Origin of the sequence: Martelella mediterranea DSM 17316 (assembly GCF_002043005.1) — a bacterium.
Taxonomy (GTDB): domain Bacteria; phylum Pseudomonadota; class Alphaproteobacteria; order Rhizobiales; family Rhizobiaceae; genus Martelella; species Martelella mediterranea.
Genome location: NZ_CP020331.1, coordinates 113,064 through 342,932 on the forward strand (window position 1 = coordinate 113,064; position 229,869 = coordinate 342,932).

Here is a 229,869-nt window from a genome sequence, read left to right on the forward strand (position 1 = left end):
AAATCATGTTCAAGAACGGTCTCTCCCCGCTTACTCTGGCTCTCGTGGTGGTGGTTCTGATGCTGCTGGCGGTGGTCGGTGTCTATCGGTTCAACGCGGCGCCGGTCGAAGCACCGACCCGGCATCCGCCCATCGAAGACGTGCCGCCGAGCGCCACGGGCGACGCCGACACCCCTTGAGCGGGGGTCGGCGCCGATATTTCTCAGGCTACGCTCAGTACCACCTTGCCCTGCGTATGCTGGTTTTCCAGAACCGCCTGAGCCTTCGCCGCGTCGGAAAGCTGAAACGTGTTCTGCACGGAAATCCGCAGCTTGCGCCGCTCGACGAGTTCGGCGATCTCGGCGAGCTGGCCGCCGTTGGGCTTGGCCATGTAGCCGGCGGTGCGGACCTTGAACTTCGAGGCGGTTTCCCGGTCGGGCTCGCCGAGCGTGGAGACCATGATGCCGCCTTCCTTCAGCACCTCAAACGAACGCATGCGCGTTTCGCCGCCGATCAGGTCGAACACGAGATCGACGGGGTCGAGGACGTCCTCGAAGATTTCCGATTTGTAGTCGATGACCTGATCGGCGCCGAGCTTGCGCGCGAATTCCATGTCTTCGGGCGAGACCGTCGTCGCCACCCAGGCGCCCTTCGCCTTTGCGATCTGAACGGCAAGATGGCCGACGCCACCGCCGCCGCCATGGACGAGGACGCGCTGGCCCTCCTGAAGCCCGCCGTGATCGATGAGACCCTGCCAAGCGGTGAGGCCTGCAAGCGGCACGGCCGCGGCCTCCTCGGCGCTCAGGGATTGCGGCACGGCGGCTAGATGTTCTGCCGGAACCGCCACATACTCGGCATAGCCGCCGCGGCTCATGTCGAGGAAGGCGAACATGCGGTCGCCGACTGCGATGTGCCCGACCCCTTCGCCGAGCGCCTCGGCCTCTCCGCAGATATCGCGGCCAAGGATCATCGGCAGCCTGTCCTCGTCAACGGCGCCGTAATCGCCGGATCGAATTTTCCAGTCTACCGGATTGACGCTCGCGGCAAGCACCTTGATCAAAACTTCACCTGTGGCCGGCTCAGGCCGCTCGACCTGCTCGAGTGACAGAACATCGGGCGTTCCGAAATCATGGATGCGGATCGCTTTCATCATTACCGTCTCCTTTGTGGTGCGGCGGTGGCACCGCCATCATTTGTGCCCAAACGATTGAAACGGCAGATTGTTCGCACCGCCGCCCAAACGGCCAGGAGATTCCGGAACCTAACGGGATGACTTCTGTTAGACGCCCAACCACGGATCGACCGGGGAAGCCGCGCGGCGAGCGCGCGGCAACCGGGGCCCAAACAGGAGGAACTGAAGGACACGGGCGTGACCGTCACCTGCCTGATGCCCGGCGCCACCGACACCGCGATTGGCCAGGGCGAGAAGGATGATCCGAAAAAGGTTGCCAGGGCCGGCTATGAAGCGATGAGGGCAGGGGAGGGCGATGTCGTCGGGGGCTGGAAAAACAAGGCCATGGCCGCTGCTTCCGGCATGGTGTCGAGTGAAAGGCTGGCGGCCCAGCACCGCAAGATGGCCGAACCGGGCTCCGGCAAAAGCTGAGCGCAAGGGGTAGCGGCGCGGTGGCTCTTGACCCCCTGAATGGATTAAGGAAACCTCCGGCCCCAGAGGCCGGAGGCGACGTCCTCAGATTTTGCTGACGGCGTCCTTGCCCTTCATGCCATCGCGGCTGTGCTCAAGATCGAGATCCGTCTCGGCTCGGCTTTCAGTTCGTCCGGAACCATCTGGCCGGGGCCGCCCTTGGCGATCGTCGTGCCGCCGTCAACATACCACAGCGCGCCGGTGACGTTCGACGCCTCGTCGGAAGCGATGAAGGCGTAGACATTGGCGATTTCCTCCGGCGTGCCCCGGCGTCCGAGCACGGTGCCCGCGAGCGTCATCTTCTCCATCTGATCGTTCATCGGGCCAGTATCGGTGTGGGTCCAGGCTGTATCCACCGGTCCCGGGCAGACACAGTTCGCCCGCACGCCGTATTTGCCCTGTTCGAACGCGACGCCGCGCATGAAGGCGTGCACGAAGCCCTTGGTCCCGCCGTAGGGCGTGTTGTTTGCTTCGCCGACCTCCCCGGCTTCCGAGCCGGCGGAAATCACGACGCCGTGCGTCTCCTGCAGATGCGGAAGCGCGTATTTGGTCATCAGGAATACCGAGCGGACGTTATCGGTTATGGTACGGTCGAAATTCTCGACGGAATAGTCCTGGCACTCAGCGGCCTCGAGAAACACCCCCGCATTGTTGATCAGGATGTCGAGACGATCATAACGCTTGATGGCTTCCGCGACGCAGGTCTCGGCAACGCCATGGTCGCCGAGATCACCGGGGAAGGTCTCCGCCTCGCCGCCCTTGTCGCGGATGGCGGCGGCGACGTCATCGATAGGGTCGCCGGGTAGGCCGGCAAGCAGCAGCCTCGCGCCCTCCCTGGCGAATTTGTGCGCGATGGCCTCTCCGATCCCTGTTCCGGCTCCGGTAATGAGGGCGATCTTTCCGTCCAATCGTCCAGCCATGATTTTGTCCTTTCCTGATTGATGGTTCGCCCGCCCAACTTCACGGGATGGACGATGTTCCGAGAAATGACGGGAAGGCGATCAGGACAGGACCAGCCAGATTGGGTAACCGAGGGCAAGCATCGCCGCCACGCCGATCAGCCAGTAGCAGACGAACCAGCACAGACGCTTCAGCCACTTCCGTTGGGGCATCAGTGATAGCCTTTGGAGAGGTCAACGTGGCCTCTGAAAACCCAGTAAGCATAGGCGGTATAGGCGAGGATAATCGGGATCAGGGCCAGCGCGCCCACCAGCAGGAAACGCAGGGAACTCTCCGTCGCGGCACCAGCGCCGAAAAGAAGACCGTCGGCCAGCCGAACCAGCGATCGAAATCGACCCGGTTGGCGCTGCCACGCCATCGCTGTTGCCGCCGGATTATTTCCTTGCGAATTGCGGCTTGGCATCCTTTTCGATGCGCTTCTTGGACTTCGAATGATCGGACATGCTCCCTCCACGGGTTTTTGTACCGGCTTTGCTGTTGATCCACTGTCGACAGTGCCCGCCGCTTCCGCGCGGCGGGCTGTCTCCAACCGGTGAGGTGGAGAAAGGTTCCGGAGGTGCCGCAAACCGCGCCTTTCGGATGAGCCGCAGCAGCCTATCGCGGAACGATGCTTACACCGCCGTCCGATTCGAGAACCGCCGATTTGATCTGGTCAAGGCGTTCCAGCCCGTGGAGCTGTCGCGCTGTCGCCAGGACATCCTCCAGGCTCACCCGGGACCGTTTCAACGCTCTCAGGTCAGGTCTACCGTCGGATATCAGCACGGTCGGGGTACCATCGAGGAACAATGCAAGCCTTGGCGTCCACCGTTTGACGTAGGAAAGACCGACATCAATCGTGAACAGAACGATGATGAGAATGACAGCATTGGTAATCGAGAAGTCGTCACCGAGAAGCGCCTGCTGTGTAGTCTCCGCCACGATCAGCAGAAGGACAAAGTCAAAGGGCGTCATCTGGGCCACGGCGCGCCGGCCGGAAAAACGCAGGATCGCCAGCAAGGCGATATAGATGGCGAAGCCGCGGATAACGGTTTCCATGGTGACCTCACGGCAAAACCAATGTTGAGAATTGTACGGGCGCTTCTCCGTCAACGGAGATGGCAAAACGCTTCCGGCCTGGCGATTGGGCGCGAATGTCGATGACGAGGGAGCCCCGCTGATCGCCATTAGTGGCGATTGCCAGCTTATGACCGCCTTCGGCGAGCTCCGTATGCATCGGAGTCGGCTGGATGCTCTCGATCTGAAAGGCCTCGCGGAACGCGGCGCTGAGCAGGACGGTATGTCCAGCAAGGGCTTGATCAAAATCGATCCTCATCCTGTCGGAAGTCTGCCAGCGCGTCACGGCGGGGAGCTGAATGGTCGCCGTGTCGCTGCTCTTTGTGGTGGCAGAGAAAGGGCCGCCGGCCCCGGTGAAGCCGAGCACTGCCAACAGAACGAAACCGATAAATCCGAGCCAGGCGCACCTTTCCGCAAACCAGAACCGCTCCTGAAAGGTCCGGTTCTCGTTAAGCTGCAGGCCATCGGGCCGGATCGGCGGGGTGTGGCGATCGGTGGGCGAACGGGCCTCCGTGAGGCTGGATATGCCGGTCTGTCGCTTTCCCATGCATTTTCTCTGTATGGCTCAAAGTCTGATAGAGCGTGAGCGGGCAATTGCGCCTGTACACACAAAAAACGATCATATCGGTTCGAATGTTCCTCGCTCGCAGGCCGATGCCGGTTGACGCCCCGCAACGACGCCGCCCGGATATCGGCCACGCCTTGTCCCTGCTTGGCTGGAGTCCCGTGACGGAGCTTTCAGACTGAAACAGACGACCGATTGGTTCCGTGGAAGCATCTCCGTACTTCCGGTGCATGCAGGCGGCGCAGGCCGGACTCCCGCGCCCGCCCTGTCGACAAATGCCGAGCGGCGCTGACGAAAGAGGGCGGACCGTTTTGGAAAACGATTCGCCTCTCCCCGAATGACAGCAATCCTCCTATTTCCGGTCCTTGACCCGGTGAGGCTTTCCATCTCTGGCGGTTTGCGCCCCCACCTTGTCCGCCTGCTTCTCGACGCCGTAGGGCGATGGGCTGGCGGCGCCAAGATCGGCGGAATCGCCGACGCGCTGGGAAAGCGGCTGGTCGGCGTCGTCTGCGGTCGGCGACGTCTCGCCTTTTTTCCAGACCTCTTTCGGTTTCTTGAGGTCGCTGGCCTTAGCAGAGGCTTTTGGCCTTTCGTGCTCCGTCTGCGGTGCGGGAAGCGGGCCCCTCGCAGGGCTCGCTTTCGGATCAACCATTTCTGTTCTCCTCTCGGTTCGTGTTCGCCGCGACATGCGGCCGAATCGAGACAGGGTTCGGCCACTGTCTCGGTCTCACTCCACCGGCTCGAGTACGGCGCAGGCGAGGCGGTCGCCCGCGTCGCCCGAGGGCTGGGTGCTGTAGTCGTCGGAACCGGCGTGAATGATCACCGCCGAGCCGTCATCATCGAGGATGCGCATATTGCCCGTACGTCCAAGCGTGAAGCCGCGGACGAAAACATCGGCCTTGGCGATGCCGTCGGATCCAACATGGAGGTTCGGCATGTCGCCGGGGTGGGGACCATTTTGGCTCTTGATGCCGTGCTCGAGCCCGCGCGCGAGATGACCTCCCGCGCTCTTGAAGCCGTTTTCGCCATCACACTGGCCAACCTCATGCACGTGAAAGCCATGCTCGCCTTCTGGCAGGCCTTCTGCATTGATTTCAACCAGAACGACGCCGGAAGCGGTCTCCAGCATGGTCACGGTTCCGGTGATGTTGTCTCCGGCAAGGCTGCCCTGAACGCGGTCTCCATCTGCGGCCGCTGCAAAGTTGGCGGCCAGTGCCGCCATTGCGACGGTCAGGGTAAAGATCTTCGTTCTCATTAAACGATCTCCTCTTGCTGCGGGCCTCGGCCCGGTCCGCGCCTAACAGCGAAGGAGCGGAATTGTTCGCAAACCCGTCGCCGGGGTTCCGCTGGAACATTCCGCGCGGCCTGCAGTTGGACGAGCGACGGCGGCATGCCGGAAAACTTCAAGGAGAAAATGATGCGAATTTCAGAAATCATGACACGCGACGTCGCCCTTGCAAAACCCGATGACATCATCATCGAAGTCGCCAGGCGAATGACGAACGAAGATATCGGTTTCCTTCCCGTCGGCGAAAACGACCGGCTGGTCGGAATGGTGACGGACCGCGACATCGTCACGCGGCGTCGCCACGGGTCTCGACGGACGCAGCAAGGTGAGCGAGGTGATGAGCACCGACGTCAAATATTGCCGCGACACGGACGCGGTGGATGACGTTCTCGCCAATATGGGCGATATTCAGGTGCGCCGCCTCGTCGTGCTGGACGACAACAAGCGCATGTGCGGTATCGTCTCGCTCGCGGATGCCGCCCGCGGCAGCCTTAACGACACCGGAGATAGCCTGAAAGGGGTCGTTCGCGCCGGCGGCAGCCATAACCAGTCCGGTGCCTAACGGCGATTTTCGGATGGTCCTCGGATGTGGCCTGATTGGGAAACCCGGCAATGCTCGGCATTGCGCGCTCGGCTCCGCCGGAGATAATCTCAGCTACGCCCTGGCTTCGCTTCCACATGGCGTTTGAAGTTGTTCAGAATCGCCTGCCAGCCATCGCGCTGCATGTCGATCGCGTTCTGGTCTTCGGCGTCGAACGTGGTGGTGACGTGCGTCTTCCCGCCAGCGGATTCGAATGTCGTGCGCGCCCTGCGCCCATCGCTCATGACCATCGTCAGCGCATTATGCGGCTCGACCTCCTCATAGACGGCCTCGAGATCGAAGCCAAAACTGCCGTCCCTGGCTTCCATCCGCGCCCTGTAGCCGCCGCCCACCCTCAGATCAACCTCGGCGCTCGGGCAACACCAATCATCGGAAGCGAAGTTCCATTGCGTGATGTCGGCCGGCGTCGTGTAGTCTTTCCACACACTTTCGACGGGCGCGTCGATCAAGGCGTCGATCGTGATCTTCCGGGTGCTCATGCTCTTCTCCTTAGTCCTCGGTAACAGATGCGGATAAGCTTATTCATGTGGCGGTTCCTCATGGTTGGAGGCTGCGTTGTTCCACCGCCTTTTCTAAGGCGAGGATGTCGATCTTGCCCATTGCCATCATCGCCTCGAAGGCGCGTTTGGCCTTGTCGGATCTCGTCGTCAGATCGAGCAGTGGCTACGACGGGCCCGGCACAAGGCGCAACGCGCTATTCGAAGAACCCTACCGCAAGCATTGCGGTCAGAATGACCATCCGGAACATGATTGTCTCTCCCTGCTTGAGTTGAGGTCTGCTCAGGCGGAGCCCTTGTCGCCCTCGAAATTGAGCATCCACGGTGTGCCGTACCTGTCGGTGAACATGGCGAAGCGCTCGGCCCAGAAGGTTTCGCCGGGCGCCATCTCGACGCTCTGCGCATCCTCTGCCAGCGCGTCGTGGATGCGGTCGAAATCCTCGCGCGAACTCGGCGCGATCGATACGCGGAAGCCGGCGGGCTTGCTGTACATTTCGGCCGGGACGTCCGAGGCCATGATCATGGCACGGCCCAAAGTCATGGCCATGTTCATCACCAGATCGTCGCCGCCAGGCATCCGGCTTTCCGGGTCGGGCGCATCACCGTTGCGGAAAACGCCGCCGATCTCGCCGCCGAGCACCTCGGCATAACGGGTCATCGCCTCGAAGCAGTTGCCCTTGAAGAAAAGATAGATAGTCGGTTCCATGTCGGTCTCTCCCTTGTGGTTGAAATACCGCCCTCAACGGCGGCCATTGGTTACGGCTCCACCGCAGCTTTGAAGAAATCCCTCTGCGCAACGAAGGCGCGCATGAAGGCCGGTCGCGCTTCGGCGCGGGCTACGAAGGCCGCAAGGTTCGGAAACTCTTCGAGCAGCCCTGATCCGCCCAGCCTGCGCAGAACATCGGCCGTCATCAGGTCGCCGGCGCTGAAACGGCCATCGAGCCAGTCGGCATCGCCGAGACGGTGGGACAGGTCGGTCAGCCTGGCGCGAATACGGGCCTCCACAAGCGCCAGGCGTTGCCCAAACCAGTTTTCGTCCCGTTCGAGATAGAGGGCCACCTCCCGGTCGATGATCGTGGGTTCGATGGTGCTGAGCGCGGCAAACATCCAGTTGATCGCCCGTGCCCGCGCGTTCGCATCCCGCGGAAGCAGGCCCTCATGGCGATCGGCGATGTGAAAGACGATTGCGCCGGTCTCGAACAGCGTGAGGCCGCCGTCCTCATAAGTCGGGATCTGTCCGAACGGTTGCAGGGTCCTGTGCGCGGGCTCCTTCATCACGGCGAAAGACACGGGCCGGACAGCGCAGGGCCGGCCAACTTCCTCGAGCGCCCAGCGCACCCGCATGTCGCGTGATAGTCCCTTCCCGCCATCGGGTGAACGTTCAAAGACGGTGATGGTGGGCCTGGAGTCGGCGGTCATCGATTGGGGACCTGTCTCAGTCATACGCGTCGTGCCTCCGCCACCACTGGTACGGCCTGGTCTGCGGCGTGCCGTCGGGGGCGTCCTCCCAGTCTTCCTGCCGGCCGAGGGGCGTCAGGTCGAGCAGTGTCCAGATCGTACCGAGCGTCTCGACCCCGCGACCGGTGGTGTAGTAGGTCCGGTAGATGTCCGCGCCGTCGCGATAGAAAACGTTGAGGCCGAAGCCTGAGGTCACGTCGAAGTCGGCGTTGAAATTATCCCGTGTCTCGTACCAGGGCATCGACCAACCCATGCGCTTGCGGAACGCCTCGATCTCTGAAATCGGCGCTTTCGACACGAAGACGAGCGTGGTGTTGCGGGCATGAAGATGGGAGAGATGCGGCATCTGGTCGGCCACCATGCAGCAGCCTTCGCACGGGCTCGGATCCGCGGCTTTCAGCATGTGGTGATAGACGATGAGTTGCGCACGGCCGTCGAACAGATCGGCCAGCGTGCCGGTTCCTTCGGGCCCGGCGAAGGCATAGTCGCCATCTACCTTCGTCCACGGCATGCGCCGCCGCCTTGCGGCCAGCCGGTCCTGAGCTCGGGTCAGGTCCTTTTCCGCATCGCGCAGGTCGGCGAGTTCGTCGCGCCAGGCATCCGGTGATGTTGTTCGGCGGGCAATTCCAGAGATCGTCTTCGTTTCAGGGTTTGGATTTTCAGTCATATGATGATCCTCCTCGGGAATGCGACGCGCCGATCTTCGGCGCCGTTTCGAACAGGAGCAGCAGATATCGCTTTAGGTGATCGACGCTGTCGCGCGCGATGGCGCGGTCGCCCGTCGCCTTGGCCAGTATGAACGCGCCCTGCAGCACGGCCTGGGTGTGCGCGGCCAGGCTGGCGGGCGTCCAGTCCGCCACGATCCCGCGCGCTTTCATCGCCGCCTCGATATCGGGCTCAAGCGTGGCCGCATGCCCGAAAATGCTTGCCGCGCAGGCATCGCGGATCGCCGGATTCGACCCATAGACCTCCTGCGTCATGGTGCCGACGAGACAGGTGAACTCGGCGAGGTCGCCCTCGATGATTGCCTTGCGGAACTCGATGTAGCCGATCAGCCGCTCGAACGGATCATCATGGTTGTGATATGGGGCGCTGGCGAAGAATGCGCCGGTGGTGGCCGACCAGTGTTCCGCCGCCGCGATACCGAGCGCGTCCTTGCTTTTGAAGTGATGGAAGAAGGCCCCCTTGGTCACGCCCGCCGCCGAACAGAGTTCATCGACGGTGGTGGCCGTATAGCCCTTGGCGCGGATCAGCGACAGCGCCGCAGCAAGCAACTTCGATCTCGCATCCGGTTTTGGGGTCGTGTTGGGCATGCGTCGCCTCCTGTTCCGACTTACATACCAACTAGTCGGTTTCTTGTCAAATTCAGCGATGATCACGCTTGGCAAGCGAATGCGATCGCGAGCCGGAATAGGTCATTGCCGCAATGACGGTCGATCCTGGGGCGCCGCTACCAAATGTTCGGGCGAAGACAAGACCGGCGACCCCGGCGTCCTTTGGCGTCCGGGCCGCACTGTACGGTCTCAAAGGCAAGATCGTTTGTAGCGCATGCGTTTGCGTCAGCTCGGCTTGCCCAGGCGCTTCTAGGGGCCGGGCTATCTCTCAGCCGGAGACAGTCCTCGAAAGGGGTTTTCTGCAATACCTGCCTTACCCTTTGTGCGCTACTCCGACAGAAGAGGTTCGAGTTATTCACTTGTGCAGAAGCTCATGTTTCTACATAGTTTTAATTACATGGCAGGTTTTGGAAATGCGCAATAAAAAACAGTCTTTAAAATTCTCAGGCTTCCTGCTGACGCGCGCACTGCCGATATTAGCGTTGACCGGTTGTATCGGCCTTGGTGTTTTGGGGCTCTTGATTTGGGCGGGTCACGAGGCCGATCGCGTCTCTTACAATCGGCAGGCAAGCCTGGTTCAGCTCGTCGTTTCTCAACTGCGTTCCGAAGTCGCGCACGATCAGGAAAGTGTCACTGTCTGGGACGATGCCGTCGAGCAGGTGCGCGCGCGTGATAGCGCCTGGATGGATAGTAATCTCGGGACCTGGATGCATGAGTACTTCGGCCTCGATCAGGCTTATGTTCTCGATCCCTCAAACCAGGCAGTTTACGCTTTTGCAGATGGCGGAACGGCCGCTCCGAATGCGTTCAATGTAGTCAGCGACCAAGCTCTGCCTTTGGTCTTTGCTCTTCGCGACAAGCTTCGGGCTGGAGGAGATAGTCAAATCAGCGAAACCGTGCTCACGCCGGGCGTATCCGATTTGGCAGTCATCCAGGGGCGTCCCGCCATCGTCAGCGTCAAGCCAATTGTTTCCGACACCGGTGATATCCAGCAAACGCCCGGTGAGGAAGCCGTTCACGTCGCTGTACGCTTTCTTGACGGAAGCCTGATCGAAGAATTGAAGACCGACTATCTGTTCGAAGACCCGCGTTTTTCATGGTCGGCGATCGATGAGCCGCACTATTCCAGCCTGCCGTTTCACAAGGCTGACGGATCCGTATTGGGTTACATGGTCTGGCATCCCCATCACCCGGGGGAAACGATGCTATCAAGGCTTATTCCGGTTTTGTCCGCCTTTATTGGCGTGGCGCTTTGCGCGATCGCGTTCTCTTTGTTTCTGTATCACAACCGCTCGAAAGAGCTTGAGGCGAGTGAGGAGCAGATCCGTTACATGGCGCTCCACGATCCGTTGACCGAACTACCCAACAGAAATTACTTCAACGAGTATGTCGATGTTGAGTTGGCCAAGGGAGAGGGCAGCGCTCTTCTGTTTCTCGATCTGGATCGGTTCAAGCAGGTCAACGATACGCTCGGTCATCCCTCGGGCGACGCTTTGATTCGCGAGTTTGGCCAACGTTTGAAGGCCATCGTACGCCAGGGTGATGTCGTTGCCCGCGTCGGCGGAGACGAATTTACCGTGATGCTCAGGGGAAAGGCCAGTGTGAGGGACGTCGACGTTATCTGTCAGCGCATCGTTGATTCTGCTCGTCGTCCTTTTGTGCTCGGTGGCCAAGAGGTCTTTGTCGGAGTCAGTGTTGGAGTAGCGCTGGCGCCGCGCGATGGCAGTGACCGTGTGAGCTTGCTTCGAAGGGCTGATGTTGCCTTGTACTTTTCCAAGAACTCCGGGCGTAGTCGGTATACGTACTTTTCAGAGAGCATGGACCAGTTGCTTAGCAGACGTCAGGAGATGGAAGGGGATATGCGTGCGGCCCTGAAGACTGGCAACGAGTTTCAGGTTCACTACCAACCCATTATTTCCGCGCTTGACCATCGGGTCAAAGGGTACGAGGCACTCCTTCGCTGGGAGCATCCTAAATTCGGCTCGATCTCGCCCGAGCTGTTTATTCCGATAGCTGAAGAAACCGGAATGATTGAAGCCGTCGGTGAGTTTGTTTTGCGGGAAGCCTGCAAGGCGGCGGCTAAATGGTCAGGCAAGAGCGTTGCGGTCAACGTGTCCGGCGTCGAGCTCCGCGACGAAGGTTACGCCGCCAAAGTCAGAAAAATACTGTTGTCCACCGGGCTGTCACCGCAGGCTCTTGAGCTGGAGGTGACTGAAACAGTCGCCACCGATGAGGCTTCGGCAGTTGTCGCTAATCTCGACGCTCTGCGTGCAATAGGTGTGCAGATTGCGATTGATGATTTCGGGACTGGCTTCTCGTCGCTTGGTCGACTGCGAACCCTGAATGTCGATCGCATCAAGATCGACAGAAGTTTCGTTCAGGGGTTCGGTGAGAAGGCGGGTGATGAAGCCATAATCCGGGCTATTGTCGAACTGGCCCACGCGAGAGGCCTCAAGACGACCGCGGAAGGCGTTGAAACCTCGCTGCAGGACGCAGGCCTTGTCAAGATTGGCTGTGACAGCCTGCAGGGCTTTCTCTACTCGAAGCCGGTTCCTCTACGTGACATCGAGCACATTTCCACTCCTGCCGGCTCGCCAAGCTGAGAGCAAGCGTGGAACTGTGGCTCGGCCCGCGAACCAGAAGCCACCGCGTAGTCGGAGCTGGTCAAGAAACTCGCTCCGCCTAGCTGCTGTCGCACACCGGCTAGGAGGGATGCCGCGTGGGCTCCACCTGCCCATTCTCGTCGGCGCTTTTGCCGTCATTGGCCTCGAAGAGCTCTCGGGTTGCCTCGTCACTTTGTTTTTGCTCGACATTGGTGAGTTTTCGCTGGTGGGCAATGCCGTAAGCGATGGCGAGGCCAAGGAGCACCGGGCCGGCGGCCACCGTAAACAGCCACAGAAGATTGGATAGGGTCATTTCGCCGCCTTTCTTTCTGGAAACAGGCTCTCTGGAACGGGTTTGCATCCGAACCGGTCAGCCCGGCCTTTGTTCCGAACCGAAAAAAAGCCGTTTCGCCGATCTGTCCCATGCTTTTTCGGGAACCAGTACCGCGACGCGTCGGTTAGAGCGGCGGGCGATGCCCGCGAGATCCCGGCGTTCCAGGGCCGGACAAAGCAATAGGAGAACGACCCATGGCAAATTCAGTAGCGTTAGTCACCGGAGCCGGTTCCGGCATTGGCAGGGCGGCGGCACTGGCGCTGGCGGCCGACGGCTATGTCGTCGGCGTCCTTGGTCACACGCCGGAGGAAAACCGAAGAACGGTCGAGGAAATTGAAGCCAATGGCGGCACGGCGATCGAGCTCTCCGCCGACGTGGCCCATGAGGAGGAGATGGCCACAGCCGTGGACAAACTGGTTTCGAAACACGGCCGACTCGATGCCGTCGTCGCCAATGCAGGCGTCAACGGCGTCTGGGCGCCGATCGATGAACTCGAGCCGAAGGCGTTCGACCACACCATCGCCATCAACCTGCGCGGGACGTTCTTGACGATCCGCGCGAGCGTGCCGCACCTGAGGGCGGCTGGCGGCGGATCGATCGTGGTGGTCTCCTCCATCAACGGCACGCGCACCTTCTCCTCGCCCGGCGCCACGGCATACACCGCCACCAAGGCCGCGCAGCTTGCCATGGTCCAGCAGCTGGCGCCGGAGCTGGGAAAGTCATCGATCCGCATCAACGCCGTCTGCCCCGGCGCCATCGACACCGAGATCGACGACAACACCGATATCCGCCATGCCGACAAGAGCGGCATCGAGAGCGAATGGCCCGAAGGGCAAATTCCGCTGACGGGCGGCGTGCCCGGCCGCAGCGAAGATGTCGCAGCCGTCATCGCTTTCCTGATCTCGGAAAAGGCCAGGCACGTCACCGGGACCCCGGTCTGGGTGGATGGCGGTCAGGGGCTGCTGCGCTAACGTTTTTGCTGCTCGTTTTTAAAGGGAGCTCAGCATGAGCAATCGAAAACCAGCGAGGGATGACGACGGGATCCGTCGCCGGTTTGACTGCGCTGCGCCAAGCGTCAGAACCCACAGGAAGATGATGCCCGATGCGCCGCGGTGCATCGAGCAGGCGGTCGCCGCGCCCACTTTATGTGAACCGGTAATATGAGTTCAAGGTTTCTTAGGTGTGTTGTCATCTCCTTGCAGAGGCATGTCTAAAACACATACCAGAACTGTCGCAGTGGCTGGTTGCCACCAAGTAAAATAACCTTTAATTGGTATTTAAAATACCAATTAAAGGTTATGACGGATCATGCGTCTGACGAGTTTCACGGATTACGGGCTTCGGGCCCTCATGCGGATGGCGAGCGACCCCGAGCGGGTGTTCTCGACGGCGGAGATCGCCGAGGAGTTCAAGGTCTCCCGCAATCACCTCAACAAGATCATACAGCGGCTTGCCCATCACGGCATTGTCGATACCCGCAGAGGGGCGGGCGGCGGAGCGATCCTTGCGCGCCCTGCTGCCGAGATCGGGCTTGGCGAGATCATTCGGCTTCTCGAAGAGGGGCAGTCTCTCGTTGAGTGCTTTTCGCCGATCGGCGATTGCAGCGTCACGCCGGTCTGTCGCCTCAAACATACACTTGCTGCTGCTGAAGCAGCCTTTCTGGCCGAGTGTGATCGCAAGACACTCGCCGACATTGCCCTGCCGGCAGAAAAGCCGGCAATTGCCTGACCAAAGGAGGCACCTCATGTTTTCCCTCAACCAACGAACGAACCGTGCCCTCGCCGGGTTCCTCGGCTTAGGGGCCGCCCTGGCCCCGATCTCGGCCTCCGCCCATGTGAAGTGGTTCGCGCCCTATATCGTCGATGCCGCGCCTGCGCCGCTCACGCGCACGTTGAGCGATCCGTATTTCTGGACCGGCATCGTCCTGGTTCTGGTCTTCTTCGTCGCCGCACGACTGATCGAGCGCAGCGCAGCCGGTACCGCCACGCTGGATGCGATGGACCGGGTGACCGATCCGCTATGGCGACATCTTGACACCTTTATGCGCATCGTCGTTGCCGGCTTCTTCGTTGCGATCTTCGCGGTCGGCGGCGTTTACCTGACGCCCGATCTGCAGACGCCCGCCGAGTGGGTCAGTTGGCTGCAGCTGCTGATCGCCGCCGGCATCGTGTCCCGCAAGACCATGCCGCTTTCGGCGGCCGGCATCATCTTCCTGTGGGTTCTGGCGCTGCGCGATTACGAGTTTTTCCATCTGCTCGACTATCTGGCGCTCGGCGTCGCGGTCGCGGGCTATCTGGTGCTTGAAAGCTCCAACCGCCCGGACTGGCGCAAGCATCGCTTCGAGCTCTTGCGTTGGGGCGTGGCGATCGCGCTGATGTGGTCAAGTCTCGAAAAATTCGCCTATCCGGAATGGTTCTATCCGCTGGTGGTCGAAAAGCCGTTCCTGACTTTCGGCATACCGCGCGATATGTTCATCCCGATGGCCGGCATTGCCGAATTCACCATGGGCTTCGGCCTGCTGGCGACGCCGCTCATCCGCAGGCTTTCGGCAATCGCGCTTTTCGTGATCTTCAATGCCGCCGTTTACCCCTTCGGGCGGATCGACCTGATCGGCCATGCGCTGATCATGGCCATCATCGTCGCCATCGCGGTCGACCACACCCGGGAGCTGCATTTCTGGGGCTGGATCCGGCGCTCGCTTGTCGGCGTCCCGCTCGGTCTTGCCTCGGCGCTGGTGATTTTCGCAACCGCCTATTGGGGCCTTCATGCCGCCTTCTTCGGCCCGGATGCGCAGACGATGGCGGAGTTGCGCACCGAACAGACCGAGATGGCGACCCACACCTTCTCGCTTGAGTACCCGCACGGGCCGATCGCTTCCCCGGATATGAGCGGGGCCGATAGCGAACAGGGGGCAGAAGCCCCGGATGCCGGCACGCTGACGGCGACCGAAGCCTATGAACGGTCGATGATGGGCATGCATGAAGAGATGATGGAAGGTCTGCGCCACGACGATCCCGACGTTGCCTTCGTGCTCGGCATGATACCGCACCACCAGGGCGCAATCGACATGGCCCGCATCCAGCTTGCCGCCGGGTCGGATCGCACCAATATGGCGCTGGCGCAGCATATCATTGCCGAGCAGCAGAAGGAGATCGAGGCCATGCGCGCTTGGCTGCGTCAGCGTGGCATCGAGACCGAGTAATGGGCGAGGAAGCGGGCTTGCCCCGCTCTCTCCAACTGCAAGGCGTCAAGACAATTGTGCAGGGCGCCTTGCCTCATGAGATGAGGACCATTCCGGTGAAGCAAACACAAAGCCTCAGGCGCCGGGTTTTTGTGTTTGGTGTTATTGCTGAAGCTGTCCATTTGCAAAGATGGACCAGCTAGCGACTGACAGGAGACCAGTGGTTTCGCCATACCAGCGGCTGCCGGCTTGGACCCGTTCTTGCTGGAACCGGCTTAGCGAATGCGCGTTGATTTTCTTACACACAACTGAAGGGAGCGAGCACAATGAACAGCCCTATTCGCACGCTGGTCAGGGAATATGGATGGATCCACCTTTCCCTCGGCCTTCTCGGCAATATCGGCTTCTTCGTCGGAAGCATCTTCTTCCTGCCTTCTTTGGAGCAATACAAAACGCTGGGCGTCTGGCTCTTTATCGTCGGCTCCTTTTTCATGCTGATTGGCGCGTTGGGGCGCCTGCTCGTGGATGTGACCGACAAAACGTGACGGCCGCCCACTGGCTTTCCTCCGCGCGTCGCGCCTCCATCGCCGCCGGCCCGAAAAAAACGGAACTTCGGCGATCAAAGCCTCAAGGATTTCTCAGCCAGTTGGCGCGACTGAAAAAGGCTCGATAGCCCGCCGCTTCGAGGCCGATTTTGCGCAAACGCAGAGAGGTTGCTCGATCAAATGCGCTTTCAGACGAACTGATACAGTCGCACAGGCAAGCTAGGTGTCGCGCCGCAGCGCGGGGGATCGGCTGGGACAATTGCCACATCACAGCACCCCCAATGCAATGACCGCCAACAGGATGTAGCGACCGGCCTTGGCGATTGTCACGAGAAGCAGGAAGCTCCAGGTCGGTTCGCGCAACACGCCAGCGACCACGGTCAGGGCATCGCCAACAACCGGAGCCCAACTGAGAAGAAGACTCCAGCGACCCCATCGCTGATACCAGCGTGTCGCCCGGTCAAGAGCCTTTTCGCTGACTGGAAACCATCGCCGTTGCCGGTACCGCTCGATCCAGCGTCCGAGCGCCCAGTTGACCGCGGAGCCGAGCACATTGCCAATCGTGGCGACGACAATCAGCAGGACAGGCGGTTGCTTACCAAGAACCAACAGTCCGACCAGTGCGGCTTCCGACTGGGCTGGCAGGATTGTGGCGGCGACGAACGCAACTGCGAAAAGCCCGGCTAGTGAGAACAACCCATCCACATTTCTGGTCGACGCGGGTGTGGCCGTGCACCTGGCGCTACCGTTACTAAGGCATTCAACTTACTGGCAAGCGCTGCCCTGAGCACAGCGCCAGCGTCTTTACCACAGTCACGGTCGCTTTCCGAGCGACCATTCGCACAAGACGCCCGCCGCCTCTGGAGGAAGCGGGCGATCTGATTCATTGGGCGCCGCAGCAAGCTACAGCATCGTCTGAGCGCCCCATCTACCGAGGTGCCCGTTGGAACCTCTGCCCGAACCGTTTCAGATCGGTCCTTCGTAGTCCAGGTAGGCCATCATGCCGCTCGCCATATGATAGAGGTGATGGCAGTGGAAGGGCCAGCGGCCGGGGTTGTCGGCGGTGAACGCGATATCGACCTTTGCCATCGGCGGCACATAGACCGTGTCGCGCAATGCCCCGTCCATCGCCTCGCCGTTGATGGCGACGACCTGGAAGTGATGGCCATGCAGATGCATTGGATGTCCCATCATCGACATGTTGGTCATGGAAAGCCGGATGCGATCGCCGCGGCGCGCGCGCAACCGGTCCGCGCCGCCGATCCTCCAGTCATAGCCGGACATGCTGCCGGAAAGGACGAGGTCATTGCTACGGGTTGTGGAGCCGGTTTCTGAAGCGGAAAGGCCGCGAAGCCGGCTTTCCAGCGTGAGATCCAGCACTGGGCCGTCTTGCGCCCCGAAGCCTGATACCCTGGTAACGGTCGCGCCGCGCGTCGCCAGGATGATGCCGGTCCGTTCGCGCGCGCCTTCGCGCAGCGCCAGAACCGGAAAGGCCCCGCCTTCGGCCGGAACGTCGAGCATGATGTCGAGGCGCTGCCCCATCGAAATCCCGAAGCGGGCGCCGGAAACAGGCTGGACCGGCTGACCGTCGACGGCCACCAGGCGGCCGGGAAGCGTGCCGGCGTCGATGGTGAAGTTGGTGGCGGCGGCGCCGTTGATGACGCGCAGGCGCACCCGGCCGCCCTTGTCGACGGCAAACACCTCCGGATCGTCCAGCGTCCGGTCATTGGCGAGGTAGGCATCGTAGTCGATGTCGTTCAGGTCCATCTGCATTCCGGGCATCGCCATGCCGGACATCGCCGTGCCGGGCATCGCCATGCCGGGCATCGCCATGCCCGACATGTTCTGCCCCTGCATCATCATGGCCTGGCCGCCCGTCATCCCGCCATGGCCGCTTCCGCCTTTCGTCAGGTCGGCGAGCAATTCCTCGGGCGAACGGAACGAGAAGTCGTGGAGCAGGATGACGACGTCCTGGACATCGACCTTTCTGTCTTCCTCCGAAAGGATGATCAGCGGCGCTGCCAGCAGGCTCTGTTCCTGAAGCGTATGGGCGTGCATCCAGTGCGTGCCGCCGGCGGCGAGCGGGAAAGTGTAGCGGCGTTCTTCCCCCGGTGCGATCATCGGCGCCGGATTGTCGGGCACGCCGTCCATCTCCCATGGCGGCGTCAGCCCGTGCCAGTGAACGAGCGTCGCCTCGTTGCTGTTGTTTGCTAGGCGCACATCGAACGGGCGTTCCCCCTCAAGGGTGAGGCCGGGCTTGCCGCCGGGCCCGGTAAGGCCGAAGACGCTGGCAGGCTGACCGTTCACCTCGATCGTGCGGTTGGTGATCTGAAGGTCGATGGGCGTCTGCTGCGCCCGCGCGGGGCTGGCCCAGGCGATAGGCAGGCCGGGTCCGAAGGCTGCCGCGCCAAGCGCGAGCCTCTGCATGAATTGTCTGCGATACATGATCGTTCTCCCGATGGCCGGTCATCGGACCGGCATTGTCACATGAAGGATGGCCGGCATGGCCGGCAGTTCATGCGAGGGTCCGGGGAGGTTCGAAATCGGGAGGGACGGGATGACCTTTGAGGGGGGCGGAGAGATCGAGGAAGGTGACGTCCCTGACAACAGCAGCCGGAGGGCCCGACGGCTGCACGGGCGGGATGCCGGCCTGCAGGCTGCAAACCGCAAGGCAGCAGTCTTTCATGAGGTGTCGATCGCTCCGGTGGTCCATGTCATGCAGGGCGCCGGCGGGCTGCGCCTGGGTGATTGCGGTTTCGGGCGAGGTTGCGCAATGCGTGGCGGCGCTCGCCGCGGAGGGCGAAAGCACGCCGAGAAGCATGGCCGTGACAATGCACAGCACCTTCACCGCCGCTCTCATTGTCCGCATGTATCCCATGTCCAATCCATTCGCCGTGCGCCGGAATGCCTCTGCACGCCGACGATCCGCGGACAGTGCCGGGCGATCATGGCCGATCTTGGGCCGTGTCGCGGCGTGCTGCGGGTCCTGATGCATAAGCCGTCCTAAAGCTTCGTCGCCCGCAACCTCAGCGCATTGCCGATGACCGAGACCGAGGACAGGCTCATCGCCGCGGCCGCGACGATCGGCGACAGCAACAGGCCGAAGAAGGGATAGAGGATCCCGGCGGCAAGCGGCACGCCCGCGGTGTTGTAGACGAACGCGAAGAACAGGTTCTGGCGGATATTGTCCATCGTCGCCTCCGCAAGGTGACGGGCTCGGACGATGCCGGTCAGGTCGCCCTTGACCAGGGTGATGCCGGCGCTTTCGACCGCGACATCCGCGCCGGTGCCCATGGCGATCCCGACATCAGCGGCCGCGAGCGCCGGCGCATCGTTGACCCCGTCGCCGGCCATGGCGACCGCGTGGCCGTCGCGGCGCAGGCGCTCGATCAGGTCGTGCTTGTCCTGCGGGCTCACCCCGGCATGGACCTCGTCGATCCCGAGTGTCCGCGCCACGGCTTTCGCGGTTGCCTCGGCATCCCCTGTTGCCATCACGATACGCATGCCCGCTTCGTGCAGCGCGCGGATCGCATCCGGCGTGGTGTCCTTGATGCGGTCGGCGACGGCAACAATTCCGGCAGCATGGCCATCGATGGCGACGAACATCGCTGTCTTGCCCTCGCCCTGAAGCGTGGCGACCCGTTCCCGCAAGACGCTGACATCGATGCCTTCCGCCTCCATCAGCGCGGCGTTTCCGAGCGCCGCCTTGCGTCCGTCAACCGTCCCGGTCACGCCCTGACCGGTGATGGCGTCGAAATCGCGGCTTTCGCGTTCCGGCGCTTCCACCTCCCGTGCGCCGGCGACGATCGCTTCGGCGAGAGGATGCTCCGAGCCGCGCTCCAGCGCTGCCGCAATCGAAAGCAGGTCCATGCGGTCGCAGCCGTCCTGCGGTTCGGCATCGGTGAGCGCGGGTTTGCCCTCCGTCAGCGTGCCGGTCTTGTCGACCACCAGCACGTCGACCTTCGAAAAGCGTTCCAGCGCCTCTGCGTCGCGGATCAGCACGCCCGCATTCGCGCCGCGCCCGGTGGCGACCATGATCGACATCGGGGTTGCAAGTCCCAGCGCGCAGGGGCAGGCGATGATCAGCACCGAAACCGCCGCGACGAAGGCATAGGAGAGGGCGGGCGAGGGGCCGAATGCCAGCCATGCCAGAAAGGCGATCGCCGCGACGGCCACGACGGCCGGCACGAAATAGGCTGCCACCCGGTCCGCCATCGCCTGGATCGGCGCCCGAGACCGCTGCGCCTTCGAAACCATGTCGACGATCCGGGAGAGCGTCGTCTCCGCGCCGACGCTTTCTGCGCGCATCAGGAAGCTGCCGTTCTTGTTGAGCGTCCCGCCGGTCACCGGCTCGCCCTCGCTCTTTTCCACCGGAACCGGCTCGCCGGTGATCATGCTTTCATCGACTGAGGAGCGGCCCTCGGTGACGACGCCGTCAACCGGCACGCTTTCGCCGGGGCGCACGCGCAGCACGTCGCCCGCCTGCAGCGTTTCGACGGGCACGTCCTCCTCGCCGCCATTGGTGACCTTGCGCGCGGTCTTCGGCGCGAGATCCAGAAGCGCCCGGATCGCATCGCCCGTCCGTTCACGCGCGGCAAGCTCCATCACCTGACCGATCAGCACCAGCACGAGAATGACGGCAGCGGCTTCAAAGTAGACCGGGGCCATGCCCATGGGGTCGCGCATCGCCGCGGGAAACAGCCCGGGCGCGACAAGCGAGACGACGGAGAAAAGATAGGCCGCCCCGGTTCCGAGCGCGATCAGCATCCACATGTTGGGGCTTTTGTTGACGATCGACGACCAGCCGCGCTGGAAGAACGGCCAGCAGATCACCATGACGGGCGTCGCCAGCGCGAATTGCAGCCAGCCGAACAGCGTGTGGCCGAACCAGTCCTCGAAGGGTAGTCCCAGATGGCTGCCCATTTCGAGCACGAAGACGGCAAGCGCCAGCGGCGCGGCAATCATCAGTCTTCGCTTGAAATCGACATATTCGGGATTGGGGCCAGCATCCACGGAAGGCGTCATCGGCTCCAGCGCCATGCCGCATTTCGGGCAATTGCCGGGGTGATCGCGCACGATCTCGGGATGCATCGGGCAGGTATAGAGCGTGCCCTCAGGCTGCGCTTCGGCCTCGACGTGCCCGGCGGCAAAGCGCTCCGGATCCGCCTCGAACTTCGCCTGGCAGCCGCCGGAGCAGAAGTAATAGCTTTCGCCGCCGTGCTTCGCCATGTGGCGCGCGCTGGCGCGGTCGACCGTCATGCCGCAGACCGGATCCTGAGCACTCAGATAGGCCGTCGGGTCTGCCGCGAAGCGATCTCGGCATTTTTCCGAGCAGAAATGAAACAGGCTATGTTCATGCTTGGCAGTCGGCTTCCCGGCGTCCGGTTCGACCGTCATCCCGCAGACCGGATCGCGCGTTACAGTCGCACTCACAGCATGTCCGTCGTTGCCGGATCCTGACCAGTGGTTGGTGTGCGAATGCTGCATTGTGTGGCCTCCTGATGATGTCGGTTTTCCACAATATGATCCTTCCAGCAACTGGAAGGTCAAGGCCGGTGATGCAGGTCTGGTGAACGTAGGGCCTTGTGGACCTCTTCCGGTGACTGCAGGTTTCCAGATTGCCACGGCGACAGCTTAAGGCGTGAAGCCCATCATCGAACATTTCAGAGTGATTTGATCCAACCAGACATTTTCCGTCGGCGAAACGCAACGCTATGGGTGACGATGACGGGGTGGTCTCCCGACCAGGGAATTACGAACCGCCGCGACCCTCTGACCCCGGTGATGTCAGGTTAACGGAGGCGAGTTCGGATTCGACCGGCTCGAAGTGATCATGCGGCGATCCCGGCCATGCCCTTCCAATGTGCGAGCGCCCTGAGACGATGCAGGTGGACGTCGATGGCGGTCTTTTTCAGGTGGGTTGGGACGAAGAGATTTCGGACTGCGGAGAAGACGCTGGTGAAACGTTGCACTGCGCCTGCCGAACGGAACCGCTGCATCACCCGCTCCCGTTTTCGCAGCGGCAGGTGCGAGTTTTCGGCTCGATTGTTCAACCCCTTGTGCGATCAATGCTCGACCGCCGGCATGATCTGGCGCCTCGCAGCACCATAGGAGCCAAGCTTGTCTGTGACGATACACTTGGGTACGCCTCCCTGCTTCGACATCAGCCGGATCAACAGACGTTTGGCAGCCTTGGTGTTCCGGCGTACCTGGACGATCTCGTCGAGCACATAGCCGTACTGGTCGACGGCCCGCCAGAGCCAGTGTTTGCGGCCGCCGATTGTCACCGCGACCTCGTCCAGGTGCCATACATCCGTTGGGTTCGGCGCATTGCGGCGCAAGCGGCGAGCATAGACTGGCCCGAACTTCTTTGCCCAGCAGCGGATCGTCTCATAGGAAACGATGATACCGCGCTCCAACAGCATCTCCTCTACCAGACGCAGGCTCAGTGGAAACCGGAAATACAGCCAGACCGCATGGGCGATCATAGATGATGGGAAACGATGGCGCTTGTAGCTGACAGGACTTTGGCTCATGACCGCTAGATATCTGCAAATCTTTCAGCTTCGGTTAACCTGACATCACCCCGGCGATGGGCCAGGGAATTTCAATCCCCCTCTCGTCCAGCCATGCCGTTTTGTCGTAAACCGCGTGCAGGAGGCAAAGGCCAACAGACGTTCTGGACGGGGCTTCCAATGACAAATGGAAGCCGGCGACCATTCTGGTGCAAACATCGATAGCAATTGTCAGCACTGGCCGTCCGATGGGCTGACGATACTGTTCATCGACAACGATGACATCGACGATTGTGTGGTCGATCTGCCAAAGAGCGTTCGGCTTGGCAACAGATAACTGGCCAGGACTTGGCGTTGATGCAGCTTCGATCTCTCGTTCCCCGCGCTTGCGGGCCGCGGAAATCGGGATCAGTTCCGAAACTCTCCGTTGCACTGTTCTACGGGCCGGAGCAGACAGGCCCTCTGCAAGGCAGACTTCCCGGATTCGTCGTAATAGTGCAGCAAAGCTCGGCCTTTCCTTCTTGAGCCAGAAGTCATCCACTTGTTCGGCAATAACCCGCTCCGTTCTCGGGTACAGACGGGTCACGCCTTCCTTCGTCCCGCGTTTTTTGGGTTTGAGGCTTGAGATGCGCTGCGTTTTTCTAAACCGCGCAACGAGCCGAAATAACGTCGAGTGCGGAATACCATATTCTTCACGTGCCTCTGCGACCACCTCAGCAGTTACCGTTCCACCGCTACGGCGCAAAAGATCTCGAAGGAATTCTTGTGGATCGTCGTCCCCAGTGTCTTGGCCGTTTTCGGGGGCTTCGAGGGATGAAATCATACGCCGACATTACGGTCGATCGACCGGTCGATTGACCTGCCACTGAGTTTTCATCGGGCTGCGATTAGAACCTGGGCGGTTTTGGGATACGCCAAATGGCGCGGTGTAAGCAACCGGCGGAAACGCGAAGCTTCCATATTGCGTAGCGTTGGAGCCGGTTGCGGTGATGGTTTCGGCATAGCCTGCCGGGGTCTGGTATCCGAGCGATGAGTGCGGTCGGAAATGGCTGAAATCATCTACCCATTCAGCAATGACGCTTCGGGCATGGTCGAGGCCGAAGAGCAGGCTTTCATTGAGCAGTTCGTCGCGCATCCGACCATTGACACTCTCGACATAGCCGTTTTGCATCGGCTTTCCAGGTGCGATGTAGTGCCACTCGACATTGTGATCCTTGGACCAGGCGAGGATGGCATTCGAGGTGAATTCCGTGCCGTTGTCTGAGACAATCATGCCGGGCTTGCCGCGCCGCTCGATCAGCGTTGTCAATTCTCGTGCGACACGGCGACCAGAGATCGACGTATCAGGAATTGCTGCCAGGCATTCGCGCGTCACGTCATCGACGATGTTGAGCACGCGGAAGCGTCTGCCGCAGGCGAACTGATCGTGGACGAAATCCAGCGACCAGCGGGCATTTGCCTGTGCTTCGACGAGGATCGGCGCACGCGTTCCGACAGCACGCCTCCTGGCTTTGCGCTTGCGCACGGAAAGACCTTCCTCCCGATACAGTCGGTAGATGTGATTGACGCCGGACGGCTCTCCATCACGCCGAAGCAAAATGAACAGCCGTCGGTATCCGAAACGCTGCCGCTCATTCGCGAGATCGCGCAGCTTCGTTCGCAGTTCGACCTCCGGCGGTCGGCAAGACCGATACCGAACCGTCTTGCGGTCGGCGGAAATGATTTGGCAGGCCCGCCGTTCCGAAAGACCCATGGAGGCCTTCAGATGCGCAACGGCTTCACGCTTGGCGACGGGCCCTACCATTTTTTTGCTAGAAGCTCACGAAGCGCGGCTGTGTCCATCATCTGCTCGGCGAGCAGCTTCTTCAGCTTGGCATTCTCGTCTTCTAGCGCCTTCAATCGCTTGGCCTCGGACACTTCAATGCCGCCAAATTTGGCTTTCCAGTTATAAAACGTCGCTTCTGAGGCTGCGCGTGCCACCCCAGGAGGCGTCGATGGCGAAGATTTCAAGCGCATCCCGGGCCGCGGCGATATGCGGTATGACTGCTGCGCAGAACACCACGCTGAATACGCCGCTCGACCCGAGAAATTCGCGCTTCCATAGCGCGTGGCCGGGAAAGCTCTCAAGGGCGGGATGCAGGACCGCGTCGACCAGACGATGGCGAAGGTGTCAAGCCACTTTTCCCGCGCGGGATGATCGGCGCGCCATTCCAGCGGCTAACGTCAGTCCAGATAGCCCAACGCCGCTGCAAGGGTGATTTGCACCAGCCTCGCGTGGCGGGGATCCGGAATGTCTGGTTCAAAGGCGGCGAGGGCGCGTGTGATTTTGCCGCGCTGATGCGCCAGCCAACGCTCGGAGGTCTGACCGGGCTCGCGGAACCGGTTTTCGTGACTGACCAGCAGTGCGATGTCGGTGATCCGGTCCGCCAGCCGCGTCCGGATCAGCGCCCGAAACCGCTCCAGCCCGGCCCGGGTCAACAGCGATGTCGGTGAACAATTCGATATCGAGGATCGTATCATGATCGAACAGACCGTCGAGCAAATAGACATGCTCCGCGCCCATTCATTGGACCGCCGGATGTTGGATTTTTCCCGCTCTGGCAGTGCACCCTGAAACGTCGGTGATTATCTGCCCACGGATTTGCCGCGGATCCAAACATCCTCGAGCGTAAGGTCGGGAGCTAGAACGACGAAATCGGCCATGGCATTTTTTGCGATTCGGCCTCGTTCTCGCAGTCCAAGATAATCCGCTGCAACGGTCGAGCATCGTCTAGCCGCTTCTGACGGCTCGAGACCGATTTCGATGAAATTCTGAAACGCCTGCAACATGGTGAGGCAGGAACCGGCGAGCGTGCCGTCTGCAAGGCGCAGGCCGTTTCCGCATTTGTGTGCTGTCACTTCGCCGAAGGGGTAAGTCCCGTCCGGTGCTCCCGTGGCGCGCGACGCATCTGTCACAGCATAAAGGCCTGGGATCGCGCGCAAAGCGACGCGCATCGCGCCGGGATGGACATGCATGAGGTCGGGGATGATTTCGGCATTGTCCGCATGTGCGAGCGCCGCGCCGGCGAGACCCGGGGCGCGGTGATGCAGCGCCGACATCGCATTGAAGAGATGCGTGGCGCCGCTTGCTCCGTGACGGAACGCCCGTTCGGCGGTTTCATACTGGCAGGGACTGTGACCGAGCTGCGCGCGAATGCCCCGTTCGCGAGCAATGCTCAGCAGAATCTCAGCCTCGTCGGCCTCCGGCGCAAAGGTAATAACCTTGATTGGGGCGCATGACATAAGGTCATCGAGAAAGGCGCGGTCGACCTTTCGGGTCTGCGGCGGCTGGGCGCCCAGCATCTCGGCGCTGATGAAGGGGCCCTCCAGATGTACCCCGAGAATCGTGGCGCTGTCCAAGCCGGGGTCGGCCATGACCTCGGCAACCGCCAGTAAGGCCTTGCGGAGCGTTTCGGGCTCCGCCGTCATGGTCGTCGCCAGCATCGCCGTTGTGCCGGATTGAGCGTGGAAACCGGCGATTCGCCGGGCCGCAAGGCTGCCATCCATGATGTCGTCGCCGTTGCCGCCGTGACAATGAAGGTCGATGAATCCAGGAACGATCAACGGACCGTCGTTGCCGACGGTCGTGCTGATGTCAGTGATCCGGCCGTTCTCGACCGTGATGCGGCCGAAAATCGGTCCGCTTTCCGTTAGGATTCGGCCTGCAAGAGCGGTCATGAGAATCTCCGAATGACGTATTGATTATTATGATATGTTGTTATAACCTATTTTTCGTTGACCGGAAGCGGTCGCGGATAAAAAGGGGAATTTTTGATGTTGAGAAGAGCCTGTCTCATCCCGGCTGTCGTCGCCATGGCTGCCGCCGGAAGCGCTGCCGCCGCGCCTGTTGAAGTAACATATCTCACCCATTGGTCGCCGGACACCGTTTCATTGCTTGAGGACGCTGCTGCGGCCTACAGCGCGGAAAACCCGGACGTGTCGATCGTTGTCCGCGCAGTGCCGTTCGGCGATCTCCTGACGACAATCCGATCGCAAGGCGGCGGCGCCGGCCCGACGATCTCAGGCATTTATGACCTGTGGCTGCCGGAACTGGTTCGCGACGGTCTTGTTGCGCCCGCGCCGGAGACGGTCTCGCAAGATGTGCGTTCGGCCTGGCCGGCAGGGGTCGCTGCCGCAGCTCAGGTCGACGGCACGGTCTATGGCATCCCCAATGAGATCAACGTCTATGCGCTCAACTACAACAAGGCGCTTTTCGAGGCGGCCGGCATCGACGCGCCGCCAGCGACCTGGGACGAGCTTCTGACAGACGCCGAGGCGCTGACGGACGCGCAGAACGGCCAGCAGGGCTTTGGTCTCATCAACTCGTGGTCCTCCGGCGTGGTTCACCCCTTCGCGTCGCTGCTCGTGTCCAATGGCGGCGCGCTTGTCGTCGACGGCAAGCCAGCGCTTGATACGACCGAAGCCGGCGAGACCTTCGCGCTCTATCAGACCTTGACCGAGAACGGCTGGTCTGTGCCGCAGATGGGGACCGCCGATGCCAATACGACAGGCCCCTATCTCGACAACTTCGTCTCCGGCAAGACCGCCATGATCATCATGGCCAACTGGTGGGAAAGCGCGCTGAAGGGCGGCATGGGCGACGCTTTCCAGAACATCGCCACGGCTGGCATACCGGTTGGCCCTTCGGGCACCGAAACAAGCTCGATCTCCTATTCCTGGCTCACCGTCGTCAACGCCAAGGCGAGTGCTGACGAGCAGGCCGCGGCCTGGGACTTTCTGTCATGGCTCAACGGCGAGGGCACCGGCCAGAACGGCGCATCGGCGATGTCCGATATCCTGATGTCGATGGGCATCCTTCCGTCGCGCGGCTCGGATGTGGCCGCAAACGAGAGCGCGCTCGGGCGGCCGTTCCTCGAAGGCTATCTCGACGTTCTGGGCAATGCGCAGGCCTTTCCCGTCGTGCTCGGCGGCCAGGAGTTCACCGAAGCGCTGCAGCAGGTCATCGAGACGCTGGAATATGGTCAGGTCGATGCTCGGGAGGCTCAGGCCAACGCTCAGGCCGATGCTGCATCCATTCTTGAACGGGCGGCGCGCTGATCGCCTGTTGACATGCCGCGCCGCGAAAAGTCTGCGGCGCGGCAAACTTCTCACCGGCGAGCCGAGACCGGCTCGCCTAAAGGCCGCAAGGCCGGAAACAGATACTGCAGGCGATAATGCGAGCAGCCCGGACCTTCAACCTTTCCATCATGCTTGGGCCAGCTACAGCCCTGATCGGCGTGTTCATTCTTGTGCCCATGGTGCTGACCGTCTGGCTTTCGTTCCATGAATGGTCATCGCAAACGCCGTTCTCCAGCGCCCGGTTCGTTGGCCTTAGAAACTATCAGGATCTGTTTGGACCAATCTCGGTTGGCCGCGATTTTCGCCGGGCCTTCTTCAATACGGCGATTTACACCTGCGTCTCCGTGCTCGCGTTGCTGCCGCTTTCGGTCATGCTCGGCCTTCTTGTTCACCAGAAGCGTGCGGCCGGCGGCCAGATGTTGCGCACTGTGCTGTTCGCGACCTACATGGTTCCGATGATCGCGGTCGCGCTCGTCTGGTCCAAGCTCTACTCGCCCAGCGAGGGGCCGATCAACCAGATCCTCGGCTGGTTTGGCCTTGGCCCGCAGCCGTGGCTTTCCTCGCCTTCCACCGCGCTCTATGCGCTTGTCATACTCAATGTCTGGCAGCAGGTTGGCTACTTCACCGTCCTCGCCATCGCCGGGCTCACGCAGATCCCCAAGACGCTTCATGAGGCTGCCCGCATCGATGGCGCCAATCCGGTCCAGTCCTTCTTCGGAGTGACGCTGCCGCTGTTGCGCCGGACGCTGCTTTTTTCCGCCGTGATCGCCGTCATCAACGCCGTGCAGGTTTTCGAACCCGTTGCGCTGATCACGCAGGGCGGGCCCGCCGGCTCCACCAACGTGCTCACCTACCACATTCGCCGGGTCGGCATCGAGCGGGCACAGGGCGGAATGGGCTCGGCCATGGCGGTCATGCTGATGTTGTCCCTGATCGTCGCGATCTTCGCGATCTTCGCAATGAACCGCAAGGCGGAGGAGCAGTGATGACCAGATCCGGATCCCTGGAACGAGCGCTCTTGACGGCGCTCATCCTGACAATCGCCGTCATCGCCGCCTTTCCCATTGTGTGGATGGTGCTGTCGAGCCTCAAGACGCCGCAGGAAAGCATGCAGGTTCCGCCGGTCTGGCTGCCCCGCACTCCGAATTTCTCCGCCTTTAGCGAGGTTTCCGATGTGATCGGCGCCGGTCGGTCGATGATGAACTCCGCCATCATCGCCACCGTCGCAACGGCGGGCATCCTGATAACCTCGCTGATGGCCGGCTATGCTTTCGCCAAATATCGGTTCCGCGGCCGCAGCATTCTGTTTGCCCTTCTGGTCGGCACCATGTTTCTGCCGCCGATCGTGACCCTCATTCCGCTTTACAGGCTGATTAGCGAAATAGGCTTCAACGGTTCGCTGGTGGGCGTCATTCTGCCGAACCTCGCCAACGCGTTCGGAATATTCCTGATGCGCCAGTTCATCGCCGGCGTTCCCGATGACCTTTTGGATGCCGCGCGCGTTGACGGCGCCTCGGAGATCAGGATCGTCTTCTCCGTCGTCGCTCCGGCCGTTGCGCCGGCGATTGCGGCGCTCACCCTGTTTGCCTTCGTCTATCAGTGGAACACTTATCTCTGGCCGCTGACCGTGCTGCAGGGCAATACCGACAACTATCCGATCGTGCTCAGCCTCGGGCGGCTTTTAAGCTACAATCGCGGCGCCATGAATACAGGCCTCGTCATGGCGGGCGCGACGCTTGCCGTGCTGCCGCCGCTGTTCCTGTTCGTTTTCCTGCAGAAATTCTTCGTCGACAGTATTGTCAGTTCGGGGGTGAAGGGATGAGCCGCGTACTTGCGATCGACCTTGGGGGAACCAATCTGCGAGCTGGCCTGGCGGAGGCCGGCAGGATCAGCCTCGATTGCCTCCCGGAAATCCTGGCGCGCGCGCCGGCGCCCTCTTCTCTTTCGGCGTTCATAGATGTGGTCGCGCCTCTGGCCGCGCGCGATGATGTGGCAGCCGTCGGCATCGCCATTCCGGGTCTCGTTTCGGCAACGCGGTGCCGCTGGGTTCCGAACCTGCCCTGGCTCGACGGCATCGATCTTCAGTCGCTCTTTCCCGCAAAGCCGGTATTTGCGGGAAATGATGCGCAGTTCTCGCTGGTCGCGGAGGCTGCGGCGGGCGCTGCCCGGAGCGCCTCAAACGCCATTCTTCTGGCGATCGGGACCGGTATCGGATCCGCGCTGCTTGCCGACGGCCGCGTGGTGCGCGGCGATGGCGGGGCGGCGGTCTCTTTCGGTTGGGCCTGTGCCGATCTTGAGGCTGCCGGCTACGAACGCCATGGCTGGCTTGAACGGCAGGCTTCGGGCACGGCGCTCGACCAGGCCGCGCGCTCGATCGGTCTGTCCGATGGCAAGGCGCTTGCGGATGCCGCAAGAGACGGAGCGCCACAGGCGCTCAGGGCCATTACCGCCGCTGCTGAAGCCCTTGCGACAGCCCTTTCGGGCGCTGTTGCGCTGACCGGCAGCAGGCGTGTTGTGGTCGCTGGCGGCGTTTCCGCGTCGATGGATGTTCTTGGGCCGGCGCTCGTCAAGCGCCTCCACCTGCTGCTTCCGCCCCACCTTCGCGATACCGTGGTGACCTCCGGAAGCTTTGGCGAGTCGGCGGCGCTTTGCGGCGCGGCGCTCGCTGCACGCAATCACCCAGCATGGGATGACAGAAAATGACCACTGAACTGCCGATCCGCAAACCCAACCGCAATCGACCAGAGCCATTGTGGCACCAGACGGAGCAGGCCCTCAGGGCGCTCATCGTTCAGGGTGACTGGAAGGATGGCGAGCAATTGCCAAACGAAACCAAGCTGACCGATATGCTCGGCGTCAGCCGGATCACCCTGCGCCACGCGCTGCGGCGCCTCGAGGAGGCAGGGCTTTTGCGCAGGGAGCATGGCCGCGGCACCTTCGTGCGGCGTTCGACCATCGTTGCCGGCATTCGCGGGCTTACAAGCTTTACCGATGAAATGGCCAATCTTGGCGAGACCATAGGCACGAGGGCCACGGAAGCCATCGAGATGCCTGCGGACGAGGAAGTGGCCGAGGCGCTGCAGCTGCAGCCCGGCGACCAGGTGATCAGGCTTCGCCGTCTGCGGCTCGGCAACGGCAATCCGATGGGCATACAAACCGCCTATCTCCCCACCGCTCGCGTTCCCGGCCTTCTGCCAATAACGGGCGAACTGCCCTCACTCTACAATCTCCTGCGCGACCGCTACGGCATCGTGCCGACGGAGGCCGAGGAGCTTTACCGGGTCGGAACGATCCTTCCGGAGGATGCCGCGCTTCTGGAACAGCCCGCCGGGAGCCCGGCCTTCATCGTGCGCAGAACTACGTTCGACGCTCATGGCCCCTTCGAACATGTGCAATCCACCATGCGGGCGGACCGATACGAAATCCGCTCGAAACTCTTCTACTGACCAAAGGAAAGGCAGAATTCAATGTCGCTTTATATCTCCCGTCTCACTGCGCTCGCGAACGAGGCCGCTGAAGTCAACGAGGAAAGCCTGGACAAGGCCGCCGCGTTGATGGCCGAGACCGCTGCGGCGGGCGGCCTGATCCATCTCTATGGTTCCGGGCATTCCGTATTGCCGGCCCAGGAGACATTTCCCCGTTACGGCTCCTTCATCGCCTTTCATCCGCTGACCGATCCGCGCGTGATGTGGCACAATGTTCTTGGCGCCGGCGGCGTGCGCGAACTGCTTTGGCTCGAGCGCACCGAAGGTTATGCGGAGAAATTCCTCGATCATCAGCCGATCAACGACGGCGATACGCTGGTTGTGTTCGGCCATAGCGGCACCAACGCCTCTGGAATCGACACCGCGCTCTACTGCAAGAAGCGCGGCGTCAAGGTCATCGCCATCAACTCTTCTTTCAACAGAAACAAGAAGTCCAAGCATTCCTCCGGCAAGCTTCTCGCAGACACCGCCGATGTCGCCATCGACACCCGTTCTCCGGTTGAGGACGCGATCGTGCCGATCGATGGCTGGAGCCGTCCGGTTTCCGGGTCGTCAACTGTTCTGGCCATGATCCTGATGCACGAACTCGTTGCGCGCACGGCTGAAAAGCTCGCCGAGAAGGGGATCGAGCTCCCGGTCTTCGCGTCGCCGACGATCGAGGGCGTGACGCTCAACGACACCGACGAAATCTATGGTCAGTACAAGGAACGACTGATCGAGGCCCAGTCGAAGCACTTGCCGTTCTTCAAAGAGCGGATGAGCGGCAAGGCCTGATCGGCGGGGTTGGAGCGTCGTGCGAAAAAGTGGAATCCGGTTTTTCGTTAACCCGACTCGTCAAAATAAAGGATCTAAAGCATCGGGCGATGCCGATTAATCGCCCGGTGCTTTAGCCGCCAAGGAGCGCGGCGCAATGCCGCGCTCCTTGTTCAAAACAATGTGGAAGTGACAAATGGCCGAAGTGACGCTGCAAAAGGTCGCCAAATCCTATGGCGATGTCGATGTCCTGAGCAATATCGATCTCTCGATCGCCGATGGCGAATTCTGCGTTTTCGTCGGTCCGTCCGGCTGTGGCAAGTCAACGCTTCTGCGCATGATCGCGGGCCTGGAGGATATCAGCAGCGGCACGCTCACCATTGGCGGCAGAGTGGTCAACCGGCTTTCGCCGAAGGAGCGCGGCATCGCCATGGTATTCCAATCCTATGCGCTCTATCCGCATCGCACGGTGAGGGGCAATATGGAGTTCGGCCTGAAGCTTTCGCGGATGTCGGCCGAGGAGCGAGCCGAACGGATCGCGCGCGCTTCCAGGATGCTGCAGATCGAACATCTGCTTGATCGACGGCCCTCCCAGCTTTCCGGCGGGCAGCGACAACGTGTCGCCATCGGTCGGGCGATTGTGCGCGACCCTTCGGTCTTTTTGTTCGACGAGCCTCTTTCCAATCTTGACGCCGCGCTCAGGGTCAGCACCAGACGCGAAATCGCCGACCTTCACCGCAAGCTCGGCACGACCATGATCTATGTAACGCATGACCAGGTCGAAGCCATGACGCTTGCCGACCGTATCGTGGTGCTCAACGAAAAATCGGTGCAGCAGGTCGGCACGCCCATGGAGCTCTACCATCGACCGGGTAACATCTTCGTCGCGAGGTTCATCGGTTCGCCTAAAATGAATATCTTCCAGGCCGTGGTGAAGGGCAGCGACGGCAAGTCCCTGTCACTGGAGATCGAAGGTCTCGGCGCCCTTGTCGTACCCGGGAACCGCCGCGACGTTTCCGAAGGCGCGCCTGTTTTTGTCGGGCTGCGTCCGGAGCATATCACCCTGGAACCGGCCGAAAGCGGGTTCACGGGTCAGGTGGCCGCAGTGGAGCAACTCGGCGACGAAACCCTCGTCGAGCTCAGACCCGCTGTCGGCGAGCCGATCATGGTCAAGGCGGGCGCCAGCGACATGCCGCGCTATGGCGAAGAGGTCGCCTTCAGGGTTGACAGCAGTGCCGTCCACCTGTTCGACAAGGACGGTTTGGCTATTCAGCAACCATTCCGAGATCCGGTTTCCTCGGCATTCTGAGAACGTGCGGCTTTTCGCTGCCGGAAACAGTCGAACCCCTAGAGCGGTTCAAAAGGCAGATGGCCTCAGGCAATCCTGACCTCGTCATTTCCGGTTGAGTGCAACGCGGCATATCGGGCCTCCAGTGTCGCCGTATCGGTGACATCGCCGAAGAACAGGTAGAAATTGACCAGCGCGGCAGCATGTTCGTCGTCGCGCAGGCTTGCGCAGGCATCATGAACCATTGTCGTGCGGTAGTTCAGCATCATCGCGTCACGCGCGGAGGATTCGCAGCAAGCATTGGTCATCGTTCCTGCGATCACGACGGCCTCGATGCCGCGGGCCCGGAGAATGCCGTCAAGATCGGACGCGCCCTGAATGAAGGCGCTGTACCGGGTCTTGCCGACGACGATGTCGTCCTTGCGAACGTCGAGCCCGGGCCAAAGGGCCGACCCCTCGGACTCTTCGGCAAGCGCTGCCGAACGCGCGGCGAAACGCTCTGGCGTCAATAGGGTGCGGTGAAAATGCGGCAGGGTCAGCAGAGCTCCTTCTGAAAACAACGTCCGCACCCAAACGACCAATCCCCCAGCGCCGCGCAGCGACGCGGCAAGCCGATTGATGGCTGGAACGATTTCACGCGCCGGAGGGGTTTCACCGCCAGCCCCCGGGGCCAGAAAATGGTTCTGCATGTCGATTACCACAAGCGCGGTCTTGTCGGCGGGTACCATGTGATGGACAACCGGCGCGGCCTGCCGGGCAAGAACCCGGTCCGTGGCCCATTGCGGCATTTCAAATTTGTGCATGCATGCTCTCCTTTTGTGCAGTTGCACCATCGGGGTGATCAAAATCCTGCCACGATTGGCGGTCGCCCGAGCATGGCATCGCGTCAGTATATTGTATACAGTACACCAAAAACAAAAAAGTCGGAAGTGGCATGTCTCTTGCATTGCCGAAACCGGGCGCCGATTGCGCTGAACTATACCAGAAAGGGAATGGCAATGAGCATCCGTAATATCGTAGCTGGCGCATTTTGCGTTGCAGCAATGGCTGTCGCGCCACACGGCGCTTCCGCTGAACCAGTGGAGAAGATTGCGTTCATGGAGGTCATCCACTCGCTGTTTTATTCACCGCTCTATGCGGCATTGGGGCTCGGCTACTTCGAGGACGAAGGACTTGAGTTCGATCTCGTCGCTGCCCAGGGTAGCGACAAGGCGACCGCCGCCTTGATTTCCGGAAACGCCGATATCGTCCTCGCCGGCCCGGAAACCGCTGTCTATATCGAAGGCGGACAATCGCCGGAGAAAATCCGCATCTTTGCGGGGCTGACGGCCACTGACGGCTCCTTCCTCGTCGGTCGCGAACCCGATGACGCCTTTGACTGGTCGGATCTGAAGGGCAAGACAGTGCTCGGTTGGCGCCAGGGCTCCGCGCCTGCCATCTTCTTCGAAAAGGTGCTGAAGGATCACGGCCTCGACCCCAAGACGGATGTCGAAATCATCACCAACGTCGCCATCCCCGCGCGGCTTGGCGCATTCATGGCCGGAACGGCTGATTACGGTACCTTCTTCGAACCGGACGTCACCAAGATCGAGGCGAGTGGCGACGGCTTCGCGCTTGCCAATGTCGGAGAGGCCGCAGGCCAGATCGACTACACCGTATTCACCGCTACCGAGAGCTATATCGCCGAGCATCCCGAGGTGATTCAGGGCTTCACCAACGCGATTGCCCGAGCCGAGGCCTGGATCGACGAGACGCCGGTCGATGAGGTCGCCGTCGTTCTCGAGCCCTTTTTCCCCGGCGTCGATCCTGCCGAACTGGCCAGTAGCATTGAACGCCAGCGTGCGGCGGGCGTGTGGAAAACGACGCCTCTCGTCACCCCGGAAGCCATCGACAGTCTCCAGGAACTTCTGATCGGTGCGGGCGTGCTCGAAGCCGGCAAGAAGGTTGCCTATGAAAGCATCGTCGACCCGAGCTTTGCGGAAGCCGCGCAATAGGGTCCGGCAAGGAGCAGGATATGACAACACCCAAGATCGAGTTCAGAAACGTCAACCTTCGCTACTTCACCGAAAAGGGCGAAACGCTGGCGTTGAAGGATATCAATTTCAGCGTCCAACAGGGCGAATTCGTCAGCATTGTCGGTCAGTCGGGCTGCGGCAAGAGCACGCTGTTGTCGCTGCTTTCGGGCCTGATGCGCCCGACCGAGGGCGAGGTGCTGATCGACGGCGTTCCGGTTTCCGGCCCCTCGCCGCAGGTCGGTTTCATGCTGCAGCAGGACAGCCTGTTCGAGTGGCGCAGCATTATCGAAAACACCGTGCTCGGCCCTGAGATCCGCAGCGAAGCCAAGGACAAGGCGCACCGGAGGGCAACCGACCTGCTGACACGCTATGGTCTTGGCGAATTTCTGCATAGCAGGCCGTCGGAGCTATCCGGCGGCATGCGCCAGCGCGCCGCGCTGGCCCGCACCATGTGCCTGCAACCGGATATCCTTCTGCTTGATGAGCCGTTCTCGGCGCTTGATTTCCAGACGCGGCTGTCGATCGCCGACGAGATTGACGACATCATTCGCACCGAAAACAAGACGGCCATTCTCGTCACCCACGACATTCCGGAAGCGATTGCGATGGCCGATCGCGTCATCGTGCTCAGCCGCCGGCCCGGCCGCATCCGCTCCATCCACCCGATTTCATTCCCGAGCCATGGCGACAATCGCCCCGGCAGTTTCGATGCGCGCGAAGCCGAGGAATTCCCGGCCTATTTCAACACCGTCTGGGAGGAACTGGATGTCCATGTCGAGTGAAGCAATGGCAAGCGAAGTGAAAAACACAACCCCGCAGTCTTCCGCCAGCCCGCAATATCGCGCCTGGCAGGCCGCGCGCCGTCGCAACAAGGGCCAGATCGTGGCCGCACAAATCGGACTGGTTCTGGTCTTCCTTGGACTGTGGGAGCTCGCACCGCGCATGCATTGGGTCAATCCGATGCTGACCAGCTACCCCAGCGCGATCTGGCTCGCCTTCATGCAGATGATCAGGGACGGCGAACTCGGCCATAACGTGATGGTGACGCTGACGGAGGTCGCCATCAGCTTCGTGATCGCCATGGTTCTTGGCACGATGATCGCTATCGCCCTGTGGATGTCGCCGAAGCTCGAGCGCGTGCTCGATCCGTTTCTGGTGGTGTTGAACGCCCTTCCCAAGATCGCGTTGGTCCCGATCTTCTACATCTGGCTGGGCGCGGAAGGATCGATCTACGCCGTCGCGGTCGCGGTTGCCCTCTTCATCACCATTCTCATGCTCTATACCGGCTTCCGCCAGTCGGATCCCAACAAGGTGAAGCTTGTTCATATTCTCGGCGCCACCCGTCTGCAAATCCTGACCAAGGTCATTCTGCCGGGCAATACCCACACCTTCATCGCCACGCTGAAGGCCAATGCAGGCCTTGCCCTTGTCGGTGTGATCGTCGGCGAGTTTCAGGCGTCCAAGGCCGGACTCGGCTATCTAATCGTCTATGGCAGCCAGATCTTCCGCATGGACATGGTGATGGCGGCAATCGTCATGCTCGGCTTCATGTCGCTTGCGATCTATGCGCTGATCCAGTGGGCGGAGAACCGCTTCACCAGAGGTGGCGGCCACACAGGACACTGACAGTTGCATCGAAAGGCTACCGGGGACTGGCGTAACCGCCCGGAGAGAAACAGACTAGCAATCAGCTGGTCATATTGTATACAGTATGCAAAAATGGACATTCGATATGATTGATACGTTTTTCTCCGTGGGCGGCGAACGTTGGCTTCTTGCAAGTTTTTTTGTGTTCACCGGCGCATGCCTTCAAGGCGTCAGCGGCGTCGGCTTCGGCATGTTCGCGGCGCCGATTCTTGCAATTGTTGACCCAGAACTCGTTCCGGGGCCGATGCTTTTCCTGGGTCTCATCATCGCTGTTCTGGCGGTCATACGCGAACGTCAGAGCCTCGACATGAGGGGTTTGGGATATGCCTTGGTGGGACGCATCCCCGCCTCGCTGGCGGCGGCGGCGATGATGGGTCTGCTGCCGGTTCGCATCGTTTCCATCCTGTTTGCACTGGTAATCCTCGCCGGCGTCGCCATGAGCCTCTCCCGGCTTGACATGAGACCCTCTCCGGCCCGACTGTTCGGGGCAGGCTGCGTCTCTGGTTTCATGGGAACGCTCACCTCGGTCGGCCTGCCGCCGATTGCGCTCATGTACCAGCACGCTCCAAAGGCAACGCTGCGGGCCTCGCTCGGCGGCTTTTTGATCTTCGGGACGTTGATTTCGATTGCAGCGCTTTCGTCCGCTGGACGTTTCAGTTTGGATGACGTCGCGCTTGGCGCCTGGCTGATCGCTCCGCTTTACCTCGGCTTTTGGGTTTCGACACCGATTGCGGCCAAGGTATCGTCCAGGACGGTGCGCTACCTGGTTCTCTGCCTTTCTGCGCTTGCGGCCCTATTGCTGCTATTGCGGCAGTTCACGCTCTGACCCGCTGGAAACGGAGCGCACTCGCCTTAGATGCGCCTCGCCGGCGCCAAGGACATGCGCCATTGCCCGTTCGGCGGCAAGTTCCTCATCGCCGCCGACAATCGCCTCAAGAATGCCCGCATGCTCTTCCCAATTTCTGGCCTGCCGATCCGGATTATCGGGAGAAAACAATAGCGCACTTCGCGCGCGCAAAGCGCCAAGCATCTCCGAAAGCAGCTGATTATTGTTCGCCTCGGCCAGCGCTTCGTGAAATTGGTCATTGAGTTCGCGCAACCTCATGTGACGGCCAGCATTGACAGCGCTTTTGCCGCGCTCAAGAATGGCCGTCGCGTTTTTGAGGGTTTCTGGATTCCCGTGGCGGGCGGCAAGCCGGGCATTGTGCGATTCCAGAAGTGCACGGATCTCGATGATTTCCTGCACCTTTTCCGGGGCAAGTTCGGCCACGTGCGCGCCCTTGCGGCTGGAAACATCGACCAGCCCCTCGGAACTGAGCGCCCGGATAGCCTCGCGTACAGGGTTACGAGAGACGCCATATTCTTCGGCGAAGCGCTCTTCGACGAGCCGCTCGCCCGGCTTCAACCGGCCGCTGATGATCGCCGCGCGTATCTCGCGATGCACGAGATTGTGGAGCGAGTCGTGCCGCTCGCCGAGCCGTTTTCCGGCCATCCTTGTGTCTTTCATCGCGGCAATTCCTCTGCATCGCTGGCACTCCATGGCTAAACCAAAGTGCCGGCCAATAAAAGCGCTTCGTTGATTGTCTATAGTATACCATATGGCGTCGGATGGAATGTCGTGGCGTGGAATGTGAAAGAGGTTGGCGACGGGGTCATGGATGGAGACGAAACGCTGGAGATGTCGGGCATGATGTCGCGTTTTGCGGCACCATAGGATCGCAGCTTGTCGGTGATCATGACGCGTGGTGAATTCCCCTGTCCTTTGAGAAGCTTTCGCATCAGACGTTTGGCAGCCTTGGTGTTGTGGCGGCTCTGTACCAGCACGTCGAGAACGAAGCCATCCTGATCAACAACCCGCCACAGCCAGTGCTTCTTGCCGCCAATGGAGATGACGACCTCATCGAGGTGCCATTTGACGCCGAGCTTCCCGGCTGAGCGTCGCTGGATTTCATAGGCAAAGTACCGACCGAATTTCTCAACCCAAAGGCGCACTGTTTGATGCGAGACGATGATCCCACGCGCCGCCAGCAGATCTTCGACCATTCGAAGGCTGAGCGGAAACCGGGAGTATAGCCAGACGGCGTGGGCAATCACCTCATCTGGAAATCGGTGGCGACGATAAAGGGGTTCACGGACAGAGCTGGTCATACCGCCAGATCCCACATTTCGGTGGACCGCCGGTTAACTTTACAGTGCCCGCAGGCTGATCTACACTACGAATTCCATTGAGGCGCTCAACTCGAAAATCCGCCGTGCCGTCAGAACGCGCGGACACTTCCCGAGCGATGAGGCTGCGGCCAAGTTGATCTATCTGGCGCTCAATGCTACCTCAACCGAATGGAAACGTTCAGTGCGAGAATGGCACGCCGTCAAAAGCGAGCTCGCAATTATGTTCGAAGAACGTTTCCCTATGTCCTGAAACAACGCAAGGGCACAAAATTCTAAACAGTCTCCAACAGCCTGCTTCTGAGGAGGCTCTCAAAGGCACTTGATATCGCCGTGTGTGCGAACTCAGGAACCGCCGAAACCATTGCCTTCGACGAAGCATTCTTCAAACGCTTCGAGCAGGTCGCCATCGCCCGCCGACCCGATCAATGCGGCAATCGCCGCCGAGATCGGCCTGTCGCCGCGCACCGTCGAGGCCAACCGGCTGCGGCTCACCCGTACGCTCGGCCTCGCCAACAGCGCCGAACTCCTCGCCTGGTTTCTCAACAGCGAGCAGTAGTTGCCGGAAGAAGGCTGAAAGGCCTCTTCTTGGACTGTCCGAAATTCATACACTACAGAACGCGCTCAATTGATATTATCGATGCATTCGCTCTAATGGTTTCATGGAGGTCGCGATCAGAGTGTAAGCCTCAATGGTTACAGCTCTCTGGCGGGCTGTCTTTTCGGGAGGAGAAGATGGAGCGCATTGCACGGAAAAAGGAATGGGAAGACTTCATGTCCACGGGACAGGCGCCCGCGGCCATGCGTCATGACGTTCTGGAAAGCTGGAGGCGCTCTCTGCGCCACGCGGTGGGCGAGCGCACGCGCGCGCCGGTGCTCGATGAGGAACGCCTTGAGGGTCGCCGCGCCCGGGCGCGCAGGCTTGAGCTTGCCTCGCAAAAAGCGATAAACCGAGCTGGAAGCCTACTGATCGGCACGCGCGACATTCTTCTGCTCAGCGATGATTCCGGCGTCGTGATCGAAGCGGCCGGCGATCCGCACACGCTTGCCGAGGCGCAGGAAAATCATCTCTATACGGGCGGCCAGTGGGTCGAGGAAGCGATCGGAACCAACGCGATCGGAACCGCGCTTTATCTCGGCGTGCCGACGCTCATTCGCGATGCCGAGCACTTCTGCGAGGCGATCCAACGCTGGAACTGCGCGGCGACGCCGATCATCGAACCGGGAACCGGGCGGGTCATGGGCGTGCTCGACATTTCCTGGCCCGGCGGCATCATGCAGCCCAACGCCGTCGCCCTTTCATCCGCGCTCGCCTTGCAGGTTGAAACCGAACTCACCCAGATGCTTGGACGTGAACGCGAACGGCTGCTGGAATACTCTCATATTCGTCGTCTCAGGCGCGGCAATGATCAAACGCTTGTCATGGATCGCAATGGCTCGAGCGTGTTCTCCACCGAGGACTTCGCCCGGTTCTGCGAGGATGACGACTCCCTTCGACAATTGCCGAAGCTCCTGCCCGCGCTGATAGACCAGCCTGCCGAACAGATTGGCGAGGTTCTGGGCGAATGCCTGAACGGCGCCGATTTCGAGGTGATCGAAAATCAGGGCGAGGCGATCGGCGTCATGGTCTCGCTGCGCCGTTCGCGTCCGCAGGCCCGCAGTTGGACCGGAATGGAGTTGCGGCAGATCGCGCGCGCCGGACAGGTTTCCGCCGAACTTTGCGCCCAGGCCGAGAGACTGGCAGAGACGCCGATCCCGATCCTGATCGAAGGTGAGACCGGAACGGGAAAGAGTTCTCTGGCCAAGGCGATCCATAATGCCAGCAGGCAATCGCAAGACCCCTTCGAGGTGATCGACTGCGCCCAGTTGACCGAGGAAAGCTTGCGCGCATTGATCGCAGCCGCCCGCGACGCCGAGGGCGGCGGCATTCTGTGCCTTTCCAGCCCGGGCGCGGTTTCGCCATCGCTGCAAAAACTGCTGTTCACGCTCGTGGACCTGGTGTCCGAACGCGGGGGCAGGGTCGTCGCGCTGTCGGCCCGCTCGCTTTATGACGAGATGCGCGCCAACAATTTCCGCAGCGACCTCTACTATCGGATCGCGGGCGCGCGTCTCCACATCCCCCCGCTTCGCGAACGCCCGGAAGAAATCGGGCCGCTGCTACGATGGCTCATCCAATGCCATGCGACGGAGACCGGCAGACGCGAGCTGCGTTTTACATCCGGCGCCATGACCGCATTGCAGAACTATGCCTGGCCGGGCAACCTGATCGAGATGCGCAATCTGATCGCCGCACTCGATGCACTCTCGCCAAGCGGGCTGATCTCCGAGCGCATGCTCCCCCGCGAGTTTCATCAGCGCGCTCAGATCAATCGCACGGAAACGCTCCGCGATGTCGAACGCGCCGAAATCCTCGGCGCGGTGAAGGCGGAAGACGGCAATCTCTCCCGCGCGGCAAAACGCCTCGGAATTGCCCGCTCGACGCTCTATCTCAAGCTCGACAGCTACGGCATTTCGCGCGAGCGAAGGGATTGATTACGCGTCCGCAACATGTCCGTCCGGACGGATGAAAACCGGACACTTTCGGCATCCATAAAAGGTGCATCCTCTCCATCGCGGCCGTGCCCTCTCGGGATGGCTGGAACAATGGGAGGAGTTTTTCGTGACAATCATCGAGAAAAACAGCCGTTCCGTGCAGGTGCTTGGCATCGATGCGGGCGGAACGATGACCGATACGTTCTTCGTCGATTCCGACGGGGATTTTGTGGTCGGCAAGGCGCAGTCCACGCCGGACAACGAGGCGCGCGGCCTGCTCGAATCGAGCCGTGAGGGGCTGGAGCACTGGGGCCTGTCGCTTGAGGAGGCGCTCGGCTCGATCCAGACCGGGGTCTATTCCGGCACGGCAATGCTCAACCGCGTGGTCCAGCGCAAGGGTCTGAGGACGGGACTGATCGTCAATGCGGGGATGGAGGACTTCCACCGCATGGGTCGCGCCTGCCAGGCCTATCTGGGCATGGCCTATGAAGACCGGATCCACCTCAACACCCACTATTACGACGAACCGCTGGTGCCGCGCCACCTGACGCGCGGCGTGATGGAGCGGGTCGACATGTTCGGCACGGTTGTCATTCCGCTGCGCGAGGAAACCGCACGCCAGGCGGCAAAGGACCTCATCGCGCAGGATGTCGAAGGCATCGTGATTTCGCTTCTGCACAGCTACAAGAACCCCGGACATGAACGCCGGGTCCGCGACATCGTGGCCGAGGAGATCGAAAAGGCCGGCAAGACCATCCCAGTTTTCGCCTCGACCGACTATTATCCGGTGCGCAAGGAAACCCACCGCACCAATACCACCATCCTTGAAGCCTTCGCCGCCGAACCGTCGCGTCAGACGCTGAAGAAGATATCGACGGAGTTCAAGGAGAACGGTTCCAAGTTCGACTTCCGGGTGATGGCTACCCATGGCGGCACGATTTCCTGGAAAGCCAAGGAACTGGCGCGCACCATCGTTTCCGGCCCGATCGGCGGCGTGATCGGAGCGAAATATCTCGGCGAGGTGCTGGGCTACAGGAACATCGCCTGCTCCGATATCGGCGGAACGTCGTTCGACGTGGCTCTGATCACACAGGGCGAGTTGACCATCCAGAACGACCCGGACATGGCCCGCCTCGTGCTGTCGCTTCCCCTTGTCGGCCTCGACTCGGTCGGCGCCGGCGCGGGCTCGTTCATCCGCCTCGATCCCTATACCAAGGCGATCAAGCTGGGGCCGGATTCGGCGGGCTACCGCGTCGGCGTCTGCTGGGCGGAATCCGGCATCGAGACGGTGACGATCTCCGACTGCCACGTCATTCTCGGCTATCTGAACCCGGACAACTTCCTCGGCGGTCAGGTCAAGCTCGACCGGCAGCGCGCCTATGACGCGATGAAAGAGCAGATCGCCGATCCGCTGGGTCTGACCGTGGAAGAGGCGGCAGCGGGCGTGATCGAACTGCTGGACAGCGAGCTGCGCGACTATCTGCGCTCGATGATTTCCGGCAAGGGCTATTCGCCGTCCTCCTTCACATGCTTCAGCTATGGCGGCGCGGGTCCGGTCCATACTTACGGCTATACCGAAGGACTGGGCTTCGAGGATGTCATCGTGCCGGCCTGGGCCGCGGGCTTTTCCGCCTTCGGTTGCGCGGCGGCGGATTTCGAATATCGCTACGACAAGTCGCTCGACGTCAATATCGAGGAGACGGCGTCCGACGATGCCAAGGTGATCGAGGCGAAAACCTTGAACGACGCCTGGCGCGAACTGGCCGAGCGGGTGCTCGAGGAATTCGAGCTGAACGGCTATTCGCGCGACCAGGTGCGCCTGCAGCCCGGCTACCGGATGCAGTATCGCGGCCAGCTCAACGATCTGGAGATCGACAGCCCGATCGAGACGGCCAAAACCGCCGAGGACTGGGACAGGCTGGTCGACGCCTTCAATGACACCTATGGCCGGGTCTATGCCGCCTCGGCACGCTCGCCCGAGCTCGGCTTTTCCGTAACGGGCGCGATCATGCGTGGAACGGTGCCCATTCCCAAACCCCGCATCCCGAAAGAAGAAGAAGGCAGCCCGACGCCATCTGAAGACGCGAAGATCGGGACCCGCCAATTCTACCGCAAGGGAAAATGGGTCGATGCGCAGCTCTACCACATGGAAAGCCTGAAGCCGGGAAACCGGGTCACCGGACCTGCGATCATCGAATCCGACGCCACCACCTTTGTCGTGCCGGGCGGATTTGAAACCTGGCTCGACGGTCACCGGCTGTTCCACCTGAAAGAAGTGTAACGGCCAAGGGAGGAGAAATACGATGAATATGCAAACCAAAGTCAAAGGGATCGTGCGTGGCGGCCAGACACTCAAGCAGCACCGCGACGAGATCATGACCAAGACAAAACAGACGGGCCATTATGCCGGTCTGACGGAACGGACCCTGCACAAGGAAAGTCCGATCCTCTACAACAAGCTATTCTCGCGCCTGCGGGCCGGCGTTGTGGATGCGCGCGAAACCGCAAAGAAGATCGCGGCGAGCCCGATCGTCGAGCAGGAGGGTGAGCTGTGCTTCACCCTCTACAATGCGGCGGGCGACGCCATCCTGACCTCGACGGGCATCATCATCCATGTCGGCACCATGGGCGCGGCGATCAAATACATGATCGAGAACGACTGGGAGAGTAACCCGGGGATCAATGACAAGGATATCTTCTGCAACAATGATTCCCTGATCGGCAATGTGCATCCCTGCGATATCCATACCATCGTCCCGATCTTCCACGAGGGCTCGCTGATCGGCTGGGTCGGCGGCGTCACCCACGTCATCGATACCGGCTCCGTGGGGCCGGGTTCGATGTCCACGGGACAGATCCAGCGCTTCGGTGACGGCTATTCCATCACCTGCCGCAAGATCGGCGAGAACGACGAACTGAAGCGCGACTGGCTGCATGAAAGCCAGCGCGCGGTGCGCACCACCCGCTACTGGATGCTGGACGAGCGCACCCGCGTCGCCGGCTGCCACATGATCCGCAAGCTGGTCGAGGAGGTGATTGCCGAAGAAGGCATCGACGCCTACTGGAAGTTTGCCTATGAATCGGTCGAGCATGGCCGGGTCGGGCTTCAGAACCGCATCAAGGCGATGACCATTCCGGGCGTTTACCGTCAGGTCGGTTTCGTCGACGTGCCCTACGACCACGAAGATGTGCGCGTGCCGTCGGACTTCGCCAAGGTCGACACCATCATGCACACGCCGTCGGAAATGACGATCCGGCCCGATGGCACATGGCGTCTGGATTTCGAGGGATCGAGCCGCTGGGGCTGGCACACCTACAATGCGCATTCCGTCAGCTTCACCTCGGGCATCTGGGTGATGATGACCCAGACGCTGATCCCGACCGAGATGATCAATGACGGGGCCGCCTACGGCACGGAATTCCGCCTGCCAAAGGGCACCTGGATGAACCCGGACGATCGGCGCGTGGCATTCTCCTATAGCTGGCACTTCCTTGTCAGTTCATGGACGGCGCTGTGGCGCGGCCTTTCACGCTCCTATTTCGGGCGCGGTTATCTGGAAGAGGTCAATGCCGGCAACGCCAACACCTCGAACTGGCTGCAGGGCGGCGGTTTCAACCAGTATGACGAAATCCATGCGGTGAACTCGTTCGAATGCGCGGCCAACGGGGTGGGCGCTTCGGCGATTGCCGACGGCATCAGCCATGCCGCCGCCATCTGGAACCCGGAAGGCGACATGGGCGATATGGAGATCTGGGAACTGGCGGAGCCGCTGGTCTATCTCGGACGCCAGATCAAGGCATCGTCGGGCGGCGCGGGCAAATATCGCGGCGGCTGCGGCTTTGAATCGCTGCGCATGGTCTGGAACGCCAAGGACTGGACGATGTTCTTCATGGGCAATGGCCATATCAGCTCCGACTGGGGCCTGATGGGCGGCTATCCGGCGGCGTCCGGCTATCGCTTCGCGGCCCATGATACCGGGCTGAAGGAAAAGATCGCCAATGGCGACCCGATCCCCTTCGGCGGCGATACCGACCCGGAACACCCGACCTATGACGCACTCGTCAATCCCGACGGCATCAAGCGCGACAAGCAGGCGATCACCACCGAGGAGATGTTCAAGGACTATGACCTCTACCTCAACTACATGCGCGGCGGGCCGGGCTTCGGCGATCCGCTGGATCGCGAGCCGCAATCCGTGGCCACCGATGTCAATGGCGGCTACCTGCTCGAGCGTTTCGCCGAAACGGTCTATGGCGTTGTCCTGAAGAAGGGCGCTGACGGCCTGTTTACCGCCGATGAGGCAGGCTCCGAAGCCTTGCGCGCGAAGATCCGCAAGGATCGCCTCGCCAACGCCCAGCCAACCCGCGAATGGATGGCGAAGGAGCGCAAGCGCATTCTCGCCAAGGATGCCGGCACCCATGTGCAGCAGATGTTCGCGGCGAGCTTCAAGCTCGGTCCGACATGGGAGCAGGGCTTCCGCAAGTTCTGGGATCTTCCCGACGATTGGCAGCTGAAGGAGGCGGATCTCCCGATCCCGTCCTATGGCCGCGAATATTCGATGGATATTTCCGAACTGCCGGATGTGAAGACGGTCCAGTTCGTCGAGGAGTGATCCCGCAGGGCGCCGCGCAACACCCCGCCTTTATCCGCGGCGCCCCTTTTTATTCAGGAGAAAGACAATGGCTTACACCAAGGCAAAGATCAAAGACCTGGTCGATGGCAAGATCGACCGCGATACGCTGCAGACGATGCTCTCGACGCCCAAGGACGCCGACCGCTTCGTCAAATATATCGAAATCCTGCAGGAGCAGGTTCCATGGGACGATAAGATCATCCTGCCGCTGGGCCCGAAGCTCTATATCGTGCAGCGACCCTCGGACAAGAAATGGGTGGTCAAATCCCAGGCCGGTCACGAGTTCTGCGACTGGCGCGAGAACTGGAAGCTGCATGCCGTGATGCGCGTGCGCGAAACGGCCGCCGAGATGGAGGAACTCTATCCGAAGCTGATGGCGCCCACGTCCGACTGGCAGGTCATACGGGAATATTACTGCCCGAAATCCGGCGACCTGCTGGATGTAGAGGCGCCGACGCCCTGGTATCCGGTGATCCATGATTTCGAACCGGATATCGATGCCTTCTACACCGAGTGGCTGGGGCTTGAGGTGCCGGAGCGCGCTGCCTGACCGACGAGGTTGCAAACCAATAAACAAGCACGCCGCGCACCAGCCTCCGCGCGGCGTTTTGTCGCTTGCACTATCCGGAACTGTCCGAAATTCGGACATGTCCAGCCCGCTTTCGGAGAGTAGACTCCCGTTCGAGGGTTGCTTCGCAACCGTTTAGAAAAATAAGGGAGGCATTCCGATGAAAGCACTCGTCTATAACGGACCTGGACAGAAGGACTGGGTCGAAAAGGAAAAACCCGGCATCCAGAAGCCCACCGACGTCATCGTCAAGATCACCAAGACGACCATTTGCGGCACTGATCTTCACATCCTCAAGGGCGATGTGCCGGCGGTGACGCCGGGCCGCACGCTCGGGCATGAGGGCGTCGGCGTTGTCGAGGAAGTCGGCAATGCCGTGGTCAACTTCAAGCCCGGCGATCCGGTGCTGATTTCCTGTGTGACCTCCTGCGGCAAATGCGCCAACTGCAAGCGCCAGCTTTACGCCCACTGCTCCGATGGCGGCTGGATTCTGGGGCACCTGATCGATGGCACCCAGGCCGAGTATGTGCGCATTCCCCATGGCGACAATTCGCTCTATCCAATACCTGAGGATGCTGACGAAGAAGCGCTGGTGATGCTCTCCGACATCATGCCGACCGGCCTTGAGATCGGCGTCCAGTATGGCCGCGTAAAACCGGGTGACACGATCGCGATCGTCGGCGCCGGTCCCGTGGGCATGTCGGTGCTGCTGACATCGCAGTTCTATTCGCCGGGGCGGATCATCATGGTCGACATGGCCCCGGCCCGTCTCGAACTGGCGAAACAGTTCGGCGCGACGGATACCGTTCAGGTCGGCTCCGAGGATGCAGTCGAGAAGATCATGGCGATGACCGACGGAAATGGCGTCGATGTCGCGATCGAGGCGGTCGGTGTGCCCGCGACCTTCGACATCTGCCAGAAGATCGTGTCCGCGGGTGGCAATATCGCCAATGTCGGCGTTCATGGCACGCCGGTGGAGCTGCATATCGAGGAGCTGTGGATCAAGAACATCAATATCTCGATGGGTCTCGTCAGCACCAACACCACCCCGATGCTGCTCAAGACGCTGGGCGCCGGCAAGGTCGATCCGGGCAGGCTGGTGACCCACCGCTTCGCGCTCGACAAGATCATCGATGCCTATGAGGTCTTCGGCAATGCCGCGCGCGAAAAGGCGATGAAGGTCATCCTCAACGCGTGATCGGAACATCAGAAGCCGAGCCGATCTGGGCGGAGTTTCTGCGCAAGCTGACAAGGCGGGGCTGCGCGGCGTCAAACTCGTTGTTTCCTACGCCATGAGGGCATCAAGGCCGCCGTGTCGAAGGTGCTTTGCGCCGCCCGGCAGCGTTGCAGGGTTTATTTCATGCGTAATAGGGGTCAGAACAAGATTTGCGAAGAATCGTACGCTAAGACGGAACGCAGCATGAACACGCTCTTGGAGGCGTAGAAACAACCAAAAATATCAGGGCGCGAGAAGCGGGCGTCAGGCGCCGCGACCTGATAGCAGTGCCTTCAACCCCTTGGGATAAAGGCGCGGCAATCCAGGGCGATCGTGCTCTTCCAAAGTATACCACCGTGCAACACCGGATGTGCCATCACTTTCATTGAACGTGATGGCCTGAAACGGGCAAAATCTGAAGGCAAGACACTCGGTCGCCCATCAACAATCAACGAGCAACAGAAGCAAAGCGTGCGTGACGACCTTGCAAAAGAGATGAGTGTTTCGGCGATCGCCAGGAAATTTGGAACCAGTCGGCAGACCATCATGAGGGTCCGCGATGAAGATTCACGGTCCGTTCGAGCTTAGCGTACGATTTTCTGCAAATCTTGTTCCGACCCCGACAAGGCAATTTCCCGCCAGGTGGAGATGCGCGAAGCTGGCGGTGTTCGGTTGCGGTCAACTCTTTGCGGTGAAGAAGAAACAGATTGGCGATCTGGACGTGAGTTGAGACGAAGCGTTGACATTGTCGCGCCGACTTGAAGCGCATCATTCGCCGCTCTCGGCTCCGTAGTGGCAGATGCGAATTCTCAGCCCGGTTGTTCAATCCCTTGTGCGAGCGATGTTCGACGCCCGGCATCAGCTCTGCCTTCGCGGCCGAATAGGAGCGCAGCTTGTCGGTTACCATTACACGCGGGGCGGTCCCTTGGTCCCTGAGCAGTTTTCTCATCAGACGAAGCGCTGCTGCCTTACTCCTTCGGCTTTGCAACAGGGCATCGAGGAGGTAACCGTTTTCATCGATGGCGCGATATAGGTCAGGCTGTCGGTGGTGACCAGAGCGCCGACCAGACGCTCGCTCTGGTGCCAGACAAGCCTGGTGAAATAGGCAAGGCTGGTGGTCGAGCCCAGCAGCACCGCATCGGCGCCGGCGCCCTGCATGGCCGCGGGCAGGCGTTCAATCCGGCCCTTCCGTTCGTCTTTGCTGATCGGTTCGGGGCGGTTGGTCATCGCAGCGTTCTCTCCGTCTTCACTCGATCAAAGACCGCGATTTTTTCATTCACCAAACCCTCCTACTATATTTGTCGTCAGTTTGTCGACAATATCGTTGACAAGCTTTTCACAATCGCAAAAATTGCATCGGAAACCGACGAGCATGAACGTGACACCAAAAGAAAGGGAACAGTTCCATGACTGCACTCACAGAAAGAAGACTGTTGAAACTCGCCGTCTCAATACTCGCCGCCTCCACCGCCACGGCGGCGCTTGCGGCATCGCCGCAGACGGGCGGAACGCTGAAGATCGTCGGAACCGCCGATATCGACCATTTCGATCCGACATCGGCCGCGCTCGTCACCTCGAACAATTTCCTGCGCGCCGTCAGCCGCCAATTGATCAGCTACGAGGCTTCGACCGATGACGATGCCCGCCTTCAACCGAAGGGCGATCTGGCGACAGAAGTTCCCCAGCCCACCAATGACGGGCTGACCTATACGTTTATCCTGCGCGACGGTGTTGCCTGGGATGCGCCGGACGGATCGCGCCCGATTGTCGCGGCCGACTTCGAGCGCGGCATGAAGCGCATGTGCAACCCCTCTCTCGGCTCGGCGGGTCTGACCTATTTCATCGATCTGATCGAAGGCATGCGCACGTTCTGCGACGGTTTTGCCAAGGTCGAGCCGACGGCTGCCGCGATGAAGGATTACATCGAAAGCAACGATATTTCCGGTATCGAAACGCCGGATGACAAGACCGTCGTCATCAACCTCACCGAAACGGCGGGCGATTTCGTCTATATGCTCTCGCTGCCGACGGCCGCGCCCGCGCCGGCCGAGGTGCTGGATTACATGCCTGACGGCCCGGAATACCGCGAGAACTTCATCGCCTCCGGCCCCTACACCGTCGCAAGCTACGTGCCCGACAGCACCATCAAGCTGACGCGCAACCCGGCGTGGACCGCCGATTCCGATCCGCTGCGCGGCGGCTATGTCGATAATATCGACATTACCTTCGGCATCCAGCCCGATGCGGCTATCCAGCAGCTTCAGGCCGGCGATGCGGACATGACCTATGACATCCTCATTCCGCCGGCGATCCTGCAGATGCTGACGGCAACCGGCGATGACAAGCTGACCACCATGTCGGTCGGCCGTACCTCCTTCCTGTGGTTCAACACGCTGACCGACAATAATGACGGCGCGCTGCGCGACCTGCGCATTCGCCAGGCCGTGCAATATGCCCTCGACAAGGCAGCCATCGTCCAGCAGATGGGCGGACCGATGGTGGCGGCCCCGCAAAACGGCATTTTCGGTCCCGGCGTTCTGGGCTTCCACGAATTCGATCTCTATCCGAGCGAGAATGCCGCCGGCGACCCCGAAAAGGCGAAGGAACTGCTTACAGAGGCCGGCTATCCGGATGGCATCACGCTGAAAATGCCGTTCCGCAACCAGAATGCCGAACCGGCCATTGCCCAGACCATTCAGGCCAGCCTGAAAAAGGCCGGCATCGAGCTGGAACTGACGCCGGTCGCGCCGTCGGACTATTATTCGAAGTTCATGACCAACCAGGAAAACACCAAGGCGGGTCTGTGGGACATCGCGCCGGTTGGCTGGTCGCCGGACTGGGTCGGCGGCGCAGCGCGCTCGGTGTTCCAGCCGCAGTTTACCTATAACGGCACGCACCAGACCTACAACTATGTCGATTACGACAACCCGAAGGCCAACGAGATCGCCACGCAGGCGATCAATGCGACCACGCCCGAAAAGGCGGCCGAGCTCTGGAGCCAGGTCGACGAACTGGTGATGCAGGATTCGCCGGTGGCGCCCTACACCACCGAAAACGTGATCCTCTATCGCGGTCCCGCGGTCGAAAACTTCCAGCCCTACGCGCTTGGCGCCCAAGGCGACTGGACCAATGTCTGGTTGAACCGCTGACATTCGCCGCGGCCGCGCGCTGCGGCCGCCCTATGCAGACCGGCAGGCGGGGTCTCTCCGCCTGTTCCTGTTCCGTATTGGAGGCAGTTTATTGACACCCATTCTCGACGTGCGCGACCTGACCGTCGAAATCCCGACCGAGGACGGCATCGTTCATGCGGTCAACAAGGTTTCCTTCCGCGTCGAGAAGGGCACGCTCTTCGGCATTGCCGGCGAATCCGGCTCGGGCAAAAGCGTGCTGACGCAGGCGATCATGGGCTTTCTGCCCAATGCCGAGATTTCAGGAAAGGCGACTTTCGAGGGCGAGGACCTGCTTAAGCTTTCGCCGCGACGGATGCGCGCCCTACGCGGCGCGCGCATCGGCATGATCTTCCAGGACCCGCTTTCCAGCCTCCATCCCTATTACACAATCGGTGCGCAGATCGCCGAAATGATCCACACCCATGAAAGGGTCAGCCACAAGGCGGCGAGGATTCGAGTTATCGACATGCTGTCGCGCGTCGGCATCCGCGACGCCGAGCACCGTTACGACGATTATCCGCATCAGTTTTCCGGCGGCATGCGCCAGCGGGTGATGATCGCCATGGCATTGATCCTCAACCCGCCGCTGATCATCGCCGACGAGCCGACGACAGCGCTCGATGTCACGGTGCAGGCACAGATCATCGCCCTGCTGGACGAGATGCGCCGCGAGCGCGGCACGACGGTGATCATGATCACCCACGACCTGTCGCTGCTGTCGTCGATCGCCGACAGGGTCATGGTCATGTATGCCGGAAACCGGATGGAGCTCGGGCCGTCCGCGACCCTGTTTTCCGCTCCCGTGCACCCCTATACCGTCGGATTGCTGAACTCATCGCCGGCGCGATACACGCCCGGCTCCATGATCGAGCCAATCACCGGGCGCCCGCCCAGCCTGCTCGCGCCGCCCAAGGGCTGCGTTTTCCGCCCGCGCTGCGCCAAGGCCATGGATATCTGTACGCGGGTGCCGCCGCTGAGATTGTTTGACGACGGCACCGAGGCGCTCTGCTGGAAAGAGAGCGAGGATCGGGCCGCGAGCGGAGCGCCGGCCATTACTGCCGAGACAGCCGAGGCGGCTACAGGCGAACGCACGGCCATGATCGAGGCCGCCAATGTGCATCTGAGCTTTGAAACCGGCGGCGGCATGCGCGGCCTGCCGAAAGAGCTTCATGTGCTCAAGGGCATCGACCTGACGCTCTACAGGGGCGAGACCCTTGGTCTTGTCGGCGAATCCGGTTGCGGAAAATCGACTTTCGCGCGGGTGCTGGCAGGGCTTATCCCCGCCAGTTCCGGCGATGTCGTGGTCGAGGGCCAAAGGCTCGACGAGCTCTCCCATGCCGACTGGCGCGCCATGCGCAAACGCATCCAGCTCGTGTTTCAGGACCCCTTCGGCTCGCTCAATCCGCGCCGGCGGGTGAGTTCGATCATCGGCGACCCGTTCCGTATCCACAACGTCTGTTCCGGCGCGGAACGCAAGCGCCGCGTCCAGGCGCTGATGGAGCGCGTCGGCCTCAACCCGGAACATTACAACCGCTATCCTTCGGAATTTTCCGGCGGCCAGCGTCAGCGCATCGGCATCGCCCGCGCGCTTGCGCTTCATCCCGCCATCATCATCTTCGATGAACCGGTTTCCGCGCTCGACGTCTCGATTCAGGCGCAGATCCTCAACCTGATGCGCCATCTGCAACAGGACATGGGCCTCACCTACCTGTTCATTTCGCATGACCTGTCCGTGGTCCGCCATGTCTGCGACCGGATTGCCGTGATGAACAAGGGGCGCATCGTCGAACTCGGTGCGGCCGAAGACATCTATGCCTCCCCGCGCGATCCCTATACCCGCGAGCTGATGGCCGCCTCCATGCATGAGGTTGCGGCCGGGGCATTGCCCGGGCGCAAGCTCATCGACAGCATCGGAGGAGAAGCCGCATGAGCGCCGTCACGCAGCATGACATCGAGGACGACGACAAGGACACAGTGGTCCAGCGCGGGCCGTTGGAACTGACGCTGAGACGACTTGTCCGCGACCGCGCCAGCCTAGCAGCCGCCTGCTTCATCGTGCTTCTGATCGCCTTTGCGCTTGCGGCACCGCTCGTGGCCGACATCACCGGACACTCGGCGATCGAGCAATATCGCCAGATCGGCATGAGCCCGATGGGTCTTCCCGTCGGCCCGAACCATGACTTCTGGCTGGGCGCCGATCATCTCGGCCGTGACGTTCTGGTGCGCCTTGCCTATGGCGCGCGCATCTCGCTGATTGTCGGCGTCGTCGCCTCGCTCGCCGCCGCCCTGATCGGCATCACCATCGGCACGATTGCCGGTTTCGCCGGCGGCAAGGTCGATATGGTGCTGAGCCGGATCATGGATCTGGTGATGAGCGTCCCGTTTCTTCTGTGCGCGCTGGCCCTCGTCTCGGTTTTCGGGCCGAGCCTGTCGCTCAGCATCGGTGTGATCGTGTTCTTCTCCTGGACCACAATGGGCCGCGTGATCCGCGCCGAAGTCACCTCGCTGCGCCGCCGGGAATTCGTTGCCGCCAGCCGCTCACTCGGGGCCGGACCGGTCTCGATCGTGCTGCGCGATATCCTGCCCAATCTTTCCGTTCCGATCATCGTCTACACGACCATGATGATACCGACCGCCATCGTCTTCGAGGCCACGCTTTCCTTCCTCGGCCTCGGCATCGTGCCGCCAACGCCGAGTTGGGGCGGCATGCTGGCCGATGCCTCGGCCAACTCGATCTATCTGGTCGCCTGGTGGCTGGTGGTGTTTCCGGGGCTGGCGCTGCTTCTGACCACGCTGTCCTTCAACATTCTCGGCGACGGGTTGCGCGATGCGCTTGATCCGAAAGCGCGGCCGGTGCGCCGGTCGTTCCTCAAACGGCTGAAGAAGGAGGCGCGCCCATGACCCGTTATCTGATCCAGCGGATCGGCTTTGCCGTCCTCATCCTGTTTTCGCTGAGCGTCTTCGTCTTCGTGCTGTTTTTCGTGGCGCCCGGCGACCCCGCCCGCATGATCGCCGGCGACAAGGCGACGGAAACCCAGCTTGCGCAGATCCGCTCCAATCTCGGGCTCGATCAGCCAATCTACGTGCAGTACGGTAAATTCATCGCCAAGGCGGCAACCGGCGATCTCGGCTTTTCCTACCGCAACCAGCAGCCGGTAACGGAACTGATCGTGCGCCGCCTGCCCGCCACCATCTCGCTGGTCATCGGCGGCGTTATTTTCTGGCTGGCGCTCGGCATTCCCATCGGCATCATGTCGGCGCGGTTTCCCGGCGGCTTCCGCGACCGTCTGGGGCAAGGCTTCATCCTGCTGGGCCTGTCCTTCCCGACCTTCGTGCTTGGCATGCTGTCGCTCTATGTCTTTTATTTCCTGCCGCGCAAGGCCGGTTTCATGCTGTTTCCGCCCGGCGGCTACAAGCCGTTTCTCGACGATCCGGTCACATGGGCATGGCACCTGTTCCTGCCGTGGACGACGCTGGCGCTGGTCACGGCCGCCATCTATGCCCGCCTGACCCGCGGAAAGCTGATCGAGGTGCTCGGCGAGGACTATATCCGCACCGCTCGCGCCAAGGGACTTTCGGAGGCGAAGGTGGTCTACAAGCACGGCCTGCGCGCCACGTTGACGCCGCTGATCACCCAGCTTGGCGCCGATATCGCGCTGCTTCTGGGCGGCGTCATCGTCATCGAGCAGATCTACGGGCTGCAGGGCGTCGGCGCGCTGGCCGTGCAGTCGGTGCGCAATCTCGACCGGCCCGTGATCATCGGCGTTGTGCTGATGGGCGGTTTCTTCATCGTGATCACCAATATCATTGTCGACCTGCTTTACGCCGTTCTCGACCCGCGCGTGCGCGGGGCCTGACGGCCGGGAAATTCCATGGCTTCAAAATCCGATATCGCCGCGCGCCTGTCGGCACTCAGAACCCTGCTGAAATCCGAAGGGCTGGACGGGCTGATCGTGCCGCGCGCCGATGCCCACCAAAGCGAGGTCGCCGCCCCGCACGACGACCGGCTGGCCTTCATCACTGGCTTCACCGGCTCCGCCGGGCTGGCGCTGGTTCTGGAAGACAAGGCGCTCATCTTCGTCGATGGACGTTATGAAATCCAGGTGCGCCACGAGGTCAGCGCTGCGCTTTACGAGGTTCACCACCTGCACAACGATCCAATCGACAGCTGGCTTGCAGCCCATGGAAGCAAGGAATGGCGGATCGGCTTCGATCCGATGCTGATCGACACCGCGCTTTACGACCGGCTTGCAGCCTCGGCGGAACGGGCCGGCTTCACACTGGTGCCCATTTCGAAAGACCCGTTCGACGCGATCTGGACTGACCGGCCCGAAAAGCCCCTCGGTCGCATTCGCCCGATGTCGCCTACCCTTGCCGGCGAAACCGTTGCGGCGAAGACGGCGCGCCTGGGCAGGAAGATTGCCGATGCCGGGGCCGACATGATGGCGGAGACGCTGCCGGACAATATCGCCTGGCTGCTCAATCTGCGCGGCAGCGATATCGCCATGAACCCGGTGCCCCAGTCATTCATGATCCTGAACGCCGATGGCGCGGTCGACTGGTTCATCGACAACCGCAAACTGCCGGATGACCTTACTGCATTTGAACTTGACGGAGTCCGTCTCAGACCGGCAGAGGAATTTATTCCTTTCGTGGAAAGCGCCGCTGCCGACAGGACGGTGATGATCGATCAATCCTTCGCGCCGGTCGCCCTGCGGCTTGCAGTCGAAGGCGCGGGCGGCGTGGTTCTTCCCGCCGATAATCCGCTGACGCTGGCCAAGGCACGCAAGACGCCTGCCGAACTGGCGGGCTATCGCGCCTGCCATATCGAAGACGGGATCGCACTCACCGAGTTCCTGGCATGGCTGGACCGCGAAGCCCCGGCGCGCGCTTCTGCCGGCAATCCGATCCGCGAGATCGAGGCGGAAGACCGGCTTCTGACCTTTCGGGCTCAGCGCAAGGGATTTCTCGAAGCCAGCTTCCGTTCTATTTCGGCCGCGGGCGCCAACGCGGCGATGTGCCACTACAATGCCGGACCTCAAAGCGACGCCGCGATCACGCCGGACGGCCCCTATCTGATCGATTCCGGCGGCCAGTATGAAAACGGCACCACCGATGTCACCAGGACCCTTTTCCTGGATGTTCCCGAAAGCCATGTGCGCGCGACATACACCGCCGTGCTGAAGGGCTTCATCGCGCTGATGTCGGCCGAATTCCCTGAAGGCACATGCGGCCATCAGCTCGATGCGCTGGCCCGCCTGCCGCTCTGGCGGATGGGCCTCGACTACGATCACGGCACGGGCCACGGCGTCGGCCACAACCTTCTGGTGCACGAATATCCGCACCGCTTCGCCAAGAAGGCCAATAATTACGGCCTCGAGCCCGGCAACATCATGACCATCGAGCCGGGCTATTATGAAGCCGGAGCCTACGGGCTGCGGATCGAAAACCAGGTGGAGGTGGTCGCCGCCCGGCCCGGCTTCTGCCGGTTCCGCTCGCTCACGCTGGCTCCCATCGACCTCAAGCCGGTGGATGTCGCCGCTCTTTCGGCAGAAGATATCGCCTTCATCAACGACTATAACGCGACGGTGCGCGAGGCGCTTGCCGGCCCTATCAGCGCCGATGCCCGCGACTTTCTCAAACGTTCGACGCAGGCCCTGGAAGTCTGAAAACGCTACTGGTCGGAGAACCGGTCGAAGCGCAGGTTTTCAAGGTTCAAGGATGGCTTCTGCTGACCAGCCAGTTCCGCGATCAGCCGACCGATGGCCGCCGACTGGGTCAATCCCAGATGCCCGTGGCTGAAAGCGTAGAGCACGTTCGGCGCGGCCCTCGAGCGGTCGATCACCGGCAGAAACTGTTTAGCGCTTGAAGATGCGGCAATGTCCTCAATCTGTCGCTGTTTTGCGATCGCTGCAAAAATAACGTCTTCCTGTAACTCACGCCGTCCCTGGTCTCGCAGCCTTTTCCTGGCATGTTTCCATTCCCACCATGAGACGGGCGGGTAGGCGAGATTCCGGTACCGCGCCTCTACAAACCGGCCGTCGGACTGGCGAACGAATATCCGGGAAAGGTCTCGTGGATCATATTTGATCTCAAGCTCTGCACCCCGGCCGACATCCCGTGATAGGGCGTCCGACCAGTAGCGAATCTTTTCCAGGTGAATGCCGTCCTTCAACAGGCGCCTCCGGTCGCCTGGCAGGAAGCTGGTCCAGAACGCCATTCGATCCGGCGGCAAGTCGAAATCGACTTCACCTTGCCGTTCGCGCCATAGGGCCAGGGGAGGGCGCAACAGTGAGGCGTGAATACGTTGATGGTATTTGCCAACGATTTCCAGTGCGATCCACTTTTCCAGTTCGCGTAATGTAAAGGTCGCACGGCCCTCGGAATCGTAATCATCCCTGATTTTCACATTGCTGAACGTTGTCCCGGGCAGCAGATGAACAGCTCCCATCATCGTTCCGATCAGCCGCTCGATGTGTCCACCGAAGCGCGGTGTCGCTGGCGGTCTAAACTGCAGTTTGATGCCATATTCCTTACAAGCGTCGGCGAGCGCTCGCGATCTGAATTCGGCGCCATTGTCGCAATGGAGAACCGCAGGTGGTCCTGCGATGGGCCAGGGAATTTCAATCCCCCTCTCGTCCAGCCATGCCGTTTTGTCGTAAACCGCGTGCAGGAGGCAAAGGCCAACAGACGTTCTGGACGGGGCTTCCAATGACAAATGGAAACCGGCGACCATTCTGGTGCAAACATCGATAGCAATTGTCAGCACTGGCCGTCCGATGGGCTGACGATACTGTTCATCGACAACGATGACATCGACGATTGTGTGGTCGATCTGCCAAAGAGCGTTCGGCTTGGCAACAGATAACTGGCCAGGACTTGGCGTTGATGCAGCTTCGATCTCTCGTTCCCCGCGCTTGCGGGCCGCGGAAATCGGGATCAGTTCCGAAACTCTCCGTTGCACTGTTCTACGGGCCGGAGCAGACAGGCCCTCTGCAAGGCAGACTTCCCGGATTCGTCGTAATAGTGCAGCAAAGCTCGGCCTTTCCTTCTTGAGCCAGAAGTCATCCACTTGTTCGGCAATAACCCGCTCCGTTCTCGGGTACAGACGGGTCACGCCTTCCTTCGTCCCGCGTTTTTTGGGTTTGAGGCTTGAGATGCGCTGCGTTTTTCTAAACCGCGCAACGAGCCGAAATAACGTCGAGTGCGGAATACCATATTCTTCACGTGCCTCTGCGACCACCTCAGCAGTTACCGTTCCACCGCTACGGCGCAAAAGATCTCGAAGGAATTCTTGTGGATCGTCGTCCCCAGTGTCTTGGCCGTTTTCGGGGGCTTCGAGGGATGAAATCATACGCCGACATTACGGTCGATCGACCGGTCGATCAATCCCAATTTGAGTGTAACAAAAGCCCTCTGGAGTCTCGTTTGAAGTGTAAGGCGTTACACCTCAGTCTCACGCAAATCCTTGAAAACGCTCAATGCGCGAGTCCCGGTTTCAAAGGCAAATCGACAATGGGCGCGTTCATGATGGAAAACGCGCTCTTCGCGGGCTTTGCCAAGCGAGCGGTTTCGCTCATCCCTTCCCGCCACGTCAAATCTGCGCGCGATCGCCTCGATCTGTGACAGTTCGGCCGGAGGCGGCGCATTCTGCATCGTCGGCGGCACACCGAAGAACAGGGGCGGGGCTTCTGCGAAACCCGGATGCATTTCGGCCGCGCTCGCCGTCTCGAACGACGGGTTCCTGGCAAGCCATCGCGAAACGGCCTCTGCCAGCGCCATCTGAAAATTGAAGCGGGGTTGGTAGCCGCCGATGTAGGGCAGCCCGAATCCGATCAACGCTGCCGATATGTTGCAGTTCTTGAACTCGATCGCTCCTTTGACAGTCAGGCGTTCCGGGCACCCGGCTTCGATCTCGTGGTCGGTTCCATCGTGCGTTGGAACACGGTCTATCTCAGCCGGGCCGTCGCCCATCTGCGTCAACGTGGCCGAAATATCCCTGACGAACTGTTGAAACACATCTCGCCGCTCAGTTGGGAGCACATCAATCTCACCGGTATCTATACCCGGGATACCGAGCAACAGATGCACAACGGCTTCAGACCCCTACGACTTTCCGGAAAATCCACCAAGCCGCGTTATGTTCACATTCTGTTCGGCCTTAACGTGTCTGTGGGAACAAAACTTGTCCTGATCCCCTCCTTCGAGGTCGGGTGGCCGGTGGCGCATTTCTACGAGGATGCTGAAATTTATAAAAGTATATGATACTTGACATTTATAAAGATTGAGATCAATATCTATTCATGGAGGCAGCGAGCGCGGGTGTGCGAACGGCTGCGTGACGGGAGAAAACATGCGATTTCGGGAGGAGAGCCTGATGCGGCTAGCGTCCGGCGCGGGCTTCGACGTGCTTATTCTGGGCGGTGGCGTTAATGGCGTCGCCGTGTTCAGGGAGTTGGCGCTGAACGGCGTGTCCGCCCTACTCGTCGAACGGTCGGATTTTTGCCGGGGTGCGAGTGGCGCCTCGTCGCGCATGGCTCATGGTGGGCTCCGCTATCTCGAGAACCGCGAATTCAAGCTGGTCGCCGAGTCCGCGCGCGAGCGTAACCTGCTGCTACGCCATGCCGCGCACTTCACCCAACCGCTTGAGGTGGTGGTGCCGCTGACCTCCTATTTGCAAGGTTTGCCGGGTTCGATCCTGCGTTTTCTGGGTGTTGGAGTCAAAGGCAGCACGCTCAGCGCGGCGGGCCTAAAGGCAGCGCTTGCGCTCTACGAACATCTGGGTCGGGTCGGCCGGGTGCTGCCTTCGCATCGGACGAACCTGCGTCGCATCGATTTTCCCCGGTACCTTGCCCGGCGCTACAAGGCGGTCATCAGCTATTTCGACGCGCGCATCCGCAACCCCGAAGCCCTTGTATTGGAAATGCTCGAGGAGGCGATGGCGGTCTGCCCGGTGTGCGCTGCGCTCAATCACGTTTCATGGAACCACCAATCCGGCAGCGACACTTTCTCGATTAGTGATGGGGAGACCGGCCAAACTTTCGCCATGCGGCCGAAGCTGGTGGTCAATGCGTCGGGCGCCTGGGTCGACGAGGTGAATGCGCTCCTTGGCCGTAACACCAGCTATGTGCGGCCGGTCAAGGGCGCGCATCTGGTGCTTCGTCACGACGCGTTGTTCGAGCGCATGGCGGGCCGCGCTTTCTATTTCGATGATGGCACCGGGCGCATGGTGATTTCCTATCCGCTGGACCGCACCATTCTGCTTGGCACAACCGAGATCCCAACGCCGGACCCGTCCGACGATACGATCGCCGGCGACGAGATCACCTATTTGACCTCCGCGATCTCCAGTCTATTCGAGGATATCGAGGTCCGGCGCGAGCATATCGTGGCTATGACGACCGGCATGCGCCCCTTGCAGAGGGGGGGTGCCGGCGATGCCAATCGAGCTAACCGGGACCATCGTATCGCCGAGGATCGTCTTGCTGGGGACGTGCCACTGCTCTCCCTGATTGGCGGGAAGTGGACGACGTTCCGCGCCTTCGGAGAGCAGGTGGCGGATCGCATCCTCGCGCATTTGCAGCGGACGCGAAGCGTCGGCACCCGCGAACGGGACTATCCGGGAGCGACGGGTTTTGGAGCCGGAAAGGCCAATGCCGGCGCGCTTGTCAAACAGCTTGAGGCCTGTTTCGCCCTGACGTCGACGCGCGCTGAGGCGTTGGTGCACCGCTACGGGGCCGTCGCTGAGCAGGTCGCGGCCTTCTGCGCCGAAACGATCGACGCGCCGTTGGAACACCTTGCGGAATTCACCCGTAACGAAATCCGCTGGCTCGTCGAGGAACGGGCGGCGCTGGGCCTCGACGACCTCATCCTTCGGCGCACGCAGATCGCCCTCGACGGCGATTGCAGCGAACCGCTGCTGCGCGAACTGGCCGTCCTTCTTGCGCAAGTGCGCGGGAAACCGGCATCGTGGGCGGATTGCGAGATCGAGCGTTGTCTGGCGATGCCCTCGCTTCTTTGCAGCGCTGGCCGACCGGCCTCTCTCAAGGAGAGGCGTCGTGGCTGATCTCTTTCTTTCCATCGATGCCGGCGGTACGGCCGTCAAGGCGGCCGTTTTCGACGCCGAAGGGCGGCTTGTAGCCTCGCGAGCGATCGACATCCTCACGATCCACCGGGACAACGGCTGGGTGGAACGCGAGCCGGAGGCGTTCTGGCGCGGTACAGCGAAGGCGATCCGCGAACTGACCGCCCGAGATATCGATGCCGAGCGCATCGCCGCCGTTGCCTGCACGGGTTTCGGCAACGGCGTGTTCCTCGTCGACGGGAACGGCAGGGCAACGCGCGACGGTATCGTCTCGGTCGATCACCGGGCACAGCCGATTGTTGCCGAGTTCCTGCGCGACGGTACCGCTGGCCGGATCGAGGCGATTACGGGACATCAGATCTGGGGCGGGCAGACGCTGATGCAACTGGTCTGGCTCGCCCGCAACGAGCCTGCTGTTGTTGCGTGCACCCGCTGGGCTTTGGCCTGCAAGGACTATCTGCGCATGCGCCTCACCGGAGTCGCTTCGACCGATCCGACGGATGCGAGCGGCGGTGGCCTCTTCGAACTCGAGCAGGGCGGTTACAGCAACACGCTGTTTGAGGTTGCCGGCATTGGCGTGTTCGCCGACCGAATGCCGCCGGTAATTCAGAATTCCGGTATTGCCGGCCTTGTCAGCCGCGTGGCGGCCGAGGAGACCGGGCTTCGAGAGGGAACGCCCGTCGCTGCGGCCATGATGGATGTGAGCGCCTGCGTGCTCGGCGCTGGTTCGGTCGGCGCGGAGACGCTGACCATGATCGCCGGCACCTGGTCAATCAATGGTCTGGAGACCGACCGGCCGATCAGCCGTCGACCGCCGATTCTGAACATGATCCATCGCGACCGGACCTGTCGATTGCTCGCCGACGGCAGCCCGACATCGGCGGCCAATCTCAACTGGTTCATATCGCGGGCGATGGGCGGCCAGGTCAATCTCTCGCAGGCGAATGGCCTGGTGGAGAACAGCCCGGTCGAGGCGCTGCGCTGCCATTTCATGCCCTTTGTCAGCGGTCCCGCGCCGCGTCGAGGCGCATTTGTCGGCATGACCAATGTCGATGACCAGGGCTCCATGCTGCGGGCAATCTTCGAAGGGGTTGCCTTCCAGCATCGGCGGCACGGCGCCAATGTCGTGGACTATGTCGCGCCGCAGGCTCCGAGCAGGATCCGTCTCGCCGGCGGAGCCTCGAAGAGCGCGGTCTGGACCCGGATCTTCGCCGATGTTTGCGGCCTCCCGGTCGAGGTGCCGGAGGGGGACGAAATCGGCGCGCTGGGGGCTGCCATGTGCGCCGCCGTCGCCACCGGCCATCACCCCGATCTCGCCTTCGCGGCCCGAGCCATGTGCCGCGTGGAACGAACCGCGGAGCCGCGTGGCGGCCTGCGATCCTACTACGACGACAGATACGGCGAATATCTTCGCCTCGATCACCGGCTGGCCCATCTGTTCGATGGGTCGGCCAAAGCGGAAGCCTAACAGTCCTTGGAGGAGGAACAAACATGCGACTGAAACACATGCTTCTCATATCCGCCAGCCTGATCGCCCTGCCGAGCATGGTGCGCGCAGACGACGACGCCTGCGTCGGCAAGGTGGCGCAGATCAATGTCATCGCCCAGGGCATGCCCTCGGTGACTGAGCTCGACAAATACCTCGGCGAGTTCAATGAAAAGTGGAAGACCACCGTGAAGATCAATCTTCTCGGCGAGAACGAGCGCCGCGCCAAGGCCCGTCTCGATGCGTCGACCGGCGCGGGCGCCTACCAGGTCTATTATGTCGACGAAGCCAACACGCCGGAATATGCATCCGCCGGCTGGATCTATCCGCTCGCCGAGGTTCTGCCGACGGAATACGACATGCCGGATTTCCGCGTCGACCTGAGCAATGTCGCGACCTATGACGGCACGCAGTATTTCGCGCCGCTGGTCGGCGGCGGCGATATCCTGATGTACCGCAAGGATGTCCTTGAGAAAGCCGGCCTAGAGCCACCGAAGACCCTGGACGAACTGGTTGCCGGCATCAAGAAGGTCAACGATCCCACTAATAAGCTCTATGGCTGGGCGGCGCGCGGTCAGCGCGGCTCCGGCATGAATGTCTGGCGCTGGACCCCGTTCTTCCGCGGCATGGGCGGCGAGTGGCTGGATGACGCTGGCCAGCCGGCCTTCAATTCCGAAAAGGGTGTGGAAGCGACCGAGCTCTATCTAGACCTGATGCAATATTCTCCGCCGGGTGTGGGTACCTTCAACTGGTCGGACTCCGTCGAAGCTTTCCGGGGAGGCCAGGTCGCCTATCTGATCGAGTCCGACGTCTTCGGTCCGTGGATGGAAGATCCGGAAAAGTCCACGGTGAAGGGTAACGTCGGCTACATGCCGCCGCCGGAACCGCTTGGCTCGGCTGGCTGGGCGCATGGCCTCGCCGTCTCCAAATCGGGTGCGAAGGACGACTGCACGAAGAAGATCGCCGGTGATTTCGTCGGCTGGGCGACTTCCAAGGAAATGGAGGCCCATCGTCTCGCCGACGGCATCGCCTCCGATATCGGCCGTCAGTCGACGTTGAAGAGCGACGCCTTCAAGAAGGCAGTGCCGGCCGAATATATCGAGGCACTGCTGGCGACGGGATCGCGGACCAAACTGCTGATCATGGCCAGCCCCGCCTGGCCGGAAATCGGCGACAATCTCGGTCTGGTACTGGAAGAGATATTCACCGGAACCCGCAAGGATGTCCAGGAAGGTCTCGATGAAGCCGCCTTCCAGGCGGAGGACGCGTTGCGCCGCGTGAAGTGAGCCGACTGGAGCGGCCGGGGCTCGACGCCGCCGGCCGCCCGATCTCGCACGGAAGAACAGCTTATGAACAATCGACGTTTCGTATTCTGGACCCTGACGCCGGGGCTTGCGATCCTCGCGATGCTGGCGCTCGTCTCCATCGCCGGGGCGCTGTATTTCTCGGTCATGGATCGGTCCCTGCGGTACGCGGACTACGACTTCGCGGGGCTTTACAACTATCATCGGCTACTCGCCGACCGGCGGTTCCTCAACGCATTGCGCATCTCCGTGATATGGGAGGTCGTGACCGTCGTCGGAGCGCTCGCGGTCGCGACCTTGCTTTCGGTGATGATCTTCGAGACCGTGAGGTCCTTGTGGGTGCGCAACCTGATCTGCCTGGCCTTTCTGGCGCCGGTGCTGTTGCCGCGCGTCGCTGCGGCTTTCATCTGGCGGTTTCTCTATTCGCCTTCGCTCGGCCTCATCAACTATCTCGCCAGCCTTGTCGGGATCGGGCCGATCGAATTCCTCGCCGATCCTTCGCTGGCGCTGATTTCGGTCGCCGTTGTCGACATCTGGCAATGGGGGCTGTTCTTCACGGTCATCATGTTGAAGCTGCTCGAAACGCTGCCGAAGGATCCGATCGAGGCCGCCCAACTAGACAATGCCCGGACTTGGGAGATCCACGCCTTCGTGACTTTGCCGATGCTCAAGGGGCCGATCATCAGCCTTGCCTTGGTCAAGGCGGTGGAATCGCTGCGCTCGTTCGACCTGATCTATGTCATGACCGGCGGCGGCCCCGGAACGACCACCGAAACCCTTGATCTCTACGCCTATCAGGCCGGCATCAATCTCGGCGGTCGTATTTCCTATGCCTCGGCGATGTCGATCCTGTTGCTGCTGTTGACGACGATCGTCTTCACGCTTGTCTGGAGAGGAATCCGCAAATGGTCAGTTTGATCCGCCGTTGGCTCTCCGGCCTGCTCCTCGCCGCGATGGTCTTCGTCGCCCTGACGCCGATCCTGTGGACGGTGCTCGGCTCATTCAAGCGGCTGCGGGATATCGTTACGCCGGTGCCGAAGCTGTTCTTCTCGCCTACGCTCGAGAATTTCGCGATCATCCTGCAGAATCCCTCGATCCGCGAGGGGCTAGGTCACTCTGTCATCGTCGTCGGTGCCTCTGTGCTGCTCGGCGCCGTGCTCGGGGTCCCGGCCGCCTATTCGCTGGCGCGGCATGTCCAGCGGCTGAAAGGCGACTTTCAGTTCTTCGTGCTCTCGCTGCGCTTCATGCCGCCGGTTGCAATCGCGATCCCTTTTATCGTGATCTATCTCGATCTCGGACTTTATGACACGCTGGCAGGTCTTATACTGGTCTACCTGATGACAACGATCTCGACCGTCATCTGGCTGTCGGTCCCCGCCTTCGAGCGCGTCCCGAAGGAGATCGAGGAGGCGGCCGCGATGGAGGGTTGCGGTCCGGGCGAGATTTTCGTGAAATTCGCCCTGCCGATCGCAGCGCCCTCGCTGTTTGGCGCGCTGGTCTTCACTTTCGTGCTCGTCTGGAACGAACTGCTCCTCGCGCTCACGCTCGCCGCCGACAACGCGACGCTTCCCGTTGTGGCGGCCTCCATTACCTCGCTCGGCAAGGAAGTTCCGTGGGGGGTCATCAATGCCTCCACAGTCATTCTCGTTCTGCCTCCGCTGGTCTTCATCGGTCTGTTGATGAGTTTCATCAACCGCATGATGAAACCCGGACGGCGATAGGAAAGGTTATCATGGCGAACATTAGATGCGTCAATATCTGCAAGTCGTATGGCGGTCTCCGCGTCATCGAGAACCTGAACCTTGACATCAATGATCACGAATTCGTCGTGTTCCTAGGGCCGTCCGGCTGCGGCAAGTCGACCATGCTGCGCATGATTGCGGGCCTGGAGGAGATTTCCGACGGTACGGTCAGCATCGGCGACCGGGACGTGACACACCTGCCGCCGGGCGAGCGCGGCGTGGCGATGGTGTTCCAGTCCTATGCGCTCTATCCGCACATGTCCGTGCGCGATAACATTGCCTTCGGCCTTCGCCGGCAGAAGGTTCCCGAGGCGGAGATCGACCGACGGTTGGCCCAGGTCACGGCACTTCTCGGCCTTGAGCCCTATCTCGACCGCAAGCCCAAGAACCTTTCGGGTGGGCAGCAGCAGCGGGTAGCTATGGCGCGTGCGATGATCAAGACACCGAAGCTGTTCCTGTTCGATGAGCCGCTGTCCAATCTCGACGCCAAGCTGCGCGAGAAGCTCAGGACCGAGATCCGGCGGATACATCTCGACTTGAAGACGACGACGATCTTCGTGACCCATGACCAGCTCGAGGCCATGACGATCGCCGACCGGATCGTGCTGATGCGGGCCGGCGCGATCGAACAGCAGGGTACGCCGTCGGAGATCTTCGATCGGCCGGCAACGCGTTTCGTCGCCGATTTCATCGGTTCTCCGACGATGAACTTCCGCGACTTCGAGGTACGCCGGACGGGCGAGGCCGCCGAACTCGTCTCGGGTTCGATGCGGCTCAAGCTGCCGGCCGGTGATTTCGACGGACTGGACGACGGGCGGCTGGTGGAAGTCGGGTTAAGGCCATCCAAGATGGATATCGCCGGGGATGGCGACGCCAACGTGATCAGCGGAACGGTGATCTTGGTGGAAAACATGGGTAGCGACGGGCAGGTCATCGCCGATGTCGACGGACAGGAAATGTCCTTCGTTACCAAGGCTTTCCGGACGCTGCAGCCCGGCCAACCCGTCCGTTTCTCGATCGAGTCGGCGAGCATCCACGTGTTCTCGAAGGAGAACGGACGCTCGCTGCGCCGCGCCTGATGTGAAGGGAATGACGATGACACGCTACGACGAAAAGATTGCCCGCATCCGGGCCGGGCGCTACGGCAAGGGTGATTTCGTGATCGCCGACGCCAAGGATGCCGACATGTCCGGTGGTATCATGACTACTGGTCTGCGCCGAGATGATGACGGTGTGCCGGCCGGCAGCCGCACCCGGCTGGAATTCATCGCCGAGATCGAGACGCTGATCCGTCAGGATATTGTCGATATCATGCTGACCTCCGCCTCCAACATGGAGCTGCTGCGACAGCGTGGCGCCTTTGCCGGAAGCCCGGTCAAGCCGGCCATCCGAGCCAATGACGCGACCGATGTCTGGGGCGTAATCCGGGGTGGGCGCTATCGCGACACGCCTTCCAGGCCGTTCCGTTCGGTCGATCTTGCTCTCGCCCAGGCGGAACTTTGTCTCTATTCAATCACCTTCAACAATGACGCGGACGCCGATCTCGCAGCGCTTCGCGCCTTCGCGGACTTCCGGCGGGAGGCTCGCGCGGCCGGCAAGAAATACTTCCTCGAAGTGTTCAATCCCAATGCGCAGGCTGGCTTTTCCAGCGCCGAGACCGGTGCCTTCGTTAACGATTGCATCGTGCGCACGCTGGCTGGGCTGACAGCCGGCGAACGACCGGAGTTCCTGAAAGTCGCCTATAACGGTGCGCGCGCGATGGAAGAGCTTGCCACCTATGATCCGTCGATCGTTGTCGGGGTGCTAGGTGGAGGCTCGGGAACTCACCGTGATACCTTCGAGTTGGTTGCCCAAGCGGAGAAATATGGTGCGCGACTCGCGCTTTTCGGCCGCAAGATCAATTCGGCGGAGCACCAGCCCTCGATCATCTCTTGGTTGCGTCGAGTCGCCGATGGTGATGCCTCTTCAAGCGAGGCGGTGCGCGGCTATCATCGCGATCTCCAGGCGCTCGGTCTCAGGCCAGATAGGGCTCTTGACGACGATCTGGTTATCACTGAAGAGGTATTGAACGCGGCAATCGTCAATTGAAGACCGCAGGCAGGTAAACCAATGCAGCGACACCAGCATCCCTCGAACAAGATCATCGCCGAAGTCGCGTGGATGTATTATGTCCGAAACCTCAACCAAGGGGAGATCGCGGAGGCGCTTTCCCTCTCGCGGCCTACGGTGATAAGCTATTTGAAGCTTGCCAAGGAACGTAACATCGTGTGTATCCAGGTGGCGCCCGAGCACTACCGGATGAACCAGACCGCGGATGCGCTCAAGGAAAAATACGGGCTGAAAACCGTGCACGTGGTGCCATCCGACGGATTGAACGGCGAGACGCTGACGCGCGCCGTCTGCGAGGTCGCCGCCTATCATCTGCCGAATTTCCTCACCGAGGGCGATGTTCTCGGCGTTTCTTGGGGGCAGACGGTCCATTTCGTGTCGGAACTCGTGCCGAACTGGCCGATCGCCAACGTGACCGTGCGCCAGCTTCTGGGGTCTCTCGCCAATCCTTTGCTCAGTACATCGGAGAGCTGCAGCACCGAAATCGCCCGCCGGCTGGACGCGGAGTGCATCACCTTCAATGCGCCGGCGGTGGTGTCGAGCGTCGGGCTGGCTGCGGCATTGCGGGAAGAGCCGATCATTCGCGAGCAGCTCGAAGGCTTGCACAAGTGTAACAAGTCCTTGTTTTCCCTCAGCCCGTGCACCCCAGATACCCATGTCGTGCAGTTCAAGATCGCCACCGTCGACGAGGTCGAGGACTATCGGTTGCGCGGCGCCGTCGGCATCATCGCCGGACGTTTCATCGATGCGGACGGTCAAGCCGTGCTGGGCGAACTCGACGAGCGTCTGATAGGCGCCGATCATAGCCTTCTGCGGCACATGGAAGGTCTGCTGGTGGTCAGCGGCAGCTTCAAGCGCGATGCCACCCGGGCCGCACTTTGCGGCGGGTTCGCCGATCATCTTGTGACCGACATGGAGCTCGCCAAACTGCTGCTGGCCGAAGAAACGCCGTAACCCGTTTCCCGCTGGCCGCGTCGTAGGCCGCTATATCGGCGGCATACAACGTAGTTCCTGTTCCGTTCGGCATTAGATCATCGGTCGGTTAATCTGAACCGCCCGATGATCTAGGCCGTAAACCCATTAATGGGGTGTCAATCGGCGTTGTAATGGGGCTCTGACTCAATTTCGATGATATTTGGGATTCTGCTGACATGGTTTTCGTTGGAGGGTCAATGCCATGCGCTCCCAATTTCGTCTTTCCGGTCTGATCCCAGCCGAATTTTTGGTGGAAACAATTCGCGAGGATGCCACGGCAATCGCGATCTCCGCACGTGCTGCTTCGAGCTGTAGCTCATGCCCTCAATGTGGCACGGCGTCTTATCGTGTTCATAGCCGCTACGCGCGGGTGATTGGCGATTTACCGTGTTGCGGACGACGGATCGAATTGCATCTGACCGTTCGACGGTTCATTTGCGGGGATGGCAATTGCAGTCAAAAGATTTTCGCCGAGCGGTTCGGCGATGACGTGGTCCGACCGATGGCCCGCAGGACAGCGCGTCTGGACACCTTGGTTCGCCATCTCGCGCTTGCATTGGGCGGTCGACCGGCAGCCCGACTTGCGGATCGCCTCGGATTTCCGGTGAGCAATGATACGCTGTTGCGCACCGTTCGTGGCCTCCTTCGCCAACGGCGTCATCCGTGATAGGGCTGCGGTCCAAAATGCGATCACCTCAGAGTGGTCGAACGGTCAAACCGAAGGGCAGATTACCAAACTGAAACTTGTCAAACGGCAGATGTACGGACGGGGGAAAACTCGATCTACTCGAGGCGCGTGTCGTCGGAGCGCCCTGATGCCATCGAGATTGCGTCAGAGCCCTTATTCCAGGCCTAATCACATCCAGAGGCCTGGATACTCGATGACCGCGCCAAATTTGTCCGTGACGAGAGTTGCACGATAGTCATGCTGCTGCTCCCGCCACTGCAGATACCAGTCCCAGACGCCGGGGAAGATCAGCAGACCGAATGTCAGCTGGCTGAGCGGGACGCCACGGCCTTTGACATTGCCGGCAGGGGAGGCGCGTCGACGACACCGGATAGCAAGTCGGGATCCTCAAAAGATTCCGCAGCCGTATTGTTAATGTTCTCCGCCAGGGAATGCTCCCGGGGAGAAAGCGATCCGTCTCCATAGGTAACCCCTGGAAAGCGAATGGCATATTGTTCCAATCTTTCGAGGTGATCCTGTCGCGCGGAGAAGCCGCGCGGCCGCGATTTTTTCCGATGGAAGGCCGAGACTGGTTTCGCGGTCCCGTCCCGCCTCTCATTCCGCCGCGACGGCTAGCCGCACCAGAGCACCGTTGGTCAAAGCCAATTGCCCGAGGCCGTGGGGTCGCTTTCGATCAGCCAAGCCGCAGCAACTGATCCAGTAGGTGATCGGTCTTGATTTCCTCGCCGCTCAGCGCCATCGCGACCAATTCTGCCCCGATGACGGGTAATGCGAGTACCGCGTCAGGCTTTACCCGGCGCATCCGATCCATGTTGTGCGCATCATTGACTGCCAGCAAGGTGCGGACCTCCGGATTGACATCCTTGGCTGCAAGCGAGACGAACGCATTGTCGGAATCGCTGTCTTGCAGCGCAAGCACGGCACGCGCCTGGCTCACCCCGGCACTTTCGAGCACCTCGCTGTTGGTCGCGTCGCCGACGATCAGATCATCGGGCGGCTCGATACCGGCCTGTGGGGCCGTGGCCCATATCGCGGTTACCTGTGTTCCGCGCTTTTCCAGTGATTTAACCACGTTGCGGGCCAGTGCATTCTGGCCTGCGACGATAATATGATCGGTGCGTTTCATGTGCTTTTTCCTGGGTTGCAACAGGCTCATCATGCGTCTGTTGATCACCGGGCCGGCGATCGTCGTCAGTGAGGTGGCAAAAACCACCAGTCCGAGAACGATCAGTGACATGGTGAAAAGCCGCGCGTCGTCGGTGTGCGGGGTAATGTCGCCGTAACCGACCGTAGACATGGTGACGACGGTGAAATACAGCGCCGCGCCGAAATTGCCGATTGCTGGCGAGAATCCCTTGCCGAGAACGTAGCTGCCAAGCACGCCGTACCCCACGGTGAGGAGGATGCCCACGAGCGCGAACAGCGTTCCGATGGTAAGGCTGGCCCGGTGAAAACTCTGCCGCGTCAGCAAAAGCGAGATCAGCAGGAACACGCTATAAGCCACCAATGCGGTGTTGGGATCCGAGTGCAAGATAAGCTGCATGACGAGCGATGCCGCCGTCATCAGAAGCGTCAGCACCCAGGCCAGTCGCGATCGCCAGAGCAGCCCGATCGACAACAGCGTCAATAGCCCGCCGACCAATTCCTGCGAGACGCCGCGTATCGCCAGCGCCTTGAAGCCTACAGACAGGCCGCTGAGGTCGCTCACTGGAACGGGCAGAACGGATATCATGCTCTGTAGCGATCCGAACGCCGGCAACAATTGCAGTAACCCGCCAATACCGATGGCAAGTGCCAACGGAACATGGGGAAACCACCATCCCATGTGGATTGAGCGCCAGTGTTTCCCCCTGGCCATTCCAACCCAGAACGGACGATTGCTCTGCTTCATGCAGAAAACTCCATTCTCACATATTCAATTCATGAATCTTGAGTTCCCCCAGCCGCTGGTAGGCTGATGCACCTCGTGGGCCGCTCATCCAGCTTCATAGCAAAGCGTTCAAAAACAGTCACGCAGCCAGTTTGAGGCACACTTGCCCCCCGACGCATGTGCGAGAGACTTCGCGCGTTAGCGGCCGTAAGAGCTGTTGTCAGAACGAAAGCGCCAGCTTAGCCTGTCGTCACAAAAAGACAAAATACCAAGGAGTTAGATTGATATGACCATCCGGCTGTCAAAGTCCTTTATGGTGCTTGCCATTGCTTTTTTCGCGTCGCTCGTGGCGTTCGGCAATATCACCGATTACGGATCCAATTTCGCTTTTGTTCACCACGTCTTTCTGATGGACACGATTTTTCCGGACTCATCGATCAAGTATCGCGCAATTGAATCCGAAGCGCTCCATCATGCGGGATACATCTTCATTATTGCGCTGGAGACGCTCACCGCGCTCCTTTGCTGGGTGGGCGGGTTTAAGTTGCTCGGTGCCAGTGGTGGCTCCGCGAAAGAGTTTAACGCCCGAAAGAAATGGGCGATAGTCGGCCTGACCATAGGTTTTTTGACCTGGCAGGTAGGCTTCATGTCGATTGGCGGCGAATGGTTCGGCATGTGGATGTCCGAACAATGGAACGGCGTGCCAAGCGCCTTCCGTTTTTTCATCACGATCATTGCCGTTTTGATTTATCTTGTTCTTCCCGATGCGGATGATGCCGTTTAGACGTGATCGTTTCGGCTCTGAGGAAACTCGCTCTCGACCATCTCGAACGAGAGCGAGCCCCATAACCATCCAAAGCTACCGACAAGATGAGACAGGTCCATGAAGGCTCTCTTCCAGCTGGGAAGTCGTGCTAGCATAAGATGAAGAGACAACCAGATTTCGTTGTTTTAGCGATGGCTGAGAGGGAATGCTTTGAGAAAATACCTGGTAATGCTCACAACGCTCGCACTTGTCGGCTGTACGTCTGACACTACCATCGACTCATCCGGCAACTTCAAAACAGCGAAGGTGGACCTGGATACAGCTTTGATCGAAACGTACCAGCAATGCGTGAACGCAATGACAATTGGCGTCTATAGTACTGCCGATATCGCTAAAACAGGGCTGAAAAACACAGGTAGAAATAGGTACTCCCTCACAGTACCAATTGACGCAAGTGGAAGTGCCTTAGCAAGCTATGTCAAACTGAATATCTACTTCATGTCAATCTTCGGAAAAAGGCCCATCCGGACCTGCACCGTTACCGCTCCTGAAGGCCGAAAATACCTAGAGGAATTCGACGCTAGCTTTAGACGTTTTGCAAAAGTCAACGGCTATGGAATCACGAAGACCGGATCGACATACTCTTTCTCTACGAAAGGCAAAGAATTCACGGTCTACTTTGAGGAAAGCAAATCTGCTATGGTCCGATCTTTGAGAGTCAGATTTTTTTCACTGGACTGATGCGGTCGATTGGCCGAAGAGAGAAATGTTGGCGACGGCTGATGTCCGATCGTCACCTTCCCTTCAAACCTAAATCAGTCCATCGGACAGCCAGCCACCGAATCCGGTTCCGGCCACGGCTGCGTCGAGGATATATCCCCGGCCGATCTGCTTGATATTCTTGCCGTGCTGCCATACGGCGCTCCGGATTCGCTCCGCTTCCCTGATCGCACTGGTGCGCGCTCGCTTGACCTTGCCCTCACCGGAAAATTCCCGAATGGCGGACACGGACGACGATGCTCTTCATGCATTCGGTGTGATTTAGAACGATGTCCTGCCACTGCTCAAAGGTGAGCCATGGAAATCGTCGGAGAAGGCGATAGAGCAACTTCGAGCGAAGAAATTCCCAAAGCTTCTGCAGTAACCAACAGTTAGCATAAAACGTAAGCGACAAGCTGGCCCCATCTGGCCGAGTGGTTTGGCGTTGGGATAACAGTATCGGACATATTGAACTGCAGTGAGCTTCTATGTCTGCGCCTGGTCCTGAAACTAGAACTTTCCATATGATTGAAGCTGTCGCCGGCCGCTTCGAGGGTGCGCCTCGGCAGCTACGTCGACGCTGGTCTGATGATTTTAAGGCCCGAGCGGTGGCGGAGGCGCTCGAGCCAGGAGCGAATGTTTCGGCAATCTCTCGTCGACTGGACATCCATCCATCCCAGCTCTTTGGCTGGCGTCGTGCAGTCCTGAATGCCCAGGCGGGTCTGACGGAACCGGCACGTCGTGAAGCTGCAGTGACAGAAGCCAGCGACACATTGATCGAAGTTGTCATCGGTGAGGCGATCATACGTGCTCGGGCAGATGTCAGCGAAGCGCACTTGCGTCGGGTTATCCGTGCGGTGCGTTCGGCATGATCCCCGCGGGTGTGAAGGTCTTCCTTGCCAGCCATCCCGTCGACTTCCGCAAGGGACCGGACGGTTTGCTGTCTCTGGTGCGGGATGCCGGCAGCGATCCATTCAACGGCGCGCTGTATGTCTTCCGGGCCAAACGCGCGGACAGGATCAAGATTGTCTGGTGGGACGGGTCCGGCGTGTGCCTTTATGCCAAGCGGCTGGAGAAAGCGCAGTTCTGCTGGCCCCGCATCGGCCATAACCGGATTCATCTCAACCACGCCCAGCTTCTGGCTCTCATTGATGGCATGGACTGGAAGCGGGTTCGATCTCGGCCAGTCAAGCCGCCGGAGATCGTTGGCTAGAGCAATTCCAGGTGAAGTGGACACCGGGTTACCGTCCGGGAATGCGCCGAAACAAAAGGCCCTGCGGCGAAGTGAATCACCAGCCTGAAAAGGCAGGAAAAACGGCGAGAAGTATGCTCTGGTAGCTCCATGACACCGCCCGCCTTCCAGCTTCCTGATGACATTGAATCGCTGAAAGCGTTTGCGCTTTCCATGGCGGAGAAGGCGGCGCGCGCCGACGCTCTGGAAGTCGAGGTTGCCAATCTCAAGGCGCAAACCGCCGATGCCGATGAGCGCATTGGGCGGCTGATGCAGATCCTGAAAGCGTTCGATCGTGCCCGCTTCGGCCGGCGATCGGAAAAGCTGGGCCTGCACGCCGCCGACAACGAACAGCAGGCTTTCGTCTTCGAGGAAATCGAGACCGGCATTGCTGCAATCAAGGCCGGGCTCAAGAAGAGCCACGAGCGTGCTGATGGCAAGCGTCCGCCGCGGCCGCGCAAAGGCTTCGCCCCGCATCTGGAACGGGTCGAAGTGGTGATCGAGCCGGAAGAGCTGCCGGAGCATGCCGGCAGGCAAAAGGTGCTGATCGGGGAGGATGTCAGCGAGCGGCTGGATGTTGTGCCGGCGAAGTTCCGCGTCATCGTCACCCGCCGGCCGAAATATGCCTTCAGAAATGAAGATGGTGTTGTTCAGGCGCCGGCGCCGGCACACATCATCGAGAGCGGCATTCCGACAGAGGCGCTTCTGGCGCAGATTGCCGTCTCAAAATATGCCGATGGCCTGCCGCTCTATCGACAGGAGGCGATCTACGCCCGCGACAAGGTCGAACTCGACCGCAGGCTGATGGCGCAATGGATGGGCAAGCTCGGCTTCGAGCTGGAAATCCTCGCCGATTACATCCTTGTCGAGATAAAGAAGGCCGAACGGGTCTTCGCCGACGAAACGACGTTGCCGACGCTTGCTCCAGGTTCGGGAGCAACGAAAACAGCATGGCTGTGGGCCTATGCCAGGGATGATCGTCCGTTCGGCGGCAGCGGCCCGCCGATGGTCGCCTACCGCTTCGAGGACAGTCGATCCGGCGAATGCGTTGCCCGCCACCTGAATGGCTATCACGGCATTTTGCAGGTCGACGGTTATGCCGCCTACAACAAGCTCGCGAGATCTGACGGTGGCAATGATGGCGTCACATTGGCTGGTTGCTGGTCACACAGTCGGCGCAAGTTCTATGAACTACATGTCGGGAAAAGCTCCGAGGTAGCAACGGCGACGGTCGAACGGATGGCAAAGCTCTGGCAGGTCGAGGAGGCCGCTCGAGGTCAAAGTCCCGACGCCCGCGTCGCGGTGCGTCAGCAAACCTCCGCCGTAATTGTCTCTGAACTCTTCGATCTCTGGCACAAGACCCTGCCACGGATATCCGGAAAATCGAAGCTCGCCGAGGCGATCCGCTATGCGACCACGCGCCGCGCCATCTTTGAGCGCTTCCTGAGCGATGGCCGCATCGAGCTCGACTCCAACATCGTTGAACGGGCAATCCGGCCGCAGGCCATAACGCGGAAGAACGCACTTTTTGCAGGCAGCGACGGCGGCGGAAGAAGCTGGGCAACGATCGCTACGCTGCTGCAGACGGCAAAAATGAACAATGTCGATCCGAATGCCTGGCTTACCCAGACCCTCGAGCGCATCGCCAACGGTTGGCCGAGCAGTGAAATCGACGCGCTTATGCCGTGGAATTACCACGCCTGAACGGCCTCGGCTTGCCGCTTACCATAAAACATTGAAATAGTTATGCTGAGTGCCGTCATCGTGTCGCTTGATAAGCGGGTCTCTGGTTCATATACCTTCAAGACCTGTGGGTAGGCACTGTTCCGCCACCCGCTCACGAGAGTGTTCCAGTACAGATGCAGCGGCCGCCTTGGAAACGAGGTCGTTCATTCCCCGTGTGGTGCCTTGGGCGACCATCTCTGTCTACACGGCCGTGGTATCGTCATATCGGAGATAGCCGATCAGGGGCGATATGGTTTCGATCGTCAATGATCGGCGGCTGATGAGAATGCAGCTTTTGGCTGTATCGGGGTTGACTGCCTCGGCTTCGGAACCGATAGTTGCAATGTAAGAGAAATGCGACGTCGGGGGACGGGGATGGTTGTCGGGGTGCCGTTGAGGTCTGCGCCGGAAAGGCGTGAGGCGGCGCGCGCGGGTCTCCGGTTCTCTCTGCTCGGGCCGGGCGCGGATATCCGGCCTGTGGTGGCGCTGGCGCGAGAGGCGCATGCGGAAAGCCGGTTTTCCTACATTCCCTTCAGTCCCGCAAAGGTTGAGGCGATCATCGCGCGCATTGTCGCGCGGCCGGCGCAATCGGCCTGTATTCTCGCCACGCGCGGCGGCGATGTCGTCGGCATGCTGTGGTGCTCCGTCGGCGAGTATCACATCGGCAGCGACGTGCTTTTGACCACCATCCACAACCTCAACGTCGCAAAGCCCCTGCGCGCCACGCTTGCCGGCGGCCGGGTGACGCTCGGCCTTTTGAAGCGCGCCGAGGCCTGGTCGCGCGCCAAGGGCGCCCGCGAGATGCTTTTTCATGTGACGTCCGGCGTGGAGACGGAGCGGACGGAGAGGATGATGCGGAAGTTGGGGTATGAGGGGATCGGCGGGAATTATGTCAGATTTCGCTTTTCTAGTTTTTAGGTATGTTTAACGAGGCATATATAATGATTTCTTATAAAAAAATATATATATCATTCTGTAAATCTGTCGACAAGAATATTATAGAAATATCAATTTTTCCAATTTTCCTGATATTGAGATTTATATTAATAAGAATGGATCCAGCGGATCAATATTATTATGGAATAAATTTTATTCTTATATTCTATATAATATATTTGATTTTTATTTTATCGAAATCTTTTTTTGAGGAATTTAATTCAAATTGAAGCTATAAATATTCATCAGCTATAGTAAGCAAGAGAGGTTGGGGTTATGGATCCGAGGGCGACACGCAGTACATCAATAAATTCGCATTATCATAGATATGATTTTGGCAAGTACGATAATGCAATCGAGAACAGTATGCCGGCTGCATTCTCTATCGGCGGCGCCATTTTTGAGGGTTCAAGTCATAAGGCAATAGCTGGTGCTGGGAAGGTTTTTGGTCTGGTAGGGGGCGCGGGCGCTGACTCCCTTATCCGGGCGAGTGATGTGGAAGGGTTTACTGTTGCCGATGGCGTAGCAGTTGGTCTGTCGACGACGGGCGGATACGTCGTTGGAAGTTTGGCTTCTGCGGCAGCTATAGGTTCCGTTCCCGGTGCCTTAGTTGCTATTCCGGTTTCGTATATGATAGCGGACACCGTTGATACATACGCTTCTAATATCGGCGCATCGACTGTTACAGTTTCTTCTGCCCGTTTGCTTGGAGAGACCGGGCGAACTGAGTTGGGTTATGAAACAAATGCCCTTGACGCGATTGCTGAGAGCAATCTTTTGCACGGTATTTTTAGCCCGCAATGCTTCCCATCAAATACGCCGATCCTGCTAGCTTCTGGCGAAACGCGAGCGATTTGCGATCTTCGCCCCGGCGACGCTGTTCTTGCGTTTGACGGTTCCGCTGATCTGGGTCGGGGTGGGCTGGTGCCGAAGCGGGTTGTACGGCTTTACCGGAACGAGACGACGGAATGGGTTCGGCTTTCGTGGGGTGAGGACGACGCGGCGCGCGAGCTTGTCGTGACGCCGGGGCACCGTTTTCTGACCGAGCGGGGCACATTCGAAAAGATCGGCGATATGGTGGCCGAAGGCCGGGCGACGGTGGTGCTGGAAGACGGCGCGCTGACCACGGTTTCGGCCGAGCGGATCGTGTTTTCGGCTAAGACCGCCGGTCTTTTCGAACGGGCCCGGACATTTGGCGCGGCAAGCGGGAATGCTGCGCTCGCGCCCGTCGAGGGCGATGCCTGGCAGACCTATAATTTCGAGGTGGAGGACCTGCACACCTACATCGCCGGCGGGGTGAGGGTGCATAATCAGTCCGAGTGGTGGACGCACGAGCTCACCAACGGCTTGATTGACGTCGATATCGCTGCGCGTCTTGCACGGGGCCAATCTCTCAATCACGCTGTCAGCATGATTCTTGGATCAGCGGGCGTCGAGGACATTGGCAATAGTAAGGTTGCCTTCACGTCCAGCGGTCGGGGCTTCTCCATCGATAGGGTCGCTTACGACCAATATATACAGAGTCATGGTGGCGAGGACGGTATCACTCTTGCCGAACGCGGCATGGCGGCCGCGCTTATCGCAGCTGCAAATGGAGCTTCAACATCGCAGGCGCTGGCGCTCTTTCACGGTGAAACCGGTTCCAGATTTCAGGATGACCTTGCGCTTGAGCAACGTGTGTGGCGGGAAGCCAAAGCGTTGCAGGAGGCGTTTGCGCCTGAGGTCGAGTATATTCATCGAGTCGTACTGTCGCCTAACAAGGTCCAGACTGCCCCTAATGTGATCACAACCTACGATCAGAATGGTAGTTATTACCAGTCGAACAGTTCAACCGGCTGGTCTGCCCATACGAGCGCCAACGGCATCACGACCGTCTGGGACGAGAATGGCAACCAGATGGCTTATCACGGCAGCGATCCGTATGATGCCGTGACCGGACAGAAGGGTTCGGGCAAAACCGTGATGGACTATATCGGCGGCAACGACCGTTCCGATGATCGCGACAGTGCGGACAGTGGCGGCGGCTCCGGAAAACCGGTCCTGCTTGATCTTGACGGCGATGGCATAGAGATATCCGAGCTTGGTCGATCGGACTTTTTTCTGGATGCGGATGATGACGGGTTTGAAAACCGGATGGCGTGGGCCGGGGCCGGCGACGGGGTTCTGTTCTATGACCCGGACGATCTGAATGCGATCGTCGAGACGCGGCAGTTCATCTTCACCGAGTGGGACCCTGCTGCGGCCGACGACATGGAGGCGCTGCGTTCGGTATTCGACACCAATGGCGACGGCGTGCTGGATGCCGCCGACGCGGCGTTTTCCGCTTTCAAGGTGATGGTCACGAATGCCGACGGCTCGACCGTGGTGAAGACGCTTTCCGAGCTCGGGATCGTGTCGATCGGCCTGACGGCGAATGCGGCGCGTTATATCTTTGACGACGGCTCCTCGGTGATCGGAGAGAGCGTGTTCACCCGTGCCGACGGTTCCACGGGCGCGGCGGCGAATGCCGTGCTTGCGGCGGAGGCGGAGGGCTACCGGATCGACAAGATGGAGACCACGGATGGGGCCGGCGCGCGCCATGTGGTTTCGACCGGCTATGACCGGGACGGCAACAAGGCGTTCGTGATCGATGCGGTGACATCGGCGGACGGGCTGAGCGAGACGACGCGGTTCGATGATGACGGCGACGGCGTCGTCGATTGGATCCAGACGATTGAAACTGTTATCGCGCCCGATGGCGGCACGGTGACGACGCGCATCGACCGCAGCGGCTCCGACCTTGCGAGCGCCACCGTCGACAGCCGCAAGGTGACGACGACGAGCGCCAATGGCGCGGTGGTGACGATCGAGCGCGACAGCACCGGCGGCGGCTGGTTCGACAGCCGCGAGGTGCGCACCCGCCATGCCGATGGCAGCCTGACGACGGAAAAGACCATGCTTTCGGAAGACGGCAGCGTGATCACGGGTACGACCGAGACGGTTTCAGCCGACGGCCAGACCCGCAGCACCGGTGTCGATCTTGACGGCGACGGGCTTGCCGACACGACCACGGTCTATGAGATCGCCGAGGCGGCGGACGGCAGCCGGAGCGAGACGACGGAGGTGTTCAACCGGGATGGCAGCCTGCGTTCGTCCCAGGCCAAGACGGTCAGCGCGGAAGGCCGCGACCGGGTGAGCGAGAGCGACGTCGATGGCGACGGGGTTTTCGATACCCGCACAAGCGTCAGCGTGGCTGATGGGGCGAGCGGCGGGACGGTTACGACAAAAACGGTGACCAATCAGGACGGCTCGCTGCGTTCCTCCGAAACATCCACGCTTTCGGCCGACGGCAAGACCCGGGAGACGAAACGCGACAGCGATGGCGACGGCGATTTCGATGTCACCGAGACAGATGTGACGGTGACGCTTGCCGATGGCGCGCGCCAGCAGACCGTGACGACACTGAACGACGACGGTTCGATCGCCGCGATGACGCGCGAGACGCTCGGCGCCGACATGGTGACCTATGAGATGCGCGCGGACCTCGACCGCGACGGCGTGCTCGATGATGGCGAGGTTATGCATCTGGTCACGGTCGATGCTGTGACGGGCGAGCGGAGCGAAACCGTCTGGACGCGGGCCGATGACGGCAGCGTGGTGTCGCGCACCGTGGCCGTGACCAGTGCGGACGGGCTTTCCAGCACGCGCAGCACCGATGCCGACGGCGACGGCGATACCGATACTGAAGTCACGCAGGTGACGGTGATCGGCGCGGACGGTTCGGCGACGACGACCCTTGAGACGTTCAACGGCGACGGTTCGCTGCGGTCCGGCGAGGTCCGCACGGCATCCGCCGATGGTCTCAGCCTGCATGTGGAAACCGATATCGACGGTGACGGCATCGCGGATGCGATCACCGATGATGTGACCGAGACCGATGCGGAGGGCGTGACGACCATCGAAAGTGCGTCCTATGCCGGCGATGGAGTTACCTTGACCGCGTTCACGCGGACGGTGAAGAGCGCGGACAGGCTTGCGGTGACGGTGAGCGCCGACGAAAACGGCGACGGCGCCATCGACCGGGTCACCGCCAGCGTGACCGATACCGCCGGCGCGGTGACAGTGACCGAGACCGGCTATTACGCAGACGGCACGGTCGCCGGTGTGATCCGCAGCGAGACCAGCGCCAACGGGCTTGAAACCGTTGTGCGTAAAGATGACGATGGCGATGGTATTGCCGAAAGCGTGCGGACGGATACGACGGGCTATCTGGTGGACGGCAGCACGGTCACCGAGACCCGGATCGAAAACACGGACGGATCGCTGCGGTCGGTGAGCCGCAAAACAGTCGGCGATGACAAGCTGGTTGTCACGACCGAGACCGACAGCGATGGCGACGGCGTATTCGAGAGAACGCAGACTGCGACTACGACGCTCAATGCGGATGGCGGCCGAACGACTGTGACCGAGACGGTTGCCGAAGACGGGACGCTGCTTTCCGCTATCGAGGAAACAGTCAGCGATGACGGTCTCTCGACGACGAGCCGGCAGGACCAAGACGGCGACGGCAGTTTCGATCTTGCTGAAACCCGCGTGACGGTTCTGCAGGACGATGGCGGCACGATAACCACGACAGAGCTGAGCGATGGCGACGGCGTTCTGCGTTCGCGACAGGTCGAGACCGTCTCAGGTGACGGACGCGCAAGCAGCGTGACGCGGGATGTCGATGGCAACGGCACGATCGATCGCATCGATACCACGACCACCGCCGCGGATGGCACGGTCACCACGGCGACGGACTATCTGAAGGACGATGGGGTCTATGCGCGCGAGACGCGCGTGAAGGATGCAGCCGGGCTGACGGTCACGACAGCCGCGGATCGCGACGGCGATGGCGACGACGATATCATCCGGGTTTCCGAAACGGTTCTCAATGCCGATGGCTTGCGAACGCTTGTCGAAGATGCCCGCGCGCGCAATGGCGCAGTCTCGGCCAGAACCGAAACCACGAAGAGCGGCGACGGCTTGCGTTCGACGGAAAGGCGCGATCTGGACGGCGACGGGGTGTTCGACCGCAGTCGGGAGACGGTGAAGACGGTTTCCGCAAATGGCGTGACCTCGGTGACGACGCTGCTGAGCGCGGCGGGCGGGGCGCTTCTGGCCGCCGAGGCGCAGACGGCCAGCGCCGACGGGCGGCTGGTCACGGTGACGCGCGATGTCGATGGCGATGGAGCGACGGACAGCGAGGCGATCACTGCCATCGGCGATATCGGCGCGACCACGACGACCACGACATGGTTCGATGATGCCGGCGACATCGCTGCCACGCGGACGGAGACGGTCAGCGGCGACGGGCTTGAACGCAGCGTGCTTTTCGATCGCGATGGCGACGGCGTTGCCGACCTCAGGCGCCACGCGAGCGCCGGTGTTGCCGCGGACGGGACGGTCAGCGAGACGGATGCCTGGTATGACGGGACGGAGGCGCTTCTGGCGCAAAGGCAGGTCGTATCAGACGCCAACGGGCTCGACAGCGCCGTCTACTTCGATCTCGACGGTGACGATGTCTTCGAATTCGTGACGGAATCCGACACCGTGTTTGAAAGCGACGGAACGGTCGTGGAAAGCACCGAGACCCGGGACGATCTGGGCGGGCTCTTGTCCGCCGTCACGACCACGACGACGGGTGACGGGCTTGTCGGCGTGAGTGAGACCGATCTCGATGGGGACGGGGTGGTCGACCTCGTCAGCGAAAGAGCTGACCATGCCGGCGGCGGCTCCACCGTTTCCAGCCGGGCCTATGATGACGGGCAACTGGTCTGGTCGAAAACCGTGACCACCAGCGCCGACGGGCGCAGCGTGACAAGTCTGCTTGATCTCGATGGTGATGGTGCGGGGGACCGACGGATGTCCTCGCTCATCGATGCCGACCAGTCGACCACGTCGGTGTGGGAGGATCTGGAGACGGCAGGCAATGCCGCAGTTGTGATCCGGCAGGACAGCGATGCAGGCGGGATGCAAACCGGGACCACATTCGATCTTGATGGTGACGGCGCGGCCGATCTGAGCCGGACCGAGACGATCGCTTACGACGACGCCGGCAATGAAGTGACGACCCTCTCGGAATATGCCGGCGGACGTCTGGTCCACCGGGAGCTGCGCACGGTCGCGCAGAACGGCCTGACGAGCGCGACGGAGGTCGACGCGGACGGGGATGGCGTGACCGATATCACCAAGACGGTGTCGACAACCTATCTCGATGACGGCCGGATCGAATCGCTGTCGGAAACACATTATGCCGATGGCCAGTTGAAGACCGCTTACCGCAAGATCGTCAGCGCCGATGGTCTGACGGAAACCGAAACCTTCGATTATGACGGCGATGGCGGTATCGACAAGGAACGGGTGAGCGTCACGCAAGACGACGGGCGGACGGGCGTCACGGAAAAGACCTTCGATGGCGAAGGCGTGGTGACCGAGACCTTCGTCACCACGACAAGCGCCGACGGATTGCAGCAGACCATTCTGCGCGGCGATGTCACGCAGACGATCCACTGGTCTCCGCTGGAAAACGGCTCCTATCGCTGGAACAACGGGATTACGGCCGACGGCGATGACACACACCGGGCCAGCGAACACACGGTCGACGCTGCAGGCATTGAGCGCTGGGTGCTGACCGAGACATGGTACGAGGACGGCGCCGTCCGGACAGAAATCCATGAGATACAGCTGAACGAAGCTGCCCGTACCCGTCTGCTGACCGATGCTGCGCGCCTTTACGACACGATTCTCGACCGCGATGCAGACTTCGCCGAACGTGAAGAACTGGTGCGCTACGTCGCCGGCGGCGCGCTGGATGAAAGCGCCCTGGCGGAAGCGCTGATGGCATCGGAGGAGTTCACCCTTCGCTACGGCGAATTGTCGGATGCCGGCTTCGTGACGCAGCTCTATCTCAATGCCTATGGTCGCGCGCCCGGGCTTTCGGCTTTGAGCGCAGTGCTTTCGACGCTGGCTTCGGGAGGCCTCACCCGTGCCGCCTTCGCAGCTGAACTGGCGCAGTCCTCCGAGCATATCTTTGCCGGCAACGGACACGCGCTCACCAACAACTACGACACGATCATGAACGCGGCGGTGTTTGAGCGCAGCCTCGATGAAGTGCATGTCCGCGAGACGCTGGAAAAGCTGACGGACGTCATCTTCGACCGCGATCCCTCGGTGCGCGAAAAGGTGCTTCTGACCGAGCAGTTGATGTATGGCCGCGATACGCTCGCCGATATCGCAGAATGGCTGATCGACGGCGGATCGGGCGCAACCTCCGCGCTTGCCGGGCTTTCGACCGCGGAGTTCATCCGCCAGGCTTTCCGCAATGCGCTCGGCCGCGAAGCGAGCCAGGCCGAGACCGACACCTGGACCCAGCATATCGATGCCGGCACCATCTCCGCAGCCCAGTTCGTTGCCTCGCTCGCACTCAGTACCGAACACGAAACCACCGGAAACACCCCGGAAAACCCGCCCGCATACGCCGCATACCAGATCGAGGGGACGGCCGGAAACGATACCCTCAACGGAACCGAAAACGATGACGAAATCGCAGGTTATGATGGTGATGACACCATCGACGCCAGAAGCGGCGATGATTTTGTCGCCGGCGGCGCGGGTAACGATGTTCTCAATGGCGGCGTTGGCAGCGACCGCCTTTACGGTGGGGATGGCAATGATGTGCTGCTTGCCGGCGGTGAAACCCCGGACACTGTCAACGATGACTATCTTGATGGCGGCGCCGGCAATGACGACCTTCAGGGCGGTGGCGGCAATGACACGCTGATCGGTGGCGCCGGAGACGACACTTTTGACGGCGGATCAGGCGATGACACTTACATTTTCGACAGAGGGTTCGGCAGGGACTACATCTATGATCCTTCCGGTGGATACGACGCCTTGTATTTTGGCGACTCCATATCCGCTGCAGATCTGGTTGTGACCTTGTCGGGCAATGACCTCCTGATCGGATTGCGGGACGAGAACAACCCGGGCAAGAGTATTTCCGAACTCGATGATGTCATTACGATTGGCAACTGGAAATTCGAAAATAGCCGGATTGAGTTCCTGCGTTTTGCCGACGAGTCGGTTTTCTACATCGGCCAGCCGTCCGATGTGACCTCTGTCGCCTCGGTTGACCATCTCAACAGCATTCTGTGGGGCAGTTCGCATGGTGATCTTCTTTTGGGCAACGAGCTAGATAATTATTTCGTAGCCTATGAGGGCGATGACCTCATAACCGGCGGCGGTGGTAACGATGTGCTCAATGGAGGTGTTGGCAGCGACCGCCTTTATGGTGGAGATGGCAATGACGTCCTGCTTGCCGGCGGTGAAACCCCGGACACTGTCAACGATGACTATCTCGACGGGGGCGCCGGCAATGACGACCTTCAGGGCGGCGGCGGCAATGACACGTTGATCGGTGGCACCGGGAACGACACTTTTGACGGCGGGTCGGGCGATGACACTTACATTTTCGAGAGAGGGTTCGGCAGGGACTACATCTATGATCCTTCCGGTGGATACGACGCCTTGTATTTTGGCGACTCCATATCCGCTGCAGATCTGGTTGTGACCTTGTCGGGCAATGACCTCCTGATCGGATTGCGGGACAAGAACGACCCGGGCAGGAGTATTTCGGAACTCGATGATGTCATTACGATTGGCAACTGGAAATTCGAAAACAGCCGGATTGAGTTCCTGCGTTTTGCCGACGAGACGGTTTTCTACATCGGCCAGCCGTCAGATGTGACCACTGTCGCCTCGGTTGATCACCTCAACAGCATTCTGTGGGGCAGTTCGCATGGTGATCTTCTTTTGGGCAACGAGCTCGATAATTATTTCGTAGCCTATGAGGGCGATGACCTCATAACCGGCGGCGGTGGTAACGATGTGCTCAATGGAGGTGTTGGTAGCGACCGCCTTTATGGTGGAGATGGCAATGACGTCCTGCTTGCCGGCGGTGAAACCCCGGACACTGTCAACGATGACTATCTCGACGGTGGCACCGGCAATGACGACCTTCAGGGTGGCGGCGGCAATGACACGTTGATCGGTGGCGCCGGGAACGATACGCTTGATGGCGGGCATGGTGAGGACCTGCTTTATGGCGGTGACGGGAATGATGTGCTTCGGGGTGGGGGTGACCACGTTTTCCACGATGTCACCACGTCAACTACCATCGCGTCGGAGTGGTGGAGCCATCACTTCCGCAGTGTTGGCGATGTCAACGGGGATGGGCGTGATGATGTTATCGCGCTTTCCGGAAATGATGGCTATCGCGTCCTGCGCTCCTCGTTCGGCAACGGCAACGGCACATTTTCCGATGCGGGCTGGACGGATCAGGGGCCGATCGGTGGCTGGTGGGCCGGCCGTCAGAGATTTGTCGGCGACGTTAACGGGGACGGAAAAGACGATCTCGTGGCCATCACGGCGGATGGCGCGCAGCGCGTCGAGGTCTGGTACGGCAACAGCGGCGGAACATTTTCGTCCCCCACTGTGAGCTACAACGAACTCGCCAACCAGTGGTGGAGCGCCAAGGAGAAGTTCCTCGGCGATGTCGACGGCGATGGTCACGCCGATATCGTCGCGCTTTCCGGCGACCAGTACGGAAACCAGTACACAAATGTGTGGAAGGGAAGGGCCGACGGGACGTTTGGCGCCAATGTCCAAACACGGGTGGTTGCACTTACTCCCTATCATTCGAGACAGTTTCTTGATGATGTTAACGGCGACGGCCGAGCCGACCTTATCGGCTTCAGTCAGGATGGCGCGGCGAATATTCACGTGCTCCTTGGTCAGGCGAACGGAACATTCTCGAATGCCATATATACGCACGATGAACTTGCTTCCGGCTCATTAAGTTCGGTGGAAAAATATGTCGGGGATGTCAACGGAGACGGGCGAGCGGATATCGTCGCGCTCGGAACGGGAAACCAGACAGCCGTGATTTACGCTGGCACGGCCGACGGACATTTCACCTATTCTCATAGCATCTCGACGCAACTGGCCAGTTCCTCCTGGTACGGCAAGTTCAAGGAACTGGCGGATGTGGACGGCGATGGCAAGGACGATTTGATCGGCTTTTCCGAACTGGACAATGACCACGCTCATATTCTGGCCACGTCGCTTGGTGGGGGCAGCAATGACTATCTTGAAGGCGGCGCCGGCAATGATGATCTTCAGGGTGGCGGCGGCAATGACACGCTGATCGGTGGTGCCGGGGACGACACGCTTGACGGCGGGTCTGAAAACGACACTTACGTTTTCGACAGGGGATTCGGCAGGGATTACATCCATGATCATGCTGGGGAGGACGACGTCCTTTATTTTAGCGACTCCATATTCGCATCAGATCTGATCATTACCCTGTCGGGCAACGATCTCCTTATCGGGCTCTGGAAAACAGGTTCTGCCAGCGAAGGTTTTGAGGGTCTCATAACTGTAAAAGACTGGTTGATTGCGAACAAACGGATCGAACATCTTTATTTTGAGGTAGACGACTCGCGTTTCGAAATACGTCAGCCGTCGGATTTGTATCGGGCTATGGATTCATTCGGGAATTCCAGAGCGAGTATCATTCCGGGGTCTGCTGGCAACGATCACCTTATTGGGACGGCGGAACCGAACGCGATCTTTGGCGAAACTGGCGATGACCGTCTTGAGGGCGACAGCGGGAATGACTTCCTTGATGGTGGGGAGGGTTTCGACCAACTCTTTGGTGGAGATGGCGACGATGAACTTCGTGCCGGCGATACCGGTATTGCCGCAGGTCGGTTTGCCCATCAGCGCTGGGCGGACCATCAGGGCGGCTATTTAGACGAGATGAAGTGGCTTTCCGGCGATTTCAACGGCGATGGCAAAGACGACTTCATGAAGGTTTGGAACGATGGCGGTCAGATTATGGCCGATGTGCACGTCTCGAATGGATCCGGCTTCAGTCTTCAGCGCTGGGCGGACTACCAGGGCAGCTATTTAGACGAGATGAAGTGGCTTTCCGGTGACTTCAACGGTGATGGCAAAGACGACTTCATGAAGGTTTGGAACGATGGCGGCCAGATGATGGCCGATGTGCACGTCTCGAATGGATCCGGCTTCAGTCTTCAGCGCTGGGCGGACTACCAGGGCGGCTATTTAGACGAGATGAAGTGGCTTTCCGGTGACTTCAACGGTGATGGCAAAGACGACATCATGAAGGTTTGGAACGATGGCGGCCAGATAATGGCCGATGTGCACGTCTCGAATGGATCCGGCTTCAGTCTTCAGCGCTGGGCGGACTACCAGGGCGGCTATTTAGACGAGATGAAGTGGCTTTCCGGCGATTTCAACGGCGATGGCAAAGACGACATCATGAAGGTTTGGAACGATGGCGGCCAGATGATGGCCGATGTGCACGTCTCGAATGGATCCGGCTTCAGTCTTCAGCGCTGGGCCGACCACCAGGGCGGCTATTTAGACGAGATGAAGTGGCTTTCCGGCGATTTCAACGGCGATGGCAAAGACGACATCATGAAGGTTTGGAACGATGGCGGCCAGATGATGGCCGATGTCCATGTGTCGAATGGTTCAGGCTTCAGTCTTCAGCGCTGGGCGAACTGGCAGGGTGGCTATTCCGACGAGATGAGCTGGCGCAAAGGCGACTTCAATGGAGATGGCCGTGCGGACATCATGAAGGTCTGGGGCGATTTCGACCAGTCCACACAGGTTGTCGCGGCGAACATTGATGTGCATGTCAGCCAGAATATCGTCAACGAGCTTTTCGGTGAGGCAGGAAATGACACGCTCTTGGGAGGTGTGAACGCGGACCAACTCGATGGCGGGACAGGCAATGACCGTCTTGAAGGCGGTGATGGCAACGATCACCTCACCGGAGGCGATGGCGATGACGAGCTTTATGGTGGGGCCGGCAATGACCGTCTTGAGGGCGGGTCCGGCGATGATGTTTTCGTGTTCACGGGAATGTTTGGTAAGGATTCAGTCGTCCAATTCAGTGTTGCCGAAGACCGTCTCGATCTCCGCGGAGTGGCCGCGATTTCCGACTGGGCGGACCTGCTCGCTCATCACTACTACGAGGTGAACAGCAATGCGGTCATCGACGATGGTGCTGGCAACACGATCACATTCGAGGGCCTTAATATGAACGCTCTGAATGAGAGTGATTTCATCTTTGCGTAACTGCGACGGCGGGGGCAGTCATGAGTGTTTTGCGTATTTTTCGTTTTAGGGTGGCCGGACCAATCAGCCGATGACCGGCGCTTTGTCGAAAGGCCGCGTTGAATTGCGCCAGGCGCTGCTCTTCTCACGCGGCGCACTCATTGGCGTGGCTGTTTTCAGCGCGGTGGTGAACCTTTTGATGCTGACGGGCCCGCTGTTCATGCTGCAGGTCTATGACCGTGTGCTGTCCAGTCATTCCTCGGCGACGCTTCTGGTGCTGTTCGCCATCGTGGTGTTTCTGTTTGCGCTGATGGGGTTTCTCGATCATGTGCGCGGGCGTGTGCTTTCGAGGGTCGGTGCGGGCTTTCAGGCCCGGCTCGATGAACGGGTGTTCCGGGCGGTGCTGAAACAGGCGGAACATCCAGGCTTCCGAGAACAGCCGGCGGCCGGGCTGAGGGATCTTGCCAGCATACAGACGTTCTTGTCCTCGCCACTGCCGGGGGCTGCCTTCGATCTGCCCTGGGCGCCGTTCTTTCTGGCAATCCTGTTTGCCTTCAATGTCTGGATGGGTGTTCTCGGTCTTGCAGGCGGCATCATCATTGCGCTTCTGGCCTTCGCCAATCAGCGGCTCACCCGCGATGCCCATGCGGAGGCGGCGCGGCTGATGCGCGATGCGGAAGCCGCGACGGAGCGCACCCGCAAGCAGATCGACACCGTGCGTGCACTCGGCATGCTGCGCCCGCTTTTGACTCAGTGGCAGGCGGTGCGCGGCGCTGCCCTTCGCGCCCAGATTGCCGCTTCCGACAAGGGCGGCGGGCTGACCGCTTCGACAAAGGCCTTCAGGCTTTTGCTGCAATCGACAGTACTGGCGCTTGGCGCGCTTCTGGTTCTTGAAGGGCAACTGACGGCCGGCGCGATGATTGCCGGATCGATCCTGCTCGGCCGCGCGCTCTCTCCCATCGAGCAGGTGATCGGACAGTGGATGACGTTCCAGCGCACCGGCCGGGCCTGGCGTTCGCTTGGCAAGCTCCTCGATGCGGTGCCTCCGCAAGGCGCGCCTATGCCGTTGCCGCGGCCTGAAGGAAGGCTTTCGGTGGAGGCGATCGCCGTTGTGCCGCCCGGCGAGAAGAAGCCGGTTCTCTCCGGCGTCAGCGTAGAGGTCTCACCGGGCTCCGCGCTTGCGGTGATAGGCCCAAGCGCTGCCGGCAAATCCACCTTCGCAAAGGCCATCACCGGGCTGTGGCCAGCGGCAAGCGGCGTGGTCAGGCTGGGCGGCGCTGATATCCGGCATTACGAGCCGGATGTGCTTGGCGGCCTCCTCGGCTATCTGCCGCAGACCGTGATGCTGTTTCCCGGAACGGTGGCACAGAACATCGCCCGATTCGCCGATGACGCCGATCCGGAAGCAATCGTGCTGGCGGCGCAAAAGGCGGGCGCGCATGAACTGGTCCTGTCCCTTCCGGAAGGTTATGATACGGTGTTGACCGAGGGCGAGAGCCGGCTTTCCGGCGGCCAGCGCCAGCGGATCGGACTTGCGCGCGCGCTTTATGGAGATCCCGTTGTGCTGGTGCTCGACGAACCGAACGCCAGTCTCGACGATCCCGGCGTCAAGGCGCTGAACGGCGCGATCGCGACCGCGAAGGCCGATGGCCGCGCTGTGATCATCATGTCCCACCGCCCGTCCGCGCTTGCCGAATGTGATGAGGTGCTGCTGCTCGACGGCGGTCGGGTGCGCGCTGCCGGACCGCGCGACGAGGTGCTGAAGCGCTTCGTCCGTTCGCCTCAGCTTGCCGAGGGGGTGCATTGAGATGAGCGGCGAGTGGTCTGCCCACCATTATCTGCGCAATGGTTTTGTTGCGCTCGCCATCGGCGTCGGCGCCTTTGCGCTTTGGGGCTTTGCGACGGAAATCAACGGCGCGGTGATTGCCAGCGGCGTCGTCGAGGTTCAGGCCCGCCGGCAGGTCATCCAGCATCGCGATGGCGGCACGGTTGTCGAGATCAACGTCCGCGACGGCGAGTCCGTCGTTGCCGGGCAGCCGCTGATCCGGCTGGAGGAGACCGAACTGCTGGCCGAGCGCCAGATGCTGTCGCGCCAAGCCTTCGAGGCAGAAGCAAGGCTTGCGCGGTTGGCGTCGGAAGTGCGCGGCGACGAAAGCCTCGACTTCGGGGAGGAACTCGCGGAAGCCGCCGCCGATGACGACGCCCTGACGCTGGTGCTGAAGGACGAGCGTTCCCTGTTTGACGCGCGGCGCGAGACGCTGGCGCTGACACTGAGTCAGCTCGAGAAGCAGCGGGAACAGACGGACGCGATGATCGCGAGCCGGCTGCGGCAACTCGCCGCGCTCAACAAGCAGCTTGGCGTCGTCGAGGAAGAACTGGAGCGTTATCAAGGTCTCCTCGACCGCGGCCTGTCACAGGCGAGCCCGCTGACGGCAACGAAGCAGCAGGCGGCCGAGCTGGAAGGCGATATCGCCGGACTGGAAGCATCTATTGCCGAGGCCCGCGGCGCGCTTGCCGGCTACGAGGTCGAGATGCTGAAGATTGCGGCCGACCGGCGCGAGGCTGCGCAAACCGAATATCGCGAGCTTCAGCCGCAGGCGGCGGAAATTGCAGAGCGATTGAACGTGGCCGAGCAGAAGTACCGCCGGCTGTCACTGAGCGCGCCAATGGATGGGGTTGTCTACGGATTGAACGTATTTACGATCGGCGGCGTCATCCAGCCAGGCGCGGAGGTTGCTGCGATTCTTCCAGCCAATGTCCCGGTAATCCTGACGGTCAAGGTCGAACCGGGCCAGGTGGACAGGGTTCATGACGGGCAGGCGGCTGTGGTCAAGTTCCCAAACTTCAATGATCGAGAGACCCCGGAATTTGACGGTCATGTACGCACCGTCTCGGCCGATGCGCTTACCGACAAAGAGACCGGCCAGCGCTATTTCCGCGTCGAGGTCGCCCTTGACCCGGCATCGCTTGCCGCCGCGGAAGATCGCGGCATCCTGCCGGGCATGCCGGTCGAGGCCTTCATCCAGACCGGCGCCCGCAGTCCAACCTCGTATCTGCTGAAGCCATTCACCGACTATCTCGATCAGGCCTTCAGGGAGGAGTGAGTTATCTCGCCATCCAGAAGCCCCGAAGGCTTTTTGCCGTCGCAGGTTTCGCCGTTGAAAGAACGGGAGTTGATGACGTTTGCCTATTCAGGCTGTAGAAGTCCTTAGCTTCGTTAGATTTTGGTTTCCGCAAATATAGTATGTACCGAAACCCAGAAGAAATTCGGGTGGTGATAAGTTTTCTTGAGCGATCCGGTTTGGTGCACACAGACAAGGTCGACGAGTATGCGATCGTCGCGATCACAAACGCGGGCTAACGCGCGGCTGAGGGTCAACAAATCGTTGATGGATTGGCCCGCCCCACGCGAAAATAGTGCATTTAATGGACAGGTTTCATCAAGTCTTACTGTGAGAGACGCAAGACGGCTTGTCTCCGACAAAATCATATGGATACATCATTTCAGTGACACCGAGATTATGGGTCGACGGTCCAAATCCCTTCAAGACCTGACGCTGATCGTCGCCACTATCCAATTGACAGTTCCAAAAGTGGTTTAGCGCCCCCATTGCGGCCGTACCGGTTCACTTGACGTTGACCTCAAACCTGTCATTCGAGTCCGGCTTCTGCTCGAACGCTATGTTGAAGTCATCCTTCACCAGCTGCAATCGGGCCGCGTGGGCCTCACTAAAACCCGATTGCGCGCAGCAGCAGGAAACATGCGGCGGACATAAGCGCTGCGGCGGGCACTGTGATCACCCAGGCTGCGATGATCGTCATGAAGTGGGAGCGACGGACGAGTTTGCGACGGGCGCGTTTGCGCGTTTCAGGCTTTCAGGGTTCCCCAGTTTTCCGCCGATCCGGCGTCGCGGATCGGCGTTGTGGCCATGCCCGAACACATGGCCGACGCTCGCCGGGCTGTGCCCGGCTCGCGAAAACCATGACAGAACCATGTACCTGAGCAGCGACAAGTGTTCGGGTTTCCCGAACAACATATCGCGCTATTCCCTCTATTGGCTGACTGATCCGCAGTGGAAACACATGGATCGGGCGTGGTGTCGCACGTCCGCGAGGAGGACACGCCATGACTAGAGCTAATTGGTAGACGCCAGCGGCTCACGGGCATGCAAAGACCTTCGTGCTTCCGGTCTCGCCTGGGAGTATCTTCGTCGCAATGACGAGTCTCAAAGAGATTTTCAGCGTCTGATCCGGACCGGGCGTTCGGATGGGAGTGAGCTCGAAAACTTCGTACGACGGTGGGGATTGCGGTTTCCCGCACGATCCACTGTTCTGGTCCCCCCGATTTCAGCCGCAGGCCGTCAAACTGGTGCCGGCCGGACCGGACGAGGCTACCGGCCAGCCGGCCATCGTTCTCGCCCATCTCGACGGCCTCGCGCCGCCGACGCCTGGCACGGTATTTGACGGACGGATGGCGTCGAACACCAGTTCTGGCTGTCCGAATCCTTGCCTGATGCGACGGCATTCTACATCATCGCTCTTCCGATGGACGAATTCCTCGAATTGCGCGCCCATGCCGCACGCCGCTTCTGGGCGGCAGAAAACCGGGGCAGGACTTCAGGAATATTCCCGATCAACTCCGTCTTCGGGAACCTCTTAGATCCTGCCTTAGCGAGGCTCGGTACGAAAAGAGGCGGCTCGCAGGATTTCATCCGACAGCTCAGGGTTGCCTTCCCGCACTGCACGCGACAGAATGATCGCGCCAACGAGCGTCGACAGGGTGGCAATCGCCGCCTCGCGGCTATGACTCTCGCTCGCGGGGAACACATCCTCGATCAGCTCTATGTAGCGCTCAAGCCCATCTGCGTAGGCCTGCTGTGCTCCAGCAACAGAGCGCCCCACGTCAACGGGCAGACTGCCAGTTGGGCAACCTTCCCCGGGGTTGTCGCGGTGTTCGGCCGAAAGGTAGTTTGCCAGCCGATCTGCCATGGGCATCGTGTCACCCGCAGCATTGTCTCTGGAGATTTCGCTCAAGGCCTTGTCGAACGCGTATCGGACCGTTTCAGCTGCAAGATCGGCTTTTGATCCGAAGTGATTGTAGAAGCCGCCATGCGTGAATCCGGCGACCTTGGTTAGGTCCGCGACGGAGACGTTGTCGAAGCCATGCACTTTGAAGAGTTGCGTCGCGGTCTCGAGGATCTTCCTCCTGTTCTCCGCCGCCACTTCCTTGGTCACCCGCATCACGTACTCCCCTGAGGCTTGACAATGATGTCATGCATCATCATTATTTTTGATGTCATGTGTCATTATTAAAGGCATGGGATTGCACATTGCAAGCGAACAAGGAGTGACCATGAAGGCTGTCGTTCAGAACGACCTGGGGGAGCCGGCTGATGTGCTGAAGCCCATGGATATCGAGGACTACAACGAGCTCGGCCCAGGGGAAGCCCTGGTCGACGTCAAGCTGGCACCTGTTCATCATGGAGATCTGCAGATGATCCGAACGCAGCCAGACATCCCAGAGGATGTCGGCTATGTTCGGCGCGGTTCGGAGGCTGTCGGCATCGTTCGCGCCCTTGGCTCGGAGGCCGAAAGTCAGGGTGATCTCCAGATCGGCGATCGGGTTATCGGGTTTCCGGCCGCCGGATCCTGGGCGAAGAGCGTCGTGATCCCAGCTTGGGCGGCTATCCCTGCCCCCCGCGGAACCTCAGCGATGAAATCGCAGCGCAACTCCTGATCAATTATGTCACCGCGCGCATGATCCTGCGCGGTTTGCGCAAGTCGGCTAGCGAGGAGGTGCTGCGCGATGGTGCGGTGCTCGTCACCGGAGCCGGCTCGGTCGTTGCGCGTCTGCTGCTGCATCTGTTGGCCAAGGAAGGCCTCGCGCCAATCGGTCTCTCACGCAGCAAGGCGAGCGCGACTCGTGGCATGGCAGAGCTGAACGGCGCACAAATCGCCGCGAGCGAGGACGAGGACTGGCAGGCGCAGGTCACGTCCCTGGCCTGCGGAAAGAAGATCGTTGGCGTTCTCGATTGCGTTTCCGGTTCGCTGGTCCGGGAATACGCATCGCTGTTGTCTGATGACGCGGCCATCGTCACCTACGGCGCTCTTGGCGGCACCAGTCTCGGTATCGGTGCGCCGGAAATTGTCGGCCGTCAGCTCATCATCCGCGGAGTGGTGTTCACGAGATGGTTCTCCGAACTCTCTCGCGAGGATCAGGCCGAGGACATTCGATCGGCATTCGACCTCGCCTCCGAAATGCCGTCCCTTTTCAAAACCGGAGGTGTTTTCGGTCTGGCCGAGGTTCAGGAGGCTATTGCGGCCGTGGAGGCACCGAACCGCGACGGCTTCATCTTCTTCAGGCCATAGCCTCAGGCGTTGCATGCCGGCCGGTCGAAAGGACCGGACCTGCAGAAGGGATGAACGCGCCCGCCGGCGCAAAATCCACCCGATCGGCTGACGGTGAGTAAGCACTACAGGAGAAGCATCATGAAAATTGGAATCTTAGGAGCAGGAACGGTCGGCACCACCCTTGGAACGCAGCTTGCGGCGGCGGGCCACCAAATCCTGATCACGAATGGCCGCGGGCCGGAAAGCCTCGCTGAAACTGTGAGAGGGCTTGATCAGCCTCTCGAACCGGTCACGGTCGATGACCTTCTCGATCAGGCCGAGATGATCCTTCTGGCCGTGCCTTGGCGGAACGTCCGAGACGTTCTGCGCAAGGATATCGATTGGAGCGGGCGTATCGTCGTCGATGCCACGAACATCATCCTGAGCCTCATCCCCGATATTCAGATCGATAACCTTGAAGGCGATTCCGGAAGCGAGATCGTTGCACGGTTGGCGCCCTCCGCTCGCGTCGTCAAAGCGTTCAATACGCTTCCTTTTGAAACGATGTTCGCACCGGTGCCGACAGGTTTCAGACGTGTCCTGTTCGTCGCTGGCGACGACCCGGACGCCGTCTCGACCGTGTCAGGGCTGATCGAGCAAATCGGCTTTCAATCCGTAGCGATCGGTCCGCTCGCGACAGCAGGTCGGCAAATGGAAATTGGCGGCACGTTCAGCGCGACGGAATAGACGTCGGCGGCGACGACGTAGGGCTCGACCTTGTAGCGGTCGGCTTCGGCGGCGGTCAGCGCATGGTTGATAGGGTTCAGAAGCGCAAACAGGTCGTGCGCCTTGTCGCCCGCGCCGGATTTGGCAAAGGCCATGATCGCGCACATGGCCGCGTGACTGTACTGGCCACCATTTTCGCGCAGGCCCGGCGGATAGCCCTTGATATAGCCGGGATCGCGTGGCCCATCGTCGAAAGGCGGGGTGAACAGCAGCGCCAGCCCGTGGTCGCGGCGGATGAGATGTTTTTCGAGCGAAGCCATGGCGGTGGCGGCACGTGCCGGATCGCCGGCGCCGGACAGGATGGACCAGGAGTGCGCGATGGAATCGATCCGGCACTCGTGATTGTCGCTGGTGCCGAGCCATGTGCCGTCATCGAAGGTTGCACGGGCATACCGTTCTCCATCCCAGGCATGGGTTTCGATGGCCTCGCGCAGCGTTTCCGCATGGGCGCGCCAGAGATGGCGGCGTTGCGGATCGCGGTTTTCGGCGAGCGGAGCACAGAGATCGATGGCGGCCAGCAGCAGCCAGCCGAGCCAGACGCTCTCGCCCCTGCCGTTCGACCTGTTCCAGAATATCCGTTTCGCTGGTCAGGAGCGTGGGTATGGCGACGAGCGTGCGCAGCGTCGGCGGCATACCCTGCCTGAGGGAGAGGCCGGGCAGTATGGTCGCGCCGAAACACCAGCTCATCGCCCGGTTGACGATGGCCGTCGCCACCTCGGTGGCAGGTAGAAATGCGAGGGCGGCGAACATCACCAGCCAACCGGTCTCAAGGCCCGTCCGCGACAATAGCATCAGCGACAAGGCCATGAGCACCGCGGTGACGATCAGGCTGGATCCGACATAGCCGGCAATTCCGAGCCGGACATTGAGGCGACCGAGCCGGAGGCACACGGGCGGGTGAAAGCCGATCGCGCGTTCAAGCGCGGGTCGGCCTTCGGAAATCAGGTGATAGCCCGGATCGGCGGAGCGCGCCGCCTCGATCGCGTCGGTTTGATCCGAGGACGATTGCCGGGCCGCGTCAAGGGCTTTCTCTGTGACCTCAAGCTCGGTGAGCGACGATCCGCGCGCCAGTTGCTCGATCGCCTTTCTGTAAAGATCGCGGGTCGGGAAGTCCATGCCGCTGTGGCGGCGATATCCCGTTTGCGATGACGCAAACAAGCGAGCGCCGGCAAGCGCAACGAGCAAGGCCGGCGCGGAGGCTTCTCGCGGCGACGCGCGGAAGCGGATTCAGATGGTACAATCTGCAGACTTCATACGATCATTATGCGCCGGATATCCGCTCCGGTGCAAGCATGTGAACTGGCTGCCGCGGGTGCTTCGAGCCTTTTTTACGAACTGCCGGGTGATTTCAGTCCCAGCGCCTGCAACTGCATCACGATCAGCCCGAGAACAATCAGGCCGAGACCGGCAAGGCGCGACCAGGTGACCGGTTTTTGGGGCAGGCCGACAAGGCCCCACTGGTCGATCACGATCGACGCCAGCATCTGCCCGGCAATGACCGCCATGATGAAGCCGGCAGCGCCAAGCTTCGGCGCAAGCATGAGCGCGCCGGTGATATAGACGACTCCGACAATGCCGCCGATCCATATCCAGCGCGGCGCCTGGGCAAGGTTCGCAAGCGTCGGGGCCTGGACCTTCGTCAGCAGCATCACGGGCACGATGCACGCGAAACTGACAGCGAGGGAAACGAGCGTGCCCCACAGCGGATGGCCGAGCGCGCGTCCCAGCGCCGCATTGGCGCCGGCCTGGAACGGAACGACCGCGCCGGTGATGATGGCGGCGATGATGAGGATCAGTGCGTTGGTTTGCATGGTGAACAATCTCCGTTGCGCCCCAGATGCACTATTTGCTTGGTCGATGGAAATTCCGATGTATCATCCTCAATATGCACCACATGGATAACCTTCGCGGCATCGACCTCAATCTTCTCGTGGTTCTCGATGCCCTTTTGGCCGAGCGTCATGTGTCGCGCGCGGCCGCCCGGCTGAACATGAGCCAGCCCGCCGTCAGCCATGCGCTCGCGCGTCTGCGTGTGCTCTTCGATGATCCCTTGCTGATCCGTCGCGGCGGGCAACTCGTCGCGAGCGCCCGGGCGCTCGAGATCGCGCCTGTCCTGGAGGAGGCCCTCAGGCAGATGCGCGTGGTTTTCGGCCCGGGCGACTTCGATCCCGCGAAGGAGAAGCGCACCTTTCGCCTTGCCATGTCGGACTACGGCTCCGCCGTTATTCTTCCCGAGTTGACGAGGCTGTTGCGGCTGGAGGCGCCGGGCATCGATCTGGTGATCAACCAATCGAGCCGGGAAGCCATGGTGCGGCAGGTGCTGGACGGGGAATGCGATCTTGCCCTGGGGGTCTTCCCCGATCTTCCCGAACGGCTGGAAGCCGGGCCGCTGATCAGCGAGAATTTCGCCTGCCTTGCGGATCGGGAGAGCATGCCGGGCAAGGAGCGCCTTGATATGGAAGCCTATCTCTCGCGGCCCCACGTTCTCGTGGCGATGAAGGACGGCGCGAACACCGAAGTCGATACGGCCTTGCGCGCCGCCGGCCATCAGCGCCGCATCGCGGTCACGCTGCCGCATTGGGGAAACGCGCCGCGTCTGATCCAAGGGACGGACCTGGTTCTCACCGTCGCGCGCAACGCTCTTGTTCCTTATGAAAGTGATCCGACCCTAATCATCTTCGAGCCGCCATTCACGATCCCGTCCTTTCCCTTCGTGCAGGTCTGGCATGAACGGCGCGGCGGCGATCCCGCCCATATCTGGCTGCGCGACGCCGTTTCGGGTGTTGCGATATCACTGGGGCGATAAGCGATCCCTGTCCCCTTGATCGTGCGCCATATGGACGGCGCGATCACGATGCCAGACTGGCGGCAATGACCGGCCTTTGCCGCGTCAGCGCCGGACGCCGGTCCTAAAAGCCGGTTGCTGGAGACCTTGCGACGCATTCAGGCGTGAACAGGGTCCGCGAATCGTGTCGGATGATACCAGCTTCTATTGATGGCAGGTGCTGCCGCCGTTGCGATCCAGCACGTTTTCAACGATCCCTGCATGGCATCCTGAAAGCGCACATCCGGGCGCGAAGGTTGCTGCGTTTTGAACCGGCGGCTTGCCCTCCGCTTTGCGCGGGATCGCCGGCATTTGTCGATCTCCGCCAAATCTCCATCATTTCTCGATCGAACATCGAAAGGCGCATGTCAGGTGCGGGGGAATAACACCAGTCCGGACGCCTTTCATGTCGCACCGCCGTTCATTTATCGCCGCTATCGTTGGCGTCGCCGCCCTCGCATTGTTTCTGGTTTGCCGCCACGAGGCGGTTTCGCAGCGGCAAGAACCGTCTGCCGATGCCGGAGGGGCCGCGCAGGTCACCACGCTGACTCTTAAGCCGGAGCGCGTGGTCCTGATCGACGCCTTTCCCGGGCGCGTGGCGGCCTATCGGCGGGTCGAAATACGGCCGCAGGTCACCGGCATCATCAAGAAGCGGCTTGTTGAAGGCGGAACCGAGGTCGAGGCGGGCGAGATCCTCTTCGAAATCGACTCTGCCCTGCTTGAGGCCGATCTCGAAACGGCGCAGGCAGGGGTGATGCGGGCGGAAGGGGCGCTGGCGCATGCCCGCCAGGGGCTGGCGCGGGCAAAGGCGCTGATGGCGGAAAACGTGACCAGCCGCAAGAATTACGAGCAGGTGCAAAACGAATTGACCACGGCAGAGGCGAACCTTGCCGAAGCCCGGGCTGTCGCGCGCCGTCGCAAGCTCGACCTCGATTTCGCCACCATACGCTCGCCGATCAAGGGCTATGTCGGCCGCACGGTCGCCGATGAGGGCGCGCTTGCCTCCAGCCAAACGGAACTTGCCGTGGTGCAGGAACTGGACCGTGTCTATGTCGATCTTCGCCTGCCGGCAACGAAGCTGGATGGCGTGCAGTCTGCCGCCGAGGCGGGATTGGGGCCAGCGGAGATCCTCGACGCGGACGGCAAGCCGCATCCCCGCTTGGGCCGGCTGGCGCTTTCCGATGTCACGGTCGATCCGGGAACCGGGGATGCCGCGGTCCGGGTCGAGGTGGAAAACCCCGGTCTTAGCCTTCTGCCCGGCATGTATGTCCGCGTTCGCCTGCCGCGCGGCGTCCTTCCCGATGCGCTGCTGGTGCCGGAGGAAGCGGTCGTGCGCAATGGCGCCGGCGAGGCACAGCTCGTGGTCGTGACAGCGGATGGCCGGGCCGAGCGGCGCAATGTGGATCTCGGCGAGGCCATCGGCGGACGCCTTGTCGTCACCGCGGGGCTGAAAGCGGGCGAGATGATCGTCATTCGCGGACAGGATCGCGTTCAGGACGGAATGCGCGTGCGCCCGGCGAGCGTACCGCAGGATACCGCAACGGCGGCCGATACGCTCTAATTCTTTGTTTTGCGCGATTCCGGACGGTGAACCGGCATCCACTGCACCTGGAATTGCTTTGAAGGTCAGACATCATGCCACAATTCTTTATCGACCGTCCGGTCTTTGCCTGGGTTATCGCGATCTTCATCGCGCTGGCCGGTCTCGTCGCCATTCCGAAGCTTCCGGTGGCTCGCTTTCCGGACATTGCGCCGCCAAGCATCAGCATCTTCGCGACCTATACCGGCGCGAGCGTCGATACGGTCAATGACAGCGTCGTTCGGCCCATCGAGAAGGAACTCTCGAGCGTCAAGAACGTGCTCTATTACGAATCCACCGCCGACTCGACCGGCGGCGCCAACATCATGGTGACGTTCAAGCCCGGAACCGATGCGGAACTGGCGCAAGTGGATGTTCAAAACCGGTTGAAGAATGCCGAAGCGCAGCTTCCCGAGGCGGTCCGGCGCGGCGGCATCAGCGTCGAGGCCGCCGAATCCGGCTTCCTGATGGTGCTCACGCTCCGGTCGGTCAGCGGCGAAACCGACGAACTCGCCCTTGGCGATTATATGACCCGCAATGTGAGCGAGGAGTTGAAGCGCCTGCCGGGCGTCGGGCGCGTCCAGCAGTTCGGCTCGCCACGGGCCATGCGCGTCTGGGTGGATCCGGCAAAGCTTGCGGCCTACGACCTGACCATGGCCGATGTGACCGAGGCGATCACCCGCGAAAACGCGCAGGTTTCGCCCGGCCGGGTCGGCGACGAACCGACGGTTCCGGGCACGAAGGTCTCGACGCCGCTGACGGTCCATGGCCAGCTGACCACGCCGGAGGCATTCGCGGCGATACCGCTCAGGGCCAAGGCCGATGGCGGGCGGCTTCTGCTTTCGGATGTGGCGCGGGTCGAGCTCGGCGCCCAGACGCTGGCCTTCAGCGTCAGCAGCAATGGCAAGCCGGCCGCTGCTGCCGCGATCCAGATGCGGCCCGGCGCCAACGCCGTCAGCACGGCCGCCGCAATCGAAAAGCGCCTTGCGGAACTGAGGCCCTCAATGCCGCAGGATATGGAGATCGCGATCTCCTACAATACCGCGCCCTTCGTGAAGGTCTCGATCACCAAGGTCGTCCATACGCTGATCGAGGCTATGGTGCTGGTCTTCCTGGTGATCCTGCTGTTCCTGCAGAACATCCGCTACACGCTGATCCCGACCATCGTGGCGCCGATCGCGCTTCTGGGCACATTTGCGGTGATGCAGCTTGCCGGCTATTCAATCAACGTTCTGACCATGTTCGGCATGGTGCTCGCCATCGGCATCATCGTTGATGACGCGATCGTCGTCGTCGAGAATGTCGAACGCATCATGGCGCGGCAGGGCCTGTCGCCGAGGGACGCCACCCGTCAGGCGATGCGCGAGATTTCGGGCGCGATCGTCGGCATCACGCTGGTGCTTGCGGCAGTCTTTATTCCTATGGGCATGGCAGCCGGGTCCGTCGGCGCGATCTATCGCCAGTTCACCCTGTCGATGGCGGTGTCGATCCTGTTTTCCGCCTTCCTGGCGCTGACGCTGACGCCGGCGCTGTGCGCCACGATCCTGAAACCCGCCAAGACCCATGCCAAAGGCGGCTTTTTCGGGTGGTTCAACAGAGGATTCGATGCGCTGGCGAAGCGTTACACCGGCTCTGTCGGCTGGGTCCTGCGGCACGGCGGGCGGATGCTGGTCATCTATGTCGCGCTGCTTGCGGCACTCGGTTACGGCTATTCTAAGATACCGACATCGTTCGTGCCGGAAGAGGATCAGGGCAACTTCATGGCGATGTTCGAGCTTCCTGCAGGCGCCACCGCCGAACGCACGCGCGCGGTGGTCAAGGCCTATGAGGCCCATACCGCGACACGGCCCGATATCGTCGAAAGCCTCGTGATCCTCGGCTTCGGCTTTTCCGGCTCCGGCCCCAATGCCGCTCAGGCCTTTACCAGCCTGAAGGACTGGGGCGACCGCGACACCACTGTGGACCAGGAAATCGCCGCGGCGGAAGCCGCCATGGCCGACATTCCCGAAGGCATGGCGATGATCATGAAACCGCCGGCGATCGAATCGCTCGGCACCACCTCCGGCTTCGCGCTGAGGCTCGAGGATCGGGCCAATGCCGGACCGGCGGCGCTGAAGGCGGCAGAGGACCAGTTGATCGCGTTGGCCGCCGAAAGCAGGCTGGTGAGCGGCGTGATGGCGGACGGGCTGCCCGATGGCCAGAGCATCGCGCTGAAGATCGATCGACAGAAGGCGCTGGCGCTCGGGGTGTCCTTCTCGGCCATCAGCGACATGATCTCGACGGCGATCGGGTCGACCTATGTCAACGACTTCCCCAATAACGGGCAGCTTCAGCAGGTGGTCGTGCAGGCCGATGCGCCCGCAAGGATGCATGTCGAGGATGTGCTGCATCTCAAGGTGCGCAACATCGATGGCGGCATGGTGTCGCTGTCGGAAGTGGTCGAGCCGGTCTGGGAAACGACGCCGCTGCAGGTGCAACGCTATAACGGCTATCCGGCTGCGAACATCTCGGGCTCGGCGGCGCCGGGCGTTTCGAGCGGCGTGGCAATGACGGAGATGGAGCGTCTGGCGCAACAATTGCCGCGTGGCTTCGCGGTGGAGTGGACCGGGCAATCGCTGCAGGAAAGGCAATCCGCCACGCAGACGCCAATGCTGCTGGCCGCCTCGATGCTGATCGTGTTCCTCGTGCTTGCGGCGCTTTATGAAAGCTGGTCGATCCCGCTTTCGGTGATGCTGGTCGTGCCGCTCGGCGTGCTCGGCGCGGTGCTGGCGGTGCTTTTGCGTGGCATGGACAATGACGTCTTCTTCAAGGTGGGCCTGATCACCATTATCGGGCTTTCGGCCAAGAACGCCATTCTTCTGGTCGAATATGCCCGCCACCTGAGAAATGACGGGATGAGCCTCCATCGGGCCGTGCTGCGGGCATCCCGGCTGCGGCTTCGGCCGATCGTGATGACGTCGCTGGCCTTCATCCTCGGCGTCGTCCCATTGATGCTCGCGCATGGCGCCGGCTCCGAAATCCAGAACGCAATCGGAACCGGCGTGTTTGGCGGCATGCTGTCGGCGACGACGCTTGCGGTATTCTTCGTGCCGGTGCTCTACGTTACAGTCAGCCGACTGACGCTCAGCGGATCACGGAGGACGGGTGTTGCCGACAAACCCGAACCCGCCGCGTCGGCGTAATGAGTTCTGGCGTTCTCTGTCATTCGAAAGGATGGACGGGGAACGCTCCGGACCGCGTTTCAAAGATCGAAGACATGGCCATGAACAATGCTCTGATCCTGATTATCGAAGACGAACCCGAGATTGCGGAAATCATCGGCACCTATATGGCGCGCGAGGGCTTCCGGGTCATCACCGCAGGCGACGGGACCGTCGGGCTTGCCCATCATCTGCGCTTGCGCCCCGATCTGGTCGTGCTCGACATCAAGCTTCCCGGACAGGACGGCTACGAGGTGCTGGCGGCAATCCGCCGGCGCGGCGATACGCCGGTGATCATGGTCACAGCACTTGCGGAGGATCTCGACAAGCTGCAGGCGCTGCGCATCGGCGCTGACGATTATGTCGTTAAACCGTTCAACCCGCTCGAGATCGTGGCCCGCGCCAAGGCCGTTTTGCGCCGGACCATGGGGCGCGGGGCCGCCGAGGTGCTGCGCGTCGGCCCGTTGACCGTCGATCCGCAGGCCTATCGCGCGGCGGTCGAAACGCCCGCCGGATCGGTGGCGCTCGACCTGACCCGGACCGAGTTCCGCATTCTCGCCCATATGGCCGCAAGCCCCCGCCGGGCGTTCGAGCGCGCGGAACTGGTCGATGCCTGCATGCCGGAGAGCGAAGCGCTCGACCGCACGGTGGACAGCCATGTCAGCAATCTGCGCCGCAAGCTTTCCGCCGCCGGAGCGGAGGGCTTGCTCACTGCCGTGCGCGGCGTCGGCTACCGGCTGGACAGCATCGATGAGTAGAAACCTGAATTCCCGGATCGTCCGTGCGATGATCGCACTGACCCTGCTTGCCTTCGCCGTCGTCTATTTCGGGCTGATTGCGTATTTCTTCTTCATCTATGAATGGCTCTATCCCGAATTCACCGACGATGACTTTCTGCGCACCGGCGATATCGTCACTTTGGGCCTGCTTCTGGGGATCGGCATATCCACCGCCTCATTGCTCGGCTGGATTCTTGCACGACGGATCGTGGAACCGCTGAAATCGGTTGCGGAAGCCGCGCGCAGGGTCGCGGAGGGCGATTTTTCGGCGCGCGCCTCGTTGCGCAGCGGCAATTTCGGTGAGGCCGGCGATCTTGTCGACGATTTCAACCAGATGGCGGAGCGGCTGCAACGCGCGGAGACCGAGCTGCAATACTCCAACTCGGCGATCGCGCATGAGCTCAGGACCCCGCTCACCATTCTGCGCGGGCGGTTGCAGGGCCTTTCGGATGGCGCTTTCACCCCCAGCCCGGAACTTTATTCCCGGCTGATCGAACATGTGGACGATCTGTCGGCCATCGTGGAGGAATTGCGCACGCTGGCGCTGGGCAATGCCGGCCAGCTCGATCTGCAGGTCGCGCGTCTCGACCTCGCGGAGGAGGCCGAGGCGGCAATGACTTCGCTCGAGGAGGCGCTTGCGAAGGCCGGGATCGCCGCGACCCGGCATCTGGGCCGCGCAGTCACGACAGCCGATCGCGCAAGGTTGCGGCAGGCCTTCGTGGCGCTTCTCGAAAACTGCTGCCGTTATGCACCGGGAAGCACCGTGCTCGTGGAGACGGGCGTTTCCACGAAGCATGTCTTCTTCCGCTGCACCGATACCGGCCCCGGCCTTTCCGCTGAAAACCGGGCGCGCGCTTTCGAGCGGTTCTGGCGCGCGGACGAGTCGCGCGGCCGGGCAAGGGGCGGTTCGGGTCTCGGCCTGCCGATCGTCAAGGCGATCGCCAAGGCGCATGGCGGCGACGCGCTGATCCTGCCTTCCCAAAACGCCGGCCTTGCCGTCGAAATCCGGCTGCCCCGCCGGGATTTGCCTTTTTAGCGAGATTACCGATGTCAGATCATCTCAACGATCCCGATGCCTATGCCGGCCTGACGCGGGGCGCATGATCGGACGCTGGTCAGCCTTGGTCTCTGGCGAGGATCCATTCGGTTACCGTATCGAGCGCGCCGGGCGCAAAGGCATGCCGACCTTCGAGGAAAAACCGGACCATTGCAAACAATGACCATTCTTCGGTCAGTTGCCAGTTGTAGGCCGAGGCTTTCAGAAGGCCGTGCGTGGCCGTAGGCCAGATGATGATTTCGGTCTCCTTGTCCCGCCCGGCCAACAGCGCGCGAAAGATCGCCGCATTGCGGGCGGGATCGACATTCAGGTCGGCCGCGCCCCAGATCGCGAGCAAAGGCAGATCGAGCCGGGCCAGCGCATCGCGCGCATCGGCGTCTCGGTTGATCCTGATGAACTGCCAGCGGTCGGCACTCATCCCGGCGGGCGGGTCGGCCGCTTCCGGCCCGAAGATGCGCTCGTCTTTAAGGCTTTGTGCCGCAATCGCCCGATCGATTGCCTGTAGATCAAGCCCCTCGCGCAAAAGTCTTGTACGCGTATAGTAGTCCCCCTGATCCTGCCAGGACACGGCCGCGCCGATCAGCACAATGAAATCCGCATCGTCCGATGAAAGCTGCGGCAGGACCCAGCCGGCCTGCGAAAAGCCGACAGCGCCGCGCGCAAGACCAACGAAACGCCGGGCCAGGCGTTCGAGCGCACCGCGCGTTTCGTCCGCGCGGTCTTCCATGGTCTGGCGCAGCCAGTTTCCCTGAGACGCACCAACGCCAGGCTTGTCCCACGACGCCACGGCGATGCCCTGATCGAGCATTGTATTGATCAGCGGCGCGTATCCGCCGGCCGAGGTGCGATCCTGAGCGCCGTCACCATGGACGAGCACGACCGCCGCCTTCGGCGCCCCGTCGGGAAGCCAGAGCGTCCCCGACACGGTTTCGCCCGCGGACACGAAATCGAAGCGCTCGCTGTCGCGACGGTCGAGGTCATGATCAGTCAGTCGCCAGAGGATAAATCCCGCGGCGATTGCAAGAACGAAAACGGTTGTCCAAACCGCGCGCCATCTCAATTGATTCGATCTCCATATCTCACGATTTGACGCTATAGGTATGGAAATGGCGGAATGAATGCAAAGCTGAAACAGCCATCAATCCAGATGGAGGCGGTTCTCGATCCTGCGGCGGCATGGGATGCCGGCTGCTATCCCAGGGCACCGCGACGAATGTATATCCCGGCTTCTGCTGCCCGGATTTCTGTCTCATCTTTGCTTCCTTTGCATGAGCTATGATGAGCCAAAATCCTCCCTTATCCGTTAAACCAAATCTGTCTCAAAGGCGTTGAGACGGAACAGTTTCTCAAAGTCAGCCGGAGTTGGCGATACGCTGAGTCGGATTTCAATCTTCGGATAGGTATCATTGAATTGCGTCAGACGAGGAATCAGCCATCGCTGTGAGAAGCTCGTGTAGGACTGCAATACAAGAATGTCCGATCTGCCACGCCGCGAAATTGCGCGTGAAGCAGTGGCAATCTCATGAAATGCCGCCGTTACCCTTTCATACAATTGACGCCCCTCATCGGTCAGCTCAATGCCGCGGTGCAAGCGTGTGATCAGGGCGACACCAAGGTGCTCTTCCAGCGTCTTGACCTGTCGGCTCACCGCAACCTCACATTCATCTCCTCAGCAGCGAGCGTCAGACTTGAAAGACGGGCTGCAACCTGTCCTTCAGGCCCGCAAGGTGCTGGATTGCAACCGATAGGCCAACGGCGATATAGAGTTCCGGCGCTACGACCCCGCCTGTCTGACCGACTTGCCAGTCGATTACGCGTTTATTGGCACCGATATTCTCACGGGTGCTTCCTCCAGTTCGCTATTCGGACGCCAGGCCGCCCTGCCGTCGATGTCTCCACAAGGTCGCGCACGCAGGTTGCGGAGATCGAGCATCGTTCCTTGTGCCGCTCCACTTTCAAAGCGAGCGGCACCTTGCTCATGGAGCGTCGACGGCCATTGCCGGGTCTATTGGACGAGTTCAAAAGAAAACGCGGCCTGATCAGGTGCTTGTCTTGTCCAGGAAGGCCTCAATCGAGGCGCGGTGCTCCTTGGTGGTGTAACACATCGCCTGGGCCTGGCGGCCGAGCGAGAAGACCTCGTCGTCCGAGCTTTCGAAGGTCTTGTCCAGGATCGACTTGGTCAAGGCGATCGCCGCCGGGGAACCCTGGATCAGTTCCCTGGCCCAGGCGCACGCGCTGTCGATCAGGTCGTCAGCGGTGGTGACACGGTCGACCAGGCCGATCGAAAGGCCTTCTTCGGCCAGTACGATACGGCCGGACAGGATCAGCTCCTTGGCGCGGACAAGGCCAACGCGGCGCGGCAGGAAATACATACCGCCGCCGTCGGACACCAGCCCGCGCTTGAGGAAGCTCATCGACATTTTGGCGCCCTCGACGGCGACGATGAAGTCGCAGGCCATTGCCATGTCGAGGCCAAGTCCGACGGCCGCGCCGTTCACCGCCGCAATCACCGGCTTGGTGCAGCCATGAATGACGGCGACGCTCCGGTGCGTCTGCTTCTGACGCGTCCAGCCGTTGAAGGCGACGTCGCCCTGTGGCGCGTTCAGGCGCTCGCGCATACCGCCAATGTCGCCGCCCGAACAGAAGCCCTTGCCGGCTCCCGTCAGGATGACCGCCCGGATCTCGGGCGCGCGGTCGGCCCATTCGAATGCGGCGATCATCTCGGCCCGCATCTGGTCGTTGATCGCGTTACGCACATCGGGGCGATTGAGCCGGATGATCGCCACGGCGTCGCGGATTTCCACCTCGATGAATTCCGCAGACGAAAGGGCGGGTGTGCTGTGATCATTCATGGTGACATTGGTCCTTGAATTGTTCGTTTATGCGATGGAACGCCGCACAGGCGTCACGGCGAGAAGCCCGGGCAGGACGTCGGAGGTCATGATGATCTTGCGCAGGTCGTCGGCGGTTTCGGGCGGCAGAACCTCCCGCGCCAGCTCGTCATATTTCTCGAACAGCTCGGCATCGGTCAGCGGATCGTCCGGGTCGCCCTTGCGCGTCGGCTGGAATTGCTCGAGCGCCTGCCCCGATTTCAGGATGATCTTCAGCCGCGCCTGACGCTTGACCGGATAGGCCGCGGCGATTTCCGCATCCTCGGTGACCGAGACCCTGGACATGAAGGCGCGCAGATCCGCGCGGTTCAGCGCTTCCGGCGTAAAGGCCGCCAGACGCACGCCGCCCAGATGCAGAAGGGCGGCAGTGCAGTACTGCACGCTGAACCGGGCATCCCGAGCGGTGTTGACGTCCATCCGGTCGCAGATCGAAACGGTCGGGCCGTAGCCGCTCACCTCGATCCGCTCGACATCTTCGGGGCCGAACGGCTGTTTGACCTGCATCGCCCGGATGCCGTCGAGGGTCGGAAAGATGTGTCCGCAGCAGCCATGGTTCTTGAAGGTCATGTGCGAAATCGGGGTCCAGTCGCCCAGCCCGGCGAGACCCGCTTCCCAGTTCCCGGTGCCGTCGCTTGTGGCGGCGGCATAGCCATGCGCCGCGTCGAGACTGCCCGGAGAACCGGTCACACCTTCGGCGGCGGCAAGCCCGGCAAGCACGCCCGCGTCGGCGGCATGGCCGCAATGCATGGGCTTGGTCTGACCTTCACCCTGAAGATTTTCCTGATGGCCACCTGCGAAGCTGCTGGAAATCGCGATGGCATGGGCGATCTGCTCGGCATTGCAGCCCTTGAGCATTGCGGTCGAAACGGCTGCTCCCATGGTGCCGACGGTCGCGGTGATGTGCCAATTGCGGTAGTGGCTGGGCTGCAGCGCCATTGCGATCCGGCAACCGACCTCGTAGCCGCCGATCACCGCGCGGTGAAAAGCCTCGGCGCTGGCGCCTTCCGCCTGTGCCACGGCCAGCGCGGCGGCGATTGTCGGACTGCCCGGATGATAGCCCCCGTCGCGGAAAATATCATCGAACTCGACCGTATGGCTGGCGGTGCCGTTCATGAGCGCCGCATGGCGAGCGCAAACCCGCTGCCCCTCCACATAGGACGCCGCTTCGCCGGCGCCTCGCTCGGTGGCGAGCGCGCGCGACAACGCCAGGGCGGGGCCTTCGGCGCAACCGGGCAGCAGAGCCGCGAACCAATCCAGTACGGCGCGGCGTGTGTCGTGTTCGACCGCGTCGGTCAGCGGGCGCGTCTGCCACGCTTCGGCGGCCTGCGCCAGGATCGTCAATGGATTGCCGGACATGCACCTACCCCCTTTTCAGCAACAGGCCGCCATCGACGGGAAGCAGCGCGCCAGTGATGTATTTGGCCTCGTCCGAGGCCAGGAAAACGGCGGCGTTCGCGACATCAAGGGCTTCGCCCATGTGTCCCATCGGCACCATGGCATCGCGCTCGGCGCGAATCTCCTCGCGCGTCCGCCCGGTTTCGGCGGCCCGGCGCTCGATGGCCATGGGCGTGTCGATCAGGCCCGGCACGATAACATTTGCCCGCACGCCAAAGCGCGCATTCTCAGCGGCGATGTGCTGGGTGAAGGTATTGATCGCGCCTTTCGAGGTCTTGTAGGCAACCGTCGGCCGCATCGACAGCGACGACGTCGATGAAATGTTGATGATGGAGCCGGATCTGCGCTCGCGCATCGAGGGCAGGGCCGCCTTGCAGAGCATGAACATGCTCTTCAGGTTAAGCGTCATGATGCGATCCCAAACATCGGCGTCGAGATCCGTGGTCGCGCGATCGCCTTTCGACATGCCGACATTGTTGTGCAGGATGTCGATGCGGCCGAACGTGTCCAGGGTCTCGCCTACGATGTTCCGGCACGCCGCCTCTTCGGTCACGTCCGCGGCAAGGACCAGTGCCTTGTCCTCACCGATCATCTCGCGGGTTTCCTCGGCGAAATCCCGGTTGATATCCACAAGAACGCAGGTTGCGCCCTCCTGGGCGAACCGGATCGCTGTTGCGCGGCCGTTTCCGGGGGTCGACCCGGGCTGCTGCCCGGCGCCGGTTATGATCGCGATTTTGCCGCTCAGTCTTCCACTCATGATGGACCAGATCCTTCCCGAAGTTCAGGTCAGTCTAGCAGTGAGAACTCTAGGGCGGACCTGACTAGATGTTAGGATCGGCAAATCGCGGGTCTGACCGTTTCAGTCGCGGCCGGGTGCGCCTGATTTGAAGAATTCGCGCGGCTGGCCCACCTGATCGAGCAACCAGTCGATAAAGCGCTTGGTTTTCAGGCTGACCGACGCGGTGGTTGGCCAGATCACGTAAAACGCCGCGCCGGTAGGTATCCGCATCTCCAGAGGCCGGACCAACCGACCTGCGGCAATCACATCGTCAAGCAGGCCGAGCTGGCCGATGGCAAGACCAAAGCCTTGCTGAGCGGCGGAGTAGGTCAGGAGCGATGTTTCGAAATCCGTTCCGGAGTTGACGTCCAGATCGACTTCGACGGCGTTTGCCCAAAACTCCCACGCGCGCCGGCGGTAGCGTGAATGCAGAAGTTCACCCTTGCTCACCTCTTCAGGCGCGTGCAGTCCTCCGATCGAATCGAGATAGGACTGGCTGCAGACGACATCGACCTCTTCATCCCAGAGCTTGCGGCTGCGCGTATCCCGCCAATCGCCCTTGCCAAGTTGAAGCGCGACATCAAGATGCGTGCCGCGAAAGTCCAGAGGTTCGACCGTCGTGTCAAAACGAATGCGGATATCGGTATGCCGATGTCTGAAATCCATAAGCTTTGGCATGAGCCAATGGTGGGCAACGGTTGGGTGGACACGCAGGTTGACGGTACCTTCCGTCTCGTGGCTGATCATGCGCTGGGTCGCGCGCTCCAGGTCATCGAAGAGCGCCGCAATTTCAAGACCAAAAGCACGGCCGGCTTCGGTCAGTTTTGCCGATCGAACGCCACGTTCAAACAGGCTGACATTCAAGTAGTCCTCGAGAATCGAAATCTGGCGGCTGATCGCCACCTGACTCACGCCCAGTTCCCTGGCTGCGGCGGTGAAGGTCTTGTGACGCGAGGCGACCGCGAAAGAGCGCAGCGGGTTCAAGGGAAGGCTGATACGGCGGCGTTGCATAAGCTAAGGTTAACCATGGCGTACTAACGGGCAGTTATTGCCCATTTTAGTTAGGTTAAGCTTCAGTGTGATAAGGGGTCAAGTCTGCGGCGGATCTCTGGCCAGAATAAAGTTGTGCTCATGCCTCAAAACTCTCACGCGCCTGCTCCGGCCGCGCGCCCTTCTGACTCCGGCCCGCTACGCTTTTTCAAGGTCGTTCTGCTTCTTCTTGCGTCCGCGCTCGCGGGCTGGGGGTTCCAACGCATCGGCGCCCCTCTGCCGTGGATGATCGGGCCTTTGGTGCTGACCTCGTTGGTTTTCATGGTCCTTGCGCCATCGATGAGTGTGCCCGATCGTCTGCGTCCGGGAGGACAGGTCGTGGTTGCAACTCAGGTCGGACTGGCGTTTTCGCCCGCCGCGCTTGGCATGCTGCTGGATCTTGCTCCGGTGATTATTGGCACGGCGCTCGCAAGCGGAATGTGCATTATGGCCGTCGCGTTTTTATTCGCGCGGCTCACGCGGCAGAGCGTGGCGCAAAGCTTCCTGTCTTCCGCGCCGACCAGTCCGGTGGAAGCGGCGACCATGGCCGCCGCCGCCGGGCTCAATCCGGTGCCGGTGATTTTTTCGCAAACCGTCAGACTTGCGGCCGTCGTTCTGGTGGTGCCCTTCGCCCTTTACGCCATCGAGGGCTGGCCGGATGCGAGCCGTCCTCCGGTGACCTTCGACGTTAGCTTCCAAGCGGATATCGTGCTTCTGGTGGTCCTTGGTATCGCAGGCGCCATGATTTTTCGCCGCCTTGGCGTGCCGAACCCGAATTTCCTGGGGCCGATGACCTTTGCCGCCGTCCTTTCCGTGGCGGGGATCGCGTTGACGCCGTACCCGTTGCTGATGATCGCGGCGGCACAGATCGTGCTGGGCAGCTGGCTTGGCGCGCAATTCCGACGGGAGGTTCTGACCACGGCGCTTGGCATGTCGGTGATGGCCATCGCCTCATCAATGCTTCTGCTGTTGCTTTGCTCGCTTTGCGCGATCGCTATCGCTGCCATCTCCGGCTTGGACTGGAAAGCGGTGGTTCTCGGCGCGGCGCCCGGCGGCGCCGTGGAAATGGCACTGACGGCGAAGTTCCTGGGGGAAAACGTGGTGCTGATCACCACCTTTCACATCGTGCGTATTTTCATCTTCATGCCCAGCATCCCATGGATCGTGAAGGGATTGCTGCGCTACGATCAACGGAACGACCTTGGAGATAAAACCTCATGACACCTCTGAGACAACTGCCCGCCGGACGTATGGCGCGCGTCGCTATTCTGGACGACTATATGGGCGTGGCGCGGGATCTGGCCGATTGGTCGCGGCTGGAAGACCGTGCCGAACTGACTTTTTTCCGTCACGCAATCCCGCCGGAGCGCATCGCCGAAGAGCTGGCGGACTTCGACGCCATTTGTCTGATGCGCGAGCGCACCGATCTGCCAGCCGAACTGCTGCGCGCCCTGCCGAACTTAAAGGCAATAGCCAGGACAGGCCGTCGGACGCGCACGCTCGACGTCGACGCGGCAGCTGAACTCGGCATCGCTGTCATGTCGACTTCGGGCAGCGGCGATGGCATCTACGCGACGGTCGAACTGGCCTGGGGGCTGATCATCGGATTGATGCGCCACATACCCGAGGAGGCGGGCGCAATGCGTGAAGGGGCCTGGCAATCCCGCCTCGGCAACGCGCTTTACGGCAAGACCCTCGGGCTTGTGGGCCTCGGCAAGCTGGGGACGCGCATGGCGCTGGTGGCAAAAGCCTTCGGCATGAACGTGATCGCCTGGAGCCCGAACCTGACAGCGGAACGGGCGCGGGAAGGGGGCGCCGACTATGTCGACAAGGAGACGCTGTTCCGCTCGGCCGACATCGTATCGCTGCACCTTGTCCTCGGCCCGACGACCAGGGGAATCGTCGGCGCCGGAGATCTGGGGCGCATGCGACCCGAGGCGATCCTGATCAACACCGCCCGCGGTCCTCTGGTGGATGGCGAGGCCTTGCTCGAAGCCCTGCGAACCCGACGCATTCGGGGCGCGGGCATCGATGTGTATGATGGCGAACCTCTGGCTTCGTCCCACCCGATCCGCAAGGTACCGAATGCACTGCTCACCCCCCACCTGGGATATTCCGTGCGCGAGACATTCGAGCGTTTCTATGCGGAGACCGTGGACAATCTCGACGCCTGGTTGAGCGAACGTCCTGTCTTCTGACTGCCGGAACGAAAACAGCCGGCCCCCCTGGCGGGACCGGCTGCGAACCAGGTTGGAAGATCGCTTTACTGACCGATGCCGCGCTTTTCGGCCAGATTCTTCCAGGTTTTCAGATCGCGCAGATAGACGTCCTTGAACTCGTCAGGCGTCAGCTTGCCCGCGACTGCAAAGTTCTGTTCGAGCTGCTCCTTCATGGTGTCCGAGGCCATTGCCTTCGCCAGATCAGCATTGATCTTTTCCACCAGAGCCGGATCCATGCCGGCGGGACCGAACATTGCAACCCAACCCTTGATGTCGACACCGGAGATGCCGGCCTCACCGCTCGATGGAACATCGGGCAACAGTTCGAAGCGTTCCGGTGCCAGCACCGCCAGGGCCTTGAGACGCCCGTCATTGACATAGGGCATCACGCTCGCGGTGGTCGAGATGTAAGTGTCCGCATGTCCGCCCATGAGATTGGTTGCCGCTTCCCCGCCGCCATTGAAATGGACGACATCCGCGGGAAGGTTGGCCGCATCGATCACCAGTTCGGACATGAAGTGGCTGGAACTGCCGGGACCGGCGGTTGACATGAACAGAGGACGTTCTTCCGCTTCCTTCAGAAGACCGGCGAAATCGTCGGATTCGACCTTGGCTCCACCCACCATGACATAAGGACTGGTGATCAACAGGGAAATCGGCGTGACATCCGTTTCGGGATCGTATTGGAGGTCCTTTTGAAGAGCCGGGGCCGTGGAGATGGCCGCGGTATTGATCAGCAGGGTTTGGCCATCGGGGGCGGCCTGCGTCATTTCGGTAGTGCCGATCATCGAACCCGCGCCGGGCTTGTTCACGACCACGACCGGCTGTCCCCATATTTTCTCCAGCTCGATGGCCAGCGGGCGCGCGGTCATATCCGTGGATCCGCCGGTGCCATAGGGGACGATAATCGTTACGGGCCCGTTCGGGAAATCTTCTTGTGCGCTGGCGACGGTCGCGCCGAGCGTCAGTGCGATCACTGCTCCTAGAAACGTTTTCATTATACTCTCCTCCTTGATTGAACTGTTTCGATTCCTGCAACTGCGTATTTTCCGGACCGCCGGGCGACCCGCCACGGACCCGGCTGTTGGTCCCATGGCAATTTCAAAACTAGCCTCCGACCGAGGTTTGTTCGGTCTTGTACATCCGATCGCGCTTGCGCTTGCGCACCGCGCTGATCAGGGTCCAGACCAGCAGGGCAAGCGATATGGCCAGAACTGTGCCTGAGATTGGCCGCTCAACCAGAGAGATCACATCGCCACGGGCCAGCACCATGGCGCGGCGGAACTGCATCTCGACCAGCGGGCCAAGCACGAAGCCGAGCAACAGAGGGGCTGCAGGCAGTCTCGCGATGCGCATTGCAAAACCGATGATCCCGAAGCCGAGAACCATGAAGACATCGGCGGGGTTCGAACGCACGCTGTAGGAGCCGATGCACAGGAACACGATGATTGCGGGGTAGAGGTAGTGATACGGGATCAACAGCAGCCGCACCCAGATGCCGATAAGAGGGAGGTTCAGGACCAGCAGCAACAGGTTTCCGATCCAGAAGCTCATGACCAGGCCCCAGAACAGGGACGGTTGTTCGACGATCAGCGTGGGCCCCGGCTGAATGCCGTGGATCATCAACGCCCCGAGCATCAGCGCCATTGTGGCGCTTCCGGGAATGCCGAGCGTCAGCGTCGGAATGAAGGCGGTCTGGTCGGCCGCGTTGTTTGCGGTTTCGGGAGCGACAACGCCCTCGATCACGCCGGTCCCGAATTTTTCCGGATGCTTGGACATGTGCTTTTCGACGGCATACGCCATGAAGGCCGCGATCGAGGGGCCAGTCCCCGGAAGCGCGCCGAAGAACGATCCGATCGACGAGCCGCGCAGGCCCGGCATCCAGGAGCGACGCCAGTCTTCCCTGGTGGGAAGCATGTTCAGCAGTTTGGCGCTGGATTTGTCGATCTTGGCGCTCCGCGTGGCGCCGATGGAAGACAGGATCTCGCCGACCCCGAAGAGGCCCATAGCCATCGCGCTGATCCCGAAGCCTTCAAGAAGGCTCATGGACCCGAAGGTGAAGCGGCCGACGCCGCTTTGGCTGTCGGTGCCGACAGTGGCGATCAGCATGCCGAACACCACCATTGCGAGCCCCTTCGACGGCGAGGCGTTTGCGATCGTGGATGCGGCAACAAGGCCGAGCATCATGAGCGAGAAGTATTCTGCCGGACCAAAGGTAAGCGCATACTCCGCAATCAGGGGCGAGAACAGGCTGAGGATGATGATGCCGATCGACCCGCCCACGAAGGATGCGATGGTCGTCATGAACAGAGCGACGCCAGCGCGCCCCTGCTGTGCCATGGGATAGCCGTCAAGACAGGTGACTGCGGAAGACGTGGCGCCGGGAATATTCAGCAGGATAGAGGCCGTCGAGCCGCCATAGGTGGTGCCGTAATAAATCCCCGCCAGCATGATCAACGCGGCCGTCGGATCGAGATAGAACGTGATCGGGAACAGCATCGAGATCGCGGCGAGCGGCCCAACGCCCGGGATCACCCCGACAAAGGTTCCAAGGAACACGCCGGCGAAACAGTACATCAGGTTTGCCGGCGTGATCGCCGTTTCAAGCCCGAGGGCGAAATTTGCGAGCAGTTCCATCAGAAGGGCCAATCAAAGGAATGGATGGGCAGGCCGAGGCCGAGGATAAAGATCGCCCAGGTCAAGAAGGCCATTGACGCGCCGAGAAGAAGGGCGCTCACCAGCGGGACGCGCTTTTCAGCGAAAGTTGCGATCACGACCGTCAGGAATACGGCGGGGACGAGCCCCAGCGTCTCGATCGTGAATGCAAAAGCCAGGATGCTGCCTGATATCACCAGAAAGGGACGGAAAGGCAGAACGATAGCGTCGCCTTTTTTGAGGAATCCCGGAATGGCGATGGAGAGGCCAAACCCCGCGAGAATAACGCCCAGGGACACCGGCACCATGGCCGGCCCCATCCTGCTGACTGTTCCCAGAGAATAGTGCTGTGCCGCATAAAGGGCAGCGAACCCTCCGATCAGCGCCAACGCCAAACCTGTAAAAATGTCTCTGTAGTCTCGATCAAGCACTTTACCCCTCCCTGTGGTCCAGCGCGTCAGTTTGACGGAGTGTTCAGCCTTCCAAAGAGTTAAGCAATAGGCTAAAGCTGGGGCGAGCCTTACATTTGGTTAGGCTAAGTATTGGATGGATAGCTTGCGCGTCCGGGCCCGGCGTTTAAGAGTTTTCGTATGGAACATGATCTCATAAAAGCAGGATGGAGCCTGGAACCGGACGACGGTTTTATCGGCCACGTTGGCGGTCTCTGGCACCGTACGCTTGACGGCCAGCCACAGTTCGCATTCGTCGCTCTGCCGATTCACGCAAACCGCAACGGGTGGGTGCATGGCGGAATGCTCATGACATTCATGGACAGGGGCCTCGGACAAACGGCGAGACTGTCGGCGGGTGCCGTGCGCGGCGCCACGATCAGTCTGAATCACCAGTTTCTCGCCCCCGTAAAGATCGGCGATTTTGTTGAAATGACGCCATGTGTCACCAAAATGTCCTCGCGGATGGTATTTATGTCCGCCATTGCCTCTGTTGCAGATAACCCGGTCCTATCAGCCCAGGGCGTCTGGCGCGTCTCGCACAGCAAAAGCTGAAGCCTGACTGCGCCGTGGCCAGGGCTGCGCCCGACGGATCGGGCGCACCGAATGTTCAGTCCTTCAACACCACGAGACCATCGGCCGCCGCAACGCCTTGTCCATTCTGCAGCACGAACAGCGGATTGATCTCGGCTTCTTCGAGGCGTTCGCCCAGAGCGTCGCCCATCCGGGCCAGCGCCTCGATTGCGGCAATCAACGCATCAGTGTCGTAGGCCGGCGCTCCGCGATAACCGTCGAGCAGGCGCTTGACCTTCAGATCCTCGATCATTCCGCGCGCATCGCCTTCCCGCAACGGCAGAAGGCGCAGTGTGCTGTCGCCCGACAGCTCGGCCTGCACGCCGCCTGCGCCCAGAAGGATGAGCGGCCCAAGCTGGGGATCGCGGCGCAGGCCCAGAATCATCTCGAGACCGCCCCGCACCATGTCCTGGACGAGATAGCCCTCGGGCTCGGGCAGTCCTTGCTTGGCAAGCGTCCCGGCCATTTCGGTCAGCGCCGGTCCGACGGCCTCGGGCGCTAGACCGACGCGCACGCCGCCGACGTCGGATTTATGCGCGATCTCGCGCGACAGCACCTTGAGCACGACGGGGCCGCCGAGCTCTGTTGCTGCCTTGAGGGCCTCTTCGGCGGTCTGCACCACAAAGCTCTTGGCGCCGGTCAGGCCGAATGCGTCGAACAGGTCCCGCGCCTCGGCCTCGTTCAGCGCGCCGCCGGGCAGCGCCTCGGGCAGCGCCGTTGCGGGCTTCGCCTTGAGCGGAGCGCCGGCTTCGGGCTGCGGCAGCGCCGCCTTGAGCACCGTCGCGCAGGTCTCGGGCGCGGCAAAGGCCGGCACGCCCTCACGGTTCAGCAGATCGACGATATGCGGCGCGTGCGGGCTGACATAGGCGATCAGCGGCTTGTCGCTGGCCCGTGCCCCGGCGCGGATCGCGCCGACGGCGACGTCGGGACGGGCGAGCGCCGAAGACCCGACCACCACCACCACGCCGTCGATCCCGTCAGAGGCTAGCAACGCCTGCGTTGCGGCGGTCATGATCGCCGGCTCGACACCCGCAAGCGTCAGATCCACGGGGTTGGAGGTCATCGGCGCGTCCTTGCCCAGCAGATCCGCCAGTGTCTTGCCTGTGGCCGCGTCGATCTCGGGCACGTCCAGTCCCAGCAGACCGCAATTATCGGCAACCAGGCTGCCTGCCCCGCCGGTGGAGGTCAGGATCGCCACCCGCTCGCCAGCCATCTTGCGGCCGCTCGCCAGCATTGCGGGCAGATCCAGAAGATCGCTGAAGGTCTCGGCCCGGATCGCGCCCACCTGGTGGAACAGCGCGTCATAAGTCCTGTCCTCGCCCGCCATGGCGCCGGTATGCGAGACGGCGGCACGTGCGCCGGACTCCGACCGGCCGACCTTGTAGACCACGAGCGGCTTGCCGGCTGCGCGCGCGGCGATTGCGGCGCGGCGGAACTTCTCGACCGAACGGATGCCTTCGATATAGGCGGCGATCACGGTGGTTGCATTGTCATGGGCGTAGGCTTCGATCAGGTCGGAAATATCGAGGTCCGCTTCGTTGCCGGTCGAGGCCAGCTTGCAGAAGCCGATGCCGCGTGCCGCGCCGCGCGACAGCAGCGCGCCCAGAATGCCGCCGCTCTGCGAAGCGACCGAAATGCCGCCCTTGTGGATATCGTCGCCTTCCAGCGCTCCGCTCGCCGACAGGACGATGCCGCGCGAAAGGTCCATCGCGCCGATCGTGTTGGGGCCGAGCAGCCGCATATCGCCCGCGGCCGCGCGCAGCGCCTGCTGGCGGTTTCGGCCTTCCTCGCCGGCTTCGCTGTAACCGCTGGCGAGTACGATGGCGAGCTTGCAACCCTTCGCGGCCAGATCGCGGACCGCCGCTTCGGCGCGGTCGACGCCCAGCAAAACGATGGCGACATCCGGCGCGCCTGGCAAATCGGCCACGCTGGCAAAGCACGGCAGCCCGGCAATCTCGTCCGCGCGAGGGTTGATCGGCCAGATATTGCCCTCGAACCCGTGTTTCAGCAGGTAGGCGACCGGGCGGCCGCCGGTCTTCTTCGGATCTGCCGAGGCGCCGACGATCGCGACGCTTTCGGGGGCCCAGAGTGCGTCGAGCGGGCTGTTGAAAGTGTTCATTCTTTTCCTTCCCGATCCACGCCGAGCAGGCGCAGATCTCCGAGTTTACGAGACGGACCGGAGATATCCGCAAAGCGGGCGCAGGCGGCTCGCAGCGTTTCCGGATTTTGTTGACGCGCCCAGTGGACCGGCCCGCCGACCCAGCGCGGAAAACCGTAGCCATTGACCAGAACCACGTCGACGTCGCTGGGGCGCAGCGTGCCCCCTTCCTCGACCACCAGCGCCGCTTCATTGACGATGGTAGAAAGCGCGCGCAACTGAATTTCGGGGGCGGACAGGTCTTTGCGGGAAATCCCCTTTTCCGCAGAGGCGGCGAGGATCAGCGCCTCGACCTTGGGGTCGCGCTCGCGCTTGCCGCTGTCGCCGTAACGATAGTAGCCTTCTCCGGTCTTGCGCCCGAAACGCCCGGCTTCGCAGAGCCGGTCGGGGATGTGCACATAGCGCTCGGCCGGATTTCTGTCCGCTGCTTTCTGTCTGCGCATGTTCCAGGCGATGTCCAGTCCAGACAGGTCGGCCACGGCAAACGGTCCCATGGAAAAGCCAAAGGCTTCGAGCGCCGCGTCCACCTCATGCGGGAGCGCTCCATCCTCCAGCATGAATTCGCAGGAGGCGCGATAGGCCGCATAGATCCGGTTGCCGATGAAGCCGAAGGCGTTGGCCGCCTCGACCGGCTGTTTGCGAAGCATTCTTGCCACCGCCAGTCCGGTTGCCATCGCGACGTCGCTGCTTTTTTCAGCACGCACGATTTCGAGCAGCTTCATCATATGGGCGGGGCTGAAGAAGTGCAGACCGATGACATTTTCGGGATGAGCCGTTTCCGCCGCCATCCGGTCGATATCCAGATAGGATGTATTGGTGGCTATGATCGTGTCGGCCGGCAGCACCGCATCCAGCGACCGGAACAGCGCGCGCTTTACCTCCTGGTCTTCGAAGACCGCCTCTATCACCAGCTCGCATGCGACCAGTGCGGCAAGCTCGGTTTGCGGCGTCAGCCGCGTTTTGGCCTCCCGGGCCTCGTCCGCGCTCATGCGACCGCGCGCGACCGCGCCGTCGAGGGCCTGTTCGATGCGTTCGATGCCGCGGGCCAGTGCCTCGACATTGGTGTCGATCAGCACGACCGGCTTGCCGGCCTGCAGGATTGCGGTGGCGATCCCGGCGCCCATCGTGCCGCTGCCGACGACGCCGAAACGCGTCACCGAAAGCGGCTTGGCCTTGCGGTCGGGCTTGCCGCGCAGCGCTTCGCGCTCGGCGAAAAAAATATGGCGCAGGGCCTTCGCCTCAGGCGCCACCCGGAGTTCCTGAAACGTCTGCCGTTCAGCGGCAAGACCGTCCCCCGCCGATACCGCGCCTGCCTTCCTGATATGGCGGATCGCCTCCAGCACATGCGGACGCGCGCGGCGGCTTGCGCGCTGGGCGGCCGCTTCGGCATCGCCGCGCTCGGGCACGGGGCGGTCTATCACCCGCCTTTTGGTTCCGGCAAGGCCGCGTGCCATTTTGACCGCCTCTTCGCGCAGATCGCCCTCAGCGATCGCGTCGACCATACCGAGGGCCAGCGCTTCGCGGGCTTCGACGCGCACAGCCCCGGCGATCAGACGGATCGCCTCTGCCTGGCCCACAAGGCGCGGCAGTTTTTGCGTGCCGCCGGCACCTGGAATGATCCCCAGCGCGGTCTCGGGCAGGCCGACCATGGTTCCGGGCGCCGCGATGCGTGCGTCGCATCCCAGCGCCAGCTCGTATCCGCCGCCGAGGGCCGCGCCGTGCAACGCGGCGACATAGGGTTTCGACGCGCTTTCGATGGCCGCGATGACCTGCGGCATTTGCGGCGGCGCGAGCGGCAGGTCGAATTCACGGATATCCGAGCCGGAGATGAAGCTTCGGCCCGCGCCGATCAGGACGGCGCCGGCCAGTCGCTCTTCCCGCTCGACCTCGTCGATTGCAGCAAGAAGCCCCTTGCGGATGTCGTGGGAACCGGCGTTGACCGGCGGGTTGTCGATAATCACGACGGCGATATCCCCGTCGCGTTGCAGATGAACCTGTCCCGTCATTCCGCCTCCACGCGCATTAGCGCATCCACCGCCGCAACGCCCTCTCCCTTGGGTAGGACCATGAGCGGGTTGACCTCGGCTTCGATGACGTCGCCCGCCAAAGCAAGCCGCGAGACCGCAACGATCGCTTCGGCCAGTGCGTCGAGATCGCCTTTCTGACGGCCACGCGCGCCGTCGAGGATCTGCGTCGCCTTCAGCCCGGCGATCATTTCCTTCGCCCCGGCCATATCGATCGGCGCCAGCCGCATCACCGCATCACGATAGATCTCGGTAAAGATCCCGCCCGCGGCAAGAACGACGACGGGACCGACTTCCGGGTCGCGGCGCATGCCGACCAGCACCTCGCCGACGCCCGCGCGCATCTGCTGGACGAGAACCTGCGCGACCCTGTGGCCGGGCAGATGTGCCTCTACATTGGCGCGGATTGACGCCACCGCCTCGGCCAGGGCGGCGGGACCATCGATGCCGACGACAACGCCGCCGGCATCGCTTTTATGCGGGATTTCCGCGTCAAGCACCTTTGCCACCACCGGATAGGGAAAGGGCAGGGCGGGAACCGGCGCGTCTGCGTCCAGGGCCACCCAGTCGGCCACCGGCAATCCCGCCAGGCGGCCATAGGCCTCGGCCTCGTCGAGGGTGCGTCCTTCGCCGCGCGGTGCCTTTGCGCTGCGCTCCGGCAATGACGGCGTCTGGCGGTGAAGTGCCGCGGCCACGGCATCGGCACAGGTTTCCGGGTCCTCGAAGGCCGGCACGCCCGCGCCCGCAAGCCTGCGGGCGGCATCCGGGGCATCGGGCACCAGGAAGACCGCGAAGGGATGGCCGGGCGCGTCGATCAGATCGATCGCCGGTTGCACGGCAAGGTCCGGGTTGAAGCGGGCCGAAGACCCGACGCTGACCAGAACAAGATCGAACTCCGGCGCCGAACGCAGGATTTCAATCGCCGAACGCATGATATCATAGCGGGTTCCGGCAAGCGTCAGATCGAGGATGCGGTTATTGCCGGGATCGATCCCCGCCGCGCGCAGCCGCGCGCGGGTTTCCTCGCTGGCCGGAACGATCTCGACGCCCCGTCCGGCAAGCTGGTCGACGGCCATCGCCGCGCCGCCGCCGGTGGTGGTGATCACCCCGACGCGCCCGCGCCGGGGCGCTGAAGCCGCCGGCACACGGGCCAGAAGCGGCGCCGCCTCAAGCAGGCCCTCGAAAGAATCGACGCGGGCCATGCCACAGGCGCGGAGAAACACATCCGCCACCTCGTCGGCGCCGGCCAGCGAACCGGTATGCGACTGCGCAAGCTCTGCCGCCTCGTCGGAACGGCCAAGCTTGAAGACGGCGACCGGTTTGCCGCGACGGGCTGCCTCCTTGGCGAAGCGCTCCAGCCGGTCGGCATGTCCCATATGTTCGAGAAACAGCAGAAAGCCGGTTACATCGGGATCGTCGAGCGCGGCCATGCAGACATCGCCGATGGCCAGATCGCCCTCGCCGCCGACGGAGACAAGCCCGGCAAAACCCAGCCCCTTGCGCTTGCCCCGCGACATCAATGCCCCGATAAGGCTGCCGCTGTGCGAGGCGACAAACAGTCCGCCCTTCGGCAGATCGGACTCGGCAAAGGCGGCGTTCGCGGTCAGCGTCATGCCATGATGCAGGTTCGCCAGGCCGATGGAGGAGGGCCCCAGAACCCGCAATTTGCCCCGACCGGTCAGAGCCGAAAGTCGGGCGAGATTCTCCGCCCCTGCAGCGCCTGCCTCGGCAAAGCCGGTGGCCAGAACGGTTGCCACCGGCACGCCGAGCCGTTCGCACTCCTCCAGCGCATCAAGCGCGAATTGTGCGCCGGTGAGGATGAAAGCGTGTTCCGGGACTTCCGGCAGATCGGAAAGCGAGCGATAGGCCGCCTCGCCCTGCACGGTGTCGCGGTTGGGGTTGATCGAATAGACCTTTCCGGCATATCCGGCCGCCCGCAGGAATTTCAGCGGGCGGCCGGAGGTCTTGAGAGGATCATCGGACACGCCGACAAGCGCGATCGTGTCGGGGCGCAGCAGTGCCTTTTGCCATCTTTTCGCAGTCATCAGGACGGCCTTTGGCTGAAACGGCGCTCGAAGACATGTTCGGCGATGCGGTTCTTGAGCATTTCCAAAGAGCCGCCTGCAATCTGCCAGCCCCGGGTCCGCTTGACGCAATACTCCACCAGGCTTTCGGTCGAGTAACCATAGGCTCCCATCGCCTGAAGCGCTTCATTGGCCACGTCGAACCCGGCCTCGTTGCAGGCGAGCTTCGCAACCGCGGTATTGAAAGCCGAGGGCAGGCCGTTGGCATCGCCATCGCGCGCCGCGCGATAGAGCAACATCTGGGCGCTTTCCAGCTTGACGACCATATCGGCGAATTTCCACTGCAATCCCTGGAATTCACAGAGCGGGCGGCCGAACTGGCTACGCTCGGTCACATGCCGTCGCGCCACCTCATAGGCGTGGCGGCCCAGCGCCAGCGCGCGCGAGGCATTGCCGATCCGCTCGACATTGAAACCCGAGATCTGCTTTTTGAAGCCACCCGGTCCGAGCAGCAGGTTTTCCGCTGGAATCCGGCAGTCTTCGAAATAGAGCGGGCACCATTCTTCTCCACTCATGAAGGGTGCCGGCTGACCGATGGTAAAGCCCGGTGTGCCGCGCTCGACGAGCACCGATCCAATGCCATTGGTGCCCGGACCGAAACGGACATAGATCAGGAACAGATCCGCATGGGGGCTGTGGGTCGAGAAGACTTTCGAACCATTGATGATATAGCCGTTCCCGTCCTCGCGCGCCGACGTCTTGAGCTCGGTGACGGCGGATCCGGCATCGGGCTCGCTCATGCCGAGCGAGATCAGTTTTTTCCCCGCCAGCAGATCGGGCATCCACCGCTCCTTCTGCGCGGGGGTTGCGAACTCGGCGAATGTCCGGATCGGACCGAAATTGCCGGCTTGAACGACATCCGCGCTTTTCGGGCAGACCATCGCCAGTTCCTGGATGGTTATGACCGCATCCATAAGGGTTCCGCCGACGCCGCCGTTTTCTTCCGGAAAGGTGATCCCCAGCATCCCCATTTCGGCGAGCTTCCGCGCGACGTCCCAGGGGTAGTCACTGGAATGAGCGCGCTCGAGCGCACCTGCCGCGAGCTCGCCATCGGCAAAACGGCGGACGGCTTGGGCAAGCTCCATCTCTTCAGGCGTGAGTCCGGATGTCACGGGGTAGGCTCCTTCTCGAATAGCACACGCAGGTGCACGATCACCCGCGATGCCTTTATCAAGCCAAAAGGATGGTCATAAAAGTGACCGGATGTGGTGATTGCATAACCTCCGGTCAGTCTAACGCTTTGCCGTGGCAATCGATGGGCACTAAACGCGGATGAACGCCTCGCGCATATCGGTTTCAGGGCAAGCCTCTTGCCCGCACGCCGGACAGAATGTCGGCCTATGCCGGCGCTTTGCTCATCAATGCATCAGTCGCAGCGCGCGCTCATGCCGCCATCAACCACGATCTCGGTTCCGGTGACGAACCTCGCCTCGTCGGAGCAGAGGAACAGAGCGGCATTGGCGGTGTCGCGGCCGTCTCCCATCCATCCCAGCGGAATACGCCTGACGCGTGATTGCAGCAGCGCTTCCACATCGCCGCCCATGCGCTGACCGGCAAGCCGCGACTCGACCATCGGCGTGTGGAGTTGTCCCGGCACCACCGTGTTGACCCGCACGCCCTTAGGCGCGAACTCCACCGCCGTCACCTTGGAGAAGTGGATGATCGCCGCCTTGGCCGAGGCATAAGCGATCTGCGGCGAGCCGGTGAAGCGGGTGCCCGAGGTGGAGGAGGTGTTGACAATGGCTCCAGCGCCCTTTTCGGCCATGTGTGGCAGCACTGCGCGGCAGGTCAGGTAGACGCTTTTGAGATTGAAATCCATCTGCCGGTCCCAGCCGGCCTCGTCCAGGTCGGTCGGGCCGCCTTTGGCCGATCCGCCGACATTGTTTACGAGCAGGTCGATCGTGCCGAACCTGTCGATACAGGCGGCAACCATCGCCTCGACCGAAGCGCGGTCCGTCACGTCGCAGAGATAGGGCTCGATTTCTCCTCCGGCGGCGCGAACCCGTTCCAGCGTCTCCTCCATGGTGTCACTGCGCAGGTCGACAGCAAAGATCCTGGCGCCTTCCTCGGCGAAACGCACGCAGGTGGCGCGGCCGTTCCCCCAGCCAGGACCGACGCAGCCAGCCCCGGTCACGATTGCGATTTTCCCTTCCAGCCGTCCAGCCATCTCAGTTCTCCTCGAAACGATAAAGTCTTGTGGGATTGTCGACCAGCAGCGCCTGCAACGCTGCCGCGTTCGGTGCGATCTGCGGCAGCAGGTCGAACAGATCGCCGTCATCCGGCGGGACGGTGCGGTAGTTGGGGTGTGGCCAATCCGTCCCCCACACCACCCGGTCGCCAAACCGCTCCACGACGGCGCGGGCGAAGGGCACCGCATCGGCGTAGGGCGGCTCCTGGCGCGATGCGCGCTCGCAACCTGACACCTTGCACCACAGGTTCTTGTGGTCGAGCAAACGCAGCAGTGCCTGAAACGCGGGTTGCGCGAGGCCCAGAGAGGCGTCAACCCGGCCGATGTGGTCGACCACGACCGTCACCGGCAGTTCGATCAGCAGCGGCGATAGCGTTTCAATCAGGTCTGGCGCCATATGCACCTGCAAATGCATCTCCCGCTCGGCAAGACGCGGGGCGAGCGCGCGCAACTCCTCCGGCCCGGCGCCGGGCGCGAGATGCGCCATGTAGTTGAAACGCACGCCGCGAAAGCCTTGAAGCGCCAAGGTGTCCAGCGTTGCGTCGCCTGGGTCGGGCGGCGTGAGGGCAATGCCCAGATAGCGCCCCGGACGGGCCTGCATGGCATCGATGACGGCCGCGTTGTCATGCCCGTGCACCGCCGACTGAACAATCATGCAGCGGTCGATCCCCATCTGGTCGTGCAGCGCGAAAAGCGCCTCCTTGGGGGCGTCGGCGGGTTTGTAGCTATTGGTCTTCGAGTAAGGAAACCGGTCTCGGGGACCGAATACGTGGCAATGGCAATCTGCCGCGCCGCTCGGCAGGTGCGCCTGCGTCGTTTGCGGATCGCGTTTCCAGGTCACCGGTCGTTCATTCATCGGACAGCTCCGGCGTCGGGTTGTCTCCCATCGGCGGCACTCTGAAGATATTGATGGTCAGCGATATCAGGGTGTAGTAGCCGAGCATTCCAACGAGATCGACGAGCGCCTGTTCTCCCAGAATATCGATGGCGCGGGCATAAAGTGCATCATCGATGTTGCGCGTCTCATGCGCCGCACGCGACACGTCGTAGACCACCGCTTCCATCGCATCGTTGAAGTCCGGCCGGCGGTTTAACCGGATTTCCTCGATAATCTCCGCCGACAGACCAGCCTTGAGCGCGTGGCCCTTGTGGATCTGCCATTCATATTCCGATCCGAACACCCGGCCCGTCACCAGAATAGCGAGCTCGGAGAGTTTGGGGTCAAGAACCGTGTCGTAGCGGCAGTAACGGCCGAGATCCTGTGCCTTCGCGGCCAGTTCGGGGCGATGAAGCCAAACGGCCAGAGGACCGCGGACGCCCCCGCGGGGGCCGCTGGCGATGGCGTCGTGTATTTCCCGCTGGCGCTCATTGTAAGTGCTGGGATCGGGGGCGGGCAGGCGTTGTTCGGGCCATCGGCTCATTCTCTTGTCCTTTCGGTTTCGCTCCAAAAGCGGTGACTGCGCCCGAAGGTGTCAAGCCAGTTTTCCAGCGCGGGATGATCGGCGCGCCATTCCAGCGGCTGACGCCAGTCCAGATAGCCCAACGCCGCCGCAAGGGTGATTTGCACCAGCTCCGCACGACGGGGATCCGGAAGGTCCGGTTCAAAGGCGGCGAGGGCGCGTGTGATCTTGCCGCGCTGATGCGCCAGCCAGCGCTCGGAGGTCTGGCCGGGCTCGCGGAACCGGTTTTCGTAACTGACCAGCAGTGCGGCGTCGGTGATCCCGTCCGCCAGCCGCGCCCGGGTCAGCGCTCGGAACCGCTCCAGCCCGGCCCGGGGCAACAGGCGACCGCCCCCGGCCACCGCATCGAGCATTTCGAGGATGACGTGGCTGTCGTAGAACGCCTCGCCTCCGATCATCAGGCAGGGTAGCTTTCCCAAGGGGTTCTGTTGCCGCAGACTGTCATCCTCGTCCATTGTGTTGGCGGATTGCAGTTGCACCCGCTCCTCCAGTCCGAGAGCGATCAACGCCATGCGCACCTTGCGTCCGAATGGCGAGGTTTTGGTGCTGCGGAGCACGATCTTATCCGCTGGTCTCCCCCAATATGACGCGATTGCGTTCATTGCATCCGCTCCGGCAAGAACAGGGCGATCTGCGGGAAGATACACAGCAAGACCAGCATCGCCAGACCGGCAATGACAAAGGGCAGGAGACCGCGGAACACTTCTTCAAGCTGCACCCGGCCTTCGGAGGCGGACTGCACCACAAAGCAGTTGATGCCGACCGGAGGCGTGACCGCGCCGATTTCCACCAGCAGCACGACGAAGATGCCGAACCAGACGGGATCAAAACCAAGGTTCATCATCACCGGGTGCGTGATCGGCAGCGTGATTGCCAGCAGCGCGGGCGCATCCATCAACATGCCCAGAGCAAGGTAGATGACAGCGACGAACGCCACGATGATCCAGCGATTGACTTCAAGCCCGGTCAGGAAGCCGCCGACGACGTTGGTGACGCCGGAAAGGGCGAGGAACTTCGAGAACACCAGCGCGCACATCAGAATGGCAAAGATCATGGCCGTGGTGCGCATCGTTTCCATCAGCGTCTCTTTCAGGGCGATGCCCTTGAAACCGCGATGCCTGATCAGCGCCAGAACAAGCGTCAGCATGGCTCCGACGCCACCTGCTTCGGTTGGCGTGAATATCCCCAGATAAAGCCCCGACACGATCGCCACGATAATCAGCACAAGAGGGCCTGCCATGCGCAGCGCCAGAACCTTTTCGCGAAGCGAGTAGGTCTGGGTGTCCATCGGCGCCAGTTCCGGGTTCATTCGCACCTGGAGCCAGATCGACAGGCACAGGATCAGGGCGAAGAGGATGCCGGGGATGAATCCGGCGATTAGAAGCGCGCCGATCGAACTGTCGGTCAGGATGCCGTAAACCACGACCAGCGCCGAAGGCGGAATCATCACCGCCAGAGTGCCGGCGATGGCGATGGATGCGGAGGCCAGTCTCTTGTCGTAGCCGCGGTTGAGCATTTGCGGCAGCGCGAGCTTGGTGAATACTGTCGCGGTACCCACTGACGAACCGGAGGCCGCCCCGAAAGCCGCAGCACCGAGCGTGGTCGAGATGGCGAGACCGCCTCGCAGGCCGCCCAGCCATTTTGACGCGGCTTCGAAAAGGTCTTCGCCCAAGCCTGCCCTCATGGCGAAAAAGCCCATCAGAAGGAATAGCGGAATGACGGAGAAGTGAAAGGAATGCGTGGTGTCGAAGAACACCGTGGACAGGATCGCGGTCGATGCGTTGAACCCCACCAGTGCCGCAAGACCCAGTGCGCCCACAAGCCCCAACACCACCATAACGTTAATTCCGAGAAGAATGCCGGCAAAGAGGCACAGGGTTCCCAGAAGCCCAATCGCTATATTGCTCATTCGATTTCCTCCGGGTCTGTATCGGGAAGCGCGCCGCCGAGCGCGGCCACAGCCGCGTCGATCAGAAATTGTACGGTCAGAAGCGCCATCCCAAAGGCAATCACGCCCTTGACCGGCCACAATGGATAGCGGATCGAGCCGCGCTCGATTTCACCTATGGCAATTGATTTCGCCGTTAGCTTCCAGCCGGCATAGGTTGCCCAGGCAAACAGTGCTGCGCCGGCCAGCATCGCCAGAACGAGAAGAGCTCGCTGCAGGCGTACCGGCAGTTTGCGGGTCAGCAGGACAACCTTGATGTGCCCGCCTTCGTATTGCGTCATCGCAAGGGACAGGAAAATAATGAACGGAAGCGCTCCTTCCGTCAGTTCCAAGGTGCCCCCGACCGGCATGTTGAAGAGATAGCGCAACAGCGCATTTGCCACGACCAGCACCATGACGGCCATCAGTGCAGCGCCGGCAATAAGGCCGCATAGGTTCAGCACGCGTCCGAAGCCGGCGCGTACGCTCGTTATGAATTGCATCGGATCTCTCCTGAGACTTTGGCGCGGGAGGTGCCCGCGCCAACATTCGGTTTTCAGAATGTCAGTTTCTCGACGATGTCATCAACCGGCACGTCCCTGGCCTCGGCCTTTTCGATCCATTCTTCCCGGACGGCCTGAACTCTTTCGTCGGCAACCAAAGCTTCGAGCTCCCCTGCCGGAAATTCCATGACCTCCACGCCGAGATCGCCTTTCCAGAGTTCACGAACACGCGCGGCATCCTCGTCGAGTTGGCGGCTGTATTCCAAAAGGTAGTCATGTCCCAGTTGATCGATCACAGCGCGGGTCTCATCGTCCATCGCGTTGTAGCTATCAAGGTTCATTGCGATGATATGGCCGAAGGAGGCGCCGAACGGCGCTTCGATGTAGTATTTGGCAACTTCGTCATATTTCCATCCCCGGGCCAGTGCCGGGCCGATTGGCGTGCAATCGATCACCGAGCGCTGAAGCGCTTCATATGCGTCGGCGGTCGAAATCGACACCGGAATGGCGCCCATCGCCTCGATCAGCGCAGGATAGGCGAAGCCGTAAGAGCGGATGCGCAACCCTTTCATATCGTCCAGCGAACGAACCGGCTTCGTGCAGAGAAGACCATAGCTTTCCAACGGCCGGAAGCCGACTGCGTGCAGGTTCTGTTCGGCAAGCTCCTCGCTGAATTGCGGATACCGCGCATGCCACTCCTCCATCGCCTCGCCGACGCCCAGAGAATCCATCGGCTGCGGAATGTAGAAACCAATGGCGTTGTTGAGTGGCAGGAGGTCCGGGAAATAAGGCGTCACCACGTCACCGAAGTCACCGACCCCTGCGGCCAGCGTTTCGGGAATTTCGCGCGTCTTGGCGACGGAGCCGCCCCAGAATATCTCGATTTCATGTTTGCCGCCTGTACGTTCGGCGAACTGGTCGGCAAACCATTGCGTTGTGATCGCCTGGGCGTCGCCCGCGCCTTGCGGCTTGTAGGTAACCCACTTGTAGGTGTCGGCAAGCGCATCGCTTGCCATAATGCTGGCAACGGTAGCAATGGAAATGAGTAGCTTCATTTGGTTCCCTCCCAACTCAATGGTTCCTCTAACCACTGTTCAGAAGAAATACTAATGAATCACAAGGCATGCCGAAAATACCAATTCCGCATGCTTTCCATGCTGGGGCGGTATGATTAGTGCCAGATATTACGCTCAACAAGCTCCCGGACGATTTCGGCTATGACGGCCTCGACCGCGCTGACGGCGAGGTTGTGCCGCCGATCCGTTTTGATCGCCGTGCATAACCTCCATTCGATTTCCGGCGCAACAATTGGCACTGCTGACAGCGTCCCGAGATGAAACTCCGTAAGGACGCCGCCGAAAGTCAAAAGCGTGTAGCCGTGCCCGCCCCGCACGAGCGCTTTGAGATGCCATATGCCATCAACACGCTGAACTACATTCAGCGAGGTTCCGATTTTTTCTGCATGCTGATCGGCCAGCAGCCTCAGGTAGTTGGAGCGCGAGGGCATGATCAGGGGTAGCGCCGCCGCCTCAGCCAATGTGTATGAGGGCCTGTCGAGCGATCCCGCGCATCCGATCAGGTGAAGTTTTTCGACAAGCAACTCCTGGCTGGAAATGTCGGCACGTTCGGGCGGGTTGTGCATCACCGCCAGGCTGATCTGGCCATTGAGCAACAGGTCTTCCAGCTCCCGGCTGAAGCCTTCTTGAAAGCGCAGCACGATATCCGGAAACCGTTCCTTTATCCGCTCAAGCAAAGGGGGACAGATGAACTCGCCCGGTGTGGGCGGCATTCCGACAACGACCGTGCCGGCCGGCCTTTCCGAACTTGCCGTCAGATCATGATACGTTTGTGCAAGCTGACCGAACAATGTATAGGCGCGGTCGAGCAGGACCTTTCCTGCGGGCGTGACTTCCACGCCTCTGACAGATCGCTCGAACAGCGTTACCTTCAGGTCATTCTCAAGGCTGGCGATCTTTCGGCTAAGCGCCGGCTGAGCGATGTTGAGGCGACTGGCCGCGCGCGTGATATTCCGCTCCTCGGCGACAGTGACGAAACACCTCAAGGTGCGGATATCCGGCTCCCAATCTGACAAAGCAATCCTCTCCGTTCAATTCCGAACCAGCCCTGGCAAACGACGTCATCCGCGGTCGCGGAAAGAACATATCGGCGTTTGAAGTCGAGAATGCAATCCGGTCGCATGCGCTCCTGCGCGAAGTCGCGGTCTATCCGGTGTCTTCGGAGTTTTCCTGGTGCTCAGCCGTTTCATCGAGGCGATCGCGCATGGCGAGGCGTCAGGCCTCTCCCGAAGTCACCCCAATGGTGATGGCCGGGAAGACGATGTGAAACGAGACAGTGAATCCAAACTGGATGCACGCCAGTTCGAGAGCGGTCAGGCCGAACATGTGTCGTTTCCTTCAGAACCGGCAACCGGAGGCGGTTCAAAGCTGACGGCGTCTTTCTTCCCGGTGTCGACCGACAGCTTGAAAACATCCGGGCGGGCATAGTGACCAACCACATCCAGATCATATTTGCCGCGGGCGATGACGCGCCGATCGATTTCCGCAATCCTGATCATCTCGCCCGAAAAATCCGGCTCGACCAGGATATTGCCGAGCGGGTCGATGATGCACGATCCGCCGCGGATCAGCACGGTGGCTGGGTCATCGCCTTGAATGGGCGCGTAATCCGTCGGCGCATCGCCGCGGGTGAAATACTGGCAGGCCGACAGAACGAAGCAGCGGCCTTCGATGGCGATCGTCCGCATCGTCGGCAGCTAGGTGTCGCGGTCATCGACCGTCGGCGCGCAGTAGAGTTCGACGCCCTGGGCATACATCGCCATGCGCAGAAGCGGCATGTAGTTTTCCCAGCAGATCACGCTGCCGATGCGCCCGAGCGGCGTTTCCGCGACGCCGATGGTCGATCCGTCTCCGAAGCCCCAGACAAGACGCTCCAGCGCCGTCGGCATCAGCTTTCGGTGCTTGGAAAGCAGTGCGCCCGTGGGGGCCATAGGTCAGCGTGCTGCAAAACAGGGTTCCGCCGTCGCGCTCGATGACGCCGGTGACGAGGTGTACGCCATTATCGCGCGCGACCGCGGAGAGGCGCTCTGCCTCCGGTCCCGCCGTCTCGATCGCGCTTGCAAAGTAACGGCGAAAATCCTCGCGTCCTTCCGGGCTGCGCATGCCGAGGCGCGCGCCGAAATCCAGCCCCTTCGGATAGCAGCCGACAAAGGCTTCCGGCAGCACCACGAGCTCAGCCCCCTGATGGGCGGCGTCATGCACGAGGTCTGCCAGTTTCTCTATGGTGCGGGGGGTATCGAACAACACCGGTGCGGCCTGAACCACGGCTGCTTTAAAAGGCTGGGACATGAAAACATTCCTCCGGAAAAATCAGACGATGGCTCTGGTGCCGGGCAGGGGCTGGGGGCTGTGCCTTGGCTCTTCCAGTTCGTCAACTATGGCGATTGCGAAATCCTCATAAGAGATGCGGCTGCCTTTTGGCCCGACGAGCAGCTGATCGGTGGCAAGTCGGAATGTGTCGGCCCGCTCGCCAGCCGCAAAAAGGCCGGACGGGGGGGGAACGTCCAGTCGAGACCTTTCGTCCGGCGAGGCCGCTGGTGATAGGCGATGCCGGCTTCGGATTCTCCACGCGCAGCTTCCGGGAAGTTGGGGATATCGAGGAAGCGAACGCCCGGTGCGACCTGAAGCCCGCCGGCGCCGCCGACCACAAGAGAGCGCGGAACGCCGGACGCGATCACGGTGCCGAGCAACTTTTCCGGATCGAATGTGCGGAACATGACCGCACTGATGACGGCATCATGGCCCGCGAGAATTTTTGCCGGGGCATCAGAGGCCTCGATATCGCCCTGGACCGCTTCGGTCCGCTCGAGCGGCTGGATCCTTCCGACCGTCCGTGCGATTGCGGTGACGTGGTGACCGCAGTTAACGAGTTCGGTGTGCAGACGCTGACCATCTGGTTCGATCCGTCGACTTCACAGAAGAGTGGCACTCCGATTTCCAGGAACCCATCGGCAATGCATTTCAGGCTGACGGCAAAAGCACCATCCGAACGTTGACTGTACCGGCCAGCCGGTATAGTAAACGCAATGAAGGAGACGACCATTGGCACGAAACACCAAGAGAGAACTTCTGGAAGCTGCGGCCCGAGTCGCTACGAACAAGGGGATCCAGTCACTGACACTGGAGGCGGTCGCCAAGGAGGCCGGCATCAGCAAGGGCGGCCTTTTCTACCACTTTAAAACGAAAGAGGATCTGCTCTTGGCGATGGTCGAGGCTTTCGTTGAGGTGACCGAAAATAGGCTACCCCGTCCCGACGATCCGGATGCCGCTCCGGGCGCCTGGCCTCGCGGCTTTCTCGAGGCCTGCCTCACCAAAGAAGATGCCGCTGTCGGCTCCTATAGCCGCTTGTCGGTCGCGGTAATGGCAGCCGTTGCCAACGATAAGGCGCTCCTCAAGCCGCTCAGCGACCGCCAGCCGGACTGGCGCGCCGCGCTAAACGATAGCGGCATCCCACCCGTCACAGCACACATCGTCCGACTTGCCGCCGACGGTCTCTGGATCAACGAAATCCTCTCGATCCCCATCCTCAGCGATGAAGAGCGAGAGGATGTGATCGCGGAGCTTCGACGCATGACCCATTCGAACGAGAAAAGAGAGGACAATTCTCATGTATAACAGAACGACCGGTAGCTTCCGCAGCCTGAAGGCCAATGACGGCGATGTCCTGCCGTCCCACCGTCAAACCTATCCCGCGATCCCTACTTTCTACCGCGGAATCGAGACCCAGTTCGTCGAGATGACGGTCGATCCCGAAGTGGCCGCCGCGCACCTTCCCAAGCCGCTTGTCGCCGATCCCAGTGGGGCCGCAATCGGTATCGCGCTGAAGATCCGGATGTCTTCATACGGCCCGTTCAACGAAGCCGGCATCCATCTCAAGTGCACGCTCGACGGTGAGCCCGTCTGGTACAATTCGCACCTCTTCCTGAACAATGTGACCGCCATCTGCGCCGGCCGCGAGCGCTGGGGCGTCGCGAAGGAGTTCGCCGAGATCAGCTTTTCCGATCATGAGAACGTTCGCGTTTGTGAGGTCGTCAAGGAGGGTGCGACCCTGATGCGGTTGTCCACGACCTGGGATGCGCTGGCCACTCCGGATGAGCTTCCCGACATTACGCCGAACATGAACCTGAAGATCATTCCGCGCGCCGACGGCCCGGGCGCTGCGATCAAGCAACTCGTCGAGTATTGCTCGGAAGAAGTCGGAGAGTCGACCCAGATGTCCGGGCTTGGTCACGTGGAGTTTCGCAGCACCGCCAAAACAGACCTTGCTCCACTGAATCCGGTCGCTCTTGGGCGAGGCTTCTATCACCGCGGCGACCTCGCGGAACTGCACGGCAAGATCCGTCTCGACTATCTCGCCAACGGATGAAGGAGTATACCATGAAGATCAAACTATTAAGCATGTCCGCAGCCGCCCTCCTGGCGCCTCAGATCGCCACCGCACAGGTCCCCGATGTCTGCACGAACATCACGATCGCCGATGGCGGATGGACCGATAACGCGGCCCAGAATGGGTTTGTCACGAATGTTCTGAAGGGTCTTGGCTATGAGCCAGAAATCGACTTTCTGTCGCTCGGTGTGCTTTTGGAGGGCATGCAAGCCGGTAATGTCGAAGTCTTTCTTGCAAGCTGGACGCCGAACTCCGACGCAACCCTGAACCCGTACATCGAGTCCGGCGCGATCATGAATGTCGGGTATAACCTCGTCGGAGCTCAGTACGCTCTCGCCGTTCCGAAATACACCTATGATGCCGGCTTGCAGTCCTTCGCCGACATCGAGGATTTCTACGACGAACTCGACGGAAACATCTACGCACTGGAGCCCGGCAACGATAGCAACAACGTGATCGTCCAGATGCAGGAAGAGGGTGCGTTCGGTTTCGACCGGTTCAATCTGGTGGAATCGAGCGAGAGCGCAATGCTGTCCGCCGTGGAGCGCGCCGTGCAGCGAAACGAGCCCATCGTATTTGTCGGGTGGTCCCCGCATCCGATGAATACACGTTTCGACATGGAATATCTGGGCGGCGGAGATGATTATTTCGGTCCAAATTACGGTAGCGCCAAGGTCTGGACGGGGCTGCGCCCCGGCTATGTCGAGCAATGCCCGAACGCCACCCGCTTCTTCGAGCAGTTGCGATTCACCGTGGAGAGCCTCAGCGTCGTCATGAGTGAAATCCTCGACAATGACGCCAATCCTGAAGATGCCGCACGTACTTGGTTGCAGGAAAACCCGGAAATTCTCGATAGCTGGCTTGATGGCGTCCAGACCGTCGACGGTCAGCCCGGCCTCGAAGCTGTTCGGGCCAGCCTTGCCGAATAACCAGTAATCAGACTTCGGCAAGATGAAACTCGAAGGGCGGCGAAAGCCGCCCTTTTGCCCCCGACTCCGTTAGTTCTAAGGCCTCGGACAAATATTGCCAGGTATGGCTGCCTTGCAGGCGTTCGCTGCGGATGACACGAAGGTCCGCTATGGGCCGAGAGTGCCGCCGCACGCAATGTAGGTCAATGTCCGCTTTGCTGTCTAGCCATTCGAAAATCTGCCTGACGGGTTACGTCCATACCGGCTGTTTTGGAGTCACCTTCTTGCCGAAACTGGAAAACCAATGCCGCTACAGCCGTTAAACGACGGGGCCGCCGGTCCGATTCCCATCAAGACCAGGGTAGCGAACAGAGCGTGGTGGGAGGCTTGGGCTCTTATCTGCGTTGCGTCGGCCGCATAGGTCTCGCTTCGCTCGGCTCTAGCATGCGTATGGAAACCGTTCTCGTCCCGACCGTGTTGCGCCCCGGCTAACCCCTGATTTGCCGCAGTGCCTGCCACACGAGAAGCGCGGCGATGGTGGCGAGCAGCGCGCCGCTGATCGGGCGGGTGAAGAAGGCCGTGATGTCGCCATGATTGGCGAGAAGCCCGTTGCGGAAGTTGACCTCTATGATCGGCCCCAGCACCAGGCCGATAACGATCGGCGGCATCGGGAAGCGGAAGCACGAAAGCACGAAGCCGATAATGCCGAGGGTGACCGCCAGAACGATCTCGAACGGACTGTTGTTGACAGCATAGACCCCGGTGACGCAGAGAATCGCGACGACAGGGGTCAGTACGGCATAGGGGATAGCAAGAATCTTCGGCAGAAGCCGTCGTGCGCCAAGTCCGAGTACGGTGATCAGCACGGCCGAAATCAGCAATACGCCTAAAATGACGAGAAACAGATCGCCGTTCTGGATGATGAAGAACGGTCCGGGATCGATGCCCTGGATCAGAAGCGCGCCCACCAGCACCGCCGTCACCGTGTCGCCGGGGATGCCGAGCGTCAGCAGCGGCACCAGCGCGCCGCCGGTGACCGCATTGTTGGAGACTTCGGAGGCCACCAGCCGCCGGGTATCCTCTTCGGTTTCCCGTGCGGCTTCGTTCAGCTTGTCGTTGCCGCGGCCCCGCCCGGTCATGCCATAGGCGATCCAGGAGGCAATGGTGGGGCCGGTCCCGGGCAATATGCCGATGAAGGTACCGACGGCCGCGCTTTGCAGAACCACCCACCAGTTGCGGACCAGCACCGGCACGAGGCCTGCAATGGGCGCGCTGCGCTGCGCCGGGAGCGCGCCTTCGTTGGCATGCCGCTCGATCTGGGTGGGGATCTCGGCAATCGCGAAGAAGGCGATCAGTGCCGGGATCAGCGGAATGCCACCCTGCAGATCGGGCAGGCCGAACGAAAACCGGGTAACGCCCCCAACCTGATCGATGCCGACCGTGCCGATCAGCATGCCGAATGCGGCCGCGATGATGCCCTTGATGATCGATCCGCCGGAGACGGCGGCCACGCACATCAGTCCGAACAGGCCGAGAGAGAAATATTCGACGGAGGTGAATTTCAGCGCGAAGGTGGAAAGCGTCGGAGCCAGAAACAGCAACACGATCAGCGACAGCAGACCCCCGAGCGAGGAACTGACCGTGGAAATGCCGATGGCATAGTCGGCGAGCCCGCGCCGGGCCAGCCGGTAGCCGGGAAGGGCCGTGGCGGCGTTGCCGGGCGAGCCCGGCGTGTTGATCAGTATCGCCGGGATCGAGCCCGCATAATAGCCGGCGGCATAAATGCCGAGCAGCAGGGCCATGGCCGCATTGAAATCGATGCCGAAGGTGAGCGGTGTTGCGATTGCAACGCCGGTCGTGGCCGTCAGCCCCGGCGAGGCGCCGAAAATGAAGCCGACGATCACTCCGGTCAGGCACCACAACAGGACATCCGGGGCGAGCAGAGCCTCGGCGGCGGCAGCGAACATCGAGGCCGGAATCATATCCATGTCGGCACCAGAACGGTAAAGCCGTAGCGGAAGGTCACAAAGACGGTCAGAGAGACCGCGACGGGCAGGATGGCGAGCACGAGTGGTCTGCGTTCGCCGAGCAACGCCATGCTGGCCAGCATGAAGGCCCAGGCGCCCAGGCGGAAATCGACATGGCGGAAGCTCAGAGCATAGACCACCAGCAGCGCGATAAAGGCCAGCGCATGGCGGTTCAGAATAGGCTGAAGCGTGATCTCAAGCCCGGTCGCAGAGGGACGGATCATCAGCAACAGGCTGCCTGCGCCGATGATGACGCAGAGCGCCATCGGCAGGGTGCGGGCATTGACCGCGCCGCTTCCCGGCAGCACGTCGATGCCGGCGGCGACATAGAGCATGACGAGCGAAAGCAGCAATATGGCGCCGCCGATGGCGCGGTCTGAACGCATGGAAGATCTCCGGATGAAGAGGCCGGCGGGCGTCTTTGCCCGCTGGCGACACGGCAAACCCTACTTGGCAAGGCCAAGTTCGGTGAGAACCTTTCGGTTCTGAGCGCTCGATGCCTCGATTACCGCGGCAAAGCCGGCGGAATCCCTGAAGGCGTCGGTGTAGCTGAATTTGCTGTAGAGTTCGGCAAGTTCGTCGGAGGCGGCGATTTCCTTCAGGGCCGCGTCAAGCTTGGCGATCACGTCATCCGGCGTGCCCTTGCGCGTCACGAGGCCGAACCAGACGCTGGCGGTGAAGTCGAAGCCCTGTGCCTTGAAGGTCTTGGCGCCCGGCAGGTAATCGACCTCTTCATCGGCGGCAAGGCCGATGACCTTGAGCTGACCAGCCTGCGCCAGCGACTTGTAGACCGGCGCGCCGACGAAGGAGAAATCGACCTCGCCCGATAGCGCCTTCGTGACCGCGCCCTTGCCGCCCTGGCCGCTGATATGGGTCAGTTCAATGCCCTGCTGATCGGCAAAATCCGACATGCTGACATGCTGGCTGGAGCCGGGGCCGGGGGTGGAGAAGGTGACGTCTTCGGATTTGGCCTTCTCGACGATGTCCGAGATCGAATTGAGCGGGCTGTCGGCCGCAACCGCAACCGCGATCGGGGTTTCGACCAGTTCTGCGAGCGGAATGAAATCATCGGTTTGATAGCCGGCCTCCGCCATGATCGGGCGGGCCGTCAGGGCGCCGGTGGAAGCGATCAACAGGGTGTAGCCATCTGCAGGCGCCTTGGCGGCTTCCAGCGTGCCGACACTGCCGCCGGCGCCATCGACATTGCGCACGATGAAGGGTTTGCCGAAGTAATTCTGAAGCTGCCTGGCAATGACGCGGGCTGTGCCGTCGATCGCATCACCGGCCCCGAAGGGAACGATGATCTGAACAGGTTTTTCGGGGTATTCCGCACGGGCCGCCGCCGGGGCCAGCATGAGGGCTGCGAGCGCGCAGGCCGCGAACTGTTTTGTCCTGGAAAAATTCATGTCATGTTCCCTTTTATCTGTTTATTGCGGGGCGATTGCTTGTTTTTTGACCACTGCCCCGTATAGTGCAGTATATACAACATCAGGATGGGGTCAACGAACTCACATGCAGAATCCGCCACTGCCGCGTTACGAGGCCCTGAAGGGCTTCATTTGCGGAAAGATCGACAACGGCGAATGGAAGCCGGATGACCGGATCCCCTCCGAAACAGTGCTTGCCGAAGATTTTGGTGTTTCGCGGATGACGGCAAATCGGGCAATAAGGGAGCTGACCGCCGAGGGTCGGTTGATGCGCATCGCCGGCGTCGGGACCTTTGTGCTCGCGCCCAAGGTACGCGGTACCATCCTTGAAATTCGCAGTATTTCCGATGAAATCGCGGCACGCGGCCACACCCACAGCAGCCGGCTGATCTATCTCGGCAAGATCAGGGCGTCGAGCCGTATCGCCGGCGTTCTGGAAGTGGCCGAGGGAGCGTCGGTCTTCAACGTCGTTATCGTTCACATGGAAAACGGGGAGCCAGTGCAGCTTGAAACCCGCTACGTCAATCCGCTGGCGGCACCCGATTTCCTCGAACTCGATTTTTCGGCGAGGACGCCGAGTGATTATCTGCTCGGTCGTTTGCCGGTCGCCGAGATCGAGCAGACCATCGAGGCCCGGCTGCCGACGCCGGACGAAGCCGAGCACCTGCATATGGATCTCTCGGAACCTTGCCTGGTACTAGATCGGCGCTCGCGCTCAGGTCGCCTGGTCGTGACCTATGTAAAGCTGGTGCATCCCGGCCGGCGCGTCACGCTCGGCGGTCTCACGGTGGGCGGCGCGCAGGATAAGCCGATGACAGGCGAGACGACGCTTCGGGAGCGCGCAGTCTAAGAAGCTATCCGCATTCTGATGAATTTGCAGTCAAAGCGATTTTTTGCCTTGCGAATGGGCAATTCGCATGATTGTATATACAAGTACAGACATTCAATGGCGCCGTGGGGCGCTTCGATCAAAGGGTTCTTCCTTGACAGCGCAGACCCCCGTCATTCTCAGTACCGACCCGCCCGGCATTGCCGAGATCGTGCGCATCGCCCGACACCGCGCTCCTGTCAAAATCGCCGGTGATCTGACGGTCCTGCTGGAGAAGAGCCGTGCGGTGATCGAGCGGCGGCTTGGGGAAAACGCGCCGGTGTATGGGCTTACCACCGGACTTGGAGCGGGCGTCGATACGCGGCTCGAACCCTCGGACATTGCGGCCTTCCAGCAGCGTGTTCCGGAAGCGCGCGCCGTCGGGGTTGGTGCCGGTCTTTCCAGTGAGGTCGTGCGTGCGGTGATGGCCGCGCGGCTGGCGGGCTTTGCCTCGGGCGGGGCAGGGGTTTCGCCGGGGGTTGTGGCATCGCTTGCCGCAGCCCTCAATGCCGGTTTCCATCCGGTGATCCACGCTCTCGGCTCGATCGGCGCTGCCGACCTCGCGCCGCTTTCCGACATGGCGCGCGGGCTGTTGGGCCACGGCGAGGTGGAATTCGGCGGCGAGATCATGGATGCAGGCAAGGCGCTGGAAAAGTCCGGCTTGCCGCCGCTGACGCTCGGGCCGCGCGATGGCCATGCGCTGGTGGTCGGCAACAGCCTGTCGATCGGCCAGGCCTGCCTAGCCATCGATGATCTTATCCGCACGCTCGACTGGTCGTTTGCAGCTGTTGCGCTGAGCTTCGAAGCGTTTCGCGCCAACGTCACCGTCATTGACCCACGCGCGCTGTCGCGTCGACCGGCGTTCGGGCAAGAGACTGCCGGCAAAAGGCTTGCGGATATGCTCTCGGGAAGCGGCCTGTTCGAACCGGACGCGGCGCGGCGGCTGCAGGACCCGGTCAGCTACCGCTGTGCGCCGCAGATCTGGGGGGCGCTCATCCATGCGCTGGAAGAAGCGACGGTGGCGACCGAAATAGAGATAGCCGGCGCCGGCGACAATCCGGTTGTGCTTGTCGAGGAGAACGCGCTGATCCACAACGGCAATTTCGATACCACGGCCTTCGCGCTCTCCTTTGAGCGCCTGGGCCTTGCGATCGCGCAGTGCGCCTCGGCAACTGCCCACCGGACCATGAAGATCATGTCGCCCGGGATCTCCGAACTGCCGCGCTTCCTGACGCCGAGAGGCGCAAGCCGCACCGGGTTTGCCACGGTGCAGAAGACGGTTTCGGCGCTGGAGGCGGAAATCCGCCATCTCGCCAATCCGGTGGCGTTTTCGCCGATCCCGGTGGCCGACGGCATTGAGGATCATGCCTCGATGGCGCCCTCCGTCATGGCCAAGACCGTCGCGATCATCGAGCGTTTCCGCTGGCTCGTCGCCATCGAGCTGATTGCGACAAGCCAGGCGGTGGATCTGCGCGGCGTTGAAAGCCTCGGAGCCGGCGCCTCCGCCGCCTATCACGAGGTCCGCTCAGTCGTCGAACCACTCGATGAAGACCGCGCCCAGGCGCCTGATTTCTCCAGAATGTCTGATTTCATCCGGGTGAACGGCCTGATGCATGAAGTCCAATAATAAGGGTCGCAAAGACCTCCCAGAACCTCCAACGCAGATATCAGAGGGAATGACATGAAATTCGCATCCATCCTCACCGCTGCCCTGATCGCCGCAGCGGCGGCAGCACCGGCCAAGGCCGATCCGATCAAGGTTGGCTCCAAAAATTTCACCGAGCAGTATATTCTTGGCGAAATATATGCTGCGCTTCTGGAAAACGCCGGCTATGAGGTAGATCGCAAGATCAATCTCGGCGGCACGCTGATCGCTCACCAGGCGCTGACCACCGGCGAGATCGATCTCTATCCCGAATATACGGGCACGGCACTCAGCGCTGTCGTCAAGGGCGAGATCTCCTCTAATCCCGACGCTGTCTACCATACTGTGCAAGACTATTACGCCGATGAACTCGGCCTTGTCTGGCTTGAGCCGACTGGCATCAACAACGGGTATGCCATCGTCGTGCGCCAGGACACTGCCGATGAGTACACGCTTGCCACGCTTTCCGATCTTGCTGGAGCGGCTGGAGATCTCATCATGGGCGGCGGTCCGGAGTTTCCCGATCGTGCAGACGGCCTGCCGGGCCTGAAGGTCGTCTATGGCATCGAATTCAAGGAATTCAAGCAATTCGCCAAGCTCGGCCTGCGGTACGATGCGCTGCTGCAGGGCGATATCGACGTGGCCAACGGTTATGCGACCGACTGGCAGATCGGCGCCGAGGGACTTGTGCCGCTTGATGACGATAAGGGACTGTTCCCGCCTTATTACGTCGCCCCTGTCGTGCGCGCCGAGGTGCTCGAAGCCAATCCCGGCATGGCGGACGTGCTAAACGCGCTGGCGCCGCATGTCGACAATGCCGTGATGCGCAAGCTCAACGCCGAAGTCGAACAGAACCGCGAAGAACCCGAAGACGTCGCCAAGGCGTATCTCGAGGAAATCGGCCTTATCAACAATTGAGGCCAGCTGACCGGGCCTCGTGCCCGGTCCTTCTCTATCTTGCCGGAGCGATAAAATGCAGGAAATCTGGATCGACTACCTCAACGCGATCGACGCGAAGGCGCTGTCGCTTACCGATGACGAGATCTTGTCAGCCGTCGAACAGGCGCTTGCCGACCAGGGCCGCGGCGAAACCGTGATCGAGCCGCGCGTGCATCTGGTGCCGGAAAGTTCCGACAAGGGGCATTTCAATGTGCTGCGCGGCTATGTGAAGTCGCTTGGCTTTGCCGGCGTCAAGGTGGTGGGCGATTTCGTGGACAACTACAAGCACGGCCTTCCCTCCGAACTCGCCGTGCTCAACCTGTTCGATCCCGAGACCGGCATTCCGAAAGCCGTGATTGATGCGACCGCGATTACCGACATGCGCACCGGCGCCGTTACCGCGCTCGGCGCCAAATATCTGGCGCGAAAGGACAGCAAGATCCTTGGCCATGTCGGCGCGCGCGGCACCTCCTACTGGAATGTCCGACTGCTCAACCATCTCTTCGATTTCGATGAGATCCGCGTCCATTCCCGGCGCCCGGAAAGCCGCAATGCCTTCGCGGAACGGCTGGAACGCGACCTCGGCAAGAAGATCATCGTCACCGACAACTGGCAGGACTGCCTGGAAGGCGCGGATATCATGATCGAGGCGAGCCGCCTGCCGGAGCCGACGCCGCTGTTCAAGACCGAATGGGTCAAGAAAGGAGCGTTCGTGGTGCCTTACGGCACGATGAGCGCGCTCGAATTCGACCTCACCGACATCATGGACAAGGTCGTCGTCGACGATTGGGGGCAGTGCGGGCCGGGTCGGCCTTACGGCGCGCTGCGTCGCCATGTCGATGAAGGCAAGGTGACGGCGGAAACTCTTCATGCCGAGATCGGCGAGATCGTTTGTGGCGCCAAGCCCGGTCGCGAGAGCGGGGAAGAAACCATCCTGTTCTGGCATCGCGGCCTTTCCACCACCGATGTCGCGCTTGGCGCGGCGATGGTGGAAAAGGCAAAGGTGCTCGGCATCGGCCAGCGCCTGCGCTTTGCCTGAGGACGCGTGATGGGCCTGATCGCCAATACACGGATGTATAATCTGACGCCCCCGATCCGCGCGCTGTTCGGCGCGCTGGTCATGGCGGTGTCGGAGGCGTCCGGCGTTGTGCTTGATGTGATCGCCCACGAGGCTCCAAGGCCACTCGGGGATCTCTGGAGCCGCAACGATATGGGCATGGTGTTCATGTGCTCCTACCCTTATGCGCAACGCCTGCCCTCGGCCCGCCCGCAGCCGCTGGCGGCCCCGGTTTCCACCGCCGAATGGGCGGCGGGCCAGCCGGTCTATGCGAGCCGGATCGTGGTGCGTGATGAGAGCATTACACATGTCGAGCAACTGAAGGCAGCGCGCTGGGCCTGGACCGTGCGGGACTCGCAATCGGGCTACAACGCCCCGCGCGAATTCCTCGCCGGCCTCGGCGTTGATGGCGCGGTCGAAACGGTTGGCCCTGTCATCACGCCCGCCGGCGTCATTGACGCGGTGCGCGACGGCAAGGCAGATGCCGGGGCCGTCGATGCCTATGCCTGGCAGCTTCTCGAAATGCATGCGCCGGAGATGATCAAGGACCTCGCGGTTGCCGCGACCACGGCGCCAGCGCCATTTCCGATGCTGGTTGCCTCGGCTTCCGCACCGAAGGAAGGCATCGACAAGCTGCGGACCGCTTTGCTCGCGCTTCATGAAACCGAAAGCGGCAGGACGGCGCTCGCCCCGCTCGGGCTTGCCCGCTTCGCCATGCCCGATCTTGCCGCGGTTGAGGCCTTGCCCGGGCGGGCGCGCGAGACCGACGCCCGTCTTGGCGCGCGATGGTGACACAATCTGTTTGCGCAGCAAGGCCGCGCGCCGCTGCTTCGATCAATAAAGGAGGCCGCCGATGAAATGGCTGCCACGACATCTCGACGACGTGGGGGAGGCGCTATTGCAGCATCTCTATCTCGTGGTCGTTTCGGTTGGCATCGCGCTCGCCATCTCGCTGGTGATCGGCATCTGGACGGCGCACAGGCCGAAGACCTTCAACGCCGCGCTGATGATCACCGGCGTGTTGTTCGCGATTCCGAGTCTTGCGCTGTTCGCGCTGTTCATTCCAGTGCTGGGCATCGGCGCGGCGCCCGCAATTACCGGGCTCTCGCTCTACTCGCTGATGATCCTGATCCGCAATATCGGCCTCGGTTTCCAGTCGATCCCCGCCGATGTCATGGAAGCGGCCCACGGCATGGGTTACGGCTCTTTTCGCAGGCTGTGGGAAGTGGAACTGCCGATCGCGCTTCCTTTCATCGTCGGTGGCATCCGGATCGCGACCGTAACCGTGATCGGCATTGCCACAGTCGCCGCCTACATCAATGCCGGCGGGCTTGGTGCAATCATCTTTCAGGGCATCGACCAGCGCTTTCCCGAAAAGATCATTGTCGGTGGGCTTCTGACGTCGGCGCTGGCGCTTTCGGCGGATTACGCGCTGTCTGCCCTTGAAACCCGGCTGCGGCGCAGAAGCGGGAGGCCCGCATGATCGTTATCGAAGCCTTTCAGTGGATCGCTGAAAACCAGTCAGCCTTCTTTTCCGCCTTCGACCGGCATCTTCTTCTGTGTTTCGTTTCGCTCACTATCGCGCTCGTGATCGCGCTGCCGCTCGGCTTCAAGGTGGCGCATTCGCCAGCGGCGGCCTTCGCCGCGATCAATGTTGCGGGTTCGCTGCGCTCGATCCCGAGCCTTGCCATCCTCGCCGCCGCCATGCCGCTGCTCGGCATAGGTCTTTGGCCCTCGGTGGTGGCGCTTGTGGTGCTGGCCGTGCCGCCGCTGCTGCTCAACACCGTAATCGGCATTCGAGAGATCGATGGCGCCATCCTCGATGCCGCGACCGGCATGGGCATGGGCCGGCGCGAAATCCTGTGGCAGATCGAAATGCCGCTCGCCGTGCCTTCGATCATCGCCGGGGTGCGCACGAGCGCGATCCAGGTGATTGGCGGCGCGGCGCTTGCCTCCTTCATCGGCGGCGGCGGACTTGGCGATTTCATCAATGCCGGCATCGCGCTGATGAACATGCCGCGCCTGCTCGTCGGCGCGCTTCCGATCGCAGCTCTAGCCATCTTTGCTGAACTGTTCTTCGGCTGGCTCGAACGCCGCCTCACCAACAGACGCTGACCGCAAAGGCCGGACCATGATTACCATCGAACACGTTTCCAAGAACTACGACGACGGCGGCCATCTGGCGGTCGACAATCTCGACCTCACAATCGAAACCGGTACCACCGTGGCGCTGATCGGACCCTCGGGCTGCGGCAAGACCACGACGATGCGGATGATCAACCGGCTGGAGACCCCGACCACCGGTCGCATCCTGATCAATGGCGAGGACGTCGCCAAGGTCGACCAGAAGAAGCTTCGGCGCAGCATCGGCTACGTCATTCAGCAGGTTGGACTGTTTCCGCACATGACGATCGAGCGAAATATCGCGACGGTTCCGCGGCTTCTTGGCTGGGAGAAGAAGAAGACCGATGCCCGGATCGACGAACTTCTGGACCTCGTCGGTCTTGATCCGGCCGTCATGCGCAGACGTTTCCCGCATGAACTATCAGGTGGCCAACGCCAGCGCGTTGGTTTTGCGCGCGCGCTGGCGGCAGCTCCGCGCATCATGCTGATGGATGAGCCCTTCGGCGCGATCGATCCGATCACGCGTGTCCGCCTGCAGGATGAGTTCCGCGAAATCCTCAAGAAGGTCAGCAAGACCGTCGTCATGGTTACGCATGACCTCGATGAGGCGATCAAGATGGGCGATAGGATCGCGATCATGCGTGACGGTAAGCTTTTGCAGTATGACACGCCAGCCGATATCCTTGCCCGGCCCGCCAATGATTTCGTTCGAGACTTCCTCGGCCAGGACCGCCACATAAAGCGGCTTAGTCTGATCGAGGTCCATACCGTAATGTCGCCGCCCTCCGCGGCCGGCTGCGGCACGGAAATCGGCGGCGATGAAAGCCTGCACACCGCGCTCGCGCTGATTCTTGGTTCGGACCTGCCGGGCATCGATGTCGTTGACGGAACCGGCCGGCGCATCGGCTATCTTGCCCGCGATACGGTGTTCGCCGCTCAGGCGTAGGGCCTTGCACGATCCAGCACGGCTGCTGTCGACTTCACAAGCTCGCCTGCGGCACTTCTTTCTTGAACCGGGCCCTCACTTCGGGTCAAAACAAGAGGAATTCAGAATCCTGCGCGGCCTCTATCAACCAAAGACAGCTAACTGTGCTTAGATGGTGATGCCCCCGTCGAGAGTTCCGTCGTATTTGGTGACCGATCACAGCGCGGAAAACGTTGGGCAGTTGGAGTGCCGGCGGCAGCCGAGACCAGCAGGTTCGTATGACGTCCCGGCCCGTTTGGATTTTCCGTGTCGTGGTGCCGGCGGAGACGCACTGTGACCAGCGGAAGCCGATCTCATGAAAATAGAAGTCTGCCTATTGCGGGCTGATTTGGTGAAAGACACCTATGAGTGTTCGCCTGATTTGTGTCCCGAAGCCTTCGATTGAATTGACTTGGGCTGAGCCTCGAGAATATTCACCTTGAGAGTGATTGACGCTTCCATTCGTCACTGACCAGACATGCAGTCGGGGTGATCTGCGGTTCAGGCGCCTGTTCCGCATCGCGATAGGAAAGATCCGCTACGACGGCGGCGCGTGCGTCCCCGACTGGATCGTCGGCAATACTGTCACCGAACGTTGTTGAGTGCAATCGGCCGTCGGCGCATGGAGGTTCATCTTGATGAAAATTGCCCCAATACCGGCGACGCCGAATGAAATTGCGCAGCAACTTGCGGATCTTGGCGTGCGGTCCGGCGACCTGCTTATGGTACACGCCTCACTCAAGGCAGTTGGGCCCGTGCTCAGCGGTGCAGGCGGGCTATTGCAGGGCCTTTTGTCGGCCATCGGGCCGGGCGGGACGGTTATGGGCTATGCCGCGTGGGACCGCTCCCCTTACGAGGAGACGCTGAATGGTGCGACGCTCTCGGAGGAGGAGCGCTCGAACTGGCCCGCCTTTGATCCGGCCAACGCCAATGTCTATCCCGGCTTCGGAATGTTCAACGCGGTGCTCGCCAGCCAACCCGGTGCAAAGCGGAGCGCTCATCCCGATTCTTCCATGGTGGCAATCGGACCGCTGGCCGAAACCTTGGTGTCGCCGCACGCGCTGGGCGATGCGTTCGGACCCCGTTCCCCAGTTGACCGTTTCATTGCGCTTAGGGGCAAGGTTCTCCTCCTCGGAGCGCCTCTCGATGCTGTGACCGTTCTGCATTATGCCGAAGCTGTGGCCGACATCCCGGGCAAACGCCGGGTCCGCTACGAGATGCCGTTACTCGATGCTGATGGCCACAAAGTCTGGCAAAAAACCGAAGAGTGGGACAGCAACGGCATTCTCGACTGTTACGCAATTGAGGGCGAGCCCGATGCTGTGGAACGCATCACAAGGGATTATGTCGCGACGCGTAAGCCGGCTCGCGGCAAGGTTGGCAACGCCGACTGCTATCTCTTTGCGGCAAGGGATATCGTCAACTTCGGCATCGAGTGGCTGGAGCGGCGCCACGGTGCCTCTGCCCGGTGAAGCAAAGGGTGCAAGTACCGCCGCGTTGCACGCGATGCTTCAGGCAAATCGATCAATGGTCATCATCGCGCGCTTTGGACTCTGGAAGAGTTCGCGGACGGCGCACAACCCGGATGGTTCCCCCAGGGCCGCCGCCGCAATAGAAGTAGTCTCCGCCGTCAGCCTCCAGGCCTGAAACGACGGTATCCTCGGGCATTTCCACACGTTCCAAGGTTTTGCCGGTATTTGGATCCACGCGTCGTAGTTCGCTCTGCTCGTTCTCCCAGGTGCCATGCCACAGCTCGTTGTCTGTCCAGGTAACCCCTGTGACGAACCGGTCCGATTTGATCGTGCGAAGAATGGCGCCGGTTTCGGGATCGACCTGGTGGATCTGCCGATCAAGATACTGCCCGACCCAAAGCAGGCCGTCGCTCCACGCGAGGCCCGAGCCACCGCCTCCCGGCGCAGGAATCGTTGAAACCACTTCTCCAGTGTCGGGGACGATCTTGAGAATTCGGTCTTCGGAAATTTGATAGAGGTGATTACCATCAAAGGCGGTGCCAGCATGCGCCGCAACCGGATGGGAGTGCACTACTATTCCGCTATTGGGATCAAGCGCATGGAGTCCGTCGCCGGTGGCAAACCAAATGCGGGCGCCGTCAAACGTTACGCCATGAACCTGCTCCGAGCCCGGAAACGGACCCAATACGCGAATAATGTCAGCCTTCGATTTTTTCATGATGTGAATCCTAGCTGCCCGGCAGCGCGCCTGGGAGTAACAATACTGACGGGAAACCGAGGATTGGCGGCGCCATCCATCGGCGGGAACGCCCTCGGCCTATGGCGTGAACCTTGCCATCGACACGAAGTTTGTCGAGTGCGCGTTGCACCGACCGCGGACTTTTGTCGAGTGCCAGGGAAAGGGCAGAGCTTGGCCAAGCTTCACCATCAGCAAGGAGCGCCAACAGCTCCGCATGTGGACTGTCCGTCGGTGGTGCCAGAACCACGATACGCGGCGCTTTGTTTGCCGAGATGGCAAATCCGCTTGCCGTTGCGCTTATTGTGGCCAATTCCGCAATTTCCGCGCGCAATCGTGCGATCTCGACACGAAGTCTTGCCCGGTGGGACTCGTCCGCATGCTTTGCACCGAATGCGGCAGACAGCATGGCTTCTCTGGATGCGTCGCCCGGCCAGCGTTCCGCCATTGCGCGCGCCAGTTCAAAAAGAACTGGTCGTGTCGTCAAAGGCAGAACCTGCTCTTGATGGCGGATGACATAGCGGCAAGCATCGACAACGAGGCTATCAGAGGCGAGCAACCTCTCGACGTCATCAAGCCGCAGTGCCTGTTCCGTGCAATTCGATATCAAGCGGGCGGCGGGCTTTTTGAGCATTAAACCCGTACTTTGCACTTCGGCAATCAGGGCGGAGATTCCGGCAAATCGTGCGGCTGACTCTGCTCGGGCAAGGGCAGCGCTTGCGGCGGCGGCCCGCAGGCGTCGCATTGCGATGCCTGAACTTACCAGTTCGTAGGCGGTGCGCAGAGAAGCCTGAAGATTTGTCGGATCGATGCTGCCAAGCAAGCGCTCCGCGGCATCGATCCGCCCTACAAGCAACAGATGCCTGGCTTCAAGGACGGACGCATGAAAAGCGTTGATGTGATCACCATGCTTTTGTAGCTGAGTGCCAGCTTCCGCCAGCATGGTCGGAACGGCGGAAAGATCGCGCGATACGAGTGCGATTTCCGCCTCGGCGACGACACATCGGGAATGCGCAACGGGGTGTTTTCTGCCAAATATGCGGGCCGCATCTCTGAGGGCGATCCTTGCCCGGTCCAGGTCACCGAGCTGTGCCATTGCGATGCCACGCAAGGCCATAGCTGGAGCGTCATTGCGCAACGCAACGCGATTCAGAGCCAGCAAAGGATTGCCTGTCGCGAGGGCCTGCGCGGCAGCATTGATGAGTGAGTCCATCTAGAATCCCGTCACATTTGTAACTCTCGCTTGGATCGAATGGCGGCTAACTAATCAGCGTGGCCAATCAGGACATGGTAATTCTGCATCAAGAAAATGCAATTTTTATTGCAGTGCACCGGCTGCATTCATGCGGAACTAAATAGTTCCTGTCTGGTCGTAAGTATAAATCGAAACTCTCATGCGAGTTCTGCATGAGGAATGTCCTTGAAGGAGTAAAGAACATGAATCAGCTGGCTAGTGTCTCTAAATACGCCGCCCTGCGTGGGGGCGACACCCTGGTTTTCAACCGGGATCTGCCTGCCGAAGTCGACACCGTTTGGTCATGGCTTACTGAAGCTAAACTGCGCCGGCAGTGGCTTGCGGACGGCAATATGGAACTCGCCAAAGGTGCCGGGTTCGAGCTTGTCTGGCGAAACGAGCAGCTTTCCGAGCCCGCCGACCAAATCGGCGAACCGTCGGACAGCGAGCATAGCATGCAGTCCGCCATCACCGAGATCGACCCCGGCCATCTGATCTCCTTCACCTGGGCGAACACCGATGGCGTGACCTTCACGCTTGAAGACAAGGTTGGCGGAACCGAGCTCAAGGTGGTTCACAAGAAGCTGCCCGATCACAACACCCTTCTGAGCATTGCCGCTGGCTGGCACGCGCATCTCGACATTCTGGTTTCCCGCCTTCGCGGCGAGACGCCGGTGCCGTTCTGGGACGCCTGGCGTCAACTCAAGTCCGACTATGAACAGCGCATTGCAGCGTGAGCAGAGGTCCGTGGTAGGCGGGCCACGATCTGCACGGCCAGCATGGTCACAGGAGATAACGACATGCGTAAACTGATCTCAGGGATGAAAATATCATTGGACGGCCGCATGGAGGGACCGGACGGCTACGCGGATTGGGTGACGGCGTGGTCCGAAGACTATGGCCTCACGCCGCATATCGACGCTTGCCTGCTGGGCGCCGGTATGTATCCCGGCTATGAGCAATATTGGACGGCGATGCAGAATGCGCCAAACGAGCCCATGCCGATGACCGGCGAACTGCCGACGGATGAAGAGGTCGAATGGGCCAAGCTCATACCGGGCATGCCTCACTATGTCCTGAGCTCGACCCTCAAGTCCGCGCTCTGGCCGAACACCCGATTTCTGCGCTCCATAGACGAAATTGCGGAACTCAAGCGAGAACCCGGCAAGGATATCTATCTTGTCGGCGGGGCTCAGATCACTTCAACGCTGATCAATGCCGGGCTGGTTGATGAAGTGCACCTCATTGTGCATCCACTGCTCGCCGGCGGCGGGAAGGGGCTTTTTGACAGGGTGGACGGTCGCCATGCACTACGCCTGATCGATGCAAAGCCGGTAAATGGAGCTCTAGTGCATCTGAGCTATTCCTTCGCCGAGTGAATTAACTGGCGCGGCGGCGGGAGACTTGCCGCGCCTAATCCGTGTTCGGTCGAAGAGCACTTAACTTTCTCATCCATCGTGAACGGAAGGGAAGCTGGCGAGCGAGGTGTCGGGAAATGGCAGCAATCTCATCGACGAGCAGGAGGTTTCGGCACTGGCGCTACACCTCCTTCAAGCTTCGCTTGTCTATGTGAACACGCGCATGCTGCAAGGTGCTTGCCGAACCGTCGTGGGAAGGCCCCATGACACCGGAAGATTATCGCGGCCTGACACCGCTGATCTATGCCCACGTCAATTCCTACGGCCGGTTCGATTGATCTGGGCAGCCCGATAGATGTCGACAAAATCGCCGCGTGAGCTGTCTGCGTCAAAGGCACGTCGCAAAACGAGTAGAAATCGGTCCCGCATGCGGCCACACCCCGGTATACCGACGACGCAGACCGGGGTGTGGCGCTAAGTGCGCGCACCGACATGTCGGTGCTCCGGTCGGGCGCTCAATCCAAGAGAACCACAGCCTCAACCTCGAAGAGCATGGGGTCGATGGCGAGCTTTCGGCACCGGAACCAGCGTCTGCGCAGGCCGCTTGCCGCCGAACATCCGCGTCACGTTCTCGGTCAACACGCCAAGTTTCGTAATGTCGTAGTCAACCACGAAAACCGTCAGTTTCACTGTTTGATCCCAGAGTTTGATGGTGCGATGTTTTCCATGGAATGAAAGGAAGCACTATGGGGCAGATACGTCACGGCAGTGCCACGACAACGCACGCATTCCGAGCTGCAATACAGCGATCGCAAGCTTCGCCCGCATGGAGAAGGGTGCGCTCGTCTCCGGCCATCTCGGCGGCGCCGGTATCGACACGGCCGAGCACGAGCCGCTGCCGGCGACATCGCCGCTGCTTGCAGCCCCCAACTGCCTCGTGACCCCGCACATGGCCTGGTATTCCGAGGAGGCGGCTCGGGAACTGAAGCGCAAGGTCGCCGAAGAGGCGGTCCGCTTCGCCCGCAATGAGAAGCTGCATTACCCGGTCAACAGCATTGGCCGATCCGCCGCCTAGCCGACAAACCGGAGATCGCCGCGAACTGCCCCGCCAAACGAAGGCACCCTCCTGCCTCGAAATGGAGCAGGAAGGCAGCGCTCGACAAATCGAATTTCAGCGACGACTTCAAAACGCCCGTCTGTTCAGGCCGCCGCGAGGGGAGGCGACGAATATTAGGTTTCGACGCTCGGATAGTCCTTGCCGTGCCAGTCCTGAAGCCTTGCGGCGAATTCGCGCTGGAACGAAAGGGGCCCGCTTTTCTTCAGATAGGGCTCGTCATAAATGCCGATGAAGATCGTCAGGTTGAGGAAGAAATGCGCGCCCATTTCGAACAGGGCCTGATAGTCGTGGTTGATCAGCGCCTCCCGCTCTTCATGGGTAAGGCTGTGCACCGTCGAGGCTTCCACGTCATTGCCGAGCAGTTTGGGGCCGATCGACTGTTCCCAGGTGGCGACGAAGGTGCGCGGTTCGTCGATATAGCGCTGCAAGAGTTCCGGGTCGCGGTCGACCGTATAGAGGAACTTGTTGACGTAGTATTTGCTCATGCCGCGGCCTCCTTGGGATACCAGGTGAAATAGGCTTCCATGGTGTGGAACAGGTCGAGATTGTCGACATAGTCGGCCCCTTCCGGACCGGCCACGCCAAGCATCAGGATGAAGTTCAGGAAGCCATGGGTGGCATTGCCGCTCTGGGCCATGCTCTCATGGGTGACGTTTTCGAGAATAGCGTCGATATCGCCGCTCTTCAGCCATTCGATCGCCTGCCTGTCGAATACCGGATCCGGCCCCGTCTCCATGAACTGGCGGGGACCGCCGAGCTCAAGCGACAGATGCCCGGTGCCAATGGCGGCGACGCGCTTGTCGGAGGGGAAGTCGTCGATCGCCTTGCGGATGGCGCGGCCGACCTCATAGAAGCGCTTCGGCGTGTGCAGCGGCGGCGCGAAGATGTTGGTATAGATCGGGACCACCGGAAGGTCGTTTTGCGGACGCACGGTGATGATCGGGCAGATGATCGAATGATCGATTTTCAGCTCGTTGGAAAAGGCGAAATCGAAATTCTGGTTCATCAGCGACTGATGCATGAAGCGAGACATCGCTTCGTCGCCCTCCAGCACATATTTCGGAATGCCGAACTCGCGTTCCTCATTATAGAAGGTCGCGTCGTAGCGCTCCGCCTTGCCGATCAGGAATTGCGGGCAGTTGTCGAGGAAGATCTGGTGGAAATGATCGGATCCGATCATCACCAGAACATCCGGTTCGGCCTTTGCCAGCGTTTCGCGATAGGCCTCGATCTTGCGCTTCCAGGTCGGCGCTTCGGGCATCTGCTGTTCGGGCGGCGCCGTGGTGGCCTTCAGGTAGAAGGGGTGGTGGGTCGACGCCAGCGTTGCAACGAGTTTTGCCAATTCTCTCTCCTCTTATCGGATGTCCTCGAAAGCCCGCACGGTTGAAAGTGCCGCGCGCGGGCTCATTCCCTCGTCTTGAGGCCCGCCGTCTCAGTCGCCGAACAGCGACCGGGCGATGCCGGCCTTTTCGAAAATGTAATCGCGGCTCTTCTCCAGCTCGCCGCGCAGATGGGCGATGTCCGCGCCGACAAGCTTGCCCTTCCACTTGCGGACCTTGCCGGCCACCAGCACGCTGTCGACATTCGAGCGTTCCATCAGCGTGACCACGGTTCCGGGCACATTGTTGAGCGGGGCGACATTGAGCGCCTCGGCATCCAGCAGGATGATGTCGGCGTCCTTGCCGGGTGTCAGCGAACCGGTGCGGCGGTCGAGCTTCAGGCCCTCCGCCCCGCCGATCGTGGCCGCCCGGATTGCCTCGCGGGCGGTCAGAAGGGCTGGATATTCCTCGCCTGCCAACGCCTTTTCATTGGCGAACATGCGCTGCATGGTGACCATGGCCCGCATCTGGGTGAAGAAATCGGCTGTCATCGTGCATTCCACATCGGTGGAAAGCGAAAGGCTCATGCCATGGTCGATGGCCTTCTGGATCGGCGGCGTGCCGTGGCGCATCTGCATCTCGATCGGCACGGACAGCGAGATATGAGCACCGGCATCGCGGGCATATTTCCAGCCGTCATCCGACATGCCGGTCATGTGGATGAAGATATTGTCCGGCCCGAAGGCGCCGCCCGCGCCAAGCCCGTCGAATGTCGGCTGCATGCCGAATGTGCCGACCACATGCAGCGCAATCGGCAGGTCGAGGTCGCGTCCGGTCTTCCAGGATTGTTCATGAAACGGCAGGTAGATCTCGCCGCCCATGATCATTGTCAGCAACTGGTCGTTCGAGGAGAAATACTGTTCGCGCAGCCTTGCCGCATCGCCCGGATACTGGGCGTCGTCGCCCCAGCCTTCGAAATAGCCGAAGACCGAACGCCGGCCGGAATCCTTCAGCGCTGAAATCACGGCGTCGGAATGGGCCGGCGAGTGGTGGATCTGGCTGACATCCATCACCGTCGTCACACCGGCATCGAGCTGCGACAGCGCGCCGAACAGCTCGTTGATATAGACATCCTCCGGCCGATAGACGAGCGAGAAGGATTGCAGAACGGTCTCGTAATAGTTTTGCGCATTCGCCGGCAGGCCATCATTGATGAGGATGGCGTTTGCAAGCTGGCCGCGCAAAGCGGTTTCAAACTGGTGGTGATGGGTATCGATAAAGCCCGGCATGACGATCTTGCCGGCCGCATCGATCTCGATCGCGTCGTCCGCCGAGATGGTCTCGGCGATTTCGACGATCCGGGACCCCTCGATCAGAATGTCGCCCCTTTCGAAATCGCCGACTGTGCCATCCATGGACAGGATGATTCCGTTGCGGATCAGCGTGCGCTGTCCTTCACGCCCGCAGGCCTCCGGCACGCCGTCCGTCACAGGCGATGACGCCGGCATCGCCGTCGCCCCAGCGCCGAAGCCGGCGGGGCCGAGTGCCGGGTAGGGCAGATGCCGTCTGGAAATGTCGCAAAGCCTGCACATGGTTTCTCCTCCCTTGAACCTGCGCGGAAAACCTGTCCTTCGGTCAGGTCCCCATTGTCGATTGCAGAACCGGATACCGGCTCATGGCATGCGCGATATGCGATGCCGCCTCCCTGAGCGCGGGCAGCCGTTCTGCGATCATGCTTTCGGGCGTCACCATGCCGGTGTATCCCGAGGTGTTGAGCGCCGCGATCGTGCGGCCCTCGAAGTTCCTGATCGGAACCGCAAGCGCGGTGATGCCGTAGTCGAGCTGATCGACGGTCGTGGCATAGCCATCCGCCCGGACAGCCATGATCTTTTCGCGAAGGACATCGGGGTCGGTGACCGTCTTGGAGGTTAGCGCTTCGAGCCTTGCGGTTTTCAGATAGTGTTCGAGGGCCTCGTCGGAGAGACCGGCGAGCAGAACGCGGCCGAGCGAGGTGGCGCCTGCGGGATAGCGCGCGCCGACGACGGCGGCAGCGCGGCGGGCGCGCTGAACCGAGACATGGGCGACGTAGATGACATGGTCTCCATCGAGCGTTCCGATCGACGAGGCATCACCGAACTGCTCGACAAGCATGCGCAGATTGGGTTGCAGAACCTCGTCGATACGGGCGGAGAAATAAAACGCCGAGCTCAGCGTCATCACCTTGGGACGCAGATGGAAATGTTTGTTGGTCTGGCCGACATAGCCAAGCGTCTGCAGCGTGATCAGGCTGCGGCGGGCGGCCGCTGGCGAAAGACCGACGCGGCGCGCGACCTCGCTCAGGGTCATTTGGGGATGGGCGGCGTCGAAGCATTCGAGAATCGCAAGCCCCTTGGCCAGCGCCTCCACGAATTCGGCAGGTCTGTCGCTCTCTTCGACCATCTTCAGAATTTCAGCCACGTCATTTTCCTCAAGAACCGGTTTCATCTGGCGCCAGATTGGTTGAGGCGGCCCCTGAAAACAAGGGCTTGCCCACCACCGACTGGCCGCGCGGCCCCGGTTCGTCCTCCCGCCGAAAACTGGTCCCGACCGTGTGAGACAGGCCGGCTCGCTTTCAACTTGACGCTAGACTAATTGCTCTCTACGATTTCGGCAAGAGGAAATTATTTCGCACAGCGAAAAGGGAGTTTGTTATGCGAATAGGTAAACAGGACGGTGCGTTCACCGCCATTGCCGGATCCGATGCCGAGAGCATCACGGTGCGCGGCCACGACCTGTGCGGCGATCTGATCGGAAAGATCGACTTCAGCGATTATTTCTGGCTGCTCGTGACCGGCGAAAAGCCCGCGCCGGCGCAACGGCGGATGATGGATGCCTGCCTGGTCGCGATCGCCGAACACGGCCTGGTGCCAAGCGTGCAGGCCGCCCGCATGACGCTTGCCGCCGGGCCGGAGGCCTGGCAGGGGGCGATGGCCGCCGGCATTCTCGGCATGGGCAGCGTCGTCGCCGGTTCCTCGGATGTGGCCGGGCAGTTTCTCGTCTCCGTGGTCGAGAAGGCCGACAGCATGGGCGGCGATCTGGAAAAGGCCGCGATCGAAAGCGTCACCGCCTTGAAGGCCGCGCGCAAGAAGGTGCCGGGGCTTGGCCATCCGCAGCATTCTGCAGGCGACCCGCGCGCCGACAGATTGCTGGAGGTGGCCGCCGAACTGGACATCAAGGGACGTCACATCGAAGCGCTCCATGCGCTTGCAAAAGTGGCGCCGGGGATTGTCGAACGGCCGCTTCCGATCAATGTCTCGGGCGCCATTCCCGCGACGATCCTCGATGCCGGCTGGCCGGCCGATGCCATGAAGGCGGTTCCGATCCTCGCCCGCACAGCCGGTCTCTCCGCGCATCTCCTTGAGGAAAGCCGGCGCTCTATCGGTTTCATCATGTCGCACAAGGCGGATCTTGCGATCGAATATGACGGCCCCAAGGCCGCGGACAAAAGCAGCTGAGCGGGGAAGCCGGATGGTCAAGATTCTCAAGAATATCAGGGTTATCGAACTCGGCACCTATATCACCGGGCCGGCTGCGGCCATGCATCTCGGCGATCTCGGCGCCGATGTGATCAAGGTCGAGCGCCCCGGCGCCGGCGATCCCTTCCGCGCGTTCAAGGGCGGCCTCTATTCGCCGCACTACCAGACCTACAACCGCAACAAGCGTTCGATCGCGATCGACACCAAGGATCCGGCCGAACTGGCGTTTTTGCGCGATCTCGTCTCGACCGCCGATGTGTTCATCCAGAACTTCAGGCCCGGCGTCGCCGAACGTCTGGGCGTCGGGGAAGACGATCTGCGCAAGGTCAAACCCGATCTGGTCTATTGCGCGATTTCCGGTTTCGGCCAGTCAGGCCCGGCGCGGGATCGCCCGGCCTTCGACACCGTTGCCCAGGCGGCGAGCGGTTTCCTGAGACTGTTGACGCCGCCGACCAATCCGCGCGTGATCGGCCCCGCGATCGCCGATGCGCTCACCGGCCAATATGCGGCCATGGCCATTCTCGCTGCACTTCTGGAGCGCGCAACCACGGGCAAGGGGCGACGGATCGATATCTCGATGCTGGAAGCCATGACCCATTTCAACCTTGACAGCTTCACGCATTATTTCGCCGTGGACGAGGTCATGGGCCCGCTGTCGCGGCCGACCGTGTCGCAGAGCTATACATTCGAGTGTTCCGACGGCAAATGGGTGGCGATCCACATGTCCTCGCCCGCCAAGTTCTGGGAAGGGCTGCTGGAGGCGACCGGGCAGGAGCAGCTTGCCGATGACCCCCGTTTTGCCGAGCGTCTGGAACGCATCCAGCATCAGGACGACCTCATCGAAATCCTGACACCGGTCTTCAAGACGAAAACGCGCGACGCATGGTGCGAAAAACTGCTCGAGGCCGGCGTACCCCACGCACCGGCCTATGATTCCGATGAAGCGCTCGACGATCCCCAGGCGCAGCATCTGCAGATCGCGGTCGAGATGGACCATCCCGAAAAGGGCAAGACCAAGACCGTGCGGCCGCCCTACAGCTTCGATGAGCAGGTCGAAACAGACATTGTCGCGCCGCCATTGCTCGACCAGCACGGTGCGGAAATACGCGCCGAGATTGCCCGCCGGAAGGCGGGCTGACACGCGCGTTTCGTTGCGGACACAGGGAGGAGGTGACCGGCATGCAAGAGACAGAAGAGACGGTTCCGGCAGCAGCCGTAATGGAGGCCAGCAAGGCCATGCTGCAGAAAAAGCTGTTCGCCATCTTCACCGAAGCGACGAACGGCATGGGACCGGTCTTTGAAAACATGGAGGCGCACCTGGCCTACCAAGTCGGGTTGGAAAGGGATGGCGTGCTTTATGCCGCAGGTCCGCTCTTCTCCGACGATGGCGAGCGCTGGGCAGGCGAGGGCATGGTGGTCATCCGGGCAGAAAATGCCGATGCCGCGGTCGAGATCGCCCGCAACGACCCGATGCACAAGGCGGGTGCCAGACGTTTCAGGGTGCGTCCCTGGATGATCAATGAGGGGCGGGTCTCGATCCGGCTCGACTATTCGACACAGACATTCGTGATGGACTGAACGCATCTTTCGGGAGGAGCAAATATGCGTAACTTTCTCAGACTGACAACGGCCGTCATGCTGGCGATACCTTCGGCGGCCTTGGCGCAGGAAACCATCGATTTGACAGTGGCTTCCAGCCATCCGACGGTGATCCCGTGGGTGGGCATGATCCAGACCCACTTCATGGCGAAGACCGATGAAATCCTCGCCGAGACCGGCGACTACAAGATCAACTGGAACGAGGCATTCGGCGGCCAGCTCTACAAGGCCAATGCCACGCTTTCATCCGTTGAAGAAGGCATCACCGATATCGGTTGGGTGTTCTCGCTGCTGGAGCCGGCCAAACTGCCGCTCAGCCAGGCCACGAGCTATGCGCCGTTCTCCACCGCCAATCCGCAGCTTCAGCTTGAGGTGATGGAGGATCTGATGGAGAACAACGAGGCCTTCCGCGAGGAGTGGGAGCAATATAACCTCAAGGTTCTCGGCCTGACCGGAACCGACATGTACGACATCTATACCAAGGAGCCGATCGAGGGCATTGCCGATATCGACGGCATGAAGATCTCCGCGCCCGGCGTGCTCGGCACCTGGCTGCGAGGCACCGGGGCCAATGCTGTCGACGGTGCGCTGACCACGTTCTACACCGACATCCAGACAGGCGTTTCCGACGGCGTGCTGACGCTCGCGCTCGGCGCCAAGCCGGCAAAGCTTTATGAGGTCGCGCCCTATCTCAACCGCTTCGATGCGGCCGTGTCATTCTCTGGCGCGATCGCGATCAACCGCGATGTCTGGGATACGCTGCCGGAAGAAGTTCAGGACGCGATGATCGAGGCCGGCAAATATTACACCGCGGCCCACGGCAAGCAGTTGCTGGAAGGCCATGAGGCAGCCCTTACGGACATGGTTGCCTTGGGCGCGGACCAGAATCCGCCGGTAACGCTGGTGGAAATGCCCGAGGCAGAGCGCGAGGCCTGGGTTGCGATGCTGCCGGATCTTGCCGGCGAATGGGCGGATAACCTGGAAGCGCAGGGACTTCCCGCACGCGAATTCCTGAGCGCCTATATGGACGGCCTGCGCGAGCGCGGTGAAACGCCCATGCGCGACTGGGACCAGTAGGCGGCGCGCGCATATGTCGTCCGCAACAGAAAACGCCCGCCAGCCCGGCGGGCGCTCTCCGAACGCCCTGACCCGGGCGTGGCAGATCCTCGTTGACGGTCTCGCCGCGCTCGGAACCGTGCTCATTCTGGTGCTGATGCTGGTCATCTCCGCCGATATCGTGATGCGCAACCTGCTGGGCTCGTCGCTGCCGCTGGTCTCAGAGCTTGGCGCGCTTTTGCTGGTGATGATCGTTTCGCTTCAGCTTGCCACCACCATCCGCGCCGACAGGTTGGCGCGCACCGAGATTTTCTTCCCCGGCTTCAGGCTGAAACGGCCGGTGGCCGGCAGCATCCTGTCGGCGCTCTTCAACCTGACCGGCGCGGCGATGATTGGCCTGATAGCATGGTCCAGCTTTCTGATCCTTCAGAAGGATTGGACATCGGGGGAGTATATCGGCGTTTCCGGCATTGCCACGCTGCCGGTCTGGCCGTTCCGCGCCTTCATCGTTTTCGGGGTCGCTGTTGCCGCATGCGAGTTTCTGTTTCGGGCGGTCGGGGACCTAGCCGCCTCTGTCAAAGCCGGGGAGCGACCATGAGTCCGCTTGAAATCGGAGGTCTGGCGATCGCCGGCCTGCTGGTGCTGATCTATCTCGGCATGCCGATCGGCATCAGCATGCTGTTCGTTTCCTTTGTCGGCGTTTCGGCCATTCGCGGCGAGGTCGTGTCCATGCGCATGCTCGGCGCGGTCGCCAACAATTCGCTCAGGGAATATCTTTACGCCATCGTGCCGCTGTTCGTGCTGATGGGGCTTCTGGTGACCGTCTCGAAGGTCGGCAAGGATACGTTCGACGTGTTCCAGAAGCTGATGGGGCGGATCACGGCGGGGCTCGGCATCGCGACCGTGTTCGCCAATGCCGTCTTTGCCGCCATTACCGGGGTTTCTATCGCCTCCGCCACGGTCTTCAGCCGGGTCGCCGTGCCGGAAATGACGCGCCATGGCTATACCGCCAAATTTGCCACCGGCGTGGTTGCCGGCTCGTCCGTCCTCGGCATGCTGATCCCGCCGTCATTGCTGATGATCGTCTATGCGGTGCTGGCCGAGGAATCGGTGGGCCGGATGTTTCTCGCGGGCGTTGGCCCGGGCATCCTGCTCGCCATCGCCTTCTCGGCCACCATATTCCTGCTGGCATGGCTGAAGCCGGATTTCGTCTTCACGGCGGAAAAGCCGGTGCTGGAGGAGGAGGACATCGGCTGGCTGGCGCTCGTTCGAAAGGCCGTGCCGATCGTCTTCCTGATGGTTCTGGTGCTCGGCGGTCTCTATGGCGGGTTTCTGAACCCGACGGAGGCGGGCGCTGCCGGGGCGCTGGGCGCTTTGCTGATCGCGCTGTTGCGCCGCTCGCTGACGCCGCGCTCGTTCTGGCGATTGCTGGTGGAGACCGGCCAGATTACCGTCTCGGTTCTGTTCCTGATCCTGGCCGCGACCTTTTTCAGCCGCATGCTGGCGCTTTCCGGCATGCCGCGTTTCCTCGCCGAAACCCTGCTCTCCGGTCCGATCGGCCCCTATGGTTTCCTGCTGCTCTATCTGCTGCTGATCATCGCGCTTGGCTGCCTGATCGATTCCATCTCAATCATGCTGATCCTGCTGCCGATTGCGCTGCCGGTCGCGGAAGCCGCCGGATTCGATCTCATCTGGTTCGGAGTGCTGACGGTGGTGGCCGTGGAGGTCGGGCTGCTGACGCCGCCTTTCGGCCTGTCGGTCTACATCATCAAGACAGCCGTCGAGGACCGGTCGCTGAAGGTCTCGGATATCTTCAGGGGCGCCATGCCCTTCGTCGGCGCGATGCTGGTCTCGCTCGCCCTAATCGTCGCCTTTCCGTCGATCGCGACCTGGCTTGCACGGTTTTAGGCTTTAGTGACAAATTAACTATTTGATCCAGGCCATGATTGACGGCTTCTTTATGAAGCCGAGGAAGTTCCCCTGAGCTTGTCAAATCGCGTGGCTATTCGCCGCCATTGCTTGAGTTTGGCGAAGAAACCTTCAAGTCCCCATCGCTGCCTGTAGGCGACGCAGTCGTATTCATGCTGATATTTGCGGTGGCGGCGGGGCGGTATGACCGGTTCGCCGCCTTGCTCGAGAATGATGTCATGCAGGCGGGCGGCGTCATAGGCCCGGTCGGCAAGAACCTTGTCAGCGTGTAATCCGGTGATGAGCTCAAAGGCGGGCGCCATATCGTTTTGCTGCCCGGGGCCAAGTTCGAAGCGGATCGGCAATCAGAGCGCATCGATCACGGCGTGGATTTTTGTTCCAAAGCCTCCACGCGAACGCCCGAGAGCCTGAGCTTGCGCGCCCCTTTTCGTCGCCCGCCAGAGGCCTGGGCCTGTGCGCGAACGATGGTGGCGTCTATGGCGAGCCATTCCGTGTCAGGGTTCGTCGCGACTGCCTCGAAGATCCGGTCGAACAGCCTTGCTTGATCCACCGGTAATACCGTCGCTTGACGGTTTGATACTGGCCGAAACAGTCTTCCGGCAGGTCGCGCCAGCGCGCACCCGAGCGCGCCAGCCAAAGAATGGCATCGAAGAAACGGCGGGCATCGCTGCGCGGTCCTCGTTTGCCCTTTCGCCCGCCAGGAACAAACTCACGAAGACGTTCCCACTGATCATCTCGAGGAACTTCACCTTCCACACCGACCTCCAAAAGTCAGTGTTGAATCTGATTTGAGCAAAAGGGAATCCACAAACCTTAAATTGTCACTACATCCTAGTTCGGCGATCGGATAAAGCGTCCCGATCGCGTTGCGCAATTCCGGCGGCGCTGCCAGTCCCAAACGAAAAGGCTGCTTAAGTCCGCTTCAGCACGATCAGAGCATCCGCCGCGACGGTGTTGCTGCCATGGCAGATAACGGGATTGATATCCAGTTCCGCGATCTTGTCAGCGTGGTCGGTGGCAAATTCAGAGACGCGAACGATGATCCGCGCCAATGCATCGCGATCCACCGGCGGCATATTGCGAAAGCCGTCGAGCAATGGCGCGGCGCGTAGTTTTGAAAGCATATCGAGCGCCTGGGACTGACTGACAGGGGCCGGCGCGGTAACGCTATCGGCCATCAGCTCGACCAGCACGCCGCCGAGACCGACCAGGACGAGCGGCCCGAAGGCGGGATCAATGCGCGCGCCAATGACGATTTCGAGGCCTTCGGGCACCATGTGCTGCAGGATGACCCCGTCGATCCGGGCGTCGGGAGCGGCCTTGGCGACCGCGCCGATCATCCGCTCATAGGCGGCAACGGCAGCGCCGGGCGTTTCCAGGCCAAGGACGATGCCGCCGACTTCGACAGGACATCCGCCGCCCGGCTGCGGATCTGGCCGGGCTCGATGTTTCCGCGCTGGTGCGCAAGAGCCAGGGCTATCAGCTACCGGTCGCCGATGCGCTGTGCGCGATGGGCCGCCCGGGTCAGAAGACCGGCAAGGGCTATTATCGCTATGAAGACGGACGCACGCCGATCCCGGATCCCGAGGTCGATGCCGTGATTGCGGGCGTTGCGGAACGGCTGGGCGTGCGTCAGCGCAGCTTCAGCCAGGACGAAATTCGCGAGCGCCTGTTTTATCCGATGGTCAACGAGGGCGCGCGTATTCTGGAAGAGGGTATTGCCGCCCGCTCTTCCGATATCGACGTCATCTATGTGCATGGCTATGGCTTTCCCGCTTGGCGGGGCGGGCTGATGTACTGGGCCGACGCCGAAGGGCTCGACCGGATCGTTGCCGCGCTCGACGGCTTTACGGATGAGACCGGCGAAAGCCGTCTGGAGCCCGCGCCATTGCTGCGGCGATTGGCTGAGGCCGACCAGGGCTTCGCCGACCTTCAATCGAACGGAAAAACGGAGGACTGACGAAGGTGGGAGCCAATTTCAGGGATGCGGTGGCGATTGCGGGGGTGGCCGAAAGCGAAGTCGGCGTTCTTCCGCATCGCACCGAAATGCAATTGCACGCGCAGGCAGCCAAACGGGCGCTGGACGATGCCGGCATCGGCCTGGCTGAGGTTGACGGCGTTTTGTCGATCGGCTCCTCGCGGGGCACGCGCATGCCGTCCGTGCAGGTTGCGGAATATCTCGGCATCATGCCGAGCTACAGCGACTCCACGTCGTTGGGCGGCTGCTCGTTCGAGGCCTATGTGCAGCATGCCGCATTCGCGATCGATGCGGGGCTTTGCAACACCTGTCTGATCACCTACGGCTCGACCCAGCGCAGCGGCGGCGCCGGATTTGGCGGCGGAACAGATCCGTGGCTTGCCGCCTCGCAGTTCGAGACGCCTTTCGGATTGCCGATGATGACAGGCGCCCATGCGCTTGCGGCCTCACGGCATATGCATCTGTACGGCACAACCCGCGCGCAGTTGGCCGACATCGCCGTGGCCGCGCGCAAATGGGCGCAACTGAACCCCGCAGCGCCGCGACACGAGGATCTCACCGTCGAGGACGTTCTTTCCGCCCCGATGATCGCCAGCCCTCTCGGCAAGTTCGATTGCTGCCTCGTGACCGATGGCGGCGGCGCGGTTGTCGTCACGCGGTCCGATCGGGCGCGCGATGCCCGCCAGCCGCCCGTCTGGCTGTGGGGATCGGCGGAGACCCACACCCATTCATCCATTGCCAATATGCCCGATCTCACCGTGACGCCCGCCGCCCGCACGGGTCCGGCAGCATTTAAAAGTGCGGGGCTTATGCCCAGCAACATGGATCTGGCCATGATCTATGACAGCTTCACCATCACCGCCTTGATGACGCTCGAGGATCTCGGCTTCTGTGCAAAGGGAGAGGGCGGCGATTTCGTTTCGGGCGGACGGATAGCGCCAAAGGGCGACTTCCCTATGAATACGCAGGGCGGCGGCCTGAGCTACACTCATCCCGGCATGTACGGCATATTCCTGATCGTCGAGGCCGTTCGCCAGCTTCGAGGCGAGGCGGATGCCCGTCAGGTGAGCGCCGATCTGGCGCTTGTCCATGGAACCGGCGGGGCGCTCTCTGCCGGGTCAACCCTGATCCTTGGAAAGGAGCCGCGCCGATGAGCAGCAAGCCGGTCCCCAGCCCCGACGCCGAAACCGCTCCCTTCTGGGACGCGGCCGCCGAGGGCGTTCTGAAAATCCAGAAATGCGCCGGATGCAATGAGCACGTCTTCTATCCGCGCCTGGTCTGTCCGCATTGCATGTCGGACGAACTTGACTGGGTCTGCGTTTCCGGTTGCGCGCGCATTCACGCGTTGACGATCGTCCATCGCTCGACCGCGCCCTTCCGCGACGACCTGCCTTTCGCCGTCGCGATCGTGGAGCTGGAGGAGGGGCCTCGCATGATGACGCGGGTGCTGACCGATACGCCGGAAACCTTGCGGATCGATGATCCGGTCAAGGTGCATTTCGCGCCGCAGGGAGACGGTCCGCCATTGCCGTTCTTTGAGCCGGCATAGTTTTCCGGGAAGGAAAAGGCAGCAGGGACGGTAAACCGCCCCTGCTTTTTTTGTTGTCTTCAACCGAGACCGATTTCACGCTTGTCGCGCGCATAGCGGATGAGCGCGAGATAGCGGTAGAGACCGTGGACGAACTTGCCGTAGGGCATGGTCAGGAAGAAGGTCAGCACCGCGCCGAGATGAAGGGCGAGAAGGAGCCCCAGAAGCGGCGTTTCACCGAGGAGCCTGAGCGCGAGTCCGGTTGCCCCGGTCACCAGGAGGATCACGATGAAGCCGTATTCCATGCTCTTGAAGCCTGGCGTGCGCAGCGCCTCGTGCCGGGTCAGCTTGGCATGGATCAGGCCGATCGGCCCGATCACCAGACCAATGCCGCCGGCAATGCCGAGAAGGGCGGGAATGTCGTACCAGGCATAGGGCGCTTCGCGGCCCAGCAGGTAGTGATAGAGCGTGGCAAGCGAGGTGGACGCCAGGCACAGCAGGAAGCCGTAGAAGGTGAAGTGGTGCCAGAGCCTGCGCCGGTCGGTGGGTTTGTCGTCCTCGTTGAAACAGCCCTGCCCACCGCCGTCAAGATAGGTGAGTTTCGCCGCATTCACTGACGCCTCTAGGTGATCGCCGACATGAAGATCCGGCGCGCCGGCATCCCGCCAGAAGGCGCGTGCGCCCATGAAGATCGCAAACAGCATGTAGAGGAAGGCAGCACCGAACAGGGCGACCATCGCATTGTGCGGCATCAGCGCATAAAAGCGGCTGTCTTCCAGATGGGCCGTCCACAATGCGCCCGGATTGTTGGCGGCAACGATGCCGAGCAGGAACAGGGCGAAGCTCACCGTCAACCCCAGCGCCAGCGCCAGGCCATGGCGGGCAAACAGCGGGCGCGCCGCCGCCGGCCAGGCGTAATGCGCATAGCTTTCGGTCCGCACCTGCGCCAGGACTTTCGGCACGTTGACATTGAATTCGTGCGGCGGGGAGAACTGGCAATCATGAAAGCAGGCACCGCAGCCATGGCAGAGATTGGCGAGATGGTTCAGATCGCCATCACTGAAGGATCGCTTCATTTCCATGGCCGGAAAGACCGCACACAGCCCTTCGCAATAGCGGCAGGAGTTGCAGACGGTCATCAGCCTGTCGGCTTCGGTGAGCGCCGGGGTTTCATGCGACATGTCGTGCGGCCTCCTCGCCCGCGATACGTCCGAAGACCGCGCCGATGGTCATGCCGATGCCCGCGGCATAGCCCTGGCCGAGCACATTACCCGCCATGATCTCGCCGGCGGCGAACAGGTTGTCGGAAGGCGCACCATCGGCCATCACCATGCGCGCGTCATGGTCGACCTTCACGCCGAGATAGGTGAAGGTGATGCCCGGGCGCACCGGATAGGCATAATAGGGCGGGGTCTCGATCCGCTGCGCCCAATTGGTCTTGTTGATCGCAAGCCCTTCGGTGGTATTGCCGTCCTTGGCATTGGTATCGAAGGGCTTGCCGTCGATAACGGCGCTATTGAACTCGTTAATGGTCCGCTCGAAGACATCCGGATCGAGTTCAAGCTTTGACGCCAGTTCCCGAAGGGAGGGGGCCGAGATCGGCGGGTAAAGTGATGGCATGAAACGCGGGATATTCGGCGCGTCGAAGATAATGAACGCCTTCTGGTCGGGCTGGTTTGCCACCAGCCGGCCCCAGATCGCATAGCGCTTCGGCCAGATATCCTCGCCCTCGTCGTAGAAGCGTTCGGCGGCGGTGTTCACCACCACCCCCAACACCACGCAATCGAGCCGGGTGATGATGCCGCCGTCATAGCGCGGCGCGCGCGCATCGATGGCCACCGCATGGCACTGGCTGGCGTCGCCGATCTGCATTACGCCGCTATCGATCAGCATGCGCGTGACAGTGCCGCGATTATAGGGCGTGCCGCGAATGAGGAAGTTCTCGGCCTTTTCGCCCCAGCCTTGCTTGAGCCAGTCGATATCGGCCTGAAATCCGCCGCAGGCGGCGACGAAGGCGGCGGCCCGAATGACCTCCTCGCCGTCACGACTGCGCACCGTTGCGGCATGAAAACGGCGCTCGCGTATGTCGAGTCCGATCACCTCATGCTCATAGCGGATCTCGACACCGAGCCCTTCGGCGGTGCGATAGAGCGCGTTCAGCATCGACCGGCCGCCGCCGAGGAAGAAGGAGTTGGTGCGGCCAAGACTGATGGTCCCGCCGAGCGAGGGCTGGAACCGCACGCCCTGCTGCTGAATCCAGCCGAGCATCGGCTTGGACTTCGCGATCATCATCCGCGACAGCGCTTCGTCGGTGTTGCCATCGGTCACGCGCATCAGGTCTTCGAAGAACTCGTCTTCGGAATAGGGACCCGTCAGCGTGCTGGTCGCCTCATCATGAGCGCAGCGCATGTTGCGAGTGTGGCGGGTATTGCCGCCCCGGTAGAATTTCGGAGCGGCCTCCACCACCAGCACCCGTCGGCCTTGTCTTGCTGCGGCGATCGCGGCGCAAAGCGCCGCATTGCCGCCGCCAGCGACCAGGACATCCCAGTCCGCCATCGGCTCAGACCTTGTCCATCAGGCGGGAAAGGACAGGAAAATATTCCTGCGCGAAGCCGGCATCGCGGGCCTTTTCCATCCGCGCCTGCGCCAGTTCCGCGCCATGGGCCCGAAAGCCGGTGAACGCGGCGAGATCGAGCGCGTAGCTGACATCCTTCAGGGCATAGTCGGTCGGGAAGGCGCCCTTGGGGTAGCTATCCTTGAGCATTGCCTTCATGCCGTGGTTGCGCAGCGCAAAACTGTCCGCGGAGCCTTTCGACATGGTGTCGAACAAAAGGTCCGGATCGACGCCCGCGGCCTTGCCGAGCGCAAGCGCCTCGGACAGGGCGACAACGGTTTCGAACAGCACCATATTGTTGAGGATCTTCACCACCTGTCCACAGCCGACCGGGCCGCAATGAGTGATGTCGGTTGCGGCATGGGCGAGCAGCGGGCGTATCCTGTCAAACACCGCGTCGCTACCGCCGACCATGATCGAAAGCGTTCCGTCTTCCGCTGCCTGGCGGGTACGCGCGACCGGGGCATCGGCGAAGTCGATTCCGCGTTCGGCAAGCTTGTTGTCGATCGTACGCGTCAGGCTCACCGGTGCGGTCGACATGTCGACGACCGTCAGGCCCTTTCGGCCGTGTTCCAGAACGCCATCCTTGCCGAGAATGACGGATTCGACCTGAGGACCGCCGGGCAGAGAGAGGAAGAGGATGTCCACTTCGGCCGCGAGCGCGGCGACGCTCTCCGCCTTTTTGGCGCCAAGCGCGACGAGCCTGTCGACGGGCGCGTCCGCGAGATCGAACACGCGGACCTCCGCGCCGGATTTTTGAAGCATGTTGCGGCAGATGGGTTCGCCCATCACGCCGAGTCCGGCGAAGCCGATCAGGGGGGCAGTCATTATCGGGATCCTTGTCGTGTCGGTATTGAAATGATCGAGTGTCCGCAAAGCGAGCCTAGATAGGCGGTCTCGCCGTTGGCGGAAAAGTCGATGCTGGCAATGTTGCCGAGACGGCTGTTGCCGGCCTCGTAGAAGTGTTCGCGGCCCATCCGGCCTTCGGAAAGCGCGGTCTCGACCGTGTCGACCCAGCTGGCATCACAATCTTCGAGAACAAGCGTCTTCTGCCTATCCGGCGTGATCCGCCACAGACGGTTGCTGACGATGCAGGTCACCCAGAGATAGCCTTCCCGATCGAACCGGATGCCATCGGGAAAATCGCCGCGTCCGAAGGCGGCAAAGGTTCTGCGGTTGCTTAAGCCGGAAGGCCCGAGATCGAATTGCGTGATGGTGCGAGAGAAGGTCTCCGAGACCATCAGGCCACTGCCATCGGGCGTTAGCCGGCATTCATTGGAAAAACAGATGTCGTCCGCTAGAATCCGGGCGCCGTGTTCGTCCTTGATGATGACAAGCCCGTCGCGCACCGTGTCTGTATAGGCGGCGAAGCGCGGGCGGCTGACCGTGCTGACGGTGATGAAGCATCGGCCCTTTTCGTCCGTCATTACGAAATTTGCGGCTGCGAGAAAAACGCCATCGACCTCCATCAGATACGGGGTCAGTTCGCCATCCGCAGACAGCTTCCAGATGCCGCCGCCCTCGCCGATATTGGCTATCAGGAAGCTGCCATCGGGCTGGGGGGCGATGCCGTTCGGGATCATCTCCTCGCCGCTGGCCAGCGCGGGTTCCGGGCCGCGCGTGGAGACTTCGCCATCAGGCGTAACGAAGCTGACGCCTCTGCCGCGATGCGAAACGGCAAGTCTTCCGTCACCAAGCACCTGGACCGATTCCGGACGGTTGAGCCCGGCGCCGATCGGGCGGACGTCATTGAAGGTCAGTTTCGGCGAATGGGTCGAGTCCATCATATCTCCTCTTCGATTTCAAAATAGACCGATAGTTCTGTCTAGCGCAACAAAAATGTCTTGACAAATGGTCTCTCGAATGGACTTATCGGTCTGCCTAGTGGAATTTGGAGGTTGCGTGGGCACGATCGCTGACATCATCGAGCGGATACCGGCGCTGTTTGCCGACGAACCATCTCTGGTTCGGCGCGCGGCGCGGGCCGAGATCACGATCCTGCTGCAGGCGGGCGATCAGGCGCGTCGTCTGATCCTGGATCGCGGCACGCTGTGCGTGGCGTCGGCTGATGGCCCGATGGATGGCTGGGATATCGCGTTCAGAGGTGCCGCGGACGTCTTTCTCGATCACTGGCAAGAGATGCCAAGCCCCAATTCCGCCGACATATTCGGGATGCGACGCCACGGACGCCTCGTCATAGAGGGCAATTTCCTGCCGTTGATGCGGCATCTGCAGGTGGTGAAGGATATACTGGCGCTGCCGAGGAGGGTGTCGTGACAGCCGTTTTCGATCCCATCACCGGACGTTACCTCCGGCTCGATATCGGCGGCCGCGCGCACCGCGTCTATATCGAGGAGGCGGGGGAGGGCATTCCGTTGCTCTGCCTGCATACGGCAGGCGCCGACGGTCGCCAGTACCGCGATTTGCTGCTCGACGAGAGTGTGACCGACAGATTTCGCATCATCGCCTTCGACATGCCCTGGCATGGCAAGTCGAGCCCGCCCGAGGACTTCCAGAATGAGGAATACAGGCTTTCCACCCGTGCCTATGTCGACACTATTCTTGCCGTATCCGAAGCGCTCGAACTCGACCGACCGGTTGTGCTCGGCTGCTCGATCGGCGGGCGGATCGTGCTGCAGCTTGCGGCCGAGTGTCCGGAGCGGTTTCGCGGTCTGATCGGCGCGCAGGGCGCGGCCTGGCAGGACCCCTGGTACGACACCGACTGGCTGCACCGTTCTGACGTGCATGGCGGCGAAGTCTGCGCCGCGCTGATCTCCGGGCTGATCGCGCCCGGCGGGCCGGACGCTGACCGGCATGAGACCTTGTGGCACTACATGCAGGGTGGGCCGGGCATCTTCAAGGGCGACCTGTGGTTCTACCGAGTCGATGGCGATCTGCGCGACACGATCGCGAACATTGATACCGAAAAATGCCCGCTATGGCTGCTGTCTGGCGAGTACGACTATTCCTGCCGTCCCGAGGATACCCTTGCCACCGCCGACGCCATTCCCGGCTGCAAGGCCGTGGTGATGGAACGGCTGGGGCATTTTCCGATGAGCGAGAATTACGAGCAGTTCGCCGCCTATCTGCGGCCTGTTCTGGATGAGATTGCAACGCCGGCAAGCCGGTAATGACCACACTATGATTAACAGGGAGGTTCAATCATGAGACTGACAGGAATTCTGGCCACCGTATCGGTGCTTGCCATGGTCGCATCGCCGGCGATGGCTGAGGAACAGACGCTTAAGATCGGCGCACTGGTGACCCAGTCCGGCGCGGGCGCAAGCTGGGGCAACGGCATGCTGCGCGCTGCCGAACTGGCAGCCGAGGACGTCAACAAGGATGGCGGGCTCGATGTCGGCGGCACCAGATATCATGTCGAGGTGATCGCCTATGATGACGCCTACAAGGCGAACGAGGCCGTCACCGCCGCAAACCGTCTCGTGTTCGAGGACAAGGTGAAATACATCATCGGCACGGTCGGCTCCGCGCCCATTCTGGCGATCCAGCCGATCACCGAGGAAAACAAGGTCATCACCATGACGCTCGGCTTCACGGCGCAGGCCCTGTCGCCCGAAAAGCCCTATACGTTCCGGCCGAACCCGACGACCGCCGAAGTCGCACAGCCGCAGATCGACTGGCTGGTCGAAAACCAGAACATAAAGACCGTTGGCGCGCTGTTCCCGAATGACGAAACCGGCGAGGCGATCGCCGAGGATATCGCCGCAGCCTATAAGAAGGCGGGCGCCGAACTGACTGCCAAGGAATTCTTCGAGCGCGACCGCGTGGACTTCATTCCGCTTCTGACCCGCATCGTCGCCCAGGGCGTGGATGCGATCGAGCTGGACGGCAACTCGCCCGTGACCGCCGGCCAGATCGTGCAGCAGGCTCGCGACATCGGCTTTGAGGGCGTGATCATCCGCACCGGCGGTCCCGCAACGCAGGAGATCGTGAATGTCGCCGGAAAGGCGGCCACCAACGGCATGTTCGTGCACTCGGCCTTCAATCCGGCAATCGAGACCGCCACCGCCTATCAGCAGCGCTACGTCGACACCTATGGCGATCAAATGAACGGCTTCTCGCCATTCTTCTATGACGGCACGAAAATGCTGTTCAAGGCGATGCAAGAGGCTGGCACCGTCGACGACACCGAGGCCGTCAAGACCGCGCTCGAGAACATCTCCGACTATGAGGGCGTGCTCGGCACGATGAACTGGACCGGCGAGGACCGCTACGGCATCGCCCATCAGCTCGATTCGCCCTTCTATATCGCGCGCGTCGAGGATGGCAACGAAGAGATCGTTGCCTCCTGCACCACATCGGGCTGCGAATAGCAAAAGCGTTCCGTGCGGCGGGATCGCCGCACGGATTTCTTGACGAAAGGCCGCTTCCTTGAGCTTTCTTATTGCGCAATCGCTGATCAACGGCATCATCCTGGGTACGCTTTACCTGATGATGGCCATCGGCTTCACACTGGTCTTCGGGGTGATGCGGGTCGTGAACTTCGCCCATGGCGAATTCTACATGATCGGCGCCTTCATGGCGTTGATCGGAGTAACCTGGCTCGGTCTGCCCTATGCCGTGACCCTCGCCCTGACGGTCGGGTTGGCCGTTCTGCTAGGCGCGCTCACCGAGCGGTTGGTGTTCCGACCGTTCCGCTCCGACGAATTGTCGGGCATGATCGCCTCGCTCGGGCTTGCGATGATCCTTCAGAACGGCGCATTGCTGTTCTTTGGTCCAGACCCGCAGGCCTTTCCGTCGATGGTGTCGGGCGTGTTCCGCTGGGGCGCGCTGATTGTTCCGAAATCGCGCGCGCTGACCCTTGGCGTCGGCGTGGTGATCCTGATCGGCTTCTATTTCCTGCTGATGCATACAAGGTTTGGCCGCGGTCTAAGGGCATTGGTCCAGGACCAGCAGGTGGCGACGCTTTACGGTGTGCGGCTGGAGCTCATGTATCCGCTCGGCCTCGGTCTCGGCGTGGCGCTTGCCGCCGTTGCCGGCGGGCTGATGGCGCCGCTTTTCGGCGTGTCGCCCTTCATCGGCGCAACGCCGCTGCTGAAGGCCTTTATCGTCGTCATTCTCGGCGGCCTCGGCTCGATCCCGGGCGCGGCCCTTGCCGCCATCCTGCTGGGCCTGATCGAAAGCTTCGTCAGTTCCTTCATCAGCGCGTCCGCCGCCGACATCGTGACATTCGCGCTTGTGGTCGGCGTCCTGCTGCTGCGTCCGTCAGGCATTCTCGGGCGGGGTGAGGCATGATGGATATCGCCACCTCCAAACCGCAAAGCACAGGGCACGCGAATGGCATTGCCTTTGCCGTTGCCGTGATCGCGCTGGCGTCGATCCCGTGGTTCACGGGCAGCGTCTTCCACTTTCATATCGCCATCATGATCTGTCTCGGCGCCATGGCGGCGGCGGGCCTGGGGACGATCGCCTGGGTCGGGCAGCTTTCGCTTGCGCATGGCGCTTTCGTCGGCATCGGCGCCTATACTTGCGTGCTGATGGTCATGCGCCTTGGCGTGCCCTTCGTGGTCGGCCTGCCGCTTGCGGCGCTGGTCACCGGCGCAATCGCCTATGTCATCGGCACCCCGCTGCTGCGTCTGCGCGGCGTCTATTTCGTGCTGATCACTTTTGCTCTGAATGAACTTTTCCGCCTGGTGATGCTGGAATTCCCGTCGGTTTCGGGCGGCTCGAGTGGCATTGCCGCCATTCCGAAGATATCGCTCTTCGGTCTGGTCCTGCGCGATCAGCAGTCCGTCTATGTCTTCGCGCTCGCCATGCTGGCGCTGGTGATGGCGCTTTTGTGGAGCATCAGGCGCGGGCCGCTTGGACGTCGCTTCGCCGCCGTCGAGGAAAATCTCGAACTTGCGGAAGCTTCCGGCATTCCAACCGCGCGCACCCAGAATACCGCCTTCGTCATCGGCAGCGCGATTGCCGGCTTCACCGGCGCGATCATGGCGCATTATATCGGCTTCATTTCGCCCGAAAGCTTCGGCTTTCAGCTCTCGGTCTCCTACGTGATCATTCTGGTGACCGGCGGACGGCTGGCGCTGGCCGGCCCGCTTGTCGGCGCGATCTTCCTTACGCCCTTGCCGGAATTTCTGCGCAGCGCCCAGGAATACCAGCACATCATCTATGGCGTCGTCCTGATCGTCGTGCTGCGCTTCCTCCCGGAAGGGCTGGCAGGCCTGCCCAAGAGGCTTGCCGGAAAGGGGAGGGAACAGTCATGACTCCGATCCTGAAACTTGAAAACCTCTCCAAGCGCTTCGGCGGCCTGGCCGCGCTGACCGACGTCAATTTCGAGGCGGCGAAAGGCGAGATCACCGGACTGATCGGCCCCAATGGCGCGGGCAAGACAACCTGCTTCAACCTGATCACCGGCACGTTTCCCGCCACCTCCGGCGCGGTGCTGTTCGAGGGCAAGAATGTCACCGGCCTGGCACCGCACAAGCTGGTCGAACTGGGTCTGGCGCGAACATTCCAGTCGGCCACCACCTTTCCGAAGGCAACGGTGCGCGAGAACATTCTTAGAAGCGCCCTGCTTCGCTATCCGCTCGGCGTCGTGCCGATGCTGTTTGGCGGCGCGCCGGCGCGGCGTGCGCTGGAGTCCGCCGAGGCGGTCGTAACAGACGTCATGGACGCGCTCGAACTCAGCCCGCATGCCGATCGCATTGCCGGCACGCTCGCCTACGGCCATCAGAAGCGGCTCGGCGTTGCGATCGGGCTTGCAACCCGCCCGGCGCTGCTGCTGCTGGATGAGCCCGCAGCCGGCCTCAACCCCGAGGAGGTTGACCGTTTCGGCGGCATGCTCGGCACGCTCACCGAGCGCTTCGGGGTCTCGGTTCTGATCGTGGAACATCACATGCGTCTGATCATGCGGGTCTGCAACCATATCGTCGTGCTCGACCACGGCGAGAAGATTGCGGAGGGCGCGCCGAACGCGGTGCAGAATGATCCGCGCGTTATCGAAGCATATCTGGGGGCTGAAGATCATGTCGGGTGAGCTCTCCATCAAGGGCCTCAATGTCAGCTACGGACCGGTCGAGGCCCTGCACGACGTCAGCTTCGATGTGCCCGGCGGGCAGATCGCAGCACTTGTCGGTTCCAATGGCGCCGGCAAGAGCACGGTGTTGAAATCGATCTGTGGTCTGGTGACGCCAACGGACGGAACCATCAGCGTTGGCGGCGAGACCGTCGGCCCGCGTCCCGGTGACGCGCTCAAGCGCGGCGTTGCCATGTCGCCCGAGGGGCGTCGGCTGTTTGCGCGCCTGAGCGTGGAGGAAAACCTGCAGATGGGCGCCTACACCATCTCCGACGCCAAGGCGAGCCGCGAGATGCTGGAGCGTGTCTATGGCTATTTCCCCCGGCTTCGCGAGCGTCATCGCCAGATGGCGGGTTCGCTTTCGGGCGGGGAACAGCAGATGGCGGCGATCGGCCGGGCGCTGATGGCGCAGCCCAAATTGCTGCTGCTCGATGAGCCCTCGCTCGGCATCGCGCCGATCATCGTGGCCGAACTCGGCAAGATCATCACCGAAATCAACCGCGATCTCGGCATGACTGTGCTGCTGGTCGAACAAAACGCCAATATGGCGCTGTCGCTCGCAGAAACCGGAATTGTTCTGGAAACCGGTCAAGTGACCATGACCGGAACCGGGCGCGAACTGCTCGACAGTCCTGCCATCCGCTCTGCCTATCTTGGTATCTGAGAAAGGGAATACCTCATGCCGCTGCTGGACACCCCGGCCCGCCTGCCGATCACCGACAAAATCGAACCCTTGCTGATTGGCGGCAAAGCCGTGATGGGGGACGGGCCCGTGCTGGACGTGATCAACCCGGCCGATGGCAGTGTCATTGGACGCGTTGCGACCTCGACGCCCGCACAGGTGCGCCAGACGGTTGCGGATGCGGAAGATGCGCTCCGCGCCACCGGCTGGGGCGGGCAGATGCCGCATGAACGCGCGCGGATCCTGTCGCGCGCGGCGGATGAGATCGAACGTCAGGCCGATCATCTGGCAGAGTTGCAGATGATGGAAAACGGAAAGACCCGCAGCGAAAGCCGGGGGCAGGCGATGATGGCGGCAGGCATCTTCCGCTATTTCGCGGCCGTCTGCGAATGCAGCGAAGACACGATGCCGCCGGCAAGGGGCGACTACTTCACGATGACGGTGCAGGAGCCGGTCGGCGTGGTCGCGGCCCTGACGCCCTGGAACTCGCCGCTGACCATGGGCGCGCAGAAGATCGCGCCCGCGCTTGCGGCCGGCAATGCCGTGGTGCTGAAGGCGGCCGAGACGACCTCCTTCGTGTCGCTGGGGCTTGGCCAGTGCGTGATCGCCGCCGGGCTTCCCGACGGGCTTTTGTCGGTGATCGCCGGCAAGGTGGAAACCGCCGTCGCGCTTGTCGAGGATCCCGGCATCGGGCTGATCTCGTTTACCGGCGGCACGTCCACGGGACAGAGCATTGCCCGCGGCGCGGCCGACCGCCTCGTGCCGCTGATCCTGGAGCTTGGCGGAAAATCGCCGCATATCGTTTTTGCTGATTCCGATCTGAAGGCCGCCGCCAAGTCCGTCGCATCGGGCATTTTCGGTGGAACCGGACAATCCTGTGTGGCGGGGTCGCGGCTGTTTGTGGAAGGTAGCGTGGCGGAAGAGTTCAAACAGCTTCTGATCGCCGAAGCCAGGGTGATGCGCGTGGGGCGTCCATCCGACCCCGACAGCGTTCTCGGTCCGCTCGCCTCGTTTTCGCATCGCGAACGGGTGGAAAGCTTTGTCAGGCGCGGGGTCGAGGCTGGCGGCGAAATCCTTCTCGGCGGCGCCCGTCCGGAAGGTGAAGCCTTTGAAAGCGGGGCCTATTACCTGCCGACGATCATTGGCGGCATCGACAACAGCGCGGCCATCGCGCAGGAGGAAATCTTCGGTCCGGTGCTCTGCTTCATGACCTTCGAGGATGAGGCAGACCTGATCGCTGCCGCCAATGACAGCGTCTACGGGCTGGCGGCCGGCATCTGGACCGGCGACTACAAGCGCGCCTGGCGCGTGGCGCGTGCGCTTGAAGCGGGAACCGTCTGGATCAATACCTACAAGCAGCTTTCCGTCGCGGCACCCTTCGGCGGCTACAAGCTGTCGGGGCTCGGACGCGAGAAGGGCCTTCAGGGCATGCGCGCCTATCAGCAGAGCAAAAGCCTTTACTGGGCAGCCTGAGACCAATGCAAAATCGGGCGGTCAAGCTGATCCGCCCGATCCGGCATGTTGCGTTTTGACCGCCGCAGGCTGATCGGTCGCCGGGCTACGTTTCGCAGAAGTTCTCTTTTATGAAGGAAAGTGACCGCCAAGCGCTTCGGAGATTTCCCGGGCGGCGTCCAGCATCTGCGGACGCATGCGGGCGATATCGTCCTCCTGAAACCGCTCCTTCGGCCCTGAAAACGAGAGCGCCCCGATCATGCGGTTCGAACCGGTGAACACCGGCGCGGCGATACCGGCACAGAGCTTGTCGCGCTCGCCCAGCGATACGGCGAAGCATTCCGCGCGCACCTTGTCCATTTCAGCGCCCGGCTCGGGCGGATCACCGAAGGCGCGCAGGACCTTGCCGGCCGCGCCGCGGGTGATGGGAAGGCGATCGCCGGTATTGACCCTATCGAGCGTGGAGTGGTTTGAGTTGAGCCTGAACAGACAAAGACGCTCCTCGGCTGTCTGGCGCACGTGAAACGACGGGCTCTCAGTGCCCATGGCGACAAGCCGCTCGAACACCGGCAGTATTTGATGGCGCAAGGGATTGGTCTGCTCATAGGCGATGCCGAGCTGCATGATCGTCGGGCCGAGGGCATATTTGGAATCGTCCACCCGCACGACATAGCCGGCGTCCTGCAGGGATTCGAGAAGGCGAAGGATGGTGCTCTTGTAAAGCCCGGTCGCCCGCGAAATCTCGGAAAGGTTTCGCGGCATCGTGCTTGCTTCCAGCGCCGCCACGATCTTCAGAGCACGGTCTACGGCGGCAACGCCGCGCGAGGTTTTTTCCTGTTCTCCGTCAGCGTCGCTATGCGTTTCCAACGATACCTCTATTTCATGCACCCAATCAGATAAGTCGCCCGTTCCGGCAACCGGAGCAAACGTTCTATATTCCTAATCTAATCAATCGGGGGAAATATTAAAAGCGGATATTTATCTCTAACGCTCATACAGGACTTGTGAAGCATGGACTGGAGTAGAGTCTATTTACCAGCGGTGAAGCCCAAGCGCTGATCCGAAAGCGGTGTCGCGAGACCGAACTCGGTCCTGATCATATCCCGGTCGGGACCGACCGCGCCCCTCATGGCGGACGTCTGCGTCTGCAGGTTGTTTTCTTCGAAGACGACACCCCACTGTTCTCGTCTGCACCGTGGATCTGGAAAACGCTCTTCGCTAGGTCGATACCAACTATGGAAAGCTCTGACATGGTTCGCTTCTTTGCTCTGGACGATGACATCCAAACTATGCCGGAATATGCTGGCGGAAGCAGGAGCCATTCACACCATCAATCGAGCAGGCGTTCTCGAAACTGAAAGCACTCCTGCGAAAGGCCGCCGAGCGCACCGTCTCTGGCCTATGGGACAGGATCGGAAAACTCATTGAACTCGTCGAGCCTCAAGAAGCTCTAAACTTCTTCACTCTTGCGGATACGATCCAACATGAAGGGGAACCGCTCTAAAGTGGCAGGTGTGCTCTATCTGGGTCGAGCTGACGCCGCGGTTGACATCGCTTCACGGCTCGCGCTTCTCCTCGCTGTCGCCCCTTGTTCCTCCGATGTTCGGCCTTGTAGCTGGGTTCACAGATAAACGCCTTTCCCGAGCGTTTATGAAATAGCGTGACCTCGCCACGGACTGCCACGCACACCAGAAATGGTTACCCGTGCCGGAGGTTGCACTCTACTATACGAACGTGCAATAAGGGCGAAATCATCTCCAGAAGAGGACAGAAGATGACCGGATCTTCGCCAGTCCATGGCGTGTATCTCAGCCCCATGCTCGATCTTGAAGGCCTCTATGGCAATGCCATCACGTCCGCCGGACAGGACGTCGTGCTGCGCCGCCCAGAACAGGTTTCGGACCCGGACCGGGTCAGGTTCGCCGTCTGCTGGCTGCCGACGGCCGAGAGTTTCAAGACCTATCCCAACCTTGAACTGGCCATGTCGATCGGAGCAGGCGTCAACGATCTGCTCGATAACCCGGGGCTTGGACCGGAGATCGCCATTGCGCGGGTGCGCGATCCGCACTAGGCGGCGTTGATGGCGGGCTATGCCGCCCATGAGGTGCTGCATGTCTCGCGCGGATTCTCCGAACTAGCAGGCGCGGCCACAAAGGCCCGTTGGGCGCCGCTGCCGATGCGACCGCCGCAAGATACGATCGTTGCGGTGCTGGGCAATGGCACGATGGGCGCCGCCGTCGTCGGCGCGCTGGGCATGCTGGGCTTCAGCCTGCGGGTTGCCTGCCGCACCGCGCCAGCCGAGCCGATCGACGGTGTCCGGTATTGCAGCGGTCCCGATGGCGTGATCGAGGCGGCGACGGGCGCCCATTTCGTCATCAATGCCCTGCCGCTCACGCCGGCCACCGAGAACGTGCTGAACGAGCGTCTGTTTGCCGCCATGGCGGAGGCTAGCTGGCTGATCCAGATCGGCCGCGGCGAGCATCTGGTCGAGGCGGATCTCGTGCGGGCGCTGGATGCGGGGCAGCTTGCCGGCGCCACGCTCGATGTCTTCCGAGAGGAGCCGCTGCCCGAAAATCACCCGTTCTGGCAGGATTCGCGCCTGCGGATCACGCCTCATATCGCCAGCGATTCGATGCCAGAGGTGGTTGGCGAGCAGATCCTGACCACCGTCCGCGAACTGCGCGACGGCATCCCCCTCAGCCTCGGCGTCGAGCGCGCGCGGGGCTACTGACACGATGAAGGAGCGCGCAATGACTGAAGCAGTTCACCCGGCCCCTGCGAGTATGAGCGCGGCCGAATGGCAGGCGCGCTGCGAGCTTGCGGCCTGCTACCGGCTGGCTTGGCACTACCGCTTCACCGACCTGATCTACACCCATATCACCGCCCGCGTTCCGGGCGAGGAAGGCCATTTCCTGATCAATCCCTATGGCCTGGCCTGGGAGGAGATCACCGCAACATCGCTGGTCAAGATCGATGTCGACGGCAACAAGGTTGGCGACAATCCCCACCCGGTGAACCCGGCGGGTTTCACCATTCATTCGGCGATCCACCGCGCCAGCCACGATGCCGCCTGGATCATGCACACCCACACCCGGGCGGGTGTGGCGGTGTCGACGCTGGAGGAGGGGCTGTTGTCGCTCAACCAGATCGCGTTGCAGTTCCACAATCGGATTTCCTACCATGATTACGAGGGCATCGCGCTCGACCTTGACGAACGCGACCGCCTGGTGGCGAGCCTCGGCGACAATCCCGTGCTGGTGCTGCGCAATCACGGCCTGCTGACGACCGGACCCACGGCCGCCTCGATGTTCAATACGATGTTCTACATGGAGCGGGCCTGCGCGATCCAGGTCGCCACCCTCTCCATGGGGCAGCCACTCCGCGCCGTGCCCGCCGATATAGCCGCCCATGTGGCGAAACAGTATGAAAGCTCGATGGGCGACGAGGACGACGTGGCCCTCGAATGGGCCGCGCATCTGCGCCTGCTGGAGCGGATCGCTCCGGACTACCGGGACTGAGCGGCGCTCAACCGGACGGTTGAAAGAGGGGCCGGAGCGTCAAACGCCGGCCCCTCTTCGTTCAGGCCGTTGCGGCCTCGGTCCTTGCGCTGCAGAGCCGGGACGCCAGCGCCGCGATGCGGCGCACGGCCTCGGCCAGTTCATCGTCCGGCAGCGTCAGGCCGAGACGGATCAGGTGTCCGGCCTCGGCGCCGAAGCTTTCGCCGGGCATCACCGCCACCGCTTCTTCTTCCAGCAGGCGCCAGGCGAAGGCTTCGCCGCCAAGGCCGGCCTGTGAGACATCGACCATCATGAACATGCCGCCCTGCGGGGCGAAGGACGACAGCCCTTCGGCGACGTCGAAGGCGGCCTGGCAGGCGCGCGCACGACGAGAGAGCGCCTCGCGCTGGCGCGCGGCGGTGTCATAGTCGTTGGTCAGCGCCGCTTCGGTCATGTCCGCGATGAAGGGCTGGTTGCCGAACAGCATTGTTTCCGAGATCGGCAGGACAAGACGCATCGCCTCGACCGGACCCACGGCCCAGCCGCTGCGGAAGCCCGTGGCGGCGTGGCTTTTCGAGATCGAGGAGACGACGATGGTGCGCTCGCGCAGCGCCGCAAATTCCAGCGGCGAGCAGAACTCGCCCTCAAAGATCAGGGATTCATAGACCTCGTCGCAGACGATCCAGAGATCCTTCTCGATCGCGATCTCGCCGATGGCTTCCATGGTATCGCGATCGATGACCGATCCGCTGGGATTGTGTGGCGTGTTCAGCAGCAGCACGCGGCTTTGCGGCGTTATCGCCTCCCGCAGATCCTCGGGCTGCGGCACGAAACCGTGTTCCATCTTCAGCGGCACGGGTTGCACGCTGGCCCCGGTCGCCTCGACCACGCCGTCATAGGTGGCGTAATAGGGATCGCCGATCAGCACGCCGTCGCCGTCTTCGACCAGCGCCAGCATCACGGCGAAGAGCGCGGTCTGGGTGCCGGGAAAGCACAGGATGTTCTCCGGGCCGATGCCGGGCAGGCGCGGGGCATAGGTGGCCGCCAGCGCGCTGACCAGACCGGGCTCGCCGCGGCCGTTGGAATAGCGGGTGCGGCCCTTACGCATCGATTGCGCGCAGATCTCGACAAGGTCCGGATCGGTCGGAATGTCGGGCTCGCCGATGGTCAGCATGATGATTGCCTCGCCGCGCGCATTGCGGTCGCGGGCGGCGTTGTGAACGGCCCATTTATCGCCGCCCAGATCCCTGAGCCTGCGGGTGATTGATGCGTAGTGCATGTATTTTCCTTGTTGTCAGGGCGCGACGGCGCGCACCAGTGTCTCGTCGGGCAGGCGCAGAATGCCTTCGGCGGCGGCGAGCGCTATGCCAGGCAGGCGCGCGGGATCGTAAAGCCCGTGCCCGAGAGAGCCTTCCAGCCAGAGGCCGTCGATCAGCCCGTTGAGCGCGATGGCATGGCTGTGGCAGGCCGCCGGATCGGCGGGCAGCCCGTGCTGCACCAGGACCGGGTGGACCAGTTCCTCCAGCAGGTCGAGGAACTCGCGGTAGCTCTCCCGGTGGATATCGGCGTAGCGTTGCCCGGAGCGGACGCGCCCGATGAATGTCGCCCACAGCGAAACCTTGCGCGCGGAGAGGTTCGGTTGCCTGACATTGGCCGCGATGAAGTGCGCCAGCGCTTGCGCCGGACCTTCCGAGGCCGCATGGGCGGAATCCGCCGCAGCCCCGGTGAGGTTGCCCATCAGGTAGGCATAGGCCTCATGGACCATTTCGTCCTTTGACGCATAATAGTGCCGGATCAGCCCCGGCGAAACGCCGGCGCGCTCCGCTATCCTGCGAACGCTGGCGCCACCCATGCCGTCCTCCGCCAGGCAATCCAGCGTCGCCTCGAGCAATGCGCTGCGCCGGGCGTCTACCCCCAAACGTTGGTAGCTTCGCCGTGTCACCCTGATGTCCTCCTGCTGGCTTTCAATGCCTTTGCGAAAGCCTTCCGATTCTCGCGGCAGCAGCCAAGTCATTCTTTTATTCATTTTTGAGCGCGCGCCGCCCCTGCGGAATACCGCTTCCGGGAGCCGCCAGCCGCTAATTTTCCGTCGTTACTATACATTCGTACAACATTGCGGTAAATAGCATTCCGCAACCCAACAGAAAATACCCAAGGTCCGCCGATCGGCCGGACGGCCCGGCCATGCCGAAATCCCTCCGCGTGGCGATTGCCGCCCGAGTAGCGGCTTGAGGTATAGGGCGAGACATGATGTGTGCCAATTCGGCCACAGGCTGGGAAAATTCTCGTGCCCTCTTCCTTATTAGGATACTAGATTACCTTAACGTCATATATCTTTCCAATTGGGATGAGGAGCGTGAGACGCTCCGGTTTTGCGTGAGGAGGAGCAAGCGATGAACAAACCCAGCCGAATACATCTTCTAATGCTCAGCGCGGCAACGCTATTGTGCGCGGGAACGGCGTCTGCCGGCTCGTTCGCGTTGCGCGAGCAGAGCGCGGTCGGTCAGGGCCAGGCCTTTGCGGGCGCGGCGGCAGGACAGGCCGGCCTCGGCTCGATGTACTGGAACCCGGCAACGATGGCCGCCTTCGAAGGCTTTCAGGTCGAAGTCGACCTTTCAGGCATTTTCCCCTATTCCGACATAACCCCGACAAGCGGGACCGCGCCGGCGCTTCTGCTCTTGGGCGGCACCGGTTCGACCGGCGATATGGCACTCGATGCGGCGCTTCCGGCCGGCTATGTGAGCTATCAGGTCAGCGACGATGTCTGGCTGGGCCTGGGCCTCAACACGCCCTTCGGCCTCGAGACGAAGAACCCGTTCAACTATTCCGGACAGATCTACGCCCGCACCTCGGAAGTTCTCAGCTATGACATCAACCCGACCATTGCCTGGCAAGTCAATGACTGGCTGGCGATCGGCGGCGGCATCGAGGCGATGTATTTCAAGACCCGGCTGACGCAGGCGATGAGCCCGTTCCCGGGCGCGCCTTCCGCCGAACTTGAGGGCGATTCCTGGGGCGTCGGCTTCACGCTCGGCTTCACGCTGACCCCGATGGACGGCACCGTGATCGGCGTCGGCTACCGCTCGCAGATCAAGCAGAACCTTGAGGGCCACCTCGATCTCGGCGCCATGATGGGACCGCTTCCGCCCGGCTCCTATCCGGTGAAGTCCGACCTCACCCTGCCCGATCAGATAACCGTCGGCCTCAGCCAGGCGCTTACCGATCAGCTGACCCTGAATGCCGGCTTCGAGTGGACCCACTGGAGCGTCTTCGACAATTTCCCGGTCTACGGCACGTCCGGTTTCACCAATGGCATGCAGCTTACCGATCTGCCCTTCGAATATGATGACGGCTACTACCTTTCCGTCGGCCTCGAATATGCCATGAACGAACGGTTCACGGTTCGCGGCGGCGTCGGCTATGAATGGTCGCCAATCTCGACCACCAACCGCGACCTGCGCCTGCCCGACAGCGATCGCGTCCATGCCTCGCTCGGCGGCACCTACAGCTGGAACGACAAGCTGTCGCTCGACTTCGCCTATGAGCACATCTTCACCACCGGCGACACCGACATCAAGATCGACGCCAACAATCCGCATTACGCGGGTCTCGCCTTCTTCGGCGATGTCGATGCCCATGTCGATATCGTGTCGGCCAGCCTGCGCTATCGCTTCTGAGGCTTACAGCAATTCCAGGTGAAGTGGATACCGGTTCACCGTCCGGAATTGCGTAAAAACAAAGAGATAGAGCCTTTCCGCGTTTCCGTGAAATGCGGAAAGGCTCTGGCGCCGCTCCCGGCCAAAACCGGGAGCGGCAAGGCCTTTGGCGGTTCTTGAGGAGGAACCGCTGCGCCGGCCGATGGTTCGGAAACACGAAACGGGAGGAGTTTCATGATCAGAAGAGTTTTCGGCGCTGCACTCGCTGCAGGTCTGATGACGGCCTCAATGGCCGCTGCCGCGTCGCCGGACGGCAAATGGCTGACCGAAAGCGGCAAGACCCAGGTTCAGATCGCGCCTTGCGGCAGCAATTACTGCGGCACCATTGTCTGGCAGAAAACGCCCTCGAACGACGTCAAGAACCCCGACGCCGCAAAGCGCAGCCGCCCGCTCGTCGGGACTGAGATGCTCTCAGACCTCTCGGCCGATGGCGACAATGCCTGGAAAGGCAAGCTCTACAATTTCGAGAACGGCAAGACCTATACCGGCAAGATGGAGCTGACAGACGCCAACACGCTGAAGCTTTCCGGCTGCATCATGGGCGGCGTGATCTGCAAGAGCCAGACCTGGCGCCGGACGAAGTAGGACATATCAAAAACGCGCGACCGACCGCCGAAAGGCAGGCCGGTCGCGCAAGATTGAGGCAGCGCCCGGAACAGGCGCTGCCTTCAGTTTGTTGCCAACCCATCCTATTTACGGACGTCATCCTCGGGCTTGTCCCGAGGATCTAACCACCGTTCCCCACGAGCGGCGTTGGCGGACCGTAATAGATTGTTTTGAGTTGATATTTCGTCCGAGACGCCTGTCGTTTTGATACGTGCTTAGACCCTCGGGACAAGCCCGAGGGTGACGAAGGAGAGCGGGGCGAACTTTGTCAGCAGCCTGTAAGCAGCGCCCGGAACAGGCGCTGCCTGTCGTGTTTCAGGTGGACTTAGGAGGCCTCCTCAAGAAGCCCCGCGAGTTTCAGCGCCACGCCCTGGGAACCGCGCACCTTCAGGCGGCCGGTCGAAAAGGCCAGCATCGGGTTCAGCTTTCCCTTGATCAGCTTTTCGAGATTGTCGGAAGTGAGGATGAGCACGGTGTCGGCCTCGGCCTCGCCGCTCTCATCCTCTTCAATCTCGACATCGCCGTCTGTTGCATCAAGCAAAATCGACCCGGCATCCTTCATGTCGAAGCGGACCCGGTAGCCCAGCTCCTCAAGCGCATCGTACTTTGCTTCCATTGCCGCAATCAACGCGCTGATCTCAGCCATTGTCGTTCCTTTCCCTGTCGGCGTTCCGCCGCATCAAAACGCCATCTCGTCGAGCGCCATCATCGCGGACTTGCCGGAGCGGATCGCGGCGACGAGGCCGGCGGCCTGCGGCAGGATGCGGGTCATGTAGAACTGCGCGGTGACGAGCTTGGCCTTGTAGAACTCGGGATCGTCGCATTCGCCATCGAGCGCGGCATGGGCGACCTTGGCGGTCCGCAGCCACATCACGCCGAGCGCGACGAGGCCGAAGAGCCGCAGATACTCGGTCGCGGCCGCACCGGCCTCCTCCGGGTCCCTCAGGCCCTTCTGCGCGATCTCGGCGGTGCAGAGCTGCAGCCCGCCAAAGGCCTTCGACAGCGGCTGAACCAGATCGGAAAGCCGGTCATCGTCGATCGCGGCATCGATTTCCGCGAGCGCCGGATGAAAGAACGCACGCAGATAGCGGCCCATATGCGCCGGCATCTTGCGGCCGACGAGGTCGAGCGCCTGCACGCCGTTGGTGCCCTCGTAGATCATCGAGATGCGGCTGTCGCGGACATATTGCTCCATGCCGTGATCGCGGATGAAGCCATGGCCGCCATAGACCTGCATGCCGATCGAGGCGGTTTCGAAGCCGAGATCGGTGAACAGCGCCTTGACGATCGGAGTCATCAGCGCGGTGAAATCCTCCGCTTCCTTGCGCGTTTCCGGATCGGGATGGTGCTTCATCATGTCGAGATTGCGCGCCACCCAGCCGCCAAGCGCACGGCAACCCTCGACATTGGCGCGCATGGTCATCAGCATGCGGCGCACATCGGGGTGGACGATGATCGGATCGGCGGGCTTGTCGGGGTGTTTGGCGCCGGCAAGCGAGCGGCCCTGCAGCCGCTCCTTGGCATAGGCGACGGCGCCCTGATAGGCCGCTTCCGCCGCACCCAGCCCCTGAACGCCGACTGACAGCCGCTCGCTGTTCATCATCGTGAACATGGCGCGCATGCCCTTGTGCGGCTCGCCGACCAGCCAGCCGGTGGCCTCGTCGAACGACATCTGGCAGGTCGCAGAGGCCTTGATGCCCATCTTGTGCTCGATGCCCGAGCAGGTCACGCCATTGCGCTGGCCCGGCGTGCCATCGGCGTTCGGCAGGAATTTCGGCACCAGAAACAGGCTGATCCCCTTGACGCCCTTCGGCGCATCGGGAAGCCGCGCCAGCACCAGATGGATGATGTTTTCGGTGAGGTCATGCTCGCCGGCGGAGATGAATATCTTAGAGCCGGTGATCTTGTAGGAGCCGTCATCCTGCGGCTCCGCGCGGGTTCTGAGCAGGCCGAGATCGGTACCGCAATGGGCTTCCGTCAGGCACATCGTGCCCGACCACGTGCCCTCGACCATTTTCGGCAGATAGGTCTGCTTCAACTCCTCGCTCGCATGGTCGACGATCGCCTGATAGGCGCCGTGGGTGAGGCCCGGATAGAGGCCGAAGGAAAGATTGGCCGCGCAGCTCATCTCCTCCACCAGCTTGTTGATGGATTCCGGCAGGCCCTGCCCGCCCCATTCCGGAGCAGAGGCCATCGCCGTCCAGCCGCTTTCGGCAAACGCCTTGTAGGCTTCCTTGAAGCCCTTCGGCGTGCGCACGACGCCGTTTTCCAGCACGCAGCCCTCTTCGTCGCCGGTTGCGTTCAGCGGCAGCAGCACTTCGGTGCAGAACTTGCCTGATTCTTCCAGGATCGCGTCGGCCAGATCCGGCGTGACCTCTTCGAGACCGGGAATCTCGGGGTAATCGCCGATGCCGATCAGTTCCTGCAGAACGAAACGCATGTCCCTTATGGGCGCATTATAGACTTGCATGGTTTTCGTCCTCTTTCCTAGTTTCTCAGGGGTTTGCCGGTTTCGATGACGCTCTCGAACCGGTCGAGCGTCTTCTTTGTCTTGACGAGACGCATGAAGCTTTCGTGTTCCAGTTCGAGAATCGTGTCCTCATCCACCGGGTCGATGATGTCGGTGTCGCCGCCGGTCAAGACGGTCGCGAGCTCGCGCGCCACCGTCAGGTCGTGCGGCGTGGCGATCCCGCGCCGGGCAAAGCCCTCGGCGGCCATTTCAAGGGCTATCTTGCCCGAGGGGCCGGGCAGCACGATTTCCTGCGGTTCCGGCGGCTGATAGCCGTCGACCATGGCAAGCGCGCGCGCCTTGGCATCGGCCAGAAGCCGGTAGCGGTTCATGGTCACGCCGTCATCCTTGCCGAGGAACAGGAGCTCCCGCGCCTCGTCGGCCGACTTGGCGACGGTCGCGGTCGACAGCATTTCGAAGACCTTGGCCGTTGCCGGCATCGGGCCTTTCGGGGCTGCCGGATTGTTCTGCCAGCGGGTCAGCATTTCCCGGCATCCGCCCCAGGCAGGCACCAGGCCGACGCCGCATTCCACGAGGCCGATATAGGTTTCGGCATGCGCCTGCACCGCATCGGAATGCAGCACGATCTCGCAGCCGCCGCCAAGCGCCATGCCGGAGGGCGCGGCAACCACGGGGAACGGCGCGTATTTCAGCTTGCGATAGGTCGCCTGACCGTTGCTGACCAGCTTCTCGATCTCGCCCCAGGCGGCGATATTGGCGGCAAACAGCGCGAGGCCCAGATTGGCGCCGACCGAGAAATTCGTGCCCTCATTGTAGATCACCAGCGCCTTGTAGTTCTTCTTCACAAGCCCGATGGTCTTGTCGAGCAGCGTCATGATCTGGTCGTCCATGGCGTTGGCCTTCGAGGTGAACTCGAAGCACACGACGCCATCGCCGATATCCCAGAGCGCGGCCGAACCGTTCTTCAGAAGCGGCTCGCTGACGCGCTTGATATCCTCGAGCATCAGCACGCCCTCGGGCCGCGCGATATCGCGATAGCTGCCGTCCGGCTGGAGGGCCTGACGCTTTCCATCCTCGATGCGGTAGAATGTGCGCTCGCCCACCTTTTCCAGCACGTCGGGAACAGGAATATTTTCCTCACGCATCCGCGCGACGAGCCAGGGCGCGCCGATCATGTCGATCAGTTCGAACGGACCCCAGCGCCAGTTGTAGCCAAGCCGCATGACCTCATCGATCGCCGCGATATCGTCGGCGGCGTCGCCGACGAGGCTTGCCGCATAGGACAGCGTATTGGCCATGACGCCGAAGGCATAGCGGCCGAGCGGCCCGTCGATTTCCATCACCTGACGCGGCTTGCGCGCAGCCTTCAGTTCGGGGCTCTCGACCTTTGCGGAGGTGCTGTAGCGGCCGCTCCCAAGGTCGATCGCTTCCTTGATCTTCCGGCCGCCCTCGCGGTTCAGCCGGTAGAAGCCGCCCTTGCCCTTGCGCCCGGTATAGCCGTCGGCGATCATCTTGTTGACCAGCGGCAGGTCGCGGTTGGTCGCGTGGAACATGTCGCCGTCCGGCAACGCACTCTTCAGGCTCGCGCCGATATGCGGCATCAGGTCGAGGCCGACGAGATCGATCAGGCCGAAAATGCCGGTCTTGGGAATGCCGAAGGGCTTGCCCATCACGGCGTCGGCCTCTTCCACCGTCAGCCCTTCTTCCATGGCCTTCAGCACGCCGAGCTGGATCCAGGTGACGCCGAGGCGGTTGGCGACGAAACCGGGACGATCGTTGCAGACGACGACGCTCTTGCCGAGCTTGCGATCGGCGAAATCGGTCACGCTCGCGGCGAGCGCTTCGTTCGTGTCAGGGCCCGTCACCAGTTCCATCAGCCGCATGTAGCGCGGCGGATTGAAGAAGTGGGTGATCATGAAATCACGGACGAACGCCTCCGGCATGCCCTCCACAAGGCGCGCAAGCGGAATGGTCGAGGTGTTCGACGAGATCGCCGTGCCCGGCTTGCGCACGGCGTCGATCCGGCGGTAGAGCGCCTGCTTGACATCGAGCTTTTCGACAACGACCTCGATGATCCAGTCGACGCCGGCCAACTTTTCGAGATCGTCCTCGATATTGCCGGTTTCAACCAGCTTCGCGGCCCGTTTCGACATGAACGGCGCGGGATCGGCCTTCTTCATCCTGGCGAGCGCGGTTTCCGCGATCACGTTGCGGTTGGCAGCACCCTCCGGCACGATGTCCAGCAGCAGCACCTTGTGACCGGCATTGGCGACCTGGGCGGCAATGCCCGATCCCATCACGCCGGAGCCGATAACGGCAACCGTGTTGATCTTGAATTCGCTATCAGACATCAGATTCGCTCCAGAATGGTTGCGATGCCCTGGCCGCCGCCGATGCACTGGGTGGCGAGCGCATACTTGCCGCCCTCGCGCTGCAACAGCGACGCCGCCTTGCCGACGATGCGCGCGCCGGTGGCGCCGAGCGGATGACCGAGCGCGATGGCGCCGCCATCGATATTGATCCGGTCTTCGGCAAGGCCGAGATCGCGGATGCAGGCCAGCGACTGGCTGGCGAAGGCTTCGTTAAGCTCGATCACATCCATGGCGCCGGCATCGAGGCCGGCGCGCTCCAGCGCCTTGCGGCTGGCGCCGACCGGGCCGATGCCCATGATTTCCGGCGCGCAACCGCTGATGCCGACGGAGGTCAGGCGGGCGAGCGGCGTCAGGCCGTTTTTCATCGCATACTCCTCCGAGCACACCAGCACGGCCGAAGCGCCATCCGTCAGCGGCGAGGAGGTGCCGGCGGTGACCGTGCCGTTGGCCGAGAAGGCCGGTTTCAGGCCGGCCAGCGCCTCGGGTGTGGTTTCCGGACGGATGCAGCCGTCTTCAGAAACCGTTCCGCCCTTCACGCTGATCGGCACGATCTCGTCCTTCAGCCGTCCTTCGCTGCGGGCAGCGGTGGCCTTTTCCTGGCTCTTCACGGCAAAGGCTTCCTGTTGCTCACGCGAAATCTGCCATTTGGTCGCGATGTTTTCCGCCGTGTCGCCCATGCCGATATAGGCGCCCGGCACCTTGGCGTAGAGCGCGGGGTTCGGCATTGGGTTGAAGCCGGTCATCGGCACCCGGCTCATGCTTTCCACGCCCGCGCAGATGAAGACTTCGCCGGCGCCGAGCTGGATCTGGCCGGCGGCCATGTGGATCGACTGCATCGAGGAGCCGCAAAAGCGATTGACCGTGACGCCGCCGACCGACTGCGGCAGATCCGCCATCAGCACCACGAGACGGCCGAGATTAAAGCCCTGCTCGGCTTCCGGAAAGGCGCAGCCGAGGATCAGGTCCTCGATGTCCTCCATCTTGACGCCGGTCTTCTCGACCAGCCCGCGCACCACCTGGGCCGCCAGATCATCCGGACGGACACGGGCCAGTTCGCCCTTGGTGGCAAGTGAAAACGGCGAGCGCTGATAGCCCGCGATGACAACGTTGGTCATGGTTTACTCCCGGCAAACGTGATGTTTTGGATTGAAAATAGAAAGCGATGCGCATTAGCGCGAGGCGCCCGGCCTTCAGACGCAATGCGTTGGTCGCCGGTTCCGCCCGAACGGGCAACCGGCAATGAACATGTGGCAGTGATTGGGGGCAACAGGGACGCGGGCATCCCTTTGAACGTTGCGGAAGAAGCTACGACGACAGGGTCGCCCGATCCACCGGCGCGGATCAGCTGGCGAGCTTGCCCGCCTTTTGTGACAGCCGTTCTTCGGTTTCGCGCACGACGGTCTTCAATTCCGAGAGGGTGAGGTCGATCGCGACCTTCTGCTCTTCCAGAAGCTGGATGCGTTCGTGCACCGCCCGCAACAGCGCCGTCAACTGCTCCTGCTGCGTATGGTCGACCTTGTAAAGGTCCAGAAACTCCTTGATCTCCTCCAGCGAGAAGCCAAGCCGCTTGCCGCGCAGAATGAGGATCAGACGGGCGCGGTCGCGCTGCGTGTAGATGCGCGTCTTTCCGGCCCGGCCCGGGGTTATCAAACCCTTGGTCTCGTAGAACCGCAAGGCCCGTGGCGTGAGCCCGAGCTCTTCGGCCAACTGGGTCACGGTAAAAAACTGATCCGCCACGTAAAACCTTCTCTTTCTTGAGCGATTCACCATAGCGGCCCCCTGACCTATCCGTCAACATGACTGTCTGCCTCCCCGACATTCACCTTTGCGCCATCATGAGAGGCACGACGCTCTTCCTCGATCAATTCCTTTTTCGAAAGCTTGCCGACCATGGTCCTCGGCAGCGTATCGCGAATTTCGATGTCGCGCGGCAATTCAATCTTGGAGAGACGCGGAACCAGGAATTCATGCAGCTCCTCGACCGTGACCTGCGCGTCCTTGCGCAACGAAACGAAGGCCTTCGGCCGCTCCCCGCGATACGCGTCATGAACGCCGATGACGATCGCTTCCGCCACCGCATCGTGCTCGTAAAGCGCCTCCTCGATGACGCGGGGATAGACGTTATAGCCCGAGCAGATGATCAGGTCCTTCAGCCGGTCGACGAGATAGAGATAGCCGTCTTCATCCAGATAGCCGACATCGCCGGTTCGAAGCGCGCCGTCGCGCAGCACATGGGCGGTCTCGTCCGGACGGTTCCAGTAGCCCGACATTACCTGCGGACCGCGCACCCAGAGCTCGCCCTTGACGCCTGTCGGCAGCAGCACCGCCGGATTTTCGGAATCCCGGATTTCCAGCGTCGTCCCCGCCATGGGAAGACCGGCGGACCCCGGACGCCCCGGACTGCCGTCCAGCGGATTGACGGAGACGACCGGCGAACACTCCGTCAGGCCGTAGCCTTCCGCAAGCCGGCACCCGGTCAGCTTTTCGAAGTCGACGCGAACTTCATTCGGCAGCGGCGCCCCGCCTGAGATGCACAGTTTCAGAGATTCGAGATGAACCTTGCGCGTTTGCGCGACGCTGTTGATCGCCCCGTAGATTGTGGGAACGGCCGGGAACAGCGTCGGTTTGCGTCGCTCCATCAGCGGGATCAGTTCATCGCGATTGAAACGCGGCACCAGAAGCATCGAGGCGCCGATCTGCACCGCATAGAGCATGCAGACGGTCATCGCGAAGACGTGGAAAAAGGGCAGCACGCACATCACCATCTCTTCGCCCTCGACCAGCAGACCGCACTGGTTGCCCTGGTGCACCAGCTGGCGCGCATTTGCGACCAGCGCGCCATGCGACAGCATGGCGCCTTTCGGCACCCCGGTCGTGCCGCCGGTATATTGCAGGACGGCAATATCGGACGGGGCGGTTTCGATTTTCGGAACGGGGGCGTTTGCGGCATCCCGCATCAGCGCGTCGAAACGCAGATGCTGCTGATCGTCGGGAATCCGCGCCAGGTCGGAGCGCTTGAACAGGCGAAACAGCAGACCCTTCATCGATGGCAGGGCCTTTGCCATCGGGCAAATGACCACCTGTTTCAGACCCGTTTCGCCAACGATGGAGCCCAGATTTCCGTAAACCGCCGCAAGATCGAGCGTGATCATGAACTCGGTTCCGGAATCGCGAACCTGATCGCGAATTTCGCGGCCGGTATAGAGAGGATTGAAGTTGACGACGATGCCGCCCGCCTTCAGCACGGCAAAGAAGCTAATGACCGAATACGGACAATTGGGAAGGCAGAGGCCGACGCGCGTGCCCTTGCGAACACCAACGGACGCAAGCCCCGCGGCAAACCGGTCGGACAGGGCATCAATCTCGCTATAAGTCCAGGTTCGGTCAAAGAACTCCACGGCCGCTTTATCAGCGAAGCGTGCGACCGATTCAGCCAGAAATGCCGTCAGCGTATCGGCGTTCCGGCTCGCGGCGCCATTGGCCGCCCAAGCCTCAGTGCGGTTGGGCGTATCTGCCCCGCCGCCCGGCGTTTCGGTATCGAAATCCTCTTGCACGCCTCCTCCTTTTTGCGCGGACACCCTCCTCAAGGTTTCCCTCCGCACAATTTTCCTTCGACATGACCATTACGATATCCTATAAACGTATACGTCATATAATTCAAGACCGATGTTGACGGATCTGGCACGGACCTTGAAGACAGTGTATTCCCACGGTTACAGAAGGGTTTGGGGCATCAGCATGTATGTTTGGGGAAGACTGATCAGGGCCATGATCAAAGCGAAATTCGCACCTGCGATCCACCCGCCTGAAGATATCTCCTCGATTGTCCTGCGAGTCTGGCCCCAAGACCTCGATATCAATATGCACGTGAACAATGGCAGATATCTGGCCTTCATGGATATTGGCCGGTTCGATCTGCTGGCCCGATCCGGGCTCGGCGCACAGGTATTGCGCGAGAAATGGCAGCCTGTTCTGACCGGGGTGAACGCGCGTTACCGGCGCTCGCTTGGGGTCTTTCAGCGGTTCCGGCTCGAAACCAGGCTCGCCGGCTGGACAGAGAACTCGCTTTTCATGGAGCACCGTATCATACCGCTCAGCGGCCCACACAAGGGCGAGGTCGCGGTGACGGCGACAGTGCGCGCGGTGATGCTGAAGGATGGCCGAAAGCTGCCCGCGACGGAGATGCTCGCCCCGCTCGGCCCGCTGCCGGAAAGCCCGCCGCTGCCGGAAGCCTACGCACTGCTGATGTCGCCGGAGGAACGGGCGAGAGCCAGTGGCGGCGAGGACGCCAAGACGTAAACAGCACGGGCCGGATGACCGCCCCCATGAGGCGAAGGCCTAGAGGCCGATATGCTCCGCCGGTCAGGGGATTGGCGCGATCGACGACATCCCGACGGTGGCGGCGCTCATCGACCGGTTTGATGCCGAATACCGCGCCGCTTGCGCACGGCTCTGGGAGCCGGCATAACAAAAGCCGGCCGGAACCATCGCGCCGGCGGGCTTTGCATGGCAGAACTCAGAGCTTTTCGGTCAGCTCTGGCACCGCATCGAAAAGATCGGCGACAAGGCCGTAATCCGCGACCTGGAAGATCGGCGCTTCCTCGTCCTTGTTGATCGCGACGATCACCTTCGAATCCTTCATGCCGGCCAGATGCTGGATCGCGCCGGAAATGCCGCAGGCGATATAGATGTCCGGGGCCACCACCTTGCCGGTCTGGCCGACCTGCCAGTCGTTCGGCGCATAGCCGGAATCGACGGCGGCGCGCGAGGCGCCGACGGCCGCGCCGAGCTTGTCGGCGAGCTTTTCGATGATCGCGAACTGTTCGGATGAGCCCACGCCGCGCCCGCCGGAAACCACGATGCGGGCCGAGGTCAGTTCCGGCCGGTCGCTTTCGGCAACCTTGTCGGCCACCCATTCGGACGCGACCGTCGCATCCGGCGCGCTCACCTGCTCGACCGGCGCCGCACCGCCCGCGCCCGCCGCCTCGAAACCCGATGTGCGGATGGTCAAAACCCGCACCGGATCGCGCGACTTCACCGTCTGGATCGCATTGCCGGCGTAGATCGGCCGATCGAAGGTCTCGGCGTCGAGAATGGCGGTGACATCCGAAATGATCATGACATCGAGCCGGGCGGCGACGCGCGGCAGGATGTTCTTGCCGTCGCTGGTCGCGGGCGCGGCGATCACGTCGTAATCGCCCGCAAGCGTGACGATCAACTCGGCGGTCGATTCCGCCAGCCGGTGGGAGAGCGCATCGGCGTGGGCCACAAGCACCTTCGAAACGCCGTCGATCCGCGCGGCCTCGCCGGCGGCGGCGGAAAGGCCCGCACCGGCAACAAGCAGGGTGACCTCCCCGAGGCCGGAGACGGCCCTGACCGCCCGCGCGGTCGCATCGCGAACCAGAGCGTCGCCGCTGGTTTCGGCAAGCAAAAGAACAGACATCACAGCACCCCCGCTTCGTTTTTGAGCTTTTCGACCAGCGCATCGACGGTATCGACCTTGATGCCGCCCTTGCGCCCTTCCGGCTCGCGCGTGCGCATGATTTCGAGGCGCGGGGCGATATCGACGCCGTAATCCGTCGCAGTCTTCTCCTCCAGCGGCTTCTTCTTCGCCTTCATGATGTTCGGCAGCGAGGCATAGCGCGGCTCGTTGAGGCGCAGATCGGTGGTGATGATCGCCGGCAGCGCCACCGAGATCGTCTGCAGCCCGCCATCAACCTCGCGCGTGACCTCCGCCCGCCCATCGGCAATCTCCACCTTGGAGGCGAAGGTCGCCTGCGGCCAGCCAAGTAGTGCCGCGAGCATCTGGCCGGTCGCGTTCATGTCGTTGTCGATCGCCTGCTTGCCGGCGATCACCAGATCAATTTTCTCGGCCTCGATGACGCCCTTCAGGAGCTTGGCAACGGCGAGCGGCTCGATATCGGTCGCAGCGCTCTCGGCGGCAATGATCAGGATCGCCCGGTCGGCGCCCATGGCAAGCGCGGTGCGCAGCGTTTCCTGCGCCTGGCGGACCCCGATCGAGACGGCAATCACCTCTTGCGCCATGCCCTTCTCCTTCAGCCGTATCGCCTCTTCCATGGCAATCTCGTCGAAGGGGTTCATCGACATCTTGACATTGGCGAGGTCAGGACCGGACCCGTCCGGCTTCACCCGCACCTTCACATTGTAATCGATCACCCGCTTGACGGGCACGAGCACTCTCATGGCTGCGTATCCTCCGTTTTCCCAGTACGGATAGAAATCTATCCCCATCGGCGCCAAAAGCTTTGCGCATCAAGATTACACATAGGTAATTTAGATGACGTATAGGTCATATAACAAGGCACATTTGTTTTGCAAGCCCTTTCAAGCGTGGCGCTCCGCCGAGATGACGTGGCTCGGTTTGTCTGAACAGGCGGATATTCGTTCTTAGGTGGTTTCCGGTTTGATTTATGCTGCCGCTGATATCACTAGCCGCGTCATACAGGATAACCCACTCGTCCTTTTGGCAGGCCAAGCCGTCTGGCGCCGCTTGCTGGACGGCAACCTCCGCCAGCTCGGTGTCTGGCAGCAGCGTCGGGTTAACGGGGTTTGTCGTGAACCGGTTGGTATTTGGTGGCAATGACCGAAGTCCTGCCTGCTCACGTCAGACGCCACCGCTTCCCGCCGAGATCAGCGCCCATGCGGCGTGGCTCTGCTATCGTTTTACGCTCAGCTTTCGAGACGTCGAAGATCTGCTGGCCGGGCGTGGCATTGCGGTCTCGTTTCAGACCGTTTCGGAATGGGCTGCGAAGTTTGGCCGCAAATTCGCTCATCAGCTGCGCCGGCGTTCGCGAGGCCAGTTTGCCGACAAGTGGCAGCTCGATGAAATGGCGGTGACGATCAAGGGAAATAAATACTGGCTGTGGCGCGCCGTCGGTGCCAGCGGCTATGTGCGCGATGCCCTGCTGCAAGGCCGGAGAAACAGGCGGGCAGCTCTGCGGTTGATGCGCGAACTGCTCAAGGGTCAGGTACCACCCCGAGGGTTATGGACACCGACAAGCGGCGTTTCTGCTCCGCCGCGAAGGCTAAATTGATGCCTGACGTCGAGCATTGTCACACAAGGGGTTCAATAATCGCGCCGAACATTCACATCTTCCCGTGCGGCGACGCGAACGGCGCATGATGCGCTTCAAGTCGGAGCGGCAACGCCAATGTTTCGTCTCTACACATGGCCAGATCGCCAATCTCTTCCTTCTTCACCGCAAACATCTCACCGTCGCAGATCATCGAAAGCTTCGCTCCCACGCCATCGCAATATGGCGGCAGATCACCATATCAATCAACGGGTGACGCCTCGCGGGCGGCTTCAGGCCCTTGCGACTTACAGGAACCCGTGCATTTGCGGGATGAAGTTCATTTTCGTTCGCCCTTAGCGCAGGACTTTGAACGCCTCTTGTTCTGACCCCTTCAACAGGCGCGCGCTCAGGCTATCAGCCTTCGACGGTTTCGCGAAAGGCCTCGATCGTCCGACGCGTTCCTTCCATGAGCGATATGGCCGGCCAGGAGCCCAGAAAGGCGCGCAGCGGGGCGTTGTCCATCGTCTCCGGCACGGGCCGAGGATTATCCGCCACGGTGATCGCAGCACCGGGCACGACCGCGCGGATGGCGTCCGCGACGTCGTGCATGGACTCGATCTCGGTCGTCAGGTCGCTGACCACCGGCGCGCTTGCCGGCTTGTCGAGGCAGCGCAGGAATATCTCGGTCACCTCGTCGACATGCTGGAAACACATCCTCCCGGAGAACGGCAATTCATAGGCCTCACCCCGGGCCGCCGCTCGCATCGCAAGCGTGATCGCGGCGGTCTCGCCGCTGGTGCGGCCAGGACCGTAGACGACATTCGGCCGAAGCCCGACCGAACCAAGCCCATGATCGAGGAAATAGACCTTCGATATCTCCTCGCAGCAATGCTTGAAGACGCCGTAGAGATTGACCGGGGAGGCCAGAGGTCCGCGCGGCCGGGCGGCGAGCGAGCTTGCGTAGACAACATGCTCTATGCCCGCCTTCACCGCCGCCTCGAGGATATTGATATGACCGATGACGTTGACCTTGGCGCCAAGCACCGGGTTTGACCTGCAGGCCGGGATCACAAGAGCGGCCAGGTGCAGGATGGCGTCGATCCCGAAGCCGGCGATCACCGCCTCGATCGCGCCCGATTGGGTGATATCGCCCTCGACATAGGTAACGCCCGGCAGGCGGGCGTCTTCCGCCGGCAGGTTGAGGTCGAACACGACCACCTTGTCGCCGCGCTCGGCAAGCGCGTCTGTCAGCGCCTGCCCGAGAAAACCCGAGCCGCCCGTGACCAGCACCGTCAGCGGCATGCGCTTCGCGTTCTGCCTGCTCATGATGCCATCCCCTGCCCACCATTGACGTCCATCAACTGCCCGGTGATGAAGCCGGCCTCGTCTGCGGCGAAGAAGGCCACGGCGGCGGCGACATCCTCGACCCGCCCGTTTCGACGCACGGGAATGGCCTCCACCGCCTTCTGCCGCTCCTCCGGCGACATCCGCTCGCTCAACAGCCGCTCCACCCGCGGCGTCAGGATCGCGCCGGGGCAGACGGCATTGCAGGTGATGCCGTGGGGACCGAATTCCTGCGCCATCTGCAGCGTCATCGACTGGATCGCGCCCTTGGCGGCAACGTAATTCGCGCCGGTGAACAGGCTGCCGTAGCGCCCGGCCTTGGAGCCGAGATTGATCACCCGGCCGAAGCCTGTCTTGATCATGCCCGGCAGCACATGACGGCTGACCCGCACCGCCGCCGTGACGTTGAGCGCCATTACCCGCTCCCAGTCTTCATCGCTTTCCTCCAGAAAGGCTTTGGGCGTATGCAGCGATCCGCCGGCATTGTTAACGAGGATATCGAAGATCATGCCCTTGGCGGCGAATGCGCCCATCATCCGGGCGATATCGTCGCCATCCGTCAGGTCGCCGGCGATGAAGACGGCGTCACGCAGTTCCGGCGTCTGACGCGCCTTGTCGATCGCCTCCGCGCTGCGGTCGATGATGCCGATCCGCGCGCCCTCGGCGACGAGCCTTGCCGCAATCGCGGCACCCAGCCCGTCCGCAGCCCCCGTAACCAGCGCGGTTCTGCCCTTCACCCTTTCCATATATCCTCCCTTTGGCCTTCCCCTTTTAATGAGGGATTGACCCGTATTAAAAATGGTACATAATACCACTATGCAGAACTTTTGGCATTCTGCCAATGGTTTTTGCCAGAGCTCCTGGCGGAGCGCGTGAATATTTGGGAGGAGATTCATGATGAAATCAGCCAAGGGGGCCACGGGCCGCCTCGTATCCGCAATGGCAGTCGCCGCGGCCTTTGTCACCCTGACAGGCGGCGCAGATGCCCAGTCCAACCGTCCTGTAACCATCGTGGTGCCGTTTGCGGCCGGCGGCGGCACAGACATCACCACCCGCGCCATGCAGGAAGGCATGTCGGAATCGCTCGGCGTCAGCGTGGCGGTCAAGAACACCGCCGGCGCAGGCGGCACGATCGGCGTTGGCGAGGTTGCCCGCGCGAAGAAGGACGGCACCACGCTCGGCATGGCCCCGGTCGGCCCGCTGACCACGCAGCCGCATCTGCGCAAGCTGCCTTATGATGTCGACAGTTTCGACTATATCTGCCTTGCCTATTCGGCGCCGACGGTGATCGCGGTCAGGCAGGATTCGCCGTTCAACAACCTCGAAGAGCTCGTCACTTACGCCAAGGAAAATCCGGAAGGCGTGACCTTCGCCGTGCAGGCGATCGGCTCGATCCCGCATATCGCCGGTCTTGCTCTTGAAGATGCCGCCGGCATCAAGATGACCTATCTGCCGGTCGATGGCGACGGTCCAGCGCTGAAGGCGCTGCTTGACGGTACAGCCGACGTGTTCATTCCCCACGTGTCCTTCTACACCAGCAATGCGGATCAACTGAAATCGCTGGCGTTGCTTTCCAAGGACAAGCTCGCTGAACAGCCGAACCTCGTGACTGCCGCTGCGCAGGGCTACAATCTCGATTTCCCGATCTGGGGCGGCCTGGTCGCGCCGAAAGGTCTGGAAGACGCAGACATCGCCAGGCTGGAGACATCCTGCAAGGCAGCGATCGATTCCGCGCCCTTCCAGGAGCGTATGGAAGCGGTCAAGCAGCCGATCGCCTACATGAATGCGGCCGATTTCGACGCTTTCGTGCACGAAAAATACGAAACCAACCGCAAGCTGCTCGAAAAGGCCGGGCTGCTGGCGAACTGATCTTCCGACGGCTGCCGTCCCTTGGCGGCAGTCGTCCCGGAAAGTCCATGGTTTTCTGAAGACGGTGAAAATAGGCTATCTATTGTCTTGATTTCCCGGCAGGCCAGACCCTGCCGGCATCATCTTTGTCACGTCGAAACAGGCTTGGAGGAAGCATGGCCGACCGGCAGATCAGCGACGGCAAGGTATCCCTGGCAGCGCGCATCAGCGAGGCGGCCGTCATCGGCGCGCTCGCGCTCCTTGTCCTCGTGTTCTTCATCCAGACCTTCGAGGAAATCAGCGCCTTTGCCCGCGCGAGCCAGGGTCGGGGCCCTTTCTTCTTTCCGCGCTTCGTGCTTGGGGTCATGGCGCTGCTGATCGCGCTTTTGATCCTGCTGTTGCCGGGTGCGCGCCATCGCGGTTCGGAGCTGCCGGCGCTTAAGCCCGCGCTGCGCATGCTGGCGCTGATGGCGGCAACGGCGGGCTATTGCGCCGCGATGCCGGTGATCGGTTTCTTGTCATCCAGCATCGTCTTCGCGATCGTGGTTCCCGCCATTCTGGGCCGGCGCGATATTCTTGTGCTCGCCGCCGTCGCTGTCAGCTATTCGCTCGCCGTCTGGTTCCTGTTCGAGCGGGTGTTCCTGATCCTTCTGCCCGGCTTTTCGTGGCCGTGGTGACCTCGATAAACCGATAACCAGGGACGTTTCATGGATCTCATTGTATCGGCCGCAACCCAGATCGCGACACCGCTGACGCTTCTCGCCATCGTCGCCGGAACGCTGGTCGGCGTGATCGTCGGCGTCCTGCCGGGGCTCGGCTCGGTGATCGGGCTCACCATGGTGCTGCCCTTCACCTTCTCCATGCCGCAGATACCGGCGATCGCGCTGATGCTCGGCGTCTATTGCGGCTCGGTCTATGGCGGTTCGATCACCGCGATCGTGCTCAATACGCCGGGCACCCCGCAATCGGCGGCGACCGCGCTGGAGGGCTTTCCCATGGCCCAGCGGGGCGAGGCCGATCTTGCCATTGGCTGGGTCACGACCTCATCCACCATTGGCGGGCTGTTCTCGGTGCTCGTCTTCGTGCTGGCCGGCCCCTCGCTTGCCGCCTTTTCGCTGCAGTTCACGCCGATCGAATATTTCGCGCTCGGCCTGTTCGCGATGACCTGCATCGCCGGCGTATCCTCGGGCAATCTGCTGAAGGGGCTGACGGCGGGCGCGCTCGGCGTGCTGCTCGCCACCGTCGGCAATGATCCGGTCACCGGCGATTTGCGCTTCACCTTCGACAGTTTCCAGCTGTCCGCCGGCATCGGCCTGATCCCGGTGATCGTCGGCCTGTTCGCCTTTTCGGAAATGTTCATGCGGGTGCTGACCATCGATCGCGACGGGCCGCCGCCCGAACAGATGCGGGTCGGCTTCCGCATGCCGCCGCTAGCCGCATGGAAGGGCCGGCTTGGCATGCTGCTGCGCGGCTCGCTGATCGGCTCCTTTGTCGGCGCGCTGCCGGGCACGGGCGCGGCCACCGCCGCCTTCATCGCCTATTCGGAGGCCCGGCGCGCCTCGAAGCACAAGGACAATTTCGGCAAGGGCGAGCCGGACGGGCTGGTGGCCTGCGAAAGCGCCAACAATGCAGTTACCGGCTCGGCGCTGGTGCCGACGCTCTCGCTCGGCATTCCCGGCGATCCGGTGACCGCCGTCATGCTCGGCGCGCTGGTGGTGCAGGGTATTGCGCCGGGCCCCCAGCTGTTCGCCAATCATCTCGACCTGATCTATGCGATCTTCTTCTGCCTGATCATCGTCAATCTGGCGATGTTCGCGATCGGCGCGCTGGGCGCATCGCTGTTCACCCGGGTGCTGCGCATTCCCGAGCCGATCCTGATCGGGCTGATCCTGATCATCGCCACCGTCGGCGCATACGGCGTCAACGGCAATCCGTTCGATGTCTGGGTCGCCTTCATCGCGGGCGTCGTCGGCGTGGTGCTGCGGCATTTCCGCTTCCCGGTCGCCCCGATCGTGATCGGCATGGTGCTGCAGCCGACCATCGAAATGTCGCTGCGCCAAGGCCTGATCCTGACCCATGGCAATTTCTGGGCGTTCTTCGAGCGCCCGATCGCAGCCATCCTGTTCGTCATCACCGCGCTGACGCTCTGCTGGCCGCTGCTGCGCAAGGGATATGCCCGGGTCAAACGCTGAGACCCCAAGCGTTCGATGAACGATCTGCTAGGTGATCTAGAAATTGCTGGCTGACAGCGCGGAGATTTCCTGGGCGGCGCGCATCAGCATCGGCAGGTGAACCGATTTCAGCTTTTCCGGCGGCAGGTTGCGGGCATTGCCGCCGACGCTCAGCGTATAGATGTCGCCGGTCATCGGCGCGCGCAGGACGACGCCGACGGCATTGTGGCCGGCAACCCATTCCCCGAAGGAATCCGAATAGCCGTTGTCGGCCATGCGCGACAGAGCCGCCTCAAGCGCCGGGCGCTTTTCCTTCGCCCAGGCATCGCCGTGAATGCCGGCCAGCAGCGCAAACGCCTCGGCGCGTTCCTCCTCGCCCATGGCGAACAGATAGGCCCGGCCGGGGGCGCTTTCGGCCAGCGGAATGCGCGAGCCGACATTGAGATTGAGCGCCACCGCCGTGGGCCGACGCACCAGTTCCACGAACATCATATCGGGACCATCGCGCACCGACAGCGCCACGACGCAATCGCCTTCCGCCGCCATCTGGTCCATGTGGGAGCGTACAAGCTCGCCGAAGCCGAACCGGCCGATCGCCGCATAACCGAGGGTGAGAACCTGATTGGAGACGGCATATTTGCCGTATTCGGGCATGTAGCGCAGATAGCCGAGCTTGGTGAGCGTGCCGAGCAGCCGCGACACAGTGGTCTTGTGCAGGCCGGTGCGCTCGGCAAGCGCTTGTGTCCCCAGCACCTTGTCATCCGCCCTAAAGGCGCGCAGAATCGAAAGGCCGCGCGCCAGCGAACTGACGAACGGCCGCTCCTCGTTCAGGGCCGCGGCCCCGATATCCTGCCGTGGGCGGCCGCGCCGCCGGACAGGTTGATCATTTGTTTGATTGTCCTCGCTCATGACCCCTGTTTAGCCCATCCCGCGCCCGTTTGTCATTGGGTTTGAAAGGCGCGGGAAGGACAAAATTCCTATTTGAGGGCGGATGGATCCGGCAGGTCGTCGTAATCCGAGCAATCACGGTGGCTTGCCGCCGGGTCGACCTTGACGTCGATGACGACCGGGCCGCCGCGCCTGTGGCCTTCCCTGATCGCATCGCCGATCTGGTCAGCCTCCGTCACCGTGATCCCGGAGCCGCCGAGACCCTCGGCGACCTTGGCGAAGTCATGATCGCCGAAGTCGACCCCGATCGCCTTGTTGCCGAGATTGTCGCGCACCATGCCGAGGCCGGCATTGTTGGCGACCACATAGACGACGTCAAGATTGTGTTCCGCCGCCGTCGCGATCGCATCCATGGTCATGACGAAGCCACCATCGCCGATCACGCCGGTGACGCGCTTTTCGGGGCATGTGACCTTGGCGCCGGTGGCAGCCGGCGTCGACCAGCCCATGCCGCCGATACCGCCGGGGGCGACCAGCTGATGCGGCGTTCTGAGCGGCAGCGACGATGTTGCCCAGATGCGGTTGGTGCCGGCATCGAGCGTCAGCAAGTCGTCCGGCGTCAGGAAGCCGTCGAGCGAGCGCATGATATCGGCGTAATGCACCGTGCCGGGGCGGGTCTTGAAATGCGGCAGGTCGCCGTAGCGATTGTCCGCCTTGATCTTGCCGATGAAGTCCCTGCGCTTTTCCGCCTGCGCCTGATCAACGCCGGAGACATCGAGCAGATAGCGGATCACATCGGCGGCGTCCGCCGTCACCGCCAGGTCGACCGGTAGCACCCAGCCGGCATTCAGCGGGTCGAGGTCGACCTGAATGATCGTCTGCTCGCCCGGGCGCATCATCTTTTCATCGCGGAAGCGGGTATATTCCGGGCCGAGGCTGCAGCCGAGCACGAGGATGACATCGGCCGCCTGAACCATGCGGTTCGCCGATTTCGCCGCCCAGTTGCCCATCATGCCGACGGCGATGGGCGTGGTCTCGTCGATGACGCCCTTGCCGTGATAGCTGGAGGCCACCGCGATCCCCTCGCGATTGGCGAGCCGCGACAGCATCTCGCCCGAACGGCTCATATAGACGCCATTGCCGGCGATGATGACGGGACGTTCCGCTGCCTTCAGGGTCTCGGCGATCTTGTGCAGCGCATCGCCATCGGGCTTCATCGGCGTCGAACGCAGATAACCCTCGGTCGGGTAAAGCTTGGCGCGCGGATGATCGGGCACCTCCTCCTTGATAATGTTGGTGCGCATCACCACCGCCGCCGGCCCCTGGCGCGGGGTCATGGCGTGTTTCACCGCAAGCTGAGTGCCGTAGATCGCCTCTGCTGGCGTGGTCGCGTAGGTGGCGTACTTGGTCATGGTCTTCATCACCGCGAAGGCGTCGCCAGCGCCATAATCACCGGTCATGGTCTGGTAGACGCCATACTGGGCGAAGCCGTCATAACAGGATGTGTCGGTGAGAACGACCATCGGCGTCGAGGAGAAATAGGCCTCCAGAATGCCGAAAGCGCCGGTGGAGCTCGCAAATGGTCCCTGCGCCATCAACAGGCCCGGACGGCCGGTGAGCTTGCCGGCGACCTGGGCCATCACCGAGGCCGACTGCTCGGAGCGCGCCAGAACCAGTTCGAACTCGTCCTTGCGGTCAAAGAACGCCGGCAGCGACCATGTGATGCCGAGACCCGGCAGCGTGAAGCCGCGCGTGATGCCGGCCTCGATAAACGTCTTGATGACGCCCTCATTGGTTTTCATCGATTTCCTCCATTTTGAGAGGAGGATAATCATTCACGTTAATTCTGCCAAGCGCAATTTTGTAGTGATATGTGGATTTAATAGAATGCAGACCCTCGCTGTGGCGGTCACGCGCACTTTCGGTCTTTGTCTCGCATGGATGAGTCGATTGGGCGGCGTCGCCTTAAATTGAGACACGCGGCGGAGTGGGAACGCCGCTTGTCGGGGTCCATAACCCGTGGGGTGGTACCTGCCCCACGAGCAGTTTGCGCATCAGCCGCGGAGCTGCCCGCTTGTTTCTCCGGCTTGCTGTGATGCAGAACGGACCGAGAAGCGAGTGAAGCTTCACAATGAATACGGTTTCCAGCCTCTGCCAACAAATGCGATGCGGATCTTCACCCCAATCGCGACGATCAAAAAGATGCTCGACTAATCCCGGACGCACTTGGAGTTCTCGGAACACTGATTTGTCTAGTTTTTTCAATACTTTGACAGAATACGGCAGATTTTTTGGTCCGATTCCCATCAAGACCTTTGGGCACCGAAGGCGTCATCGACTTCGTCTTGATGAACTTGACTTGCGCAGCTAAGCCGATGGAAAAGTTTGTCGAAACCTGAGCCGTTCCACTTGAGGAGACTGCCGAACGGATTGCTGCGAGTTTCGTCATCGCGGTTGGGCGCCGGGCTAGCTCCCAGTACCGGAAAACACATCGGCAATGCCGGCGTCGAGGGGGGTGCGATAGGTCATCAGGATATAGCCGAGCACGGCATAAAAGCCGACGGTGGCGATGAGGTCGAAGACCGCGGGTCGTCCGAGTGCTTCGGCAAGTGCTGCTTCGGTTTCGGGCGCAAGCCGGCGCTGGTCGATCAGCATGTCGACGGCGCGGACGATCAAACCGTCCTCGCCCTCCGGCATGGCGCGAAGCGCGGCGATGCGCTCGGCGGAAAAACCGAGCCGTGTCGCCCGGTCGACATGGTGGTTCCACTCATAGCCTGAACCGAAACGGAAGGCGACGCGCAGGATTACGACTTCCGAGCGCTCCGGGCCGAGCGCGGTGTCCTTGACCACATGCTGGCGCAGCGGCGCCCAGGCGCGCAGCAGGTCCGGGTGATGCGCCATGGTGCGATAGACATTGAGCGCGCCGGCAAAACCGTCCTTCAGGTCTGCGATTTCCGGCGGCCAGTCGCTGTCCTGAAGCGGCGGCAGGATGGGTTTGTCGGTCATTGCAACGGGCTCCACTCGGTATTGCATACAGCCTTGGGGGGCCGAATGATCGCCCTTGCGCCGCGGGAAAGACAGGTCTAAATCCGGCCTGTCCATCTAGCGGACCAGCCGAATCCTGGTTTTGCGTCAACAATCGACCAGATCTGGCGTGAAAGGTTCCGGCAAGCTCGACCAAGCCACCGCGTCAGTTCCACAAGATATGGAATCACACAATGGGCGGCCCGGGACGCTGTGTCCCTGGCACACCGTCACCGCTGTCGAGGCCGTTGCTTAAAACACAATTTCACGCGTTCAAGCGATGCGTTGGGCGCGGGGGCTTTCCTCCATCACCGCGATCATCTCCCTCACCAGACGCTCGGACAATCGGCCGCGCACGGACTCATAGCGGGGATCGGACCATAGATTGTCTGTCTCGTCCGGATCGGCAACCAGATCGTACAGCTCGCCCCATTCGAAATTCATGAAGATGGTCAGCCGCCATCGCTTGGTGATCAGGGTACGGATGCGGGCGGGCTCCTCGAGATTGTAGCGCGCGCCGCTGTCGTGGTGTTCGATCAGCAGGGCGTCGCGAATTTCGCCTCCCTCGGCCATGGCCGGGATCAGGCTTTTCCCCTGCATGCCCCAATATGGCTTGACGCCTGCCCGTTCAAGGATCGTTGCCGCGACATCCACCGTTGAAGCAAGCGTTCCGGACTTGGCTATGGCGTCGGTGTTGGACGGGTCGCTCCAGATAAAAGGCACCCGCGTCAGGCCGCGCATCTGCAACATTCCCTTCAGGAGAAGGTTGAAGTCGCCCATGTAATCGCCGTGGTCCGAGTTGAAGATCACAACGGTATTGTCGGCATGCCCGGATTCTTCAAGCGCCTGCATCACCTTGCCGATCTGATCGTCAATCATGGTGATCATGCCCGCGGTAAGCGCCATCGCCTCGCGGATTTGCCGGTCGTCGGCGTAGAACGCGGTCTGCAGAAGCGGCGCGGTTTCCCCGTTCTCCCACATTTTCCTGATGTGTTCGAAAATGGGGTTGGGGTTCTTGTGGGCGGAGTAGGGCAGTCTCACCTCAAAATCGTCTGGATCATACATCGACCAGTATTTGCCCGGCGGATTGAAAGGGTGATGCGGGTCGGGAAACGAGACAAACGCGAAGAACGGCGTTTCGTCGCCCTCGCGATCGCGCAGCCATTCAGCAGCCCTGTCGCCAATCCAGGCCGTCGGATAGCTATCTTCGGGCACAGGCGTTCGATAGGCTTGAGGACATGTATAGTCGTGCGGCAGCTCATTGGCCGGATCGTGCAGGTCTCGCCAGTCGGGGTGCGTTCGGCGAAACCACTGGCCGTAATGTCCGCCGCATTTGTCGCCGTGGCCTGTCACCATCTCCACATGCTGATAGCCATAATAGGGCGTCTTGATTTTGTAGGGCTCCGTCTTTTCGTAGCTGCCCGGCGCCTCCTCATCGTAGCCGGTCTGCTCCGCCTTCCAGGCCTCCGCGATCGGACCGGCTTCAAACGGCTTGCGCCCGAGCGGCTTGGCGTCGGTGAAGGCCTGCAAATGGCTTTTGCCGATCGCGGCGGTGGCATAGCCCGAAGCAGCCAGCACCTCCACGAATGTGTTTGCCCGTTCGGTGAGAGCGCAGCCATTGTAACGCAGCCCGTGGACCGACGGATACCGTCCCGTGATCAGCGAAGCCCGGTTTGGCATGCAAACGGGGAGCGCAACGTGGAAATCCTCAAACGATGTTCCGTTTTCCGCAATGCGGTCGATATTGGGCGTTTTGACCACGGGGTGTCCGGCGCATCCAAGCCAGTCGGCGCGCTGCTGGTCCGTTATGAAATAGAGAAAATTGGGCCGCTTAGCTCTCATCATCGCCGCTTTCGGTGTGACTTTCGCCCAGACCTGGGAATGTCTTCTGGGACAGTCTGTGAAGGTTCCTGAAAATGAGCTCCGCCTTACCCAGGGGAACCAGCGCGTGTTCACGCATGGCAAACTCTGCCCGCGTCCCTTCTCCGTTCCTGATCGCCTCGACAATTCTCTTGTGATCGAACTGGGATGTCGCGAAACCCTCGACCGCTTCTTCATCGGTGAAGGCATGAAACAGCGGAGAGGCCCGAAACGGGCTTTGTTCAAGCCGTCGCGTCAGGACTGAATTGCCGGCCATGCTTGCGATCGCCGCGTGAAAACGGACATTCACCTCTATAAATACGTTTCGGGAGGATTCACCGCCGTCGCCCTTGGCGATGAGCCCGTCCACGATCGCGATGCATTGCATCATTTCATCTTCGTATTGTTGAAATCCGCCTCTCTCTGCGGCAAGTCGCGCCGACATGCCCTCGAGCGTGGCCCGGACTTCAATGATCTCCCGCATCTCTTCAATGGTGAAGCGCCGCACGCGAAAGCCGCGATGCGGTTCTCCTTGAACCAGGTCTTCCTGCTCAAGCCGCGCGAGTGCGAGGCGCACCGGCGTGCGTGAAACATCGAGCAGCTTGGCAAGTCCGACCTCGGTCAACCGGTCGCCCGGGGATATGTCGCCCGTCATGATCAAATGACGCAGGCGCTTTGTCACCGCCTCTGTATTGCTGCTCGGTGCAGATCGTGATTGCATGCAATTTGTAACCTCTTTAATCCTCTTGGCTGGAAAATCGCAGGAATATGCGCGTAATACAACCCGAAAATTCGCATGTATCAAAAAATGATTGTTGAATTGCATGCAATTTTATGAAATGAGTTGCGAGGGAGAGACGTTCAGATCTGGATCGGCAAGGCTGTCACCATGCACCCTATCGGCGTGCATCGATGCGGAATATGGCTCGGCCGGCCGGTGCAATGAAAACCGGGTGCGACAGGCACCGAGAGGGAGGCGTGCCAATGATATCGAGAACTCTGACCGCTGCGATGGCGGTGATGCTTCTGACCGGAGCTTCGGCCAAGGCGGAAACCAGCGTGGTCTTCAACAATTATCTTCCTGAGCATAATGAGATCATGCGCAATGTCATTCGGCCCTGGGCCAATGCCGTGGAAGAGGCCTCTGATGGCAATATAGAGATCGATTTCACGGCCTCGTCGCTGGCGCCGCCGCCGCGCCAACTGGAGATGATCCGGGCGGGCGTTGCCGATGCGGCGATGAATATTTCATCCTTCACGGCGTCTCAGTGGCTTGCGCCGCTGATTTCGGAACTGCCGGTTTTGTTCGATCGCGACAGCGCCAAGGCGCATTCCATTGCTCTGTGGCGCGCATATGAGAAGTTTTTCCGCGAAGCGGAGCCCATTGACGGGGTCCATGTCGTCGCGCTGGTGGCGCTCACGGGCAATCACATCTGGAACAACAAGCGTCCTGTCGAAGTGGCCGAGGATGTCAGCGGTCTCAAGCTGCGGGTCAATCCCAATGGCGTGCCCGTGATCGCTGCCATGGGCGGCGTGATTGTCTCTCGCCCGGCGGTCGATACATTTGAACTCGTCGAGCGCGGGGTGGTCGATGGCACCGTCCTGCCAATCTCCTCGGTTGAAGGGCTCGGTGTGCTAGAAGAACTAAAATACGCAACGCTTTATCCGGGCAGCCTTTATCGATCGACGGCTTCGATCATCTTCAATCAGAAGGTCTGGGATGCCATGCCGGAGGCCGACAGGGCCGCAATCGAGAAAGTCAGCGGCGAAGCGCTGGCGGCGCTTGCAGGCGGCAATCTCGATGATGCGACCGAACAGGCCCGCGCCGAACTGGAGCCAGCGGGCATGGAGGTCATCGAGGCCGGCGCCGATCAGATAGCCCAACTGCGTCAAAGCGAAGAGGTTGAAGCGGCGATTGCAAAGTGGAAGGAAAAGGTTGCCGGGCTTGGGCTTGATCCTGATGAAGTGATCAGTTTTTATCGGGCCCAGCTTGAGGAGCTGGAAAACTGAATGGCCGCCGCTCCAGATACGGCGACCAGCCGCGCCAGCACGGTTTTCGAAACGCTCCTAAAGGTTGTCTTGACGGTTACCCTGTTGGGCATTCTCGTCCTGACCTTCTTCGATGTTGTGGGTCGTTACGTATTCAACGCGCCGATCCCGGGCGCCTTTGAAATTCAGCAATATGGCATGGGAATCCTGATCTTTGCGGGTCTGCCCCTCATCACGTTTGACCGCGGCCATATCACCGTTTCCCTCATCGATGGTTTTTTTGGGCGAAACGCGATGTTGAAGCGCGTTCAGGGCGCGGTTCTGAATTTGATCAGTGCCGCGATCGTGGCGCTTTTGACCTATTGCCTCTGGGACCAGGCGGAAAAGGCAATGCAGTGGGGGGTGACCTCGGCGTTTCTTGAGTTGCCGCAATATCCCGTGATGTTCTTCATGGCGTTGATGGGCGCCGTAACCTGTGCCGTTCTTCTCCTCCAGGCGGCGACGGTGATCCGGGGCCGTCAGACCGAAGAGCAGGGAAGTCACGCCGGGGGAGGGTGGGAGCTATGATCGCTGGTCTGGTTGGAATGGGCTTGCTTCTGGCCCTGGCGTTTATCGGAGTGCCCCTCGGCTTTTGCATGATGCTCGTAGGCTTTGGCGGTTTCGCGATGGTGCGCGGAACCGACGCGGCGCTTGCGATGCTGGGCCAGACGGTGACCTCAAACAGCATGTCATACGGGTTTATCGTCGTTCCCCTGTTCGTGCTGATGGGAAACCTCATCTATCGGGCGGATCTGGCCTCGGATCTCTATAGAACCTCCTACGCCTGGTTCGGGCGTTTTCGCGGCGGGTTGGCCATGTCCACCATCGTCGCTTGCGGAGGCTTTTCCGCGGTGAGCGGATCGTCCGTCGCGACGGCGGCCACCATGGGCAAGGTGGCGTTTCCGGAGATGATAAAATACGGCTACAGCCCGTCATTCTCCGCGGGCACGATTGCCGCTGGCGGGACGATCGGTATTCTCATTCCGCCCTCGGTCATCCTGGTCCTCTACGGGATCATAACGGAGTCGGATATTGGCGCGCTTTTCATTGCCGGAATTCTCCCGGGGATTCTGACGGTTTTCGGATATTTGCTGGTCGTTGTCGGACTGACGACGCTATTCCCGGGCATCGGGCCCAGAGGGGAGCGTTTTTCCTGGAGATACCGGTTTGCCTCGCTCAAAGGGGTGTGGCCGGTCATGCTGCTGTTTTTCTTTGTGATCAGCGGGCTCTATTTCGGCATGTTCACCGCCACGGAGGCGGGCGGCATGGGGGCCGTGGGGGCGCTTGTCTTCTGCATTATCCGGAAGAGGATAACATTGAAGGGTTTTCTGGAATCGATTTTCGAGGCCGGCAAAATGACGGCGATGGTATTCACCGTGGCGCTCGGAGCGCTCGTTTTCTCGAATTTCATAGAAATCGCCCGCATGCCGGCAGAACTCAAAACCTGGATGGAGACGCTGGCCCTGTCGCCGATGCAGGTGATGTGGCTGATTCTGGCCATATATCTCTTGTTGGGGTGCGTGTTCGAAGGCGCGGGCATGGTGTTGTTGACCGTTCCGCTCTTCGCCCCGCTCGTGTCGCTTTTGGGCTTCGACCTCATCTGGTTCGGAATCGTGGTTGTCGTCGTGACCGAGATTTCGCTTGTGACGCCGCCGATCGGGATGAATGCCTTTGTCATGAAGGCGGTTATCCCTGAACTTTCACTCGGCGCCATCTTCAGGGGAATAGCGCCGTTCTGGGTGGCGGATATATGTCGCCTGGCGCTGATCGTGTTTTATCCGCCGATAGCGCTTTATCTTCCCTCGGTCATGGGATGAAGGGCCGCCCCTCTCGAAGGGCGGCTCTTAACCCGAGGGCGCATTTTCGATCGGCAGGGCGGTTTTGTATTTGACCTGCTTCAGGGCGAAGCTCGACTTGATATTCGCGACCCCGGGGACCGTGGTCAGGTAATTGATGATGAATTTCTGCAGCAGGTCGACATCGGCGACCGCCACGCGAATGAGGTAGTCGCTGTCGCCTGTCATCAGGTAGCATTCCATGACCTCGGGATAGGATTCCATCTTGCTCTCGAACAGTTCGAGCGCGTTTTCCACCTGGCGTTCGAGCGTGACCTGAATGAAGACGCTGATCGACAGGCCGACGGATTTGGGATCCACCAACGCCACATAGCGGTCGATAACCCCTTCCTCTTCCAGGGCGCGCACGCGCTGCAGGCAGGGCGAGGGCGAAAGCCCCACGCGACCGGACAGTTCCACATTGGTGATCTTGCCATCCACCTGCAGCTCGGACAGGATTTTTCTATCTATTTTATCAAGTGCGATTTGCCGCATTTTATTTCCTTGAGATTTCGCTTGGCAGCATGAAAGACTGATTATTTGGTTTTTGCAATATATGAACGGCAGAACATATTCCGTCTCTTCGCCTATGATCGGGAAAACATTGCGTCTGGGAGGCGAGCACGATGAGTAAAGTCGAACTTCAAATTGGCGGTCATATTGATCCCGATCCTCTGGAGACGCGCGAATGGATCGAAGCGCTCACCGCGGTGATCGAGGCCAATGGAAGTTCGCGCGCCCAATTCCTGCTCAGGCAGTTGGAGGAGGTCGGACGGCGCAACGGCGTTTTTGTCGGCGGTCAGCCCTATTCCTCCTACCGGAACACGATTCCCGTGGCGTCTCAGGGGCACTATCCGGGCAACCTCGCCATCGAGGAGAAGCTGACGTCGATCATGCGTTGGAACGCGCTGGCCATGGTGGTTCGCGCCAACAAGGCCTATGGCGGCCTGGGCGGCCATATCGCCAGCTATGCCTCCGTGGCGGAAATTTTCGAGGTCGGGTTCAATCATTTCTTCCGCGCGAAGACCGAGACATTCGGCGGCGATCTCGTTTACTTCCAGCCGCATTCGGCGCCGGGCGTTTACGCGCGCGCCTTCCTGGAAGGCAGGCTGCAGGAAGAGCAGCTTGACAATTACCGGCAGGAACTGTCGGGCAACGGGCTCTGTTCCTATCCGCATCCCTGGCTGATGCCGGATTTCTGGCAGTTTCCGACAGGGTCGATGGGGATCGGCCCGTTGAACGCCGTCTACCAGGCGCGCTACATGCGTTACCTCGAAGCCCGCGGATTGGCCGACACCGCCGGGCGGCACGTCTGGGGCGTGTTCGGCGACGGCGAGATGGACGAGCCGGAATCGGTTGCCGGCCTGACGCTGGCCGCGCGTGAAAAGCTCGACAACCTGACCTTCATCGTCAACTGCAACCTGCAGCGGCTTGATGGGCCGGTGCGCGGCAACGGCCAGATCATTCAGGAGCTTGAGAGCCTGTTTATCGGCGCTGGCTGGAATGTCATCAAGGTGCTCTGGGGGTCGGAGTGGGACGGCCTTTTCGCCCGGGACAAGGATCTGGTCCTGCTCAGGCGCTTTGCCGAAACCGTTGACGGGGAATACCAGAATCTCGGCTCCAAGGACGGCGACTACAACCGCCATAAATTCTTCGACATCGACCCGGCCACGCGCGATCTGGTTTCGCACATGACCGACGACGAGATCCACACGCTCAAGCGCGGCGGGCACGATCTCAGAAAACTTCATGCCGCTTTTGCCGCCGCCAAGGCGCATAAGGGGCGGCCCACGGTCATCCTCGCCAAGACCAAGAAGGGCTACGGCATGGGCAATGCCGGCGAAAGCAGGATGACGGCCCATCAGTCCAAGAAACTCGACATGGAAGCGCTGGTGAGCTTCCGCGACCGGTTCAAGCTGCCGTTGAGCGAGAAAGATCTCGAAGACCTGAAATTCTACAAGCCGGCGGATGACAGCGAGGAAATGCGCTATCTGCGCGCGCGCCGCGAGGCGCTGGGCGGGTCGATGCCGTCGCGGCGCACCACCGTTCAGGGCGCCGCGCTGCCCAACATTCCCGAACTTGCGGACTATGCGAAATTCGCGCTGGAGGCGGATGGCAAGGAAATGTCGACCACGATGGCGGCGGTGCGCATGCTCAGCGCGCTCTTGAAGGACAAGTCGGTCGGACCGCGCATCGTGCCCATCGTCGCCGATGAGGCGCGCACCTTCGGGATGGATAACCTGTTCCGCCAGATCGGCATTTATGCGCCCGAGGGCCAGCTCTACGAACCGGAGGATGCCGGCTCGATGCTGTTCTACAAGGAAGCGAAGAATGGCCAGCTGCTCGAAGAGGGGATTACGGAAGCCGGCGCCATTTCATCCTGGGCGGCGGCTGCCACATCCTATTCGGTTCACGACACGGCGACATTGCCCTTCTACATCTATTATTCGATGTTCGGCTTCCAGCGCGTCGGCGACCTGATCTGGGCTGCGGCCGACCAGCGCGCCCGCGGGTTCCTGCTCGGCGCGACGGCGGGCCGCACGACCCTGTCCGGCGAGGGGCTGCAGCACCAGGATGGCGCAAGCCATGTGATTGCCGCGACCATTCCGAACTGCAAGGCCTACGACCCCGCCTTTGCCTACGAGCTCGCGGTGATCATGCATGCGGGCATCCTGCGCATGATGGATGAGCAGAGGGACGAGTTCTATTATCTGACCGTGATGAACGAGAACTACGCCCAGCCATCCATGCCGGAAGGATGCGAGGACGGAATCCTCAAGGGCCTGTACAAGCTCGGCGAACGCGGCAAGGCAGAATCCGAAGTCAAGGTCAGACTGGTCGGCTCCGGCACGATACTCAACGAGGTCATCGCCGCCGCCGATATCCTCGCTGACGATTTCGGCATTGCATCCGAGATCTTTTCGGCGACGAGTTTCTCGGAGCTTTCACGGGAGGCTCGCAGCGTCGAAAGGCGAAACCGGCTCTCGCCCCAAAAGGAACGGGCGAAGTCCTATGTCGAGACATGTCTGCCTGGCGAACTGCCCATTATCGCCGCGACCGATTATGTCCGCGCCGTTCCCGAAATGATCGCTCCCTATGTCGAAGGCCGTCTTGTCGCCCTCGGCACGGATGGCTTCGGCAGGTCCGATCAACGCGAGGCCCTGCGCCGGTTCTTCGAGGTCGATCGCGAAAGCATCGCCATTGCTGCAATCGAGGCGCTTGTTCGGGCGGGGCACAGCGAACCCGAGACTTTGACCAAGGCGCTCAAGTCGTTCGGGATCGACGGCACGTCGCCGGATCCGTGGACAGTTTGAGGGTGTCGGACATGAGCAAGACCATAGAATTCACCGTGCCCGATATCGGCGATTTCTCTAGCGTGCCTGTCGTCGAAATCCATGTCGCGCCGGGCGATACCATATCGATCGACGACTCCGTCATATCGCTTGAATCCGACAAGGCCACGCTGGATGTGCCCTCCACCATTGCCGGGCGGATCGTCGAAGTGTGCGTCGGTGAAGGCGACAGGGTCAGCCAGGGCTCGCTGATCGCCATCGTCGAGATCAGCGCCGAGAATGCAGCTTCGGATGAGGCTCGGGGCACTGAGAAAGAGACGGCGGTCGAGACCGCCACTGCCGAGCCCCCGGACGCCGCCGCCGCGCCGGCGTCAAAGCCGGCGTTGGCGACAACCACGACGGCGGTCGCCGATGGAAGGTTGGCCCATGCCTCGCCCGGGGTTCGAAAGCTCGCGCGCGAACTCGGCGTCGAGATCGGGTCGGTGAGCGGGAGCGGCCCCAAGGGCCGGATAACGCGCGACGACCTGCATGCCTTTGTGAAATCGAGGCTTGGCGGCAGCGCGCCATCGGCAAATGCTGCCACCGGCGAAGGGTTGGACCTCCTTCCCTGGCCGAAAGTCGATTACGAGAAATTTGGCGAAACGGAACGCGTGCCGCTTTCCCGTATCGCCCGGCTTTCCGGCCCCAACCTGGCGCGCAATGCGACGATCATTCCGCATGTCACCAATTTCGAGGAGGCCGACATCACCGAGCTGGAGGCGTTCCGGAAATCTCTCAACGCTGATTCCAGAGACGGCCTCAAGCTTTCGATCCTGCCGTTCGTTGCCAAGGCGGCGGCGGCCACGCTGAGGCTGCACCCCAAGTTCAATTCTTCGCTCGATGGCGATGCACTCGTCCTGAAGAAATATTTCAATATCGGGGTGGCCACGGATACGCCGGAGGGGCTGGTCGTGCCTGTGGTCAAGGCCGCGGACCAGAAGGGGATCATCGAGATCGCCGCGGAAATGGTCGAGCTCGCCGCTCAGGCGAGAGCCGGCAAGCTCAAGCCTCAGGACATGCAGGGCGCAACCTTCACGATATCGTCTTTGGGCGGCATCGGCGGTACGAATTTCACGCCGATCATCAATGCGCCCGAGGTCGCCATTCTGGGTATGACGCGGGCCAGGATGCAGCCGGTGTGGAACGGAGAGGACTTCGAGCCGCGCCTGATACAGCCGCTTTCCATGAGCTGGGATCACCGTGCCGTCGACGGCGTGGCCGCCGCGCGCTTCCTGGTGACGCTGAAAGACATGCTGTCGGATTTCCGGCGTATTACCCTTTAGGAGATCTGTTGATGAAAACGAACATCAAGGTCCCCGCTATAGGGGACTTCGCCAATGTGCCGGTCGTCGAGGTGAGCGTCGCAGTGGGTGACATCATCGGGGTCGACGACACGGTCGTGATGCTGGAAAGCGACAAGGCGACGCTCGATATTCCCTCGCCCGTCGCGGGCAGGGTCACGGCCATACACATCGCTGTCGGCGATCGCGTCAGTGAGGGCAGCGTCATCCTGGAGGTCGAAGCCGGAACCGGTTCTACGGCCGGGAGAAGCGAGGCTGCAAGGGAGTCGGGCGCGCAGCCGGCCGTCGCGCAATCGTCGCGCGCGCCGCTGACAACGCCTTCGGTCCACGCCGCGCCAGGTTTGCCGGATGCGGACGCTGAGGCCGACCTTGTCGTTATCGGGGCGGGGCCGGGCGGCTATACGGCCGCCTTCCGCGCGGCTGACCTCGGCCTGAATGTGACCCTTGTCGAACGCGACCCCAATCTGGGGGGCGTCTGCCTGAATGTCGGTTGCATACCGTCCAAGGCGCTGTTGCATGCGGCCAAGGTGATTGACGAGGCGGCGGCGATGTCGGGCCACGGCATTGCCTTCCCGAAACCCGAAATCGATATCGATCGATTGCGCGCATGGAAGAGTGATGTGGTCGGAAAGCTGACGGGCGGACTGACCGGGCTTGCCAAGAGACGCAAGGTCAAGATCGTGCGCGGGTCTGCCGCGTTCGAAGGCGGCAATCTCGTGCGCGTGTCGCATGCGGGCGACGAGAAAACCATCGCCTTCAAGCAGGCGATCATCGCCTGCGGCTCCGAGCCGGTGCGGCTCCCTTTCCTGCCGGACGATGACAGGATCATCGACAGCACGGGCGCACTCGAACTTGCCGATATCCCCAAGCGCATGCTGGTGCTGGGCGGCGGCATTATCGGCCTTGAAATGGCGCAGGTCTATCACGCGCTCGGTGCGGGCATCACCATTGTCGAGCTTATGGACCAGATCATCCCGGGGGCTGACAGGGATATCGTCGCCCCTTTGATGAAACGTATCGAGCAGCGCTACGAGAACGTGCTCCTGAAGACCAAGGTGACAAAGGTGCAATCCGAGAAGGCGGGAATGAGGGTCACGTTTGAAGGGTCGGAGGGAACCGGCGAGGAACTGTTCGACAAGATCCTCTCGGCGGTGGGCCGCAGGCCGAATGGCCGGCTGATCGGCGCCGAAAAAGCGGGGATCAGTGTCGATGAGGGCGGTTTCATCAGGGTCGACCGGCAGATGCGGACCAGCCGGGAGAACATATTCGCCATTGGCGATGTCGTCGGGCAGCCAATGCTGGCGCACAAGGCCGCGCATGAAGGCAAGGTCGCCGCGGAAGTCGCTGCCGGCCAGAAATCCGCCTTTGATGCACGGGCCATTCCCTCCGTCGCCTATACCGAGCCGGAGGTCGGCTGGGTGGGCCTGACGGAAAACGAGGCCAGGTCAAAAGGCATCGCCTATAGAAAGGCGTCCTTTCCCTGGGCGGCTTCCGGGCGGGCGCTTGCCATGGCCGGTTCGGACGGCGTTTCCAAGCTGCTGTTCGATCCCGATAGCGGACGCGTTCTCGGCGCCGGCATTTGCGGTCCGAACGCGGGCGAACTGCTTGCCGAAGTGGCGCTCGCCATCGAGATGGGCGCCGATGCCGAGGACCTGTCGCTCACCATTCATCCCCATCCGACCTTGTCCGAGACCATCGGGCTTGCCGCTGAAATCTTCGAAGGAACGATCACCGACCTTTGAAGATGAGGCTGCTGTTCGAGCATGTCTCGCATCGGCGCATTCCTTTTGAATCCGGCCCGGCCGGCAGCGTTGTCCACTAGCTGGACAAATTCGAATTCCGGCTGGATTTCAATCGGATGGCGTCCTTATGGTGGTGAAAGCGACACGGAAACAGGTTCCGGCTCTTGCTGAAAAACGTAGCCCGAGGGTGTGCGTTATCACAGTGAAAGCCGAACGGGAGGAGTGGATAGATGTCGATTATTTCCCTTGGATATATGGGTATCAATTCCAAGAGGCTGGGTGATTGGGAAGGCTTCGCCACGGATCTGCTTGGCATGCAGAAAGTGGATCAGGGCGGTCCCATGCGCATGTTCCGGATGGATGACCGCAAGCAGCGCCTGATCGTGACCGGCGAAGGCGAGGAGGATCTTGCCTTCATGGGCTGGGAGGTCGGCTCGCCCGAAGATCTGGAAGCTCTGGCGGCCAGGCTCGAGAATGCGGGCTTCCCCGTCACCTTGCACGGCGCGTCCCTATCCGATCAACGCCACGTTGCCCGTCTGATTTCCTTCCATGATCCCGACGGCAACCGGTTGGAAGCCTTTTACGGGCCCGAGATCGCAAGCGATCCCTTCCTGTCCGGGCGACCGATCAGCGGCTTCAAGACCGGGTCTCTCGGCATGGGGCATGCCGTCCTGCATGTCGCCAACGTTGAGGGAATCCTGCATTTCTACAGGGACATACTGGGTTTCAACGTGACCGATTACGGCCTGAAGCCCTATCCGCTCTACTTCTTCCACGTCAATGGACGCCATCACAGTTTCGCGATGGTCGGCTCCGGCCGCAAGGGCATTCACCACTTCATGGTCGAACTGCTCTCGCTCGATGATGTGGGCCAGGGCTATGACATAGCCCAGCAGCGCGACGAGGGCATTGCCTATACGCTCGGTCGGCACTCCAATGACCATATGATGAGTTTCTACACCAACACGCCGTCCAAGTTCTTCGTGGAATACGGCTGGGGCGCGCAGGTGGTTGATCCCGAGACCTGGAAGCCGTTCGAGACGCATGAAGGTCCGTCGACCTGGGGGCATGAGCGCGTCTATCTGCCCGAAGACGATGAAGTCAGAATTCGGATGCGCGAGATGCGGCACAAGAATGCCCGCGACGGGTTCCGCGCGCCCGATCCGAAGCCGAACTGCGCCTGGCTCGATAGCGTCGTGCACGCAGAATAAAACAGTAACTTGAACAGATAAAAACCGGAGAGGAGACGACGTTGCGAGTAGCATCATTCATTTTGCCCGAGGGCACCGCATCTTACGGAGTGGTTGAAGGGGATACGATCAGGGATGCCGGCGCCGGCCTGCGCGCCAAATACCCCCACCTCAAGGCGGTGATTGCGGCAGATGCGATTGGAGAATTGCGGTCTGCCGATGGCGAAACTCTCACGGCAGACAGCGTCAGCTTCATCCCGACGATCCAGAATCCGGACAAGATCATCTGCATCGGGCTCAACTATCTGGGCCATATCAAGGAGACTGGCCGGGACCGGCCGGAATATCCCTCGATCTTCACCCGATACCCGTCGACGGTCGTTGGTCACGACCAGCCCATGATCCGGCCGAAGGCGTCGGACAAGTTCGACTACGAGGGCGAGTTCGCGGTGGTCATCGGCAAGCGCGGGCGCGCCATCGCAAAGGACAAGGCCTTCGATCACGTGGCCGGATATACCGGCTTCAATGATGGTTCGATCCGCGACTATCAACGGCATACGACCCAGTTCTGGGGCGGCAAGAATTTCGACCGGTCGGGCTCCATGGGACCGTGGATCGTCACGCCTGACGAATTGGGCGACGTTGACAGCCAGACCCTTGTCACGCGGCTGAATGGCGAGGTGATGCAGGAAACGTCCATTGGCGATCTGGCGTTCAAGGTGCCGGATCTGATCGCCTATGTCTCCACGATCACGGAACTCCTGCCGGGCGACATCATCGCGACAGGCACGCCGAGCGGCGTCGGTTTCTTCCGGGATCCGAAGGTGTTCATGAAAGCCGGCGACCGGATCGAAGTCGAGATTTCGGGCATTGGAACGCTGCGAAACACCATTGCCGACGAATAAGAAAACAAGACAAGAAGGCTGGAGGACAAAGATGATACCGACGCACGCGGATGTTGCCGTCATTGGCGGCGGCCCCGTCGGGCTGACCGCAGCAAGCCTGCTGGGCAGACTCGGCATCAATTGTGTTCTGTTCGAGCGGAACCAGACGACTGCCTTTCATCCGAAGGGTCACGTGGTGAATACCCGGACCATGGAGATTTTCCGGATGATGGGCATAGCCGAGGGCGTGGACGCGGAGGCGCTTCCCCTTGAACGGCACGCCGGCATCGGGTTTGTCACCAGCCTTCTCGGCGATGAGATCGGCGCGATCAAGACGCGCAGCGATCCCGAATGGGCGCGCATCGAGCGCACTCAAAGCCCTGTGCTGAAGCGGTCATGCCCGCAGGACAGGCTGGAGCCGGTGATCCGCAACCATGCGGAAGGCTTTGAAAGCGTGTCGCTGAATTTCGGCTGCAATATCACCGGCATCGAACAGCATGATGATGGCGTCACGCTCAGCTGGGAGAACTCCGACGGCGCCTCCGGCACCACGCAGGCTAAATACGTGATTGCCGCGGACGGCACGCGCAGCGAAGCGCGCGATGCGGTCGGCCTCGGTATCAGCGGCGAGTCGATGGGGCAGCAGATCGGCATCTATTTCCATGCCGATCTTTGGGAATATGTGAAGGACCGGCCTTATCTGCTCATGTGGATCTATAACGCCAGGACGTCGGGCGTGCTGATATCGCTGGATGGGCGCAATCGCTGGACCTACAATTTCGGCTATGCGGAAACCGAGACGCGGCACGATTTCACCGAGGAGCGCTGTCTGGAGATACTGCATGCGGTGATCGGGACGGATGATATCGACATCGAAATCAAGAACATCATGCCATGGCGCATGCAGGCGCGCATTGTCGATTCCATGTCGAAGGGGCGTGTCTTCTTTGCCGGCGATGCCGCGCATCCGTTGCCGCCCACGGGCGGGCAGGGAGTAAACACCGGTGTTGCCGATGTGCATAATCTGGCGTGGAAACTGGATTTCGTTCTCAGGAGATTTGCGCCCGAAGGTCTGCTGGAGACCTATGACACGGAGCGCCGGCCAGTTGCCAAGTTCAATGTCGAGCAAAGCGCGCGCAACGCCCGGGCCATGGAGAAGAAGGGCCTGTCGGGAATGCTGTTCAATGACAGCAAGTTCCTGTCCAACATCGAGGGGCCCGCGGGCGCCGCAAACCGGGCGAAGCTCGCCGAGGGCATTCCGGAACAGCGCGCGCATTTCGACTATCCGGGCCAGACCTTCGGCTTTCACTATGATTCCAGCCTCGTGACGGGAGATGGCACGCCCGAGCCGCCCACCGAGGTGGAAACCTACACGCCAACGGCGCGTCCCGGGCACCGCGCGCCGCATATTCCGGCCCGTTTCGAGGGTCGGGACATTTCGATCATCGACCTCTTTGATCTTGAGGCCTTCACGCTTCTTGCGGGCCCGAAGGGGCAAGCCTGGAAGGCGGCGCTTGACGGCCTGGACGGCAAGCCACTGCCGAAGGTGAACGCCTATCTGGTTGGACATGGTCTCGATGTCGAAACCGATCTTGACGCCTGGAAAGACCTGTATGGGGTCTCGGATGAAGGGGCGGTTCTCGTCCGTCCCGATGGGCATGTGGCGTGGCGCAGCTCCCGGGGCGGCGATGCTGATGCCCTGATTGCCGCGCTTTTCAGGTCGATCGGCCGGAATTCCGCATCCGAAGCTGAAACCGCTACGAGAAAGACCGTATTGAATGCCGCATCCTGAGTATCAGACAGCAGTCATCATCAAAGAAGCGGGTGGTCCCGAAGTTCTCGTTGCCGAACAGGTGCCTGTCCAGAGCCCCGGCCCCGGAGAGGTGCTGATCCGGGTCTCCGCGGCCGGCGTGAACAGGCATGACGTTCACCAGCGTGCGGCAGGAAAGCACAGCGACGGCCAGGCCGTTCCCGGGCTTGAGGTCTGCGGCGAGGTCGTCGCCGCGGGCGAGGGCGTGCGCGGCGTGGCAGAAGGCGAGCGCGTCATGGCGCTGGTTCAGGGCGGCGGGTATGGCCAGTATGTCACCGCGAATGCGGGACTGGTGATGCCGGCGCCCGACACGCTTTCCGATGCCGAGGCGGCCGGCATTCCCGAGGCCGTTTTCACGACGTGGTGGAACTTCTTCAACCTCATGTCGCTTGAGAAGGACCAGTTCGCATTGTTTCACGGCGGCACCAGCGGCGTGGGCCACATCGCGCTGCAGGCCATGTCGGCGCTCGGGTATAATGTTCTGGCGACCTGCGGCAGCGAGAAGAAGGTGTCGGCCGCGCTGAATTTCGGCGCCAAAGCCGCCTTTCTCTACGATGATCCCGACCTTGCGGACAAGGTTCTGGCCGCCACCGGCGGCAAGGGCATATCGGCGCTTCTGGACGTTTCCGCCGGCGCGCATGTGGCGCAGGACCTGAAGATGATGGCGCCGGACGGGATGATGGCGCATCTGTCCGGCGGCGGCGGCGCCTCCCTCAGCGTTCCGTTGCGCGACATCATGGCCAAGCGGATCCGTATCACTGGTTCGCTTCTGCGCCCGCTGCCGCTGGCGCGCAAGATCGCGGTCGCGAAGATGATCCGCGCGGATGTCTGGCCGCTTCTCGGACGCCAGGTGCGACCGCAGATCGAGGGCCGGTTCGACTTCAGAAGAGCCGCCGATGCGCATCGCATGATGGAGAACAACAGCCATATCGGCAAGATCATCCTCGACGTCGTTCACGACTGACAGGCCGACGCCGATATCTCCCGGGCGGCGGCTCTGCCCGCCGCCGGCATGCCGTGTTTGTGCGCCGCGCCTTTTATGGTTGATGGGTGTCTTCCCGATAGACAGGGTCAAGGCGGACTTTGATCGATCGCCCGGCTTGGCATCGCCCCCGATTTTCCCTTAATAGAGGTCGCGGACGCGAAACATGCCACTGGACAAGCCCTGTGCTTGTGCACCCGGAGACGAGTTGAGAATGGCCACCAAAGGCGGATCACGCTACAAAAGGATTCTCGACCAGTTCACCGAAGACCGTCCGGCATGGACTGTGGCCGATCTGGCAGTGCAGCTGGAAACGGCCAGCAGCACCGTTTACAAATGGGTCGGAGAGCTTGTCGCGCTCGGTTTTCTGGAGGCCGCGCTCGATGCCCAGTATCGGCTGGGTCCGGCGTTCCTGGAGTTCGAGCGCCGTTTGCGGCGTACGGACCCGCTGTTGCGGGCGGGCGAGGTATTTCTCACGGAGCTTGTCGAAAAGTCCGGGCTCGAGTGCACGGCAATTCTGGCGCGGCTTTACGGCAACAAGGTCATGTGCGTGGCGGATGCGCACAGCGCAAACATGCAGTTGACGAGCAGTTTCGAACGTGGCCTGCCGATGCCTTTGACGAGGAGTGCCACCTCGCGGGCCATCCTCTCCGTCATCGAGTCACGCCGCCTGAAGCGCTTCCTGCAGCGCGAAACCGAACTGAAGGGCCCGTCCCTGAGCCGGTTTCTCGAAGATGTGTTTACGGCGCGCAAACAGGGCTACTGGATCTCCCGCGGCGAGGTCGACCAGGGCGCGATCGGCATCGCCGTTCCGCTTTTCGATCGGCAATTGGGGCTCGAGGCATCGCTCAGTCTCGTGGTGAAGACCGATAACATGACCGAGGATGCGTTCGGCGGCGTGATCGCGCTGCTGACCGAGACCGTCGAACGGATACAGGCGTTCCTGGCGCAGCATTATAAAGAGCCGGAAACGACATAGCGATTTCAGGGTTGCGGCTCCAAGGGCGGCAACCCCGAAAACACAGTGTTATGATCGCAGAATGGCCTTGCCCCAGGTGTTCAGCGAGCGTGCTTCGTGGGGCCAGTCTTCGCATGGGCGATCATGAATGACTTCAAGTTCGGCGGAGATTTCGATCCAGTTGCCATCCGGGTCCGCGATGAACGCAAAAAGATTGTGGCCGGGTCCATGCCGACCCGGCCCCCACATAAGCTGAATTCCCTTGCTGGCGAAATGCTCGCACCAGTCGCGCAGGTAGCTCCATTCGCCGGCTTCGTAGGAATGGTGATCCATGCCCGTGCGGTCGCCGTCAAAGGCGGCGATGGTGTGGTGCTCGTGATTGGACGTCACGAAGATTGTGGCGATTGATCCGTCGTCGCGCACGACACGGTCAACCATGCGGAAGCCGAGCTTCTTGTGATAGAATTCATAGAAGCCCTCGATATTCTGCGTCCGGTAGGTCATGTGCTGAACGGGCCCCCAGATGGGGGCTGCGGCGTTCGCGCGCGGCCAGCCCATCGTCTTCACATAAGCGGCTTTCGACAGTCCGAACACGACGAGATGGCCGTCGTAATCGCGCACAGCAAAGGCGCCGTCCTCGAAATAGGGAGACGGGTTGTCGAGGATTTCCACGCTCTGCGAGCGGGCGCGCTCGCGTATCATCTCCAGCCCATCGGCGTCGCGCACCGCCAGGCCGGAAAATCCGAGCTTCTTGTCCTCCCCTTTCAGTACGATCATGCGGCGGGCCGGCCCTTCGCAACGCCACTGGGTCTCGGAGATCTTCTCGACCTCCATCTGCATGGCGTCGCCGTAGAACGCGGCGAGCCTCTCCGGGTTCGCGCTCTCGAATGCGACGTGGTGAAGATATGCGCCGGCTTGGGCGACGGTATCGGGCATTTGTGCTCTCCTCAAAGTTTTTACGTTGCAATATTATCTTAAAAAGAGAATACTGCAAATAAATTGACGGGTGGGGAGCAAATCCTCGATGCGCGAGACGTGTAAGGGGCATCCCGGTCGCAAACGTCGCAACGCGGAAAGCAGGAGGGGCAAAGCCTTGAAGAATAGCGAAGGGAACTTTCGCGCGGAGACACCCGCCGTTCGCCGGGCAACGGGCGCATCAGACCCCGAACCGGCAATCAGCTGCGCCGATATATACGATACATTTCATGCAGAGCTGGGTGTCTGCAGTCTCCAGTTCAGAAGTCTTGGAAAGCGGGAGGCTTTCTTCGGGCCGGCGGAGACGGTCGCGACATTCGAGGATCATACGCCGGTTCTCAAATGCGTTTCCGCTGTCGGCAACGGCCGTGTCCTCGTGGTGGACGGGCGGGGATCGCTGACGACCGGTGTGATGGGCGACCGACTTGCGGAAATGGCGAGGATGAATGGCTGGGCCGGCGTCGTGATCAACGGCGCGGTTCGCGACAGCGCGGCCATCGACGCCATGGCGTTTGGCGTGAAGGCGCTCGGCGCGACGGCAAGGCGGAGCTGGCAGGCGTCCTCGGGCAGGTTCGGCGGACAACTGCGCTTTGGCGATATCACCATTGATCGTGGCGACTGGATATATGCAGATCGGGATGCGGTGCTGGTCAGCAGATCGGAGCTGGACATGACCCTCGTAAAGGGCGCCGCGGTGGCGGAATGAGATGCCGATGAAGCCGGAAAGGCGCAATGTGAGGGAGGCTCCTGACCTTTCAGGAGAAACGGGCCGCCGCGCCGCGCAGACCAAGGCGCGGTGACAGCGCGGCGCCAGGGAGGATTCCACGTGACTACGGGTAGCAACATGACTGAAACGATTGAGACCGACGTGCTGATTGTCGGCGCGGGACCGGTGGGCCTGTCGCTGGCCAACGAGTTGGGATACCGCGCGGTCGATTATATCCTTGTGGAAGAGGGGGAGGGGAAGATCTTCTTCCCGGCCGGCGAGAATATCTTTTCCCGCACGATGGAGCATCTGCGCCGCTGGGGCATTGCCGATCGCGTGCGCTTCGGTGACGCGATATCGCCTGACTATCCCCGCAATATGGGGTTCTGCACCACGCTGGAGGGCTGGCCTCTGGCGCTTTTCCCGGGGGTCTCAAACGCCGAAGCCCCCCGAAAAGACATCCATTCGCCGGAAGGCGGGTTCTTCTATCCCAAGAAAGGGTTCGATCCTGCGCTTCGTGAGGCCGCTGAAGAAAAGGGCGGCGATTTGCGATATGGCCACAGGCTGATTTCATTCGATCAGGACTCAGACTATGTGACGAGCACCGTCGAAGACCTGCAAACTGGGGAAAGGCGTCAGATACGCAGCCGGTATCTTGCGGCATGTGACGGCGCGCGCAGCACGGTCCGCAAACAGCTTGGCATCAGCTACATCGGAAGCTTCGGCGAAGGCTTCAACTTTGCGGTCTATTTCCGCTGCCAGGGTCTGGGAGACAAACTCAGCCGCTTGTTCGGGCGCAAGATGGCGCAGGTGCATACCGTGTGCCACGCCAACCGCGCCTATATCACGGCGGTTGACGGCCGGGATGAATGGCGGTTCTCCATGTACACCGAAGAAAAGCGGGATTTCGACCCGAGAGACGTGGTGGCCGCGGTCATCGGCCCGGAGCTCGCCTTCGAGGTGATCCAGGCCCAGCCCTGGACGGGGCACCGCGTGGTAGCGGAGCGCTATCGCGATAATCGCGCGTTTCTGCTGGGCGATGCAAATCATCTGCGCTGGCCGAAGGGCGGTTTCGGCGCCAATACGGGCATCGGCGATGCCGTGGACCTGGGCTGGAAGCTTGCCGCGCGATTGCAGGGATGGGGCGGAGAGGTCCTGTTGGACAGCTATGAGACCGAACGGCGGCCGATCGCCATACGCAATACCAACGAGGCGGCCAACAACCGGGTGTTCGACAACATGATCGCGTCGGAGCCGCAAGTGGAAGAGGCCGGCGAAGAAGGCGCGGAAGTGCGCCAGCGCTTGAGAGATCGTCTCTTTGCCCTGCGCTACCGGGAGTTCGCGACAGCCGGCATACAATTGGGACACCGCTATCGCCAATCGCCGGTCTGCGTTCCGGATAACAGTCTGGAACCGCCGGACGATCACATGCTCTATCGCCCGTCAACATATCCCGGCGGCCGGGCGCCGCATGCCTGGATGAATGATGGTCGTTCCACGCTCGACCTGTTCGGCAAGGCTTATATCCTGATGGTCTTCGGCACTGTAGCGGGAACCGATGCGTTTCTGGCCGAAGCCAGACGAATGGGCATACCTGCCGGCATGCATCTGATCGAGGAGGAAGAAATCGGCGCGCTCTACGAAAAGCCGCTGGTGCTGGTGCGGCCGGACGGGCATGTCTGCTGGCGCGGCGAAGGGGTTCCCGAAGCAATGACGGAATTGTGGAGCACGGTTGCGGGCCGGCGTTGCGCCGAGGAACCATAAATGCGCCGCAGGCGCGCCTGCTTTTGTCCGGTGCCGTCCTGAAGTTCGGGAACCGGCGGATCGCCGCGCCAAACCTTTACCGTGGCCACCGCCCATGCGATATCTCGTCTGGAAGCGGCCGATCTCCACAACGCGCGGGTCTGTAGCAAAGATGAGCCAACTCAATCACGTGCGATCGTTGCAGCGCGGTATCGCGATCCTACAGATCATAAACCAGAAGAACGGCCTGAAGGCCGCTGAAATCGCCGCGATCGCGGACATCCCGCGGCCGACCGTCTATCGGCTTCTGGAAACGCTGGAGCAGATGCGCCTGATCGTGAAGGATCAGACAAGCGACAGCTGGCGTGTTGCCATTCACGCGAAATCGCTTAGCTCCGGTTTCCGCGACGAGGACTGGGTCATTCAGACCGCGGTACCCGAGATGGTGCGGCTGGGTCGTCAGGTTCTGTGGCCGCTCGATCTGGTCGCATTTCGCAACTCCGTCATGGAAATTCGGGAATCAACGCATAATTTCAGCCCGTATTCCCTGGATCACGGCATGGTTGGCCTGGGCCTGCCCGTGCTGGGCAGTTCCAGCGGGCGCGCCTATCTGGCCTTCTCTCCGGATGACGAACGGGAGCATGTTCTGGCCGGCCTGAGCGTTGAGCTGGGCGTTGAGCCGCCTTTCGTGACCGTGGACGGCCCATTGGAAAAGATACTGGGAGAATGCAGAGATCTGGGGGTCGGGTTTCGTCGCGAGGGCTTTCGCAGCGGAACCATGAGCATCTCCGCTCCGGTGGTTTTCAGAAAGCGCGTGATCGCATGCCTGACGATGGTCTGGATCAAGTCGGCGCTGAGCTTTGAATCAGCCGTGGCCAGCTATCGCGAACCGCTCATCGAAGCCGCCAACAGGATCTCCGCCCAGGTCGAGAATCTCGAATACGAGATCGAGGAACTCGGCGATTGATCTCTCTTGCCTGCATGCGCTTTCTGCCGGCGCGCAAGAGGAGGTGGTGCTGCCCCCAATATCAAAACGGGGGCAGCGGCCGAACGCTTCAGAGTTTCGATGCGTCGATATTCAGCTTGTTGTCCGTGACAGCCGCCCGCTCACGCGCCAGCGCGCGCTGGAACGAAGGGCGCGCGCGAACGCGCTCGGCATGGGCAGCCAGAGCGGGATAGTCCTCCATGTTGAACGCGCCCTTGGCCGCCGTGGAGAACACCCAGTATAGATAGACATCGACGATCGACCATTGCTCGCCGTACCACCATGTGGACTTCGACAGCGTTTTTTCTACGAAGCTCGCTTCCTTGTTCAACTTCTCCAAGCCGTCCTCCGCAATGCCGCTGACATCGCCCTTGGTCCATTTCTTCGGATTTCGGATCTGGCGGACCATGGGATGCAGCATGCTGGCGCACCAGGCAAGGTCGCTCAGCCCGCGGGCATCATCAAAAAGGTCGCCGCTGCGCGGCAACAGGCCCGCGTCGGGGAGGCTCTGATGCAGGTAGAACAGAATTGCCGGATTCTCGGTCAGGGTCTTGCCGTCAACCGAGAGTGCCGGAACCTTCGCCTTCCGGTTCTGCGCAATGTAGTCAGGGCTATATTGCTGGTCCGCGCGGATATC

199 protein-coding genes and 22 pseudogenes (1 of these 221 cut by a window edge) are annotated in these 229,869 nt (G+C 61.5%); 123 read left to right on the plus strand and 98 right to left on the minus strand.

Features of this window, described 5'->3' with window-relative positions:
• The first annotated feature begins 5 nt into the window (after positions 1-5).
• Entirely contained in the window at positions 6-179 is a 174-nt protein-coding gene (locus Mame_RS26810) for a hypothetical protein (RefSeq protein WP_018066897.1), read from the plus strand.
• A 23-nt stretch (positions 180-202) separates the two neighbouring features.
• Here the strand turns inward: Mame_RS26810 and Mame_RS22285 are convergent, their stop codons facing one another.
• Positions 203-1,132: an NADP-dependent oxidoreductase gene (locus Mame_RS22285; protein ID WP_018066898.1), complete on the minus strand. Its 930-nt coding sequence runs from the start codon at positions 1,130-1,132 to the stop codon at positions 203-205.
• Positions 1,133-1,324: 192 nt separating this feature from the next.
• On the opposite strand from Mame_RS22285, the pseudogene Mame_RS22290 reads away from it, so the two are divergent.
• Positions 1,325-1,582, plus strand: a pseudogene (locus tag Mame_RS22290) (SDR family NAD(P)-dependent oxidoreductase); the annotation flags it as partial.
• 113 nt (positions 1,583-1,695) lie between these two features.
• On the opposite strand, the gene Mame_RS22295 reads toward Mame_RS22290, so the two are convergent.
• The 6 genes and pseudogenes from Mame_RS22295 to Mame_RS22315 form a co-directional block, all read right to left on the minus strand.
• The gene (locus Mame_RS22295; RefSeq protein WP_210162287.1) at positions 1,696-2,541 is read right to left on the minus strand and encodes an SDR family NAD(P)-dependent oxidoreductase; all 846 of its coding nucleotides are present in this window, start codon (positions 2,539-2,541) and stop codon (positions 1,696-1,698) included.
• Positions 2,542-2,732: 191 nt separating this feature from the next.
• Positions 2,733-2,864, minus strand: a pseudogene (locus Mame_RS27065) (ubiquinol oxidase subunit II); the annotation flags it as partial.
• A 311-nt stretch (positions 2,865-3,175) separates the two neighbouring features.
• Complete coding sequence (locus tag Mame_RS22300) at positions 3,176-3,616, minus strand: DUF421 domain-containing protein (protein WP_018066902.1); 441 nt, start codon at positions 3,614-3,616, stop codon at positions 3,176-3,178.
• Positions 3,617-3,623: 7 nt separating this feature from the next.
• Positions 3,624-4,181, minus strand: a complete 558-nt coding sequence (locus tag Mame_RS22305; RefSeq protein WP_018066903.1) for a hypothetical protein — start codon at positions 4,179-4,181, stop codon at positions 3,624-3,626.
• Between the two features lie 370 nt (positions 4,182-4,551).
• Complete coding sequence (locus tag Mame_RS22310; RefSeq protein ID WP_018066904.1) at positions 4,552-4,851, minus strand: hypothetical protein; 300 nt, start codon at positions 4,849-4,851, stop codon at positions 4,552-4,554.
• A gap of 75 nt (positions 4,852-4,926) precedes the next feature.
• Positions 4,927-5,454 (minus strand): superoxide dismutase family protein, encoded by a 528-nt coding sequence (locus Mame_RS22315; protein WP_018066905.1) that lies wholly within the window; start codon positions 5,452-5,454, stop codon positions 4,927-4,929.
• 162 nt (positions 5,455-5,616) lie between these two features.
• On the opposite strand from Mame_RS22315, the pseudogene Mame_RS22320 reads away from it, so the two are divergent.
• Positions 5,617-6,049 (plus strand): annotated as a pseudogene (locus Mame_RS22320) (CBS domain-containing protein).
• A gap of 89 nt (positions 6,050-6,138) precedes the next feature.
• Here the strand turns inward: Mame_RS22320 and Mame_RS22325 are convergent.
• The 5 genes from Mame_RS22325 to Mame_RS22345 form a co-directional block, all read right to left on the minus strand.
• On the minus strand, positions 6,139-6,567 hold the full coding sequence (locus tag Mame_RS22325) for an SRPBCC family protein (RefSeq protein WP_018066908.1): 429 nt from the start codon (positions 6,565-6,567) through the stop codon (positions 6,139-6,141).
• 301 nt (positions 6,568-6,868) lie between these two features.
• Positions 6,869-7,291, minus strand: coding sequence for a VOC family protein (locus Mame_RS22330; RefSeq protein WP_018066909.1), 423 nt, complete (start codon positions 7,289-7,291; stop codon positions 6,869-6,871).
• A gap of 50 nt (positions 7,292-7,341) precedes the next feature.
• Positions 7,342-8,028, minus strand: a complete 687-nt coding sequence (locus tag Mame_RS22335; RefSeq protein WP_235726868.1) for a glutathione S-transferase family protein — start codon at positions 8,026-8,028, stop codon at positions 7,342-7,344.
• Positions 8,021-8,710 (minus strand): DUF899 domain-containing protein, encoded by a 690-nt coding sequence (locus Mame_RS22340; RefSeq protein ID WP_018066911.1) that lies wholly within the window; start codon positions 8,708-8,710, stop codon positions 8,021-8,023. Before Mame_RS22340 ends, Mame_RS22335 begins: the two co-directional genes overlap by 8 nt.
• Entirely contained in the window at positions 8,703-9,356 is a 654-nt protein-coding gene (locus Mame_RS22345) for a TetR/AcrR family transcriptional regulator (protein ID WP_018066912.1), read from the minus strand. Before Mame_RS22345 ends, Mame_RS22340 begins: the two co-directional genes overlap by 8 nt.
• A 434-nt stretch (positions 9,357-9,790) precedes the next feature.
• Here Mame_RS22345 and Mame_RS22350 point away from each other — a divergent pair, with 434 nt between their 5' ends.
• Positions 9,791-11,980, plus strand: a complete 2,190-nt coding sequence (locus Mame_RS22350; RefSeq protein WP_018066913.1) for a putative bifunctional diguanylate cyclase/phosphodiesterase — start codon at positions 9,791-9,793, stop codon at positions 11,978-11,980.
• A 100-nt stretch (positions 11,981-12,080) separates the two neighbouring features.
• Here Mame_RS22350 and Mame_RS22355 read toward each other — a convergent pair whose 3' ends face one another.
• The gene (locus tag Mame_RS22355) at positions 12,081-12,293 is read right to left on the minus strand and encodes a hypothetical protein (RefSeq protein ID WP_051085164.1); all 213 of its coding nucleotides are present in this window, start codon (positions 12,291-12,293) and stop codon (positions 12,081-12,083) included.
• Between the two features lie 215 nt (positions 12,294-12,508).
• On the opposite strand from Mame_RS22355, the gene Mame_RS22360 reads away from it, so the two are divergent.
• The 4 genes from Mame_RS22360 (at position 12,509) to Mame_RS22380 (ending at position 16,040) form a co-directional block, all read left to right on the plus strand.
• On the plus strand, positions 12,509-13,285 hold the full coding sequence (locus tag Mame_RS22360) for an SDR family oxidoreductase (protein WP_018066915.1): 777 nt from the start codon (positions 12,509-12,511) through the stop codon (positions 13,283-13,285).
• 337 nt (positions 13,286-13,622) lie between these two features.
• Positions 13,623-14,042, plus strand: a complete 420-nt coding sequence (locus tag Mame_RS22365) for an RrF2 family transcriptional regulator (RefSeq protein WP_026173846.1) — start codon at positions 13,623-13,625, stop codon at positions 14,040-14,042.
• Positions 14,043-14,058: 16 nt separating this feature from the next.
• The gene (gene copM / locus Mame_RS22370; protein ID WP_018066917.1) at positions 14,059-15,516 is read left to right on the plus strand and encodes a CopM family metallochaperone; all 1,458 of its coding nucleotides are present in this window, start codon (positions 14,059-14,061) and stop codon (positions 15,514-15,516) included.
• A gap of 305 nt (positions 15,517-15,821) precedes the next feature.
• Positions 15,822-16,040, plus strand: a complete 219-nt coding sequence (locus tag Mame_RS22380; RefSeq protein WP_018066919.1) for a YrhK family protein — start codon at positions 15,822-15,824, stop codon at positions 16,038-16,040.
• Between the two features lie 267 nt (positions 16,041-16,307).
• On the opposite strand, the gene Mame_RS22385 is transcribed toward Mame_RS22380, so the two are convergent.
• The 10 genes and pseudogenes from Mame_RS22385 to nagA all read right to left on the minus strand — a co-directional run bounded on the left by Mame_RS22385 (position 16,308) and on the right by nagA (position 26,272).
• On the minus strand, positions 16,308-16,736 hold the full coding sequence (locus Mame_RS22385) for a YqaA family protein (protein WP_018066920.1): 429 nt from the start codon (positions 16,734-16,736) through the stop codon (positions 16,308-16,310).
• A gap of 270 nt (positions 16,737-17,006) precedes the next feature.
• Positions 17,007-18,485: a multicopper oxidase family protein gene (locus Mame_RS22390; RefSeq protein ID WP_018066921.1), complete on the minus strand. Its 1,479-nt coding sequence runs from the start codon at positions 18,483-18,485 to the stop codon at positions 17,007-17,009.
• A gap of 70 nt (positions 18,486-18,555) precedes the next feature.
• Complete coding sequence (locus tag Mame_RS22395) at positions 18,556-18,909, minus strand: hypothetical protein (RefSeq protein ID WP_155122257.1); 354 nt, start codon at positions 18,907-18,909, stop codon at positions 18,556-18,558.
• A gap of 134 nt (positions 18,910-19,043) precedes the next feature.
• Positions 19,044-21,527 carry a heavy metal translocating P-type ATPase gene (locus Mame_RS22400; RefSeq protein ID WP_018066923.1) on the minus strand — a complete coding sequence of 828 codons (2,484 nt, stop codon included), beginning with the start codon at positions 21,525-21,527 and terminating at the stop codon, positions 19,044-19,046.
• A gap of 344 nt (positions 21,528-21,871) precedes the next feature.
• Positions 21,872-22,576: pseudogene (locus tag Mame_RS22405) on the minus strand (IS6 family transposase).
• Between the two features lie 34 nt (positions 22,577-22,610).
• Positions 22,611-23,378 (minus strand): DNA-binding domain-containing protein, encoded by a 768-nt coding sequence (locus tag Mame_RS22410; protein ID WP_079921024.1) that lies wholly within the window; start codon positions 23,376-23,378, stop codon positions 22,611-22,613.
• A gap of 50 nt (positions 23,379-23,428) precedes the next feature.
• Positions 23,429-24,520: pseudogene (locus tag Mame_RS22415) on the minus strand (IS3 family transposase); the annotation flags it as partial.
• Positions 24,501-24,710, minus strand: a complete 210-nt coding sequence (locus tag Mame_RS26820) for a PLP-dependent transferase (protein ID WP_155122282.1) — start codon at positions 24,708-24,710, stop codon at positions 24,501-24,503. The gene Mame_RS26820 and the pseudogene Mame_RS22415, both read right to left, overlap by 20 nt.
• Positions 24,711-24,778: 68 nt before the next feature.
• On the minus strand, positions 24,779-25,033 hold the full coding sequence (locus Mame_RS22420; protein ID WP_018067545.1) for a glutathione S-transferase family protein: 255 nt from the start codon (positions 25,031-25,033) through the stop codon (positions 24,779-24,781).
• A gap of 147 nt (positions 25,034-25,180) precedes the next feature.
• Positions 25,181-26,272: an N-acetylglucosamine-6-phosphate deacetylase gene (nagA, locus tag Mame_RS22425; protein WP_018067544.1), complete on the minus strand. Its 1,092-nt coding sequence runs from the start codon at positions 26,270-26,272 to the stop codon at positions 25,181-25,183.
• Positions 26,273-26,368: 96 nt separating this feature from the next.
• Between nagA and Mame_RS22430 the strand changes: the two genes are divergently transcribed.
• The 7 genes from Mame_RS22430 to Mame_RS22460 all read left to right on the plus strand — a co-directional run bounded on the left by Mame_RS22430 (position 26,369) and on the right by Mame_RS22460 (position 33,220).
• The gene (locus Mame_RS22430) at positions 26,369-27,652 is read left to right on the plus strand and encodes an ABC transporter substrate-binding protein (RefSeq protein WP_033411284.1); all 1,284 of its coding nucleotides are present in this window, start codon (positions 26,369-26,371) and stop codon (positions 27,650-27,652) included.
• 116 nt (positions 27,653-27,768) lie between these two features.
• A complete protein-coding gene (locus tag Mame_RS22435) occupies positions 27,769-28,659 on the plus strand; it encodes a carbohydrate ABC transporter permease (RefSeq protein WP_018067542.1) in 891 nt (296 codons plus the stop codon).
• On the plus strand, positions 28,659-29,495 hold the full coding sequence (locus Mame_RS22440; protein WP_018067541.1) for a carbohydrate ABC transporter permease: 837 nt from the start codon (positions 28,659-28,661) through the stop codon (positions 29,493-29,495). Before Mame_RS22435 ends, Mame_RS22440 begins: the two co-directional genes overlap by 1 nt.
• Positions 29,492-30,376, plus strand: coding sequence for an ROK family protein (locus tag Mame_RS22445; protein ID WP_018067540.1), 885 nt, complete (start codon positions 29,492-29,494; stop codon positions 30,374-30,376). The genes Mame_RS22440 and Mame_RS22445 overlap by 4 nt, the downstream gene beginning before the upstream one ends.
• Entirely contained in the window at positions 30,373-31,119 is a 747-nt protein-coding gene (locus tag Mame_RS22450; RefSeq protein ID WP_018067539.1) for a GntR family transcriptional regulator, read from the plus strand. Before Mame_RS22445 ends, Mame_RS22450 begins: the two co-directional genes overlap by 4 nt.
• 21 nt (positions 31,120-31,140) lie before the next feature.
• Complete coding sequence (locus Mame_RS22455; RefSeq protein WP_018067538.1) at positions 31,141-31,932, plus strand: sugar isomerase domain-containing protein; 792 nt, start codon at positions 31,141-31,143, stop codon at positions 31,930-31,932.
• 175 nt (positions 31,933-32,107) lie between these two features.
• A complete protein-coding gene (locus tag Mame_RS22460) occupies positions 32,108-33,220 on the plus strand; it encodes an ABC transporter ATP-binding protein (RefSeq protein WP_018067537.1) in 1,113 nt (370 codons plus the stop codon).
• Between the two features lie 65 nt (positions 33,221-33,285).
• On the opposite strand, the gene Mame_RS22465 is transcribed toward Mame_RS22460, so the two are convergent.
• Positions 33,286-34,044 carry a cysteine hydrolase family protein gene (locus Mame_RS22465; RefSeq protein ID WP_210162302.1) on the minus strand — a complete coding sequence of 253 codons (759 nt, stop codon included), beginning with the start codon at positions 34,042-34,044 and terminating at the stop codon, positions 33,286-33,288.
• Between the two features lie 252 nt (positions 34,045-34,296).
• On the opposite strand from Mame_RS22465, the gene Mame_RS22470 reads away from it, so the two are divergent.
• The 4 genes from Mame_RS22470 (at position 34,297) to Mame_RS22485 (ending at position 37,687) form a co-directional block, all read left to right on the plus strand.
• A complete protein-coding gene (locus tag Mame_RS22470) occupies positions 34,297-35,193 on the plus strand; it encodes an ABC transporter substrate-binding protein (protein ID WP_018067535.1) in 897 nt (298 codons plus the stop codon).
• Positions 35,194-35,213: 20 nt separating this feature from the next.
• Complete coding sequence (locus Mame_RS22475; protein WP_018067534.1) at positions 35,214-35,996, plus strand: ABC transporter ATP-binding protein; 783 nt, start codon at positions 35,214-35,216, stop codon at positions 35,994-35,996.
• Positions 35,986-36,840 carry an ABC transporter permease gene (locus Mame_RS22480; RefSeq protein ID WP_155122259.1) on the plus strand — a complete coding sequence of 285 codons (855 nt, stop codon included), beginning with the start codon at positions 35,986-35,988 and terminating at the stop codon, positions 36,838-36,840. Before Mame_RS22475 ends, Mame_RS22480 begins: the two co-directional genes overlap by 11 nt.
• 106 nt (positions 36,841-36,946) lie before the next feature.
• Positions 36,947-37,687 carry a sulfite exporter TauE/SafE family protein gene (locus tag Mame_RS22485; protein WP_018067532.1) on the plus strand — a complete coding sequence of 247 codons (741 nt, stop codon included), beginning with the start codon at positions 36,947-36,949 and terminating at the stop codon, positions 37,685-37,687.
• Here the strand turns inward: Mame_RS22485 and Mame_RS22490 are convergent.
• Together Mame_RS22490 and Mame_RS22495 are read right to left on the minus strand one after the other, a co-directional pair.
• A complete protein-coding gene (locus Mame_RS22490; RefSeq protein WP_235726887.1) occupies positions 37,664-38,266 on the minus strand; it encodes a GntR family transcriptional regulator in 603 nt (200 codons plus the stop codon). The genes Mame_RS22485 and Mame_RS22490 overlap by 24 nt on opposite strands.
• Before the next feature lie 219 nt (positions 38,267-38,485).
• Positions 38,486-39,009 (minus strand): annotated as a pseudogene (locus Mame_RS22495) (IS6 family transposase); the annotation flags it as partial.
• 49 nt (positions 39,010-39,058) lie between these two features.
• Between Mame_RS22495 and Mame_RS22500 the strand changes: the two are divergent.
• The 9 genes and pseudogenes from Mame_RS22500 to Mame_RS22535 all read left to right on the plus strand — a co-directional run.
• Positions 39,059-39,280 (plus strand): annotated as a pseudogene (locus Mame_RS22500) (transposase); the annotation flags it as partial.
• Positions 39,281-39,391: 111 nt separating this feature from the next.
• On the plus strand, positions 39,392-39,586 hold the full coding sequence (locus Mame_RS22505; protein ID WP_018067530.1) for a helix-turn-helix domain-containing protein: 195 nt from the start codon (positions 39,392-39,394) through the stop codon (positions 39,584-39,586).
• Positions 39,587-39,801: 215 nt separating this feature from the next.
• The gene (locus Mame_RS22510) at positions 39,802-41,559 is read left to right on the plus strand and encodes a sigma-54-dependent Fis family transcriptional regulator (protein WP_236953510.1); all 1,758 of its coding nucleotides are present in this window, start codon (positions 39,802-39,804) and stop codon (positions 41,557-41,559) included.
• Between the two features lie 127 nt (positions 41,560-41,686).
• Positions 41,687-43,840 carry a hydantoinase/oxoprolinase family protein gene (locus Mame_RS22515; protein WP_026173951.1) on the plus strand — a complete coding sequence of 718 codons (2,154 nt, stop codon included), beginning with the start codon at positions 41,687-41,689 and terminating at the stop codon, positions 43,838-43,840.
• A 22-nt stretch (positions 43,841-43,862) separates the two neighbouring features.
• A complete protein-coding gene (locus Mame_RS22520; protein ID WP_018067527.1) occupies positions 43,863-46,172 on the plus strand; it encodes a hydantoinase B/oxoprolinase family protein in 2,310 nt (769 codons plus the stop codon).
• 67 nt (positions 46,173-46,239) lie between these two features.
• Entirely contained in the window at positions 46,240-46,743 is a 504-nt protein-coding gene (locus tag Mame_RS22525) for an acetone carboxylase subunit gamma (protein WP_018067526.1), read from the plus strand.
• A 178-nt stretch (positions 46,744-46,921) separates the two neighbouring features.
• Positions 46,922-47,959 (plus strand): zinc-dependent alcohol dehydrogenase family protein, encoded by a 1,038-nt coding sequence (locus Mame_RS22530; RefSeq protein ID WP_018067525.1) that lies wholly within the window; start codon positions 46,922-46,924, stop codon positions 47,957-47,959.
• Positions 47,959-48,130: pseudogene (locus Mame_RS26825) on the plus strand (transposase); the annotation flags it as partial. The gene Mame_RS22530 and the pseudogene Mame_RS26825, both read left to right, overlap by 1 nt.
• A 237-nt stretch (positions 48,131-48,367) precedes the next feature.
• Positions 48,368-48,565 (plus strand): annotated as a pseudogene (locus Mame_RS22535) (helix-turn-helix domain-containing protein); the annotation flags it as partial.
• Here the strand turns inward: Mame_RS22535 and Mame_RS22540 are convergent.
• Together Mame_RS22540 and Mame_RS26830 are read right to left on the minus strand one after the other, a co-directional pair.
• Positions 48,562-49,010 (minus strand): annotated as a pseudogene (locus Mame_RS22540) (IS6 family transposase); the annotation flags it as partial. The pseudogenes Mame_RS22535 and Mame_RS22540 sit on opposite strands and share 4 nt — an antisense overlap.
• Positions 48,926-49,204: an aminopeptidase P family N-terminal domain-containing protein gene (locus Mame_RS26830; RefSeq protein ID WP_018067524.1), complete on the minus strand. Its 279-nt coding sequence runs from the start codon at positions 49,202-49,204 to the stop codon at positions 48,926-48,928. The pseudogene Mame_RS22540 and the gene Mame_RS26830, both read right to left, overlap by 85 nt.
• A 179-nt stretch (positions 49,205-49,383) precedes the next feature.
• Here Mame_RS26830 and Mame_RS22545 point away from each other — a divergent pair, with 179 nt between their 5' ends.
• The 5 genes from Mame_RS22545 to Mame_RS22565 all read left to right on the plus strand — a co-directional run bounded on the left by Mame_RS22545 (position 49,384) and on the right by Mame_RS22565 (position 56,816).
• The gene (locus tag Mame_RS22545) at positions 49,384-51,126 is read left to right on the plus strand and encodes an ABC transporter substrate-binding protein (protein ID WP_026173950.1); all 1,743 of its coding nucleotides are present in this window, start codon (positions 49,384-49,386) and stop codon (positions 51,124-51,126) included.
• A 91-nt stretch (positions 51,127-51,217) separates the two neighbouring features.
• Positions 51,218-53,077 carry an ABC transporter ATP-binding protein gene (locus Mame_RS22550; protein ID WP_018067522.1) on the plus strand — a complete coding sequence of 620 codons (1,860 nt, stop codon included), beginning with the start codon at positions 51,218-51,220 and terminating at the stop codon, positions 53,075-53,077.
• On the plus strand, positions 53,074-54,048 hold the full coding sequence (locus Mame_RS22555) for an ABC transporter permease (RefSeq protein WP_018067521.1): 975 nt from the start codon (positions 53,074-53,076) through the stop codon (positions 54,046-54,048). The genes Mame_RS22550 and Mame_RS22555 overlap by 4 nt, the downstream gene beginning before the upstream one ends.
• Positions 54,045-55,004 (plus strand): ABC transporter permease, encoded by a 960-nt coding sequence (locus Mame_RS22560; RefSeq protein ID WP_018067520.1) that lies wholly within the window; start codon positions 54,045-54,047, stop codon positions 55,002-55,004. Before Mame_RS22555 ends, Mame_RS22560 begins: the two co-directional genes overlap by 4 nt.
• A gap of 15 nt (positions 55,005-55,019) precedes the next feature.
• Entirely contained in the window at positions 55,020-56,816 is a 1,797-nt protein-coding gene (locus Mame_RS22565; RefSeq protein ID WP_018067519.1) for an aminopeptidase P family protein, read from the plus strand.
• 5 nt (positions 56,817-56,821) lie between these two features.
• Here the strand turns inward: Mame_RS22565 and Mame_RS22570 are convergent, their stop codons facing one another.
• Both Mame_RS22570 and Mame_RS27160 read right to left on the minus strand, forming a co-directional pair.
• Positions 56,822-58,501, minus strand: a complete 1,680-nt coding sequence (locus tag Mame_RS22570; protein WP_079921026.1) for a Mu transposase C-terminal domain-containing protein — start codon at positions 58,499-58,501, stop codon at positions 56,822-56,824.
• 89 nt (positions 58,502-58,590) lie between these two features.
• Positions 58,591-58,857: a hypothetical protein gene (locus tag Mame_RS27160; protein WP_210162309.1), complete on the minus strand. Its 267-nt coding sequence runs from the start codon at positions 58,855-58,857 to the stop codon at positions 58,591-58,593.
• A gap of 159 nt (positions 58,858-59,016) precedes the next feature.
• Between Mame_RS27160 and Mame_RS22580 the strand changes: the two are divergent.
• The 11 genes and pseudogenes from Mame_RS22580 to Mame_RS27725 all read left to right on the plus strand — a co-directional run.
• Positions 59,017-59,271 (plus strand): annotated as a pseudogene (locus Mame_RS22580) (Tn3 family transposase); the annotation flags it as partial.
• A 253-nt stretch (positions 59,272-59,524) separates the two neighbouring features.
• Positions 59,525-61,213 carry a glycerol-3-phosphate dehydrogenase/oxidase gene (locus Mame_RS22585; protein ID WP_018067733.1) on the plus strand — a complete coding sequence of 563 codons (1,689 nt, stop codon included), beginning with the start codon at positions 59,525-59,527 and terminating at the stop codon, positions 61,211-61,213.
• Positions 61,206-62,699, plus strand: coding sequence for an FGGY-family carbohydrate kinase (locus Mame_RS22590; protein WP_018067734.1), 1,494 nt, complete (start codon positions 61,206-61,208; stop codon positions 62,697-62,699). The genes Mame_RS22585 and Mame_RS22590 overlap by 8 nt, the downstream gene beginning before the upstream one ends.
• A 23-nt stretch (positions 62,700-62,722) precedes the next feature.
• Entirely contained in the window at positions 62,723-64,003 is a 1,281-nt protein-coding gene (locus Mame_RS22595; protein ID WP_026173978.1) for an ABC transporter substrate-binding protein, read from the plus strand.
• 63 nt (positions 64,004-64,066) lie between these two features.
• Positions 64,067-64,939 carry a carbohydrate ABC transporter permease gene (locus Mame_RS22600; protein WP_018067736.1) on the plus strand — a complete coding sequence of 291 codons (873 nt, stop codon included), beginning with the start codon at positions 64,067-64,069 and terminating at the stop codon, positions 64,937-64,939.
• Positions 64,927-65,742 (plus strand): carbohydrate ABC transporter permease, encoded by an 816-nt coding sequence (locus tag Mame_RS22605; protein WP_018067737.1) that lies wholly within the window; start codon positions 64,927-64,929, stop codon positions 65,740-65,742. The genes Mame_RS22600 and Mame_RS22605 overlap by 13 nt, the downstream gene beginning before the upstream one ends.
• Before the next feature lie 11 nt (positions 65,743-65,753).
• A complete protein-coding gene (locus Mame_RS22610; protein WP_018067738.1) occupies positions 65,754-66,842 on the plus strand; it encodes an ABC transporter ATP-binding protein in 1,089 nt (362 codons plus the stop codon).
• A 16-nt stretch (positions 66,843-66,858) separates the two neighbouring features.
• Positions 66,859-67,851 (plus strand): hypothetical protein, encoded by a 993-nt coding sequence (locus Mame_RS22615; RefSeq protein ID WP_026173979.1) that lies wholly within the window; start codon positions 66,859-66,861, stop codon positions 67,849-67,851.
• Between the two features lie 21 nt (positions 67,852-67,872).
• Positions 67,873-68,826: a sugar-binding transcriptional regulator gene (locus Mame_RS22620; protein ID WP_018067740.1), complete on the plus strand. Its 954-nt coding sequence runs from the start codon at positions 67,873-67,875 to the stop codon at positions 68,824-68,826.
• Between the two features lie 223 nt (positions 68,827-69,049).
• On the plus strand, positions 69,050-69,514 hold the full coding sequence (locus tag Mame_RS27720) for a transposase family protein (RefSeq protein WP_079921027.1): 465 nt from the start codon (positions 69,050-69,052) through the stop codon (positions 69,512-69,514).
• Positions 69,483-69,663: pseudogene (locus Mame_RS27725) on the plus strand (transposase); the annotation flags it as partial. The gene Mame_RS27720 and the pseudogene Mame_RS27725, both read left to right, overlap by 32 nt.
• A 103-nt stretch (positions 69,664-69,766) precedes the next feature.
• On the opposite strand, the pseudogene Mame_RS27400 reads toward Mame_RS27725, so the two are convergent.
• Both Mame_RS27400 and Mame_RS22635 read right to left on the minus strand, forming a co-directional pair.
• Positions 69,767-70,032 (minus strand): annotated as a pseudogene (locus tag Mame_RS27400) (hypothetical protein); the annotation flags it as partial.
• Positions 70,033-70,208: 176 nt separating this feature from the next.
• Complete coding sequence (locus Mame_RS22635; protein WP_155122262.1) at positions 70,209-71,426, minus strand: NAD-binding protein; 1,218 nt, start codon at positions 71,424-71,426, stop codon at positions 70,209-70,211.
• A gap of 265 nt (positions 71,427-71,691) precedes the next feature.
• Between Mame_RS22635 and Mame_RS22640 the strand changes: the two genes are divergently transcribed.
• Complete coding sequence (locus Mame_RS22640) at positions 71,692-72,189, plus strand: DUF2165 family protein (protein WP_026173980.1); 498 nt, start codon at positions 71,692-71,694, stop codon at positions 72,187-72,189.
• A 210-nt stretch (positions 72,190-72,399) separates the two neighbouring features.
• The gene (locus Mame_RS22645; RefSeq protein ID WP_018067746.1) at positions 72,400-72,912 is read left to right on the plus strand and encodes a hypothetical protein; all 513 of its coding nucleotides are present in this window, start codon (positions 72,400-72,402) and stop codon (positions 72,910-72,912) included.
• A gap of 69 nt (positions 72,913-72,981) precedes the next feature.
• Here the strand turns inward: Mame_RS22645 and Mame_RS22650 are convergent, their stop codons facing one another.
• On the minus strand, positions 72,982-73,179 hold the full coding sequence (locus tag Mame_RS22650) for a hypothetical protein (RefSeq protein WP_018067747.1): 198 nt from the start codon (positions 73,177-73,179) through the stop codon (positions 72,982-72,984).
• 275 nt (positions 73,180-73,454) lie between these two features.
• On the opposite strand from Mame_RS22650, the gene Mame_RS22655 reads away from it, so the two are divergent.
• The 8 genes from Mame_RS22655 (at position 73,455) to Mame_RS27730 (ending at position 93,454) form a co-directional block, all read left to right on the plus strand.
• Positions 73,455-73,802, plus strand: coding sequence for a transposase (locus Mame_RS22655; RefSeq protein ID WP_236953503.1), 348 nt, complete (start codon positions 73,455-73,457; stop codon positions 73,800-73,802).
• Positions 73,799-74,143, plus strand: a complete 345-nt coding sequence (tnpB, locus tag Mame_RS22660; RefSeq protein ID WP_079920786.1) for an IS66 family insertion sequence element accessory protein TnpB — start codon at positions 73,799-73,801, stop codon at positions 74,141-74,143. Before Mame_RS22655 ends, tnpB begins: the two co-directional genes overlap by 4 nt.
• A 129-nt stretch (positions 74,144-74,272) precedes the next feature.
• Complete coding sequence (tnpC, locus tag Mame_RS22665) at positions 74,273-75,865, plus strand: IS66 family transposase (protein ID WP_079920784.1); 1,593 nt, start codon at positions 74,273-74,275, stop codon at positions 75,863-75,865.
• A 396-nt stretch (positions 75,866-76,261) separates the two neighbouring features.
• Positions 76,262-76,804, plus strand: coding sequence for a hypothetical protein (locus Mame_RS22675; protein WP_155122263.1), 543 nt, complete (start codon positions 76,262-76,264; stop codon positions 76,802-76,804).
• A gap of 384 nt (positions 76,805-77,188) precedes the next feature.
• Entirely contained in the window at positions 77,189-89,011 is an 11,823-nt protein-coding gene (locus Mame_RS27165; RefSeq protein WP_210190849.1) for an FG-GAP-like repeat-containing protein, read from the plus strand.
• A gap of 70 nt (positions 89,012-89,081) precedes the next feature.
• Positions 89,082-90,797, plus strand: a complete 1,716-nt coding sequence (locus Mame_RS22685; protein WP_079921030.1) for a type I secretion system permease/ATPase — start codon at positions 89,082-89,084, stop codon at positions 90,795-90,797.
• 1 nt (position 90,798) lies between these two features.
• Entirely contained in the window at positions 90,799-92,094 is a 1,296-nt protein-coding gene (locus tag Mame_RS22690; RefSeq protein WP_018067088.1) for an HlyD family type I secretion periplasmic adaptor subunit, read from the plus strand.
• A gap of 1,036 nt (positions 92,095-93,130) precedes the next feature.
• Entirely contained in the window at positions 93,131-93,454 is a 324-nt protein-coding gene (locus Mame_RS27730) for a transcriptional regulator domain-containing protein (protein WP_412768655.1), read from the plus strand.
• 204 nt (positions 93,455-93,658) lie between these two features.
• Here Mame_RS27730 and Mame_RS22695 read toward each other — a convergent pair whose 3' ends face one another.
• On the minus strand, positions 93,659-94,231 hold the full coding sequence (locus tag Mame_RS22695; RefSeq protein ID WP_018067295.1) for a TetR/AcrR family transcriptional regulator: 573 nt from the start codon (positions 94,229-94,231) through the stop codon (positions 93,659-93,661).
• 112 nt (positions 94,232-94,343) lie between these two features.
• Between Mame_RS22695 and Mame_RS22700 the strand changes: the two genes are divergently transcribed.
• The 3 genes from Mame_RS22700 to Mame_RS22710 all read left to right on the plus strand — a co-directional run bounded on the left by Mame_RS22700 (position 94,344) and on the right by Mame_RS22710 (position 96,067).
• Positions 94,344-94,727 carry an alcohol dehydrogenase catalytic domain-containing protein gene (locus tag Mame_RS22700; protein WP_157624602.1) on the plus strand — a complete coding sequence of 128 codons (384 nt, stop codon included), beginning with the start codon at positions 94,344-94,346 and terminating at the stop codon, positions 94,725-94,727.
• Complete coding sequence (locus Mame_RS22705; RefSeq protein ID WP_026173908.1) at positions 94,667-95,359, plus strand: MDR/zinc-dependent alcohol dehydrogenase-like family protein; 693 nt, start codon at positions 94,667-94,669, stop codon at positions 95,357-95,359. Before Mame_RS22700 ends, Mame_RS22705 begins: the two co-directional genes overlap by 61 nt.
• 93 nt (positions 95,360-95,452) lie before the next feature.
• Positions 95,453-96,067, plus strand: a complete 615-nt coding sequence (locus Mame_RS22710) for an NADPH-dependent F420 reductase (protein ID WP_412768654.1) — start codon at positions 95,453-95,455, stop codon at positions 96,065-96,067.
• Here Mame_RS22710 and Mame_RS22715 read toward each other — a convergent pair.
• Positions 96,055-96,663 (minus strand): annotated as a pseudogene (locus Mame_RS22715) (GH36-type glycosyl hydrolase domain-containing protein); the annotation flags it as partial. The gene Mame_RS22710 and the pseudogene Mame_RS22715 overlap by 13 nt on opposite strands.
• A 771-nt stretch (positions 96,664-97,434) precedes the next feature.
• On the minus strand, positions 97,435-97,917 hold the full coding sequence (locus Mame_RS22720) for a DMT family transporter (RefSeq protein ID WP_018067291.1): 483 nt from the start codon (positions 97,915-97,917) through the stop codon (positions 97,435-97,437).
• 74 nt (positions 97,918-97,991) lie between these two features.
• Between Mame_RS22720 and Mame_RS22725 the strand changes: the two genes are divergently transcribed.
• On the plus strand, positions 97,992-98,912 hold the full coding sequence (locus tag Mame_RS22725) for a LysR family transcriptional regulator (RefSeq protein WP_210162295.1): 921 nt from the start codon (positions 97,992-97,994) through the stop codon (positions 98,910-98,912).
• A 183-nt stretch (positions 98,913-99,095) separates the two neighbouring features.
• Here Mame_RS22725 and Mame_RS26885 read toward each other — a convergent pair whose 3' ends face one another.
• A complete protein-coding gene (locus tag Mame_RS26885) occupies positions 99,096-99,242 on the minus strand; it encodes a hypothetical protein (RefSeq protein WP_018067289.1) in 147 nt (48 codons plus the stop codon).
• A gap of 94 nt (positions 99,243-99,336) precedes the next feature.
• Between Mame_RS26885 and Mame_RS22730 the strand changes: the two genes are divergently transcribed.
• The 4 genes from Mame_RS22730 (at position 99,337) to Mame_RS22745 (ending at position 105,524) form a co-directional block, all read left to right on the plus strand.
• Positions 99,337-100,491 (plus strand): efflux RND transporter periplasmic adaptor subunit, encoded by a 1,155-nt coding sequence (locus tag Mame_RS22730; RefSeq protein ID WP_018067288.1) that lies wholly within the window; start codon positions 99,337-99,339, stop codon positions 100,489-100,491.
• A gap of 74 nt (positions 100,492-100,565) precedes the next feature.
• On the plus strand, positions 100,566-103,691 hold the full coding sequence (locus Mame_RS22735; RefSeq protein ID WP_018067287.1) for a multidrug efflux RND transporter permease subunit: 3,126 nt from the start codon (positions 100,566-100,568) through the stop codon (positions 103,689-103,691).
• Between the two features lie 80 nt (positions 103,692-103,771).
• The gene (locus tag Mame_RS22740) at positions 103,772-104,467 is read left to right on the plus strand and encodes a response regulator (RefSeq protein WP_026173905.1); all 696 of its coding nucleotides are present in this window, start codon (positions 103,772-103,774) and stop codon (positions 104,465-104,467) included.
• A complete protein-coding gene (locus Mame_RS22745) occupies positions 104,460-105,524 on the plus strand; it encodes an ATP-binding protein (RefSeq protein WP_033411149.1) in 1,065 nt (354 codons plus the stop codon). Before Mame_RS22740 ends, Mame_RS22745 begins: the two co-directional genes overlap by 8 nt.
• A gap of 79 nt (positions 105,525-105,603) precedes the next feature.
• On the opposite strand, the gene Mame_RS22750 is transcribed toward Mame_RS22745, so the two are convergent.
• The 7 genes and pseudogenes from Mame_RS22750 to Mame_RS22780 all read right to left on the minus strand — a co-directional run bounded on the left by Mame_RS22750 (position 105,604) and on the right by Mame_RS22780 (position 111,620).
• A complete protein-coding gene (locus Mame_RS22750; RefSeq protein ID WP_018067284.1) occupies positions 105,604-106,605 on the minus strand; it encodes an alpha/beta hydrolase family protein in 1,002 nt (333 codons plus the stop codon).
• A 243-nt stretch (positions 106,606-106,848) separates the two neighbouring features.
• A complete protein-coding gene (locus Mame_RS22755) occupies positions 106,849-107,193 on the minus strand; it encodes a LysR family transcriptional regulator (protein WP_018067283.1) in 345 nt (114 codons plus the stop codon).
• Between the two features lie 61 nt (positions 107,194-107,254).
• Positions 107,255-107,356: pseudogene (locus Mame_RS26890) on the minus strand (FAD-binding protein); the annotation flags it as partial.
• A 228-nt stretch (positions 107,357-107,584) separates the two neighbouring features.
• Positions 107,585-108,397: an enoyl-CoA hydratase/isomerase family protein gene (locus tag Mame_RS22765; RefSeq protein ID WP_018067282.1), complete on the minus strand. Its 813-nt coding sequence runs from the start codon at positions 108,395-108,397 to the stop codon at positions 107,585-107,587.
• A 27-nt stretch (positions 108,398-108,424) separates the two neighbouring features.
• Positions 108,425-109,792, minus strand: coding sequence for an MmgE/PrpD family protein (locus Mame_RS22770; RefSeq protein ID WP_018067281.1), 1,368 nt, complete (start codon positions 109,790-109,792; stop codon positions 108,425-108,427).
• Between the two features lie 4 nt (positions 109,793-109,796).
• Entirely contained in the window at positions 109,797-110,588 is a 792-nt protein-coding gene (locus Mame_RS22775; RefSeq protein WP_018067280.1) for an SDR family NAD(P)-dependent oxidoreductase, read from the minus strand.
• A gap of 102 nt (positions 110,589-110,690) precedes the next feature.
• Positions 110,691-111,620 (minus strand): LysR substrate-binding domain-containing protein, encoded by a 930-nt coding sequence (locus Mame_RS22780; protein WP_026173904.1) that lies wholly within the window; start codon positions 111,618-111,620, stop codon positions 110,691-110,693.
• A 120-nt stretch (positions 111,621-111,740) separates the two neighbouring features.
• On the opposite strand from Mame_RS22780, the gene Mame_RS22785 reads away from it, so the two are divergent.
• Positions 111,741-112,859 (plus strand): AbrB family transcriptional regulator, encoded by a 1,119-nt coding sequence (locus Mame_RS22785; protein ID WP_079921031.1) that lies wholly within the window; start codon positions 111,741-111,743, stop codon positions 112,857-112,859.
• Positions 112,856-113,836, plus strand: a complete 981-nt coding sequence (locus tag Mame_RS22790) for a D-2-hydroxyacid dehydrogenase family protein (RefSeq protein WP_051085177.1) — start codon at positions 112,856-112,858, stop codon at positions 113,834-113,836. Before Mame_RS22785 ends, Mame_RS22790 begins: the two co-directional genes overlap by 4 nt.
• A gap of 65 nt (positions 113,837-113,901) precedes the next feature.
• On the opposite strand, the gene Mame_RS22795 is transcribed toward Mame_RS22790, so the two are convergent.
• The 3 genes from Mame_RS22795 to Mame_RS22805 form a co-directional block, all read right to left on the minus strand.
• A complete protein-coding gene (locus Mame_RS22795) occupies positions 113,902-114,855 on the minus strand; it encodes a Bug family tripartite tricarboxylate transporter substrate binding protein (RefSeq protein WP_157624596.1) in 954 nt (317 codons plus the stop codon).
• Positions 114,856-114,964: 109 nt separating this feature from the next.
• Complete coding sequence (locus Mame_RS22800) at positions 114,965-116,494, minus strand: tripartite tricarboxylate transporter permease (protein WP_018067275.1); 1,530 nt, start codon at positions 116,492-116,494, stop codon at positions 114,965-114,967.
• Positions 116,494-116,943, minus strand: a complete 450-nt coding sequence (locus Mame_RS22805) for a tripartite tricarboxylate transporter TctB family protein (RefSeq protein WP_026173903.1) — start codon at positions 116,941-116,943, stop codon at positions 116,494-116,496. The genes Mame_RS22800 and Mame_RS22805 overlap by 1 nt, the downstream gene beginning before the upstream one ends.
• 159 nt (positions 116,944-117,102) lie before the next feature.
• Here Mame_RS22805 and Mame_RS22810 point away from each other — a divergent pair, with 159 nt between their 5' ends.
• A complete protein-coding gene (locus Mame_RS22810; protein ID WP_018067273.1) occupies positions 117,103-117,516 on the plus strand; it encodes a PaaI family thioesterase in 414 nt (137 codons plus the stop codon).
• A 55-nt stretch (positions 117,517-117,571) separates the two neighbouring features.
• On the opposite strand, the gene Mame_RS22815 is transcribed toward Mame_RS22810, so the two are convergent.
• From Mame_RS22815 to Mame_RS22880, 14 genes and pseudogenes are all read right to left on the minus strand, one after another.
• The gene (locus Mame_RS22815) at positions 117,572-119,653 is read right to left on the minus strand and encodes an acetate--CoA ligase family protein (protein ID WP_018067272.1); all 2,082 of its coding nucleotides are present in this window, start codon (positions 119,651-119,653) and stop codon (positions 117,572-117,574) included.
• Positions 119,650-121,698, minus strand: a complete 2,049-nt coding sequence (locus Mame_RS22820) for a 3-hydroxyacyl-CoA dehydrogenase NAD-binding domain-containing protein (RefSeq protein WP_018067271.1) — start codon at positions 121,696-121,698, stop codon at positions 119,650-119,652. The genes Mame_RS22815 and Mame_RS22820 overlap by 4 nt, the downstream gene beginning before the upstream one ends.
• Positions 121,695-123,761 carry an acetate--CoA ligase family protein gene (locus Mame_RS22825; protein ID WP_018067270.1) on the minus strand — a complete coding sequence of 689 codons (2,067 nt, stop codon included), beginning with the start codon at positions 123,759-123,761 and terminating at the stop codon, positions 121,695-121,697. The genes Mame_RS22820 and Mame_RS22825 overlap by 4 nt, the downstream gene beginning before the upstream one ends.
• Complete coding sequence (locus Mame_RS22830; RefSeq protein ID WP_018067269.1) at positions 123,761-124,885, minus strand: acyl-CoA dehydrogenase family protein; 1,125 nt, start codon at positions 124,883-124,885, stop codon at positions 123,761-123,763. The genes Mame_RS22825 and Mame_RS22830 overlap by 1 nt, the downstream gene beginning before the upstream one ends.
• A 281-nt stretch (positions 124,886-125,166) precedes the next feature.
• Positions 125,167-125,967, minus strand: a complete 801-nt coding sequence (locus Mame_RS22835) for an SDR family NAD(P)-dependent oxidoreductase (RefSeq protein ID WP_018067268.1) — start codon at positions 125,965-125,967, stop codon at positions 125,167-125,169.
• Position 125,968: 1 nt separating this feature from the next.
• On the minus strand, positions 125,969-126,844 hold the full coding sequence (locus Mame_RS22840; protein ID WP_018067267.1) for an amidohydrolase family protein: 876 nt from the start codon (positions 126,842-126,844) through the stop codon (positions 125,969-125,971).
• Positions 126,837-127,409 carry a carboxymuconolactone decarboxylase family protein gene (locus tag Mame_RS22845; protein WP_018067266.1) on the minus strand — a complete coding sequence of 191 codons (573 nt, stop codon included), beginning with the start codon at positions 127,407-127,409 and terminating at the stop codon, positions 126,837-126,839. The genes Mame_RS22840 and Mame_RS22845 overlap by 8 nt, the downstream gene beginning before the upstream one ends.
• Positions 127,406-128,050: a glutathione S-transferase N-terminal domain-containing protein gene (locus Mame_RS22850; protein ID WP_210190850.1), complete on the minus strand. Its 645-nt coding sequence runs from the start codon at positions 128,048-128,050 to the stop codon at positions 127,406-127,408. The genes Mame_RS22845 and Mame_RS22850 overlap by 4 nt, the downstream gene beginning before the upstream one ends.
• Positions 128,047-129,357, minus strand: a complete 1,311-nt coding sequence (locus Mame_RS22855; protein WP_018067264.1) for a TRAP transporter large permease — start codon at positions 129,355-129,357, stop codon at positions 128,047-128,049. The genes Mame_RS22850 and Mame_RS22855 overlap by 4 nt, the downstream gene beginning before the upstream one ends.
• Positions 129,354-129,800, minus strand: coding sequence for a TRAP transporter small permease subunit (locus Mame_RS22860; RefSeq protein ID WP_157624593.1), 447 nt, complete (start codon positions 129,798-129,800; stop codon positions 129,354-129,356). Before Mame_RS22860 ends, Mame_RS22855 begins: the two co-directional genes overlap by 4 nt.
• Before the next feature lie 131 nt (positions 129,801-129,931).
• On the minus strand, positions 129,932-130,933 hold the full coding sequence (locus tag Mame_RS22865) for a C4-dicarboxylate TRAP transporter substrate-binding protein (RefSeq protein ID WP_018067262.1): 1,002 nt from the start codon (positions 130,931-130,933) through the stop codon (positions 129,932-129,934).
• A gap of 116 nt (positions 130,934-131,049) precedes the next feature.
• A complete protein-coding gene (locus Mame_RS22870; RefSeq protein ID WP_018067261.1) occupies positions 131,050-131,970 on the minus strand; it encodes a LysR family transcriptional regulator in 921 nt (306 codons plus the stop codon).
• Positions 131,971-132,267: 297 nt separating this feature from the next.
• Positions 132,268-133,243, minus strand: a pseudogene (locus Mame_RS22875) (carbon-nitrogen hydrolase family protein).
• 21 nt (positions 133,244-133,264) lie between these two features.
• Positions 133,265-133,857 (minus strand): annotated as a pseudogene (locus Mame_RS22880) (NAD(P)-dependent oxidoreductase).
• 139 nt (positions 133,858-133,996) lie between these two features.
• On the opposite strand from Mame_RS22880, the gene Mame_RS22885 reads away from it, so the two are divergent.
• The 3 genes from Mame_RS22885 to Mame_RS22895 are packed head-to-tail and all read left to right on the plus strand — an operon-like array spanning position 133,997 to position 136,270.
• Positions 133,997-134,569: a TetR/AcrR family transcriptional regulator gene (locus Mame_RS22885; RefSeq protein WP_018063871.1), complete on the plus strand. Its 573-nt coding sequence runs from the start codon at positions 133,997-133,999 to the stop codon at positions 134,567-134,569.
• Positions 134,562-135,320 carry an acetoacetate decarboxylase family protein gene (locus Mame_RS22890; RefSeq protein ID WP_018063872.1) on the plus strand — a complete coding sequence of 253 codons (759 nt, stop codon included), beginning with the start codon at positions 134,562-134,564 and terminating at the stop codon, positions 135,318-135,320. The genes Mame_RS22885 and Mame_RS22890 overlap by 8 nt, the downstream gene beginning before the upstream one ends.
• Before the next feature lie 11 nt (positions 135,321-135,331).
• Positions 135,332-136,270 (plus strand): glycine betaine ABC transporter substrate-binding protein, encoded by a 939-nt coding sequence (locus Mame_RS22895; protein ID WP_051085090.1) that lies wholly within the window; start codon positions 135,332-135,334, stop codon positions 136,268-136,270.
• A gap of 467 nt (positions 136,271-136,737) precedes the next feature.
• Here Mame_RS22895 and Mame_RS22900 read toward each other — a convergent pair whose 3' ends face one another.
• From Mame_RS22900 to Mame_RS22910, 3 genes are read right to left on the minus strand one after another with little or no spacing between them, the layout of a single operon-like run.
• Positions 136,738-138,237, minus strand: a complete 1,500-nt coding sequence (locus Mame_RS22900) for a tripartite tricarboxylate transporter permease (protein WP_155122264.1) — start codon at positions 138,235-138,237, stop codon at positions 136,738-136,740.
• A complete protein-coding gene (locus Mame_RS22905; RefSeq protein ID WP_018063876.1) occupies positions 138,228-138,662 on the minus strand; it encodes a tripartite tricarboxylate transporter TctB family protein in 435 nt (144 codons plus the stop codon). The genes Mame_RS22900 and Mame_RS22905 overlap by 10 nt, the downstream gene beginning before the upstream one ends.
• 60 nt (positions 138,663-138,722) lie before the next feature.
• The gene (locus Mame_RS22910; protein ID WP_018063877.1) at positions 138,723-139,682 is read right to left on the minus strand and encodes a tripartite tricarboxylate transporter substrate binding protein; all 960 of its coding nucleotides are present in this window, start codon (positions 139,680-139,682) and stop codon (positions 138,723-138,725) included.
• Between Mame_RS22910 and hutC the strand changes: the two genes are divergently transcribed.
• From hutC to aac(3), 9 genes are all read left to right on the plus strand, one after another.
• On the plus strand, positions 139,681-140,553 hold the full coding sequence (hutC, locus tag Mame_RS22915) for a histidine utilization repressor (protein WP_210162231.1): 873 nt from the start codon (positions 139,681-139,683) through the stop codon (positions 140,551-140,553). The two genes, Mame_RS22910 and hutC, sit on opposite strands and share 2 nt — an antisense overlap.
• 133 nt (positions 140,554-140,686) lie before the next feature.
• Positions 140,687-142,198, plus strand: coding sequence for an HAL/PAL/TAL family ammonia-lyase (locus Mame_RS22920; RefSeq protein ID WP_018063879.1), 1,512 nt, complete (start codon positions 140,687-140,689; stop codon positions 142,196-142,198).
• A 54-nt stretch (positions 142,199-142,252) separates the two neighbouring features.
• Positions 142,253-143,134, plus strand: coding sequence for a glycine betaine ABC transporter substrate-binding protein (locus Mame_RS22925; protein ID WP_018063880.1), 882 nt, complete (start codon positions 142,253-142,255; stop codon positions 143,132-143,134).
• 55 nt (positions 143,135-143,189) lie between these two features.
• Complete coding sequence (locus Mame_RS22930) at positions 143,190-144,194, plus strand: ornithine cyclodeaminase family protein (protein WP_018063881.1); 1,005 nt, start codon at positions 143,190-143,192, stop codon at positions 144,192-144,194.
• A gap of 9 nt (positions 144,195-144,203) precedes the next feature.
• Complete coding sequence (locus Mame_RS22935; RefSeq protein WP_018063882.1) at positions 144,204-145,004, plus strand: phosphate/phosphite/phosphonate ABC transporter substrate-binding protein; 801 nt, start codon at positions 144,204-144,206, stop codon at positions 145,002-145,004.
• 61 nt (positions 145,005-145,065) lie between these two features.
• Positions 145,066-145,695, plus strand: a complete 630-nt coding sequence (locus Mame_RS22940) for an ABC transporter permease (RefSeq protein WP_026173316.1) — start codon at positions 145,066-145,068, stop codon at positions 145,693-145,695.
• A complete protein-coding gene (locus tag Mame_RS22945; RefSeq protein ID WP_018063884.1) occupies positions 145,692-146,327 on the plus strand; it encodes an ABC transporter permease in 636 nt (211 codons plus the stop codon). The genes Mame_RS22940 and Mame_RS22945 overlap by 4 nt, the downstream gene beginning before the upstream one ends.
• 16 nt (positions 146,328-146,343) lie before the next feature.
• On the plus strand, positions 146,344-147,282 hold the full coding sequence (locus tag Mame_RS22950) for an ABC transporter ATP-binding protein (RefSeq protein ID WP_018063885.1): 939 nt from the start codon (positions 146,344-146,346) through the stop codon (positions 147,280-147,282).
• Between the two features lie 656 nt (positions 147,283-147,938).
• Positions 147,939-148,772, plus strand: a complete 834-nt coding sequence (gene aac(3), locus Mame_RS22955) for an aminoglycoside 3-N-acetyltransferase (protein ID WP_018063886.1) — start codon at positions 147,939-147,941, stop codon at positions 148,770-148,772.
• Between the two features lie 52 nt (positions 148,773-148,824).
• Here the strand turns inward: aac(3) and Mame_RS22960 are convergent, their stop codons facing one another.
• Positions 148,825-149,490, minus strand: coding sequence for a Vgb family protein (locus Mame_RS22960; protein ID WP_026173318.1), 666 nt, complete (start codon positions 149,488-149,490; stop codon positions 148,825-148,827).
• Between the two features lie 10 nt (positions 149,491-149,500).
• Positions 149,501-150,721 (minus strand): hypothetical protein, encoded by a 1,221-nt coding sequence (locus tag Mame_RS22965; protein ID WP_018063888.1) that lies wholly within the window; start codon positions 150,719-150,721, stop codon positions 149,501-149,503.
• 224 nt (positions 150,722-150,945) lie between these two features.
• Here Mame_RS22965 and Mame_RS22970 point away from each other — a divergent pair, with 224 nt between their 5' ends.
• From Mame_RS22970 to Mame_RS27410, 3 genes and pseudogenes are all read left to right on the plus strand, one after another.
• Positions 150,946-151,479, plus strand: a complete 534-nt coding sequence (locus Mame_RS22970; protein ID WP_026173319.1) for an SRPBCC family protein — start codon at positions 150,946-150,948, stop codon at positions 151,477-151,479.
• Between the two features lie 63 nt (positions 151,480-151,542).
• Positions 151,543-152,121 (plus strand): dihydrofolate reductase family protein, encoded by a 579-nt coding sequence (locus tag Mame_RS22975; protein WP_026173320.1) that lies wholly within the window; start codon positions 151,543-151,545, stop codon positions 152,119-152,121.
• Positions 152,122-152,242: 121 nt separating this feature from the next.
• Positions 152,243-152,478 (plus strand): annotated as a pseudogene (locus Mame_RS27410) (Tn3 family transposase); the annotation flags it as partial.
• A 137-nt stretch (positions 152,479-152,615) separates the two neighbouring features.
• On the opposite strand, the pseudogene Mame_RS22985 reads toward Mame_RS27410, so the two are convergent.
• Positions 152,616-152,799 (minus strand): annotated as a pseudogene (locus Mame_RS22985) (RidA family protein); the annotation flags it as partial.
• Between the two features lie 127 nt (positions 152,800-152,926).
• On the opposite strand from Mame_RS22985, the gene Mame_RS22990 reads away from it, so the two are divergent.
• Complete coding sequence (locus Mame_RS22990) at positions 152,927-153,175, plus strand: NAD(P)-dependent oxidoreductase (protein ID WP_018063892.1); 249 nt, start codon at positions 152,927-152,929, stop codon at positions 153,173-153,175.
• A 155-nt stretch (positions 153,176-153,330) separates the two neighbouring features.
• Here Mame_RS22990 and Mame_RS22995 read toward each other — a convergent pair whose 3' ends face one another.
• From Mame_RS22995 to Mame_RS23010, 4 genes are all read right to left on the minus strand, one after another.
• Positions 153,331-153,702, minus strand: a complete 372-nt coding sequence (locus Mame_RS22995; RefSeq protein WP_018063893.1) for a hypothetical protein — start codon at positions 153,700-153,702, stop codon at positions 153,331-153,333.
• A complete protein-coding gene (locus tag Mame_RS23000; RefSeq protein ID WP_018063894.1) occupies positions 153,699-154,559 on the minus strand; it encodes a DODA-type extradiol aromatic ring-opening family dioxygenase in 861 nt (286 codons plus the stop codon). Before Mame_RS23000 ends, Mame_RS22995 begins: the two co-directional genes overlap by 4 nt.
• 90 nt (positions 154,560-154,649) lie before the next feature.
• A complete protein-coding gene (locus Mame_RS23005; protein ID WP_018063895.1) occupies positions 154,650-156,128 on the minus strand; it encodes an amidohydrolase family protein in 1,479 nt (492 codons plus the stop codon).
• 43 nt (positions 156,129-156,171) lie between these two features.
• Positions 156,172-157,020, minus strand: a complete 849-nt coding sequence (locus tag Mame_RS23010) for an IclR family transcriptional regulator domain-containing protein (RefSeq protein ID WP_018063896.1) — start codon at positions 157,018-157,020, stop codon at positions 156,172-156,174.
• Between the two features lie 206 nt (positions 157,021-157,226).
• Between Mame_RS23010 and Mame_RS23015 the strand changes: the two genes are divergently transcribed.
• The 6 genes from Mame_RS23015 to Mame_RS23040 are packed head-to-tail and all read left to right on the plus strand — an operon-like array spanning position 157,227 to position 162,614.
• Positions 157,227-158,030 carry a citryl-CoA lyase gene (locus tag Mame_RS23015; protein ID WP_018063897.1) on the plus strand — a complete coding sequence of 268 codons (804 nt, stop codon included), beginning with the start codon at positions 157,227-157,229 and terminating at the stop codon, positions 158,028-158,030.
• 13 nt (positions 158,031-158,043) lie between these two features.
• The gene (locus Mame_RS23020) at positions 158,044-159,189 is read left to right on the plus strand and encodes a CaiB/BaiF CoA transferase family protein (protein WP_018063898.1); all 1,146 of its coding nucleotides are present in this window, start codon (positions 158,044-158,046) and stop codon (positions 159,187-159,189) included.
• A 41-nt stretch (positions 159,190-159,230) separates the two neighbouring features.
• Positions 159,231-159,629 (plus strand): YciI family protein, encoded by a 399-nt coding sequence (locus Mame_RS23025; protein WP_026173322.1) that lies wholly within the window; start codon positions 159,231-159,233, stop codon positions 159,627-159,629.
• A gap of 24 nt (positions 159,630-159,653) precedes the next feature.
• On the plus strand, positions 159,654-160,727 hold the full coding sequence (locus Mame_RS23030) for a C4-dicarboxylate TRAP transporter substrate-binding protein (RefSeq protein WP_018063900.1): 1,074 nt from the start codon (positions 159,654-159,656) through the stop codon (positions 160,725-160,727).
• Positions 160,728-160,740: 13 nt separating this feature from the next.
• Entirely contained in the window at positions 160,741-161,304 is a 564-nt protein-coding gene (locus Mame_RS23035) for a TRAP transporter small permease subunit (protein ID WP_018063901.1), read from the plus strand.
• Entirely contained in the window at positions 161,301-162,614 is a 1,314-nt protein-coding gene (locus Mame_RS23040; RefSeq protein ID WP_018063902.1) for a TRAP transporter large permease, read from the plus strand. Before Mame_RS23035 ends, Mame_RS23040 begins: the two co-directional genes overlap by 4 nt.
• A gap of 18 nt (positions 162,615-162,632) precedes the next feature.
• Here the strand turns inward: Mame_RS23040 and Mame_RS23045 are convergent.
• Together Mame_RS23045 and Mame_RS23050 are read right to left on the minus strand one after the other, a co-directional pair.
• Positions 162,633-163,391 (minus strand): annotated as a pseudogene (locus Mame_RS23045) (IS5 family transposase).
• Positions 163,392-163,546: 155 nt separating this feature from the next.
• Entirely contained in the window at positions 163,547-164,026 is a 480-nt protein-coding gene (locus Mame_RS23050) for an acetate--CoA ligase family protein (protein WP_079921035.1), read from the minus strand.
• Between the two features lie 68 nt (positions 164,027-164,094).
• On the opposite strand from Mame_RS23050, the gene Mame_RS23055 reads away from it, so the two are divergent.
• The 3 genes from Mame_RS23055 to Mame_RS23065 are packed head-to-tail and all read left to right on the plus strand — an operon-like array spanning position 164,095 to position 166,162.
• Positions 164,095-164,595 carry a 3-hydroxyacyl-CoA dehydrogenase family protein gene (locus Mame_RS23055; RefSeq protein ID WP_018063907.1) on the plus strand — a complete coding sequence of 167 codons (501 nt, stop codon included), beginning with the start codon at positions 164,095-164,097 and terminating at the stop codon, positions 164,593-164,595.
• 5 nt (positions 164,596-164,600) lie between these two features.
• The gene (locus tag Mame_RS23060) at positions 164,601-165,767 is read left to right on the plus strand and encodes an acetyl-CoA acetyltransferase (protein WP_018063908.1); all 1,167 of its coding nucleotides are present in this window, start codon (positions 164,601-164,603) and stop codon (positions 165,765-165,767) included.
• Positions 165,764-166,162: a Zn-ribbon domain-containing OB-fold protein gene (locus Mame_RS23065; protein ID WP_018063909.1), complete on the plus strand. Its 399-nt coding sequence runs from the start codon at positions 165,764-165,766 to the stop codon at positions 166,160-166,162. Before Mame_RS23060 ends, Mame_RS23065 begins: the two co-directional genes overlap by 4 nt.
• A gap of 59 nt (positions 166,163-166,221) precedes the next feature.
• On the opposite strand, the gene tcuB is transcribed toward Mame_RS23065, so the two are convergent.
• Genes tcuB through Mame_RS23085 form a run of 4 tightly spaced genes read right to left on the minus strand, consistent with a single transcriptional unit; the run spans position 166,222 to position 170,539 of the window.
• A complete protein-coding gene (gene tcuB / locus Mame_RS23070) occupies positions 166,222-167,322 on the minus strand; it encodes a tricarballylate utilization 4Fe-4S protein TcuB (RefSeq protein ID WP_018063910.1) in 1,101 nt (366 codons plus the stop codon).
• The gene (gene tcuA, locus Mame_RS23075; RefSeq protein ID WP_018063911.1) at positions 167,312-168,697 is read right to left on the minus strand and encodes an FAD-dependent tricarballylate dehydrogenase TcuA; all 1,386 of its coding nucleotides are present in this window, start codon (positions 168,695-168,697) and stop codon (positions 167,312-167,314) included. The genes tcuB and tcuA overlap by 11 nt, the downstream gene beginning before the upstream one ends.
• Positions 168,698-168,701: 4 nt before the next feature.
• Entirely contained in the window at positions 168,702-169,583 is an 882-nt protein-coding gene (locus Mame_RS23080; RefSeq protein WP_018063912.1) for an NAD(P)-dependent oxidoreductase, read from the minus strand.
• Complete coding sequence (locus Mame_RS23085) at positions 169,583-170,539, minus strand: SMP-30/gluconolactonase/LRE family protein (protein ID WP_210162232.1); 957 nt, start codon at positions 170,537-170,539, stop codon at positions 169,583-169,585. The genes Mame_RS23080 and Mame_RS23085 overlap by 1 nt, the downstream gene beginning before the upstream one ends.
• A gap of 118 nt (positions 170,540-170,657) precedes the next feature.
• On the opposite strand from Mame_RS23085, the gene Mame_RS23090 reads away from it, so the two are divergent.
• From Mame_RS23090 to Mame_RS23125, 8 genes are read left to right on the plus strand one after another with little or no spacing between them, the layout of a single operon-like run.
• A complete protein-coding gene (locus Mame_RS23090; protein WP_018063914.1) occupies positions 170,658-171,032 on the plus strand; it encodes a hypothetical protein in 375 nt (124 codons plus the stop codon).
• Positions 171,029-171,886 (plus strand): alpha/beta fold hydrolase, encoded by an 858-nt coding sequence (locus Mame_RS23095; protein ID WP_018063915.1) that lies wholly within the window; start codon positions 171,029-171,031, stop codon positions 171,884-171,886. Before Mame_RS23090 ends, Mame_RS23095 begins: the two co-directional genes overlap by 4 nt.
• 33 nt (positions 171,887-171,919) lie before the next feature.
• Positions 171,920-173,089 (plus strand): ABC transporter substrate-binding protein, encoded by a 1,170-nt coding sequence (locus tag Mame_RS23100; protein WP_018063916.1) that lies wholly within the window; start codon positions 171,920-171,922, stop codon positions 173,087-173,089.
• 58 nt (positions 173,090-173,147) lie between these two features.
• Positions 173,148-174,011, plus strand: coding sequence for a branched-chain amino acid ABC transporter permease (locus Mame_RS23105; RefSeq protein ID WP_018063917.1), 864 nt, complete (start codon positions 173,148-173,150; stop codon positions 174,009-174,011).
• Positions 174,008-174,982 (plus strand): branched-chain amino acid ABC transporter permease, encoded by a 975-nt coding sequence (locus Mame_RS23110; RefSeq protein WP_210162233.1) that lies wholly within the window; start codon positions 174,008-174,010, stop codon positions 174,980-174,982. Before Mame_RS23105 ends, Mame_RS23110 begins: the two co-directional genes overlap by 4 nt.
• Positions 174,979-175,755: an ABC transporter ATP-binding protein gene (locus Mame_RS23115; RefSeq protein ID WP_018063919.1), complete on the plus strand. Its 777-nt coding sequence runs from the start codon at positions 174,979-174,981 to the stop codon at positions 175,753-175,755. The genes Mame_RS23110 and Mame_RS23115 overlap by 4 nt, the downstream gene beginning before the upstream one ends.
• On the plus strand, positions 175,745-176,458 hold the full coding sequence (locus Mame_RS23120; protein WP_018063920.1) for an ABC transporter ATP-binding protein: 714 nt from the start codon (positions 175,745-175,747) through the stop codon (positions 176,456-176,458). The genes Mame_RS23115 and Mame_RS23120 overlap by 11 nt, the downstream gene beginning before the upstream one ends.
• A 15-nt stretch (positions 176,459-176,473) precedes the next feature.
• The gene (locus Mame_RS23125) at positions 176,474-177,949 is read left to right on the plus strand and encodes an aldehyde dehydrogenase family protein (RefSeq protein WP_018063921.1); all 1,476 of its coding nucleotides are present in this window, start codon (positions 176,474-176,476) and stop codon (positions 177,947-177,949) included.
• 108 nt (positions 177,950-178,057) lie between these two features.
• On the opposite strand, the gene Mame_RS23130 is transcribed toward Mame_RS23125, so the two are convergent.
• Positions 178,058-178,795, minus strand: coding sequence for an IclR family transcriptional regulator (locus Mame_RS23130; protein WP_018063922.1), 738 nt, complete (start codon positions 178,793-178,795; stop codon positions 178,058-178,060).
• A gap of 466 nt (positions 178,796-179,261) precedes the next feature.
• Here Mame_RS23130 and Mame_RS27415 point away from each other — a divergent pair.
• The 4 genes and pseudogenes from Mame_RS27415 to Mame_RS23145 all read left to right on the plus strand — a co-directional run.
• Positions 179,262-179,416 (plus strand): annotated as a pseudogene (locus Mame_RS27415) (IS630 family transposase); the annotation flags it as partial.
• Positions 179,417-179,702: 286 nt separating this feature from the next.
• A complete protein-coding gene (locus tag Mame_RS27420; protein WP_210162234.1) occupies positions 179,703-179,999 on the plus strand; it encodes a Rossmann-fold NAD(P)-binding domain-containing protein in 297 nt (98 codons plus the stop codon).
• Positions 180,000-180,008: 9 nt separating this feature from the next.
• Positions 180,009-180,659, plus strand: a complete 651-nt coding sequence (locus Mame_RS23140; protein WP_018063925.1) for an NAD(P)-dependent oxidoreductase — start codon at positions 180,009-180,011, stop codon at positions 180,657-180,659.
• 52 nt (positions 180,660-180,711) lie between these two features.
• Positions 180,712-181,446 (plus strand): class II aldolase/adducin family protein, encoded by a 735-nt coding sequence (locus Mame_RS23145; RefSeq protein ID WP_018063926.1) that lies wholly within the window; start codon positions 180,712-180,714, stop codon positions 181,444-181,446.
• A 61-nt stretch (positions 181,447-181,507) separates the two neighbouring features.
• On the opposite strand, the gene Mame_RS23150 is transcribed toward Mame_RS23145, so the two are convergent.
• Both Mame_RS23150 and Mame_RS23155 read right to left on the minus strand, forming a co-directional pair.
• Positions 181,508-182,704: a pyridoxal phosphate-dependent aminotransferase gene (locus tag Mame_RS23150; RefSeq protein ID WP_018063927.1), complete on the minus strand. Its 1,197-nt coding sequence runs from the start codon at positions 182,702-182,704 to the stop codon at positions 181,508-181,510.
• A 15-nt stretch (positions 182,705-182,719) separates the two neighbouring features.
• Complete coding sequence (locus Mame_RS23155; RefSeq protein WP_018063928.1) at positions 182,720-183,439, minus strand: TetR family transcriptional regulator C-terminal domain-containing protein; 720 nt, start codon at positions 183,437-183,439, stop codon at positions 182,720-182,722.
• A gap of 379 nt (positions 183,440-183,818) precedes the next feature.
• On the opposite strand from Mame_RS23155, the gene Mame_RS23160 reads away from it, so the two are divergent.
• Both Mame_RS23160 and Mame_RS23165 read left to right on the plus strand, forming a co-directional pair.
• Complete coding sequence (locus Mame_RS23160) at positions 183,819-185,102, plus strand: OmpP1/FadL family transporter (protein WP_033409750.1); 1,284 nt, start codon at positions 183,819-183,821, stop codon at positions 185,100-185,102.
• Between the two features lie 213 nt (positions 185,103-185,315).
• Complete coding sequence (locus Mame_RS23165) at positions 185,316-185,726, plus strand: DUF2147 domain-containing protein (protein WP_018063930.1); 411 nt, start codon at positions 185,316-185,318, stop codon at positions 185,724-185,726.
• A gap of 346 nt (positions 185,727-186,072) precedes the next feature.
• Here the strand turns inward: Mame_RS23165 and Mame_RS23170 are convergent, their stop codons facing one another.
• The 6 genes from Mame_RS23170 to Mame_RS23195 all read right to left on the minus strand — a co-directional run bounded on the left by Mame_RS23170 (position 186,073) and on the right by Mame_RS23195 (position 194,143).
• Positions 186,073-186,393, minus strand: a complete 321-nt coding sequence (locus Mame_RS23170; protein ID WP_018063931.1) for an SCP2 sterol-binding domain-containing protein — start codon at positions 186,391-186,393, stop codon at positions 186,073-186,075.
• A 33-nt stretch (positions 186,394-186,426) separates the two neighbouring features.
• Positions 186,427-188,217, minus strand: a complete 1,791-nt coding sequence (locus Mame_RS23175) for an acyl-CoA dehydrogenase C-terminal domain-containing protein (RefSeq protein ID WP_026173327.1) — start codon at positions 188,215-188,217, stop codon at positions 186,427-186,429.
• Between the two features lie 17 nt (positions 188,218-188,234).
• Positions 188,235-190,568: a 3-hydroxyacyl-CoA dehydrogenase/enoyl-CoA hydratase family protein gene (locus Mame_RS23180; protein WP_018063933.1), complete on the minus strand. Its 2,334-nt coding sequence runs from the start codon at positions 190,566-190,568 to the stop codon at positions 188,235-188,237.
• Complete coding sequence (locus Mame_RS23185; protein WP_018063934.1) at positions 190,568-191,704, minus strand: thiolase family protein; 1,137 nt, start codon at positions 191,702-191,704, stop codon at positions 190,568-190,570. The genes Mame_RS23180 and Mame_RS23185 overlap by 1 nt, the downstream gene beginning before the upstream one ends.
• 226 nt (positions 191,705-191,930) lie before the next feature.
• Positions 191,931-192,326 (minus strand): MerR family transcriptional regulator, encoded by a 396-nt coding sequence (locus Mame_RS23190; protein WP_018063935.1) that lies wholly within the window; start codon positions 192,324-192,326, stop codon positions 191,931-191,933.
• 47 nt (positions 192,327-192,373) lie between these two features.
• Positions 192,374-194,143 carry a long-chain-fatty-acid--CoA ligase gene (locus Mame_RS23195; protein ID WP_018063936.1) on the minus strand — a complete coding sequence of 590 codons (1,770 nt, stop codon included), beginning with the start codon at positions 194,141-194,143 and terminating at the stop codon, positions 192,374-192,376.
• Positions 194,144-194,456: 313 nt separating this feature from the next.
• Here Mame_RS23195 and Mame_RS23200 point away from each other — a divergent pair, with 313 nt between their 5' ends.
• Positions 194,457-194,888, plus strand: coding sequence for an acyl-CoA thioesterase (locus Mame_RS23200; protein ID WP_157624519.1), 432 nt, complete (start codon positions 194,457-194,459; stop codon positions 194,886-194,888).
• Between the two features lie 217 nt (positions 194,889-195,105).
• On the opposite strand, the gene Mame_RS23205 is transcribed toward Mame_RS23200, so the two are convergent.
• Both Mame_RS23205 and Mame_RS23210 read right to left on the minus strand, forming a co-directional pair.
• On the minus strand, positions 195,106-196,032 hold the full coding sequence (locus Mame_RS23205; protein ID WP_018063938.1) for an electron transfer flavoprotein subunit alpha/FixB family protein: 927 nt from the start codon (positions 196,030-196,032) through the stop codon (positions 195,106-195,108).
• Positions 196,032-196,793 (minus strand): electron transfer flavoprotein subunit beta/FixA family protein, encoded by a 762-nt coding sequence (locus tag Mame_RS23210; RefSeq protein WP_018063939.1) that lies wholly within the window; start codon positions 196,791-196,793, stop codon positions 196,032-196,034. Before Mame_RS23210 ends, Mame_RS23205 begins: the two co-directional genes overlap by 1 nt.
• A 396-nt stretch (positions 196,794-197,189) precedes the next feature.
• Between Mame_RS23210 and Mame_RS23215 the strand changes: the two are divergent.
• Positions 197,190-197,900 (plus strand): annotated as a pseudogene (locus Mame_RS23215) (IS6 family transposase).
• Positions 197,901-198,040: 140 nt separating this feature from the next.
• Here the strand turns inward: Mame_RS23215 and Mame_RS23220 are convergent.
• Entirely contained in the window at positions 198,041-198,952 is a 912-nt protein-coding gene (locus tag Mame_RS23220) for an NAD-dependent epimerase/dehydratase family protein (protein ID WP_018063942.1), read from the minus strand.
• On the minus strand, positions 198,949-199,716 hold the full coding sequence (locus Mame_RS23225) for an SDR family NAD(P)-dependent oxidoreductase (RefSeq protein WP_018063943.1): 768 nt from the start codon (positions 199,714-199,716) through the stop codon (positions 198,949-198,951). The genes Mame_RS23220 and Mame_RS23225 overlap by 4 nt, the downstream gene beginning before the upstream one ends.
• A gap of 151 nt (positions 199,717-199,867) precedes the next feature.
• Between Mame_RS23225 and Mame_RS23230 the strand changes: the two genes are divergently transcribed.
• From Mame_RS23230 to Mame_RS23240, 3 genes are all read left to right on the plus strand, one after another.
• A complete protein-coding gene (locus tag Mame_RS23230; RefSeq protein WP_157624522.1) occupies positions 199,868-200,839 on the plus strand; it encodes a Bug family tripartite tricarboxylate transporter substrate binding protein in 972 nt (323 codons plus the stop codon).
• Positions 200,840-200,994: 155 nt separating this feature from the next.
• A complete protein-coding gene (locus tag Mame_RS23235; RefSeq protein WP_018063945.1) occupies positions 200,995-201,495 on the plus strand; it encodes a tripartite tricarboxylate transporter TctB family protein in 501 nt (166 codons plus the stop codon).
• Positions 201,496-201,525: 30 nt separating this feature from the next.
• Complete coding sequence (locus Mame_RS23240) at positions 201,526-203,010, plus strand: tripartite tricarboxylate transporter permease (protein WP_018063946.1); 1,485 nt, start codon at positions 201,526-201,528, stop codon at positions 203,008-203,010.
• A 36-nt stretch (positions 203,011-203,046) separates the two neighbouring features.
• Here Mame_RS23240 and Mame_RS23245 read toward each other — a convergent pair whose 3' ends face one another.
• The 5 genes from Mame_RS23245 to Mame_RS23265 form a co-directional block, all read right to left on the minus strand.
• Positions 203,047-203,898, minus strand: a complete 852-nt coding sequence (locus tag Mame_RS23245) for an IclR family transcriptional regulator (RefSeq protein ID WP_018063947.1) — start codon at positions 203,896-203,898, stop codon at positions 203,047-203,049.
• A 68-nt stretch (positions 203,899-203,966) separates the two neighbouring features.
• Positions 203,967-205,679, minus strand: coding sequence for a thiamine pyrophosphate-binding protein (locus Mame_RS23250; protein ID WP_018063948.1), 1,713 nt, complete (start codon positions 205,677-205,679; stop codon positions 203,967-203,969).
• 664 nt (positions 205,680-206,343) lie between these two features.
• Complete coding sequence (locus Mame_RS23255) at positions 206,344-206,883, minus strand: carboxymuconolactone decarboxylase family protein (protein WP_018063950.1); 540 nt, start codon at positions 206,881-206,883, stop codon at positions 206,344-206,346.
• 291 nt (positions 206,884-207,174) lie between these two features.
• Complete coding sequence (locus Mame_RS23260) at positions 207,175-208,746, minus strand: sulfatase family protein (protein WP_018063951.1); 1,572 nt, start codon at positions 208,744-208,746, stop codon at positions 207,175-207,177.
• A complete protein-coding gene (locus Mame_RS23265) occupies positions 208,733-209,587 on the minus strand; it encodes a GntR family transcriptional regulator (protein WP_079921038.1) in 855 nt (284 codons plus the stop codon). The genes Mame_RS23260 and Mame_RS23265 overlap by 14 nt, the downstream gene beginning before the upstream one ends.
• 158 nt (positions 209,588-209,745) lie before the next feature.
• On the opposite strand from Mame_RS23265, the gene dctP reads away from it, so the two are divergent.
• From dctP to Mame_RS23280, 3 genes are read left to right on the plus strand one after another with little or no spacing between them, the layout of a single operon-like run.
• Positions 209,746-210,771 carry a TRAP transporter substrate-binding protein DctP gene (dctP, locus tag Mame_RS23270; protein WP_157624525.1) on the plus strand — a complete coding sequence of 342 codons (1,026 nt, stop codon included), beginning with the start codon at positions 209,746-209,748 and terminating at the stop codon, positions 210,769-210,771.
• Entirely contained in the window at positions 210,772-211,317 is a 546-nt protein-coding gene (locus Mame_RS23275; protein ID WP_018063954.1) for a TRAP transporter small permease, read from the plus strand.
• On the plus strand, positions 211,314-212,606 hold the full coding sequence (locus Mame_RS23280) for a TRAP transporter large permease (RefSeq protein WP_018063955.1): 1,293 nt from the start codon (positions 211,314-211,316) through the stop codon (positions 212,604-212,606). The genes Mame_RS23275 and Mame_RS23280 overlap by 4 nt, the downstream gene beginning before the upstream one ends.
• Before the next feature lie 27 nt (positions 212,607-212,633).
• On the opposite strand, the gene Mame_RS23285 is transcribed toward Mame_RS23280, so the two are convergent.
• Positions 212,634-213,119: an Lrp/AsnC family transcriptional regulator gene (locus Mame_RS23285; RefSeq protein ID WP_018063956.1), complete on the minus strand. Its 486-nt coding sequence runs from the start codon at positions 213,117-213,119 to the stop codon at positions 212,634-212,636.
• A gap of 131 nt (positions 213,120-213,250) precedes the next feature.
• Here Mame_RS23285 and mdeB point away from each other — a divergent pair, with 131 nt between their 5' ends.
• From mdeB to Mame_RS23325, 8 genes are all read left to right on the plus strand, one after another.
• Positions 213,251-215,938, plus strand: coding sequence for an alpha-ketoglutarate dehydrogenase (gene mdeB / locus Mame_RS23290; RefSeq protein ID WP_018063957.1), 2,688 nt, complete (start codon positions 213,251-213,253; stop codon positions 215,936-215,938).
• An 11-nt stretch (positions 215,939-215,949) separates the two neighbouring features.
• On the plus strand, positions 215,950-217,239 hold the full coding sequence (locus Mame_RS23295; RefSeq protein WP_018063958.1) for a dihydrolipoyllysine-residue acetyltransferase: 1,290 nt from the start codon (positions 215,950-215,952) through the stop codon (positions 217,237-217,239).
• Positions 217,240-217,250: 11 nt separating this feature from the next.
• Entirely contained in the window at positions 217,251-218,999 is a 1,749-nt protein-coding gene (gene lpdA, locus Mame_RS23300; RefSeq protein WP_018063959.1) for a dihydrolipoyl dehydrogenase, read from the plus strand.
• Between the two features lie 230 nt (positions 219,000-219,229).
• The gene (locus Mame_RS23305; RefSeq protein WP_018063960.1) at positions 219,230-220,210 is read left to right on the plus strand and encodes a VOC family protein; all 981 of its coding nucleotides are present in this window, start codon (positions 219,230-219,232) and stop codon (positions 220,208-220,210) included.
• Positions 220,211-220,251: 41 nt separating this feature from the next.
• Positions 220,252-221,094, plus strand: a complete 843-nt coding sequence (locus Mame_RS23310; RefSeq protein WP_026173331.1) for a fumarylacetoacetate hydrolase family protein — start codon at positions 220,252-220,254, stop codon at positions 221,092-221,094.
• A 31-nt stretch (positions 221,095-221,125) separates the two neighbouring features.
• A complete protein-coding gene (locus Mame_RS23315) occupies positions 221,126-222,865 on the plus strand; it encodes an FAD-dependent monooxygenase (RefSeq protein WP_018063962.1) in 1,740 nt (579 codons plus the stop codon).
• Positions 222,852-223,847, plus strand: a complete 996-nt coding sequence (locus Mame_RS23320; RefSeq protein WP_018063963.1) for an NAD(P)H-quinone oxidoreductase — start codon at positions 222,852-222,854, stop codon at positions 223,845-223,847. The genes Mame_RS23315 and Mame_RS23320 overlap by 14 nt, the downstream gene beginning before the upstream one ends.
• A gap of 232 nt (positions 223,848-224,079) precedes the next feature.
• Entirely contained in the window at positions 224,080-224,844 is a 765-nt protein-coding gene (locus Mame_RS23325) for an IclR family transcriptional regulator (RefSeq protein ID WP_018063964.1), read from the plus strand.
• 48 nt (positions 224,845-224,892) lie between these two features.
• Here the strand turns inward: Mame_RS23325 and Mame_RS23330 are convergent, their stop codons facing one another.
• On the minus strand, positions 224,893-225,759 hold the full coding sequence (locus tag Mame_RS23330; RefSeq protein WP_018063965.1) for a VOC family protein: 867 nt from the start codon (positions 225,757-225,759) through the stop codon (positions 224,893-224,895).
• Between the two features lie 157 nt (positions 225,760-225,916).
• Between Mame_RS23330 and rraA the strand changes: the two genes are divergently transcribed.
• The 3 genes from rraA (at position 225,917) to Mame_RS23345 (ending at position 229,214) form a co-directional block, all read left to right on the plus strand.
• Positions 225,917-226,504 carry a ribonuclease E activity regulator RraA gene (gene rraA / locus Mame_RS23335; protein ID WP_018063966.1) on the plus strand — a complete coding sequence of 196 codons (588 nt, stop codon included), beginning with the start codon at positions 225,917-225,919 and terminating at the stop codon, positions 226,502-226,504.
• Between the two features lie 138 nt (positions 226,505-226,642).
• Positions 226,643-228,268 carry an FAD-dependent monooxygenase gene (locus tag Mame_RS23340; RefSeq protein ID WP_018063967.1) on the plus strand — a complete coding sequence of 542 codons (1,626 nt, stop codon included), beginning with the start codon at positions 226,643-226,645 and terminating at the stop codon, positions 228,266-228,268.
• Between the two features lie 151 nt (positions 228,269-228,419).
• Entirely contained in the window at positions 228,420-229,214 is a 795-nt protein-coding gene (locus Mame_RS23345) for a helix-turn-helix domain-containing protein (RefSeq protein ID WP_026173332.1), read from the plus strand.
• Positions 229,215-229,302: 88 nt separating this feature from the next.
• Here the strand turns inward: Mame_RS23345 and Mame_RS23350 are convergent, their stop codons facing one another.
• Positions 229,303-229,869, minus strand: partial view of a glutathione S-transferase family protein gene (locus tag Mame_RS23350; protein WP_026173333.1) — the 3' portion only. The gene runs 99 nt beyond the window's last position; the window shows 567 of its 666 coding nt (coding positions 100-666); the start codon falls outside the window, past its right edge — the gene reads right to left on this strand; the stop codon is at positions 229,303-229,305.

What these genes read in the sequence shown, in the direction of transcription:
- Mame_RS26810 (WP_018066897.1), top strand. Translation starts at nt 6, where the DNA reads ATGTTCAAGAACGGTCTCTCCCCGCTTACTCTGGCTCTCGTGGTGGTG.
- Mame_RS22285 (WP_018066898.1), bottom strand. Translation starts at nt 1,132, where the DNA reads ATGATGAAAGCGATCCGCATCCATGATTTCGGAACGCCCGATGTTCTG.
- Mame_RS22295 (WP_210162287.1), bottom strand. Translation starts at nt 2,541, where the DNA reads ATGGCTGGACGATTGGACGGAAAGATCGCCCTCATTACCGGAGCCGGA.
- Mame_RS22300 (WP_018066902.1), bottom strand. Translation starts at nt 3,616, where the DNA reads ATGGAAACCGTTATCCGCGGCTTCGCCATCTATATCGCCTTGCTGGCG.
- Mame_RS22305 (WP_018066903.1), bottom strand. Translation starts at nt 4,181, where the DNA reads ATGGGAAAGCGACAGACCGGCATATCCAGCCTCACGGAGGCCCGTTCG.
- Mame_RS22310 (WP_018066904.1), bottom strand. Translation starts at nt 4,851, where the DNA reads ATGGTTGATCCGAAAGCGAGCCCTGCGAGGGGCCCGCTTCCCGCACCG.
- Mame_RS22315 (WP_018066905.1), bottom strand. Translation starts at nt 5,454, where the DNA reads ATGAGAACGAAGATCTTTACCCTGACCGTCGCAATGGCGGCACTGGCC.
- Mame_RS22325 (WP_018066908.1), bottom strand. Translation starts at nt 6,567, where the DNA reads ATGAGCACCCGGAAGATCACGATCGACGCCTTGATCGACGCGCCCGTC.
- Mame_RS22330 (WP_018066909.1), bottom strand. Translation starts at nt 7,291, where the DNA reads ATGGAACCGACTATCTATCTTTTCTTCAAGGGCAACTGCTTCGAGGCG.
- Mame_RS22335 (WP_235726868.1), bottom strand. Translation starts at nt 8,028, where the DNA reads ATGACTGAGACAGGTCCCCAATCGATGACCGCCGACTCCAGGCCCACC.
- Mame_RS22340 (WP_018066911.1), bottom strand. Translation starts at nt 8,710, where the DNA reads ATGACTGAAAATCCAAACCCTGAAACGAAGACGATCTCTGGAATTGCC.
- Mame_RS22345 (WP_018066912.1), bottom strand. Translation starts at nt 9,356, where the DNA reads ATGCCCAACACGACCCCAAAACCGGATGCGAGATCGAAGTTGCTTGCT.
- Mame_RS22350 (WP_018066913.1), top strand. Translation starts at nt 9,791, where the DNA reads ATGCGCAATAAAAAACAGTCTTTAAAATTCTCAGGCTTCCTGCTGACG.
- Mame_RS22355 (WP_051085164.1), bottom strand. Translation starts at nt 12,293, where the DNA reads ATGACCCTATCCAATCTTCTGTGGCTGTTTACGGTGGCCGCCGGCCCG.
- Mame_RS22360 (WP_018066915.1), top strand. Translation starts at nt 12,509, where the DNA reads ATGGCAAATTCAGTAGCGTTAGTCACCGGAGCCGGTTCCGGCATTGGC.
- Mame_RS22365 (WP_026173846.1), top strand. Translation starts at nt 13,623, where the DNA reads ATGCGTCTGACGAGTTTCACGGATTACGGGCTTCGGGCCCTCATGCGG.
- copM (WP_018066917.1), top strand. Translation starts at nt 14,059, where the DNA reads ATGTTTTCCCTCAACCAACGAACGAACCGTGCCCTCGCCGGGTTCCTC.
- Mame_RS22380 (WP_018066919.1), top strand. Translation starts at nt 15,822, where the DNA reads ATGAACAGCCCTATTCGCACGCTGGTCAGGGAATATGGATGGATCCAC.
- Mame_RS22390 (WP_018066921.1), bottom strand. Translation starts at nt 18,485, where the DNA reads ATGTATCGCAGACAATTCATGCAGAGGCTCGCGCTTGGCGCGGCAGCC.
- Mame_RS22395 (WP_155122257.1), bottom strand. Translation starts at nt 18,909, where the DNA reads ATGCGGACAATGAGAGCGGCGGTGAAGGTGCTGTGCATTGTCACGGCC.
- Mame_RS22400 (WP_018066923.1), bottom strand. Translation starts at nt 21,527, where the DNA reads ATGCAGCATTCGCACACCAACCACTGGTCAGGATCCGGCAACGACGGA.
- Mame_RS22410 (WP_079921024.1), bottom strand. Translation starts at nt 23,378, where the DNA reads ATGATTTCATCCCTCGAAGCCCCCGAAAACGGCCAAGACACTGGGGAC.
- nagA (WP_018067544.1), bottom strand. Translation starts at nt 26,272, where the DNA reads ATGACCGCTCTTGCAGGCCGAATCCTAACGGAAAGCGGACCGATTTTC.
- Mame_RS22430 (WP_033411284.1), top strand. Translation starts at nt 26,369, where the DNA reads ATGTTGAGAAGAGCCTGTCTCATCCCGGCTGTCGTCGCCATGGCTGCC.
- Mame_RS22435 (WP_018067542.1), top strand. Translation starts at nt 27,769, where the DNA reads ATGCGAGCAGCCCGGACCTTCAACCTTTCCATCATGCTTGGGCCAGCT.
- Mame_RS22440 (WP_018067541.1), top strand. Translation starts at nt 28,659, where the DNA reads ATGACCAGATCCGGATCCCTGGAACGAGCGCTCTTGACGGCGCTCATC.
- Mame_RS22445 (WP_018067540.1), top strand. Translation starts at nt 29,492, where the DNA reads ATGAGCCGCGTACTTGCGATCGACCTTGGGGGAACCAATCTGCGAGCT.
- Mame_RS22450 (WP_018067539.1), top strand. Translation starts at nt 30,373, where the DNA reads ATGACCACTGAACTGCCGATCCGCAAACCCAACCGCAATCGACCAGAG.
- Mame_RS22455 (WP_018067538.1), top strand. Translation starts at nt 31,141, where the DNA reads ATGTCGCTTTATATCTCCCGTCTCACTGCGCTCGCGAACGAGGCCGCT.
- Mame_RS22460 (WP_018067537.1), top strand. Translation starts at nt 32,108, where the DNA reads ATGGCCGAAGTGACGCTGCAAAAGGTCGCCAAATCCTATGGCGATGTC.
- Mame_RS22470 (WP_018067535.1), top strand. Translation starts at nt 34,297, where the DNA reads ATGGAGGTCATCCACTCGCTGTTTTATTCACCGCTCTATGCGGCATTG.
- Mame_RS22475 (WP_018067534.1), top strand. Translation starts at nt 35,214, where the DNA reads ATGACAACACCCAAGATCGAGTTCAGAAACGTCAACCTTCGCTACTTC.
- Mame_RS22480 (WP_155122259.1), top strand. Translation starts at nt 35,986, where the DNA reads ATGTCGAGTGAAGCAATGGCAAGCGAAGTGAAAAACACAACCCCGCAG.
- Mame_RS22485 (WP_018067532.1), top strand. Translation starts at nt 36,947, where the DNA reads ATGATTGATACGTTTTTCTCCGTGGGCGGCGAACGTTGGCTTCTTGCA.
- Mame_RS22510 (WP_236953510.1), top strand. Translation starts at nt 39,802, where the DNA reads ATGTCCACGGGACAGGCGCCCGCGGCCATGCGTCATGACGTTCTGGAA.
- Mame_RS22520 (WP_018067527.1), top strand. Translation starts at nt 43,863, where the DNA reads ATGAATATGCAAACCAAAGTCAAAGGGATCGTGCGTGGCGGCCAGACA.
- Mame_RS22525 (WP_018067526.1), top strand. Translation starts at nt 46,240, where the DNA reads ATGGCTTACACCAAGGCAAAGATCAAAGACCTGGTCGATGGCAAGATC.
- Mame_RS22530 (WP_018067525.1), top strand. Translation starts at nt 46,922, where the DNA reads ATGAAAGCACTCGTCTATAACGGACCTGGACAGAAGGACTGGGTCGAA.
- Mame_RS26830 (WP_018067524.1), bottom strand. Translation starts at nt 49,204, where the DNA reads ATGACCAACCGCCCCGAACCGATCAGCAAAGACGAACGGAAGGGCCGG.
- Mame_RS22545 (WP_026173950.1), top strand. Translation starts at nt 49,384, where the DNA reads ATGACTGCACTCACAGAAAGAAGACTGTTGAAACTCGCCGTCTCAATA.
- Mame_RS22555 (WP_018067521.1), top strand. Translation starts at nt 53,074, where the DNA reads ATGAGCGCCGTCACGCAGCATGACATCGAGGACGACGACAAGGACACA.
- Mame_RS22560 (WP_018067520.1), top strand. Translation starts at nt 54,045, where the DNA reads ATGACCCGTTATCTGATCCAGCGGATCGGCTTTGCCGTCCTCATCCTG.
- Mame_RS22565 (WP_018067519.1), top strand. Translation starts at nt 55,020, where the DNA reads ATGGCTTCAAAATCCGATATCGCCGCGCGCCTGTCGGCACTCAGAACC.
- Mame_RS22570 (WP_079921026.1), bottom strand. Translation starts at nt 58,501, where the DNA reads ATGATTTCATCCCTCGAAGCCCCCGAAAACGGCCAAGACACTGGGGAC.
- Mame_RS27160 (WP_210162309.1), bottom strand. Translation starts at nt 58,857, where the DNA reads ATGCATCCGGGTTTCGCAGAAGCCCCGCCCCTGTTCTTCGGTGTGCCG.
- Mame_RS22585 (WP_018067733.1), top strand. Translation starts at nt 59,525, where the DNA reads ATGCGGCTAGCGTCCGGCGCGGGCTTCGACGTGCTTATTCTGGGCGGT.
- Mame_RS22595 (WP_026173978.1), top strand. Translation starts at nt 62,723, where the DNA reads ATGCGACTGAAACACATGCTTCTCATATCCGCCAGCCTGATCGCCCTG.
- Mame_RS22600 (WP_018067736.1), top strand. Translation starts at nt 64,067, where the DNA reads ATGAACAATCGACGTTTCGTATTCTGGACCCTGACGCCGGGGCTTGCG.
- Mame_RS22605 (WP_018067737.1), top strand. Translation starts at nt 64,927, where the DNA reads ATGGTCAGTTTGATCCGCCGTTGGCTCTCCGGCCTGCTCCTCGCCGCG.
- Mame_RS22610 (WP_018067738.1), top strand. Translation starts at nt 65,754, where the DNA reads ATGGCGAACATTAGATGCGTCAATATCTGCAAGTCGTATGGCGGTCTC.
- Mame_RS22615 (WP_026173979.1), top strand. Translation starts at nt 66,859, where the DNA reads ATGACACGCTACGACGAAAAGATTGCCCGCATCCGGGCCGGGCGCTAC.
- Mame_RS22620 (WP_018067740.1), top strand. Translation starts at nt 67,873, where the DNA reads ATGCAGCGACACCAGCATCCCTCGAACAAGATCATCGCCGAAGTCGCG.
- Mame_RS27720 (WP_079921027.1), top strand. Translation starts at nt 69,050, where the DNA reads ATGCGCTCCCAATTTCGTCTTTCCGGTCTGATCCCAGCCGAATTTTTG.
- Mame_RS22635 (WP_155122262.1), bottom strand. Translation starts at nt 71,426, where the DNA reads ATGAAGCAGAGCAATCGTCCGTTCTGGGTTGGAATGGCCAGGGGGAAA.
- Mame_RS22640 (WP_026173980.1), top strand. Translation starts at nt 71,692, where the DNA reads ATGACCATCCGGCTGTCAAAGTCCTTTATGGTGCTTGCCATTGCTTTT.
- Mame_RS22645 (WP_018067746.1), top strand. Translation starts at nt 72,400, where the DNA reads ATGCTCACAACGCTCGCACTTGTCGGCTGTACGTCTGACACTACCATC.
- Mame_RS22655 (WP_236953503.1), top strand. Translation starts at nt 73,455, where the DNA reads ATGATTGAAGCTGTCGCCGGCCGCTTCGAGGGTGCGCCTCGGCAGCTA.
- tnpB (WP_079920786.1), top strand. Translation starts at nt 73,799, where the DNA reads ATGATCCCCGCGGGTGTGAAGGTCTTCCTTGCCAGCCATCCCGTCGAC.
- tnpC (WP_079920784.1), top strand. Translation starts at nt 74,273, where the DNA reads ATGACACCGCCCGCCTTCCAGCTTCCTGATGACATTGAATCGCTGAAA.
- Mame_RS22675 (WP_155122263.1), top strand. Translation starts at nt 76,262, where the DNA reads ATGGTTGTCGGGGTGCCGTTGAGGTCTGCGCCGGAAAGGCGTGAGGCG.
- Mame_RS27165 (WP_210190849.1), top strand. Translation starts at nt 77,189, where the DNA reads ATGCCGGCTGCATTCTCTATCGGCGGCGCCATTTTTGAGGGTTCAAGT.
- Mame_RS22685 (WP_079921030.1), top strand. Translation starts at nt 89,082, where the DNA reads ATGACCGGCGCTTTGTCGAAAGGCCGCGTTGAATTGCGCCAGGCGCTG.
- Mame_RS22690 (WP_018067088.1), top strand. Translation starts at nt 90,799, where the DNA reads ATGAGCGGCGAGTGGTCTGCCCACCATTATCTGCGCAATGGTTTTGTT.
- Mame_RS22695 (WP_018067295.1), bottom strand. Translation starts at nt 94,231, where the DNA reads ATGCGGGTGACCAAGGAAGTGGCGGCGGAGAACAGGAGGAAGATCCTC.
- Mame_RS22700 (WP_157624602.1), top strand. Translation starts at nt 94,344, where the DNA reads ATGAAGGCTGTCGTTCAGAACGACCTGGGGGAGCCGGCTGATGTGCTG.
- Mame_RS22720 (WP_018067291.1), bottom strand. Translation starts at nt 97,917, where the DNA reads ATGCAAACCAACGCACTGATCCTCATCATCGCCGCCATCATCACCGGC.
- Mame_RS22725 (WP_210162295.1), top strand. Translation starts at nt 97,992, where the DNA reads ATGCACCACATGGATAACCTTCGCGGCATCGACCTCAATCTTCTCGTG.
- Mame_RS26885 (WP_018067289.1), bottom strand. Translation starts at nt 99,242, where the DNA reads ATGCCGGCGATCCCGCGCAAAGCGGAGGGCAAGCCGCCGGTTCAAAAC.
- Mame_RS22730 (WP_018067288.1), top strand. Translation starts at nt 99,337, where the DNA reads ATGTCGCACCGCCGTTCATTTATCGCCGCTATCGTTGGCGTCGCCGCC.
- Mame_RS22735 (WP_018067287.1), top strand. Translation starts at nt 100,566, where the DNA reads ATGCCACAATTCTTTATCGACCGTCCGGTCTTTGCCTGGGTTATCGCG.
- Mame_RS22740 (WP_026173905.1), top strand. Translation starts at nt 103,772, where the DNA reads ATGAACAATGCTCTGATCCTGATTATCGAAGACGAACCCGAGATTGCG.
- Mame_RS22745 (WP_033411149.1), top strand. Translation starts at nt 104,460, where the DNA reads ATGAGTAGAAACCTGAATTCCCGGATCGTCCGTGCGATGATCGCACTG.
- Mame_RS22765 (WP_018067282.1), bottom strand. Translation starts at nt 108,397, where the DNA reads ATGAATGATCACAGCACACCCGCCCTTTCGTCTGCGGAATTCATCGAG.
- Mame_RS22770 (WP_018067281.1), bottom strand. Translation starts at nt 109,792, where the DNA reads ATGTCCGGCAATCCATTGACGATCCTGGCGCAGGCCGCCGAAGCGTGG.
- Mame_RS22775 (WP_018067280.1), bottom strand. Translation starts at nt 110,588, where the DNA reads ATGAGTGGAAGACTGAGCGGCAAAATCGCGATCATAACCGGCGCCGGG.
- Mame_RS22780 (WP_026173904.1), bottom strand. Translation starts at nt 111,620, where the DNA reads ATGCAACGCCGCCGTATCAGCCTTCCCTTGAACCCGCTGCGCTCTTTC.
- Mame_RS22785 (WP_079921031.1), top strand. Translation starts at nt 111,741, where the DNA reads ATGCCTCAAAACTCTCACGCGCCTGCTCCGGCCGCGCGCCCTTCTGAC.
- Mame_RS22790 (WP_051085177.1), top strand. Translation starts at nt 112,856, where the DNA reads ATGACACCTCTGAGACAACTGCCCGCCGGACGTATGGCGCGCGTCGCT.
- Mame_RS22795 (WP_157624596.1), bottom strand. Translation starts at nt 114,855, where the DNA reads ATGAAAACGTTTCTAGGAGCAGTGATCGCACTGACGCTCGGCGCGACC.
- Mame_RS22800 (WP_018067275.1), bottom strand. Translation starts at nt 116,494, where the DNA reads ATGGAACTGCTCGCAAATTTCGCCCTCGGGCTTGAAACGGCGATCACG.
- Mame_RS22810 (WP_018067273.1), top strand. Translation starts at nt 117,103, where the DNA reads ATGGAACATGATCTCATAAAAGCAGGATGGAGCCTGGAACCGGACGAC.
- Mame_RS22815 (WP_018067272.1), bottom strand. Translation starts at nt 119,653, where the DNA reads ATGAACACTTTCAACAGCCCGCTCGACGCACTCTGGGCCCCCGAAAGC.
- Mame_RS22820 (WP_018067271.1), bottom strand. Translation starts at nt 121,698, where the DNA reads ATGACGGGACAGGTTCATCTGCAACGCGACGGGGATATCGCCGTCGTG.
- Mame_RS22825 (WP_018067270.1), bottom strand. Translation starts at nt 123,761, where the DNA reads ATGACTGCGAAAAGATGGCAAAAGGCACTGCTGCGCCCCGACACGATC.
- Mame_RS22830 (WP_018067269.1), bottom strand. Translation starts at nt 124,885, where the DNA reads ATGGAGCTTGCCCAAGCCGTCCGCCGTTTTGCCGATGGCGAGCTCGCG.
- Mame_RS22835 (WP_018067268.1), bottom strand. Translation starts at nt 125,967, where the DNA reads ATGGCTGGACGGCTGGAAGGGAAAATCGCAATCGTGACCGGGGCTGGC.
- Mame_RS22840 (WP_018067267.1), bottom strand. Translation starts at nt 126,844, where the DNA reads ATGAATGAACGACCGGTGACCTGGAAACGCGATCCGCAAACGACGCAG.
- Mame_RS22845 (WP_018067266.1), bottom strand. Translation starts at nt 127,409, where the DNA reads ATGAGCCGATGGCCCGAACAACGCCTGCCCGCCCCCGATCCCAGCACT.
- Mame_RS22850 (WP_210190850.1), bottom strand. Translation starts at nt 128,050, where the DNA reads ATGAACGCAATCGCGTCATATTGGGGGAGACCAGCGGATAAGATCGTG.
- Mame_RS22855 (WP_018067264.1), bottom strand. Translation starts at nt 129,357, where the DNA reads ATGAGCAATATAGCGATTGGGCTTCTGGGAACCCTGTGCCTCTTTGCC.
- Mame_RS22860 (WP_157624593.1), bottom strand. Translation starts at nt 129,800, where the DNA reads ATGGCCGTCATGGTGCTGGTCGTGGCAAATGCGCTGTTGCGCTATCTC.
- Mame_RS22865 (WP_018067262.1), bottom strand. Translation starts at nt 130,933, where the DNA reads ATGAAGCTACTCATTTCCATTGCTACCGTTGCCAGCATTATGGCAAGC.
- Mame_RS22890 (WP_018063872.1), top strand. Translation starts at nt 134,562, where the DNA reads ATGTATAACAGAACGACCGGTAGCTTCCGCAGCCTGAAGGCCAATGAC.
- Mame_RS22895 (WP_051085090.1), top strand. Translation starts at nt 135,332, where the DNA reads ATGAAGATCAAACTATTAAGCATGTCCGCAGCCGCCCTCCTGGCGCCT.
- Mame_RS22900 (WP_155122264.1), bottom strand. Translation starts at nt 138,237, where the DNA reads ATGGATATGATTCCGGCCTCGATGTTCGCTGCCGCCGCCGAGGCTCTG.
- Mame_RS22905 (WP_018063876.1), bottom strand. Translation starts at nt 138,662, where the DNA reads ATGCGTTCAGACCGCGCCATCGGCGGCGCCATATTGCTGCTTTCGCTC.
- hutC (WP_210162231.1), top strand. Translation starts at nt 139,681, where the DNA reads ATGTCATGTTCCCTTTTATCTGTTTATTGCGGGGCGATTGCTTGTTTT.
- Mame_RS22910 (WP_018063877.1), bottom strand. Translation starts at nt 139,682, where the DNA reads ATGAATTTTTCCAGGACAAAACAGTTCGCGGCCTGCGCGCTCGCAGCC.
- Mame_RS22925 (WP_018063880.1), top strand. Translation starts at nt 142,253, where the DNA reads ATGAAATTCGCATCCATCCTCACCGCTGCCCTGATCGCCGCAGCGGCG.
- Mame_RS22930 (WP_018063881.1), top strand. Translation starts at nt 143,190, where the DNA reads ATGCAGGAAATCTGGATCGACTACCTCAACGCGATCGACGCGAAGGCG.
- Mame_RS22935 (WP_018063882.1), top strand. Translation starts at nt 144,204, where the DNA reads ATGGGCCTGATCGCCAATACACGGATGTATAATCTGACGCCCCCGATC.
- Mame_RS22940 (WP_026173316.1), top strand. Translation starts at nt 145,066, where the DNA reads ATGAAATGGCTGCCACGACATCTCGACGACGTGGGGGAGGCGCTATTG.
- Mame_RS22945 (WP_018063884.1), top strand. Translation starts at nt 145,692, where the DNA reads ATGATCGTTATCGAAGCCTTTCAGTGGATCGCTGAAAACCAGTCAGCC.
- Mame_RS22950 (WP_018063885.1), top strand. Translation starts at nt 146,344, where the DNA reads ATGATTACCATCGAACACGTTTCCAAGAACTACGACGACGGCGGCCAT.
- Mame_RS22960 (WP_026173318.1), bottom strand. Translation starts at nt 149,490, where the DNA reads ATGAAAAAATCGAAGGCTGACATTATTCGCGTATTGGGTCCGTTTCCG.
- Mame_RS22965 (WP_018063888.1), bottom strand. Translation starts at nt 150,721, where the DNA reads ATGGACTCACTCATCAATGCTGCCGCGCAGGCCCTCGCGACAGGCAAT.
- Mame_RS22970 (WP_026173319.1), top strand. Translation starts at nt 150,946, where the DNA reads ATGAATCAGCTGGCTAGTGTCTCTAAATACGCCGCCCTGCGTGGGGGC.
- Mame_RS22975 (WP_026173320.1), top strand. Translation starts at nt 151,543, where the DNA reads ATGCGTAAACTGATCTCAGGGATGAAAATATCATTGGACGGCCGCATG.
- Mame_RS22990 (WP_018063892.1), top strand. Translation starts at nt 152,927, where the DNA reads ATGGAGAAGGGTGCGCTCGTCTCCGGCCATCTCGGCGGCGCCGGTATC.
- Mame_RS22995 (WP_018063893.1), bottom strand. Translation starts at nt 153,702, where the DNA reads ATGAGCAAATACTACGTCAACAAGTTCCTCTATACGGTCGACCGCGAC.
- Mame_RS23005 (WP_018063895.1), bottom strand. Translation starts at nt 156,128, where the DNA reads ATGTGCAGGCTTTGCGACATTTCCAGACGGCATCTGCCCTACCCGGCA.
- Mame_RS23010 (WP_018063896.1), bottom strand. Translation starts at nt 157,020, where the DNA reads ATGAAACCGGTTCTTGAGGAAAATGACGTGGCTGAAATTCTGAAGATG.
- Mame_RS23015 (WP_018063897.1), top strand. Translation starts at nt 157,227, where the DNA reads ATGCGAATAGGTAAACAGGACGGTGCGTTCACCGCCATTGCCGGATCC.
- Mame_RS23020 (WP_018063898.1), top strand. Translation starts at nt 158,044, where the DNA reads ATGGTCAAGATTCTCAAGAATATCAGGGTTATCGAACTCGGCACCTAT.
- Mame_RS23025 (WP_026173322.1), top strand. Translation starts at nt 159,231, where the DNA reads ATGCAAGAGACAGAAGAGACGGTTCCGGCAGCAGCCGTAATGGAGGCC.
- Mame_RS23030 (WP_018063900.1), top strand. Translation starts at nt 159,654, where the DNA reads ATGCGTAACTTTCTCAGACTGACAACGGCCGTCATGCTGGCGATACCT.
- Mame_RS23035 (WP_018063901.1), top strand. Translation starts at nt 160,741, where the DNA reads ATGTCGTCCGCAACAGAAAACGCCCGCCAGCCCGGCGGGCGCTCTCCG.
- Mame_RS23040 (WP_018063902.1), top strand. Translation starts at nt 161,301, where the DNA reads ATGAGTCCGCTTGAAATCGGAGGTCTGGCGATCGCCGGCCTGCTGGTG.
- Mame_RS23065 (WP_018063909.1), top strand. Translation starts at nt 165,764, where the DNA reads ATGAGCAGCAAGCCGGTCCCCAGCCCCGACGCCGAAACCGCTCCCTTC.
- tcuB (WP_018063910.1), bottom strand. Translation starts at nt 167,322, where the DNA reads ATGTCGCATGAAACCCCGGCGCTCACCGAAGCCGACAGGCTGATGACC.
- tcuA (WP_018063911.1), bottom strand. Translation starts at nt 168,697, where the DNA reads ATGGCGGACTGGGATGTCCTGGTCGCTGGCGGCGGCAATGCGGCGCTT.
- Mame_RS23080 (WP_018063912.1), bottom strand. Translation starts at nt 169,583, where the DNA reads ATGACTGCCCCCCTGATCGGCTTCGCCGGACTCGGCGTGATGGGCGAA.
- Mame_RS23085 (WP_210162232.1), bottom strand. Translation starts at nt 170,539, where the DNA reads ATGGACTCGACCCATTCGCCGAAACTGACCTTCAATGACGTCCGCCCG.
- Mame_RS23100 (WP_018063916.1), top strand. Translation starts at nt 171,920, where the DNA reads ATGAGACTGACAGGAATTCTGGCCACCGTATCGGTGCTTGCCATGGTC.
- Mame_RS23110 (WP_210162233.1), top strand. Translation starts at nt 174,008, where the DNA reads ATGATGGATATCGCCACCTCCAAACCGCAAAGCACAGGGCACGCGAAT.
- Mame_RS23115 (WP_018063919.1), top strand. Translation starts at nt 174,979, where the DNA reads ATGACTCCGATCCTGAAACTTGAAAACCTCTCCAAGCGCTTCGGCGGC.
- Mame_RS23120 (WP_018063920.1), top strand. Translation starts at nt 175,745, where the DNA reads ATGTCGGGTGAGCTCTCCATCAAGGGCCTCAATGTCAGCTACGGACCG.
- Mame_RS23125 (WP_018063921.1), top strand. Translation starts at nt 176,474, where the DNA reads ATGCCGCTGCTGGACACCCCGGCCCGCCTGCCGATCACCGACAAAATC.
- Mame_RS27420 (WP_210162234.1), top strand. Translation starts at nt 179,703, where the DNA reads ATGACCGGATCTTCGCCAGTCCATGGCGTGTATCTCAGCCCCATGCTC.
- Mame_RS23140 (WP_018063925.1), top strand. Translation starts at nt 180,009, where the DNA reads ATGGCGGGCTATGCCGCCCATGAGGTGCTGCATGTCTCGCGCGGATTC.
- Mame_RS23145 (WP_018063926.1), top strand. Translation starts at nt 180,712, where the DNA reads ATGAGCGCGGCCGAATGGCAGGCGCGCTGCGAGCTTGCGGCCTGCTAC.
- Mame_RS23150 (WP_018063927.1), bottom strand. Translation starts at nt 182,704, where the DNA reads ATGCACTACGCATCAATCACCCGCAGGCTCAGGGATCTGGGCGGCGAT.
- Mame_RS23155 (WP_018063928.1), bottom strand. Translation starts at nt 183,439, where the DNA reads ATGACTTGGCTGCTGCCGCGAGAATCGGAAGGCTTTCGCAAAGGCATT.
- Mame_RS23160 (WP_033409750.1), top strand. Translation starts at nt 183,819, where the DNA reads ATGAACAAACCCAGCCGAATACATCTTCTAATGCTCAGCGCGGCAACG.
- Mame_RS23165 (WP_018063930.1), top strand. Translation starts at nt 185,316, where the DNA reads ATGATCAGAAGAGTTTTCGGCGCTGCACTCGCTGCAGGTCTGATGACG.
- Mame_RS23170 (WP_018063931.1), bottom strand. Translation starts at nt 186,393, where the DNA reads ATGGCTGAGATCAGCGCGTTGATTGCGGCAATGGAAGCAAAGTACGAT.
- Mame_RS23175 (WP_026173327.1), bottom strand. Translation starts at nt 188,217, where the DNA reads ATGCAAGTCTATAATGCGCCCATAAGGGACATGCGTTTCGTTCTGCAG.
- Mame_RS23180 (WP_018063933.1), bottom strand. Translation starts at nt 190,568, where the DNA reads ATGTCTGATAGCGAATTCAAGATCAACACGGTTGCCGTTATCGGCTCC.
- Mame_RS23185 (WP_018063934.1), bottom strand. Translation starts at nt 191,704, where the DNA reads ATGACCAACGTTGTCATCGCGGGCTATCAGCGCTCGCCGTTTTCACTT.
- Mame_RS23205 (WP_018063938.1), bottom strand. Translation starts at nt 196,032, where the DNA reads ATGTCTGTTCTTTTGCTTGCCGAAACCAGCGGCGACGCTCTGGTTCGC.
- Mame_RS23210 (WP_018063939.1), bottom strand. Translation starts at nt 196,793, where the DNA reads ATGAGAGTGCTCGTGCCCGTCAAGCGGGTGATCGATTACAATGTGAAG.
- Mame_RS23220 (WP_018063942.1), bottom strand. Translation starts at nt 198,952, where the DNA reads ATGAGCAGGCAGAACGCGAAGCGCATGCCGCTGACGGTGCTGGTCACG.
- Mame_RS23225 (WP_018063943.1), bottom strand. Translation starts at nt 199,716, where the DNA reads ATGGAAAGGGTGAAGGGCAGAACCGCGCTGGTTACGGGGGCTGCGGAC.
- Mame_RS23230 (WP_157624522.1), top strand. Translation starts at nt 199,868, where the DNA reads ATGAAATCAGCCAAGGGGGCCACGGGCCGCCTCGTATCCGCAATGGCA.
- Mame_RS23235 (WP_018063945.1), top strand. Translation starts at nt 200,995, where the DNA reads ATGGCCGACCGGCAGATCAGCGACGGCAAGGTATCCCTGGCAGCGCGC.
- Mame_RS23240 (WP_018063946.1), top strand. Translation starts at nt 201,526, where the DNA reads ATGGATCTCATTGTATCGGCCGCAACCCAGATCGCGACACCGCTGACG.
- Mame_RS23245 (WP_018063947.1), bottom strand. Translation starts at nt 203,898, where the DNA reads ATGAGCGAGGACAATCAAACAAATGATCAACCTGTCCGGCGGCGCGGC.
- Mame_RS23250 (WP_018063948.1), bottom strand. Translation starts at nt 205,679, where the DNA reads ATGAAAACCAATGAGGGCGTCATCAAGACGTTTATCGAGGCCGGCATC.
- Mame_RS23255 (WP_018063950.1), bottom strand. Translation starts at nt 206,883, where the DNA reads ATGACCGACAAACCCATCCTGCCGCCGCTTCAGGACAGCGACTGGCCG.
- Mame_RS23260 (WP_018063951.1), bottom strand. Translation starts at nt 208,746, where the DNA reads ATGATGAGAGCTAAGCGGCCCAATTTTCTCTATTTCATAACGGACCAG.
- Mame_RS23265 (WP_079921038.1), bottom strand. Translation starts at nt 209,587, where the DNA reads ATGCAATTCAACAATCATTTTTTGATACATGCGAATTTTCGGGTTGTA.
- dctP (WP_157624525.1), top strand. Translation starts at nt 209,746, where the DNA reads ATGATATCGAGAACTCTGACCGCTGCGATGGCGGTGATGCTTCTGACC.
- Mame_RS23275 (WP_018063954.1), top strand. Translation starts at nt 210,772, where the DNA reads ATGGCCGCCGCTCCAGATACGGCGACCAGCCGCGCCAGCACGGTTTTC.
- Mame_RS23280 (WP_018063955.1), top strand. Translation starts at nt 211,314, where the DNA reads ATGATCGCTGGTCTGGTTGGAATGGGCTTGCTTCTGGCCCTGGCGTTT.
- Mame_RS23285 (WP_018063956.1), bottom strand. Translation starts at nt 213,119, where the DNA reads ATGCGGCAAATCGCACTTGATAAAATAGATAGAAAAATCCTGTCCGAG.
- mdeB (WP_018063957.1), top strand. Translation starts at nt 213,251, where the DNA reads ATGAGTAAAGTCGAACTTCAAATTGGCGGTCATATTGATCCCGATCCT.
- Mame_RS23295 (WP_018063958.1), top strand. Translation starts at nt 215,950, where the DNA reads ATGAGCAAGACCATAGAATTCACCGTGCCCGATATCGGCGATTTCTCT.
- lpdA (WP_018063959.1), top strand. Translation starts at nt 217,251, where the DNA reads ATGAAAACGAACATCAAGGTCCCCGCTATAGGGGACTTCGCCAATGTG.
- Mame_RS23305 (WP_018063960.1), top strand. Translation starts at nt 219,230, where the DNA reads ATGTCGATTATTTCCCTTGGATATATGGGTATCAATTCCAAGAGGCTG.
- Mame_RS23315 (WP_018063962.1), top strand. Translation starts at nt 221,126, where the DNA reads ATGATACCGACGCACGCGGATGTTGCCGTCATTGGCGGCGGCCCCGTC.
- Mame_RS23320 (WP_018063963.1), top strand. Translation starts at nt 222,852, where the DNA reads ATGCCGCATCCTGAGTATCAGACAGCAGTCATCATCAAAGAAGCGGGT.
- Mame_RS23325 (WP_018063964.1), top strand. Translation starts at nt 224,080, where the DNA reads ATGGCCACCAAAGGCGGATCACGCTACAAAAGGATTCTCGACCAGTTC.
- Mame_RS23330 (WP_018063965.1), bottom strand. Translation starts at nt 225,759, where the DNA reads ATGCCCGATACCGTCGCCCAAGCCGGCGCATATCTTCACCACGTCGCA.
- Mame_RS23340 (WP_018063967.1), top strand. Translation starts at nt 226,643, where the DNA reads ATGACTGAAACGATTGAGACCGACGTGCTGATTGTCGGCGCGGGACCG.
- Mame_RS23345 (WP_026173332.1), top strand. Translation starts at nt 228,420, where the DNA reads ATGAGCCAACTCAATCACGTGCGATCGTTGCAGCGCGGTATCGCGATC.